Raw genomic sequence first — 197427 nt, 5'->3', positions numbered from 1 at the left:
TACTCTTATTTAGTTTTTAGGGTATAAATTAAAAAAAACCTTGCATTTTTTGAAGAAAATGCATATAATATATCCTGTCCTTGTTTTTAGGATGGTCTGGTAGTAATAGCGGAGAGGTCACACCTGTTCTCATGCCGAACACAGAAGTTAAGTTCTCCAGCGCCGATGGTAGTTGGGGCTTTGCCCCTGCAAGAGTAGGACGCCGCCAGGCAAATTTAAAAAAGGTTATGCATACAAAATGCATAACCTTTTTTGTTTGGTATATACAAAGATGTCAGCAGCCTGTTAAGCAGGCCTGCTGACATCTCTTTATTGTTTCGTAACTATTTCCCCATTAATTAACACTGTTTCAACTTTACTACGCAAATCAAACAAGTCACCGTTCCAGATGACGAGATCTGCATCTTTACCGGTTTCAATGGAACCAACTTGGTCTTCAACACCAAGATGCTTCGCAGCATTGCTTGTGAGCATTTGCAATGCTTGCTGTTCAGTTAAACCATGTTTTATTGCATGAATTGCACTTGTTACTAAGTATTCAATTCCTACTACAGGATGATCAGTTGTGAGAGAGCACGAAATCCCAGCATCCATGAGTACTTTCGCAGTGGACCAACCTTTATCCTTCAATTCTACTTTTGAACGAGTTGACATCGTGGGACCAACCGAAACACATACGTCATGCTTTGCGATATATTCGGCAATCTTATGACCTTCCGTACAATGTTCGATGGTAATGTCTATATTAAACTCCTTTTTAATACGTAAAACTGTTACAATATCATCTGCGCGATGGGCGTGCACCCGTAACGGTATTTCCTTTTTTAATACCTTCGTAAGATTTTCGAGACTTAGGTCTCTCTCTATTTTCTCTTTCTCCATGTAATTCTGTGTTTCGATTAGTTTCTCCCGAAGCCTTGCTGCAACACCCATACGGGTGGTCGGCATCTTTCCTTTACCACCATGAAACATTTTAGGATTTTCCCCTGTAGCTGCTTTCATTCCTGAAGGAGCTCGCAGGATCATTTCATCCACGATATTTCCGTTTGTCTTTAAGACAGCCATTTCACCACCGATAACATTAGCGCTTCCTGGCATTATTTGAACGGTAGTGATTCCTGCCTTTCTGGCATCGGCAAAACCAGTTTCCATTGGGTTAATTCCGTCAATTGCTCGAACCTGCGGTGAAACTGGATCGCTAGTCTCGTTAAAATCACTACCTTCACGACCTACCCCTTCCTCTGATACACCTAAATGGGTATGTACATCTATTAAACCAGGTGTGACTATCTTTCCTTCTGCATCAATCACTTCATAACCATGTGGAATAGCTACGCCCGATTCAATCGATTCAAATTTTCTATCTTTTACGAGAATAGTGTGGTCTTTTAGTACATTTCCATTTCCGTCATAAATAATAGCATTTGTAATTGCATACATATTGAAACCTCCAAATATTAGTGAAAAATAAATTTAGAATATAATTACGAATTTAATCTATTATTGATAATAAATTATTTTGGCAATATTGTACAGGATTTGAAAAATGGTACTATACTTTAAAGATAGTCATGATTTATCCCGCCTCAACTGGCAGTAAAACCCCCACCAAATGAAGTGTCACTTTATTATTTTAATCTATAGTGTGGTCAGAAAGTAGTTCGTCTTGAAGGATAGTAGCAATAATTCTCCCTGCTGTTTTAGGAGCCGTTTTCCCTGGTAAACCTAATGCGTGCAATGCATGTATCCCTTGTTGTTTTGCAAAGTTAAAATTCGTTCCTCCGGGGTTTGATGCAAGATCAATAATTAATCCGCTTTGTTTCATTTTTAGTATTATACTGTTTGTAAGAACAGGTGCGGGGATTGTATTAATAAAAATGTCTGTCTTGCTAGCATGTTGCTCAAGGTCTGACATATCTATTGCTTCTATTCCTAACTCATATAAGCGTGCAAAGGCCGCTTTTTTTCTGACGGCTACGGTTACGTTTGCTCCAACAGCTGAAAATAACCGGGCTACAGTTACACCAACCCTTCCAAAACCAAGGACGGTAATAGTTGCACCATGCACCGTTTCTATTGTATTCTCTATTGCTAGTTTTAAGGCTCCTTCAGCTGTTGGGATGGAGTTATATATGGCAAGATCATCTCTGGAAAATAGAGTAGTTAGTTTTCGATTTGCCGATTTAGCCATCTCTTTTAGTTGGTGCCTTGCAGTTCCACTATAAATCCTACAGTGATCGGGCGTCTTTTTAAGTAACACATCGTTTATTTTCACTGGTTTATCAGAGTATGGAGATTCTACTTTTCCTTCATCATCTATTCCAGCAACTGGTAATACGATTGCATCCATTTTTTCTATATGCTGGTGTAGATCGTTAACCTTCGTTACGCCTTGTTTATTTATATTCAGTTGTGAAAAGCCTGCGAGGTAAAGCTGGGCATTATGTTCCGTCAACATATCAATGACTTCTATATATCTTGCGTCACCACCAGCAATAAGTATTTTCATTCCATTAAGCAATTGCTCACCCTCTTTCGTTTTATCCCGGAGCAACCTTCCGTAAGACTCCCACTTCAAAACATGAGGTGAAACCGTTAGTTTTTAGTGGGAGAAAACGGACGCTAACACCCCGATTCGTTCAACTATCAATCAGTGGGGAGAACGAAAACCCCACTTTTTGCAGTTTCACTTTATCCCTATATTTTACAGGAACGATACGTTTAATATGACAGCAATGCAATATCGTTTCAAACCTTTGTTTTATTTAGAATACTGTTTATCGGTTTTAGACAAGATGACTCCATCCTCAAGCCTAGCTAGGGTGGAGATGAATTGTCTAGTTTTCCTGTATTAAATATAAAGGGGAACAGCTGTGCGCCCGATTGTTTTTCTGATATAATAGATATAATATTTCTGTATGAAAGTTGTGAACAATATGTCTATTCACAAAGCCTATAAGTTCCGGATCTACCCAAATACATCACAAGAAGTCTTCATTGCGAAGACGATTGGTTGCTCCCGTTTTGTGTTCAATCATTTTCTGAATCAATGGAAGGAAGCTTACACGAAGACGGGAAAAGGCTTGACACATAAGGCTTGTTCCGCCCAGCTTACACAACTCAAAAAGCAACTGGCATGGCTCTAAGAAGTGGATAGCATAGCCGTGCAGTCAGCGCTTAAACACTTGGCTGATTCTTACAAACGCTTTTTTAAAAAACAAAATAAAGCTCCGCGCTTTAAGTCAAAGAAAAACCCGGTTCAATCTTATACGACGAAGTATACTAATCATAATATTGCGGTGGTTGGGAACAAACTAAAATTGCCCAAATTAGGTCTTGTCAGATTCGCCAAGAGCCGAGAAATTGACGGACGTATCCTGAGCGCTACGATAAGGCGTAGCCCGAGTGGAAAATATTTTGTTTCGGTTTTAGCTGAAACAGAAGTAAAACCGTTAGCCAAAACAGGTTCTGCTGTTGGAATTGACGTCGGACTCAAGGATTTTGCCGTTCTTTCGGATGGAACAGTATATAAGAATCCGAAACATGTTCGTACATTAGTGTCCCGGTTGGCAAAAGAACAGCGTATTCTATCACGGCGTAAAGAACTGGCGATAAAGCAAAAACGATCCTTACAGGACGCCATGAACTATCAAAAGCAAAAGCGTAAAGTGGCACGCCTTCATGAGCGTATCAGCAATGCACGGCAGGATTATTTGCATAAAATTTCTACTGCCATTGTCAAAAACCACATTATTGGTATCGAAGACTTGCAGGTGTCCAACATGCTGAAAAATCACAAATTAGCAAAAGCTATCAGCGAAGCGAGCTGGTCCCAATTTCGACAGATGCTAGAATATAAAGCGGCTTGGTATGAAAAGCACGTGATAAGTGTTGCCAGAAATTTTCCGTCTAGTCAGCTTTGTTCCACACCAAATTGTGGCTATCAAAATAAAGCCGTTAAAAATCTCGGGTTGCGCCAATGGGTTTGTCCCCATTGCGGCACACATCATGACCGGGATAAGAACGCAAGCTTGAATCTTAGAAACGAAGCGTTACGACTTCTAACTGCGGGAGCGCAGGGATAGCCTAATAACATAACTTTCGGTTGCGAAGGTGTTCTTAGGAATCGCCCACTTCAAACGTCCGTTAAGTGGGGGTCATTCAAAGTATTACTTTTGATATAATGACTTAAAAGGAGGTGGTTAGATGCTTCACGTACCTAATTATATCCGGGCTGTATGGGAGAAGTTTGATGATTTTCCGATGGAAACCTTAACGAAGTTTTGGATTCATTTGCAAGAAGAAGGTGGGAGGCAACGTGTTGTCTCCGAAATGAAAGAGCATAGAGAGCAATTTGGGATTACAGGAAATTGTTTTGACCTTTCACTTTGGTTATTGGATGAATTTAAACGTGCAGGAATTTCGGCATATCCTATTGGGCATCATCTGGAGAGTGACCATGCACATATAGCTGTTATTGCTTTGGATAGTGAAGGTAAACGTTATTTATGTGATCTGGGAGATCAATGGTTGAGCCCTTTACCAATTGATGCAGGGCAGGAAAATTACGGTGGCGGAAGACAGAAGGGGTATTTCCCTGCAGCCGAGATCCAATTTGAAAAACATGGGGAGCAATTAGAAGTCCAATATTACCGACCAAATGGAAAAGCTTCTAGGCAAATTTTTGAGCTAACCCCTATAGTAATGCGTGATTGTCTAAAGGCAGCTGAGCATTCTCAAAAGATACTAAAGCCACAGCCATTACTTGAATGCAGGATACCATACAAATCTGGTTTGGCTCATTGGGAATTTTATAATTGGGAAAGCTTTCTTTCTACGGAGGAAGGCTTAATCAAAGAGCCTGCACTTAAAAATGTGGATCAATGGGTGGAAAAACTTCATTTTCACACACGATATAACAAACAGTTTCTAGAGATCGTATTAAAAGAGTATGAGAAACTTGCTTAAAAGAGATAAAGAGAGAAGGTTTAGACATGATATATGAGGCCGATCAAGAAATAAAGCAAAAAGTTGCTAAATATTTTACCGGGATGGAGGATACCACTATACTCTCCTGCTTGCAAGGGCATATGGGAAAAGCATGGGTGAATAACACGGAGAAGCCAGAGGCTGCACAAATAACGGTAGGTGATTTTACATTTTTCGCTGGTAATCCCGCTGCCGAAGGGGTAGAAGACCTTCTGAAAAATGTGCCGGAACACATTCTAGCTATTGCTCATTCTGGTGAATGGATGGAGAGGATTGTAGAAGTACATAAAGGAAATGCTGAAAGAATCCAGCGTCATGCGTTTCGGAAAGAACATAAGGATTTGGATTCCACATATCTCCGAAAGCTTACTGCAAATTTACCTGGAGGATATGAATTACGTAAGATAGACAAAAGCATTGTAAGCATGCCTTCTTTATTTGAAGTGTCTCCAGATTTTATTAAGCAATTTGATTCGATTGCAGATTTCCTGGAAAGAGGGATCGGCTTTGCTATTTTGTTTGATGAAAAAGTAGTAAGTGCTGCCGCATCATACAGCATTTATGATGAGGGAATAGAAATAGAGATTGTGACGGATGATAACCACCGTAATAAGGGGCTCGCCACTTGTGTTGCTGCTGCTTTAATAGTGGATTGTCTGGAGAGAGGACAATATCCAAGCTGGGATGCCGCTAATTTAAAATCAGCTAAATTGGCTACCAAACTTGGCTATGTGTCTATTGGTTCTTATGATACATATTACATTCATACACCTTCTTCTAATGCAGTACATAAATAGGTTATTTTCTGGGAAACTATAAATAATCTTATTAACTAAAGGAGATGTATATAATGGAAGAAAGTACACATCAGAAGCTTCAGCAGGCACATAAACAAATAATAAGCGCACAACAGGCAGTCATAGATGCACAAGGTGCGAATAACAAATTGATTGAACAAGCTGAGCAGCAATTAATACAGGCGGAACAAGCATTGCAAGCATTACAAACGAATGAGAGAATGGATCTAACAGAAAATCCGCAATTCCAGCAAGCATATGAGGAACTGCATGATATTCGACAACAGGTACAAGAAGCGCAGCAAAATAACAATGACGTATTATAAACAATGAAAGGCTTCAGATGAAGTCTTTTTTCATTTGGAGAATATAACCTTTTAATCGTGAAGCAGTTACGGAGAAGTTAAAACTTAAAATCCTAGTATAAGAAAAATGAACAAAGGCTAGTTTTTCTAAAATTTTCTAATCCGTATTCTAAATTATGTGATAATATACTAAGGAATATTTAATTTTGTAGGGAGCTGATGGACATGATGATTATTATTCAAAAATGAGGGAAGTACTAACGGCCCTCTCTAAAATAAAAACTTAAATAATGGAGGGGGATTTAAATGAATGTTAATGAAGTAAAACGGAAAATACAATTACTACAAAAGAAAATGCATTTTTCAGGAGTATATCATGCGAAGAAGAATGAGATCGATTATAGTGGAAGCTTTGGTTTTGCAAACCGTTCCGAACGAATAGAAAATAACTATAAGACGCGATTTGGTATTGCTTCAGGCTGTAAAATATTTACGTCTATCGCAGTTTGTCAGCTTGTTGAACAGGGGCTATTAAGCTTTCAAACAAAGCTCCATGAATGCCTGCCTATTGATTTTCCTACCTACAGCAAAGAAGTAAACATTCATCAATTGCTCACACACACTTCCGGGGTCCCGGATTATTTTGATGAAGAAGAGATGGATGTTTACGAAGAACTCTGGATAGACAATCCAGTTTACACAATTCGTAGCCTACACGATTTTCTTCCATTGTTCCGAAAAAGAGAAATGACGTCTTTACCAAGTAGTGACTTTCACTATAATAATGCAGGGTATATCCTGTTAGGCCTAATTGTTGAACAGATTAGCGAAATGAACTTTACTGATTATGTGGATCGGTTTATTTTTGAGAAGGCAGGAATGATGTATTCAGGCTACTTCGAAATGGATAAACTGCCAAAAAACACTGCACTCGGTTATATTGAAGAGACTGATGGCAGTTACAAAACGAATATATTTTCCGTACCAGCAAAAGGTGGAGCAGATGGTGGTGCGTTTGTAACAGCTGAAGATATGGTCACCTTTTGGGATGCTCTTTTCAACCACCGATTAGTGTCCGAAAAAATGACGGAAAAACTTTTCCAGCCACAAATAGAAGTAGATGAAGATCTTTATTACAGCTATGGTGGCTATGTGGATATGGATCAGGGGAAAGTGAAAAAGCATATTCTAATGGGGTATGACCCAGGTTGTAACTTCCGTTCTGTATACTATCCAGAGAACTCTACAAGTATTGTAGTTTGCTCAAATGAATCGGACGGTGCGTTCGAAGTATTGAAGGAACTGGAGAAGTTAATGATCTGATAAAATCACTCCAGCATAGAGACCAGAGAATGTTTTGGTCTCTTTTCCTTTTAAAAAATAAATTTTTGTATATGTCTAGTGAAGGAGCTTGTGATGCATTGCGAAAGTGTACTAAACCAAATTAAAGTAGCTGTTAATACAGCGCTTAAAATTATTGATCAATTAGAAGACGAAGATTTGAAAAAAAGACCGACACCTAACAAACATTCAGTTGGAGAATTATTAGAGCATTTAGCAGTTATTTTTGAAGCTGATTGGCGTATTTCCAATGAAGCATCTGAAGAAGAAATGAGGAATTTCTATTCAGGAGTATTATATAAAAACTTGAATTCTATAAGGAAAGGTTTGCGAAAAAATTTTAGAGCGTTAGAGAGTAACTATATGAAATTGTCAGAAGAGGAACTCCTATCTAAAACCACTTCGTATTGGGGTGTAACCTACACAAGGTATGAATGGCTATTAGAGATTTTAGCACACTTTTATCATCACAGGGGGCAATTACATGCTATGCTTGTTCACTGTTATGATAAGGATCCTAGGATTTTAATGTTTGAGTAATTTCCATAGGAAATTTAAATATAACTTATAAGTAGATGAGAGAGGAAGGTCGTTTAAATGTTTGAAAGAATAGACACGATCTGTTTAACAGTTAGTAATCTCCCAGAATCAAGTACTTGGTATCAACAATTAGGGTTTACAATAAGCTATAAGGGTGATAATTACCAAGTATTAACCGTTGGAAACAGTGAAGTGCCACTTACGCTTGAGGAAGGGGGTAATTTAGCAAAAGAAAATCAAGTATACCCTATTTTTTTCACTAAAGATATTCAGCATACATATAGGGAATTACAAGAAAAAGGTGTTTTAGTAACAGAAATTCAAGATGACGGTGATAATAGATTTTTTGACTTTTATGATCTGGATAATAATAAGTTGCAGGTTTGTTTCTGGGAGTAAGAATTTAAGGTCAACTAACATAAGTATCATATGTGATTAATACAAGTGCATACATTTTAAAAAATACCATATTTCATTGCACTATATCTTTGAAAACGTTATAATTTACAATATACAATATTTTGTAAACTTGTGAGGTTAAATATGAGTAGAATTTTGGAAGGTTTATATTCAAAGAACGGGCTGGCGGCAAAAGAAATTGCTAGCAAAATGTTGCATATAAGGGAAGGAAGTCGCATTCCTCGGGTAAGTGATTTTGCGGTGGAATTTTCCATCGGCAATGGTACTGTGCAAGGTGCTCTTAAAGTATTAGAAAATATTCATGCAATAAAACTCGAAGCAAGAGGTCATATGGGAACTTTTTTGCTTAAAAAGGATGTTCATTTATTAAAGGAAATTGCTGGAGACGGATCATTTATAGGAGCCATGCCACTACCATATTCCTCAAAATATGAGGGGCTAGCGACAGGATTGATTGAGGCATCAGAGGCTATGTTTAATCACATTAATTTGGCATATATGAGAGGATCTAAACAAAGACTGGATGCATTAAAAACTCGTCGCTATGATTTTATCATTATGTCTCAGCTTGCAGCAGAAGAAGAAATAGCGAAAGACAGTAATTTAGAAATAGCAGTCAATTTTGGGCCCCATACGTACGTGTCTACTCACCAGGTTTTCTTTGCTAACAAACAGAATGACAGAGTCATAGATGGTATGCGGGTTGGAATAGATTATACTTCGATAGATCAATCAAAAATAACGTTGCTTGAATGTGAAGGGCTCGAAATCGAGTTGGTTCCGGTAAACTATATGCAACTTTTTGATATGCTTCTTAGTGGAGATATCGATGCCGCAGTGTGGAATGCTGATGAAAACCGTACCAATGGTGACATGGGTGTCGGCACATTTCGTTCCCCTAAAGCTAGGGAAATTTCTGAAAAAGCGACTAGTTCAGTGGTATTGATTGAGGAAGACCGTTCAGATGTAAAAAAATATCTTGAGCAGTTAGATATAATGGATATTGTGGAAACACAAAGGAAGGTTGTTAGAAAAGAGAAGTTGCCGCATTATTAGAAAGTATAGAAATAGCGGTTTTTCTTTTTCGATCAATATACAAAAAACTGTATATTAAAGGAGGGGTAAGGATGAATCTAGAACAATTAAAAGACAGGTTGCAGATCTTAGCGTTAGGAAATGTTATTTCCAAGCCAGCATGCGAGGTAACGGTAAGAGCGTTTGATTATTTAGTAACAGAATTAAAGACGGAAGATGTAGAACAATCGGAAATGCTGTTTACCCATTTGCCTTCCGCAATTACACGGATTGGGGAAGGCGAGCTAGTTGAAGGCCCATCTTCCGAAATTATGAAAGAAGTAAGAAATTCACATTATTATCCCACTGCGGAAAATCATATAAAAAATATTGAGCAGATATGGGGACACAAACTGCCGGAAGAAGAGAAAGCGTTTTTATCAATGCACTATACTACCATAATAGAAGCAAATCAAGGGGGAGATAAAAAATGAAAATTGTTATCGGTGGCCAAGTAGAAAAGAAGGCAATTGAAGGGTTAATTAAAGAATTAGATGCAAGTATTGAAACATCCGTGAAGTCTGACTTGGACGCAGCCATGGCAATCAAAACCAGTCAGGCGGATTATTATGTTGGCGCCTGTCACACTGGCGGTGGGGGAGCTTTAGCTATGGCTATTGCTATGATTGGCCGGGATCAATGTGAAACCGTTTCCATGCCAGGAAAGCAACCACAAGAGGAAAAAGTAATAGAAGCCGTAAATGCTGGTAAAAAGGCATTCGGGTTTACTGGAGATCATATGGAAAAGGCAATTCCTATGATTGTAAATGCATTAAAAAATAAAGCGTAGATAACCAAAAGGGGGAAACGTAAGTGGATATGATTTTTGTTATTTTAATAGGTGCAGTGGCAGCGGTGCTAGCAAATATGAATATCGCAGTATTTAATGATGGATTAAGGCCAATTGTTGGAGAACATATTGAAGGCAGGTTAAAAAGGAGAGAATTGGGACTTACAGCATTTGCAATGAGTTTTGGACTCGTTGTAGGTTTTGGCATTCCGTTTACGGTAACAGCTAGTATTATTCTAATCCACAGTATTTTACTTGGTACCGACATTATTGGACTTATTACACCGAAAAACAAATGGGGAACACCTTTGGCAGCAGCTATTGGGGCAGTATATGGCTGGGGCTTATTAATCGGACTCGAAGGTTTCGTGAAATTATTCGAACATTTGCCAGTGAATTTTCTTGAGCCAATGGGTGAAGTTGGAACACCTGTTGTTGTCACCTTTATGGCTTTTCCGGCATTAGCGGTTGCTATGCAGTTTACGATTAAAAAAGGGATTCTTACCTTTTTAGTAGCGGCGCTTGTTAGGCAGCTTGCTGTATTTATGAACGAAGGCGGATTCCTTTCGATTGGTGGAAACGCTATTACACTTAATCAGGAAGGGATGGCACTGATTGCTGGTATGATCTTCTTATTTGGCTTTGCGATGAGGGAAAAACAAGAAGAAGGCAGTTCGGTGGACCTTGCTTCTATTTTTAGTGAAAAGGTAAAAGCAATTAAGAAAAATGTTGTGTTCTTTATGATTATTGGAGCACTTATTGCGGGGGCAACGAATCTACTGCTTATGGCAGGTGATCCCATTTCATTAAGCCTCCTTGCGGAAGGAAAACAGGCAGATGCAGGTATTGCAGCAGCTGCAAGAGCGATTGGTTTTATCCCGCTTGTTGCCAGTACAGCCATTGCGACAGGGGTTTATAGTCCTGTTGGCTTTACACTGATTTTCGTTGTGGGACTATTTGTACCTAATGTGTGGATTGCTGTCATTGTTGGTGCGATTGTCATCTTCCTCGAAGTAATGCTACTAAGTGTTATTGCTAGATTCCTAGATAAATATCCGGGTGTGAGAAACTCTGGGGAGAATATCCGAAGTGCAATGACGAAATTGCTTGAAGTGGCTTTACTTATCGGGGGAGCTAACGCGGCAAATATGATTGCACCGGGCTTCGGCTTCTTCTTTATAGCTGGTTTTTACCTATTAAATGAAATTGCCGGTCGACCAATTGTACGAATGGCCGTAGGACCTGTCGGTGCCATAGCAGTCGGAATTATCGCCAACATCTTGGTGCTAATGGGGATTATGACATTACCGCAATAATAACCTAGGAGGCTACTTGATGATACAGACTGTATTAGGAAAAATTGAAAAAGAAGCATTTGGCATATGTGCCGCACATGAACATCTATCAATTGACTTGTCCAGGATTAAAGGGGACCCTGACACCATTTTAGATGATGAGGGAGGAATGTTGTCAGAGCTATCGTTCTTTTATGAAGCGAAAGGTAAATCTATGGTAGAGCTTACCAATGACGGAATGGGGCGAGATGTTAATCGTCTTAAGCGATTAAGTGAACAGTCAGGTGTGCATATCGTAACATGTACGGGCTTTTATAAGGATCCGTTCATTCCGGAATTTGCAACTGACTGGGGACGAGACGAATTTGCAGCACATTTTTTAAAAGAGATTAAGGAAGGGATAGAGGGAACAGACATCTATCCTGGCGTTATAGGTGAAGTTGGCACAAGTATAAATGAGATCAAACCAGTTGAAAAGGAACTGATCTTAGGCGCAGGGCATGCTGCAAGGGAATCTGGGCTTCCAGTATCTACTCACACCTCACTTGGCACACTTGGAAGTAAACAGGTGGAGATGTTATTCGGACTTGGAGTAGATAAAGAACAAATCATTATTGGACACCAGGATTTAAATCCGAATAAAGAAGAAGTACTTGATGTTCTACAAACCGGTGTATACATTGGCTTTGATACGATTGGCAAAAATAATTATCGGCCAGACGAAGAGCGTCTTGCTTTTCTGCTCGATTTTATTGAGCTAGGGTATCACAAACAAGTGCTATTATCTGCAGATCTTACACGTAAATCCCATTGGCATAAACATGATGGGCCTGGGTATGACCTTGTATTACGGGATTTTATTCCAGAACTCTGTAAACGTGGTGTTAGTGAAGAAGTGATCATGGATCTGCTTATCTATAATCCTGCAAACGCTTTTGCAATAAAGGAGATGCGATAAATGGTCTATGATACAACTAAATTAAAGTACGCAGATTCCGTTCTACCAACACTATCTATTATCGAAGCACAAGCATTGCAATTTAAACTAGTAGATAAAATGAGTGCTCATTTCACCGGAGATCAATTTTTATCAATGGGTGACCTTGGGGTTGCCCCCCGTTTTAAAAAACCAGAGCAAACTGAACGGGTAGAACGTGTATTAGCAGATTTCTTTGATACAGAAAAAGCTGCATTGGTCCGGGGGGCTGGAACTGGTGCTATACGTATCATCCTAAGTACATTAATGGATCCTGGTGACAGGATGTTTATTCATACTGCACCAGTTTACACGACGACAAAAGATACACTACGTATTCTTGGTTTGAAAACGAAAGCTGTTGACTATAACGATTTGGAAGCTATTGCGGAAGCAGTGAAAAGCGACCAAGAGTGCCGCGTTTTCTATGTGCAGCATGCGCGTCAGCAGCCAACTGACATATACAATTTAAAAGAGGTAATTTCCACAGTGAAGCAGACTAGACCAGATCTTCCCGTGGTTGTAGATGATAACTACTGTGCAATGAAGGCTTATGGTATTGGTGTGGAATATGGAGCAGATTATTCCACATTTAGTGGCTTTAAATTGTTAGGACCAGAGGGTGTAGGAATCGTCGTTGGAAAAGCAGATGCGGTTAACGAATTACAACAACGAAACTATTCTGGTGGTGGCCAAGTTCAAGGCTATGAAGCAATGGAACTACTACGGATGATGACTTTTGCACCCGTTTCACTGGCTACTCAAAATGAGCAGGTTGAAGCAGTGTGCAGGAGACTTAATGAAGGAGCGATAGAAGGAATAGAAGCAGCCTATATGACGAATGCGCAATCCAAAAATGTCATTGTAGAGTTGAAAGAACCGATTGCACAGGAAGTAATTAAAAAAAGCAATGAATTAGGAGCCGCAACGCATCCTGTAGGCGCAGAATCAAAATATGAGATTATACCAATGATTTATCGTGTTTCTGGAAGTTTTATAGAGGCGCAACCAAGACTTAAAGAATACGGTTTGCGTATAAACCCAATGAAATCTGGGGCAAATACAGTATTACAAATTATAGAAAAGGCAATCCAGGCCTGTAACTAGCATCAAGGATACTTCAATGTTTCTCTTTGTACATTAGGAAAGTTTATAATTTCAGCAAGGAAGCAAAGTTGACGCAGTCGAAATATTGAGGTACCAAGTATAAGAAAAACGTACACATTTGCTAAAGGACGAGCGAATGCGAGTTTTTCTAAAAATACTACTAATTGAACAGACATAAAGATAGGGGTGCTTCCATGTTTTTAGATGTAACAAAAAGACGAAATCCTGCGTTAATACAAGCCGGAATGTCCCTTCATCAAAATGGAGAAATTCCTCCCAACACTTATATAATTGATGTGGATATATTAAAAAAAAACACACGTCTGCTGCAAGAAACAGCTTCCGCTTATGGAATGGAACTCTATTTTATGAGTAAGCAGCTGGGAAGATTACCGAAAATTGCAGAGGTGATTAAACAAAGTGGCATTAAAAAAGCGGTGGCAGTAGATTTTGATGAAGGGAAGGTACTTGCCGACAGTGGTATTCCCATAGGCAATATCGGACATCTTGTACAGCCAGGTAAACATCAATGGGAGGAAGTTCTTAGCTGGAAGCCGGAAGTTGTAACTATTTTTTCTTATGAGCGTGCAATGCAGCTAGCAACAGCTGCAGCCTTCGTTGGTGTCGAACAAGACATTATCTTAAAGGTAATAGACGAAGAGGATAGTATATACCCCGCTCAGGAAGGTGGTATTCCTCTTGGGGATTTGGAAGAGACGGTAGATCGAATTCAGGATCTCTCCAACGTAACGATTGTTGGAATAACAAGTTTTCCAAACCTGCAATTGGCTCCGGATAAATCGAAGATGATACCAACTAATAATCTAACGACATTATTACGAGCAAAAAAGATTTTAGAACAAAAAGATATTACGATAAAGCAGATTAATGGTCCAAGTGGCACTAGCAGCGAGACTATTCCATTTTTGGCTGCTCAAGGTGTTACGCATGGAGAACCGGGACATGGACTAACTGGAACGACACCGCTTCATGCTTTTAAAGATTTGCCAGAAGAACCTGCCATCATTTATGTATCGGAAGTCTCTCATATGTACAAGGGGAATTTTCAGGTGATAGCGGGTGGCTATTACGGTCGGTCCAACATGGAGGGATGTCTTGTTGGGCATGATCCAGCTACCATTCTCAAGCAACAGACAACAGTCCAAGAGCACAGCCCTGAGTCGATTGATTATTATGGGACGATAGATGCTCCAAGTAGTTTTACAATCGATATTGGAGATACAGCTATTTTTTCTTTCAGGACGCAAATTTTCGTTACCCGCGCCCATGTGGCTCTAGTGGAAGGAATACAATCTGGAGAACCAAAGCTCATCCACCTGGAAAGGAAGTGGTAGTACATGGCGAAGATGACACTTATCGTAATTGATAGCTTTGGGATTGGCGCCATGGATGATTATGAGCAGTATGTTCCGTCTGACTCTCACGCGAATACCTATAAACATATTAGGGATATAAAACGGGAAGACCTAAAGATTCCGTTTATGTATGAATCTGGTTTAGGGGCACTGGTAGATAACGAGCCGGCACCTAAAAATGCTTACGGCTATGCGAGGCTTGCACATCATGGTGCGGACACTTATCTTGGGCATCAAGAGATCGCGGGAAGCTGTCCGAAGAAATCCAATAGACGGTTAATGTCAGCTATTCATGGAGAAATAAAAAAAGCATTAGAGGCAAGTGGATACTCTGTAAGCTACCCCATTGCAGGTTGTCCGGTACTCTTGGTAAATAATGCTGCAGTAGTAGCAGATAACCTTGAATCAGTTGTTGGAAATATTGTCAATGTTACCGCTGATTTTAAAAAAATGCCGTTTGATGAAGTGAAAAAGCTTGGTCAAACTGTTCGTGAAAATGTTGACACGACAAGGGTCATCGCATTCGGAGGGCCCTTCACATCAATTGAGCACATTCTTTCGTGTGTGAAACAAAAGAATAGTGAGCAATGGGGAGTAGATACCCCAAAAGCAAATGTATATGGTGAGGGATACAATGTTTTTCATATGGGATATGGGGTGGAAATAGACAAGCAGTTTCCGATGATTGCGGCTGCGCATAAGCTGAAAGTTTATCGATTAGGCAAAACCGCAGATGTGCTTCATGGTGTAGGTCCTGCAAACCCACTCGTCAATACGACGGAGCTACTGCAGACAGTTTCTGAGACATATCGAGCAGAGCATGGAGAGGCTGCATTCCTAGTGAATATTCAGGAAACAGATCTAGCTGGGCATGCTGAAGACACAGACTGGTATGCTGCACTTTTAAGTGAAACAGACCAATGGCTACGGGAGTCGTTTATACCACTAATGGAGCAAGAGGATATTTTGATCGTAATGGCGGATCATGGAAATGATCCTACAATTGGCCATTCTAACCATACGAGAGAGTTTGTACCTATCATGATATTCGGTGATATGGTAAAACAGGTATCGATTGGTGAACGCTCGACCATGGCAGATGTTGGTGCTACATTCTGTGATTTCTTCAAACTTCCTCCCACCGCTGAGGGGAAGAGCTTTCTAAGAGAAATTCTAGATCGATAAAATCAAATTGTAAAAAAGAACAGAGACGCCAGCAACTTTTGCGCGTCTCTGTTCTTTTTCTAATGTGTAAAAGCCATTATTGCTTTTCTGGTTCTGGGTAATCGTAGCCTTTTGTGTCTACTTCTACTTTTTTCATAACAGGCGTATCTCCTGAATTACCTGCTGCAACAATCTCATCTACTGTATCCATTCCCTCTGTAACTTCACCAAATGCTGCATAGTCTCCGTCCAGATGAGGGGAGCTTTCTAGCATGATAAAAAATTGGGAGCCGGCCGAATCGGGCGATTGAGACCTTGCCATGGATAGAACACCTCGATCATGTATTAAATCATTTTTAACACCATTTGATTCGAATTCGCCAGCGATTGAATAACCGGGTCCACCGGTACCATTTCCTTCAGGATCTCCTCCCTGAATGACGAAGCCTGGTTCAATTCTGTGGAAAGTCAGACCATCGTAAAAACCGTCTTCAATAAGTGATATGAAATTCGCCACCGTATTAGGAGCAACCTTTGGATATAGTTCTGCGATAATTTGGTCATCGTTTTCCATCGTAATCGTCACGATTGGATTCTCATCCACTTCAGGATAATCTGTGACATCTTTCGTGGATTCTTCCCCGTTATTTTGTTCTGTATCATTTTCTTCTGTTTCACTATTGCTGCCACAACCGTTTAGGAGGGCAATAAGTAACATGATAGCTAGAAAAGCGATCATCAGCTTGTAGCGATTTCGTAATGATTTCATCTATGTAAGTCACCTCTTTAATATTTTTCTTATACAAGTATAGCATGTTCTCAAAAAAATTCCCTAGTTAGACCATATGAATTAATCTTATTATTGCTAAATACGTAAAATTCGCTCTATTCGTTACCATTTCCCAGATAATCATAGCATCGTTATACTCATTTTACTCTCATCTCACTATATCCTGATTAAACACGCTATACCATGCTTAATCCATTTTGACGTTCGAATCGATTCCTATTAGTCTTATAAAGTACGTGTTTTTACATAAAAAACAGGAGGTGAGAGCATTTATAATCAGAAGGTAAATTCGGCAGCGAGTCCTGCTGAGATAGAAACAAATGTAACATTTCGTAATCCTGTAAAGAAAGATGGCGCAGCTGTTTGGGAACTCATTAAACATACTGGGGTATTGGATTTAAATTCCTCTTATAGCTATTTAATGTGGTGCGATATTTTCTCCGATACATCGGTTGTGGCGATAAATGGTGGAAAAATATGTGGCTTCATTTCTGGATATCTACATCCAAAAAAAGCTGATACGTTATTCATTTGGCAGGTGGCGGTTCATGACTCAGGTAGAGGAAAAGGCTTGGCTACCAGCATGTTGAGGAGTTTATTGAAGCGTACTGTATGTGATGAGGTACGATACATTGAGGCAACAGTCTCTCCATCGAATATAGCATCTACTAATCTATTTAAGGGTCTTGCTCGGGATTTGGATACGAACTGTATTATTACAGACTATTTTTCCTCTAAGGATTTCCCACAGGATGGCCATGAAGATGAGTTATTGTTTAAAATCGGTCCAACCAAAAAATGATAAAGGATGATTTCATGACTACTGCAGTGATACAAGATACGAAAATGAAAACGTTTGAAGAAATGGAATCGGCAGTTCGAAGCTATAGCAGGGGCTGGCCAACTATTTTTGACAAAGCGAAAGGATATAAGCTTTGGGATACAGACGGTAAAGAGTATATTGACTTTTTTGCTGGTGCTGGAACATTAAATTACGGTCATAATGATCAAGCAATGCAGGATAAAATCATTGAATATATACAGAATGACGGGATCATTCATAGCCTCGATATGGGGACGACTCCTAGAAAAAACTTCCTTGAACGCTTCAATGAAGTGATTTTAAAACCTCGTAATCTCGATTATAAAATCATGTTTCCTGGACCCACAGGGACAAATACCGTGGAAAGTGCATTGAAAATTGCTCGTAAGGTAACAGGAAGAGATTCGGTTATCAGCTTTACAAACGCGTTTCACGGGATGACGATTGGCTCCCTTTCGGTTACTGCGAACTCCTTTAAGCGACATGGTGCAGGTGTACCATTACATCATACGGTATCTATGCCTTTTGATGATTATGTCGAGGATCAAGACTCTATTGCATATTTGGAAAGATTTTTAGAGGATAGTGGAAGTGGTGTAGCCCTACCAGCTGCCATTATATTAGAAACCGTACAGGGCGAAGGTGGTATAAATGCTGCTAGAATGAACTGGCTAAAAAAAGTGGAAGCACTTTGTAAGCGGTGGGATATCTTGTTGATTATTGATGACGTACAGGCTGGAAACGGAAGAACGGGCACCTATTTCAGCTTTGAGCCCGCAGGCATTAAGCCGGATGTGGTTTGTCTATCTAAGTCAATCGGTGGTATTGGTTTGCCAATGGCTATAACTCTGATTAAACCAGAGTATGACCAATGGGGGCCTGGTGAGCATAATGGTACCTTCCGTGGAAACAACCTGGCATTTATCGCAGCTACGGAAGCATTGAAAAATTGGGAAAGCGTAGAATTCAGTGAAGCAGTGCAGGAAAAAGCAAATTTCTTGCGAGAAACAGTACAGAAGCTAATTGAAAAATATCCCCAGCTAAAAGGGGAAGCAAGAGGCAGAGGCCTTATGCAGGGAATCGCCATTGAAGAGGAAGGGCTTGCTGGCAAAATCTGTGCGGAAGCCTTCCAGCGTGGGCTAATCGTGGAAACTTCCGGACCAAATGATGAAGTTGTAAAGTTTCTCCCACCGTTAGTTATTGATAAGGAAGGTCTTGAGAAAGGCTTGTCTATATTAGAAGAAAGCATAATCCAAGTAACCGCATAACAGAGAGACGATAGAAAGGGGAATAATAATGATTGTAAAATCACTTGAAGATATTATCGGTACAGAGGACGAAACATCTGGTGATAACTGGACGAGTCGCAGATTTTTGATGAAGAAGGATAATTGTGGATTCAGTATGAATGATACAATAATTAAGGCTGGTACAGATAACTACTTCTGGTATAAGAACCATATTGAAGCAGTTTACTGTATTGAAGGAGAAGGCGAGATTGAAGAGGTGGAGAACGGAAAGGTACATCCACTAAAGCCGGGGACGATGTATATTCTAGATGAAAATGATAAACATCATTTACGAGCAAAAACGCAAATGCGCATGGTCTGTGTGTTCAATCCACCTCTAGTGGGAACGGAAACACATAATGAAGAAGGGTATTATCCATTGCTGACAGAATAGGCTTTGTTTACAGGGAAAGCACCTGGCCAATTTGGCTAGGTGCTTTTAATCATCTTAAATAACTGGAACTCATACTCATAGTAAGGATCCATACGAGCCCCATCCCATAATTCGGAGTATAGTTTAATATAACATATCTCTCGCTATCATACTATTCACGCATAAAAAACCAAGCTAAACCAACGGTCTAATCACCACTTCATTTACATCAACATCAGTTGGCTGCTCAAGTGCATAAGCGATCGATCGAGCGATTGCTGCTGCCGGTAAAGCAATACGCCGGTATTCTTTCATAAAATCTATTGTCTCTTTGTGTGTAATGCTATCAGCAAGCTCTGATTCCGTTACACCAGGCGATATAAGCGTCGTCCGAATATTTTGTCCCGCAGTCTCTTGTCGTAACCCGTCCGTAATAGCACGTACTGCGTATTTTGTTGCGGAGTAAACTGTGGCTGTAGGAGATACTTCATAGGCACCGATGGAGGCAACGTTAACGAACTGTCCAAAACCTTGCTCCTTCATAACCGGAAGTCCTGCAGCAATACCATGAAGAACGCCCCGGATATTAACGTCAATCATTCTATTCCATTCTTCGATCTTTAAAGCTTCTAATGGAGAGAGAGGCATTACCCCGGCATTGTTTACAATTGCATCTACCTGTCCGTAACGGCTCTGGGCCAATTTAATGATTTCCTGCATTTCTTCGAGTACTGTAACGTCAAGTCTTTGTACTGTTACAGAACCTCCATCTTGTTGAATTTTGGATGCCAGGGCTTCCAGCCTTTCTACGCGTCTGGCCCCAATTACAATATTGGCAGATCTGCTAGCAAGTAGACGTGCTGTTTCTTCCCCGATTCCACTGCTGGCACCTGTAATAATAACTGTTCTTCCTTTTAGTGAAGACATTAAAATTCTCCCTCTCCTATTATTTTTCCAGATATAGAACCATTCCTGCGTGGTACAGGACACCATTGATAAAGTCACCGTCTGCTGTAAAGCCTGTGTCATCGATATATTCGATATGATTTCCTTCGATAGTATAACTTCCCTGGTAAGCGTCCTTGCGATCACCTCGGGACTCCTTATACCTTCCGTTTGTCAGTAGTTCATGCCGGATATGGCCATCTTTGGTGACCCACATGCCGACATACGGAGGTGATACTTGCTCGGTGTTCATTTTCCCTTTCCCCTTTCATTTTCGAGTAGTGGTATGCATCTGGATCTTAATTAGCTTGCATTAATAAATGCCAATAAAGAACTAGTAACTGAATCGAAATTAATGTTCACCTCCAATTGGCATTTATGATCACAGCTTTATTATGAATTAATTTCTAATCAGGGCGGTAGCTGGAAATTACACGATTCTTGCCTAATCCTCTAACTATAGTATAGTAAGGGTAAAAGGAGGAGGACTTGTGAAACGAAATGAAGAATTAATTGAGACAATTGATAAAAGTATACAAGTCGATGGTACTCGGGAGACAGCTATTCCTGGTTTGCGCTTTATTCGCATCTCTCAGATTTCTGAACCGGTATATTCTGTTTACGAGCCTTCTCTATGTATAGTGGCACAAGGATCAAAAGTAGTCATGCTTGGAAACAAGAGTTTTCAATACGATCCAACTAGCTATTTGACGGCTTCTGTCCACTTGCCAATCACTGGTCAAGTCGTAGAGGCTTCTCCGGAAGCTCCCTATTTAAGTTTGCAGTTACAACTTGATATGATTCAGATTCTTGATATCCTTAAATCGTCGCAACAAACGGGGAGCCTCAGGTGTGATTCAAGACGCGGTCTGGTAATTAGCCGGATGAATGAATCGCTTCTCGACGCCGTTTTTCGGCTCGTCCGACTTTTGGACAACCCAGAAGATATTCCAGTGCTTTATGCCGGTCTCTATCGTGAGATCCTTTACCGAATTTTGCAGGGTGAACAGAACAATACCTTGAAGCATTTTGCGCTTATTGGCAGTCAAGCTCAGCGGATTGCAAAGGTGGTTGAGAGGCTAAATCGCAATTTCCATCAGCCTATTCGAGTTGAAGAGCTGGCGCAAGAAGTACGAATGAGCTCATCTTCCTTTTATAGTTATTTTAAAGAAGTCACAGGCATGAGCCCGATTCAGTACCAGAAACAGCTTCGTCTTCAGGAAGCTCGCAGGATATTACTTGCGGAAGAACTAAATGTGGCAGAGGTTTCGTTCCAAGTCGGATACGAAAGTCCCTCACATTTTAGTCGAGAATATACCCGCAAATTCGGTTTACCACCGGGGAAAGACATTCGCCGTCTACGTGAAACTTTATAAGAAATTATTTCATTCTATATTTCCTTTGTAACGAGCACCTTAGAATTATATGGGTAGTGATAATTGAGGGCTATCTAAAGTCTGGGACACGCTATAATTGTTTTTTAAGTCCTCTTATTCAAAACGAGATGGCTTTTAATGATTACTGCCTATGCTCTATGTCCACCAATTTTCTTACTCCGACCAATGGTGATACCTGCGTTTGTATAGCTGCTGGCACGGAGGATGGCAGTCGTGCCAAATTTGTCGCGAATGGCATCCATGGCATAGCCAATATCATTTTTCTTAGAACGATCTTCAAACAGATTCAGCTGGGTTTCCCCTTTGGCAAATAAATTCCCTAATGTGACGTAGACGTGGCGAATATTGCTTTTTCCATCATAAAATTTGCGGAAAAGTTGGAGACAGACGCTATAAACATCCATCGTTACATTTGTCGGAATACTGACAGATTGTGACCTGGAAAAGCCGCCGCCTGTTTCTTTTGAATAAGAGATCCCAAGATGAATAGTTCTCCCAGCTTGGTCAGCTGTGCGGGCACGGCGGCATACCTCTTCACATAAATCCAGGATGCAAATAGGGGCCTCTTCTGCCGAATAATCCCTTAAGAGGGAAATACCATGGCCAAAGCCTTTTTGTTCCGTTTTCGTAAAGTTGCCAAACACCGGGCTAAGATCTATACCCCATGCATGCCAGTATAACTGCTCTCCCATCACACCAAATCGTTTCTTCAGCTGGTCAAGACTGAAACGGGCAATTTGGCCAAGCGTGACAATTCCCATACGATTTAAATTACGCTTCATTCTGCCGCCAATTCCCCAGATTTTTTCCACAGGGAATGGCCAAAGCTTCTCTTCTACATCTTCATAGCGACACTCGGCAATGCCAACTTTTTTTGCATGCAAATCCATCACCACTTTTGCGAGGAATTTATTATCCCCAATCCCAATAGAGCAAGTGATGCCAAAGTTTTCTAAGATATCTTCTTTTATTTTTTCGGCGATTTCCCAACGTGTGCCAAATAATTTTTCCATTCCATTAACCGTTACCCAAACTTCGTCAACAGAATACTGATGGATGGCTTCTTTTGGTACGTACTGATATAGTAGCTTCGTAATCTCTGATGATACGTATAAATAGTCTGCCATATGAGCCTGTACGATGTACAACTCGGGGTCATGTTTCGGTAGCTCGAAGAAACGGCTAACATTGCTGATCCCATATTTTTGCTTTAGTGCCGGCGATGCGGCCAGGACAATACTTCCCGGTCGATCGGGATCCCCGACAACGGCCAGCAGTGCAGACATAGGATCTAGGTTCATTTTTACTGCCTCCACGCTTGCATAGAAGGAGCGCATATCAATACAGAGCACATCATTGCGAGCATATTTGGAGTAGTCCATTTCTTTCACCTCTCACAGAACATTTGTTCTGATAGTATATGCCAATCGACCTAGTTTTAGCAATGGTAATTTATGAAAGCTTCGATTTGTACACCTAACATTTGATAGGGAGTAGGAAAACTTACTTATTCGCCAGCTTTGAAAACAGGAAAAAAGATAACGCAATTTATGTTATATTTGAAATAAACATATTTCTAAGGGGAGGTATTATGAAGCCCAAACCAATCTATGTGGAATTACCAATACATACAGACATGGAATCCTTATGGGAGGCAACCCAGCGCCCTGACCTGCATGAAAAATGGGATCTGCGATTTTCCTCCATTACATATTTACCAAAAAAGGAAGGCGAGCCCCAGCAGTTTTCGTATCAAACAAAAATTGGATTTGGAGTACGTATTAAAGGCTGGGGCGAAAGTGTGGGCAGCTATCAAGCAAAGGACGATGCAAGAACGTCTTCACTGCATTTTGGCACGGATCAGAAAATCTCTCTTATTCGAGAAGGAAGAGGGTATTGGAAGTACAAGCCAGAAAGTGATAACACCGTCACCTTCCTTACCCAATATAATTATGAAACACGCTTTGGCAAGCTTGGAAGTCTCTTTGATATGCTATTATTTCGCCCGTTAATCGGCTGGGCCACTGCGCTTAGTTTTGATGTTGTAAAGCGATGGCTAGAAAAAGGGGAACAACCATGGGCACAGTATACACGGTTTTTTACCCAATGGATCACTGCTATTTTCTTCGCTTTTGTCTGGATTTATCATGGTTTAGTGCCAAAGGTCATAAACCAGCATCCGGCAGAACTGTCCATGCTACAACAGGTTTTTCCTGTAGATGACCAAACAGCGATCATGCTAGTGATAATAATTGGGACACTGGAAGTACTATTCGGGCTAGGCTGGCTATTCTATCGGAAGAAACGTCAGCTGTACAGACTGCAGTTTATCGCTTTTCCACTCCTGACAGTAGGAGCAATTTTTGCTGCACCAGAGCAGCTCACCGCGCCATTCAATGCCCTCACCTTTAACGTGGCATTGCTTGTTTTAACCTGGGTCGGCTGTATGGCAAGTCGAGGGGTGCCAACTGCAAAAAACTGTAAAAGAAAGCAAGGAGATTAACATGACCACCTCGATTTACGAACAAATATTAGGCCAAGCGTTTTACCAATTACACCCAAAACTACAACAACGCTATACATTTTTACAAGACCGTCCATTTGAAGCAAGGGGTGTCATGAAACGAATAAAAGGTGTGCCAAAAGGCTTACTGCCGCTTGGCTGGATTGGTGTAAAAAGAAAATTACTTTTTCCAGAGAGAGGAGAAGGGGTTCCTTTTACGTTAAAAAACACACCAGGCATCGGAAGAGGTGGGGAGGCACAAGTACACTGGGAGCGTATTTTTTACTTTGGTAAAAAACAACGCTATTTCAATGCCTTCATGCGTTTTAATGCAAAAGAGGCTATTATCGAGGATTATCTGGGAGAACCGCCCATTGTTTATTCGGATCTGGAACTGACTGTCGATCATGGAGCACTCACCATCACTTCCAAGCGACAGCGCTTGTTGCTTGGTCCAGTGGAGGTTCCATTGCCAAGCATCTTTCAAGGGAAAGCAACTGTTAAAGAAGCATACATAGAAGAAAAGGAGGCGTACACGATTAGCGTGCATGTGAAAAACCCGCTGATCGGAACCATTTTCGCCTATGAGGGAGCGTTCCACCATTATGACATTTAATAAAGTAGCAATAGGCATGATTGGGTTATTTTTAATCCTTACTTTATTCGGTAACGGGCCATGGTATTATTTATTGCTAAGTATTGCCCAATTAGTATTTGTACCACTAACTCTCCACTTGTTAGGAAAAGCAGAGCAAGGATTTTTTCGTATCCTACCGTATGCAGCTTTTCTCGGACTAACTGCTGTTTTCTTGCTTGAAATGACAAAGCGCACACCTTGGGATATCGTCCTTGCGCTTTTTTATCTAGCTTTTACGATACTTGTGGCTTGCTTTGGGGCAAAGCGACTATTACAGCGTGGGTTTGCCCGGTTTGAAGAATTTATGATTGATATAGGTTGCGTGTACCTTGCAATTGGAGGGGCTTGGTATTTCGCTAGTGTCGTACAGCTAGACACTGGTTTTTCTCCTATTTTAACATGGTTAACAGGCATCCATTTTCATTATGCTTCCTTCTTGTTACCGGTTTTTGCAGGGTTTTTAGGAAGGCTAAAGCAAAACCGTTTTTATAAAATGGCTGGTATAGCTATCTTATTAGCGCCCATTCTTGTAGCAGTTGGTATTTCGTATGCGGTTTTACTTGAGTTACTTGGTGTAATGCTTTATATGATAGGGATCTACAGCTTGATCATCTTAGCATGGGAAACTAGCTTTTCCCGCCCGATACAAGCATGGCTCATTCGGCTGTCCTTTTCTGCTTTGGGAATATCCATTTTGTTCTCCCTATGCTACGCCTTTGGTAACATGACAGGTGTGTTTTATGTAAGCATTGACTTTATGCTCAGGTTCCATGGTGTGATAAATGGGGTATTGTTTGCGATGGCCGGACTAATTGGTTGGATGATCAGTTGTCCTCAAGCGCATGCAGGTCATCGATCTTTTCCAGTCAGTTGGATAAGGGGAGAGCGGGTTATTGGAGAAAAAATGTTAGCTACTATACAAGCAGAGCATACATACAATGGGCTAGTTGATTCCATGCACATCTACGAGCCACAAATTGAAAGAGAGAGTCTATCAAATTCGGTGATTGATTTCTATGAAAACACCAATTATTACAGGCTTTTTTCGCAAGTGAAATGGCACGGATGGTTTAAGCCCTTTGCTTGGATCTATCAACATATTAGTAAGCGGATTGGACAGCTTAATCTTCCTTTCTCTGCTAAAGAAGTAGAGATGACGGGGAAGGTTATCGGGATTAGCGAAACAGTTGATGGACGAACAAAACCACGGGTCTGGCTGCGAAAGGTGAACGAGGAAACAGTATTTGTTGCGATTTATTCTTTTCATGAAGGGGAGGACAGAACCTACATGGATATTGCACTACCCCTTCCAGGCTCTACTATGATTGGCACCCTTGCATTGCAGAATAAGAACGGAAACCTGCAACTAACAAGTAAACAACAAGAAAACGCGCAACAAGCAGGGATCTATTTGGCTGTTGGCAGGCAGGTACTAACACTTCCTCTAGAGGAAACGTTTGTGGTAGGTGAAGAACAGGATGGGAGTTTGAGAGCGACACATAAGATGCGCATTTTCTCGATACCTTTTTTAACCATCAAATACCGGATTGTTCATAAGGATAAAGGATAAACATTTTATTTGTACGTTAGGAAATTATAAAATTTTAGCTAGAAAGCAATCACGACGTAGTTAAAATTTTGAAGTACCAAGTATAAGAAAAACGTACGCATTCGTTAATAGACGAGCGAATGCGAGTTTTTCTAATAACAAGGATTTCCTTCTTATTTTGTGGAAATACTAAATAGGGCCTGATCAATAAAATGTAAGAGGTGCTTACATGACGTTAAAAAGAAATGTCAGCCGTGTATGGATGCTCTTGCTCATCTTTTGCTTAGCTGCTTCAGTGCCCGAAGAAAAGAGAGTACATGCGATAGAGGAGCGGGGGACAATGAAACAGCGTTTGGATAACGAAATAGAAACAGAACTAATGTTGAATGGTGCTTTAGTTGGAATGAGTGTGCGGGATGCAAAATCTGGCGAGCTTCTATATGAAACCCATGGAGATACAAGGCTTCGTCCAGCATCCAATATGAAACTTTTAACTGCAGCTGCAGCCATAGAGGTTCTTGGAGAAGACTACACCTTTTCTACCGAAATAAAAACAGATGGAGCTAAAAAAGGAGCCAAGCTAGAAGGAAACCTATATCTTGTCGGAAAAGGGGATCCGACCTTGACACCAGAAGATTTTACCCGTTTTGCAGAGCAGCTTCAAGAACTGGGAGTGACGCATATTAAGGGAGATCTTATTGGAGATGATACTTGGTATGATAACGTACGCCTTTCCCCTGACTTAATTTGGAGTGACGAATCATTTCATTACGGAGCGCAAATCTCGGCGCTGACTGCCTCACCTGACGAGGACTATGATGCGGGAAGTGTTACGCTTCAGATAACACCAGGTGCAGAGCCAGGGGAGAAGCCTATCATAACTGTGTCACCTAACACAAACTATGTAACAATACATAATCGAGCTGATACAAGTCCAAGTCATGTGGAAGAGGAGCTAACGGTGGAGCGAGAACATGGGTCAAACGAAATCATGCTTACGGGCACCGTTCCAGCTGGGGCAGAAACGGTGAAAGAATATATGGCCGTATGGGATCCGACAAGCTATGCAATGGCCCTTTTTCAGGATGCACTTCAAGCAAAAGGGATCACATGGTCGGGAGAAGTGATGGTTGGCAAAGCGCCTAAAGAAAGTTCCTTGCTTTTTCAACACAGTTCTATACCATTAAAAGAATTGCTTGTACCGTTTATGAAGCTGAGCAACAATGTGCACGGGGAAGTGCTCATAAAGGAAATGGGAAAGTATGTACAAAAGGAAGGAAGCTGGGAAAAAGGCCTTGAGGTTATGCAGGAGGAGCTAGAAAAGCTTGGGTTAAATCGAAGTACGTTATTGATTAGAGATGGTTCGGGTATTTCCCATGTCAATCTCATTCCAGCTAATGAACTTAGTAAACTACTTTTTATCGTACAGGATAAGCCATGGTTTCCTGCCTTCAAGAAGGCACTCCCAGTAGCAGGAGAGACAGGCAAGATGGTTGGTGGAACACTAAGGAATCGCTTGGGAGACGTCCAGGTTGAAGCTAAAACAGGAACAATCTTTGGAGTAACTACACTATCTGGTTATTTACAGACCCTGTCAGGAGAGAATTATATTTTTTCTATTATGATTAATAATGTGCTTGATGAAGAAGCTGCCAAAGACGTGGAAGATAGGCTTGTTCGTATTTTAGCGGAAAGACCTTAGCCTCGCTTTTACTAGGATAATTTAATTTATTGACAGTTCTAACATTTTGTTCTAATCTAGAAAGTATCAACTAAATAAGGATGTTTCTTATCCAGAGAGGTGGAGGGATATGGCCCTTTGAAGCCTCGGCAACAGGTCTGTTTAGTCAGATACTGTGCCAATTCCACCAAGCAATTGCTTGGAAGATAAGAGGAGGAAGTTCTATTTGAATTCAAACTCTTTTCTTCGGGAAAGAGTTTTTTTGTTTTCAATTTGGAGAATAGGAGTGGGGAAGATGAGATATGGATTTTGGTTACCGATTTTTGGAGGTTGGCTACGTAATGTAGAAGATGAGAAAATGCCACCTACTTTTGATTATGCAAAGCAAGCTATTCAGTCAGCAGAAAAATGGGGCTATGACACGACGTTAATTGCTGAACTCTATTTAAACGATATTAAAGGGACAAAAGAAGATTCAATTGAAGCATGGTCAACTGCTGCAGCGCTAGCTGCTGTAACCGAAAAAATAGAGATTATGACGGCCGTTCGTCCTGTCTTTCACAATCCCGCTGTTACAGCCAAAATGGCGGCCAACATTGATCATATTAGCAATGGACGTTTCACATTAAATGTCGTATCCGGCTGGTGGGCAGAGGAAGCGAAGCAATATGGAGCAGAATTTACTGAGCATGATGCCCGTTATGAGCGAACAGAAGAGTTTCTTGAGGTATTAAAAGGTTTGTGGACGGAAGAGTCATTCTCCTACAACGGAAAATTTTATCAAATTGAAAATACAAAGCTTTCACCAAAACCTGTACAACGACCAAACCCGGTGTTGTATGCTGGCGGTGAAAGTGACAAAGGAAAAGAGGTTATTTCCACCTATTGTGATGCCTATGTTATGCATGGCCATACAGTAGAGGAAGCGAGACAAAAAATAAACGATATGAAAGAACGGAGAAGGCATGCAGGGAAGGAGCCGTTACAGTCGTTTGGTATGGCTGCCTATGTTATTTGCCGTGAAACAGAGGAAGAGGCACTACAAGAGCTAGAAAGAATTACAACCGTAAAAGAATCCGATGGGTACGCTGGTTTTCAGGACTTTACGACAATGTCACAACTAGAACAGCAGGTGAAACTGCAGGATTATTCCGTATCGAACAGGGGCCTACGTCCAAATCTTGTGGGAACACCGAAACAAATAGCCGAGCAAATTATAGCATATGAAGAGGCTGGAGTGGATCTATTATTGCTTCAATGCTCTCCGCAATTGGAGGAGCTAGAAAACTTCGCCAAAAATGTTATGCCAAAGGTCGATGAATTGAAAAAAGCATTACTAAATAATGGATAGGAGATGTCAGCATGACGAAATTATATATCATTCATGAAAATGAAGAATGGACGACACATTTATTTAAGCGATTGGATGAATTAGCGATTCCTTATGAGGATTGGCTTCTAACGAGCGGGAAGGTTGATTTGACTGCCGTCCCGCCAGAGGGGGTTTTTTATAATCGAATGAGTGCATCATCCCACACAAGGGGGAACCGTTTTTCTCCAGAGCTGACAAGTGCCGTGTTATCCTGGCTTGAACATCACGGCAGAACGGTCGTGAATGGGAGCAGGGCGCTTGATCTAGAGCTCAGCAAGGTGAAGCAATATTTGGAACTGGAAAAATACGGAGTCCGTACACCAAAGACAACGGCTGCTGTTGGGAAAGAAGAATTGATTGAAGTAGCCGAAAGCTTTGCAGGGAAACCTTTTATTACAAAACATAATCGAGCAGGGAAGGGACTTGGTGTCCAATTGTTTCATTCAGTTAAAGCCTTGCAGGAATATGTAGAAGGTGGGGATTTCGAAGAGCCTGTCGATGGTGTCACCTTAATACAGGAATATATTCAGTCACCAGAATCCTATATTACGAGGTGTGAGTTTGTCGGCGGGGAATTTGTTTATGCAGTAAGAGTAGATACATCAGAAGGATTTGAACTTTGCCCGGCAGATGCATGTACTATTGAGGATTTATTCTGTCCTGCTGAAGAACAAGAAGCCCCTGCGAAATTCCAAGTTAGGAAAGGCTTTGACCACCCAATATTAGAAAAATATAAACAAGTGCTTAAAGGGAATGATATCCAAATTGCTGGGATTGAATTTATTGAAGATGAGGGCGGTAACATTTATACGTATGACATTAATACAAATACAAATTATAATTCTGAAGCCGAAACCGAATATGGCACCTATGGCATGCTGGAGGTAGCGAAGTATTTAGGGGAAAAACTTAACTCCCACTATCCTACCATCCTATCTTAATTCAAGTTAGACACTCCCACTTTTACCCAAAAAGGTGGGAGTATTTTAATTTTTAGCTTTATTCTTTGAACAGGGAGTGGCCACGACCAATAAATCCGCAATCATGGCAGATAGAGCCAAGCTCGAGTGCGATAAGACAGCAATCATGGTAGATAGAGCCAAACTTAAGGCCGATAAGATAGCAATCATAGCAGATAAATCGCCCTCTTTCCCTTATGAATTGACTACAAACATATTAACGAACACTCCTACTCCTGCGTAAATTTTGTGGAACAATGGCCTAGCTATCTGCATACCATCTAAAAGGGGCGGATATTCGCCTATTGTCAAACTAAAAAGGATGTGAGTGGATTGTTTTATCACGTAAAGGATTTACAGTATCATGCCAAGCCTGATCGTCCAGATCCTGTTTTTGCTAAGAAGTTACAAGAAGTTCTAGGCGGCCAATACGGTGAAATATCGGTTATGATGCAATACTTATTCCAAGGGTGGAACGTAAGAGGAAATGGGAAATACAAGGATCTATTAATGGATATCGGAACAGAGGAAATTGCCCATGTGGAAATGCTAGCCACGTTAATTGCGCGTCTACTGGATAACGCTCCAGATCTAGAATTAGATGATGCTGTGGATGATCCAGTTGTAGCTGCTATATTGGGCGGTTCTAATCCACAGCATGCCATTGTTTCAGGTTTAGGGGCAATGCCTGTAGATAGTGTGGGTAATCGCTGGACAGCTAGTTATATTGGAGCAAGTGGTAACTTAATTGCAGATTTCCGAGCTAATTTAATGGCAGAGTCAATGGGAAGACTTCAGGTTGCTCGCTTATATGAGATGACGAATGATAGTGGCGTTAGAAATACATTATCTTGGCTTATAGCACGAGATACGGCACACCAAAATCAGTGGTATGCTGCAATTAAAGAGCTTGAAGAAAAAGAAAACATAGTCGTCCCGAGTACTTTCCCTCGAGAACTAGAGGTACAGCAGGTTGCCTATACATTATTTAATTTTTCCCAAGGAGATGCAAGTGCTGAAGGTAGATGGGCACATGGCCCAAGTATGGATGGCTGTGGTACATTTAATTATGTTGATAGACCTGTTGCATTTGCTCCAGCGCCACACCTCCCACCCGCTCCTCCTTATATTTTTAATACACCAGCATGGGCAATGCGCAAGTCAGATGACCTGCCAGACCCTAATACAAAATAGAACTGTATTAAAAACTCTCTGTATATGGCAGAGAGTTTTTTTATGTTTTGTGCTGTGTTTGAGATAATTTTAAGGCGGGAAGAAACCATTAACTAAGCAAAATAAAGGGGTAGTATTCATGACACCAGGCCAAATTGGTTTTACATTATTATATCTTGCATTCTTTCTGCTCGTTGGTAAATGGATCCGGATGCGTGTGAAATGGCTGCAAAATTTATTTTTACCTTCATCTATTATAGGCGGTTTTCTAGCATTATTACTTGGTCCCGAAGTGTTAGGAAGAATTCTGGGAAACTTCACAGGAGAAAACTCTTTTTGGGTGAACGGCATCATGACGGAAGAAGTAATGGAAGTTTGGAGTGCCTTACCAGGATTAATGATAAATATCGTGTTTGCAACATTGTTTCTTGGTGCAACCATTCCCACTCTCTCAAAGGTCTGGAGTTACGGGGGACCACAGCTTGCTTTCGGTTGGACGATCGGTTGGGGGCAATATGTAATTGGTATTTTACTTACTATGTTGGTTTTAACTCCCTTCTTTGATATTCCTCCAATGGCGGGAGCGTTAATTGAAGTGGCGTTTGAAGGTGGACACGGAACTGCAGCTGGGATGGCTGGAACTTTTGGAGATCTCGGCTTTTCAGAGGCCTATGACCTTGCAATAGGTCTGGCGACAGTTGGGGTACTTTCTGGTGTGATTATTGGGATTATACTTATTAATTGGGCTGTACGAAAAAAGAAGACGAGGATCGTAAAAAATGTAGAGGATTTCTCGGAATTACGTAAAAAGGGAGTAATGGAATTTCAAAATAGAGAACCTGCTGCAAATATGACAGTCAGGCCAGAGTCTATCGAACCACTTTCTTTACATTTTGCTATGGTTGGGTTAGCTATACTAGTTGGTTGGCTAATTTTACAAGGTCTAATAGGATTAGAAAGTGTGACATGGGGCGCCGCTACAGATTCAGAATTCATGACATATATCCCGTTGTTCCCATTAGCGATGATTGGTGGAATCATCATTCAAGTTATCTTCAACAAATTTGACCAGACTGAGATCTTAGATCGTAGAATGGTTAATCGAATTCAGGGATTCTCTCTTGATATATTAATTCTAGCTGCAATTGGGACAGTGTCTCTTGATGTTATAGGGGAGTACCTAGTTCCATTTTTATTAATGGCAGGAGCTGGTATTGCTTGGAACGTACTCGGATTTATAATTTTAGCACCGAGAATTATACCTTCCTACTGGTTTGAGCGTGGGATTGGTGATTTTGGGCAGTCCATGGGAATTACAGCAACCGGCCTGCTTTTAATGCGTGTGGCAGATCCTGACGGGAAGTCACCTGCCTTTGAAGGGTTTGGCTATAAGCAACTTGTTTATGAACCATTCCTTGGTGGGGGTCTTGTGACTGCTTTGTCTGTACCCCTTATCTTTCAATTTGGGCCCATTCCATTTTTTATCGTATCATTAGTTATGTGCCTGCTTGGAGCGGTAGTAGGTTTATTCTATTTTGGTAAGAAATAAAAAGGAGAAATACAATTATGAACACACATCAACTCTTAATCTTATTAATAATTGGCTATATCGTTTACTCCATAGACAAAAAACAAAATTTTTTTCCAGTCCCGATCGTTCTCGTTTTATTAGGGATTGGCCTTTCCTTTATTCCTTTTTTCAGTAGTGTCACCATATCCAAGGAACTAATTTTTATGGTGTTCTTACCAGCACTACTATTTACGTCCGCTTACCGGTTCCCTATAAAAAACTTACGCAAAAATAAATGGGTTATTGGGAGCCTAGGAACAGTAGGTTTACTTTTAACGGTCGCCGTACTTGGTGTAACTATCTTTTTAATTGGTAATGTATTTATCTCGCTCTCGCTGACAGCCTCCTTACTTGTAGCGTCCATTTTAGCACCAACTGATCCCGTATCAGTGGTTTCGATTCTTAAAAATTCATCCAGTGATGAGCGGATTGCCGACATAGTGGAGGGAGAGTCCCTCATGAATGATGGGACAAGTATTGTCTTATTTACAGTGTTTTTGGAGATGTATCTTCATCATACTAGTTTTGCTATCGGATCATTTGTCTCTGAATTTCTTTTTGTAGCATTGGGTGGCGTCGCATTAGGTGCGATTTTTGGTTGGTTAATGAGCAAACTAGTGCATTTCACACATCATAGGGAATATCAAGTAATGCTAAGTATTATTGTGGCATATGGGAGCTTTTACATTGGAGAAGGAATTGGGGTTTCTGGAGTATTATCTACCGTTACAGCAGGGTTAATGCTATCTTATGAGTTTGGTAAAAATATTAAGGAAGCACATTTCAGAAGTTCTTTAAATGGATTTTGGGATATTGTTGAGCCAAGCGTTCTTGCTATTTTATTTCTAATGATCGGCGTACAATCGGCTGGCTATCTTCAATTTAGTGAATGGGGGCTTGCCTTACTCATTTTCATCGCTTCAGTGCTTGCTCGCTATGTAGTGCTACTTGCCACATTAAAAGGAATCCCGAAATGGAGAGAAAGTTTTTCTGTTAAGGATGCTACGTTAATAGCATGGACAGGAATCAAGGGAACCATGTCAGTAGCACTATTAATGGGATTAGAAGCAGAAAATAACGGAAGTAGCATGCTAATTTCCCTAACCTTTGCAGCAATTATGCTCTCTCTCGTTATCCAAAGCGTAGGGGTTTACCCACTTACAAAGAAATTAAGCAAGTAAAATCAGAAGTTCTAAAAAGCAGCTTTCTCGTAAAGTTGCTTTTTTTCTTTGTTTTTCTTAATAACAGATATATAGTATAATAGGCTAATCCCCATTCACACTCTCCTGATTACCATCCCAATAAATGAAAAAAGGTGATTTATTTTGAAGTTAATACTTACTGAAAAACCATCTGTTGCAAAAAATATAGCAGATGCACTTAAAGTGAAAACAAAGAAAGATGGCTACTTTGAAGGTGCCGACTACATCATTACCTGGGCGTTCGGCCATTTAGTAGAGCTCTACGATGCGAAAGATTATGATAGCAAAATGGCTCGTTGGAAAATGGACAACTTCCCCTTTATTCCTCCTCAATTAAAGTACAAAGTGAAAAGCAACCCTCGTAACAGAAGCCAAACTGACGGAGGTGCTGCTAAACAGCTCAAAACTATTCATAAACTGATGAAACGAAACGATGTTGAAGCCATAATTTCGGCTTGTGATTATGATCGGGAAGGTCAATTGATCGGTGATAGTATTATTTATAGAGGTAGTAAACCCAATAAAACCGTTTACCGTCTGCTTTTAAACGAGTGGACACCTGCAGAAGTTATTAAGGGATTAAAAGAAGTAAAGCAAAATGATTTGATGAAACCATTAAGAGATGCTGGGATTAGTAGACAATGGGCAGACTGGATGATCGGAATTAATCTCACCTCTGTGGCAACATTAAAGTATCAAAAAGGGAAAGGGAAGGCCCTTAATATAGGACGAGTTCTTTTGCCTACTTTAAAAATTATTTACGACCGTGATAAAGAAATAGAATCCTTTGTTGCTGAAGATTACTTTAGGCTGCATGCGACATTCTATACAAAAGACGGAAAAGAATACACAGGAACATATAAAAAAGGGAAACAGGAGAAGTTTAAGGAACGAAGTGCACTCGATGAATTCCAACGTGTTTTAGAAGGAAAAGAAGGAAGTGTAACAGATAAGCAAGTGGAAAAGAAAAAGGAATTCCCTCCTTTTTTATTTAATCTATCAAGCTTGCAAGGCTACATCACCAATAAGTTTAATGGATGGACATCGGATAAGGTGCTAAAGGTAGCGCAATCGTTGTATGAGAAAAAGTATATTACGTATCCACGAACCTCCAGTATTGCCTTAGAAGAAAGCCTTACAGGAAAAATGAAAAAAGTATTGGATAATCATATACAAGATCTTCCTTATAAGGATGAGGTAAAGTTCCAAAAGACAAAGCGTGTATTTAATAATGCAAAGGTGGAAAGTCATAGTGCTATCACACCTACATACCTGCTTCCTAAACGGCTGACCGCAGATGAGCGGGTTGTCTATATGGCAATAAAAAACCGCTTTATCATGCAGTTCATGCCAATTGCTGTGTATGAAGAGACGAAGCTTGTAACGACTGTTGCAGACGTAGAAGGCATGTTTCATACAAAAGGAAAAGTACAGCTGATTGAAGGCTGGAAAAAGGTGGAAAAGATAGTGTCCAAGGACACTTTATTGCCTACGGTCGAGCAGGGGGCTTCCGTTTCAGTGATAAAATCGGAAGTTACCAAGCATGTAACAAAGCCACCAAAACAGCATACAGAGCGGACATTGCTACGAGTGATGGAGACATGTGGCAAGCACTTAAAGGAAGAATCTGACGGTGAAGCAGATGTGGAGGCAGTTTTAGATGGTTTTAGTATTGGTACAGCAGCTACACGGGCTGAAACAATTAAAAAACTGAAAGATGTAGGGTATATAACAGCACAACAAAAAAATCTTACTTGTACAAAGCTAGGTAAGACCCTTGTAGAAACGTTCCCAGTAAAGCAACTGTTTGACCTAGAGTTTACAGGGCGCCTGGAAAAGTCACTGGCAGACATTCAAAAAGGGGACGGGAGTAAGCAAGAATTTCTTGAAGTAATTTCACAATTTACTACAAGCTCTGTTGATCAAATAAAGGCGGATGAAAGTGAGATTATAAATGAAATCACTCCTGCTAAGATTTCCAATGAACCACTAGGGAAATGCCCAGAATGTGGAGAAACTGTCACGGAAGTTTATATGGGTTTTGCCTGTAGTAAGTGGAAAAAAGACTGCAATTTTATCATTTGGAAAAATGACAAGTATTTAGCTGCAATGCGAAAAAAACCTACGAAAACATTAGTGAAAAATCTGTTGACTAAGAAGCAGGCTTTTGTAAAAGGACTCACTAGTAAAAAAGGAAAGAAATTCAACGCCTACCTAACCTATGAGAAAAATGCTGAAAAAGGCTATTACAGTTGGAAAATGGACTTTAAATAAGCCACTTATACATCAGATCCAAGAAACTAAAAAACAAGCAGGCGGTATGATACCACCTGCTTGTTTTATTCTACTTTAATTATTATTCTTCATTTGATAGTTTAAAAGTATCTAGCAATTTGAAGAATATCCCTAAAACTATTGCGACGATAGTTGCCAATCCCATCCCTTTTAAAGCAACTTCCCCAATTTGGATGGTAACACCACTAATTCCAATGACAAGCACAACACATGTAAGGATTAAATTGGTGGAACGGTTGTAATCTACCTTTGCTTCGACAAGCATCCGAATTCCGCTTGCTGCTATAATACCAAATAGTAGGAGTGATATTCCTCCCATTACAGCAGCAGGGATAGAAGATATTAGAGCTGCCAGCTTCCCGACAAAGGAAAGAACCACTGCAATAACGGCTGCAATACCAATGATCCATGTAGAATACACACGTGTTATCGCTAGTACTCCAATATTTTCTCCATACGTCGTATTTGGAGTAGAACCAAAAAAGCTGGAGATAATTGTAGAAATACCGTTCCCGGCTAATGAGCGGTCAAGGCCAGGGTCTTTTGCAAGATCCTTTTTCACTATGTTACCAGTTACAAATAAGTGCCCAATATGCTCTGGAATAAGAACAAGTGCTGCTGGAAGGATCACGACGATTGCAGACCAGTCAAATTTCATTTGATAAAAATCAGGTAGAGAAATCCAAGCTGCTTCCTTCACAGGTGTGAAATCAACTAAGCCAAAGAAGTAAGCAATAATGTAACCAGCGATAATTCCAATTAAAATAGGTATAATTTTTAAAAATCCCCTCAAGGTAACCCAGCAAACAATCGTAATAGCAAGGGTTAATAACGCAACGATTGCTACATCCGTATCCATCGCCCAGTTAGCTCCTGCATCGGCTGGGGCAATCCAACCTGCCATCTCGGCAGCTGTAGGTACAAGCTCAAGTCCAATAACTGCTACGATAGCACCCATTGCTGCTGGTGGAAAAATAACATCAATCCAACTGGTACCGACCATTTTTACTATAAAGGCTACAAGCGTTAACACAATCCCTACTGCCAGAAAACCACCGAGAACGTAACTATATCCCTCTCCTCCAGCATAATTACCTAATACCACTGCTACAGGTGAAAGGAAAGCAAAGCTTGATCCCAGATAGGCCGGAATCTTTCCTTGTGTTATAAATAAGTAAATTAATGTACCAATGCCGTTCATTAACAAAATGGTTGCAGGATTAATTCCAAACAGAACAGGAACGAGTACGGTGGATCCAAACATTGCAAATAAGTGCTGAAAACTAAGCGGTAAGCTCTTTAGTATTGGTAGGCGTTCATCCACCTTAATTTCACGATATGTTGCCATCTTTATTTCCCCCTTGAATTAACGGGTTACCTTGGAACCAAGAAAAAAACACCTTGCCTTAAGATGGGCAAGGTGTTGGCATCGAAAGAATAGAGCCACTGGGTAACCGTTCCCAGGGTTTCATCCCTTTAACAGACCTAATCTGTTCCACCTTGCCAGCCTCACAGGACTGGATTAAAGGTAACCGTAAAATTTATTCAATTTATTATCACGCATAAATAGTTAGCTGTCAATCCCTTTTTCCATTAACTAAACTATTAAATAGTACTCAACGCTATTAAAAGTGGTTTATTTCCCATTAAAATAGAAGATTTGTATCGAAGCAGAAAATTCTTCCACCTTATTAGTAAAAGCCATTGTAAATAATAGGCAAATATGCTTACAATAATAAGAGATACTAGCGTTCGTGTTAATTTGACATCTTTATACATATAGTGAGGGAGCGGTGTTGTGAAAAATAAAAAATTACTTGTCATTAATTTGCTCACCTTAACAGCATTTGTAGCTGTTGTGATAACTGGAATTAACCAGTCTGAGCTAAAGCAGGGTAAATATGGTAAAGAAGAAAAGGTCGAAGAAGTAGACAAAGAAGAGGAGAAGGGCGCGGAAGAAGCCCTTATCATTACCCCGATAGAAAATGATGAATTAGATGAACTGGCAGTAGAGAAAACCACGGCTGCAGGGGAGCTAATGCGTCAAAAAAGTACCCTATTTGTCGAGGTAATGAAAGAAGCAAGCTTGTTGGCAGAAAAGACAGAGGATGAACAGGTTGAAGATGAATCGGAAGAACTTTCTATAGAAGAAGATGACGCAGAAGCTAGCACAACAGTTTCTACATACCCAAATACATCTACATATAACCAGCAATCTTCCTCAACACATCAAGGGAACAAGAGTAACAAAAAAGAAAACACTACTACTTCTACTGATAAAAAGACTGAAACAAAACCATCAGGTGATAGTGGTAATACGAAGAGTGGCAATGAGCAAGAAACAGAGCAAGGCGATAAAGGGGGAGAAGGTGAATCTCCTAGTGAATCTGTAGAGGAAGACGACAAAGAAGAAAAACCTGTTGAAGATACGAAACCGACAGATTCTGATAACAAGGATGATCCAGTGAAAAACCCTCCTGCAACAGATGACGAAAAAGAGGAAGGTTCTGATAAGGAAGATGATGAACCTAAAGAGGAAAAACCAGGTAAAAAGGCAAATTCTCAACAAGACAATAAAGCTCAAGAAAATCAGTAATATAAGAGCTAATAGAGTTGATATAAACCCTTATTAAAACGTTTTGTAATCTAATATATACAACTGATTATTAGCCTATTTAATAAATCTTTGCTATTATAAAGGTATTATATAAAAAGGTTTAAGCGAGCTTGAATAGGATTCAAGTATATTATCTATTATTCTGAACGCTTTAACTTTTGTATTATAGAGTATATTCAAGAAAGGTGGAAGTTTTAATGAGTACAAGCATTCCAAAAATAGTTGTACTAGGAGCTGGTTACGCAGGTCTTACTACAGCAAAACGACTAACAAAACAACTAACAGCAGAACAGGCAGAGATCGTACTGGTAAACAAACATAACTACCACTATGAAACAACTTGGCTGCATGAAGTAGCTGCGGGAACAATTAACCCAAATCAGGCTCGTGTGATGATCAGCGATGTGGTGAGCCCAAATCGCGTTAGACTCGTATACGATTCTGTAGTTAAAATTAACAAAGATGAAAAGCGCGTTGTTCTAGAAAACAGCGAAATTGAATACGATTATCTAGTCGTAGCTCTAGGATTTGAATCCAATGACTTTGGAATTAAAGGGATGGCTGAGCATGCTTTCGCTATTGAAGACATCGATTCAAGCCGTCTAATTAGTGAGCACATTGAATATCAATTCGCAAAATATAATAATGAAGAGAATGTAAGTGAAGAAAGCTTAAACATTCTTGTCGGTGGAGCAGGTTTCACTGGAATTGAGTTTGTTGGTGAACTAGCTCAAAAAGTACCAGAGCTATGCAAAAAATACGACATTGACCGTAGTAAGGTCCGTATTATTAACGTAGAGGCAGCACCTTCCATTCTTCCAATGTTCGATAAAGAACTAGTAGATTATGCTAAAAAATCTTTAGAAGATCGTGGAGTTGAGCTTAAAATCGGTGCCGCAATTTCTGAAGCTACACCTGAAGGATTCGTTGTTGGTGATGACAAAGAATTAATCAAAGCTGGAACAATCGTTTGGACTGGTGGCGTAAAAGCTAGCTCTGTTCTTGGTGAATCTGGTTTTGAACTAGTAAAAGGAAAAGTTAACGTAAATAGTGATCTTCGTCCAGAAGGCGTAGAGGACATGTTTGTTATTGGGGACTGCTCATGGGTATGGAACAAAGAAGCAGATCGTCCTTATCCATCAACTGCCCAATTGGCAATGCAGGAAGCAGACGTTGTTGCAGCGAATCTAAAAGCACTAATCACAAATCAGCCAGTAGAGGAGTTTGTATTTAGTGATAAAGGTACTGTAGCTTCTCTAGGACACTCTGACGGTATCGGTAATGTTATGTCTGGATATAAGCTTTCTGGTAAATCAGCTGCAGCTATGAAGAAAGTTGTAGATAACCGTTCCCTATTCTTACTTGGTGGAGCGAAGCTGGTTCTTAAAAAAGGTAAGTTCCGTCCATTCTAATATAAAAAAATAGTCATAATTGAACGAGATAATTACGAGGAGGTAGTAATGAATGAAGAATAAAACATTATGTGGGTTTTTACTTGTACTTGCTTCGTTGGTAGGGTTTAGATTACTCAGTGACTACATGGAAGATTCAAGGGATTTTAGATAAATACAAGGCCATCCAGTTTAGCTGGGTGGCTTTTTACTATGGAGGGAAGTCGAGTGCATAACGGCTTAATTATCTTTTTAATTTTTCTGTTTATACTTGCAATATTAGGAACGTTTTTTGCGCTAAAGCAAGAGGATCGCAAAATGAAAAAGTATGAAGAAGAAGGGGACACAATTGAAGACCAATTGTCCCGTTCTTTAGAATATGAATCTACCTCTTTGAATTCAAATGTACGTACCCAAATCTGGATCTACTCGATAACGATTACGCTTGCACTGCTCGCTTTTTTTATTTACCTTTTTTAAATAAAGGAATGTATTACAACTTCTTTCCTCATACTAAGTGAAGGAGGTTGGCGATATGCGTATTTTTTTACTTCTTGTATTTTTATTATGTTGTATGACTTCAAATGTGTTTGCTACAGGTAACGTGAAACTTGATAAGGTAGAGATCAGCCAATACGGGCTCTATCCCTTTCAAGAAACACCATTTATTGATGAAGTCAAATTGCAGGCATTGATAAGTGAATTAGAAAAAAAGGTTGCCATTGAACCGAAAAACGCCTATTGGTCAGAGAGTAATGAACTCATTACAGAGGTACCTGGCAGGATGTTGGATAAAGAAGCCTTTCAAGTATTATTTCGAAGTGCTTATTATGACCAATATATGAAGCATATTACGGTCCCGACTATGCCGGTTTACCCAAAAGTTGATCAATCATTGCTCAAAGAAATACAGACAAAAGAGCTGGGAAGCTATACCACCTTCTACAAAAAGGGAAATAAAGAGAGGACGGATAACATTGCATTAGCCGCGGCGGCAATTGATAGTCACGTCGTTTTTCCAGGTGAATCTTTTTCTTTTAATGATGTAGTAGGGGAGAGAACAGCACAAAGAGGTTATAAACGTGCTCCTGTCATTGTTAAAGGAGAGCTTGCTGAAGATATTGGCGGAGGCATTTGCCAGGTTTCCTCGACCCTTTTTAATGCTGTAGATTTAAAGGGTATTCAAATCTTGGAGCGATATGCCCATAGTAGAAGTGTTCCCTACGTACCTGAGGGAAGAGATGCGACCGTTAGCTGGTGGGGTCCAGACTTTGTGTTTAAAAACAGATATAACCAACCATTATTAATCAGAGCACATGCTAATGAGGGGAGAATGGTTGTTAGAATCCTATCTTCAGAATCTGTAGATCATTTCACGGGAGAGTCTTCCTAAATAACCACTATCGTATAATAAAACAGCAGGCTTCCTTATAGGAGCCTGCTGTATCTTAAGTTAAATTAGTCTGCTTTATGTGCTTCAATTTCAAAATTGATTGTAACATCTTCCCCGATAAGAACGCCACCTGTTTCAACAGCTGCATTCCATGTAAGTCCAAACTCTTTACGGTTTACTTTTGTTTTCCCACTAAACCCAGCAACAATATTTCCGCTCATTGGGTCTTTACTTTGTCCTTCAAATTCTACATCAACCGTAACAGGTTTCGTAGTTCCACGAATTGTTAGATCTCCGGTAACATCATATTCACTGTCGGACTTTTTCTTAATATCTGTTGCAACAAATGTGATTTTAGGATGATTTTCTACATCGAAGAAATCACCTGAGCGCAAATGATCGTCACGATCTTTATTACGTGTTTCGATGCTATTAACATCAATCGTTACTTCTACTTTAGAATCTGTCAGGTCCTCAACATCTGCTTCGATAACAGCATCAAATTCTTTGAAAACCCCTTTTGCTTTTGAAATCATCATGTGCTTTACGGAGAAGCCAATTTCACTGTGTACTGCGTCTACATTCCATACTGTTCTTGTCATCTTAAAAATCCCTCCAAAGGTAAGTTCTTAATACGTTAGTTACTTTATGTTACTTAGTATAGAATGATAAACTTGTATTGTCAAGTAATAAAAATACTCCCAATTTTTCTTTTACCCAATAGTTTGCCGTTCCAATTGCTAAGCGAAATCGTAGTATGGAGTAAAAGATAGGAGGGGAAATAAGTGGACAGAGGTACTCTTATTCGATCATTTGTTTTATTCGTTGCCCTAATTAATCAAACGCTCGTCATATTTGGGAAATCCCCTTTACCACTTGATAGTGAATTAGTAGAGCAGTTTGTTGCAGTAACGTTTACAGTGGTATCTTCACTCATTGCTTGGTTTAAAAATAATTACATTACAGAAAAGGGTAAGGAACAAAGGAAAACGCTTGAGAATAATGGGTTAACGAAGCAAACAAAGAAAACAAAATAATCATTACTCCCTGAGCACCTGCTTGGGGAGCCTTTGTTATCTTTCAAGATGATGATCACTATTTTTAAGTTTCCGGAATCAAAGTTTACTAAATTTCTTGAAAAAAGAAAATTCTCCGAGGTGAAAATTATTTCATTTTTCGTTATAATAAAAAGATAGGGTAAAATGAAATAAATATAAATCATGGAATGAGGAGAGATTTTATGCAACAAACGTATAACCCAACATGGGATTTAGATGCTATTTTTCCAGGGGGAAGCGATTCAGAAGCATTTCGTACATATCTTAAAGACATTGAAAACGATAAAGAAACATTCTCTGCTGAGGTAGAGGCATTCAATCCAGAAGATGGTAATGTAGAAGCAGAACAGTTAACTGGTGTAGTAAACGAGCTTGAGAGTGTAATGAAAAAGTTAAGAGAAGCTTCCGCGTTTATCAGCTGTCTAAGCGCACAGGATGTAACGGACGAGAAAGCAAGTCTTTTAGTTGGTAAACGTAGCGAATTACGGGCAGAATTGGATGCGATCATGTCGAAGTTCGTACAAAAGCTAGTTGCTATAGAAGATACTGCATGGGTTACATTACTTCAGCATGATGGTTTAACGGAGCTTTCCTTTGTCCTTAACGAATACAGAGAACAGGCAAAGGAGCTTCTATCTGTTGAACAGGAAGTGTTAATCAATGACCTTGGAGTCGATGGCTATCACGGCTGGAGTCAGATGTACGATACAATCGTTGGAAAAATGACAGTGGAAGTAGAAGAAGATAATGAAGTGAAGTCTTTATCTGTCGGGCAGGCATCTAATAAATTGGGTCATCCAGATCGTAAAGTAAGAAAAGCGGTTTTTGATAAGCTGGGGAAGGCTTGGAAGGATCAATCCGCTCTTTTTGGTCAGACATTAAACCATTTAGCTGGGTTCCGACTGCAAACTTATAAGCATCGTAATTGGAAGAGTGTTCTTAAGGAGCCACTTACAATTAACCGAATGAAGCAGGAAACACTTGACGCAATGTGGACAGCTATTTCAAATAATAAAAAGCACTTTATTAAATATTTAGAGAAAAAAACAGATCTTCTTGGGCTAGAAAAAATGAGCATGTATGATATTGGAGCACCGTTAACCAATACTGTGAAAAAGTCGAGTTATACTGAGGCCAGTAACTTTATTGTAGACCATTTCGGTAAATTCAGTCCCAAAATGGCCGACTTTGCTCAGATGGCCTTTGACAAACGGTGGATTGAGGCAGAGGACCGTGCTGGAAAGCGACCAGGTGGGTTTTGTACAAGCTTCCCTGATAGTGAACAAACAAGAATCTTTATGACCTTTTCTGGAACGTCTTCAAATATTGCTACTTTGGCCCATGAACTTGGCCATGCTTATCACCAGCATGTTATGAATGATGTGAATGGGTTAAATCAACGTTATGCTATGAATGTTGCGGAGACAGCTTCCACATTCGCTGAAATGATTGTAGCAGATGCTTCGGTTAAAAATGCGCAAAATAAAGAGGAGAAAATCGGACTGCTTGAAGATAAAATTCAACGCAGTGTAGCATTCTTCATGAATATACATGCGCGTTTTATTTTTGAAAACCGTTTTTATGAAGAAAGAAAAGAAGGGCTTGTGTCGGTTAACCGCCTGAATGAGATCATGGTAGAGGCCCAGAAGGAGGCTTATCAAGATGCACTGGATGAATATGATCCTAATTTCTGGTCTTCTAAACTACATTTCCATATTACTGGTGTTCCATTCTATAACTTCCCGTACACCTTTGGATATTTATTCAGCCTTGGAATCTATGCGGCCGCCAAAGAACAAGGGGGAAAATTTGAGGATGCATACATTTCGTTGCTACGTGACACTGGTAGAATGAATGTAGAGGATCTTGCCATGAAGCATATGAATGTCGACTTAACGAAACCTGAGTTCTGGGAAGCAGCTATTCAATTATGTGTGAAGGATGTTGAGGAATTTATCGAGCTTACACAATAGTTGTAAGCCTACAGAATGTGGGTTACAATGAAATTAATAAAAAAAGCATAGTTTGAAAAGCCTACAGGGGGAGCCAATGGCTGAGAGTGAACAGTGATGTTCTTACCCTTTGAACCTGTTAGTTAGTACTAACGTAGGGATGGTGGCTTTTTTGATGGAATAAAAGCAATGTGAGCGGATTCCCATCAGGAAGTCTTCCCCTTGGCATTGCTTTTTTTGTTTGTTTAAAATTCGCTTTAAAAAGGGGAGAGAGAAATGAATAGAAAACGCACATTATTTTTAGTTGAGGTAGCCATATTTGCTGCCTTTGCACTTTTGTTGGATATTATTCCATTTTTATCATTTAAGATATGGGCCCAGGGAGGATCAATATCCTTTGCTATGATTCCTATTTTTATTGTGGCTTTTCGTTGGGGAGTTAAGGGAGGCTTATTGGCAGGTTTTCTTTGGGGCATGTTACAAATTGCCGTAGGAACTGCTTATGTATTATACCCACTTCAAGGATTTTTTGATTATGCTGTAGCATTTACTGTATTAGGTTTTGCAGGTGTGTTTTCTAAAAAAATTCAACAGGCTCTTCAAAAAGGTCAAACCAAGAAGTATTTGGGATATATAGTGGCAGGAGTGTTTTTAGGATCAATCCTACGCTTTGGTGCACATTATATTGCAGGAGTTACATTTTTTGAGTCAGCAATAGAAGGGCAACCAGTATGGTTGTATTCCCTATTATATAATGGCTCTTACATGCTGCCTGCTTTCCTGCTTAGTGCTGTACTTGTCTTTTTCTTATTTCACAAACAGCCAAGGACATTAATGAATACAAATTAAAAAAGTTTTTCCGCTCACATGTGGGTGTCTCTCTTTTAAAGGGAGACCACCTTCTTTACTACATACAAAACGAGCATGCCAACAATAATCCGGTTGGCATGCTCGTTTATTTTAGGCTTAAGACGCAACTTTGTAATATGACTACATTAAGTAGCTAGCTGCATTTTCATTATTTGTTACAATTAGTAATACTTTTCCTTCGTCCATATCCTCTTCATAATTTTCAGCTTCTGCTTGAGAGAAACCTACTTCCTGAAGTTTCGAGCGCAACTCGTCACCTTTACTATTAAATAAGTTTCCGACTGCGTTCCCAAAATCCATTTCCTTTATGCCGATTGTGTTGGCATCTACACTTCCAGCAATTCGTTTCGTGCGATCATCATCGTGGGACAATACATAAACATCATCTTTGTTAATCCCTTTGTCTTTTAAAATACTCACATCTGTTTTTAATACTTCGTCATTTGTATATTCTTTGATAAATGGTTTCATCTTTTTCTACCTCCTAATAATGTTCTATGGTTTTTATATTCCCGGTAACCAAAGAACTAAACATTCCCTTAATGCATAGGCTATACAACCATTATTGAGAGGAAGATGTATGATGGAACTTACCATTTCTCATTGGATATATGGACTGTTTACTTTGTTGATTATAGGAACAATGATTTTCCGAAAAGGGGTTGTGTTACCAACATTACTCGGAACGTTCATTGTAGCGTGGGTGTACAATGGGAACCTTGTAGCAGGCTTTAAAGCCATTTTTAATGCGAACCTAATTGCTGCACAGGAACTGTTTAGTATTTTCCTAATCATCACATTCATGCTTGCGCTTTTACATTCATTACGTGATTTAGGTGCAGATAAGCGAATGATCCAACCCATCCAAAAAATGATGATTAATGGGCATATTTCCTTCTTTGTCCTAGCGGTCATTACGTATATCATTTCATTATTTTTCTGGCCAACTCCTGCGGTTCCATTAATTTGTGCGTTGCTAGTTCCAGCGGCTATTAGAGCAGGTTTGCCGGTTATGATGGCAGCAGTTGCCATTGCGCTTGCTGGTCAAGGAATGGCATTATCGTCGGATTATATTGTACAGGTAGCACCAAGCTTATCAGCTACAGCGGCCGGGATTGAGACAGCTATAGTGGCTGATCGTGCCCTTGTATTGTCTGTGATTGCTGGTATCATCGCCTTAGCGTTAGCTTACTTGCTATACCGGAAAACAATACGCCATGAAAATGATCCATTAATTGAATTAGAATTGGAGCAAATGCAATCCGTAAAAGAGACGACGAATAAGTCGCATACAAAAAATTTAACCGAGTGGAGTAAAATATTTGCAGTGGTTGTACCACTAACACTGTTAGGTGTTGTTATTTATATGGTATATGAAAAGCTGCTATCTGGAAGAATGAGTGGGCTTGAAGGGGGAGATGGAGCTGCCTTTGTCGGTGGAGTAGCAGTCATTCTTTTACTACTCTCAACTGTAGCCTTTGGTAAACAGCATTCCCTTGATTATATAACAACACATATAACGGACGGTTTTGTGTTTGCCTTTAAGGCAATGGGCCCAGTTATACCAATTGCTGGTTTCTTTTTTCTAGGAAGTTCGGACTTCTCAGGAAGCATTTTAGGAATGGAGGAAAGTCAACCAGCGTTTTTGTTTGACCTTGTCCAAACTAGCCAGACTTTTCTACCCGAAAATGCCCTTCTTGCTGCGCTAAGTATCTTAATCATTGGGATTATTACAGGTTTGGATGGTTCGGGATTCTCTGGTCTCCCTCTTACAGGTGCCTTAGCTGCATCGTTGGAAAACGGTTCAATTGATGCTGCTACCTTAGCAGCTATTGGGCAAATGGGGTCTATTTGGACGGGGGGAGGAACAATTGTAGCCTGGTCTTCGATTATTGCAATAGCAGGTTTTTGTGGTATTTCCGTAATGGAACTCGTTCGCAAAAATTTTATTCCAGTTATAATTGGTCTTCTAGCAGCAACACTTTTCGCTATTTTTCTTTGGTGATAAACCGTTTTCATGGTTCTTTGTGGCATGATTTGTTAGAATCGTAAAAAAGTGGGCTTATATCAGTCGCAAATTACTTAAGTAAAGGGGCGCAACCAAAAGGCAGCACGGTCATCGGTTTCTGGCATGCCCCCTGCAGGTGGCTGATCTATACCTCATTTGGCAAATCTTAGTCAGGAGGAACTAAAATGGTAAGCAATACTTCTACTATCATCGAACAATCTCTAGATGCATTACTTGATGATCAATCATTTTTACCAGAAATTTCTGGAAAAACAAGAAAAAAAGCTTTTACTTCTCTCACCTCTATCTTGTCCACCCCTAATCATATTCATAAATCATTCCTTAGAATCGCGTTAGAGGATGGCAAAGTGACTCGGATACCGGCATTTCGTGTCCAACATAATAATATTATAGGACCATATAAAGGAGGTATTCGTTTTCATGAATCTGTTGAGGAAGAAGAAGTAAGTAACCTTGCTGCCTTAATGACGCTAAAAAACGCCTTGCATGAAGTTCCCTTTGGAGGAGGGAAAGGCGGAGTGGTAATTGATCCAAGAAAATTTAAGGTGAAAGAACTAAATCAAATCTGTAGAAAATATGTACAATATTTCAGTCAGATCATTGGTCCGGAAAAGGATATACCTGCGCCTGACGTCGGATCAGGAGAACGGGAAATGGACTGGATGATGGGAGAATACAAGAGCATCCATCCTGGTATGAAGTATAGAGGTAGTTTTACTGGTAAAAGTGTTGTAAACGGTGGCTCTTTGGGGAGAAGACAGGCGACGGGAAAGGGAGTCTATTTCTCCCTTCGCTATATGCTACATGATTTTACAAAAGATAAGTATAAATGGTTAAACGAACGGGACAATATTTTTGCTAAAACTGTTCTTGATCATAAAGACAAGTCCCTTAAAATTGCTATACAAGGTTTCGGGAATGTTGGATCTGTCGTAGCAGCTGAAGCAAATAAGTGTAACTTTTTGAACAATAAAGTAGTAGCTGTGAGTGATAGAAACGTGACATTGCATAATTCTGATGGGCTAGACATCCCAGAATTGATAAAATATACAAAATCGAATAATGGTGATCTTCCAATATATGAAGAAAGCTTGGAAGAGGCCAATGTGAAAGCCACTATCTGCGATAGGGACGACTTGCTTACAATGGATATAGACATATTAGTATTGGCTGCACTTGGTGGGCAAATCCACCAGGAAAATATGAAGCAAATTAAAGCGAAGATTATTGTTGAGGGAGCGAACGCACCAATTACAGGGGAAGCAGACAGCTATCTCAGTGAAAAAGGGATAGTTGTTCTTCCGGATATTTTGGCGAATGCTGGCGGTGTTATTGTTTCGTATTTTGAGTGGCTTCAAGGGAGAGAAACGCAATTTTATAGTGAAGAGCAAGTTTATGAGAAATTATATAATAAAATGCAACACACCTTTGAAACAGTGTATCCACAATATTTCGGGGACGCGTTTCCACTAAGGCAAAATTGTTATATCCACTCTGTAATGAAACTCTCCACAATTTTATTTAAACAAGGAAAGCTTTACTAAAGTGATTACGCTGTGCCATATTTTTCAATAGTCAAAGAACGCTATAATAAAAGAAGTACTTCCTTCCGCTGAAAAGTGTATCAGATACCTAAAAGAATTTAATCGCAGGACAGACTCGAATTTTATCGTATAATTCAAGCTACTGTCCGGCTTTTTTTGTTGAAATTCTTCTTTCCTCATTTTTGGAATTTCATAGAAGTAAATAGATTTGTATTCTGCATTAACAACAGATAAGTCTTCCCCGTATTGCAACCTACCATTTGAGTACTAAAATATTCTAAAAAAACATATAAAACCATACTAAATTAAAGCGCTTTCACATATGGTTTAAAGAAACACGTCCATATATTTTTGTCGAAGGTGTGTTCACTACTTAGTATAGGAGGAATAAGGTATGTCAGGTATTTTAGTTGCACTTATTGGTATGGTCATTTTTGCTCTTGGCTACAAATATTATTCCAAGTTTGTAGCAGAAAAAATCTTCAGGCTTGATCCGAATTATGTAACACCTGCTCACCGTTATAAGGACGGGGTGGATTTTGTTCCTACAAATAAGTTCGTCTTATGGGGGCATCATTTTACCTCGGTTGCGGGAGCTGCCCCCATACTAGGACCAGCCATCGCCGTATATTGGGGCTGGCTTCCAGCATTTTTATGGGTAATACTAGGGACCGTTTTTGCTGCGGGGATCCATGACTTCGGTACATTAGTTCTCTCTGTTAGAAATAAGGGCCAGTCTGTTGGAACATTAGCACACAGACTAGTTGGACAGCGTGCCAAGATATTATTTTTGTTTATCATATTAATTCTAGTATTAATGGTGAACGCAGTTTTTGCCTGGGTGATTTCAAATCTATTTATCTCCTATCCGGCTAGTGTTCTACCAGTGTTTATTCAAATTCCATTGGCTATTTGGATTGGATATGCAGTATACAAACGGAATAAACGAATGCTCATTCCATCTCTTTTTGCGCTTGGTGTTATGTATGCCACGGCTATATTAGCTAGTAAAGTAGGTTTCTTACAAATTGACTTAGTTAAATACTTTGGCGGAGAGGGGGCAAGTGGACTGTTTGGACTTGGTGCCACATCTTCAGCTTTTCTCATTTGGATCGTCATCTTAATGGTCTATGTATACATTGCCTCAACACTTCCTGTTTGGAAACTCTTGCAACCAAGAGACTTTATTAATTCGCACCAGCTTGTTGTAGGTCTTGGAATCTTGTACCTTGGATTGATATTTTTGAATCCAGAAATGACGGCTCCTGTCACAAACGCAAATCCTGACAAATCATTGCTACCATTATTATTTATTACAATAGCCTGTGGTGCTATCTCTGGTTTCCATGGATTGGTTTCCTCTGGCACTTCTTCTAAGCAGTTAAATAAAGAAACGGATGCACGCTTTGTTGGCTATTTTGGTGCAGTTGGAGAAGGAATCCTAGCACTTATTTCGATTATTGCGGTGGCTACATTTTTTGCGAATAAAGATGACTTCTTTGCTACTTATGCCAGTTTTACAGATGCAAATGGTGCAGGACTGGGAGTGTTTATTGAAGGCGCCGCAAACCTGGCCTCAGGAGTCGGATTACCGGCAGATATTGCTACAACCATTGTATCGATCATTGTTGTAAGTTTTGCTGCAACCACGCTCGATACTTCTGTACGGTTAATGCGCTACATTATTTCGGAGCTTGGTGTAGAATACAAAGTTCCAGCGTTAACCAAAAAACATGTTGCTACAACGGTAGCTGTTGTGTCTAGTGCTGCCCTGGTACTTTTGCCAGAAGGGCCGAAAGGGTTCGGGTCTGGTGGTTATCAGCTTTGGCCTTTATTCGGTACGGCTAACCAGTTACTAGCAGGCATCAGCTTAATGTTAATTGCCGTATGGCTCAGGAGGCAAGGGAGAAACTATGCAGTGGTGTTAATCCCTATGATTTTCCTTATGTTTATGACGCTATACGCAATGTTCCAACAGGTGGTGTTTGAATGGTCATGGGCAGGGAATGACGCAAACACACTATTGTTCGTACTCGGCGCTATTATTTTTGTATTTGCTGTCTGGATTATTCTAACGGCCTTTAATGTGTTAACAAAACCGATTATCAATTCGACAGAAGATGAATAATTAGCAACCGAGTGAGGTGACAAAAAGGAGCAAACTAGCTCCTTTTTGTATTTCACCATAGCAATTAAGCTTAGAACTTAAAATTAAAGGGAGGGGATAGAATGCTAGAGAAGCTAAAGAAGGCAATTGAATTTTATGAGGAAGTGCTTAGTACACCGCATCGGCAGGAAATTGCCAGAGAACTAAGAAAGGAAGAAGATCTTTTTCTGCTACTACTATACTCTGAAATGATTGGCATCCCTAACCCAGTGTTTTACTATACGCTAGAACTTTATCCACACATAATAGAGAATTTTCATGATTGGCACTTGCGCATGGGCATGGAAAACTCTCCCTTATCAGGGATCCGTTGTTGTTAAAATAGTTTAGGAGGTGCTATATGAATACGAAAAAGGAGATCATCTTTATCGGAGGAAAAGGAGGAGTGGGTAAGTCCACAACAGCTGCTGCCTTGGCTTGGAGTTTTGCTGAAAAAGGTATTCGAACACTACTCGTATCAACAGACCCAGCCCATAATACAGGGGATATATTTGATCAGAAAATAGGCGGATCCATGAAACGCCTTTCTGATTTTTTAACTGCAATTGAAATTGACCCTGATCATGAGGCAAATTCTTACATTCAACGTGTGAAATCAACTATTAAGGGTATCGTACATGTAGGAATGGTAGAAGAAGTGAATCGTCAGCTTGATACCGCTAAAGCTTCACCAGGAGCGGAGGAAGCAGCCTTATTTGAAAAATTAATTTCAATTATTTTGGAAGAGAGGGCGAATTTTGATAAAATAGTTTTTGATACTGCCCCAACAGGACATACTATCCGCCTGCTTTCCCTTCCAGAGTTGATGGGTGTATGGATTGATGGTCTGCTACAAAAAAGACAAAAAACGAACGAAAATTATTCCAGATTATTACATGACGGTGAACCGGTAGATGACCCTATATATGAGGTACTTAAAGCAAGGCAGGAGCGGTTCTATCAGGCAAGAGAAATATTGCTTAACCCAAAAAAGACGGAGTTCATTTTTGTATTAAATGCAGAAAAGCTTCCTATACTTGAAACAAAAAAGGCGATAGAGTTACTAGAAAAGTATCAACTCTCTGTGAACACCTTAGTGGTAAATAAACTGTTACCTAACGAAGGGGAAGGGACATTTTATGAAAAACGCAGAAAACATGAAAAACAGTACATTTTAAAAATAAAGCAGGAATTTCAGAGCCAGCACCTTATGTTTGTCCCATTGTTTACAGAGGATATTATAACTAAGGCACAATTAACGAAATTTAGTACATACGTGGAAAGGGGAAAGGTCAATTGAAAGCATTTGTACATGAATATGGCGAGTTAAAAGTAAAGGAAATGGAAACACCAATTGCAGGGGAAGGCCAGGTTGTGGTGGCCCTAAAAGTGGCTGGTTTAAACAGACGTGATCTTTACATTCCAAACCGTCGCAGAGGGGACAAAGAAGCATTGATTCTTGGTTCAGATGGAGCGGGTATAATCGAATCAATTGGCAAAGGAGTTCAAAATGTAAAAGAAGGTGATGAAGTTATCATCAACCCTGGTTTGCGTTGGTATGACAATAGTGATGCTCCACCAGCTGAATTTGATATCTTAGGTATGCCTGACCATGGAACCTTCGGCGAAAAAATTGTTATATCTAGTGAACAAGTAGAACAAAAACCATCTCATTTATCTTGGGAGGAAGCAGGAGTTCTCGCTTTATCAGCCCTAACAGGATATAGAGCATTGTTTACAAAAGGTCAAATTAAAGAAGGGGAAACTGTATTTATTCCAGGTGCTGGTAGCGGTGTGTCTACATATCTCATTTCATTCGCTAAAAACGTTGGAGCACGGGTAATTGTTACGTCAAGAAGTGAAGAGAAGCTTGAAAAAGCAAAATCATTAGGAGCAGATGTTGTGCTGCTTGATAGCGAAGATTGGGTTAAACAATTAGAGAACGAAACAGTTGACCTTGTGATTGACAGTGTGGGACGAGCTACCTTTAAACGTGCTTTGGATGTATTAAAAAAAGGTGGACGTATGGTTGTTTTTGGCGCCACGACAGAGGATACTATCGACTTTGATCTTCGTTCCTTCTTCTATGGGCAATACCAGCTGTTTGGCTCTACGATGGGAAGTAGACAGGAATTGAGGGCGCTCTTGGATCATATGAAAAACTTTAAAATGCACCCTATTGTCGACAAGACTTTTACTTTAGACGAGATGCAAGAGGCATTTGATTATCTTGAGGTTAATAAACAATTCGGCAAGATCGCCATAAAACTATAGAAGTAAGTATTATATAAAAAAGGAAAGAGAATCATGAGTAGCTAACTAATGCTACGATATGATTCTCTTTCCTTTTGGTTATAAGAAAAGGTCTTATTTATCCCGGTGCAACCGTCCGTAAGACTCCCACTTCAAAACACGAAGTGAAACAGTGATGTTTAAGTGGGAGTACACGGTCGCTAACACCCCGATTCGTTCAACTAACAATCAGTGGGGGAAGAACGAAACCCCCCACTGATTGCAGTTTCACTTTATACCTCAGCTTGTTTTATCCAATCTTTACCTTCTATCTGTCTTGTAACAAGCATACTGGAGACAGTATCACCAGTAACATTTACCATCGTTGCTGGTGGGTCGACTACTACACCAATTGCCGAAATAATTGGCAATGCTTCCATCGGCAGTCCGTACAGGCTTATGATCATCATTTCACCCATAAATCCGCCTCCTGGAATTCCACTCATCACGATCCCGGACAGGAGACAAATGCCGATTGCCGTTAAAAATGTATCCCAACCACTAAAGTCCATGTTAAAGACACCAAATACAAAAGCAATCTTTAACATAGCAGAGAGGCAGGAACCATCCATGTGAATGGTAGCGCCTAAAGGTAAAATCGTTTCTCTAACATCCTTGGGTACACCAATTCGTTTCGCTGCCTGTAGGTTAACGGGAAGGGAAGCGATACTGCTGCCAGTTCCAAGTGACGTAGCTGCAGGGGAGAGGATGTTTTTCCAAAACCGGATTACTCCAAGCTTCCCACCGGCTATAAATGCATATAGAGTAAAGCCAATTGCAAAGTACAGCACTGCAACTGGATAATAAACGATCACTGCTTTCGCATAATCTCCAATTAAATCAGCACCAAACTCTCCAATTAATGAGGCGAAATATGCACCCAATCCAATTGGGGCATAATACATGACAAGTTGAACAAGCTTCATAAATACTTCAGATCCACTTGTTAAGAATTTGCTAAACCCTTTTGATTTCTCACCAGTTAATGCGGTTGATATACCTACTAAAACAGAGAATATAATAAGTGCAAGCATGTTTTGACGAGAGAACAAATCTACAAAGTCAGATACCGTAAATGTATTTACTAGTTGTTCAGAGAGCGTCAAATCCTCTGTGTTTTCAGGAGTTTCTAAAGGAATATCAACACCTTGACCTGGCTCAAAAATCACGGTAGCTATAAGCATGAAGACAGCAGCAATAATTCCCGTGACGATAAACACGCCCATCATGGAGCTCATGATTTTACCTAATCGCTTCATACTATCCATGCTCGCAATGGCAGAAGATATAGTAAAGAATACGAGAGGGATTACGATCATAAATAGTAAATTTATAAACAAGTCTCCTAATGGTTTAATAACGGTAGCATCTTCCCCAAAGACCAATCCAATAATGGAGCCAATAATAATTGAACTAAGGAGAATAAGAGGGAAACGATATACTTTTAATTTTTCTTTCATTTTTGTTCAGTCCTTTTCGTGTAATTGCAAGAATGCCGGTCTTCATTGTACACGAAAAAGACGAGTTGGTAAAAGGCTATTTGAGGTGAAATTGGACAAGATCAATTGCGGCTTGAAGTTTTTTGCTGTTCTTTTCATACATTTGTTTTGCCTCTTCATTTTTCGTTGCAAGGGAAAAAAGCTCCAAGTCGGCCTGGCACTTTTTCATGGTAGCCAATAATAGTGGCTTCTCAGTAGGCTCAGCGACTGCAATCTTGTCGTCATAAAGATCTACTGTCAATTGGCCATCATTATCTGCTTGTGCGAGAAAGACGTTTTCAATACTTACATTCATTTTATCTAGCTCTGTCTCAAGCCAATTCGTGTTTAAGGATAGATTTGCCAATGGTTCTAATAACACCTTACCATCCATAACAACAGCCTGCGGTTCTTTCTGTGGAGCTAGCTTCAAACCAAGGTCTTTCGCAGTCAGAGGCTGATTCTCCTTTTTAGGAAGGACGCTCAACGTACCAGAGGGCTCTAAAACAGCAAATTCAACATCTGAAGCAAGAAATACATTGTTATCACGTAATTTTTCTAGCAGGTCATCCGTAGAATAGCCTTCCTTCTTGAGATTATCTTCCATTATCTTACCATCCTGAATAAAAACCGTACTCTTACCCTCAGTAAAATTACGGAATGATTTACTTTTTAAGGAGATATACTCTACTGCATAGGGGACTATAAACCATACTGCCATAGCGACTAAACCATTTAAAATATTACTATCTGGATCAATTGTATGGATGGCAACAATGCCGCCCAACACAATTCCAGAAATATACTCAAAAATATTAAGCTGTGATAGTTGCTTTTTTCCGAGCCATTTGGTTAGAAAAAATAAAATAGTAATGAGAAGAAGTGACTTTCCGATAACTATGACCCAATCTGGCATCTCGTTTTCTTCCTTCCTCAGTAACTTAGTTGTATTGTGGTTCTTCCTTGCTTAACATAATAACCTGTTTCTGTAGATCGTTTTTTACTTCGGTAATAATGGCTTCTGCATCCTTAAACGCTTGATAGGAATTTTGTTCATATGTTTTCTCGGCAAGCGTTTGTAAGGATGCTTCAACACTCTTTATAGAAGAAAAGCATGTTTTAACCTGGGATCCTACTGTCATGACTACACCTCCTACCCCTTTGGTTTAAAGATAATGGCTCCAATTACTCCAAATACAATTGCAGCAGAAATACCCGCACTAGTTACTTCGAACATTCCTGTGACGACGCCAACTAACCCATGTTTTTCTGCTTCTTGCATAGCACCATGTACAAGAGAATTACCGAAGCTTGTAATTGGAACAGTTGCTCCAGCGCCAGCAAAGTCAATTAGTGGCTCGTATAGACCAATTCCGTCCAAAACTGCTCCAGCTATAACGAGGATGGTTAACGTTTGCCCAGGGTTCATTTTAAAAACATCAAATAAAATTTGACCGATTACACATATGGCGCCACCGATAACAAATGCCCAGAAGAAAATCATGTTGCATCACTTCCTGACTCAATGGAAACAGCATGTGCAATACATGGAATAGGGTCTTTCTGTTGGATGCTTAGCGGGGAATGTAGGGACCCTGTAGCTACAAGCAACATTCGATTAATCTCTCCTCTTTTAAGCTTGTTCAAAAAATGCCCATACGTTACAACAGCCGAACACGCTGGTCCGCTAGCTCCAGCCATAACTGGTTGTCCTTCTCTGTAGATGGTTAACCCACAATCCACATACTGTCCGTCTCTAATCGATAAACCTCTTTGTTTAAGTAGGTCTAGCGAAACCTCTCTTCCAATATGGCCTAGGTCCCCTGTAACAATTAGGTCATAGTAAGAAGGATCAATATTTCTATCCTTAAAATGGGTTTCAATCGTATTTACAGCGGCAGCAGCCATAGCTCCTCCCATGTTAAAGGGATCTGTAATTCCCATATCAACAACTTTTCCCATTGTTGCAGAGGTAACAACAGGACCGGAACCTTCTTTAGCAACAAGCGCACACCCAGCTCCCGTCACAGTCCATTGTGAAGTAGGGGGCTTTTGTCCTCCATATTCGGTAGGGTAGCGGAATTGCTTTTCAGCAGTAGCATTGTGACTAGAAGTACCACTAAGTATATAATCAGCACCACCACTATTAATAAGATAGGCTGAAAGGGCAAGGCTTTCTGCAGATGTTGCACAGGCACTGAATATACCAAGGTAGGGGATGCCAATGGTTTTTGCCGTAAAGCTTGTAGGTGTTATTTGATTAATTAAATCTCCACTAATAAAAAAATGTACCTGTTCTTTTTCAATACTGCTTTTTTTCAACGCTATTTGACATGATTCTTCCATAAGCATTTGTTGTGCCTTTTCAAAAGAATCCTGCTTTAGCCACATATCTTCATGAAGGATATCAAAGTCCTCTGGGATATTTCCCTTGGCTTCAAATGGCCCTCCCACAACACCAGTAGAAATGATGGTTGGTTTATTTTCAAAAATCCAAGTTTGATGACCCTGTAACATTAGATTACCCCCCATTTTATTAAAAGGGTCTTAATCAATGCGATAACGAAAGCAGAAAATACGCCATAAACAATGACAGGACCAGCAAGCTTAAGCATGTTACTACCCACACCTAAAATAAATCCTTCTGTTTTGTATTCAATCGCGGACGAGATCACCGCATTACCAAAACCTGTAACAGGTACAGCTGAGCCTGCGCCGGCGAATTGGCCAATTCTATCGTAAATACCAAACCCTGTAAGTAGCATGGTTATAAAAATTAACGTAGCAGTTGTTGGGTTGCCGGCGGTTTGCTCGGTGAAATTAAAATAATATATATAAAAGGTTGAAATTAATTGGCCGATAAAGCATATGAAACCTCCAACAAGGAACGCCTTAAGACAATTTAATAATACGGGACGCTTTACTTCGCGATCTTGTTGAAATGCCTGGTAGTTCTGGGCTTCAGGTGGTAAATTTTTTTTCTTTTTATCTGCCATTTCGCTTCACTCATTTCATTAAGTCTGTTCTTTGGAGAGCTCTACAATTTCCTTTACACGTTTCTCCATACTTTTCTTTGACATCGAACCTGATTTTAGTTTTTCTTCCAGTTTCTCTAACTCAATCACAATCTTTTTATCTGTAGTTAGCTCCACCTTTAAATTAGGAAACATTTCTTTCATTTCTTTACTAAGTTGTTTTCGTATTTCAGCAAGTTTAAAACGCTGGTTTTGTTCCACTTGTACGGCTATAATTAATTGCTTTGATGTATTTACAGCTTTAATAGCCGTGATTTCCTTATAATTACTTAAGGCTGCTTTTGCCTTGTTTGCCTGTTTCTGACTCGTATCTTGATCATTTGTCGAGATATGAGTTAAATCAAGTGACTCATTTTTATTTTTAGATGGTTCAAGTGCTGATTCGTTTCCACAACTGCTTAGTGTAAAAATTAGGCCGATAAGAAGCAGCCATCTCTTCATGGACATTTTCTCACCCGTTTTCTCAAAGAATAATCAAAGGACTGGCTAACCAATCCTTTGACTTATCTATATTTAGAAACCCTTATACTGGGGCTCTTCTTTCTCCATTTGTTGAACTCTTGGTTCTACTGATTGCAGAATAGACATTGTTTGTTGTGCTGCATCTTCGTATAATTTTTTTGCCTGTTTGTTTTCTGTTTGCAGGGCAAACTGCTCGAAGCTTGCCTGTGCACTCTTTAATCCAGCAATGGTCTGTTTTACTTGGCTACCAACTGTCATGTGTACCCTCCTTCATAAGATTGTTCTCACTACTTATAATGACAAAGAAAAGGAATATATATACTGCCATTAATTTTCCTTTTATACCCATTTTTTATAAAAATTTTGAAAAAGATGAAACATTTCCACTACTAAATCCGTCTTATAATATAAGCGAACAAAACGGCGGATCTTATTTTTACCCCGGTGCAACCGTCCGTAAGACTCCCACTTCAAAACATGGAGTGAAACCGTAAGTTTTTAGTGGGAGAAAACGGACGCTAACACCCCGATTCGCTCAACTAACAATCAGTGGGGGAAGAACGAAAACCCCCACTGATTGAAGTTTCACTTTATAAAAGTAGGAGAGAGAACAATGAAAAGAAGGTATATATTTGTAGGGGTACTATTTATTCTTTGCCTATTCGTATTAATTTATCAGCAATTTGTTGGAGGACATACTATCCTTGCAGAAAACAAATCTTTTTCAAAACAGCAAGGAGATTTCATTTTACATATGAGTGTAATTCAGGTAGAAGAAGGAATAGAGGTTCGTCAGTCCATTCAGTATGTGGGAGAGGACCCTGTTGAAATTAAACATCAGTCACCATTGGTTTCCGTTTCCTTGAAAGATAAGAAACCCACTTTTACAGGGAGTATGGTGACAAAGAAACTGAGTAAAGGGAATATTTACTACCCACAAGACCCAGTAGTAATAACAGAGATTGACAACATAGAGGGTAGCTTCTTATATGTAAACGCCAGGTTATTTACTGATACCGAGGAAAGAATTACGATTGAGCATGTTGAAGAGTTGAAGTTTAATTAAAAAGGAGCCAAGCTTTTATAGCGAGGCTCCTTTTAATTTCACGTTAGAAAAGTAAATATTTTAAGATAGGATGCAGTGACCCAAGGAAAAGAAAAGCAAATGCCAGTTTATCTACTCTTAAAATGTAGTTTAAATGAGAATAGTCTTATCTTTTTCCATTATGTTTTCTTTTCTAAGTTCGACTTTTATTGACTTATTAAGTAATTGAGTAATGGTATTGTACACTTCTTTTGCATCCTGTCCATCAATAATTAGAACCAGTGATTGATTTTTTCTGCAAAGAAGGAAGAAGGATAGTAGTTTTGGCAGGTTTTTTGTATCAGCAATAAGGTGATCGCGATAAAGGTACATACTTACATCGTTCTTAACAGCATAATGATGAATCTTTAAAATGTCTTGGGTGTGAATATTTTGGTTTAATTCTATTTTATATGATGACAGTTCTGACATGTTAATCTCTCCTCAAAGCTATTATTTATTAAATAGTTACCCGACCTCTAAGCTGACCAAACATATAAAGAAGTTTATATAAATATATTCAACCGAATGTATTTCTGATACACTTTTAGTGATAATAGAAAAACCTTTTAATTCATCGACGAATGGAGGAAGGCAATGAAGACTTTTAAATTAAAGAGTTTACAAATACTGGAACTAAACGACGATGGTATAAAACGTCATTCCTTAGACCTTATGGACGGGTTGATTATAAACAGAGAAGATGATCAATTAAGATGGACTGTAGAAGCGTATGTTAGCCGTTCATACTCCTCTTTTTTACATAGACTTTATGAAGAAAAGAGTGAGATTATTATTCGTGCTAAGATCACAACGGAGAGCAATGAACCTGCTATTTTTATTACTACCATTACAGGAGTAAATGATATTGGCGATAATATGAACGTATTATTCATCGGGAAACTTGTCGATCAAAAAACGAGTAAAGTGGAATTATTACTCTCTACCCTAATAGATGAAGGGTACCGGGGAAAGGCGCTTTTACCAGTGTTTAAACAACGAATTTTATGAAGCCGACGTAGGTGGATGACTAAATTTGTCGAAATTGCAAGCAATTCTTACCACTGCCTGTTATAATGTTAGTGAGATTACAGCTTTTTAAGGCATAGTAAGCATTATGTATTATTGTTAAGTGTTAGGAGTTAGGAAGTATGAATTATTGGAGTCCATTTTTTAAATGGATAAATAAATTAACGCCTGTACAGGTGTTACTCGTGTTTTATTTCTTTGCGGTAATTGTGTCAACTATTCTCATGTCACTGCCTTTTGTATACCAGGAGGATGTACGTGTTGAATTTATCGATATTCTATTTACTGCAGTTAGTGCCTTAAGTGTTACAGGGCTCAGTACAATTACCCTAGCAGACACGCTGAGCACACCAGGTATTCTTGTGTTGGCCTTTATTCTACAGCTCGGTGCAGTTGGGGTAATGGCTATTGGTACGTTTATCTGGCTCTTATTAGGAAAAAAAATTGGCTTAAAAGAGCGACGACTTATTATGGCAGATCAGAATCAAACTACTTTTGAAGGAATGGTCCGTTTAATTAAGCAGATTGTTTTCGTGCTCCTTACCATTGAACTAATTGGATTTGTTGTGTTGGGTACATATTTCTTACGTTATTTTCCAAATCCCGGTGAAGCCTATCTACAAGGCTTTTTTGGGACAATCAGTGCTATTACCAATGGAGGATTTGATATAACAGGACAGTCCTTAATCCCTTATCGTAATGACTATTTTGTTCAGTTCATTAATATTCTTTTGATTATTTTCGGAGCAATTGGTTTTCCTGTCCTCATCGAGGTAAAAGAATATTTGTTCGAAAAAGAAGAAAACAGAAAAAGGATGCGGTTTAGTTTGTATACAAAGCTGACAACATTTACATTCTCAATACTCGTAGTTGTTGGTGCTTTGTTCATCTATATTCTTGATTTTAATCACTTTTTTGCAGACAAATCTTGGCACGAGTCTTTCTTTTACGCATTATTTCAGTCGGTTACAACGCGAAGTGGGGGATTGGCCACAATGGATGTCACCCAATTAACGGAATCCAATCACCTATTTATGTCCTTGTTGATGTTTATCGGTGCTTCACCTAGTAGTGCTGGAGGCGGGATCAGGACAACAACCTTTGCCCTTGTGGTCATTTTTATCATTACATATGCCCGTGGTGGAAGTAGTATTCGCATTTTCAAAAGAGAAGTATATGATGAAGACTTAATTAAAGCAGTTGCAGTAGCGCTTATGGCTATCGTCATTGTGTTTGTTTCCATGATGATCATGTCAATCATTGAACCTTTCTCCCTGTCACAAATCTTATACGAAGTGACTTCCGCATTTGGTACGGTTGGACTATCTTTAGGTATCACCAGTGATTTGCAGCCAATTAGCAAAGTGATCCTGATGTTGTTAATGTTCATAGGGCGTGTAGGGATTATCACATTATTATTTACTTTTAAAAATAGAAAAAGAAGCGGTAAGTATCGTTATCCTAAAGAGAAAATTATCATTGGCTAAGATGGAGGGAGCATTACTATGGAAGACACTTTTTTTCCATTTAATCAAAACTTGCTATCCAGTTTAAACGAGCCCATACTGTTGGTTGATCATAGCGGCACACTTTTGGCAGGGACCAACGCAGCGTATAACATAATAGGCTGTAATAAAGACAACGTTTTAGCTAATCTAAATGACTACTTTGATTTCGAAAAATTGAAGGTTGCAGTAAATCGTACCTGCATTTTGCCACTAAAACGAGATCATGCAACTTTTCTTGAAGCCAAGTGTGTTTTCTTAAAAGAGGCCACTTATGGAATCGTTTTGAAGCCTCTTGTGCTACCAGAAGGCGGGACATTCCAAATTAAAGATACAGCAAAAAAAAGCGAAGGATTACTTATCCTCGCTGGTGACCAAATTATAGATTGTAATGAATCGCTTGCAACGATTTTTCAGTATTCCCGTACCCAACTTAAATCGATTCGACTTGGCGAGCTTCTACAGCTTAATAAAGGAACAATGGACTCGGAGTGGTGGAAGGGAACCGAGAGTGGAATTCTGGCAGGGAAAAAGAGAAATGGCTCTCCGGTTTATATTCAAGTATTAGATTATTCTAGCTATCATGGTAAAGAGGACGCCCGGATTTTTCTCATTAGAAACGTTACAGATCAGGTGAAAAATGAAAAGCGAATCGAATACATGGCATATTATGATGAGCTGACAGATCTACCAAACCGAAACTTTTTTATGAAAATACTTGGTGAAGCGATTAACAATTCTAAGTTAAGAGAAGAACAGCTTGCTGTATATTTTCTTGATATTGATTATTTCAAGGAAATAAATGAAACGCTTGGTTATTCATTTGGTGATAAGTTATTAAAAGCAATAAGTGATAAATTAAAATCTTTTCTAGGGCCAGATACATTCATTGCGAGAATTGGCGGGGATGAATTCCTTTTGCTTCAAAATGGGATAAAAGCGAAGGAGCATGCCGTAAAACTTGCTGAAGATCTGATTGTGGAATTTGAGAGTCCTGTCAAAATAGGAGAACACGACATTTATACGTCTATTAGTATTGGAATTAGCGTCTATCCGAATAATGGAAAATCCCCAGAGGCTCTGTTGACTCACGCTCAATCTGCGATGCATGTAATTAAGGAAAAGCACCGTAACAATTATAAAATGTTTGAAACATCTATTTCTGAGAACTTTAAATCAATGCTCACAATGGAAAGTGACTTACGGAAAGCTCTACAAAAAGAACAGTTTGAATTACATTATCAGCCTCAGAAAAACTTGCTTACAGGGGGAATAGTCGGGATGGAAGCATTACTCCGCTGGAATCATCCAGAAAAAGGGTATATTCCACCACTAGATTTTATTTCTCTTGCAGAACGAACAGGCCTGATAATAGAAATTGGCGACTGGGTTATGTACGAAGCCTGTAGACAAAATAAACTTTTGCAAGGAGAAGGATATAACCCTGTTATTGTGAGTGTTAATTTGTCAGCGAAACAGTTTCACCAAAAAAACCTCGTTACCAAAATAAAGAATACCCTAAAGGAAACGGGGCTAGATCCAAAGTATTTAGAACTAGAAATCACAGAAAGTATGGCAATGACAAACGAGCATTACATTCTAAATACTTTACAGCAATTAAGGGAGCTTGGAGTGCTTGTCTCCATTGATGATTTTGGCACAGGTTACTCATCGTTACGATATTTAAGTGTGTTTCCAGTTACGAAGTTAAAGATTGATAAAACCTTTATGGATGCTTCGCAAAAGCAAAATAAAGCCATCGTAAAGTCAATTATACATATGTCACATTCCTTAAATATGAAAGTAATCGCTGAGGGAGTGGAAACACATGAACAGATTGAATTTCTTAGGGAAGAAAATTGCGATGAAATGCAAGGGTATTATTTTAGTAAACCTTTACCGCCAGCAAAGCTAATTCAAGTGCTAACAGCAGGGTAACAAAAACAAGCTTGCGCTATTATTAAAATAGCCCAAGCTTGTTATTTAATTAGCAATAAAAAGCTGCACCTACAATGATTAAAAGAATAAAAAGCACTACAATTAGTGCAAAGTTATTTCCATAACCACTACCGCCGCCACAACCAGCGCCGCCGAATCCGCCATAGCCGTAACCCATTCTTTTCACCTCCCCTTGTTCTTACAGTTTACTATATGTATATCGTTTAGAATTGTATAGACGAATGCCCAGTTCAAAAAATAAACCTGTTACCACAGGAAGGTAACAGGTAAGAGGGAGGGATTAGTGATCTGTATTATCCATAATCTCAACAATTTTTAGTTGGTCATTTTCATAATCCGTAATAAATTCAAAAGTATGTTTCTTCTTTTCCGTCTTCTCTTTATTTTCTAGTTTGCTCTCAATTTCAACTTCTACTGTTGTTTTAACCGTATTCTCCTCTGTTACATTGCTAGTTAGATCGCTATATTCTAATTTTACAATATGAATATATTCTTCACGAAAGTCTTGATAGGAGGTCTGGGATTGCATATTACTCCCTAGTAGTGTATATGCATTAACATAATCTCTTATATCAATACTTTCTAGAAAATAGTCAATCAGGTACTCTGCATCCTCCATAAATTGTTCAGGGGTGTTTGTGTCAATAATATCTGTTGTGCTTGTAAACTCTAAATTCTCATTCTGGGCCTCATTTGACCACTTTTCGATGTCACCGATTACTTCATTTGTCGGGATGCTAAATCCAATGGTACCATCCTCTGTACCCACAGAATTAATTCCAACAACTTTTCCTGTATTTCTATGAATTAAAGGACCGCCACTATTGCCGTGGGTGATTTGAGCAGAGATTTGATAAACATTAGAGTAATCAAAGCCATCAACCGAGAAATTGCGCTCTGCACCGGAAATGATTCCAAGTGTCACGGTATTTTGAAAACCATGAGGACTACCCAGGGCAATAATTTCATCACCAATCTCTGCATTAAGATCTTTTTCGACTTCTAAATAATTTTTGCCGGCGAGTTGTGGTACACGGATAACCGCAACGTCAAGACTTTCACCAATTCCAACAACAGCAGCAGGATATATTTGTGCGTTAGCCGTTCTAACATATATGGTATCCGCATCACGAATTACGTGAGCATTGGTAATGATATCTCCTTTTTCATTAAATAAGAATCCAGACCCTGTAAGCGTATTCTCATCATTTTGCGCTTCTATTTGAATAACGTTTTTTTCGGCCTCATGAATAATGGATTTAAGATCTAATGTTTCTTCATTAACGTTTACTTTGTTAATAGTAGGATTATTAACAGAGAGTTCTTCATCACTCCAGCTATTGTACATGAAAACACAAAGTACAATTCCAACTGTGAGTAACAACACGGAAAGGATGATAGGAAGATACTTCTTTTTATGCAATAAAAACACCTCTTTTGGGGTAAGTCAGTCTGTGTACCAGGTGATTTTCTGAACCTCTATATTCAGATCATTACCTTTTTCATCTATGTCGAAATGAGTATATTCGAATCTCCCTGTTTCACCGGGGTATAATTTATCCGGAAATACAAACACTTCGTTTGTTTGTATTTCGTTTCCTTCCTTTGTCGTAAGAGAATAACTGATTAAAACTGAATTTACGGGAATGGTGGCGACGCTTTTCACTTCACCTTGTACAACAAGTTTACCTTGTTCGTCTTTTGATAGGTCAACTTCTACAAGTTCAATCGCATCTGTTTCATTCAACTGCCTTTCCTCTTCAGCAGTTGTCATAGCCTGTTCAATTCTTTGTTGTTGGGCCGTTTCGAAGGCGACCTGTTCCTTATCTATAGTTGTCTTAAGACTTCGAAGTTTCTCTGAGTCGGGAGCATATTTCAGTCCATCTTCCACTATCATCTGGGCATCATTGAATTGTTTGCTGTTTAATTGTTCATTCGCTTTAGTATAAGTATAATCTACTATTTGCTCTCGAATGCTTGTGGTTATAGCATTAGCTTCAGTACTATCTATTGCCTCAGCATCCCACAGTAATATTTTTAACTCATCAATGTTTGAATCTTTGTTTAGTACATTCTTTATTTGTTCAAGCTTTATATTATTTCTTGTAGCACCTATGTCGGAAATTAGTTTATTTACTCCTGGCCCATTAAAGGTATTTAGATCACTCTCTGAATCATTAATAAGAGAGAGGGCCTCTTGGTAATTATCTTCTTCCAAAAGCTTTTCGGCCTTTTCTAGGGCGGATTCTGCCTGAATCGCTTTACTTATGAAACTCAGTGAAATCTCTGCTTGCGTGAAATGTGGCTTGTAGTCTAGAGCGGTTTCTAAGGTGTCATTAGCTTTTGCGTAATCCCCTTTTAACACAAGCTCCTCACTCTCGGCATATAATGCCTGCGCTTCATTTGTCTTATTTTCCAGGATTAGATAGAATAATCCCGAAAAAAGAAGTATCGCGAAAAAAACAGAAAGAGGAAGCAACCAAAATTTGTTGAATTTTTTAGAAGTAATAAATCGCTCATTTATATCTAGAGGTAGTTTTTCCCCACAAGTAATACAATAATGTTCGTCGCTTTTTATAGATGATCCGCAATAAGGGCAGTGTAGCATTATGTGCCTCCCAAAATCTCTCGAAGTTTGTCATATAAAATATACTACTTTATTTTATCACATTTTTGCTTTATTTAGGGAGAAGATATTGATATGATGAAAGTGTAACAAATAGGTGATATGATCGAAAGAAGAATTGGGGCAGGGGGTGCATAAGCATGCTTGAAGCAGTATTTGGGATTGTTTGTTTTGGTATCCTATTAATGAATATTGGATTTTGTTTATATGACAATGAGAGATAAAAAAAGACAGACTGCTTGTCTGTCTTTTTAGAGGGAATTAACGTAGCTGAACTCACAGCGCTTTACCTAGTTAGCGACCATTCATCGAATGGGAAGATAATTAATTCTGATCTGCCGATAATATTATCTTCTTCAATAAAGCCAAGGCCATTTCTGCTATCTTTACTGATCGCACGATTATCCCCCATTACAAAGTAATTGTCCTCAGGGACCTCGATTGGTCCATAGCTTCCGGTTTGCATTTCTGCTTCTTCACTAATAAATGTTTGCTCGTATTTTTCACCATTTATATATAGGCTACTACCATTTATTTCAATTGTATCTCCAGGCAATCCAATAACTCGTTTTACATAGTTTTTCAGGGGCCTTTCGATGATGACAATATCTCCACGTTCTGGGTCACCAACGAGATAAACAAACTTATTAAAGATTACTCTTTCCCCATCCTTCAAAGTAGGATCCATACTTTCCCCATCGACTATAGATGTCGCAAATAAGAAGGTACGTAAAAAAAGAGCTATTAAAACAGCAATAATGATGGCTTTGGCCCATTCGAACCATTCATTTTTCTTTTTTCGTTCGGTCACCGAAGACATCCTTTCCAAAATACATTTCTCTATAATAGTAGCATAGTAAGCAATTGTTATCGAGTTTCAAAACCGCTGTAGTTTATGACAAGGAAAATTATTTCACCCTATAAACAATGTGGTATAAAATAACTTGTCACAATCTGTAAATTTATGCTAAAGTAAAGTAAATTAAGTAGAAGGGGGCAGACAAACTACGATAATGTGTGCATCAGACAAACTCTTAAAACGTATTGAATTTCTGCGTAAAAAAATGACCGAAGTCGCTCTGGAAAAAGGTTTCACAAATTTAGAGTCAGTAGCAATCAGTCAAGAACTTGATCGCCTACTGAATCTCTATGACAATATGAAAAAGCAAAATTCTCGTAAAGCCGACTAGATGCCCCTTTCCTTACATTTGCAAAAATCCTTCTAATCGATCTAATGCTTTTTTAATTGTTTCTAAATCATATGCGTAAGATAAACGCATATATCCTTCTCCAACCACTGAAAAGCTACTACCTGGCACTAAAGCAACCTTTCCTTTACGAACAAGCTCCAACCCGAGCTGGAAAGAGTCCATTTCTTTCATGGGAAATTTAGGGAAGAAGTAAAACGCTCCCTCAGGTTTATTAACAGACAGCCCCATAGAAACTAACCTTTTATATACATATTCTCGTCTTTCATTATAGGCTTCCTGCATAATTAACGTATCATTTTTACCATTCGTTAATGCTTCAAGAGCGGCATATTGACTTATGGATGATGCACAAGAAACATTGTACTGATGTACTTTTAATAATTCTTTGGCTAGCCATGATGGTGCAAGTAAATAACCAATTCTAAAGCCTGTCATCGAATGGGACTTGGATAAGCCGTTTACAACAATTGTTTTGTCTCTAATTGATTCAAACGCAGCGATAGAGTAATGTGGTCTTTCATATACTAATTCACTGTAAATTTCATCTGCCAAGATGAAAATATCTTTATCCTTTAATACGGACACCAATTCGTTTAGCTCCTCTTTGGTAAAAGAAGCACCAGTTGGGTTGGAGGGGTAGGGAAGAACAACACATTTCGTTCTATCTGTAATATGATCAACCAAATTCTCTTTTGTAAGTTTAAATGCATCTTTTGTGGTATCCGCATAAACTGCTTTTGCCCCGGCTAGGGTGATGAGTGGCTCGTACCCTGGATAGATAGGTCCTGGTAAAATTACTTCATCTCCACTATTTAAAATCCCCCTAAAAGTAATATCGATGGCTTGAGAAGCACCAGTAGTAACGATGATTTCCTTATCAGGATCATAGCTAATATGATATTTCTCTTCATTATATGCAGCGATAGCCTTTCGTAATTCAAGGATTCCAGCATTGTGTGTATAACCTGTTTTGTTTAAGGACAAGGCGTTTACTGCTGCCTGTTTTATATGTTCAGGTGTATGAAAGTCAGGTTGTCCAATTGTTAGAGAGATAACATCCTCTTCATCCGCCACCATATTAAAAAATTTTCTAATGCCAGATATTTCGATTTGTTTAAGTTTTTGGTTCAACATATGTTCCATTGTAGCCTCCTGCAAATTCATTTTTTCAAATGTTATAAAATGTTCAAAAAATTTAGATCTACTTTTGTTAGAATAGGGTATACTTTTATAGAATACTAAAAGGAGTGTATCATATGCGACCAAAAACGTTAAATTTTGAACAACTTTTTCAACAAAATAAGCAAGAGCTTATGGAAGATAAAAGGGAGTTATCGCAAATCGAAGTCCGGTTGGAAAAAAGACAGTCTGACAATGTCATGTTGAAGAAGGAACGAGCCCTGAACAAGACTTTACAATCTGAATAAAGATGGGGGTTTTTCACCTTTAAAGTTAAAGAAAGTAAAGTATAAAGTTAGGTAAATTAGTGGACAATGCTAAAAAGAGTAGGGAAGGAAGTATAGCATTGTTCTTAAATATAATTGCAAATGTGCAGGAAAGTAAACTAGAAGAATCGAGTTATCTATATATTTTAGTAACAATTGGATTAGCTATCGGGTATCTATTGGTAAGACCAGCTGTGATATGGTTTATTACGAACCGTGTGTTCGATCTTCTAAGTTATATTTTGGTTAGTTTAATTCTCTTTATCGTGCTATCTGCCAGTTATTTTATGCTGGGACTCTCACCAGAAATGTTCCATCTCTTTTTGAAAGTAATACTCCAGGTGTTGGCGTACTTTGGGGCTGGATTAGTTATATGGAATCTAATTAGGGTACTATTTATAAAACATAGTTAATAAAGAACACGAAAAAAAGCAAACGTATAAAGGAAGATACTAAACTTGCGAGATGATGCGAAAGCTTCCGGCACATTTAACAAGGGAAAATGCTTCTCCTTTTCCTTGTCAACTAACTTCATTTAGAAAGTATACCACTTAAAAAATTTCACCAAAATAATTAAATAACATTCGAAACCATGTATGATTTCGAATGTTGTTTAGTCATCGCTCGGCTTTATTGGTTTTTTTATAGGCTATAATGAGTTGGTTCTCCAGAATATTGGGAGTTTATTTGTTGTATTGCTGATTCCCTCGATAATGATTACTCTTCATTTTCAACTTCAAATTCATTGTGCATTGATTCCAACCATGAAAAGACCGGATGAAAGAATTCCTCAGGCGAGCGAACAGATGCGGGTGCTGTTTTCATAACCTTCTGTTTTTCTGCTTCAGGTAATTTTTCATAGGCATCTTTCAAAGTATGGGTTTGATCAGCGTAACGGTGCAGTTCATACATGAAATTTTTCAGTTCAGTCATACGGAAGGCCTCCTTTTACTAAAGGTATACCTTATCTATATAAGTTTGAAACATCACAGCCTATTTAACGGTGTGATTTTCTTCTTGGTGGCCATTCCATTTTTCCCAGCGAAGAGGGAGTATAGTAGGATGATTTTTTGGGTGTGGTAGTCGACGGAGCTTGTGGTTTCCAGTCAATATATTCATAGATTACTTTTTTAGCTTGAGAAAGTGACATTTTGCATTGTGGATTTCGATAATTCTCATCGAGTCCTCCCAAATGTTTTAACTGTTGAAAGTCCTTTTTTGATGGCGGAATATGAAAGTAGTAATCATCTACTTTGACAAGGAGTGTAGAATGCTGATTACTAAACTTTGGATGATCAGAAAAATGTAATCCAACTTTGTTCGCTTTCTTTTCATTTAGAAGGCGATTTATAGTTTCTTTCTTTATATAGTATAGATGTTGTGGTTCAGGTGCAGTTTTTGCATGTCTATTTACAGTGTACAACGCTTTGGCAATATCTCTTAGTTGTTGGTTATGCATGCTCTCTCTCCTTTCTAATACTTTGAACTTTAAAATTAAAATGAATCTGTTGCAAAATTGTTAAACGATCTAATATATAGCTTGTCTACATCCTACCTCAAAGTCTCTCACACCGCAACCAGCATAGGGAGGTTTCTAGTTTATTCTTAAAGAGGGGGATTTTTATAAAGTTCAACTAACAATCAGTGGGGGTTTTCATTCTTCCCCCACTGATTGTTAGTTGAACGAATCGGGGTGTTAACGTCCGTCTACTCCCACTTAAACATCACTGTTTCACCTCATGTTTTGAAGTGGAGTCTTACGGACGGTTGCACCGGGATAAAAAGAGATAGTTGTAGTAAACATAACGCAAAAACTGAACGGTTTATCGAAAATACTCCGAAACCCGCTCAGTCTTTTTATGAAGATTGCTTTTACAAATTGCCCGTTATGCAAAGAAGAAGTTTATCTGTTATAGGTCTTACCTGCTTACGTTCAACGCCTCTACTAATACACTTCTTTTAGATATTGTACGATATTTTCCATTTCTGCTGGTTGTGTCCCATTAAACTTTTTGATCGCATTTCCTTCTGGAGTTACAACGAAAAAGTTGATTCCATGAATCATTTGGTCTGAATCTGGGGCTTCCTCTAACATTGTTTTAAAAGATTTAATAGAAAGTTCTTTGATTTCTTGAAATTCATACCCTGTCAGTAGGTTCCAATTGTCAAAGGAAGCTCCTCTCGAGGCAGCGTATTCTTTTAGTTTTTCCGGGGTATCATGTTTAGGATCAACACTAAATGATACGAACTCTACATCTTCTAACCCTTCGTCTTTAAGCATTTTCTGCAAATCAACCATATTAGATGTCATGTTGGGACAGACAGTCTCACAGTTAGTAAAAATAAAATCAGCAATCCAGAATTTACCTTCCAATTCGTCACTGTCGAATTGTTCATTATCCTGGTTTGTGTATGAGAAATCACTTACTTCGTATGAAAAGTCTCCGTTATAATCTTTTTCACCACAAGCTGCCAATAGTAATATTAATCCGAGGAATAACAAAAGTAATTTAGACCTTGTAGACATATGTATGGCCCCCATTCTTTTAAGATCCCATTAATTTTAGCATGAAGGAGGATAAAAAACCATGTCAAAAATGTAAACGAAAACAGCAGCCGACTAAATAGATCGACTGCATGCTCGTTAGTATGGATTGTAATACGGTTGATAATACGGTGGGCCAGGATTGTAGCCATATCCATACGGATAGTAAGGTACGGGAGGGTACGGAGGATATCCTCCACCTTGGAACGCACCATATAGTAGTGGCCCGAAAGCAAGGCCCGTCAAAAATGGTAGAACAGGGAAAAAACGTGTATCTTCTTGGTCCTGGTGCTGGCGATAAGGCATATAATGGGGATTATACAATATGATCTCCCTTTCATTCTTATATTCCGTATAGTCTATGCAAGCATTACAGGATGGGTTAATATCATTCCTTGTGTAAGGTGTACACGTGAAGTTCTGGTTTACATAAAAAACGATATGGCAAACGGGTAGTACCAATACCACGATTAACAAAAAGTTGTAGGTTTCCGTCATTTAGTAAGTATTTTCCCTCTACGTATTTTTCTGCATACTTTGGTGTATAAAGATGCCCGATAAATGGTAAACGAACCTGTCCTCCATGGCTATGACCTGACAATTGTACATTAACAGAGTAGTCTACTGCTACATCAACAAAATCTGGCTCATGCGCAAGTAATAGCGTGAAAAGGTCGGGATTCACATTTTCTAATGCTTGTCTTAAATTAGGACTGCCAAGCATAACATCATCAATACCCGAAAGAATGATTCGCTCATTGTTTTGTTCGATTACGGAATGCTCGTTCTGTAAGAGGGTAAAGCCTGAAGCCTCCATAACGTCTCTTACTTTTTCTGTTCCGTAACCTCCATGATCATGGTTGCCATAAATCCAAAACTTCCCACGGGGAGCTTCAAGCGATTGAAGAACATTTATTAGATCATTGTTCCATGTATATAGATGGGGTTCATCCACCAAATCGCCAGTAAACACAATAAGATCTGGGTTTATTTCATTTATTCTATTAACAAGCTTTTGTAGTTGTTCTACACTATAGTGAAATCCAATATGTGTATCAGAAAATTGCACAACTTTAAAATCATTAAATGATGCAGGGATTGAAGCATCCATTATTTTCACATTCTGAACTTGTAGCATCCTTGGTTCAATATCCCTGGCGTAATAGTAAGTACCTCCACCTATTCCTATCAGAGCCAGTAAGCTGCCAATTGATCTTTTTAAAAAGGAACGTCGATTCATATGGTCATACCTTTCTATTTCATACGTTAAAAGTAAATTATAACATGTTAAGGCAACAGTTTTTTAAAAAATTTCCCCTAATTAATTGTTCTTTGACTTTGGCTTGGATTCCGAATAGTATGAATAGTAGGAAGGGGAGAAGGGTATGACAATGCAAGGTCAAACAGTTCTCATAACCGGGAGCACAAGTGGTATGGGAAAGCATATGGCTGCGAAATTTGCAGCCGAGGGGTTAAATGTAGTGATAACAGGAAGAGACAATGACAAATTGAAAGCGGTTAAACAGGAATTGCTTGAACAAGTTGGGGGCTCGATTCATGCTATCCAATTAGATGTTAGAGATCCAGATTCTGTTAAAAGAGTCGTGGAGGAATCAGTAGAACATTTTGGAGCTATCAATCATCTCATTAATAATGCAGCTGGTAACTTTATTGTCCCAGCAGAAGAGTTATCGGTTAATGGGTGGAATTCTGTTATTAATATTGTATTAAATGGTACGTTTTATTGTAGCAAAGAAGTGGGGCAGTACTGGATAGAACAGAATATAAAGGGCTCGATTATTAACATGGTAGCAACTTATGCTTGGAATGCGGGAGCAGGTGTAGTTCACTCTTCAGCTGCGAAAGCAGGAGTGTTAAATATGACACGCACATTGGCTGTCGAGTGGGGGACTAAATATGGAATAAGGGTAAATGCGATTGCTCCAGGCCCAATCGAGCGTACAGGAGGGGCAGATAAATTATTCGAATCAGAGGAGGCGGCAAGGCGTACTATCCAATCTGTTCCGTTGAGGAGATTAGGCAAGCCAGAAGAAATTGCAGACCTTGCACATTTTATGCTGTCCGAGAAAGCAGCGTATATGAATGGAGAGGTAATTACTTTAGACGGGGGCCAATGGCTGAATAAGTTTCCTTTCTAAAATCTATCCTATGCTGTGAGTGAAACAAAAGAACCTCCACAGAAAAGTAACGTGGAGGTTCTGGAATAAAAACCTGTAAAACTAATCACAATTATCACAGTTAGAATGAATGGAAGTATTTTCTCCTTCAACTTGGATCGTACAGTGAGAAATATGAAAGGTATTCTTCGCCAAGTTATTTATATTAATAAGCAATTGGTCCCTATCAACGTTGTTCTTAACAACAACATGGCAACTTAATGCTGGAAACTCTGATGTAATGGACCAAACATGTAAATCATGCACATCAGCGATTCCCTCAAGTTTTCCAATAGAATCGTGAAGAGCTGCTACATCGATGTTTGCTGGTTTTCCTTCCATTAATATATGAAGAGAATCCTTTACAATTCTAACCCCGGAAAAAAGGATTAAAGCGGACACGATCACGCTAGCAATTGGATCAGCGATGTTCCAATTGAAAAGCATAATTAATATCCCGGCAATGATGGCTCCTACTGAACCTAATAGGTCTCCGAAAACATGTAAAAGTGCACTTTTAATATTTAAGTTATCATGAGAATCCCCACGCATTAGCATCCAAGCTACTAAAATATTTACAAGTAAACCGATAATAGCTATAACCATCATACCTGCACTCACCTCAGGTGGTTCAAGAAAACGATTATAGGCTTCAAAAAAGATATAGAGCGAAATGACAATGAGAGTTAAACCGTTTATGAATGCTGCGACAATCTCAAATCTCTTGTACCCATATGTTTTATCAGAGGTGGCTTGCTTTTCACCTATTTTAAAGGCAAGTAAGCTTAGCCCCAGTGCTCCAGCATCACTTAGCATATGTCCCGCATCTGATAACAAGGCAAGACTATTTGTTAGGAACCCTCCTATTGCCTCCACAATCATAAACGTAAAAATGGTTACAAAGCTCCAAAATAATACCCTCTTATTCGAGGTGTGATGATGGTGATGTCCCTGGCTATGGTTATGTTCATGGCTATGACCCATTTTATCTCCCCCTTTAACGTATATGTTTTGCATGTTCAATCGATTGTTCCAACAAGTTCATAACATGGTAATCATCTGGAGAATAATAATACTTTGTTTTATCTCGTCTGCTCTTTACTAGACGTAGTTGTTTTAAGTATTTTAGTTGATGTGAAATGGCTGACTGATTCATATCTAATGTTTCTGCAATCTGACTAACAGAACATTCCTCCTGAAATAATAAATGGAGTATTTTTATTCGCGTCGGATCAGCTAGAGCTTTGAAAGTTAAGGAAACATTATCTATTAATGCTTCATCAATTGGAGTATAGTTCAAGTCAATTCCCCCTTACAATATGATCATATGCTCATATTGTAATATAAGTGCGTTTTAATAATCAAGGCACATGGTAAGATATTTTTTCTATTTGTTCAGTTATGGTAAACTGAACATGTAAATGGAAATTTTTACGCTTGTCGTGTAAACGGAAAATTGTTGTTAACTGTGAAGATAGATGTAAAAGGAGCGCATGCTATGAGTATGATTCAAGCTAATCAATTAACTGCTGGTACAGTAGGTGATTTAATGATTTCTTCAGAGAAGGTAGCCCATGTTCAAGTAAACAATCCGTTGGAACATGCTTTACTCGTCTTAGTAAAATCTGGCTACTCAGCTGTCCCGGTTTTGGATCCTTCCTATCGACTAAAAGGTACGATCGGTAAGACGAAAATATTGAATGAAATTCTTGGTCTGGAACGATTTGAGATGGAGAAGCTTGCTCACATGGAAGTTAAAGATATTATGAATGAAGGTCTTCCTTGCTTAAAAAAGGAAGATAATATAATGGATGGATTAAATGCAGTTATTGATCACCCTTTCGTTTGCGTAGTAGACGAAGAAGGATACTTTGATGGAATCTTAACAAGAAGAGCAATCCTCAAAAAGCTTAAGAAAGATATCTATACATCATTATATGAATAATAATATAGTAGGCGGTGACTCTCTATAATGCATACAGATGAGTCACCGTTTTTTTACAGGTTAAGAAGCATAAAATGTTAGCTAGGAAGCATGGTTGGAATTTTGAAATGCCCGTATAAGAAATACATACACATTCATAAAAGACGAGCGAATGCGAGTTTCTCTAATACAGAATAGTTTATAATTGCTTGAGGAAAAGGCGTCTGCTAAAGTAAAGATAGTATAGTATTAGGAGGAAAAGATATTGAACATGATGGATGCAAATGAAATTATTAGTTTTATCTCGAATAGTAAAAAGAGTACACCAGTGAAAGTCTACATAAAAGGTGAGAATCTGGATGCATTAGAATTTGGTGAGAGTATCCAGGCCTTCGTTGAAAATAAAAGTGGTGTTTTATTTGGTGAGTGGGATGCTATTAAGGCAGTCTTGGAACAAAATAAGGCCGTTGTATTAGACTATGTTGTAGAAAATGACAGAAGAAACTCTGCAATCCCGTTATTAGATCTAAAGGGAATTAACGCTAGAATCGAACCAGGAGCAGTTATTAGAGACCAAGTAGAAATTGGTGATGGCTGTGTCATTATGATGGGGGCTATGATTAACATCGGATCAGCGATAGGCGCAGGCACGATGATTGATATGAATGCTGTACTTGGTGGAAGAGCGACAGTAGGTAAAAATTGCCACATAGGGGCTGGAACAGTACTTGCAGGAGTTATTGAACCACCTTCAGCAAAACCTGTTGTTATCGAAGATGATGTAGTGATAGGTGCAAATGTAGTTGTTCTGGAAGGAGTAACTGTTGGCAAAGGGGCGATTGTCGCTGCTGGAGCTATCGTTACAAAGGATGTTGCGCCAAATACACTTGTTGCAGGTACACCGGCAAAAGTACTTAAAGAAATTGATGAGAGCACCAAATCTAAGACAGAAATCAAGCAAGAACTTCGTAAGCTTGATAATTAAGCGGGTGAAACAATGAGTGATGAAACACTACGTTCGATACGGCGAGAATTACACCAAATACCCGAACTAGGATTTCAGGAAACAAAAACCCAGCAGTATTTATTGGATAAGTTGACAGAATGGCAGACAGAACGGGTCCAAGTAAAAAAATGGAAGACTGGTTTGCTAGTCCGAATAGCAGGTACCAATCCGAAAAAAACAATAGGATTTCGGTCTGATATAGATGCGCTTCCTATCACAGAAGATACTGGACTTGCCTTTTCTTCCACTCACGCAGGAAGAATGCATGCATGTGGGCATGACTTCCATATGACAATTGCACTTGGGTCTATCCATTATTTTGTTGAGAACCCGCCAGTAGATAATCTGTTATTTGTTTTTCAACCAGCAGAGGAAGGTCCAGGGGGCGCTTTACCCATGCTCCAATCTGATGTGTTCCAAGCGTGGTTACCAGATATCATTTTTGCGCTACACATTGCACCAGAGCTACCAGTAGGAACCGTATCGAGCAAGGAAGGATTACTTTTCGCTAATACGAGTGAATTGTTCATTGATTTTAAAGGGAAAGGCGGCCATGCTGCGTATCCCCACTTAGCCAAGGATATGACGGTTGCGGCCAGTCAATTTGTTGTGCAACTCCAACAGATTATTTCCAGAGGAATTGACCCATTGGAGAGCGCCCTTATTACGATAGGCAAGATGGAAAGTGGCTATGTACAAAATGCCATTGCAGAAACGGCCAGACTAGAAGGTACAATTCGAACCCTTAGTCCGGAAACCATGCCAATTATTAAGGACAAGCTACAAAGACTAATGGATGGTTTTTCCCTCGCTTATGAGTGTGAGATAGATGTCGATTATGGAGCAAACTATTACCAAGTATATAATGATGCTTCCTATGTACATCTCTTTTCCAAAGTAATGAAAGAAAACGATATTAAATTTGATACAGCGCCTGCAGCGATGACGGGAGAGGACTTTGGCTACATGCTAAAAGAGATTCCTGGGTTTATGTTTTGGCTTGGGGTTTCCTCACCTTGCGGGCTCCATCATGCGCAACTTAATCCAAATGAGGACGCCTTATCTGTTGGTGTAAAGGCAGTGGTGCAAACCATTGCAGAATTAACAGTGTATGATGTATAACATTAATCTGAATGCAGAAACTATATAGGAGATTTTCTATATAGGAGGCTGTACAATGGCTCGAATTGGTGTTGAAGGTACGTTGTCTGATGTTAAAGCGGCCCTCATGGAAATGGGGCATGAAGTTGTTGACCTAAAATCAGCAGAGGATGCAGCATATTGTGATTGCTGTGTGATTTCTGGCCAGGATAAGGATCTAATGGGAATGGCAGATACGACTATTTCTGGGCCTGTCATAAATGCACAGGGTACAAATGCAGCTGCAGTGTGTGATCAGGTAAACCAAAAGTTTAGCTGATAATAAAGGTTTTTGAAGGCACAGAGCTCTCCTTATAGGAGGGCTTTTCTTTTTTTGGAGAGTAGGTATTATCGTTTTATTTCAAACATTATTAGAATTACTCTCTATAGGCACCAAAGTGGAGTTGTACGACATATAGATAGAAGGAATAAGGAATAAAATAAGGAGGTTCGTTATGCAATTACGAGAATCTATTCCGGATCTTTCAGGTGCAACAAATTGGCTTTATCAGGAAATTAGAAAAGAAGAATTAGAACATGGTATTCCCGTTCTTATACATTTTTGGTCTGTGAGCTGTGATTCCTGTAAACGGAATATTCCAGTTTTAAACTCTGTTATGGAAGCCCATAAGGGGAAAATTCAAGTCATCGCGGTTCATATGCCACGTTCCGAGAAGGATAAAGATCTTGAGCAAGTTGTCCAACAAGCCCAAAAATATAATATCGCACAACCAATTGCAATCGATGACCAATATTCTTTATCCCATTCTTTTGCTGTTCGGACAGTGCCTGCTTATTTTTTGTTCGATGGGGAAGGGCAACTGAGATATAAACAGACTAGTGGCTCTGCAAGGTTACTAAAAAAGCGCATTGAGCGATTTGTTGATTAAGTTTCATGATTAGGCTTTATCGCAGTTGTGAAGTCACTTCAACAGAGTAGCCAATACGATTAGCTTTTATAAAGGCATCAAGGAAGCACTTATCTATAGGGTAAGTGCTTCCTTGATGCCTTTTTATATTCTTTTGTCGACGATGAATTTCTGTTTAGCACTACATAAGAAGTAAAAATAACCTAACTTGAAAAATAATTTAAAAAATTAAGCAAAAGCAGTAGATATTTATTTCGGAACCCGTTATATTAGTAATTACGGAAATAAACATCCTGAGGGAGGGAACAACTTGAATACGTTTAAAAAGCTAAAGCAGTTTTATTGGCCGTATAAGAAATATTTTATTCTATCGCTAGTATTTCTTATTTTTGTAACGGCTATCACAGTAGTTTATCCAATTATACTGCAACAAACCATTGACAATGTTGTCTATGAGGATCAATACTCTCTGATTCCTTACATTGCAGGAATCTTTATCCTTTTAATGATTGTCAAAGGTTTTGCAACCTATTTTCATCAGTATTTGGGAGATTTATTTGGAATAGTTTCTGTTTATAAACTCCGAAATGCACTGTATGGAAAGTTACAGACATTATCATTTAAATACTATGATAATGCTAAAACAGGTGACATCATGTCTAGAATGACAGCTGATGTGGAAGGTTTTCGTTTCTTTCTGTCAGCGGGCTTTGCAGAATTAATCCGGATTGTATTATTAATCGGACTTAGTTTAGCAGTTATGTTTTACTATTCCATTCCACTAGCACTGGTAACAATGGCAGCGATGCCTTTTCTAATTATCGTCGTATTTAAGTTCGATAAACGGGTTCACCCTGCATTTAGAAAGATTAGAAAGTCCTTTGGTAAACTTAACACTAGAGTTCAGGAAAATATTAGTGGCATGAATACAGTGAAATCATTATCAAGAGAGGACTTCGAGATTGGGCGATTCTCCAAAAATAACGATAACTACCGACAGAATTATCTAAAGACGTCGTACATTTGGGCGAAGTATTTTCCATTAATGGAATTCATAGGGGACGTATGTGCTGTAGCCTTACTGACCTTTGGAGGATATCTTGTTATTTCAGGAAGCCTAGCGCCTGGTGAACTTGTCGCATTCTTCAGTTTGGTTTGGTATATTATGGGGCCATTGATGAACCTAGGGTTTGTCGTAAATCAGTTTTCTCAAGCCAAAGCCTCTGGAGAAAGACTACTTGAAATCCTTGAGGCTAAAGAAGATATTGTAGAAAAAGAAAATGCTCTTCAAACGGATATTAAAGGCCATGTTACGTTTAAAGATGTAACACTTACCTATATAGAGGATGATGATGCAGCACTAAAAAACATCTCATTTGATGCACCTCCTGGTAAAGTTATTGGATTGATCGGCGCTACGGGATCAGGTAAAACAAGTATTACGCAATTGATTACCCGTTTTTACGAAGCAGAAAAAGGTGACGTACTAATTGATGGCCGTCCAGTAGTTGATTATGAACTCAAAAAACTGAGAAGCAGCATTGGTTTCGTCTTACAGGAACCTTTCTTATTCTCAACGTCAATCAGGGAAAATATTGCATATGGAAATCCCAATGTGACAGATGAGCAAGTGATTGATGCTGCAAAACGTGCGCAAGCTCATGAATTTATTATGGAAATGCCGAAAGGATACGATACGATGCTAGGAGAGAGGGGGATGGGACTCTCAGGTGGCCAGAAACAACGTATTGCCATTGCTCGTGCAATCTGTGTGGATCCAAGCATCCTCGTACTAGATGACGCTACCTCAGCAGTGGATATGGAGACAGAATTTAAAATACAAAAGGCCCTTAAGGAAGTAATGAAGGGGAGGACTTCTTTCATTATTGCTCACAGGATATCTTCTCTAAAGCATGCGGATGAAATATTAGTACTTGAAGATGGAAAAATCGTGGAACGAGGCGTACACGATGAGTTAGTTTCAAATAACGGAACATATCAACGTATATATGATATTCAATACCAGGACCGGGAAGCAATTCTGGGAACCGTACAAATATAAAGGGGGGATTCGATGGCGAATACTAGTAACGCTAAAGATAAAAACAGACATCTAACGCGATTTCACTATACGGTTGATCAGGCAATTGAAAAACAATTTAACTGGACACAGATGATGCGTTTGCTCGTCTATCTGAAACCATATTCGAAAAATTATTTACCTGCGGCGATCATTGCCATGATGATATCTACGGCAGTTAGACTAACTGTACCAATTTTAATTGGTAAGGTCGCGATTGATGTTGCCATAAAAAACCAGGATACCACAATGTTAACCTATCTCGTGGTTGGCATCGGCCTTCTTTATTTAGTAAGCTTTGTAGGAAACACCTTCCGAATTAAGTGGGTAAATATTCTCGGTCAAAATGTTATTTATGACCTTAGACAACATTTGTTTTCTCATGTGCAACGTTTATCACATCGCTTTTTTGATTCGCGATCAGCGGGATCAATTCTTGTAAGAATTATGAATGATATCAATTCATTACAGGAATTATTTACAAATGGAATCATTAACCTGCTAATGGATGTTGTGACATTAATCGGCATTATCGTTATCTTATTTGTATTAAGTCCAAAGCTCGCACTTGCTATCATGGTTATATTGCCGATCATGTTCTATATTTCTACTAAGTTGCGAAGAAATATCCGTCGCTCATGGCAAGAAGTGCGCATTCAGCAATCCAGGATGAACTCGCATTTAAATGAGGGTCTCCAAGGAATGCGAATTACACAATCTTTTTCACAAGAAAAGGAGAATGGGGAATATTTTAATGGTGTGAACCATGGTTTCTTTGAAAGTTTTCGTGGTGCTTCAAAGAAGAGTGCGATGTTTAGACCACTCGTTGAGATGTGTAATGCAGTTGGTACAGTTATATTAATTGCTTATGGAGCACATCTTATATTACTCGGTGAAGCGAATGGCGGCATCGAACTCGGAACGTTTGTAACATTTGCCTTTTTCCTCGGCATGTTCTGGGAACCAATTTCACGTCTTGGGCAAATGTACAATCAACTTTTAATGGCAATGGCAGCCTCGGAAAGGATTTTTGAGTTTCTTGATGAAAAGCCAAACGTTGACGAAAAGGAAAATTCTTATAACATTGAACAAATGAAGGGACATATTGAGTTCGATAAAGTGGAGTTCTCTTATGAAGAAGGAAGAATTGCTCTCCATGAAATATCCCTTGATATCAAGCAAGGCCAAACAATCGCCCTTGTGGGACATACGGGGAGTGGGAAATCGACTATTGCTAACTTAATTAGTAGGTTCTATGACCCTACTAAAGGGGTTGTAAAGATTGATGGGCATGATTTACGAGATGTTAAAATCAATAGCCTTCGTCAAAAAATCAGTGTTGTTTTACAGGATACCTTTATTTTTTCTGGAACCATAATGGAAAATATCCGTTTCGGTAAACCTAACGCAACGGATGAGGAAGTCATGGAAGCAGCTAAAGTAGTTGGAGCAGATGACTTCATTCAGCGGTTGGGAGAAGGATATGCTACTGAAGTTGAAGAAAGAGGAAGTATCTTATCAGCAGGGGAGAGACAATTACTTTCCTTTGCTAGAGCACTTTTAGCGGACCCAACTATCCTCATTTTGGACGAAGCGACAGCAAGTATTGACACTGAAACAGAAGTGAAAATACAAAAGGCGTTGAATAGGTTGCTTAAGGGTAGAACAGCAATTATTATTGCGCACCGATTATCTACAATCAGAGAATCGGATAATATTTTTGTGCTAGAAAATGGAAAAGTGCTCGAAAACGGAAACCATGAGGAATTGATGGCTAAGCGCGGAGAGTACTTTGGATTAGTGAAATCACAGTTCCAAATGCTTGATGCAATGTAAAATTGGAAGGAGCAACTCGAAAAGAGGTTGCTCCTTTTTCGTTTCATCATGTATGATAGCTATATCGACAAAGTTGAGTGATGGAGGAAAAATAATGAAACGTGATTATGCAGTAATCGGATTAGGAAGATTTGGGGGAAGTATTTGCCGTGAATTAAGCATGGAAGGAATGGAAGTACTGGTAATTGATAATGATGAAGATAAAATCAATGAATATAAAAATATAGCCTCTCATGCGGTAATCGCAGATGCTACGGATGAAGCTTCATTAAAAGAGTTAGGTATTAAAAATATTGACCATGTTATTGTAGCTATTGGAGATAATATCCAGGCAAGTATTTTGACTACTGTTATCCTTACTGATCTAGGCATTAAGAAAATTACAGTGAAAGCACAAAATGATTATCACGAAAAAATCCTCAACAAAATTGGGGCAGACAATGTTGTTCACCCAGAACGAGACATGGGGAAACGAATCGCCCATAATATAATCTCCAATAATATACTCGATTATTTGGAGCTTTCAGATGATCATAGCATTGTAGAGGTAAAAGCTGGTCAGAAAATGGTTGGCAAGACGTTGATTGATCTAGATATTCGTGCGAACTATGGCTGTAACGTTGTAGCGATTAAGCAAGGGAAGGACATTAATGTGTCTCCTGCAGCAGAGGATGTCCTTGTAGAAGAGGACGTGCTAATTGTAATAGGTTCAGACAAGGATATTTCTCGTTTTGAGAAAAATCTTGTTATCGAAGATTAAGTTAGATTTATTTCGCTGACTTAATATATGAAAAAGCCCGGGAACGATTCCCGGGCTTTTTGCATATAAAGATTAAACTTCCATAATAATCGGTAGAACCATTGGTCTACGTTTTGTCTTTTCATAAAGGAATGGTGCAATGGTATCTGTAATTTCATTTTTAATTTCAGACCACTGTGTTGTTCTACGTTCCATTACTTTATTCAAATGATTGGAGACAAGCTTCTGCGCTTCATTGATAAGGTCTTCTGATTCTCTCATATAGACGAATCCACGTGAAATAATATCAGGACCTGCAGAGATCTTAAACTCCTTCATATTAATACTAACAACAACGATTACTAAACCTTCCTCAGAAAGGATACGACGGTCACGTAATACAATGTTTCCAATGTCGCCAATTCCGCTTCCATCTACGTAAACAGATCCTGAAGGTATTTTACCTGCAATAATAGCATTATCCTTACCTAATGCAAGAACATCTCCATTATCCATTACGAAGGAATTATCTTGATCTACAGCACATACTTCTGCCAGCTTGGTGTGTTCCTTTAACATACGGTATTCACCGTGGATTGGCATAAAGTATTTTGGCTGAATTAATCGTAACATTAGTTTTTGTTCTTCTTGACTACCATGACCTGAGGTATGGATGTTGCTTAGTTTCCCATGAATTACATCTGCTCCGGCACGGTAAAGTTTATTAATCGTTCTACCAACACTTACTGTATTTCCAGGGATTGGTGAAGAAGAGAATACAACAGTGTCACCAGGAATGATTTGTATTTGCCTGTGTGTACCATTCGCGATACGTGAGAGGGCAGCCATTGGCTCACCTTGTGACCCGGTACATAAAATCGTAACTTCATTTGCAGGAAGACGGTTTATTTGATTAGCTTCAATAAACGTATCTTTGGGCGCTTGAATATAGCCTAACTCCTGCCCGAGATTAATTGCCGATTCCATGCTACGGCCAAAAACAGCAACTTTGCGGTTGTGCTTAACTGCCGCTTCTACAACTTGTTGGAGACGGTAGATATTAGAAGCAAATGTAGCAAATATTAATCTGCCATCCACTCTGCTGAAAATATCATGAATGTTAGACCCGACTACCTTTTCTGACATTGTAAAACCAGGTACTTCACTATTTGTACTATCAGAAAGTAAGCAAAGTACGCCTTCTTTGCCTATTTCTGCCATTCTGGAAAGGTTTGCAGGTTCCCCGACAGGTGTGAAATCAAATTTAAAATCACCAGTGTGTACAATATTTCCAGGAGGTGTCTTAACGACTACTCCATAAGAATCAGGGATACTGTGTGTTGTACGGAAAAAGCTTACAGATGTTTTACGGAATTTTATAACATCATCTTCTTGAATTGGGTTTAATTTTGCATTTCTTAATAGTCCATGTTCATCCAGTTTATTTCTGATTAATCCTAGTGCAAGTTTCCCTGCATAAATCGGCACGTTAATTTCACGGAGAAGATATGGTATTCCACCAATATGGTCTTCATGTCCGTGTGTAATGATTAATCCTTTAATTTTATCTTGGTTTTGCACAAGGTACGTGTAATCAGGAATAACATAGTCAATACCTAATAGTTCGTCTTCTGGGAATTTAATTCCAGCATCAATTAAAATAATCTCATCCTGGAACTGCACCCCATAGGTATTCTTTCCTATTTCACCTAATCCGCCAAGTGCAAAAACTGCTGCTTGGTCATTCTTAACAAATTTCATGTGTTAAGCGTTCTCCACTTTAAAGGTTTCAGATTGTTTTTCATATTCTAAATGTGCCTCGTCTAGAACATGGATGTATTCAATGTTGAATTTTTTTTCATTTAAACTGGAACGGACTTCTCGGACAGAGTCGGCTTCTACATATGCACACTTTGTGCGTTCTCGAACTGGAATCTCATCCTTTAGTTCTTGATATAATACTTTATAAATCAATCTCATCTCTCCTTACATGATCTTTCTTCATGATTTTTATTTTGTTTGTATTTCTGATTGCCTGATAGCTGATAAAAGCTATCATTCCGTAAATATGACAATTCAGAGGCATCTGTTATTTCCGTAGCATTCATATTAGATATTGTACCTTTTTACACTGTGATTGGGAAACCTCAATGGTAGTCTTTTTTACAAGTTGTAGGTACGCGTCCTTGGCCTAAAAAGTCTTTCCAGCGTTTCTTGAGCTTTTCTTTCAGGCGTTTTAACATACGAATGCAGCTCCTTTCGAATATTAAGAAAAGCAACAAAAACGTTCTACCGATCCAATCCCTCTTAGTTATAGTATAGTACGAGTTGAGGAATATTGAAATAAAAATACGTTATTTGTTGGAAAAATATTTATTATTTCATTTGAGATTGCTTGCTAGCATGATATATTCTATTTTTCACCTATCGCATTTTCTTATACATATACCGCAGTATTTTTCATCATTAAATGTGACTTAATCCATATCATATATGTAATATGTAAAAAGCCGAACTATAGATAAAGTTCAGCTTTTTCGTTCGTATGATTTAAGTTTTGGGACATTCAGTCAATGGCTTTTGCGTTGTCTGGTGCCGAAAATGGGTTTTTGCTGTTTATTCGGTCATAGAACATAATTCCATTTAGATGATCAATCTCATGCTGGAACACAATTGCTGCATATCCTTTAAGTCTAAGCTTCAATGGATTGTTATCCATATCAGTTGCTTTTACTGTAATTCTTGCATGACGTATGACATATCCTTCAACGGTTCTATCCACGGAGAGACAGCCTTCACCTGAAGACAGATATGCATCCTCAACAGAATGGCTAACAATTTTCGGGTTTACAAGACCATAACTATATAGTTTGCCATTAAAGTCTTCAAAGTGAATAGCAACAAGACGCTTGTTAATCCCCAGTTGCGGTGCGGCTAACCCAACCCCAGCTCGTAGATCATACTTTCTTGCTATTTCATCATCTTGGCTATTTTTTAAGAAGGTCAGCATTTCTTCAAGCAACTCCCGCTCTTCTTGCTGTAGGGGAGTTTTTACTTCTTCTGCTGATGTTTCCAAAGAAGGATGTCCTTCACGGACGATATCTTTCATTGTAATCATATTTGGTCACTCCTGCCCGCAAATTTAATTTGAAAATAGGTTCAAGTTTTGTTTTTTGCCAGTATGCCTATAGAAACTATCGTAATATGGTAGTTCATAATTAACGAGATAATTCATGCTTCACTTAACATACCATCTAACCTATATATCTTTCGTGCTTTATTTTATCATAACTTGTAACATTTGATCATAATGTTTGACTGGATCACTCTTTTTCAAAGTTTTTTTACCAGAGATTTAACATGTTTTATGTTATACTTGGGGGCATACATCAAGATTGAGAGGGGAATAAGCCGATGCCATTTAAAAAAGCATCTATATTATTACTATTAGGCTTGCTTGCCATCATATCTGCCTGTAGCAGCGAATCGACTGAAGAGCAAATTCATGGACATTTAGAAGAGGCTGTAGCTCAGGAAAGCGGATTTGAGGAGCAACAGAGCAACATTACGGAACTTGAGCGTCAGGAACAAGACCTATACAGCCAGATTATTGAACTTGGAACAGATGAGATGGATAAGATTAAAGAGCTTTCGCAAAAGGCAACAGAGGTCGTGACAGAAAGAGAGGAAGCACTTGAAGCCGAGAAAGATAGCATCAATTCTGCAAAAGAGGAGTTCCAAAAAACAGAGGACTTGATTGTAGAAATCGAGGACGAGCAGTTAAAGGAAACGGCTGAAAATATGTATTCTACCATGATGGACCGTTTTACGGCATATAAAAAACTTTACCAAGTATATGCTACTGCCATTCAACAAGAGAAAGATCTGTATGGAATGTTGCAAGATGAAAGTACGGAACAGGAAGAACTTACAGATCACATCAACACAATAAATGAGAGTTATGAACAAGTCTTAAATGCAAACGAATCATTTAATGAAAGCACAGCTTCTTATAATGATTTAAAGAAAGAGTTTTATTCTCAGGCAGAAATAGAAGTAGAGTATGAAGACGCCGAGTCCAAGAATGAAGACCAAAGTCAAGAAGAGCAAGATAAAAGTGAGTCTGAATAATATCATATCATCATAAAGAAGGACTGATTTTATCAGTTCTTTTTTTATGTGTTAGAAAATGAAAAATATGTTTGCAGGCAGGTTATGGAAATCTCAAGTTCAGGTACATTTAGAAAGTGGAAGTCATGTGAGTTTCCTTTATTAAAAATATTTTAACCTAGCCACTACGTTTTTAAACAGACTCTATGTCTTTACTACGCACCTGTTCAACTAGATATTAATACAGATTTCGTTCTGAAATATAACAGTTTCTATTTTACGAATTTGGATGGCTTAAAGGTGGAATTCGCTTATATGGGAAGGGTTGAGGAGGTTTCTTGAAAAGCTATCTTTTTTCAGTATTGCCTTGGAGAATACTCAGCTTGCTACGTAAAACAAAGTGTTTGACCAAATAGAGATTTTAGGCTAGTATTTAAGTATAATAATTATTGTACTAATAAATGTCATGGCCCAACTGTAACAGTTTGAAGGATAAATTAAACATAAGATTATAAGAAAATGAAAAAGGGTACAAGATTATTAGTTAATTTGTGCAGTTTTTTTATGTTTTGGGTAGGCTAGTAAGGACAATATTATTTAAAAAGGATATAAGAAAGGAAGAGGTGAACTATTTTGAAACACGTACTTGAAAGTGTTGAAAGTCAGTTCGAAATGTTCCAGATTCTTAATGAAGATGGAAAGATTGTCAACAAAGATGATATGCCTGATCTATCAGATGAGGAATTAAAAGAATTAATGCGCAGAATGGTTTACACCCGCATACTTGACCAACGTTCCATTGCACTAAATCGTCAAGGACGCCTTGGTTTCTATGCTCCAACTGCAGGACAAGAAGCTTCTCAGCTTGGAAGTCAATTTGCACTTGAAAAAGATGATTTCATTCTTCCAGGGTACCGTGATGTACCTCAATTAATCTGGCAAGGTCTTCCGCTATACCAGGCATTTTTATTTTCCAGAGGTCATTTCCATGGTAATCAAATGCCAGAAGGTGTTAATGCACTAAGCCCACAAATTATAATTGGAGCACAGTATGTTCAAACCGCCGGAGTAGCACTTGGTATTAAGAAACGCGGTAGAAAAGCTGTTGCTGTAACATACACTGGTGACGGTGGTACTTCTCAAGGTGATTTCTACGAAGGAATTAACTTTGCAGGAGCTTATAAAGCACCAGCGCTTTTCTTTGTCCAAAATAACTACTTTGCAATTTCAGTACCAGTTGAAAAACAAACGAGTGCTAAAACACTAGCTCAAAAAGCTGTTGCTGCAGGGATCGAAGGAATGCAGGTTGACGGGATGGACGTGCTAGCTGTTTATGCTGTAACGAAACATGCTCGTGAGCGTGCAATCAATGGTGAGGGGCCAATGTTAATTGAAACATTAACTTACCGTTATGGACCACATACAATGGCTGGTGATGATCCAACTCGTTACCGTACTGAAGATCTAGATAATGAGTGGGAGAAAAAAGATCCACTTGTACGCTTCCGTACATTCCTTGAAGAGAAGGGTATCTGGTCTGAAGAGGAAGAAAACAAAGTAATTGAAGAAGCAAAAAATGAAATTAAACAAGCAATCAAAAAAGCAGATGAATATCCAAAACAAAAAGTAACGGACTTCATTGAAAATATGTTTGAAGAACTTCCTAACAATTTGCAGGAGCAAATGGAAGAATACAAAGAAAAGGAGTCGAAGTAAATCATGGCACAAATGACAATGATTCAAGCAATCACTGATGCAATGCGTACAGAACTTAAAAACGACGAGAATGTGCTTGTATTTGGTGAAGATGTTGGTCAAAATGGTGGTGTATTCCGTGCTACTGAAGGGTTGCAGGATGAGTTCGGAGAAGAACGTGTATTTGACACACCACTAGCTGAGTCAGGTATCGGTGGATTAGCTGTAGGTCTTGCCCTTGAAGGCTTCCGTCCAGTACCAGAGATCCAGTTCTTCGGCTTCGTATATGAAGTAATGGATTCAATTAGCGGACAGCTTGCTCGTATGCGTTACCGTTCAGGTGGACACCATACTGCACCTGTAACAATTCGTTCACCATTTGGTGGCGGTGTACACACACCAGAATTGCATGCCGATTCTTTAGAGGGTCTAATCGCCCAACAACCAGGGATTAAAGTGGTTATTCCATCTAATCCTTACGATGCGAAAGGTCTACTAATTGCTGCAATTCGTGATAACGACCCTGTATTGTTCCTAGAGCATATGAAACTATATCGTTCTTTCCGTGAAGAAGTTCCGGAAGAGGAATATACAGTAGAAATTGGTAAAGCAGAAGTGAAACGTGAAGGAACGGATGTTACGCTAATTTCTTACGGAGCGATGGTACATGCTTCTCTTAAAGCAGCTGAAGAACTTGAAAAAGATGGCGTTTCTGCAGAAGTAATTGATTTGAGAACTGTTTCTCCAATCGATATCGATACAATTATCGAATCCGTTAAGAAAACAAACCGTGTAGTAGTAGTACAGGAAGCACAACGCCAAGCTGGTGTAAGTGCCAATGTAGTAGCTGAAATACAGGAAAGAGCAATCCTTCATCTTGAAGCTCCTGTATTGCGTGTTACAGCACCAGATACAGTATACTCCTTCTCAGCAGCAGAAGAAGTTTGGTTACCTAACCATAATGACATCGTAGAAAAAGTAAACACTGTATTAAATTTCTAAATAAGTGAACAGGAGGTAGTTATAATGGCATATGATTTCAAATTGCCGGATATCGGTGAAGGTATTCACGAAGGTGAAATAGTTAAATGGTTTGTTAGTGTAGATGACGAAGTAAAAGAAGATGATGTGCTTTGTGAAGTACAGAACGATAAAGCAGTTGTAGAAATACCTTCTCCTGTAGAAGGTAAAGTAACAAAGCTTCATGTTGAAGAAGGAACTGTAGCTGTAGTTGGCGATAAACTAATTACATTTGATGCAGAAGGCTATGAATCTTCTGATGATGAGGATTCAGCTGAAGAAGAAGCAACAGAAGAAGCACCAAAAGAAGAGAAAAAAGAAACTGCTAAATCAGATGATAAAGACGAAAGCAGTGACAAACGTGTTATTGCCATGCCTTCAGTAAGAAAGCATGCACGTGATAATGACGTTAACATTACTGAAGTAACAGGTTCTGGGAAAAACGGACGCGTTTTAAAAGAGGATATTGACCAATATCTAAATGGTGATCAGCCGTCTACTCAAACTGAGACTCCAGCTGCATCTGAAAAAGCAGAAAAACCTGCACCGCAGGCAACACCAGAGGGTGAATACCCAGAAACTCGTGAAGCTATGAGCGGTATTCGTAAGTCAATTGCAAAAGCAATGGTTAATTCCAAAACAAAAGCACCTCATGTTACACTAATGGATGAGGTAGACGTTACAGAGCTTGTCGCACATCGTAAGAAATTCAAAGCTGTTGCAGCAGAGCAAGAAATTAAATTAACTTATTTACCATATGTTGCAAAAGCACTTGTTTCAGCATCTAAGAAGTTCCCTATCTTGAATTCTTATATAGATGAGAACACAAACGAGATTGTGCAGAAGCATTACTACAACATCGGTATTGCGGCAGACACAGAAAAAGGTTTGTTAGTACCAGTTGTGAAAAATGCTGACCGTAAGTCAATCTTTGCAATTTCACAAGAAATTAATGAACTTGGTGCAAAAGCACGTAATGGTAAACTTGCTCCAGATGAAATGAAAGGTGCTTCTAATACAATTTCTAATATTGGTTCTGCTGGTGGACAATGGTTCACTCCAGTTCTAAACTATCCAGAAGCGATTATTCTTGGAATTGGTCGTATTGCTGAAAAACCAGTAGTAAAAGATGGTGAAATTGTTGTTGCACCTGTACTTGCATTGTCATTAAGCTTTGATCATCGTATTGTTGATGGAGCAACAGCACAGCTGGCTCTAAATCAAATCAAACGATTGTTAAGCGATCCACAATTAATTATGATGGAGGCGTAAATTATGGTAGTAGGAGATTTCCCGATTGAACTAGACACACTAGTAGTTGGAGCAGGACCTGGTGGCTATGTAGCTGCCATCCGTGCTGCTCAGCTAGGCCAAAAAGTTACGATTGTAGATAAAGGAGCTCTTGGTGGAGTTTGTTTAAATGTTGGATGTATTCCTTCGAAGGCTTTAATCCAAGCCGGACATCTTACAGAGCATGCTCATGGTAACGAAGAACTTGGTATTAAAACAGAGAACGTTACGGTTGATTTTTCAAAAGTTCAAGAATGGAAGGGCAGTGTAGTAAATAAGCTAACTTCTGGGGTTGAAGGACTTTTAAAAGGAAACAAAGTAGACATTCTTAATGGTGAAGTGTATTTCGTTGATAAAAATACAGCTAAAGTAATGGATGAGAAAAACTCTCAAACATATACGTTCAACAACTGTATTATTGCAACTGGTTCAACACCAATTGAAATTCCTAGCTTCAAATTCTCTGATCGTGTACTGGATTCTACTGGTGCACTAAATCTTAAAGAGATTCCTAAAAAGATGGTAGTAATCGGTGGAGGTTACATTGGTACTGAACTAGGTACTGCTTATGCTAACTTTGGCACTGAAGTTACAGTCTTAGAAGGAACAAAAGATATTCTTGGTGGATTTGAAAAACAAATGACGCAAGTAGTTAAAAAACGCTTGAAAAAGAAAAATGTTTCAATCATCACTGAGGCTATGGCTAAAGGTGTAGAAGAAACAAAAGATGGCGTAACTATTTCTTATGAAGTGAATGGTAAAGAAGAGAAAATCGATGCAGATTACGTACTTGTAACTGTAGGACGTCGCCCTAATACGCAGGAGCTTGGTCTTGAGCAAGTGGGTATTGAAATGGACGACCGTGGCCTTGTGCAAATTGATAAGCAATGTCGTACTAATGTTGAAAACATTTATGCGATTGGTGATATTGTTCCAGGTATGCCGCTTGCCCATAAAGCGTCTTACGAAGGAAAAATTGCTGCAGAAGCTATCAGTGGAGAAAAAGCTGAAATCGATTATATCGGAATGCCAGCTGTTGTATTCTCTGATCCAGAATTAGCTTCAGTTGGTTTAACTGAACAAGAAGCAAAAGATGCAGGCTATAAAGTTAATGCTGCTAAATTCCCATTTGCAGCAAATGGCCGTGCGCTTTCACTAAATGATAGTGATGGCTTCATGAAGCTTATTACAAGAGAAGAAGATGGACTTGTAATCGGAGCACAAATTGCTGGTCCTAATGCAAGTGACATGATTGCTGAAGTCGGCCTGGCAATTGAAGCAGGTATGACTGCCGAAGATATTGCACTAACTATTCATGCACATCCAAGCTTAGGTGAAATCACTATGGAAGCTGCAGAGCTTGCAATGGGTACACCAATTCATATGATGAAATAATAAAGATCTTGCGTAGACACTACGCAGATTAAAAGAAGGCTGCCTCAGAAGTCGATATACGACTTCTGAGGCAGTCTTTTTATTATTATGCCTCCTACGTATATACATACTCTTTTTAGTCCTCAATTTGTCGATAATGGCTGCCTATTACGATGGTAACTTGTTCGTTAGAGTAGCAAGCCTTAGAAGACACTTGGTGAAACTATCATCTCTCTGAAGTTAAACTATCATTTTAACTCCTCACGCTTGTTAAACCCCAAATAAAAGCCGAATGGCGATTCGAAGCTTAGGTGGGGATTCCCAACAGGTTTCGATACCATTCGGCATATTACTTAATAAAGTTGATATTAACAGCTAGTTACTAGTATAAAGGAAGAGGGAAGAAGTTTCTTTATCTCTTCTTACTAAAGTCAATATCCTTTGCTTCCGCTCTAAATGACTTGATTAAGGAGGCTACAATCAAGATCATGATTATTGCGAAAGGGAAGGCTGCTATAATGGAAGCAGTTTGTAAGGCTTCTAGTCCACCTTGCCATAAAAGTACTGCCGCCGCACTAGACTGCAATAGACCCCATATGAACTTCACAATATTTGGTGGGTATAGGCTGCCATTTGTTGTCTGCATTCCTAATACAAATGTTGCTGAATCTGCTGATGTTATAAAGAATGTTGTTATTAGCAAAATAGCAATGATGGTCATAACCATGGCAAAAGGATAATGTTGTAATACAGAGAATAATGCAGCCTCAGTACCAATTGCATTTACATCTGCTTGGATATTTGCATTTTGGAAAAACTCTAAGTTTATGGCTGATCCTCCAAAAACAGTGAACCATAGTGCGCCAAAGATAGTTGGGACTAACAGCACACCGAGAACAAACTCTCTAATCGTTCTCCCGCGAGATACACGAGCAATAAACGTACCTACAAAAGGCGCCCAAGAAATCCACCATGCCCAATAGAAAATGGTCCAACCATTGATCCAAGTTGTATTATCTTCGTTGAATGGTGTCATTCGAAAGCTCATGCTTGGCAGGTTTTGAATATAGTTACCTAATGTGTTAGTAAATAGATTTAATATATACGTTGTCGGTCCTGCGAATAACAAGAATACCATCAATAAGAAAGCTAAAATTAGGTTAGCATTACTTAAATACTTAATCCCTTTATTTAATCCAGTCATGGCCGATGTCATATAAAGTACTGTAACGATCCCAATTATAATTAATTGAAGTGATATAGATTGCTCCATACCAGTTAAAAAGCTTAAACCGCCGCTAATTTGGATTGCGCCAAACCCTAGCGATGTTGCTACACCGAATACTGTAGCAAAGACTACAATAAAGTCGACAAGCGTTCCCCACTTTCCACGGATGCGTTCACCAAATAACGGTTCTAATATGGCACTTACTACCCCTGGAGACTGCTTACGGAATTTGAAATAAGCAAGGGCTAAAGCGATGGTTGCATAAATTGCCCATGGGTGGAATCCCCAATGGAAGAAGCTATATTGTAACGCTGTTTTTGCAGCATCACTTGTTTCCGCATCCCCAAATGGTGGTTCATGGAAATGTGATAGTGGTTCTGCTGCACCCCAGAATACAAGTCCAATCCCCATACCTGCACTAAATAACATAGCAAACCAAGTGAGGTACCCGTATTCTGGTTTATCTCCAGGCCTTCCTAGTTTAATATTTCCATATTTTGAAAAGATTAAATAGATAGCAAAGATAAGGAAGCCTGTGGCGCTGAGTAGATAGAACCAACCAAATGTGTCAACAAGGTAACTTTGGATAATACTCGTTATATTGTCGAGATTTGCAGTGGGTAGCACACTATGTGGTATAATTCCCCATATTATAAATAATACTGTGACAATTGCGGATATCCAGAAAACATTCGATACTTTTTTCATATTTTCCCCTCTCTTATATTTTTTTGAAATAATAATTATGTAGGCACACAATTAAGTATTAAAACACATTCCTTAATATCCTTCAAACCTAAACATAATATTCCCTAAAAGAAAAATTATAGTCGACTTTACGTTATACCCTTTAACTAGGTGATGAAACACGAAATAATCGGAAAGGGAAAAGAATTGTAATGGCCTGATTTTATACTTTATAATAGAGTAATCAAATTAGTTCAGCAGGAGGGTACATAATGCGACATATTATAATAGGCATTCTATTTGTTTCTTTTCTATTTTTAGCGGCTTGTAACGATAGTCAACAATCCAGTAATGAATCTGAAAATGAGAACCAAGAGGAGAATAGTAAGCAAGAAGAGCAAGGTAACAATCAAGAAGACAATAGTAAAGAGAAAGAGGATACAGAGGATGAGTCTACCGCGAAAACAGAAGAGCAGGAAGAAACAGTAAAGGAACCGATTTATCAAGTAGATTCAGAGACCTCTTCTATCGTTCCGCTTGACGATAGCGGAGATACAAATGAGAAAATAGTATTATTAACGATTGATGATGTACCGGATAAAAATGCAATTAAAATGGCAGAAACCTTAAAGGAGCATAATGCTAGTGCCATCTTTTTTGTGAATGGCCACTTTATTAACACAGAGGAAGGCGCAGAAAAATTGAAAAAAATTCACGAGATGGGTTTTCCTATTGGAAACCATACTTATAGCCATCCTGACCTTTCCACTTTGTCAGAAGAGGAACAGACAGAGGAAATTGTTAATGTAAGTGATCGAATTGAGGAAATCATTGGAGAACGCCCTACCTTTTTCCGAGCCCCTCATGGGATAAACACAGACCACTCACGTGAGGTTGCCAATGAAGAAGGAATGACGATTATGAACTGGACTTATGGCTATGACTACTTTGAACCATACATGGATGTAGAGAAAATAAAGCAGGCAATGATTTCTGGAGAGGGACCGGAAGCTGGTGTCGATTATTCTCTGTTAAAACCAGGTGCGAATCTGCTCATGCATGATAGAGATTGGACCTCAGATGCTTTAGGGGATATTATCGAGGGACTTCGTGACAAAGGCTACGAAATGGTAGATCCAAACTTGATCCAAACAGAAAAGAATACAAATTAAACATTTAACAGGTTACCAGAAAGGTTGGTAACCTGTATTTTTATTTTTAGAGAAGTTGTCCTATTTTAGGAAAGTATTTATGTTTTCCTTTCAGGAAAGAAATCCTTCTTCAGCATGCAAATCAAAAACCAACTTCTCAAATTAATTATTTGATTATTACATACTAATTAGGCTTGATAATTTAATTATGACATATTATAATTAAATTGTTACACAACATTTAATTGGAGAGGGAGCTGATCCTATGGGTACAATTATTTGTCAGGACTGTCAGGAGATTATTGAACACTTTGAAGGAGAAAAAGTAACAACACTGTATGGCACATGCCAGGGATGTAACGCCGAATAAAGAAGAAAGCGCATACTTATTTAAGGATTGATTATTAAACAATACAGACCCGCATACTAATGTATGCGGGTTTTTTTAATTAAATGCTTTATATTCCTTTATCACTCGGATAGTCTCAAGTGTTTCATCTTGTAGTCCTTGAACCGGTAAACCAGCTTCAATATTTTTCCATATATAGACGATATTCTCATCCGTAATAATTTCTCCGGGGATAAAAATAGGTATGCCTGGTGGGTACACCATAATAGATTCCGCACTTATTCTGCCAGCTGCCTCTGAAAAAGGAATAAGTTCGGTTTCAGAATAAAAGGCATCACGGGGTGCTAAGGCTAATAATGGAATGTCTGGAATCGTGACCTGGACTTCGTTTTTTGAAGATAATGGTAGCATCGATTTTTCCAATTCTTGAAGCGCTGAAATTAACTTTCCTATCGTCTGTTCGGAATCCCCAGGTGTAATAATACATAGAACATTATATAGATCTGATAGTTCTACCTCAATATTATGAGTCTTCCTTAGCCATACCTCCGCATCATACCCTGTAATCCCAAGATCCTTTACAGAGATAATTAATTTGGTTGGGTCGTAGCTGTACGCTGCTTCCGTACCTAGAATTTCTTTCCCTGTACAATATATATATTGCAGTTCATTAATGGAATTTCTAGCCGAATTTGCCATACTGATGGCTCGATCGATCTGCGAATGACCAATTGTTGCTAATTGCTTTCTTGCTGTATCAAGAGATGCCAATAATAGGTAAGAAGTGGAAGTTGTTGTTAACATAGAAAGTATTGTTTGAACACGTTCATGGGAAATACGATTTCCTTGTAAATTAAGTACAGAACTTTGCGTTAAGGAGCCACCTAATTTATGCACACTTGTAGCCGCAATATCAGCCCCAGCCTGCATCGCTGAAAGCGGAAGACTCTGATGGAAGTGGATGTGGACTCCATGTGCTTCATCCACTAGCACTGGTATCTCGTAATAATGAGCAATTTCAACAATGGACTCTAGGTCTGCTGAAACCCCGAAGTACGTAGGATTAATTACGAGTACAGCTTTTGCATCTGGATGTGCTTCCAGCGCATGTTTTACTGCTCGTGGTGTAATGCCATGAGAAATACCGAGTATAGGGTCTAGTTCAGGGTGAATGAAAACAGGAACAGCGCCAGAGAAAATAATAGCTGATGTCACAGATTTATGAACATTTCTAGGAACAATTATTTTATCTCCAGGGCTACACACGCTCATAACCATAGCCATAATGGCCCCACTAGTCCCTTGCACAGAGAAGAAGGTATAGTCAGCTCCAAATGCATCTGCTGCCAACTCTTGCGCTTCTTTAATTATACTGTTTGGATGATGAAGGTCATCAAGTGGTTCTATATTAATTAAATCCATCTTAAAAGCATTATCACCAAGGTAGGAGCGAAAAGCTGGCTCCGCTGCGTTGCCTTGTTTGTGACCAGGAATATGGAATTGTGTCGGATGTTTCTCAATATGTTCTAATAACCCGGTAAATAGCGGGGTTCTTGTCTGATCTTTCACAGGGGTGCACCTCATTTTTAAATAAAATAGCTAACGTATTATAGCAAATTTACCTGTTAAATACTAGCTTCATTTTCTTTCCCAGTGCCATATAAGTAATGGTAGTATAAAAAGTATATAAGGAAAGGGGATGGGGGAAGTGAAATGGCAAACAAGGGTAACCTCATTATTGGGGATAAAGTATCCAATTATTCAAGGAGGACTGGCCTATCTTGCCTATGCGGATCTTGCTGCAGCTGTATCTAATGCCGGTGGCCTTGGGCAAATAACTGCAATGAGTTTACCCGATGAAAAGCGCCTACGTGAAGAAATCCAAAAAGTTAGGAGTCTAACTGATAAGCCTTTTGGTGTTAACCTTGCCATAGGTCAACATGGTCGAGCTTATGAACACATGTTAAAGGTGATTTTAGAAGAAAAAGTACCTGTACTTAGTGTTACGGGTGGTAACCCTAAAGACATACTTAACAAAGCAAAAGGGAAGAATATTAAGACACTCGTCCTAGTTGCAGCTAAAAGACAAGCAGTGAAGGCAGAAGAGCTTGGCGCAGACATAGTTATGGTCGTTGGACAGGAAGGCGGAGGGCATCTTGGGCGCGGAGACATAGGCACCATGGTTCTAACTCCATATGTAAGAGAACATGTTTCCATACCGGTTGTAGCATCTGGTGGAATAGTGGATGGCAAGGGAATGATGGCGGCTATGGCGCTCGGAGCTGAAGGTATTGAAATGGGAACAAGGTTTATTGCCACAACAGAATGTGTGGATGCACATATGGCTTATAAACAAGCGATACTTCATGCAGATGAGCAGTCGACAGTGGTGATCAAACGTTCTCTTGGTGCGCCTGCCAGAGCATTACGAAATCCTTGGACAGAACAAATATTAGAAGTAGAAGAACGAGGGGAGGGCTATGAGGCATTAAAGGAGCTAATTAGTGGGCAGGCAAATCAAAGGTATGCTATTGATGGAGATGAGAAAAGTGGGTTTGGCTGGGCAGGTCAAGGGGCAGCAAGAATTGATAAAGTGCTCTCAGCAGAAGAGGTTATACAATCCACTATAAGAGAAGCGGAAGAAATAAGATGTAAATGGCGATAAGGAGAGGATCGAATGAACTACCAATATCCACTAGACGAGACGTGGAGTAAACAGGAAATAATTGATGTAGTAAATTTTTTCTCATTAATGGAAAAAGCGTATGAAAGTGAAGTTAATAAGCAAAACGTCCTTGCTGTATACAATAGGTTAAAAGAAATTATCCCATCAAAAAGTGAGGAAAAGAAAGTATTTGCCGCATTTGAAAAGGAGTCAGGCTATTCGAGTTACAAAGTTGTGAAGAAGGCTAGAGAAACGAGTGAAGAACTCTTTTCGATGGAATAAACTTTTTCATTGTCTCTTGTCCATCAAAAAAACCTTGCGGAGCACAATTGTAATCTGCAAGGTTTTTGCTAAGCTTCATTGGCTAACTAGCGTTGTTTAAGTGCGAGCTGATAAAAAGGTAGCAAAGACTTAAAGGTTTCCTTTGCTGTGTCGATAAAAGCATCCCCATTTGTCACGCGAGAGTCTGTTGGGGAAAGGTGTCTGCCAATAAGAAATTCTGCCTTTTTGACGTCACGAAAACGGTGAACATCTTTAATTTCTAAAGCTTGTAATGGAATTGATTGTTTTTTCATATGATCTAAGGATACAACGAAATCATCCGGTAAAGCTTTTAACTCCTCATAGTGATCTGTAAATGCCTGGGCAATTTGCTGCTTATGATCTAATTCATATATTAAAGCAAGCCAGATGAAGAGATGGTCATCAAACAAACCAATTTGGAAATGAGGATGTTTTTTATATCCCCGTTTATTATCGGCGATAGCCAACCATGTATCATGCGGTGGGTTTACTGTTCTTCTTGCATGCTTAGCAATATGTAAAAACATCTCGTTTTGTACTTCTGCTGCTAGGCAATCCGTTAACAAACTGCCGACCTCTTGAAACTTTGGTTGAATTCTGTCTTGAATCGCAGCCATTCTTTCCTCTAAACCTTCTATATCAAAGGTGTTAAAATCCTCACTCGTAAACCCTTGGAACGACATAAAAATCCTCCTTATTTCTTTCATCTATGATGGATAACAAAAGTATAAATTATTATTAAGTAAATGTCTAAACAAGTCAAGTTTTCTAAACTAACCTGTTTAATACCATTACATATGTTTAAAACAAGCATATTATGGGGAAAGTTATCAAGTAAATAGCTGATTTTCAGAAAATTATTGAACCAAACACAAGGCTGACTCATAAATATATTAAAAGTGATCTGAAAGGTTGTGGAAGAAGTGAAATATGTAATGGAGGCCTTACGTCGTAAAGAAGCACAGGAAAAGCTACCTGTAATCCGCATGGAAATTGACTACGAATTAGTATCACTTTATGATGCACTACAAGCAGAGGACACAGTGGAAGTAATTAAAGCTAAGGAAAAACTTGAGCAATTAAGAAAGCAATTAATTCAAATAGAAAATGATGAAGACGTTAGTTAATCCCAGGGGACACACTGGTATATTTCCGTTTCTGATGACGCACTCTTCTTATTTTGATACTATTAGTATATAGTTTAAAATTGAGTGGAGGTAGCCCAATGAACGCAGATGTACGAGAAACGTTATTTCGACAAGCAAAAGAATGGGTATTGGAAGCAGGAAGCACCATTCGATCTAAAATAAACGACCCATTGACAGTTGACACAAAATCAAATCCAAATGATTTGGTAACCACGATGGATAAAGACACGGAAGCGTTTTTTGCAGGTAAAATAAGAGGAACCTTTCCCGAGCATTTTATTTTAAGCGAAGAAGGGTTTGGCGATGAACTCTCCACAATGGATGGGACAATATGGATTATTGACCCGATTGATGGCACAATGAATTTCGTCCATCAGAAGAGAAACTTCGCAATTTCCATCGGCATTTATCACGATGGAGTTGGAGAAATTGGCTTAATTTACGATGTCATGGATGATGTATTATACAGTGCGCAACGTACTAAGGGAGCGTACAAGAACGGCCAAGAAATCCCTGCGTTAAGTACAGATGTCCCTTTAAAGGAGGCAATTCTTAGCCTCAACCATTTCTGGTTATGTGAGAATCGCCTTGTTAACGAAAAAGAAATGCAAAGGTTAGTCAAAACAGTCCGCGGGACACGTACATATGGATCTGCGGCACTGGAATTTGCGTATACTGCAGAAGGAATAGTTGATGGCTATTTAACAATGAGTCTTGCGCCGTGGGATATTGCTGCAGGTATGGTGATTTTGGAAGAAGTCGGTGGGATAACCACTACCGCGGATGGAAAGCCTGTTAATATGCTAACGAAAAATTCCGTCTTCACAAGCAACCCATGTGTACAAAAAGAGATCCTCAACGACTTCTTAATAAAAGGAAAAAAGTGATGTCCAACTAGGGATATCACTTTTTTCTCCGTTTTAGAGATATTCCAAATCCCATAAGTGCAAAACCTAATAAGATAAATAACACAATAAGCCAAACATTTTGTAAAGCAATCGCCACACCGCACCCTACAAACATGAGGATAACGAGACAGGCAAGTAATAACATAGGAAAATTAATCGTTTTCATAACTCCACCTCTATTCTATCCTCCAATAGTATAAACGATAAAAGTATTTGTTTCAAAACCTATTTGGATAACTTTTCGCCATATTGGCATGTATGGATAGGATCTTGTATGATAGAATAGATTTGATAAATGCTATTTTACGGGATTAACGGGGGACATAGAAATGGACACAAGCTTCAGTATATTATTTGATACGTACATAGAATATTTTGGTACAGATAATCTTTACTTTTCTTTTTACTTGTTAAACTTAATTTTTAGTGCGATTGCATTCAAACTCGGGTTTGCGAGGAAATTACCATTGCTACAAACGATTTTTGTCTACCTTATGCTTGCTGTTGGGGTATACGTTTTAACCATTTTTAGCATTCTAAAATTGCCCATTACAGAAAGTCTTATCGTTGTATCACTCGTACTGGGTATTTACCGATATCGATTACACCGCGAGCGGAATGCATAAAAAAGAACTGCTTATAAAGGGAATAAAAAGCCAAACGGCGTCGAATTGTAATGACAAGGCTCGTCCGTTTGGCTTTTATTATGTTTCCTATTCAATGTTGTTTATCAACGCTGTTCTAGTAAGGAAAGTATTAGCATTTAACTACTCTAACAATGGTTAATTAGATGAAATCGTCTGATCGCTGTTTTTCTTCGTTTAATCTAAATTGCCCAGTTGCAAGTCGTTTCTTTGTGTTGTTGCCAATCCTTTCGTGACAGGGGGCGCATAGATACATATGGATACGGCGGTTTCTTAGCCTTTTGGCTTGAAGCGAATTATCTTCTATATCTTCTACCTGATCACATATAGCGCATTTTACCTGCATGTATATCACCTCTAACTTAAAGTCATGATGCATTTCCTTATAGTATAACATATTCCGACAATCACGAAGAAGAATAGGGAGGATGTTTTGTATAATACTAAGTAGGGAAAACGAGATGTAGAAATAAAAAACGTAGAGGTGATTTGATGAAAAAGCGTACCATGTTATCGACTGCAGGAGCTGTTGGAGCAATTAGTTTAACTGCGAGTTATTTTCTTAAGGATAAGTCTAACAGGGAAAAGTTAAAACAAGGTGTACGTCAAGTGCCTGGAAAACTAGGAATCAGAAGTAATGATGAAACATTTGAAGATGCAGGCGCTCCAGACCAATCTAGTGATAAAGATATAGCACAATTTGAGAATGCTAAAATGGTTTCTGAAGGTTCACAATTTGGAGTCCAATACTACAATGAGCATAAAAACAACAACGAGATTGAAAATCAGCAAAAATAAGAAAATAATGGTGAAGCAAAAGAAATTTTGTAAAGCAAACGCCGGACGATTATTCGAATCATCTAGGATGGAGTTCGATTTCGTCCGGCGATTTTCATATCAACCAGGCTTATGCCGATATTAAAGCGTAGCAGTTTATCGCGGTGCAACCTTCCGTAAGACTCCCACTTCAAAACATAAAGTAAAACGGAGATGTTTAAGTGGGAGTAAACGGACGCTAACACCCCGATTCGTTCAACTAACAATCAGTGGGGGAAGAATGAAAACCCCCACTGATTGAAGTTTCACTTTATAGGGAGATGTGTCTTGTCGCACTATTCATTTTGGTGATTTGATTGTTCTCCTTCTATTTCATCAAGCTTTTGTTTATCCTCTTTAGGGATAATTTCTTTATTCTGATCTGGTTCTTGAGGCTGGTGGTCGTTAATAGGGAAGTCTGGCATATATCTACCCACTATAGCGGCTAGTTCATCTACTACTCCATGTACGGGGTGACCTTGTTGTATCTTGTTTCCCATCCCTCGAATTCGTTCAGTTATGTCAGCGTCTGCTACGACGATGGCTGATTTACCGTATGGATCATGATAAAGGGCCTCTAACACGGAATATTTTATTGTGCCGACACGTGAACGGTCTAAATCTTTATCCACATCAATCCCCACAACGGCATAGGGTCCTGCAACAACAGAGGCAGCATCGTTTACATTTGGTACATCACTTGCAATCTTAGCCAGATGGGTTGCAATTTGGCTATTATTTAAATTCTTTTGCTCTGCGGGATCAGAATCTTTTACTTGAATGTAACGATTGCTGTCGTCCTCTGAGACAAGCGGCTCTTCTTCCGTCTGCTGCTGACATCCGAAGGTGAATAATAAACATCCCAATACGATAAGAACAAACGGTAGCTTCAACTTAACTCCTCCTCATAGTTCTCATACCGTTATTTTGCTTGCAATTTAAAAAAATATACAACGGAAATTTCCGTTGTATATAAATTAATTGATTATCTTATTTAGGTAAGAGACACTTCCGCATGGAAAGGGAGGAATAAAGCAGTATTATTCAATCACAATTTTTGAGATATGTTTTATTGGATCTTCGCGATTTGAACCATCTTTAAAATATAAATGGACGGGTCCGTCTTCTATTAATGGTTTTCCGTCAACGGCAAATAAGAAATAACTATCTTTAAGTGCATCAAGAGAGATTTTAACCTCTTTATCTCCGGCCATCAAAATAGCGCTTTCTGCTGATTGTTTCGCTTCTGCGTTTGCAATAAAGTCTTCAAGTGGCATGACATAAGAGTTTGCTAATATTTTTTCGCGTTCAAACTTTTTTATGCTTGCATTCACAGGGGGCTTAATATTTTGTTGATAGACTTCCCTGTCCCAACGCTTAGAGGCTCTTTCAAGCTCGTTATCATCTTCCTGTATTTCCTGCTTTTTATTAAATGCTTCCTCAAGTAATACTTTACGATCATCAAATATCCAAACTGTAGGATCTAATGTAATTGAATAGGTAACGTTTCCACTGATTGGTACAATCATTATTTTCACCTCTTTATATGTATCTTGTATAAGGATAGCAGAGATAAAAAAGAATTTCACTTTATTAGTTTAAAATTATATAATTTTATTTGCATTTTTTCGGGTGTAACGATAATATAATATAGAAGAAAGTCTTTTAGTGGAGGGGATATATTTGATGCCTGAGGTGACTGTTAATCATCGTGAAAAAGCCTATGCCCTTCTTAAGGCTGATGCTGATAAAATTTTGCGACTAATAGAAGTTCAAATAGAAAATCTAACAATGCCACAATGCCCTTTATATGAGGAAGTCCTTGATACCCAAATGTTCGGACTTTCCAGGGAGATCGATTTTGCTGTGCGTTTGAACTTAATCAGCGAGGATGAAGGTAAAGCACTTCTCGAAAATCTAGAGAGGCAGCTTAATATACTGCATGAAGCTGCGCAAAACTCTGTGTAATACTAGGGTTTTGTCGTTAGAGCACTTATAAAACTTTGCCTGCGTGTTTACCGGCAAGGTTTTTTTGTACTTTGATGGCATTCGTTTTTGTGTTGGCTAAGCGTTCCATTTTAATTACAAAAGTAAATAACGAGGCTTTCTATTATTGAATTGGTAGCATAAAAATTGAACTAAATGGGAATATATTAGAATCTATTGTAGTTATACTAGATTGCCCAATTCACTGGAAATGGTTCTTTACTTTTAAGTTATGTTATAATGATAGAATATTCAATGGCGTTCATTACCTTATATTGGGGAGAAGCAAGATGTTACATAGACTTAGAGATTACGATTTTATTTTAATAATTACACCACTACTATTAGCTGCTTTTGGCGTGGTAATGATTTATAGTGCAAGCATGGTCACCGCAGTAGTAGAGGGTCATGAAAGTACATATTACTTATTCCGTCAGTTACAGTGGTTCAGTTTGGGGCTTGTCGGTTTTATTTTCTGCAGTATTTTTCCATATAAATATTACCATAAGCTTATGAAGCCTATTGTACTAGTGATTATCGGTTTATTATTAGCAGTGCTCCTATTTGGGGATGTTCGCAATAATGCTAGATCGTGGCTCTCTCTTGGCTTCATTAACCTGCAACCTGCAGAGTTTGCTAAATTGGGGTTAATTATGTATCTTGCTTCTGTCTATTCGAAGAAACAGGAATATATTAATGATTTTAGTAAGGGTGTCCTTCCCCCATTGATTTTAACCTGTATCATCTTAGGTTTAATAGTGATGCAACCAGATATAGGGACAGCCTCGATTATTTTTATAATCGTAAGTACAATTATTTTTAGTTCCGGTATTCGCTATAAACATTTAATGCTATTAACAGCTGTGGGTGTAGGAATCATTCTTCTTGCGTTGCCCTATATGGTGACAGATGAACGAATAACGCGATTTACTGGAGCCTATCAACCTTTTGAAACTCCCGATACCGACGGTTACCATCTGATTCAATCCTATTTAGCCATAGGGGTTGGTGGTTTAACAGGGGAAGGCCTTGGACAAAGTGTCCAGAAACTTGGATACTTAATGGAGGCACACACAGACTTTATTATGGCTATCGTTGCTGAAGAACTTGGGTTTATTGGTGTTCTAATTGTTGTTGGAATGCTTGCCTTAATTGTACTCCGTGGCATTTTTATCTCTCGTAAATGTCGAGATAGCTTTGGAGCACTTCTCGCTTTGGGGGTTTCTTCCATGGTAGGTATTCAAGCCTTTATTAATTTAGGCTCTATTAGTGGAATTCTTCCGATTACTGGTGTGACATTACCATTTATTAGTTATGGTGGTTCATCTCTGTTGGTTCTAATGATCTCGATGGGGATTTTAAATAATATTGCTAAAAAAGTAAAACAACAAGAACAGCAAGATGTTAATCACAAACAAGCACATGATCACTCTACTGGCAAAAGAAATTCATCTCATTTTACTGGAGGAGGAAGAAAATGGCAGAATCAAACCAGATAAACAAAGTATTAGTCGCAAACAGAGGGGAAATCGCAATACGTGTCTTCCGAGCCTGTACGGAGTTAAATATTCGAACGGTTGCTATATATTCGAAAGAAGACACAAGTGCCTATCACCGTTTTAAAGCGGATGAAGCATATCTTATTGGTGAAGGGAAAAAACCAATTGATGCTTATTTAGATATTGAAGGTATTATTGACCTGGCAAAAGAGGTAGGGGTAGATGCCATACATCCGGGTTATGGATTTTTATCAGAAAATATTAAGTTTGCAAAGCGCTGTGAAGAAGAAGGTATTATATTTATTGGTCCTAGCAGCAAACATTTAGAAATGTTTGGAGATAAAGTGAGGGCCCGTACCCAGGCTATACGAGCCGGATTACCAGTAATTCCAGGTAGTGATGGTCCAGTAAATTCACTTGATGATGTGGAAGCTTTTGTAAAAGAACATGGTTATCCTATTATCATTAAAGCCTCGCTAGGTGGTGGCGGGCGTGGTATGCGGATTGTTCGTAATAATCAAGAATTACATGAAGCGTATGACAGGGCTAAGTCAGAAGCGAAGGCAGCATTTGGAAATGATGAAATCTATGTTGAGAAATTGATAGAAAACCCAAAACATATTGAAGTTCAAATAATTGGTGACCAACACGGTAATATTGTTCATCTTTATGAAAGAGATTGTTCTGTACAGCGGAGACATCAGAAAGTAGTAGAGGTGGCGCCAAGTACATCCCTTACTGAAGAAATTAGACTGGAAATATGCGAAGCTGCTGTTAAGCTATCTAAAAACGTGGACTATGTTAATGCAGGAACAGTAGAATTTCTTGTCACTAACGAAGCATTCTACTTTATAGAGGTTAATCCACGAGTGCAAGTAGAGCACACCATTACTGAATTAATAACTGGCTTCGATATTGTCCAAACACAAATCAAAGTAGCTGAAGGAAAAAACTTACATGAGTCAGATATCGGAATCCCGGCTCAGGAAGAAATTAAGACAAACGGCTATGCAATTCAGTCGCGTGTAACAACAGAGGACCCACTGAATAATTTCATGCCAGATACTGGGAAAATTATGGCGTACAGAACTGGTGGAGGATTTGGCGTAAGACTCGACGCAGGGAATGGTTTCCAAGGGGCGGTTATATCGCCACATTATGATTCGTTATTAGTTAAAGTCTCGACTTGGGCTCTAACTTTTGACCAAGCTGCACTCAAAATGGTCAGAAATTTGAAAGAATTTAGGATACGCGGAATAAAAACAAATATCCCATTTCTTGAAAATGTTATACAACATCCCAACTTTCTTTCTGGGGAGTACAATACAACCTTTATTGATGAAACGCCTGGTCTGTTTGTGTTCCCTAAACGTAAAGACCGTGGAACAAAGATGCTTAGCTATATTGGCCATACGACGGTCAACGGTATTGAAGGAATGCAGAAAAAGGAGAAACCAAACTTCTCTGAATTAGTAATACCTAAAGGGTACAGTAAAGCACCTACTGTAAAAGGGACAAAACAAATTTTGGATGAACAAGGACCAGAAGGCCTTGCAAAATGGATGAAAGAGCAAAAAGAAGTATTGTTGACAGATACGACTTTCCGGGATGCGCATCAGTCCTTGCTCGCTACAAGGGTGAGAACGAAGGATCTGCTACAGATTGCTGAACCAACTGCGGCATTACTTCCGAATCTGTTTTCTGTGGAAATGTGGGGGGGAGCGACATTTGATGTTTCTTACCGGTTCCTTAAAGAAGACCCTTGGGATAGACTTTTAAAACTGCGTGAGAAAATGCCTAATCTTCTGTTTCAAATGCTCCTTCGAGCAAGTAATGCAGTGGGCTACAAAAATTACCCTGACAATCTTATAAATGAATTCGTGGCTAAAAGTGCTAACGCTGGTATTGATGTTTTTCGTGTCTTCGACAGCCTGAACTGGGTGGAAGGGATGAAGCCGGCTATTGAAGCAGTACGAGAGACAGATAAAATTGCCGAGGCGGCTATGTGTTATACAGGGAATATTCTTGATAAAGGTCGTTCGAAATATGATCTAACCTATTATAAAAATCTGGCAAAAGAGCTAGAGAGTGCGGGCGCACACATACTTGGAATTAAAGATATGGCAGGTCTCCTAAAACCAGAGGCTGCTTATCAACTTATTTCAACGTTGAAGGAAAGCGTCGACCTTCCTATCCACCTTCATACACATGATACGAGTGGAAATGGAACATTTATGTATGCTAGGGCAATTGAAGCTGGGGTAGATGCAGTAGATGTGGCAGCAGGTTCAATGGCTGGATTGACATCGCAGCCAAGTGCTCAGTCTCTCTATCATGCATTAGAGGGAACGAGCAGGCAGCCGAATTTGGATATTGAAGCATATGAAGCATTGTCCCAGTATTGGGAAGGTATTAGAGAGTTCTACCAGGATTTCGAAAGTGGAATGAAATCCCCTCATACAGAAATTTATGAGCACGAAATGCCTGGAGGACAATATAGTAACTTAAAGCAGCAGGCAAAAGCAGTTGGCTTGGAAGATCGTTGGAATGAAGTGAAAACTATGTTTAGACAGGTAAATGATATGTTCGGAGACGTAGTGAAAGTGACGCCGTCCTCAAAGGTAATTGGCGACATGGCATTATTTATGGTACAGAACAATTTAACCGAAGAAGAAATATATGAACGTGGTGAATCTATTGATTTTCCTGAATCTGTAATAGAGTTTGCCAAAGGTGATATTGGACAACCATACCAAGGCTTTCCTAAAAAATTGCAAGACATTATTTTAAAGGGTAGAAAAGCAATTGAAGTTCGCCCAGGCGAATTGCTTGAACCAGTAGACTTCTCAAAACTCAAAGAAGAGTTGTTTAATAAACTTGGAAGACAGGTTACTAGCTTTGATATGATTTCCTATGCATTGTACCCGAAAGTATTTATGGATTATTATACTTTCTATGAAAAATACGGTAATATGTCTGTCCTCAGTACTCCAACTTTCTTCTATGGTATGAATCTTGGAGAAGAAATCGAAGTAGAGATAGAGCAGGGGAAAACGTTAATTGTCAAGCTAGTATCAATTTCAGAAGCGCAAGAAGATGGTACACGCGTTGTCTATTTTGAGTTAAACGGACAAGCAAGGGAAATTGTCATCAAGGATGAAAACATTAAATCAAAATTAGCAGTAAAACCAAAGACGGATAAAGGTAACGACAAACAATTAGGCGCCACAATGCCAGGAACGGTGATTGAGGCTATGGTAAGTAATGGTGATAAAGTAGAAAAAGGGGACCATCTCCTACTTACAGAGGCGATGAAGATGGAAACAACTGTTCAGGCTCCATATGATGGGGTAGTCAAGAAAGTTTATGTTAAAAGTGGCGATCCGATAGCGGTAGATGATCTGTTAATAGAGTTTGAATAAGTGTTGTATATAAGAGTGCGGCAAAGATCCGATTGGATTTTGCCGCACTTTTTACATGGTTTTTTTTGTGGAAGTATTGGCTTGTTCTTTTTCATACTTTGCACTTCTCGTTGCTTGTAGTACGAAATAACTTATCATTCCGAAGAAACACGATATGATGAGTGCATGGAGCAGGGCAATTCCTAAATTTAATACAGTGAAAATTATCATCGCACCAGTGAACACCTGTAAGGAAATAAGTGAAAAAGCGGCGATCCATCCCCAGAACATCACCTTTTTATCCCTGTAGTGACGAATCATGCGAATAGTTAATGTTAAAGTCCAAAGGAATAATAAACCGGCAACAAGCCGATGTCCCATTTGAATCCATTGCTCTGTACTGTATAAATTAAAGGCAAATGGTGAAGCATTTGTACAGAAGGGCCAACCACCACAGACCAGATTTGCTTCCGTATGGCGAACGAGTGCACCTGTATAAACAACACAGATAGTGTACACAGTGAGTAGGTAAATTTCTATACGGTGCTTCTTTTTAATGAATAATGACCTAGCATCAAATTTCTTATCAATTTCGAAGATGAGAAGCGTCAAAAGGAATACAGAAGCGAATGAGACAAGTGAAATTCCGAAATGGGCAGCTAACGCAAAGTCAGATTGTCCCCACATGACGGCAGCAGCACCGATCAACGCTTGTAAAATAAGGAAAAAAACAGACATGGCAGACAAAAATTTTACTTCTCTGATGTTCCCTAAATGTCTCCATGAAAGTACCGCTAACAACACGACAGCGATTCCAACAATTCCGGATACCATTCTATGGCTTAATTCAATAACGAGTTCAAAGGAAATGTTGGTTGGAATAAATTGACCCTCACATAAAGGCCAGCTCTTTCCGCATCCATCACCAGAGTCGGTTTTCGTTACGAGTGCACCACCTAGAAGGATAAGCAGCATTCCAATCGTAGCTATAAGGGATAAGCTTTTTAATGTTTTAATCATCTTTCAACCCCACTTCATTATGGAAAATAGTTATAGTTTTGCTATATATGTAGAAAATTGTTCCTGAATTCAATCCGACATAATGACTATAGGAGTAAAAAGGTGCCGGACACAATAGCTATCGTACCATGAATAGATTGTTTTTTCACTTAGGATTAATAAAAAACCTTGCATTGTTGTTCGTTGTTTGCTAGAAATAAACTAGATGATTTTCTTACATATACATAGTTTAACGTGATAAACAGCTAATAGTTAGCCAACTTCACAATGATTTGAAAAGGTAATCTTTTGAAAGCCTTCTCACAAGTTTCATAAAATTGTCACATAAATTATACCCTGTTAACTGTAAAATAATGTTGAAGTTATTAGATTGTTATACCATTCCATGATACAATAAAAATAATGGTCTATTACAATTTAAGAACTCTGATAGAAAGAGTAAATGGCTATAAAGTGCCATCTAACTGGAATATGAAGGGGGGAGACAAAATGGATAAAATAGAGACAACATCTTCACCAGAAGTAGCCACATTAAGTGTATCTAATAAAAAAAGCCATGTTACTTTTGCTGATGTAAAAGCACTGGTTAAAGTAGGCATTGTTAATTCAAACTTAATCACTGTATTCACTGGGTTCTGGTTAGCCCTTTATTTTACAAACACCCCTTTTATGGCAAAATGGGATGTTTTCCTACTAACGATAATTGGAAGTACACTTGTAATTGCCGGTGGTTGCATACTAAATAACTGGTATGATGTAGATATTGACCCCAAAATGGCTCGTACAAAAACGAGACCTACCGTAACCGGAAACATATCTTTAAATATAGCATTAGCACTAGGAATAATTTTCTCAGTTGTAGGGTTTAGTTTGTTAATGTTCACCACACTAGAGGCAGTCTTATTTGCCTTCATGGGTTGGTTTACGTATGTAGTGTTATATACAATATGGTCAAAAAGAAGGTACACACTAAACACTGCTATTGGCAGCTTCTCAGGAGCCGCACCACCGTTAATTGGTTGGGCAGCAGTAGATCCAAATTTCCATGTCGTGCCATTTGGCTTATTCATTATCATGTTTATTTGGCAAACACCACACTTTCTTGCATTAGCTATGAAAAAATGCAAAGAATACCAAGAAGCCGGTATTCCGATGTTACCGGTCGTAAGAGGTTTTGAGATCACTAAACGGCAAATTGCAATATATATTGCCTGCTTATTACCACTACCTTTTTACTTGGCTGAATTAGGAACTGTATTTATTGTAGTAGCCACCATTCTAAACATTGGTTGGCTCGTACTCGCAATAAGAGGTTTCTTTATGAAGAATGATCTTAAATGGGCAAATATGATATTTATTTATTCGTTAAATTATTTGACAATTCTATGCCTTGTTATGGTATTGGTAACCATTGATTCACCGTTTAGTTAGTTATTGTCCTTAATAATAAACATATATAAGGAAACAACATGAGGAAAGAGAGGTATAAATAAATGATAGGTTGGATGGGAAAAAGAAAACCTTTATTTCTTTTCGGTATGCTGGCATTGCTTCTTGCTGGCTGCGGGAAAGAGAATCTAACGGCTTTCGAACCAAAAGGGTATGGCGCTGAGTCATCCATGAATCTAATTATTCTTTCGATAATTATCATGGCGTTTGTTTTAGCTATTGTATTACTCGTTTATGTCATTACATTGGTTCGCTTTCGTAAAAAGAAGGGGCAGGAGAATTTCATTCCAAAACAGGTTGAAGGAAATAAAACACTGGAAACCGTTTGGACAGTAATTCCAATTATTCTAGTGCTAATCTTAGCCGTGCCCACAGTAGTGGCAACTTTTGACCTTGCTGATAAATCAGAGGCACAAGATGGCATTAATGTAGAAGTAACCGGGAACCAATACTGGTGGCACTTTAATTATCAAGGTGATGAAGTGCAAACAAGCCAGGATTTATACATTCCTACTGGCGAAAGAGTTTATTTAAACATGAAGTCTTCAGATGTTATTCATTCATTCTGGGTTCCAAGTATATCTGGGAAAATGGATGTTAACCCTGAGAACGTAAACACAATGTATCTTGAAGCACATGAAGAAGGCGTTTATTGGGGGAAATGTGCAGAACTATGCGGCCCTTCCCACTCACTTATGGACTTCAAAGTAATAGCAGTTAGTCCAGAGGAATACGATCAGTGGATTTCTGACATGCAAAGTGTTGATCCTGAGGCTAATCCAGAAGATGCAGTAGCTCAAGATGGAAAAGCATTATTTGAAGAGAAAAGCTGTGTGGCTTGCCATGCTATTGGATCTTCTCCAAATGCAACTGGACCAAACCTTACAAACTTCGGTGACCGTACCAAAATTGCAGGGTACCTTGAGCCAACAGAAGAAAATCTAGTTAAATGGATAACGGATCCTGAGTCAGTTAAACCAGGGAATAAGATGACTGGTAACTATCCTGACGTTTCAAAGGAAGAAGCAGAGCAAATTGCTGCATATTTACTGCAGTTAAGTCCTTCTGATATTACCACTGAAAGCGCAGGGAACTAGAAGAATACAGAACAAATACGGGATGGAAGATGTAAAAGGGAGGTTTATAATTTGAGTATTGCAGCTGCTCAGAATAAAGGATTTCTTGCTGCCGTGTGGGATTACCTAACAACAGTTGACCATAAGAAAATAGCAAAGTTATATCTATTTGCTGGTGGTTTCTTTTTCCTGCTAGGCGGACTTGAAGCTTTGTTTATACGTATACAATTAATAAGCCCGGAAAATGATTTCCTTACTGCTGGCTTGTATAATGAAATGATTACAATGCATGGAACAACAATGATATTTCTTGCTGCCATGCCATTGTTACTAGGTTTAATGAATGCCATCATGCCTTTGCAAATTGGAGCACGTGATGTAGCATTTCCGTTTTTAAACTCATTGGGATTTTGGTTATTCTTATTTGGTGGAGTCTTGCTAAACTGCAGTTGGTTTTTAGGCGGAGCGCCTGATGCAGGTTGGACTTCTTATGCACCATTATCGATTCAATCACCTGGACATGGTGTTGATTTTTACATAATGGGACTACAGATTTCCGGTGCTGGAACCTTAATAGGTGGTATTAATTTTCTTGTTACGATTGTAACGATGAGAGCACCAGGAATGACATATATGCGTATGCCGTTATTTTCTTGGACTACGTTTGTGACAAGTGTATTAATCTTGTTTGCTTTCCCAGCGTTAACTGTTGGGTTATTCCTACTAATGTTTGACCGAATGTTTGGTGCGGCTTTCTTCGATGTTACGCTAGGAGGGAACGCAGTCATTTGGCAGCATCTATTTTGGATTTTTGGACACCCTGAAGTATATATCCTGATTTTGCCTGCATTTGGTATCTTCAGTGATATAATCTCAACTTTTTCTAAAAAGCGGTTGTTCGGTTATACGGCAATGGTATTTGCTACAATCCTAATCGCATTTTTAGGATTTATGGTATGGGCCCACCACATGTTTACAGTGGGACTCGGTCCTGTCGCAAACGCTATTTTCGCAATTGCTACAATGGCGATTGCAGTACCAACAGGTATAAAAATCTTTAACTGGCTAGGCACAATGTGGGGAGGAAGCATTACCATTAATTCGGCAATGCTTTGGACACTTGCATTCATTCCATCCTTTACTATTGGTGGTATGACTGGTGTAATGCTTGCATCTGCAGTAGCTGACTACCAGTACCATGATACTTATTTCGTGGTAGCACACTTTCACTATGTAATTGTTGGTGGAGTAGTGTTTGGTATCCTTGCTGGGCTGCACTACTGGTGGCCAAAAATATTTGGTAAGATATTAAATGAAACATTAGGTAAATTATCTTTTTGGCTGTTCTTTATCGGTTTTCATTTAACGTTCTTTATTCAGCATTTTCTAGGACTAATGGGTATGCCTCGTCGTTATTGGGTATTCCTAAAAGACCAAGGACTGGATACAGGAAACCTTGTAAGTACCATTGGTGCTTTTCTAATGGGTATCGGTGGATTGATCTTTGTCATTAACATTATCTACACTAGTGTGAAGGGCGAAAAAGCACCTGCCGATCCTTGGGATGGTCGTTCGTTGGAGTGGGCAATTCCATCTCCACCACCATTTTATAATTTCAAACAAACCCCGTTAATTCGTGGACTTGATCCTTTATGGATTGAGAAAACAGAAGGTAAGGGTAAAATAACACCTGCAGAACCTCTTGGTGATATTCATATGCCGGATGCTTCAATCTTACCGTTTATTATGTCACTTGGGTTTTTCGTAGCAGGATTCGGGTTTATCTATCAGGTCGATCACAGTGGATGGTTAGCAGCAATATTTATTGGAATTGGAACAGCGTTAATCTGTATGCTTATTAGATCACTGAAAGATTACCATGGCTTCCATATACACAAAGAAGAACTTGAAAGGGAGGCTGACTGATATGAGTCAAGATCATTCCTTAAATCCAGAAACGATGCCCCAAGAACCTGAAAAGGCAACCCTGGAAGGTAAAAATAAATTCATGGGCTTATGGTTTTTCCTTGGAGGAGAGACCGTCTTATTTGCCAGCCTATTTGGTACCTATCTTGCCCTGAGGAATTCTACAGCTGGTGGGCCTGCAACAACGGATCTATTTGGGCTTGAACTTGTTTTCATCATGACAATGCTGTTACTGACAAGTTCTTTAACAAGTGTTTATGCAATGTATCAAATGAAGAATAACAATTTTAAAAAAATGCAGCTTTGGTTGGGGATTACTGCCTTTCTTGGTATGGCGTTCCTAGCTTGCGAACTATATGAATTTTATCATTACATTCACGAGTTTGAGTTTACTTTTCGCTCTTCAGCATTTGGATCCGCCTTTTATACGTTAGTTGGATTTCACGGAGGCCACGTTGCTTTCGGTCTTAGCTGGTTAATTGTATTAATGGTTCGAAATGCGAAAAGAGGACTGAATTTATACAACGCACCGAAGTTTTATACCTTTAGCTTGTACTGGCACTTTATTGATGTCGTATGGGTATTTATCTTTACTGTTGTATACTTAATGGGAAAGGTGGGTTAACCAATGGCTGACAACATCAATACCAATAAGGTTAATTCTTTTCGCAAACAAAAAAGTAAGGATGAAATGAAAAAACAGCTCATCTCCTTTGCGCTGATGATTGGTTTTACAATCATTGCATTTGGGATCGTTGCTACGGATGCAATCGACAAAATGTTTGTTGTTCCTTTGCTACTTATCCTAGCTTTTGTACAGGTTGCATTCCAGTTCTATTACTTTATGCATATGAAGGACAAAGGACATGAATTACCTTCTATGATGATTTACGGTGGTATATTTGCTGCTTTATTAACCATTGCAGCACTTAGTGTTATCGTATGGTGGTAGGCTATATTTTTACAGCGTATTGAATATTTAAAGGCTGGGAGAAATCCCAGCCTTTTCTTTTAGCTTGAACGTACAACAAGATCCACGTCACTAGAATACGGAGGTTAATTATTAAGACCTCTGTTTTGTATAACGTGGTGGATTTATAAAACTTTCGTTTTAAAATCGTCACATTATAAGCGTGTATCTTACTAGAGAATACGTTATAATGATAGGGATAAACTTAACTTTATGGAGTGGGTAAAGATGTGGCTTGAACTTCAGATATTTGGCTTCCGAGCATTATGGAGTCCTTACTTTTTCCTGTTTGTGTTAGGACTAGCTATTGCATACTTTGTCATAACGGGGCCGTACCGAAAGAGATTTGGTGGGCAAGACAAGCCAACCAGAAAACAACAGGTATTTGTTTATACTGCCTTGGCTCTTTTATATATTGTAAAAGGATCACCGATCGACTTATTAACACATATTATGCTTTCTGCACATATGGCACAAATGGCTATTTATTACTTAGTGTTTCCCATACTCTTAATTAAAGGGATTCCTGCGTGGATTTGGAGAAAAGTTGTTTATTTACCGGTGGTGCGTCCTGTACTCAATTTGCTGACGAAACCGATTATTTCACTGTTATTATTTAACACGTTGTTTTCTGTTTATCACATGCCAATAGTGTTTGATTTTGCTAAAACTTCGCAAATTGCACATACCACGATATCGCTTATTATTTTGGTAGCTGCATTTATCGTCTGGTGGCCAATTTTGTCACCATTAAAAGAAGCAAATTCGATACGCCCCTTACTTAAAATCGGCTATATCTTTGCTAATAGTGTACTGATTACACCAGCTTGTGTCTTAATTATATTTGCTGATCACACGTTATTTGATACATATACGCAGGGTGGTGCTTGGATACAGGCGATGCAACTTTGTGTACCTGGGGATATTATTCAGGGGTTAAGTGGACAGCTGTCAGGACCGCAGATGTTTTCCGATATGAGCCCTTTAGAGGATCAGCAATTGGGTGGTATTATCATGAAAATTATGCAAGAAATTACGTATGGGGTTATTCTTGCACGAATCTTCTATGGTTGGTTTAATGCTGAAAGTTTGAAGGTAGATCCTATTCCAGCGGAAACACAAAATTATTAATACTAACTATTTGAGTTAATTATGGAAAGGAATTTTGAATTATGCCTTTTTTACCTACAATAAGTACATTTTTCATCGTATTAAGTGCTATTTTAGTGGCATTTGGTTGGAGATTTATAGTGAAGGGAAAAGCTGCAACACATAAGAAAACCATGATTGCTGCTGCTATTAGTGCCTTAATATTCTTTATCATTTATGCATCTCGGACTGTTTTTGTTGGAAATTCAAGCTTTGGTGGTCCAGAGGAGTTAGAAATTTATTATACGCTGTTTCTAATTTTTCATATTTTCCTGGCGACTTCTGGAGCGATATTTGGGATCGTAACACTAACGCTTGCATTTAAACGGAAAATAAAGAAGCATAGAAAAATTGGACCGGTTACAAGTATTATTTGGTTTTTCACAGCTATAACAGGAGTAATGGTCTACTTATTGCTTTATATATTTTATGATAGTGGTGAAACTACCAGTATGATAAAAGCGATATTAGGATCATAATTTTATTATTTTGAAAATGATTATAAAAACAGACTATAAAAAAGTGAGTACCAGCTTAACTGGACTCACTTTTTTCTTTTTATACTATACTTTGATATTCCACTTAATAATCCCTGCTTCTTTGGCAGAATTAAAAGCAATTACAAGTAATGGTCCGAGTATAAAGCCGAGAATACCCAATAGCTTTAATCCAATAAACATAGCAATTAAAGTGGCTAATGGTGAGAGACCGATGTGTCGCCCCATTACTTTCGGTTCGACGATTCTCCGGATCGCTAGCAGTATAATGGCTAATATAGATAACTGGATACCAGTTGAGACATCTCCTGCAAGTAGCATGATCAATGCCCATGGTCCCAATACGATAATCGAACCGATGATTGGAATAATATCGACAATCCAAATGATAAGGGACATCACGATTGCTACTTCCGGTACGATTAGGAATAAACCGATTAGAGATCCTGCCAGAATAAGCAAACTAACAAGAAACTGAGCTTTAAAGAAACCAAGAATAACGCTCGCAAGTCGTTTATTCATAAATGATACTTTTTCTGCAGTCTCTTTTGTCATCAAATTATACGTTTTTGCTTTTAAGATTGGGAGCTCAAGCATAAATAGGAACAATGCAATCAAGTATACGAGAAGACTGATTAAGTACTGTGGTACTTGTGCTACAATCTGAGCAATTCTGTCTAAGGTAATCTTTTCTTTTGCCGTAGTACTCAAGTTTACAAGGTTCTGCTCAATACCGTCTGAAACCTGGTTAACAAATTCAGAAGGAAGGTCATCTGTGTATTGCTCTAGATCCGTTTCCCAGTCTTTATAAATTTCGTTTAGTTTATTAAAGTGGGATGGAACGTCCTCAGCAAAATTCACGACCTGTGTTACTGCTTTTGTTACAATAAATGTTCCAGCTACTCCTGCTATTAGAAGAAAGAGCAAGAAGATAATTGTTACAGAGGCTTTTCTGCTAAGTCTAATTCTCTTTTGAAATAAGCGAACCAATGGGTTTAAAATGAGTGCTGTAATAAAAGCAACTACTAATGGAATAGATATTGGCAAAATAAAAATAATAGCAATTACCAAAATAACTCCAAGAATAATTAATGTCCAATGGTGTTTTTTAATATTTCGCAGCAACGGTATACGATAGCTCCTTTCAATACAGCTTAATATGTATGGTTATTTAAAATATAGCACTAATTCGTTATTTTGAACAGATTAATAAATCAGTGGGGGTTTTCGTTCTGCCCCCACTGATTGTTAGTTGAACGAATCGGGGTGTTAGCGTCCGTTTACTCCCACTAAAAACTCACGGTTTCACTTCATGTTTTGAAGTGGGAGTCTTACGGACGGTTGTACCGGGATAAAAATTAATTATGGACAGTTTATTCTTTTCTAACTTTCCAATTTATTTACCATAGATCGGTAAAAACCAACTACCATTATTCAGTAGTTGGTTTTTACATTAGTTTTTATATTGATCTAATTCTTCTTTGACTTTCAACACAATACTTTTAGCGCGTTCCACTAGGTTTTCTGGGAAATTCTCATTCTCACCATATTCAACACCATGTGGATAATAGTGCTTCCCAAGCAGTGGGGTCATCAATTTGATTACGGCATTACCTCGATCTACATCGCCTTCCGTTGCATACCCTTGTAAGCGGATATAGTATGTAACATTTTTTTCTTTGGAATCTACTCTGTAATCATAAGTGACACGGTCATAATCCCATTGGCCTGCACGTACAAAAGCATGTTTTGCAGTTAAGTGATCCAGTGGTTTTAAATCAATTAGTACTTCTTCAAATCCAGTATTTTCGATTCTCAATTTCGTTCACCTCACATATTTGTCCTCATTAAACTATAATAGTATGAAATGGTATAAGTTGCAAGGGATGTTGATCACAATGGTTTCGTTTTCAATATGTAGCTTTTTTGAATATATTATTTCATATAAAACGTACTAAATAATAGAGGAAACAAGAATGGTTTCTATTTCTTTCTCATATAGATAGTTATATACAAGATAGGGGGATTCGCTATGCGCTTCGTTCGTATAATTTCAGCACTATTAATAGTCGCTATGATTGGATTCTATTTTATCGAACAATCTGATAGATCAGTGGAGACGAGTACAAAAGACGTAGAAGATAATTTTGCAAAAGGTAGAGAAAGTTTACTTAAGTCTAAGGTGGTACCTGAAATGCCTATTCTTACCAATGGTGGGGCACTGTTTCAATGGATAGGTAAGAATACAGAAAACTTAACCGAACAGCTTGGTGAGCCATTAAGAAAAGATAAAAGTGCGTACAATTACACGTGGTGGATTTATTCGGGCGAAAAGGATCAATATATACAATTTGGTGTGGAGGAAGGCGCAATCCAGACCGTCTTTGCAACAGGAAATGGTATTGATATAGGGCCCCTAAAAGTTGGACAATCTCGCAAAGGTGTCAAGGAGGCGTTAAAAACGCTTGGAAAGGATTTAGATTATGAAACAGAGGTTGCGTATGAAAATGGTATTTCTTCTTATCGCTTTCAATTGATGGAGGAAGATTTAAGCAAACGGCCTCTCATTAAATTATCAGATAATCTGTTTTTGCAAGCTTATTTTGACACGTTTACTGATCAATTATCTTCAGTACGAATACTAACAGGTGAGGTATTGCTACGTCATCGACCATATGGTCTCGAGTATCGAGGAGATTTACCTGATGAACCTTCTTTTTCGGATGAGGAATGGGAAGAGATTGAAACAGGAATGGAGAAGCAAATTTATGATATTACAAATGTAATTAGGTCAAATCATGATCGGTCCGTTTTGAAAGAAGAAAATTCGGTCTCTTCAGTGGCTTTTACTCACAGCAAGGATATGGCGGAAAACAATTATTTTTCTCATTATAGTCAGGACGGTTCCGGTTTAAAAGAGAGACTAGCCGTTGAAGAAGTTTATTATACATCAGCTGGTGAAAACATTGCTGCCCAATATCCTGATGCACCATCTGCAATGTTAGGATGGTTGAATAGTGAGGGGCATAGGGAAGCTTTATTAAATGATTCCTATACACATCTTGGGGTAGGAGTCTATCGTTTATACTACACACAAAACTTTCTCCAGCGCCCTGAATAGAAGTGTCGTAATCCAATTAAACGCAATACAAAATGCTGGACGATAACTTCATGCCATTAGCTGAAGAAAAAAATCGTTTGGCATTTTTGCAGTAGTTTAAGATACATAATCATTGAAGCCCTGAAGTAACCGACTTGAACTGCTATAAATAGATATCATTTGAATTTCGCTTTCACAGTATCTTAAAAAGGACATAAAATATAGTACAGATGACTATATAGCTGGAGGTGAATAGATTGAGCAATAAGCTGCATCCCTCTGTAGTTGAATTTAAAACGTTTATCAACAAACATCCAGCGCTGATCAAGAAAATCAGAAAAAGTGGAAGATCATGGCAGGAATACTATGAGCAATGGGCGTTACTGGGAGAAGATGATCCACTATGGGATGAATATAAAGAGGAAGAAACTGAGTGGAAGAAGGAAGAACAAGATGAGAATGAAGGGTCATTTGAAAAAAACAAGGAGCTTTTCTCCAATTTAATAAAAATGACGGAGAATATGGATTTAAATAAAGTGCAAAAACAAATTGACTCATTCAACAATACTATTTCCGTTGTTCAAGAGTTACTAGGTCAGTTTAAACAGCCTGATACAAAATCTGAACCTGTAGGAAAGAATGGTTTTGGCTGGTTTAAAGATTAAGGAGAGGAAATAATGGATAAGACATGTCTTTTATACCTTGAAGAAAATCCCCAGATAGCACGTTTTGTTCGCTATAACCCTGTTTGGTATAGATATCTTTCTAGGGAACCTTCCCGTATAAGTGAATTACCGAAGGAAGCAAAAGCATTCTATGGTAAAACAATTCCACAAAGGGTAGAGCGATTTAGCAATCAGATGCAGATGGTGGGTATGATGCTTCAATTTGCAGGTGCAATGAAGGATTAATATATTTTCAGAAATGAAATATAATGATAGAATGGGGGTGGAGGTGCTTAGGCATGATTGCTACTTTAGAATATGTTGATATTCTTGATCGATCAGAGCTGTTGGGGAAAATGGTACTCGATTCCGATGTTATGGAATTATACAATAACTCCCTGCAGGAATTAAATGAAGACAAGGAAGCGCAAAGGCTTATAAAAGCTTTTAAAGATATAAAAGTACATTATGAGGATGTACAACGATTCGGAAGATACCATCCTGACTATAACGATATTATGAAAAAGGTGCGTTCCGTTAAGCGTGAGATGGACATGAATGAAAAGGTCGCTACGTTTAAAATAGCTGAACGAAATCTTCAGAAATTGCTAGACGAAATTAGTGGGCATGTGGCACTAAGTGTTAGCGAGCAAATTAAGGCTCCTAAAGATGGTGGAGCATTGACAGACAGTGGCTGTGGTTGCGGAAGTGGCGGCGGTTGTGGCTGTGCATCTTAATCAGATGATCCTTTTTTCGAAAATACAATGATGGTGAGGAATTAGCTATGCGAACGATGCGCCAGGGTATTATTGTCTGGTTCCAACATATGAAAAACCTGAAGCATATTAAACGTTACGGTCATTTTCTATATGCATCCAAGCGACTTAAATATGCTGTGCTTTATGTGAACCAAGAAGAGCTAGAAAAAGTAGAACATAAGCTTAACAAATTGTCGTATGTTTCAAAAGTGGAAAGATCTTATAAGCCATTTGTGGAAACAAATTATGAGAATGCCAAGCCAGACAAGGCAAAACAGTATGATTATAAGATGGGTATATAATCATCATCTCAAGAAGCCAATACATTTTGCTGAATAACTTGTAACAGGGTTATTCAGTTTTTTATGTCCTATTTTAAAAATCAATAAAAAAAACCTGCAGATAAATATCTGCAGGTCCCTTCGTTGCTTTCTACATAGAAAACAAAAAGGCAAAGGGAGAGGAGAAACCGGAGGAAGAACTTATGGGGAAGTGTAAGTCTTCTCCGTGTTTTGAAACAACCAAACTAACCATTAGCTGTCTCAATATGCTATTATGGTCAAGTAAACAGAATATATACATGCACATAGCTGATTTTATTTTTAATCTTTAACGTTCTATTTTCCTAACGCTTTATATGTGGTAGGATTAATTTTTAGAACTGCTGGACTGAGGTGGTAAAATGCGCGTAATAGCAGGAGTACATAAAGGAAGACAATTAAAAGCTGTATCTGGAAAATCAACCAGGCCGACTACAGATAAAGTAAAGGAAGCAATCTTTCAAAGGATGGGGCCTTTTTTTGACGGAGGTTCCGTTTTGGATTTGTTTGCAGGAAGTGGTTCATTGGGGATTGAAGCACTTAGCAGAGGAATGGAGTTTGGGATATTTGTTGATAAACATCCAAAGGCGATACATACTATTAGCGAGAATTTACGTTTACTAAAATTAGATAAACGTACGGAGGTCTACAGGGCAGAGGCGTCTCGGGCTCTACAAGCAACTGCGAAAAGAGAGTTGAAATTTGACCTGTTATTACTTGACCCTCCTTACGGTAAGGTCGATTATGAAAAAATACTTCGTGATAGTTTAAAGCTAGACATTTTAAATAAGTCTGCTATTATTTATTGCGAGCATGACCCTGCCGAAAGGATTACTTTCGACCAACAACAGTTCACTTTAGTAAAACAAGACGATTACGGTGGCACAATTGGAATTACTATCTTACAGAAGAATTAGAAGGGAGTACTGACTTTGACCAGATTGGCAGTTTGTCCAGGTAGCTTTGATCCTTTAACCCTAGGGCATTTAGATATTATCCAACGCGCTGCAAAAGTGTTTGATCACATCATTGTGGCAGTATTTAATAACCAATCAAAAGCTCCATTATTTAGTGTGGAGGAAAGGATTGAGTTAATAGAAAAATCTACAAAACACATTCCGAATGTTACGGTAGACCACTCCCATGGTTTGTTAATGGATTACGCACGGGAAAAGAACGCCCAAGCAGTTATTCGCGGACTTCGGGCAGTGAGTGATTTTGAGTATGAAATGCAAATAACTTCTATGAATCGGAAGCTTGTGGAGGATATTGAGACCTTTTTCATCATGACAAATAATCAATATTCTTTTCTGAGCTCCAGTATTGTTAAGGAAGTTGCTAAATATAAAGCAAATGTGTCTGATCTTGTACCGAAGCCCGTTGAGGAAGCTCTCAACAAGAAATATCGGTAGTTTAAACGACTTCAACTTTAAAAGATGATCCTTCTAGCGGGGGATCATCTTTTTTCATGGAGTAAGAAGAATAGATCGTAATTTATGGGTATATCTCTCCCCTATAAGTGCGAGGAAAATAGCGATAAGCTACGCTCTTGATCTACGGTATAGTAGAACGGCAGTCAAGGCTAGGAATAACAGCGTAATAACTGGTCCAATGTTTTGCATTGTCGTGATAAATACAGTCCAGCTGTTTTCTACATTCTGATTGAAAACAGGCATATCATCTAGTTCAAAGGTCTGTTTATTCAAATAAAGAGGAATGTACAGTACCACTGTAAGAATACTAGCTAGTGTACCATGCAAAAATCGAGCCAAAAAATAGGGTTTAAACCGTATATCGGTTCCAGAAAGAATACTTGCAACCTGTGCCTGTACGGAAAGACCATTAAAACCCATAATAAAGCTAACAAGTACTGCTTGGGAAAGAACGGTTGCTGTTTTCTGGGAGATCATTTGCGCTCCAATTGTGATTTCGAATAGTCCTGAAAACAAAGGAAGTGCCATATCGATTGGTATAGAAAAGATCGATAGGATAAATTGAAATAGAATAGCAATAAGTGGTGATAACCCAATTAAGAAAAATAACTTGGTCAAGACTGAAAAAAGAATAATAAATCCTCCAACCATAACAAGGGTTTTAATCGAGTTTATTACAGCATCTCCCAATATCTGCCCCAAGGCTCTATCATCACTAATTCTCATTTCGTGCATCTCGCGAAAAGCTCTTTTAATAGAAAACTTCTTCTCTTCCTTTTTATGACGTGAAGCGGTTCTTTTTTCTTCTGCTCTTCCATAAAAACGCATGCATAGCCCCACAAGTGCATTACTACCATAATGACAGACTGCAAGCAAAACACCTAGTTTAGCATCATGAAAAAATCCAATGGAGACAGCTCCGATGATAAACAGTGGGCTAGAAGCGTTTGTAAAGGAGACAAGCCGTTCTGCTTCCACTCTTGTTATTTGTTCTTCTTCACGAAGTCGTGCAGCAATTTTTGCCCCTGTTGGATAGCCACTTGCCATTCCCATTACCCACCCAAAACTCCCAACACCTGGTACATTAAACAATGGGCGCATAATGGGTTCGAATAGGACACCGATAAAACGAACGACTCCAAAGCCAATAAGTAATTCAGAGGTAATAAAAAAGGGAAGTAAGGAGGGGAAAACTACTTCCCACCATATATTAAGCCCTCGAATACTTGCTTCAAAGGAGTCATTTGGAAAAGCTATAAGTGAAAATGCCACAAAGGTAGTTATACTGGCTAAAATTATTGTTTTAAATACTTGTTTCAAAATATGAAGCCCCCTAAGTGTGATAAGCCTTGCTCTGTACTTCTTTTTCCGATAGTAGTAGAATAATGCTAGCCACTTTATTTAAGTTTGTTGATGGTTGTCTTGTACAAGCTTATATCAATATACGCACATACATAGGCGATTTATGCCATACACTTTTTAAAGTATAAAGACATTAAGAGCCCGACAACGTACAAGCAGGATTAGAAGGTAAGGTGATTTGGCGAAGCCATGATAGAACAACTCATATAAAAGAGATTCAACCGAACTATTTTATTGCAAATAGTTCGGATTATTTTACAGGTGTGTACTTTTGTCCGAGACCGTTCATCATGTTGTCTCTTGCTTGAAATTCAACTTCTGCAAAAAAAAATTAGATGTCATAATTTCAGTTTGTTTTAGAATTTTAATTAATCACTTATAGGCTGATTTGATAATAGTTTTTCCGGAAAATAAAGAGGGAACTGGAAGGAGTCTTATAATGAAATTTACAAAAAAGCAAATTATTACCCTAATTATAGTCGTGATTATTGCGTACTTTATAGCTGCATTTAAGCTTCCATTTTATATTTATAAACCAGGCGGAGCAGATGCTCTAAATCCAATCGTTTCAGTTGAAGAGGGTTATCAGAGTGAAGGAGATATGCACCTAGTTACAGTGAGTGGAGGACAAGCTACTCCGATTCAATATGTTTGGGCAAAGCTTCTTCCACACCATCAAATTCTCCCGATCGAAGAGGTAAGACCAGAAGGTATTTCTGATGATGAGTACATGCATGCACAGCTACAGATGATGGAAAATTCTCAGGAAGCTTCAACCGTGGTGGCATATGAGGCAGCGGACAAGGAGATCACAATAGACTATAATGGTGTCTACGTTGTTTCAGTTGTGGAAGGCATGCCTGCAGAGGGGAATTTGGAAATGGGAGACAGGATAATTGGAATTGACGGGGTAGACGTTAAAGAAGCGGATGATCTCATTAGCTATGTAGAAAGTAAAAATGCGGATGATACTATAGAAGTAGAATTTATGCGTGATGAGGAGACTCAGTTTGAGGAAATACAATTACAAACCTTCGCGGACACTGAAAAAAAAATTGGCATTGGTATTCAACTCGTAACAGATAGAAGTGTCTCCGTTGATCCTACAATAGAGTTCTCGAGTGGTAGTATCGGTGGACCAAGTGCTGGTCTTATGTTCTCTTTGGAAATATATGATCAGCTGACAGAGGAAGATATAACAAGAGGATACGAAATTGCCGGAACCGGAGAGATCGATTATGATGGCACTGTTTACCGAATCGGTGGTATTGATAAAAAAGTAGTGGCTGCGGATAAGGAAGGAGTGGACATCTTCTTTGCACCGAATGAGGAAGGCAGAGAAGACTCCAATTATCAGGTCGCTTCAGAAACAGCAGAAGAGATTGGTACTGATATGAAAGTTGTTCCAATTGACACGTTTGAAGATGCTATAGACTATTTAGAGAAGCTTGAGCCAAGATAAATAATAGAAGATAGAATAAAAGACCTTCCAATAGGAGAAGGTCTTTTATTTGTTAATTAAAATTGGGGGCATTAACTCTTGTTTTTTCAATTTATGCCGAATAGCTGGAGTGAGTATGCTGTAGTAGGCATTACTGGCCCTTTCTTCTAATTGTAGTAATGGATTATCCTGACGTGATAGTTTAGAAACCAATGGTACATTCATTTGTTTTTTAGCTTTGTTAAGATAAGCTTGTCCGTTTTTTGTTAAACCTAATAAACGAACATAAGGAACGCTATGGTTACTAACTAAAGGCGCAATTTCTTCTTTTTTTACGTTCGCTAGAATAAAAACAAAAATACGTTGGAGTCTAGTCCAAGTATAGCGTTTTGTTTTTACAGCTTCTACCCATTCATGAAAGGAGCGAGCATGAATTGCCGTCTTTTTAATTCGATGCTCCAGTCCTTCTTCAACACCATGGATGTTAGCAAGTTCGTCTGGAGTCATGGTCATAACACGATATTGGAGGAGATCAAAGTAGTGCTCCCATGTGTGCCATTGTCCTGATTCACTTCTGTATTCAGTTAATTGGTCAATTGTATTAATTGGTATTGCGTGTGCCACTTGATTCGTAATGGTATTGTCCTCGTGAAGGGCTTTGCGAATACTTGTTGCACTAGCTATCGACCCTGTGATAGCTTCGTCGTGATAGCCGCTTTTTGTTCGCTTAATTGTAAGGGGCTCTATCTTGTATTCATTTTTAAGGATTGTCTTGACATAACTGTAACCAAGGATATTATTTGGTTTTGTAAGGTCCATACTGTCTTCAGACAGGCCGATTTCCTGGTAGGCATGTCGACTGGCTTCAGGAAAGGAAAATCCATTGGCTAATCCTGCTTTTAGTTCCGTAGTGTAAAGTGTCTCACTTCTTTTAAAGTATTCATAGCTGTTTGTGAAATCAGATGCGTTGCCTGATTCACTACCGAAGCAAATACTTGATACACCAATTTCATGTAATGTATGAATGGCCCCTTTTGCAAATAGATCACTACTTTGCACTGCAAAAGCGAAGGGGAGTTCTATTACAATATCGACGCCTGATAAAAGTGCTGCTTTTGCCCGGGAAAACTTGTCCATTATTGCAGGTTCTCCTCGTTGGAGAAAGTCGCCACTCATTACAGCAATGATACAGTCAGCATCAGACGCTTTACGAGCCTCCTGAATATGATAGGCATGTCCATTATGAAAAGGATTATATTCTACAACTAAGCCACATGCTTGCATGATAACACCCCTGTATGTAAGATGGTAATTATTGTATCAAAAAAAGCCACATTCTGCACGATTATCCCAATTAGGAAAGGGAATAATGGGAATATAGTCTGCTGTATTCCCTTATACGAAATTGTAACTTCGTTTTTAATCAACTAAAGATATATTATCAAGTAAATGTGTAAAGAAAATATGTTGACAAAAGTCTATTTTTCTTTTAAAATAACTCTTGTTGCCTAGAGGTGATTACAATGAAATTAACATTGGCGCAAATTAGAAAAAGTGCTTATAGTGAACCTTTCGCTTTTGATGAAATGGTGAACGTTTCAGAACTTGAAGCAATGAACAATGATATTAGGGAAATAAACCCGGTTCGTGTTCAGGGACAGTGCTTCTTGCAGGGTGAACAAATTATTGTTTCATTTAAAATAAGCGGAAAGATGATTTTGCCATGTGCACGTACATTAGTGGATGTCGGTTATCCCTTTGAGATCAAAGTGGATGAGGTATTCACCACATCTTCTTACTATGATGAAGAGGAAGAAATTCATCCAATTGACGGGGAGGTACTTGACTTAACTCCCTATATAAAGGAGAATATTCTCTTAGAGGTTCCTTTTCGGGTTTTTGCTGAAGATACAGGTGGCCAGGATGCTGCTCCTTCTAAGGGTGCGGGATGGGAATTTGTTTCTGAGAAACCGGTAGAAGAGACGATCGACCCACGTTTTAAAAAACTAGAGTCATTATTTGAAGATAAAAAGGAAGACAAGTAAGGATTACTGTTCTGTGTTGTTTTCTTTTTATGAAGGAGGTGTAAGTCATGGCAGTACCTAAAAGAAGAACGTCAAAAAAAGTTAAAAACCAACGTCGTACTCATAAGAAATTACACGTACCTGGCATGGTAGAATGTTCAAATTGTGGAGAGTTAACTAAGCCTCACCACGTTTGTAAAGCATGCGGGCAATATGATGGTAAAGAAGTAGTAAGCAGCTAATAAATAGTATGCGCAAAAGCAGGACACATATAGTGTCCTGCTTTTTTATATTGTCAGAAAATCGCTTTACACTTATCTAAAAGGTTCTGATACTAGAGAGCAAGCTAGAGTGTATAAGGGAATGCCAATAAGAATTCTTTATGAATTGAAATGAGCTAGTGATTCAGCTGTCTACTAATGGAATGATAAAGTGGTTGCTTGCTTACAGCCTTTAAAAAAAGTAGCTAAAAGGCAATATCATATTCTATCACTCCTATTTTTTGCATACATTGATAGCAAACGTATAAGGAGGGATGGTATGAATGCGACACGGCAGGATGCATGGACGCAGGACGAAGATATTATTTTAGCTGAAACAGTTCTTCGACATATAAGGGAAGGGAAGACGCAACTGGAGGCTTTCAAAGAAGTTGCAAAACAGCTCTCTAGGACCTCGGCTGCATGTGGATTCAGATGGAATGCAACTATCCGGAAGCATTACCAGGACGCTATTCAATATGCTAAGGAGGAAAGAAAACAAGGCGACAAGAAGCAATCCTGGGAACGAGTTGAGGGGAGTAATCCGGAGCGGGATACAATTGAAACAGCGATTTCCTTACTCGAAAAGATGAGAACCGGGTTTTTGGATGATTTACCTGGTAACAAGCTTGAGCAGGAAAAACGTATTGAGCGTCTTCAGCAAGAAAATGAACAGCTTCGCCAACAATTGCTAAGGTATGATAATGCTTGGAAGGAAATGGGGAAGCTTTGGGATTGGGTGAAGACAGGCGTTTCTAAATAAAATGTTTTTTATAAGTAGAGCGCCTTTCATGATGGTTTACTTCAGACAAAGCAATTATAATAATACCCATAAAAAAGACATGAATGGAATCCTCATTCATGTCTTTTTAAATTTTATAGAGTGTAACTTCTTATGTTGTTTCCTTTTCTTTCACACCTACTGGCATCCAGATAAGTGGATTCTCACCTAGGTCACGTTCCATATCATAGTGTGCTTTTTGGAACCCCATTTTTTCCCAAAATGTATGGGAGTTGATTCGCGGGTTTGTTTTAATAGGCAGGTTGTAGCTCTTTGCGAACTCTACCAAAGCATTTCCGTAACCTTTACCCTGATAATCTGGCAAAACTTCAAGCTTCCAAAGGGTCAAATAGTCCTGTTGGGGTTCGAAGTATGCGTCATATTTCTTCTGCACTTTATAAAGGCTCATTCTCGCAACAAGATTGTCACCAATATAGATCCCGTAGAACGGAGAATCGTTATAATTTTCAACCATCTTGTTTTCTAAGTCCTCAAGCATGGAGAGCTCCTGATTCCCATATTCCTTAAAATATTTAAACTTTTCGAGTGTTTTATAATTGATTAATAGATTCTCTACCTTTTGTTCCATAAAAAGCATCCCCTTTATAAGTCGTATTATCTCTTGATATTCTGACCATTCCATGTCAATCCGTAATGTAATCGTTTACTATATTCGAGATTCTTTTTAAGCTCCTGTTAAAAGAAGTTTTAAGTAAAGCCTGACATGGTTTAAGGTTACAGTATAATTATATTATAGAAAAATTCTGATGGAATTGAAAGGATTAAATAATGGTCCTTTTCAGTTTCTTTGTAAAAATGGCAATTGAGTTCCCAGTTACCTTACTGTTGCTGGCTTGTTAGTGGAAGAAAATACAACCTCCTAACTTGTTGCTAGTGGATCATTTTGATATGCACTTTGTTACAATATAGGTTAGAATTACAGAGATAAGAGCAGAAGGGACTAATGGAATAATGGTGCATTTTATAACTTATATCAGTAGTATGTTTATTGTTGCTCCCTTTTTGGCAACTTGGTTGGTTTATTTCGGTGCGGTTAAGCTACACAAACAGAAGAAGCGTGCTTTTTTCACGGCAGTAAACGTTAGTACGCCGCTTTATGTAATTGCTATGTTGGTGTTGTTATCACACTTATTTAACGTCAATGCAACCGGAATTTTAGTCATAGTACTACTTTTAATGTTGATGATCATTCTTTATTTGCAGTGGAAATATAACACAGAGGTACTACTTGGGAAGGCATTCAAGCTCCTCTGGCGTATTTGTTTTTTACTGTTTTCCTTTCTTTACCTTTTACTGATCTTGTATGGACTAATTGACCGGATCTTTTTCTATTAAGAAAGCGCCAAACAGAATACATGAATTTTCATGTGGATTTATGTACAATACATATTGGACATTACGAAATAAAAGGAGCACGGGGTCTATGCAGGTCGAGACACTACAGATACATAATGAAAGTAAATTACTAAAGGATTACCGTAATAACGACCCGAATATTATGAGATTTTTTGATTACCACCCATATAACGACTTCAAAAAACGATTATCAGAACTCGAAAACCGTTCGTTTGATCGGGAGAAGCTTACTGATTTATTAAAAGTGATGAACAGCAAATGGGGCGTACCACAATCCTCGTTAGATAATATAGCAAGGCTAAAGCAGAGAGAAAGTGTCGTGGTTATTGGCGGGCAGCAAGCCGGGATTTTAACTGGTCCGATGTATACGATCAATAAGATTGTCTCTATTATTCAGCTTGCAAGGCAGCAAGAAGAGGAGCTAGAGATTCCTGTTATCCCTGTTTTTTGGATAGCTGGAGAAGATCATGATTTTGCTGAAATCAACCATATTTTTGTTCCAGAAATTCCCAAAATGAAAAAGTTTAAGTTATTTCAACAGGCGTTAGGCAAGCAATCAGTTTCAGACATTGAGTTGGATAAAGAAGGTACAGAGAACTGGATTTATCAATTATTTGAACAGCTGGAAGAGACAAAGAATACAAAGGATCTATTCAAGACCATTTTATCCTGTCTTGATGTGGCGAATTCGTACACAGACTTTTTTGCGCGCCTCGTTTACAGCTTGTTTCCTAATGAAGGGCTTGTTCTTATTAATTCAGCTGACAAAGAGCTTAGAAAACTAGAATACAAACATTTCATCTCTCTTATCCAGGCGCAACCCGAAATAAGTACGGGAGTTTACGGTGCAAGTGAAGACTTAAATCAATTAGGTTATTCTATCTCCTTGGAGTTAGAAAAGGAGGATGCTCATCTTTTCTATCATGAGAATGGGGAAAGAATTTTACTTGTAAAAGACGAGGAAAATATGTGGGTTGGTAAACAAAACGAAGTTCGTTTTACCACAGAAGAACTACAAGAGATTGCGGTTAAGCAGCCATATAATTTGAGTAATAATGTAGTGACTCGTCCGATTATGCAAGAGTTGTTATTTCCAACACTAGCATTTATTGGTGGTCCCGGCGAGGTAGGGTACTGGTCGGTATTGAAGCCTGCATTTGCAGCAATGGAAATGAAAATGCCTCCTGTGCTGCCAAGATTATCTTTTACATTTATAGACCGGAATGTAGAGAAGGCTTTGTCTAAATATAGTATTCATGTTGAACATGCCGTGAATTATGGCGTAGAAGATAGTAAACAAGACTGGCTGAATAAAAAGCAGGACCCGCCAATTCATGAGCTAAGTGTAGAAATAAAGCAAAAGATGAAAGATATACACAAGCCATTGCGTGAAGCGGCGAAAGGGGTCCGTGCTGATCTTGGAGATTTAGCTGAGAAAAATCTCCATTATTTACAGGATACCATTCAGTTTTTAGAGAGCAGAATTCAGAAGGCCATAGAGGAAAAGTATGCTAGGGAGATTGAAGAATTTGATTTGATCTCATTGTCTTTAAGGCCTGAGGGAGGATTACAAGAAAGAATTTGGAATCCTATTTTTTGGATAAACCATCACGGAATTGAGTTTGTACAAAGCATTCTAAATCAAGATCTTTCGATGAAAGAGTCCCATTTTGTAGTGTGGTTATAAGCCCCACCATTACCCACTAATAATATTAATACGTGTTAAGAGCTGTCCAGCCCTGCTGTGACAGTTTTTTTATGTTGTTAAAATAGCTAAGTAATTGTGATTTTTATAGAAAGTTAATAATTAGTGGGAAACTAGTGGTGAATAGTGGGGGAATGTGGTAATATGTATTTATGAAAGTGGGGCGAACTATATGTTCATGGGCGAATTCCAGCATAACATTGATGCAAAAGGAAGAATCATCGTTCCTTCCAAGTTCCGTGACGAACTTGGTGAGACATTTATTGTAACGCGTGGACTAGACAAGTGTCTGTTTGCCTACCCCATGAATGAATGGAAATTATTAGAAGATAAGTTAAAAAAACTCCCACTTACTAAAAAGGATGCCAGAGCTTTTACTAGGTTCTTCTTTTCAGGAGCTGTTGAATGTGAAGTGGACAAGCAGGGAAGAATAAATCTTCCACAGCCGCTTAGAGGTTATGCAGCATTAGAAAAGGAATGTGTGGTAATTGGTGTCTCAAACCGTATAGAGTTCTGGGCAAGTGAAAATTGGGAAGACTATTTTAATGACTCTGAAGAATCCTTTGCAGAAATAGCCGAAAATCTAATGGATTTTGATATTTAATTTTATCATTAGTTGCTAAGGCAAAAGGAATTGACAAAAGTAGGTGGATCGTATGTTTGAGCATTATAGTGTATTAAAGCAAGAAACAATAGAAGGTTTGGCAATAAAAGCTACTGGTACATATGTTGATTGTACAGTCGGTGGTGGTGGCCATTCGGAAAGTATTGCATCACAGCTTCAAGAGGGTGGACGATTAATTGCCTTTGATCAGGACGAGGATGCATTGCAGGCAGCTAAAGAAAGACTTTCAGCTTTTGAAGATCGCATTTTGTTCATCCATTCTAATTTTAGTGGTCTAGAACAAGCATTAATTGATCACGGAATAAACGAAGTGGATGGCATCTTATTTGATTTAGGTGTGTCTTCACCACAGTTAGACCGAGGTGAAAGAGGGTTCAGTTACCAACATGACGCGGTATTGGACATGAGAATGGATCAGAGTAACGAGTTAAATGCTTATGAAATTATTAATAACTGGCCTTATCAAGACCTTGTCTCCATCTTTTTTAAATATGGTGAGGAGAAATTTTCTAAGCAGATTGCCCGTAAGATCGAACGACAACGTGAAGAGAAACCAATTGAAACAACGCATGAGCTAGTAGAGATCATTAAAGAAGGAATTCCAGCGGCAACCCGCCGTAAAGGTGGGCATCCTGCTAAACGTGTATTTCAAGCGCTTCGGATAGCAGTAAACGATGAATTGCAAGTCTTTAATGATGCGCTACACCAGGCAGCAAGAATGACAAGCTTACACGGAAGAATTGTGGTTATTACCTTCCATTCACTTGAAGACAGACTATGTAAGCAAGCATTTAAGAAATGGAGCACCGCAAAACCTACACCGCGGAATCTGCCAATTGTTCCAGAATCTCATGAGGCACCATTTAAGGTTATAACAAGAAAACCTGTGATTGCAGGTGACCAAGAGCTTGAAGCAAATCGAAGGTCACGCTCTGCAAAACTAAGAATTATCGAAAAAGTAAAAGCTTGGGATGAATCATTTAACTATGAGGAAGGGTGGAAAAAATAATGAGCGCAAATCATGCACGTCAATGGCAGCAGCCAAGGACCCAGCATAGACCGGAGAAACAAGAAAAAGTTGCGGTAAAAGTTCAACGGCAAGGTTGGATTACAAAGGGAGAAAAAGTAATCTATTCGGCAGTAGGAGCAATGCTAATTGCAGCTGGCATATTTGTCGTTTCTTTCTCATCCAGTACTGATGCATTAAACCGTGATATGCAAAAGCTAGAAAAAACAGTACAAACACAGCAAACGACCAATGAAGGGTTGCTTTTTGAAATGAAGGAATTAAGCAGACCGGAACGTATCACCAAAATTGCAGAAGAAAATGGGCTAAAAATACAAAATACACAAGTGAAACAAACAACTGCCTATAATGAAACTGAGTAATCAGGAGAGAAAGTTATGAGAAAAAACCGTACAACACATTTCATGGCTGGTATTCTCATCATTATTTTTGTTGGTGCTTTCTTGCTTTTGACGGGTAGATTTCTCTATATCCAGGCTACAGGTGAAATAAATGATGTTTCATTAGAAGAATGGGCTGAACAGAAACGGACCTCTTCTTATACAATGGCAGCAGAACGAGGGAGGATTTTCGACAATAATGGCATGATGTTGGCATATGACAGACCGACCTTTCGCATGTACGCAATTCTTGATGAAGCTTATACTGGGGAATCGGAAGAGCCCAAGCATGTGGTAGATCCGGAGAAAACAGCAGAGGAGCTAGCACCATTATTGGATGTTGAGGAAGAAGAACTGCTGGAAACCTTAAAGAGCGGGATAGAAAAGGACCGTTTTCAGGTCGAGTTCGGGAATGCCGGGAAAGAGTTATCACAACAAAAAAAGGATGAAATTGCCGCCAAAAACCTTCCAGGAATTAAATTTGAAGAAGAGGCGCTACGTTATTATCCAAATGGCATGTTCGCATCACAGGTGATTGGATTTGCCAGAGATACGGAAGTAGAAGGTGAAGAAGGCAATATTGTGCACGAAATCAAGGGGATTGCCGGTATGGAAAAAGTGATGGATGATATACTTAAAGGTACTGATGGTCAAATCTCTTACCAGCGGGATAAATACAATAAAAAGCTACTAGACCCAAGTGAAGTGGTAACAAAGCCACAAGACGGGGATGACATCTATCTAACTATTGACCAAAAAATTCAAACGCTACTTGAGGATGCGATGACACAGGTGGATTCGAAGTACAGTCCGGAGAGAATGAGTGCTGTCGTCATGAATCCAAAAACCGGTGAAATCGTGGCAATGAGCAACCGCCCAAGTTATAATCCTAATGATCCAAGCAATGTAGAAAACTGGTATAACGATGTGGTCTCCACACCATTTGAACCAGGTTCTACCGTTAAAATGTTTACATGGGCAGCTGCAATAGAAGAAGGCGTTTATAATGGAGAGGAAGGTTATGAATCTGGTAGCTACCAACCAAATAAACAAATAAAAGCGATTAATGACCACAACGGTGGAGCAGGCTGGGGAACGATTTCATTTGATGAGGGATTCCAGCGGTCTTCTAACGTAGCTGCAGCCAAATTAGCTTGGGAGAAGGTTGGACCAGATAAATTCCTAGAATATCTAAAAGCCTTTCAGTTTGATAAAGAGACGGGGATAGATTTACCTGGTGAAGTAAAGGGAGAGATCCTTTACAATTGGCCATTAGAGAAAATCACTTCTTCTTTCGGTCAAGGAAGTACAATGACACCAATCCAGCAAATGAAAGCAGCTACGGCAATTGCTAATAATGGGGAAATGCTTCAACCATATGTGATTAAAAAAATTGTGGACCCAGATACTGGAGAGACAGTTGAAGAAAAATCAAAAAATGTAGTGGGCAACCCGATATCTGAGGAAACAGCAGATCATGTTTTACAATTACTTGAAACCGTTGTGAATGGTGAGCATGGGACAGGAAAAATGTACAAGCTCGACGATTATACTGTTGGTGGTAAAACGGGAACAGCGCAAATACCGAACGATCAACCAGGTGGCGGAGCTTATATGAGCGGTAATGAAAACCATGTGTTTTCTTTCCTGGGAATGGCGCCGATTGATGACCCACAATTAATGATGTATGTCACAGTTAAGCAACCTGAATTAGAACCAACCGAGTCAGGTTCAGACCCAGTTTCTTTCATTTTTAAAAATGTTATGGAAAATGGCTTACATTATTTGAATATAAGCCCAGATAACGAAAAAACTGAAGAAACGCAGCAAATGAAGGTTCCTAAATTAGTAGGTGAAAACGTAAGCGACGTACAAAAGACCCTCGAGAAAAATGGTATACGTACTACTGCAGTAGGGAAAGGCAAAGTAGTTGCTGCTAGTGTGAAAGAAGGGGAAAGTATTCTGGCACATGACCATGTAATTCTAGTTACGGAAAATCCAGAAATGCCAAAAGTCATAGGCTGGTCTTTACGTGAGGTGCTACAGCTTACTGACCTACTAGAATTGAAAACAGAAACGTCGGGCAGTGGATTTGTCGTTACACAATCTATTAAGGCAGGCACTGCGCTTAAAAAAGAAGATTCCTTAAGTGTCGAACTGCTTCCGCCAAATGAGCAGAAAGAAAAGGAAGATGCAGGAGAAACGGAGCAAGAAGAGGAATAAGCAAATCACATGAAACAGTGTTCTATTCTAATTTTACAATCATATAGTGGATACAAGCCTACCTATGAAAAGGGGATGGAAAATGAAACGCGTATCCACTGTGACTGTAAAAAAACGAATCGTTACTGTTTTTCTTTTTGGTTTACTTATTTTTAGTATTATTGATATTAGACTAGGTTATGTTCAATTTATTATAGGTGACAAACTAGTTGGACAAGCCAATGATCTATGGACGAGAGACATTGTGTTCGAACCTGAGAGGGGCCAAATCCTAGATACGGACGGAGAGGTATTAGCGGATAATGTTACAGCTCCCTCTATCGTAGCAGTACCTAGACAGATTAGTGATCCAGAAGAGACGGCAGAGAAGTTGGCGGGCGTTTTAGATGTTTCAAAAGATAAAGTGCTTGCAGATATAACAAAAAATGCATCGAGTGTAAATCTTCGTCCAGAGGGAATTAAAATTAGTGAGAAACAGGAGCTTGCTATACGAACTTTAAATATGGATGGGATATATTTAGCAAAGGATTCTAAAAGACATTATCCAAATGGAGAAGACCTTTCCCATGTTCTAGGCTTTGCTGGTATTGACAACCAAGGCCTAATGGGCTTGGAACTCTACTATGATGATAAGCTTAAAGGAGAGGAAGGAAGTCTGTCGTTTTATTCAGATGCTAAGGGGAGGCGGCTGGATAGTTTAGCAGATGTATATACACCGCCAGAAGACGGACTTAACCTAAAAACCACAATTAACTCAAAAGTACAGACAATTATAGAACGGGAACTAGATCTCGCTGTTTCAAAATATAGTCCAGATGGGGCGCTTGCTATAGCGGTAAACCCCAAAACCGGTGGTATTCTTGGAATGAGTTCCCGTCCCAATTTCCATCCGGAAAATTACCAGGAGGTAGACTCAAACATCTTTGATCGGAACCTACCCATTTGGAGTACCTATGAGCCCGGATCGACTTTTAAAATCATAACATTGGCAGCTGCTTTAGAAGAGGCAGTAGTAGACCTAGAAGAGGATGAATTCAACGATGATGGTTCGATTAGTGTTGATGGAAGTGAACTTCATTGCTGGAAAAGTGGCGGCCATGGTAATCAAACGTATCTTGAAGTGGTGCAAAACTCTTGTAACCCTGGGTTTGTGACATTAGGTCAGAAGCTCGGAAAAGAAAAGCTTTTTTCATATATCGATAAATTCGGTTTTGGAGAAAAGACTGGGATTGATTTGCAGGGTGAGGGGAATGGGATTTTGTTTGCAGAAGATCGAGTTGGACCTGTGGAGCTTGCCACTACTGCATTTGGGCAAGGTGTATCTGTGACCCCAATTCAGCAGGTTATGGCAGTAGCTGCCTCTGTGAATGGGGGATATTTATATGAACCTTATCTTGCTGAATCATGGATTGACCCAAAAACAAATAAAATTGTAGAAACACATGAACCGAATGTTAAAAGAAAAGTCATTTCGGAGGAAACATCCGAGGAGGTTCGTAACGCGCTTGAAAGTGTTGTTGCGCAAGGTACAGGCCGTCCTGCATATGTAGATGGATATCGTGTTGGTGGGAAAACCGGTACTGCACAAAAAGTAGGACCTGACGGAAGATATATGGAAAACAACTACGTGGTTTCTTTTATAGGATTTGCCCCAGCAGATGATCCAGAAATGGTTGTGTATGTGGCAGTTGATAATCCTAAAAACACCGTGCAGTTTGGTGGTGTGGTAGCGGCGCCAATTGTAGGGCAAATTATTGGAGATAGTCTTCAGGCAATGGAAGTTGAGCCACGTACAGGTGGAATGGACAAAGAATATCTATGGCCTGAAGAACCGAAAGTAGAAGTGCCAGATTTAATTGGTTTAACAAAAGAAGAATTAGCAGAATATATGACAAACTTATCCATTGAAACAAGTGGAGAAGGTGAGTATATTATTGATCAGGCACCGAGTCCTGGTACAAAGGTAGAGCAAGGGTCTAAAATGAGGATCTATTTATCCGAAAAAGATCGTTAAACAAAAAAAAATTTGCTATAATGGTTACGCATGAAAAAATCTAGCATAATGCTTTATGGGGTAAAGCTAGGTGCCCCCTTTATTTCGTTAAATTAATTGCAATTAAATAAGAGGGTGGGGACACCCTCTTAAATTTGAATGTTACTGAGAATACATATGTAGGACATTATGAATGATAGGATGTTAGTTATGAGATTAGAGGAATTATTAGAGGAAATACCTTTTTACCATGCAAGTGCTTCTTTGGAAGGCCTGCAGATTGATTCCATAGAAATGGATTCAAGGATTAACAGTCCAAATAGTTTGTTTGTGTGTATATCAGGCTATACACAGGATGGTCATGACTTTGTAGACCAGGCGATTTCAAATGGAGCCATTGCTATAATTGCTGAAAAACCAGTCAAGACAAATGTGCCAGTCATAATGGTTAGAGACACTGCCAGGGTAATGTCTATGGTTGCTGTTCGTTTTTATCAAAATCCAACGAGGAAGCTACCACTGATTGGTGTAACCGGCACGAACGGGAAAACGACAGTTACGTACTTGCTTGAAACCATTTTTAATAAGAATAAGAAGAAAACTGGAGTTATTGGCACGATTCAAATGAAAATTGGTGACGAAACATATCCTGTTAATAATACAACCCCAGATTCGTTAAGTTTACAGAGATTTTTTAGTAAGATGCTCCAGAACGAAGTGGATCAGGCAATCATGGAAGTTTCCTCCCATGCTTTGGATATGGGACGTGTACATGGTTGTGAATTTGATGTTGCCATTTTTACTAACCTTTCACAAGATCATTTGGATTATCATAAAGATATAGATGATTATTTACGTGCCAAAAGTCTTTTGTTTGCTCAGTTAGGGAATACTTATGCAAAACACCAGCCAAAATTTGCAGTATTAAATGAAGATGATCCAGCCAGTAGCGTCTTAAAGCGCAGCACTGCCCAAAATATTTTAACCTATTCTTGTAAAAAAGAGGCAGATGTAACAGCAGAAGACATTCGCTTAGATGCAGGCGGTACTTCGTTTACTTTAAGAACACCGGTTGGTGACATTGAAATTAATTCCAAGCTAATTGGAATGTTCAATGTTTATAATATGCTTGCTGCTAGCACAGCAGCTATTGCAAAAAATGTTTCACTGGCTGTTATTAAAGACGCGCTTGAAAGCATAACAGGGGTAAACGGCAGATTTGAGCCTGTGGATGAAAAGCAAGACTATGCAGTAATTGTTGACTATGCACATACACCTGATTCTTTAGAGAACGTAATGCAAACAATCAAGGAATTTGCTGAGGGAAAAGTTTATGTAGTGGTAGGATGCGGTGGAGATCGTGATAGAACAAAACGTCCTCTAATGGCAGGAATAGCCCTTCATTATGCGGATCGGGCCATTTTTACCTCAGACAATCCACGTACGGAAGACCCTGCGCAAATTCTAAAGGATATGACAGCAGACTTGTCGAGGAACAAAGAAGATTATGATGTAATATCTGATAGAAAAGAAGCGATTGAGCATGCAATAAAACTTGCGCAAAAAGACGATATCATTCTAATTGCAGGAAAAGGTCACGAGACGTATCAACAAATTGGCCTTGTGAAATATGACTTTGATGACCGCGAAGTGGCAAGACATGCCATTAAGACAAAGGGGAATTAACCATGTTGTTTACAACGGATTGGCTTGAGGAATTTCTCACTCCAATGACAAGAAGAAATAATCATTATGAGATACATGAAGTGATGACAGATAGCCGAAAGAAAGCGAATAATGCATTGTTTATCCCACTTATCGGCGAAAATTTTGATGCACATACTTACTTGGAACAAGCAGTGGAGAACGGAGCAGTCGCAACGATCTGGGATAAGCGTAAGCCATTACCAGAGAAGCTTAATCCTTCCATTTCCGTCTATATGGTAGAGGATACACTAATGACCTTGCAACAAATCGCTTCAAAGTACAGAGACCAAGTAAATCCTAAAGTTATTGGGATTACAGGTTCAAATGGAAAAACGACAACCAAGGATATGGTGGCGTCTATCATGAGGACTACTTTTAAGACTCATCATACCCAAGGAAATTTCAATAATCACATAGGGTTGCCACTCACTATTCTTTCTATGAAACGAGAGACAGAAGTTCTTGTGTTAGAAATGGGGATGAGCCAGGCTGGAGAAATTGATACCTTAACTCGTATTGCCCGCCCAGATTATGCCCTAATCACCAATATTGGTGAATCTCATATAGAGTATCTTGGCTCTAGAGAAGGAATAGCGAAGGCAAAATTAGAAATAGTAAATGGATTGAAAACAGATGGCATACTATTGTTGGATGGTGACGAGCCATTACTTTCTTTCAAACATCAGCATGTAAATGTTGTGACATGTGGTTTTGAGCCTGGTAATGAACATGTTATTAACTCGGTCCACATAAATCATAATAAGACGGACTTTGAGGTGGATGGTCAATCTTATACAATACCTCTGCCAGGAAAGCACCATGCAAAAAATGCTACTTTAGCGATGTCTGTATGTGGAAAACTGGGTGTTACAAAAGAATGCATCCAGAAAGGGTTGCTGGACCTAGAAATGACTTCTATGCGTTTTCAACTTATGGAAGGTAAACAGGATGTGGCAATTATTAATGATGCTTATAATGCTTCTGCAACTTCCATGAAGGCAGCAATTGAAGTAGTAAAGCAAATGGAAGGTTTTAAAAAGAAGGTACTTGTTCTTGGTGACATATTAGAACTTGGTGATTATGCAGAGGAACTACATCGATCTGTAGCGGATGCAATCGAACATCCGGTTGACACAGTGTATACCTATGGAGAGAGTGCCAATTGGATATCATCTGAGCTTCAAAATAAAGGAACAGACATTGAGATAGAGCATTTCACAACAAAGTCAGCCCTGATCGAAGCACTTCAACCATACTTAAATAAAGAAACACTTATTTTATTCAAAGCATCAAGAGGATTAAAGTTTGAAACAATGGTAGAGGCAATTAGCTAGCCACTACCGATGGACGGTTAATCTACAAGGAGGAAAAGTAGTGAAAATCTCAATATTATTAATTACAATTGCAATAGCATTTTTAATTACCGTCCTTTTATCTCCGATATTTATTCCATTTTTAAGAAGATTAAAGTTTGGACAAAGCATTAGAGAAGAAGGGCCAAAATCTCATCTCAAGAAAACAGGTACACCGACAATGGGTGGTCTTATGATTGTCTTTAGTGTTGTGATCACATCCATCATTATGGCATTAAAAGCAGGTGCTGAAGGGATCGGCTATGAACTATGGCTGTTAATATTTGTTCTGCTTGGCTATGGCCTACTCGGATTTTTGGATGACTTTATTAAAGTAGCAATGAAGCGTAACCTTGGCTTAACCTCGAAGCAAAAAATGGCTGGTCAAATAATTATCGCACTTGTTTTTTATTTTATTTTACAGAGTCAGGGCTTTGATACATATATTCAAATCCCAGGCACCTCATTACAGTTTGAACTAGGATGGGGCTATGCCATTCTTATAATTGTCATGTTAGTGGGCGCTTCGAACGCTGTAAACTTAACAGACGGTTTAGATGGTCTGTTGGCTGGAACTGCTGCCATTGCGTTTGGGGCATTTGGTATTTTAGCATGGTACGGGTTCCCGCAAAATGAGGTTGCAATATTCTCATTAGCAGTGGTTGGGGCGTTACTCGGTTTTCTAGTGTTTAATGCTCATCCAGCTAAAGTGTTTATGGGAGACACTGGATCCTTAGCTCTAGGTGGCGCAATTGCTGCTATCGCTATTTTAACTAAACTGGAAATAATCCTTGTTATTATTGGCGGGGTTTTTGTCATTGAAACACTCTCAGTCATTATTCAAGTAATTTCCTTTAAAACAACTGGTAAAAGAGTGTTCAAAATGAGTCCCCTGCATCACCACTATGAATTACTCGGATGGTCTGAGTGGCGAGTAGTTACGACTTTCTGGCTTGTCGGACTTGTTTTTGCCGCGCTTGGTATATATATAGAGGTGGGATTAAATTGAAGCAGCTAATCGATTTTCCATATTCTAATGTATTGGTGCTTGGTTTAGCCAGAAGTGGAACGGCAGCTGCCAATGTACTACTTGAAAATAGTAAAAACGTCCGGATTAATGATATGCATGCAAAAGAAGACGATGAAACGGTTGAAGAGCTTAAGTCTAAAGGTGCTGAGGTGATATTAGGAACACACCCCCTTCATGTCCTAGATGGGATAGATATCATTGTAAAAAACCCGGGGATCCCTTATGATAACATCATCTTGGCAGAAGCGATGAAGGGAGACATACCTATCATTACCGAAATTGAGCTTGCTGGACAATTAGCAGATGGGGAAATCATTGCGATAACTGGTTCAAATGGGAAAACCACTACCACAACATTAACAACTGAAATGCTTTCAGAAAGTAATTTAGCTGTTAAAGTAGCAGGTAATATCGGGCTGGTAGCTACGGAAATCGCTCAGACCGTCGAAAGTGACGAGTCACTTGTCTTAGAGCTCTCTTCTTTTCAATTACTCGGGATTCAACGATTTAAACCGAGTGTTGCCGTGGTTCTTAATATTTTTGAGGCACACCTTGATTATCATAAAACGATGGAAAACTACATGGAGGCAAAATTTAATATCTTTCGGAATCAAACGGAATCCGATTATCTTGTTTATAATGCCGATGATACTAAAATCGTAACTGCAATTGAAAAATCTCCTTCTCTAAAGGTGCCTTTCTCTGCCACACAACGCCTTCCTAACGGTGCGTGGATGGACCAAGATTATTTGTATTTCCGTGAAGAGAAAGTAATGCCAGTGTCCGATATTGTACTGGTCGGGGAGCATAACCTGGAGAATATTTTAGCGGCTATTGCAGCTGCAAAGTTACGTGGTGCTACAAATGAAGGAATTTACAAGGTACTCACCACTTTTTCAGGTGTTAAACATCGTCTGCAATTCGTAGGTAACATCAAACAAAGGCTGTTTTATAATGACTCTAAAGCAACGAACATGTTGGCAACACAAAAAGCACTCTCATCCTTCAAACAACCTGTTATTCTGTTAGCAGGGGGGCTTGACAGAGGAAATGATTTTCAAGCACTTTTGCCATATTTAAAACATGTAAAAGGGTTGGTCGTCTTCGGACAAACTGCTGAAAAATTGAAACATTTGGGCGAACAGGCAGACATTTCGAATATTATATTTGCTGAGGATGTAGAGGATGCAGTTGAAAAAGCATACCAGGTTTCAGCAGAAGAAGATGTTATTTTATTATCACCAGCTTGTGCAAGCTGGGATCAATATAGAACCTTTGAAGAAAGAGGTGACATGTTTATACAAGCCGTGCATAGACTAAAATAGGGGGCTTGTCTTAAACAGTCAAATATAATCACTAAATTGGTAGATAACACCCCCGTCTCATTTAAGAAGAAGGGGTGTTTTTTTGTTGAGAAAAATGATAAAGGATTCAAACGCACCTGATTATATACTGATTGCCGTAGTACTTGGTTTGTTAACAGCTGGAATTGTTATGGTGTATAGTTCTTCGTACGTGTGGGCAGATTATAAGTTTGATGACTCCATGTATTACTTAAAAAGACAATTATTATTTGCTGGTGCTGGTATTGTTGCGATGATCGTCACCACACTCGTACCTTATGGAACCTGGAAAAAGTATGCCAAAATCTTACTTATCACATGTTTTGTTCTTTTGTTACTCGTTCTAATTCCAGGGGTAGGAATGGTAAGAGGAGGTGCGCAAAGTTGGATAGGTGTTGGAGCATTTAGCATCCAGCCATCTGAGTTTATGAAATTAGGATTAATTATATTTCTGGCAGCCTATCTCGCATCAAACCAAAAATACATTACCTCATTTAAAAAAGGCTTTTTTCCCTCTATCATACTTATTTTTACGGCATTTGGGCTTATCATGCTACAGCCTGATCTTGGTACAGGAATGGTGCTAGTGCTCACCTGTATGGTAATGGTGTTTGTGGCAGGGGCAAGGCTATGGCACTTTTTTGGACTAGCCGGGCTTGGTGTGTTAGGGTTTGTCGCGTTGATTGCATCTGCTCCGTATCGAATTAGTAGAATAACCGCGTTCTTGAATCCTTGGGAAGATCCTTTAGGTGATGGTTTTCAGATTATACAGTCTTTATATGCAATTGGCCCAGGAGGTTTAATGGGGTTAGGTTTGGGGGAAAGTCTACAAAAGTACTTTTATCTACCAGAACCGCAAACCGATTTTATTTTTGCAATACTAGGAGAAGAATTAGGTTTTATTGGCGGGAGTGCTGTCATTGGTTTGTTTCTCCTATTACTTTGGAGAGGTATTAAAATAGCACTTGATGCACCAGATGCATTTGCCCGTTTCTTAGCACTTGGTATTATTTCTATGCTTGCCATTCAGGCAATGATTAATATTAGTGTGGTAATTGGTTTAATTCCTGTTACAGGAATCACGCTACCTTTCCTTAGTTATGGTGGTTCTTCCTTAACTTTAACCTTATGCTCGGTTGGAGTACTATTGAATATTAGTAGATATTCAAAAATCTAAGTTAGTATACAGGGGGATTTAAAACTGGTAAAAATTAATAGGTGATTAATCTTAAAAACTTGATAAACTATGATTGTATACTACATTTCCATAAGGAACTTGTGATATAATTCATGTAACAGGAAACATTGGCTATTTCTAGTCGAAACTCTTTGTTAATTTTTTATAAAGGAAGAAATGGAGATGAGCCAAAAGAAGATTGTTTCAATCGAGGATCGTATCCCAAAACTGAAACAGGCAAGAAAAAAGAAAGCGAATCGTCGTTTAGTATTCTACCTTTCTATTTTTTTCTTATTAATTTCAATTATTGCTTATTTACAATCACCTTTGAGTGATGTAAAAACAATAACGATTAAAGGTAATACATTTTTATCCGATAATGAAATAGAGGAATTAAGTGGTCTCACAACAAATACGAATATCTGGAGCCTTAACAAAAAAGAAATTCGCGCAGAAATAGCTGCAAATCCTATTGTTGATTCAGTAGAGGTCTCCAGACAGCTCCCGCGAACTGTGGAAATAGAGATAAAAGAATTAAGTCGGGTAGGGTATGTCACCCAAGATAGCAACTACTATCCTGTGTTAGGAAATGGGACAGTGCTAAAAGATGCCGGTCAGCAACTTTCCAACGGGGACGCGCCATTATTGCTCGATTTCAAGGAAGAAGAATATTTACATAGGATGACAGCAGAGCTTGAGAAGTTACCAACTAGTATTCTGAAATTAATTTCGGAAATTTATTGGGTGCCAACTGACGAGAATAAGAATAAACTTATGCTCTATATGAATGATGGCTTTATGGTAGATGGTACGATTAGGGATTTCGCGGAAAAAATGAGTGTGTATCCGTCCATTGTTTCCCAGCTTGAAGAGGGAAATAAGGGGATTATTCATATTGGAGTTGGAGCTTACTTTGAGGCGTTTACCGATTCTGAGAGTCAAGAGACATCCGAAGAGGATAGAGAGGATGCTACAGATTAACTTTACTCAATTTATATTTGCAGTCATATAACGAGTCGGTTAAACGAAATATATAGAGTAAGTGTCTGTATTTGTTAAAATACAATAAAAAGTAGCAGAAAAATAAAGGAATCAGCTATTTCTTGTGGAATTACCTATAATATATTTCTTTTTCTAGGATATTACTTTAAAATGATATGTTATCAGATAGAATTATAGAATACTTAAACAAAACACAAAGATGAAGTTTGCTGAATTTAGGGGGTGCCTTACTTTTGAACAACAGTGATATATTAGTTAGCCTTGATATAGGTACTACAAAAATCAAAGTAATAATTGGAGAAGTATTAAATGACTCATTAAACATTATCGGAGTAGGGTCTGCAAAGTCTAATGGTATGAAAAAAGGCGCAATAGTAGACATTGATCAAACAGTTCAATCAATACGCAATGCTGTTGAGCAGGCCGAACGGATGGTTGGAATGCAGATTGACCGTGTAGTCGTAGGGATTAATGGCAATCACATTCAGTTACAGCCATGTCACGGTGTAGTTGCAGTACAAAGTGAAGACAGAGAAATTGGAGATGAGGATATTAACCGTGTAATTGATGGTGCACAGGTTGTGTCCATTCCACCAGAAAGAGAAATTATTGATGTCATTCCCAAACAGTTTATTGTTGACGGTCTTGATGAAATAACAGACCCCAGGGGAATGATTGGTGTGCGACTGGAAATGGAAGGTACTATTATTACCTGTTCTAAAACCGTACTCCACAATATTTTAAAATGTGTAGAACGGGCTAATCTGCAAGTAGCGGACATTTGCCTCCAGCCATTAGCTGCTGGAACGGTAGCCTTATCAAAAGATGAAATGAATATGGGCGTTGCGCTTATTAACATTGGCGGCGGATGTTCTACCGTATCTGTATTCGAAAATGACCATCTTGCAGCAACGTGTGTCATTCCTTTGGGAGGGGATAATATTACGAAGGATCTCTCCATTGGGATGCGGACAACTTCCGAGGAAGCAGAGGACGTAAAGCGTAATTATGGACATGCTTTTTATAATAATGCCCAGGAAGACGAAACGTTTGAGGTATCTGTAATTGGAAGTAATTCGAAACAAACGTACAACCAGTTGCAAATCTCTGATATGATCGAAGCAAGGCTGGAAGAAATCTATGCCTTTGCGGAACGTGAAATTAGAAAAATGGGATATGGCGAATTGCCTGGTGGATTTGTCTTAACTGGTGGGACAATGGCCATGCCTGGCGTATTAGAGTTGGCACAGGATATGTTCCATACAAGTGTCCGAATAGCTATACCTGATTACATAGGTGTTCGGGAACCGCAATTCACTGCAGGAGTAGGAATCTTGCAATTTGCATATCGAAATGCGAAAATACAGGGAAAAGAGTTATTTCCTTCTGTTATTGTGCCTGAACAAGATCAAAGGCCAAAAAGAACTAAAAAACAAACTCAATATAATGAACCAAAAGAAAAAAAGAAAAAGGATTCCAGCATAGCAAACTTGTTTAAGAATTTCTTTGATTAATGTGCTAGGTTTGTAGAGCATTAATGCTAAATTCGATGATTGCTTCATAGAGACTAGATGGAACGACCCCTTACATATAGGGAAAGTGAGCTTCTGGGACGCTTGTAATTTGCATATAGGAGGAACGGAATATGTTAGAGTTTGATACAAATATGGAAGAGTTAGCAACAATAAAAGTAATTGGCGTCGGCGGTGGCGGAAACAATGCTGTAAACCGTATGATTGAGCATGGGGTTGAAGGTGTAGAATTTATCGCTGTAAACACCGACGCACAAGCTTTAAATCTATCAAAAGCAGAAGTGAAAATACAGATTGGCGGCAAACTGACACGTGGGCTTGGTGCAGGCGCTAACCCGGAAGTAGGAAAAAAAGCTGCTGAAGAAAGCAAAGAACAGTTAGAGGAAGTGCTTCAGGGCGCTGACATGATCTTCGTTACTGCCGGAATGGGCGGCGGTACTGGGACAGGAGCAGCACCTGTCATAGCACAAATTGCGAAAGACCTTGGCGCGTTAACTGTTGGTGTTGTAACACGTCCATTCTCTTTTGAAGGAAGAAGACGTTCGACACAGGCAATATCTGGTATCGAAGCACTAAAATCAAGTGTCGATACGCTAATCGTGATTCCAAATGATCGTTTGCTAGAAATAGTTGATAAAAACACACCAATGCTTGAAGCCTTCCGAGAGGCGGATAATGTATTACGCCAAGGTGTTCAAGGTATTTCCGATCTGATTGCAAAACCTGGATTGATCAACGTAGACTTCGCCGATGTCAAGACTATTATGTTTGATAAAGGTTCTGCTCTAATGGGTATTGGTGTAGCTACAGGAGAAACACGTGCTACTGAAGCCGCTAAAAAGGCAATCTCTTCGCCATTGCTTGAAACTTCAATTGATGGTGCACATGGTATATTAATGAACATTACTGGTGGAACGAACTTGAGCTTGTATGAGGTTCAAGAAGCTGCTGATTTAGTTACCTCTGCAGCAGATAATGAGGTTAACGTGATTTTTGGTTCAGTAATTAATGAAGACCTTAAAGATGAAATTGTTGTTACAGTTATTGCAACCGGTTTTGATGAGGCTGTGCAAAAAGCAGAAAAGCAACCTAAACAACAAACACAACGTCCAGTAATCAATCACAACCAGCATGCAGCTACGCGTGCGAACGAGGAAGCACCAACGAGAGAAACCTCACAACCACGAGCTAATAAACAAGAGGATGAAACATTGGATATTCCTACTTTCTTAAGAAATAGAAACCGTAATCGCTAAATTCAGTTAACCTAAAAAAGATGAACCCTGTACCAATCAGGGTTCATCTTTTTTTATGATTCTAAACTAGATAGAATAAAAGGATTTAGATTAGTGGCACGTTCGCCTCTGCGAGTAGAGAATTGCGAGACTTTCCTCACTTCCTTCTTAATCTTCCTCCTACTAACGTATGTTTGCCTGACATATTCCTCGATAACTAGTTGAAATTAGCCCCTTTACGCATACAAGAAGTGACAGACTTTGCTCTGCTGCTTCGGTATACTTTCATTACTATCTAAATACTCCTACCAACCATGCTTTTATTTACTCTCCAGATGACAGGATATCCGAAAGGAAGAGCTGCTTTGATCATTTATTTGGACGCTGTCTGGATGCTAAACTTTTTACTCGATGCGATGCTACTTCTATTAACTCAAGCTCTAGGCAGAGAAGTAACAAAGAAATGGAGAATCATATGTGGTGCATTTATTGCCTCTCTTTTGGTGCCGATCACCTTTTATTTTCCTGAATCTTTTTTTGTGGGAGTGGTTGGAAAGGTACTGTATTCCATTTTTATTATATGGAGTGCCTTCGGGTTTAAGTCCATTTATCGTACGCTGAAATTATTACTGATTTTCTATTTTTCTACCTTTTCTATAGGGGGTGGGTTACTAGCTGTTCACTTTCTCATTCAAAACCCTGTATCACTATCTGGAAGCAGTGTCCTTACCTTTAATGGAGGATTTGGAGACCCTGTCAGCTGGGTGTTCGTCGTTGTTGGGTTCCCAATAATATGGTGGTTTACTAAGAATCGAATGGACAAGCACGCAACGGAAAAAATCCGCTATGATCAACTCTGTATGGTAACCGTTCAATTGAACAATGAAACTTATTCTACACAGGGATACATTGATAGTGGTAATCAATTGACAGATCCTATCACAAAAAAGCCTGTAATGATCTGTGATGAAAGCTTTCTCAAAAATTGGTTTACAGAAAAAGACTGGAAGTTATTAAAAGCTTCATATGAAGGTCTAAATTTTGAACAACTCCCCAGTGAATGGGAGCGGTTTATCCAGATCGTGCCATATCAAGGGGTGCAAGGTAAAAGTGAATTTCTTTTTACAGTAAGACCGGAAAAGTTAATGGTTTATTATGGTGAACAAAAATTAGTTACGTCAAACGTGTTAATCGGTATCCAGTTTGCTGAGTTGGTAAAGGACGGAAGCTACCATTGTCTGTTGCAACCACAAATTATAAAACTAGCAGCTATTAGTTCTGCATAAAAAGGAGAGATTTAGATTGAAATCTGTTAAACTTCGTCTTCGTCTATGGTGGTATAAGCTACTCATTAAATTAGGGATTAAATCGGATGAAATCTATTATATTGGTGGAAGTGAAGCATTGCCACCACCCCTTTCCAAGCAAGAGGAACAAGAGCTTCTTATTCTACTTCCTAAAGGAGATAAGTCAGCGAGAGCAGTCTTAATAGAACGTAATCTTCGTCTTGTTGTGTATATCGCTCGCAAATTTGAAAACACGGGAATTAATATAGAGGACTTAATTAGCATTGGAACAATTGGTCTAATAAAGGCTGTTAATACATTTAACCCTGAAAAACAAATCAAATTAGCTACGTATGCTTCTAGGTGTATAGAAAATGAAATTCTTATGTATCTTAGAAGAAATAATAAACTTAAATCGGAAATATCCTTCGATGAGCCTCTCAACATAGATTGGGATGGCAACGAGCTTCTTTTATCAGACGTTTTGGGAACAGATGATGATATTATTACCAAAAATCTTGAATCCAATGTAGACAAGAGCCTTTTAAAAAGTGCCCTTTCACAATTAAATGATCGCGAAAAGCAAATTATGGAACTGCGTTTCGGCCTAATTGGTCAGGAAGAAAAAACGCAAAAGGATGTTGCTGATATGTTAGGAATTTCACAGTCTTATATTTCAAGACTGGAGAAAAAAATAATTCGTCGATTAAAAAAAGAATTTAATAAAATGGTCTAGCCTTATCACTCTAAGATTTAAGAGCATTTTGCACCATGTATGTCACTGACCGAACTGCATAAAAAGCTTTCCAGGTGGAGAAACTGTCCTTGAACAGCATCGCCATCTGGGAGGGTTGAACTAAAGTGACTAGACATAAAGTTGAAATATGTGGTGTTGATACATCGAAATTGCCCGTACTAAAAAACGATGAAATGCGGAAATTATTTGTTAGAATGCAACAAGAAGATGACATTTCTGCGAGAGAACAATTGGTAAATGGGAATTTACGCCTTGTTTTAAGTGTTATTCAGCGATTTAACAATCGCGGTGAATTTGTCGATGATTTGTTTCAGGTCGGCTGCATTGGTTTAATGAAATCCATTGATAACTTTGATTTATCACATAATGTAAGATTTTCGACGTATGCTGTGCCAATGATCATTGGAGAAATTAGGAGGTATCTCAGGGATAATAATCCAATTAGGGTATCTAGATCTTTACGAGATATTGCATACAAAGCTCTACAAGTTAGAGAAAAATTAATAAATAAAACATCAAAAGAACCAACACCTATGGAAATAGCTGAAGAGATGGGTGTTCCTCATTCTGATATTGTTTTCGCCATGGATGCTATTCAGGACCCTGTATCTCTATTTGAGCCTATTTATAATGACGGTGGGGATCCAATATTTGTTATGGATCAAATTAGTGATGAAAAGGACAAAGATTCAACGTGGCTTGATAAACTGTCATTAAAAGAAGGTATGCACCAGCTTAATGCACGAGAAAAAATGATATTGAATAAGCGATTTTTCCAAGGAAAAACACAAATGGAAGTTGCAGATGAAATTGGCATTTCGCAGGCGCAAGTATCTCGTCTCGAGAAAGCAGCCATTAAACAAATGAATAAACAGATGTTTGAATAAAGAAATATGGTTGAATTATTAGCTTAACTGAAGATCCGAACTATGCTAAAGCCAAAAAATTTAGCATAAGTTCGGATTTTCTTATGGTTAAATTTTTTCTTAAAGATTCTATGTAATCTCACATCGTTCCTACATTCATTGTCTTCTAGCTTTTATTCTCATACTTCTTTTTTATTATTGCAATTTACATGAAAATGTTTAGATGTACTGCATATATTTAAAGTAATTGGGGGGATTGAAAATGATGAAGTTATCAGAGTTGCAGGTAAAAGAAGTTATTATTGTTGACGACGGTAAAAGACTTGGACATATAACAGATCTTGAAATTGATACGGATAGAGGTAAGATCGTAGCGATTGTGCTGACGATTAAAGATAAAAAGAGTGGTTTTTTTGGAAAAGCAGATGAGTTGGTTATCCATTGGGAACAAATTGTAAGGATCGGTTCTGACGTAATTTTGGTGAAGAATATTGGAGAACCTAAACTCTATTCGGGGCATTTTATTACAGGCCATAACGGTTGAGATCGATTTAAATGTGGTAAAATGGTTCAAGAACATGGGGGAGGTTAAGACATGAGTGAACCATTTATCACAAAGCATACGTCCTATTTACGTATCGAAGAATGGGAAAAGCTGTCACCGTTATTGACAGTTGGATTTTCAACAAAAATAGGAGGGGTTAGTAAACCGCCTTATCAACATTTAAATATGGGTTTACACGTTAAGGATGACCAAAAAGATGTTATAGAAAATAGAGAAAAGCTAGCAGAGGAGCTTTCTTTTCCCCTTTCGAATTGGATTGTGGGAGAACAAGTCCATGATATAAACATTAAGACAGTCACAAAACAGGATGCTGGAAGAGGTGCAATTGAGTATGAAACCTCTATCTCCGACATAGATGGGATGGTGACTAGAGAGAAGGGAGTATTCTGTACTGCCTTTTTTGCAGATTGTGTCCCATTGTTTTTCTTTGATCCTAAACAGAATATTATTGGGATTGCTCATGCCGGGTGGAGAGGAACCGTACATGGGATCGGTAAACAAATGGTCGAAAGATTTCGTAGTCTAGGATCGAACCCTTCCGATTTGCAAGCTGTAATCGGTCCATGTATCTCCAAAAAGCATTATGAAGTGGACGAGCAGGTGATAACCCATATACCGAAGCCATTTCATTCGAATAGTGTAACTGTGAAACAAAATGGCCGCTTTAACCTTGATTTAAAACAACTAAATAAGGATATTCTTTTACAATCTGGGGTATTACGTAATAATATAGGTGTAACAAATTACTGCACTTATGAGGACAGCGAGCTTTTTTTCTCTCATCGGAGGGATAATGGGAAAACGGGGAGAATGCTTGGTTTTATTGGTTTTTCTGATTAGCTCAACGAAGGAGGAGAAGGGTAAGCATGCAAGTCGCAACAAATCTTAAAGAAATTAATCGTAGAATAGAAGATGCTTGTAAAAATAGTAATCGCTCAGTTAAGGATATCACCCTAATTGGGGTGACGAAATATGTTACAATAGAACGAACCGAGGAAGCAATTAAAGCTGGTGTATGCGATCTAGGAGAAAACCGTCTTGAGGGATTTAGGGAAAAATACGATTACTTTCAGGGGACAGATGTTAAATGGCATTTTATCGGAACCCTACAGTCAAGAAAAGTTAAAGATGTTATCCATCAGGTTGATGTGATTCACTCATTAGACAGGATTTCTCTTGCTAAAGAGATTAATAAACGTACCGAGAAAAAGATAGATTGTTTTATTCAAGTGAATGTAAGCAAAGAACAATCCAAGCATGGGATATCGCCAGAAGAGGTTCTTCCGTTTATTGAAAAGTTGCGTGAGTATGAAAATATTCGAGTAATTGGCTTAATGACGATGGCGCCACATACGAAAGACGAGACAGTGCTTCGTCAAGTATTCAAAAGACTTGCATACCTAAAAGAAGAAGTGCAAGAGAAGCGCTATGAGTCGGCACCTTGTGCGTATTTGTCGATGGGAATGAGCAACGACTATGAGGTGGCAATTGAAGAAGGAGCTACCCATATCCGAATCGGAACCAAATTAGTGGGGTGAAAAAGATGAGTATAAAAAACAAGTTAAAAAATTATTTTACGATGGATGAAGAATATGAGTATGAATATGTGGAAGTTCCAACTGATGAACAAGCAGAACCTGAACAAAAAGAAACACAACAGGGAAAGAAGCAAAATGTTGTTAGCCTAACCAGTATGCAGCAAGCTTCCTCAAAGGTTGTGCTGTGTGAGCCTAGAACCTATAATGAAGCACAAGAGATTGCTGACAATATTATTAACCGGCGCGCCGTCGTTATTAATCTGCAGCGAGTGGACCATCAACAGGCAAAACGAATTGTTGATTTTTTAAGCGGTACTGTATATGCTCTAAATGGAGATATACAAAAGCTTGGGGCAGAGACTTTTCTCTGTACACCGGATAATGTAAATGTTTCTGGAACAATTTCAGAAGCACTTTCAGAAAATGATTTTGAAAAGGGATGGTAGATAGATGTTTCAATTATTTCAGTTGTTAGATACAGCGCTTTATGTTTATAGTTTAGCGCTAATTGTTTATATTTTTATGTCTTGGTTTCCTGGTGCAAGAGAATCCAGTATTGGAAGTTTTTTGACTAAAATTTGTGAGCCATATTTAGAACAGTTTCGGAAATTCATCCCACCTATCGGCATGATTGATTTATCTCCAATCGTAGGGATATTTGTCATCCATTTAGCGAGAATGGGATTATGGGAATTTTACAAGATATTATTCTAGGATGGTACATATGGACATATATCAGCATTTTAGAAAAGATGAACAACCTTTTATTGATAAGGTGCTTTCTTGGAAGGAGCAGGTTGAGAGAAACTTTCAACCAAGGCTTACCGATTTTCTTGACCCTAGAGAACAACAGATTGTGAAAATGCTGGTTGGAGGAGAATCATCGGATATAAAGCTTTCCTTTGAAGGCGGAACTGCTGACGCTGAAAGGAAGCGTGCTATTCTGGCTCCCTATTATGATGAAATAAGCATAGAAGATTTTCAGCTGACCTTATGCCAAGCAACATATCAAAGTAAATTTGTTACTATAGAACATCGAGACGTAATGGGAGCATTTTTGTCGCTAGGAATTAAGAGACAGAAATTCGGTGATATTACTGTAAAGAATGGCATTTTGCAAATTGTTTTGGGGGATGAAATAGCCCCATTTGTAAGAGCGAATTTGAATATGATTAAAAAAGCCAAAGTAACACTTGAAGAAAAACCTTTATCTGAAGGATTGGCATCAGAACAGCAGTGGGATTTTTCCGATAAAACTGTTTCTTCTTTACGGTTAGATACGGTACTAAAAGAGATTTACCATCTATCCAGAAAGGATGCGGCGGCTAACATAACAAAACAGCAAGTGAAAGTGAATTATAAAGTAGTTGAAGACGGAAAGTACGGTCTTCAAGAAGGTGACTTATTGTCCTTAAGAGGGAAGGGAAGAAGTAAACTTGCTGCTGTTAATGGAACTACGAAAAAAGATAAGTTGAAAATAACCATTGCTGTGCTAAAATAAAATCATACCTTTGCAGGAATACAACGATTTTTGTCGAATTAAAGATGGACAGGTGATAATGAGAAATTGTTTTTATTTATTATTTTTACAGATGGAATGCTATTACTTTAAAGGAGGTGGCCAATGTGCCATTAACGCCACTAGATATTCATAATAAGGAATTTACAAGAAAGTTTAAAGGATATGATGAAGACGAGGTCAATGAATTTCTTGATCAGGTCATAAAAGATTATGAGATTGTGATCAGAGATAAGAAGGACCTTGCTGAAAAAGTAGAGCAACTGACTGAAAGACTCGGGCATTTTACGAATATAGAAGAAACACTTAATAAGTCTATTCTAATTGCGCAAGAAACTGCAGAAGAACTTAAAGGGAATGCGACGAAAGAATCGAAGCTAATCATAAAAGAAGCAGAAAAAAATGCAGATCGTATTATTAACGAAGCATTAAGTAAATCGAGACGTATCTCAATGGACGTAGAAGAGCTTAAAAAACAGGCTAAAGTTTTCCGTACACGCTTGAAAATGCTTGTTGAAGCCCAATTAGATATGATCGGAACAGATGATTGGGAACAGCTTTTTGACGCTGAAATTGGAGAAGAACTTGAATTAGCGGAAAATGAATCTTAAATCTTGACGGCGACACATTTTTTACATATAATTCATAGACATAAACAAAGTGAATTGTAGGACAATGATATAGCTAGACGTTGACGGAGATAGTATAGAAGGATCCTCTGATTATAGCGAACTGGGATACGGTGTGAGCCCGGTACAGAAACTTCTAGAACATCACTCCCGAGTATTCATTGCGAACAAAAAGTAGTAATGAACGGTTTATCCTCGTTACGGATATCGAGTGAATTTAAAATCGTTACGGTTTTAAGTTTATAAGGGTGGTACCGCGAGTCTTCTCGTCCCTTTTGGGATTTGAGGGCTTTTTTTATTTCATTGAAACAGGAGGAGCATTTATGGATTACAAGGATACGTTATTAATGCCAAAGACAGAATTTCCGATGCGCGGAAATTTACCAAATAAAGAACCAAAACGCCAAGAGGAATGGGAAGAGAAGGATATCTATCAAAAAAGCCTTCAACGCTCTAAAGGAAAACCTTTGTTTGTGTTGCATGATGGACCGCCGTATGCAAATGGTGATATCCACATTGGGCATGCGCTTAATAAAATTTTAAAGGATTTTATCACACGTTATAAATCCATGACAGGTTACTACGCCCCATATGTACCAGGTTGGGATACACACGGCCTGCCAATTGAAACAGCTCTAACAAAGAAAAAGAAGGTAAAACGTAAAGAACTTAGCATTGCGGAATTCAGACAGCTATGTGCTGACTATGCTTTAGGTCAAGTTGATAGCCAACGTACACAGTTCAAACAGCTAGGTGTTAGAGGAGATTGGGAGAACCCTTATATTACCTTAACAAAGGATTATGAAGCAGCCCAAATAAAAGTTTTTGGTGAGATGGCTAAAAAAGGATATATTTATAAAGGTCTTAAGCCTGTTTATTGGTCTCCATCCTCTGAGTCAGCACTTGCTGAAGCGGAAATTGAGTATCATGACAAGCGGTCTGCATCTATTTACGTAGGATTTGAAGTAAAGGATGGTAAAGACCTGCTTGATGGTGGAGAGAAAATTATTATTTGGACCACTACACCATGGACAATGCCGGCAAACTTAGGGATTAGTGTACATCCTGAATTAGAGTATGTTGTCGTTGCGGCAAATAATGAAAAATTTGTTCTTGCTCAAGCACTAGTGGAGACGGTAGCAGAGACACTAGAGTGGGAAAACTACGAAGTCATAAAAACATTTAAAGGACAAGAAGCTGATCGTATTGTTGCCAAACATCCTTTCTATGATAGAGATTCGCTTGTAATGCTGGGCGATCATGTTACAACGGACGCAGGTACAGGTTGTGTCCATACCGCTCCAGGGCACGGGGAAGACGACTTTTATGTTTCCCGTAGCTATGGCATTGATGCTTTATGTCCAGTTGATGAGAAGGGCGTATTTACCAATGAAGCACCAGGATTTGAAGGTCTTTTCTATGATGAAGCGAATAAAATTATCACAGAAAAGTTAGAGGAAGTAGGAGCATTATTAAAACTTACCTTTATAACACACTCTTATCCGCATGATTGGAGAACAAAAAAACCGACTATTTTCCGTGCTACATCCCAATGGTTTGCTTCCATTAAAGATTTCCGCCAGAACATTTTGGATGAGATTAAAGAAGTGAACTGGTATCCAAACTGGGGAGAAACACGCCTTTACAACATGGTCCGTGATCGTGAAGATTGGTGTATTTCCCGTCAACGTACTTGGGGAGTGCCTATTCCAGTATTTTACGCAGAAGATAACACTCCAATTATTACAGATGAAACAATTCAGCATGTTTCGGATCTCTTTAAAGAACATGGATCAAATATTTGGTTTGAATGGGATGCGAAAGATTTATTGCCGGATGGGTTTACGTCTGAAAATAGTCCGAGTGGTGTATTCACTAAAGAGACTGATATCATGGATGTTTGGTTTGATTCAGGTTCATCCCATGAAGGAGTTTTAGAAGAACGTGATGACCTTCAGCGTCCAGCAGATGTCTATCTAGAAGGTAGTGACCAATATCGTGGTTGGTTTAACTCTTCCCTATCTACTGCTGTAGCTGTGACTGGCAAATCTCCATATAAAACGGTCATCAGTCATGGATTTGTATTGGATGGTAATGGAAGGAAAATGAGTAAATCACTTGGTAATGTTATGGTACCATCTAAGGTCCAGAAACAACTCGGATCAGATATTTTACGACTATGGGTGTCTTCAGTAGATTATCAAGCAGATGTTCGTATCTCAAATGATATTTTGAAGCAAATCTCTGAAGCATACCGTAAGATCCGTAATACATTCCGCTTTATGCTAGCAAATCTTTCTGACTTTAATCCAGAAACAGATCGTGTTGCCCATAGTGATTTGGAAGAAGTGGATCAATATATGCTTCAGCGCTTGCAACGTTTGTTGAAAGATGTAAGAGGAAATTATGAGAACTATGAGTTTTCTCCAATTTTCCATCAAATTCATAATTTCTGTGCAGTTGATCTAAGCTCTTTCTATCTGGATTTTGCAAAAGATATCTTATATATTGAGTCTAGAGAAAATCACCGTCGTAGAAGCATCCAGACAGGATACTATGAGATTTTGACAACACTGGTTAAGCTGCTTACCCCAATTATTCCACATACCGCAGACGAGGTTTGGGAGTATATACCAGGAACAAATGAGGAAAGTGTTCAGCTGACAGATATTCCAGAGGTAACAGATAATCAATTAGCTGAGCTATCTGAGAAATGGGATCACTTTATGAAGGTTAGAGATGATGTGTTAAAAGCATTAGAGGAAGCTCGGAATGATAAAGTAATTGGAAAATCGCTTGAGGCGAAGATCACCATTGTTCCAAAAGATCAGGAAACAAAAGATGTGTTAGAAGCACTGGCTCCACTACATCAGTACTTGATTGTTTCTGAAGCAGTCGTGCAAGAAAACGCAGAGAATACGAAAACATATAAATACGTGGATGTTGCCGTTGAAGCACATCCTGGTGAAAAATGTGAACGTTGCTGGGTAGCGTCCGAAACAGTGGGCGAAGACAAGGAGCATCCGACACTTTGCACACGTTGTGCAGATGTGGTTAAGGAACATTATACTGCATAAGTTTTTCATACTCCTCTTAGTACTAAGGGGAGTATTTTTTTGAGATAAGAATGTATAATATGTTAAGCCTAAAATTGTGGCCCCGGAAAAGCCGGGTCATGCTATAGTTAAACCAGTTTGAGCCATTTTAGTCGGCATTCCTTTGATCGAGAGTTTGTGCTTTGGTCCATGAGTACTGAATTGAAAATTTCTTCATTTACGTTTAATATAAAAAGGACACATATTGGAGAATCGGAGGAACAAGAATGTACATATACTATATTATTTCGCTTATCGTGATCGGTATAGACCAATTGACCAAATGGCTGGTTGTTAAAAATATGGATTACGGCGAAGAAATAACGATTATCGATCAGTTTTTTTCGCTAACCTCCCATCGTAATACAGGTGCCGCGTGGGGTATATTAGAAGGTCAAATGATTTTCTTTTATATTATTACGCTTGTTGTTGTAATTGGCATTATCGTATACATGCAACGTTACGCAAAGGGAAATATTGGGTTGGCAATCGCGTTAAGTCTTCTTTTAGGTGGGGCAATTGGGAATTTTATTGATCGATTGTTTCGTAAGGAAGTTGTCGATTTTTTTGATTTTGTTATCTTTGGCTATGATTTCCCGATATTTAATATAGCTGACTCGGCTCTTGTAGTTGGTGTGTTTTGCATTATTATTGCTACAATAATGGATGAGTTAAAGAAAGGAAAAGGTAAAAAATGAGTTTATTTCAGCATGAGGTAATAGCTTCTGAAGCAAGTACACGATTGGACAAGCTGCTTTCAGAAATTAATCCGGATAGCTCCAGGTCCCAAGTCCAGTCATGGATTAGTAAGGGACTTGTTAAGGTCAATGGCCAAGAGTCAAAGGCGAACTACAAGTGTCAAGAAGGAGATATGCTAGATTGGTCTATACCAGAGCCTGAGGCATTAAAGATCCTTCCAGAAAACATACCATTGGATATTGTGTATGAAGATCAAGATTTATTAGTAATAAATAAGGAGAAGGGCATGGTTGTTCACCCTTCAGCAGGGCACCAAACGGGAACAATGGTGAATGCACTTCTTTACCATTGTCAGGACCTTTCCGGTATAAATGGTGTAGAAAGACCAGGGATCGTTCATCGAATTGACAAGGATACTAGTGGTCTACTTGTAGTTGCTAAAAATGATCTTGCCCATAGAAATTTATCAGAACAAATGTCAGAAAAGACAATTGAACGTAAATATGAAGCGCTCGTCCATGGGGAAATTCCTCATGAAACGGGTATGGTTGACGCTCCAATTGGAAGAGACCCTAAGGATAGGCAAAAAATGGCTGTGGTGGACAATGGAAAACCCGCGATTACGCATTTTCAAGTATTAAAAAGCTATCCAGATTATACTAGGATAGAATGCCAGCTGGAGACAGGAAGAACGCATCAAATTCGTGTACACATGAGATATATTGGCTACCCTCTTGTAGGGGATCCAAAATATGGTCCAAGAAAAACATTGGATGCAAACGGCCAAGTGTTGCATGCTAAATCGCTTGCGATTACACATCCTAAAACAGGTGAGTGGCTAAAATTCGAAGCTCCTTTACCGACCTACTTTGCAGATGTAATAGACTATATTGAGAAAATGTATTGACATGAACGGCGAACTTTGTAATAATGAACCAAATGAATAGTTGACCCTTTAAAATAGTCCAGTGAGGCTTAAAAGGATTCGGTTGTAACAAAGACATTCAGAACTGTGTCCCTTTTTCCTCATGGAGAAAGGGATTTTTCTATGGTTGGAGTGTTTAAACTTGAAGAAAAAAACTGAAATCCTAGATCAGGCGGCAATTAACCGAGCCATCACTAGAATTGCACATGAGATTTTAGAGAAAAACAAAGGCGGAGAAGAGCTCGTGCTCATTGGGGTAAAAACCCGTGGCGTTCCTCTTACCAAACGATTGCAGGAGAAAATTCTCCAAATAGAAAACATTACCGTACCTACTGGCGAACTGGATATTACACTTTATCGTGATGATCTTGATAAAGTAAGCGAAGATGAAGAGCCACAGCTTAAGGGGACGAATATTTCTGTAGATCTTTCAGGAAAAAGAGTTATTCTCCTTGACGATGTGCTATACACAGGGAGAACAGTTCGTGCAGCAATGGACGCTGTGATGGACACAGGAAGACCCTCACAAATTCAGTTAGCCGTCCTTGTTGATAGAGGGCACCGTGAGCTGCCGATCCGGGCAGACTATGTAGGCAAGAACATCCCTACTTCGGAAAAGGAAGTAATCACAGTAGAGTTACAAGAAACGGATGGTCAAGACCTTGTAACCATTTACGAAAAATAGCAGGAGGACCCTGCTTTTATAAAACCTTTAAACAGATACAGAGAGATCTGCAAGGTTGCCTTAGGAGACGTGTATACCCATAACAATACACGTATACCTCTTTGCAACTTTTGCAAAGAGGTTTTTTTATGTCTCAAAATCCTTTTCACCCTATGCTCATTATTTCGTGAAGGAGTTGTGAAAATGCAACATTTTACATCAGTAAGCCAGTTAACTAAAGAGGAAATTTACTCATTATTAGAAATGGCAGAGGCACTGAAGGAAAACCCTCTTCCTCTCTCAAAACAAATATTTGTGGCTAATCTGTTCTATGAACCAAGTACGCGAACAAAAATGAGTTTTACAGTAGCTGAGCGAAAGCTTGGAATGGAAGTACTCGATTTTCACCAAGAAAGTTCAAGTGCAACAAAGGGAGAGTCACTCTACGATACTGCAAAAACCTTTGAAGCAATTGGGGCGGATATGCTTGTGATTCGACACGCTTCGGATCAATGGATAGAAGAGCTACAGCATGGTTTATCAATTCCCATCCTTAATGCGGGGGCAGGAAAGGCAGAACATCCAACCCAGTGCATGCTTGATCTATTAACAATTTATCAGGAGTTTGGCAGTTTTCAAGGTTTGCAGATTACCATTGCAGGAGACATCAAACATAGCAGGGTCGCTAAATCAAATGCTGAGGCGCTCACAAGGCTTGGTGCGAATGTCGCATTTAGTGCTGCGCCAGAGTTTATCGATGAATCTCTTCCAATTCCCTATATCAGTATGGATGAAGCAGTACACAAAAGCGATGTGATGATGCTTTTACGTATTCAACATGAAAGACACGGTAATGAAGGGGACTATGCAGAATACCTAGAGCGCTATGGGTTAACGAAAGAACGAGAGCAACAAATGCTTTCACATGCCATTATTATGCATCCAGCACCAGTAAACAGAGGGATTGAAATAGATAGTTCCCTGGTAGAGTGCGAGAGGTCCCGCATATTTAAGCAGATGAACAATGGAGTGTATATCCGGATGGCCATTATGAAAAAAATACTTGGAGAGTGGGGAAAATTAAATGAAATTACTACTGAAAAACGCCAAAAGGCTATCGTCAGCATCTAAGGAAGAAACGTATGAGGTATTAATTATAGATAACAAAATTGCTGAAGTTGGAGAATGTTTACAAGTTACGGCGGACCAAACTATCGATTGTGAGGGAAACCTACTTCTTCCAGGTTTTATAGATGTGCATATTCACTTACGGGAGCCCGGGGGAGAGCATAAAGAAACGATTAAGACTGGTACAAAAGCAGCTGCTAGAGGAGGATTCACTACGGTCTGTGCCATGCCGAATACAAATCCTGTACCTGATGATGTACAGTCTGTGCATTCACTCTTGGAAAAGATCCAGTTAGAAGCAGAAGTGCGAGTACTTCCTTATGCTGCGATAACGAAAGGTTTGCAAGGAACAGAAATTACGGACATTTCCAAGCTGTCCCAAGAAGGAGTTTTTGCCTTCACAGACGATGGGGTAGGCATTCAGACAGCTGATTTTATGCTCCAAGCCATGAAGCAGGCAGCTGCTACTGGAAAGGCAATTGTTGCCCATTGCGAAGACAATTCCATTGTTTATGGTGGGGTAATGCATGATGGTGAAGTCAGTAAGGAATTAGGTTTACCAGGGATTCCGTCGCTAAGTGAATCCGTACAAATTGCTAGAGATGTATTACTAGCAGAAGCTGCTGGATGTCACTATCATGTTTGTCATGTGAGTACTAAAGAGTCGGTTCGTGTTATCAGAGATGCTAAAAGGGCAGGCATTCATGTAACAGCAGAAGTCACCCCACACCATCTTCTGCTAGATGAAACGGCTGTAATAGAAGATAACGCGAATTATAAAATGAATCCCCCTTTAAGAACGGTAGCTGATAAAGAGGCGTTGCTTGCGGGACTATTGGATGGAACAATAGATTTTATTGCGACAGACCATGCACCCCATGCAGAGGATGAGAAAGCAAAGGGGTTCCAAGGTGCTCCATTTGGCATTGTAGGACTCGAGACAGCATTTTCACTATTATATACCCATCTGGTCCAAACTGAAAAATGTAGCTTGCAACAATTGGTAGATTGGTTGACTGTTCGTCCAGCGGAAGTATTTAACCTACCTTATGGAAAGATATCGGAGGGGAAGACCGCAGATTTAACATTGGTTGACTTAAAAAAGCAGAAGAAAATTAATAAAATCAGCTTTTTTTCAAAAGGAAAAAATACTCCATTTCATGAATGGAAAGTACAAGGTATCCCAGTCTTAACCATCTCGGAAGGAAAGATTGCGTACAAGGAGGATGAACATGAATAAAAAGCAGCTCGTATTAGAAGATGGCACAGTATTTAACGGAGAAGGATTTGGAAGTGACCGCATGATGGTAGGCGAAATAGTCTTTAATACAGGGATGACAGGCTATCAGGAGATTATTACTGATCCATCTTATTGTGGACAGATTGTAACCATGACCTATCCGCTTGCAGGCAATTATGGAATAAATCGAGATGACTTTGAAACCGTCCATCCATTCATTCATGGATTTATCGTAAAAGAATCCAGTGAGATCCCATCCAATTTTCGTAGTGAAGAAAGCCTTGATAGCTACCTGAAGGCCCATGATATTCCTGGTGTATATGGAATTGATACGAGAAAGTTGACGAAAATAATTCGTAAACACGGGACGATGAAAGCAATTATCGCAGATCAAAGCGAAGATGTAGAAACACTGCTTGAAAAATTACATAGAAAGAAGCTACCAACAGATCAAGTGCCTAAGACTTCGACAATCAAGCCTTATGTTGTGCCAGGTAGAGGAAGAAGGATTGTTCTAGTCGATTTCGGTATGAAGCATGGCATTTTGCGTGAGCTTACAAAACGAAATTGCCATATAACAGTAGTGCCATACAACTATAGTGCTGAAAACATCCTTCGATTAAAACCAGATGGGATCATGCTGACAAATGGCCCGGGAGACCCTAAGGATGTCCCAGAAGCAATTAACATGATAGCAGAGCTTATTGGAAAGGTGCCGATCTTTGGGATTTGTCTAGGTCATCAATTACTGGCACTTGCCTGTGGAGCCGACACAGAAAAAATGAAGTTTGGACACAGGGGATCCAATCACCCAGTCAAGGACTTGGACAAAGAAAAAACCTATATAACATCACAGAATCATAGCTATGCAGTTAAAGAGGCATCACTTACAAATACGGATTTACAACTTACCCAAATTGCTTTAAATGATGGCACAGTAGAAGGGGTAAAGCATAAGCATTATCCTGCATTTTCTGTCCAATACCACCCTGAGAGCTCTCCAGGTCCAGATGATACGAATCACTTATTTGATCAGTTTATGGAGTTGATTGACGAAGCCCAGAGAAAAAACAAGGAGGAAGCATATGCCTAAAAATACAGACATCCAAAAAATACTTGTGATTGGGTCAGGTCCCATCGTAATTGGTCAAGCAGCGGAATTTGATTATTCCGGAACACAAGCTTGCCAGTCGTTGAAAGAAGAAGGATACACCGTCGTTTTAGCTAATTCCAATCCGGCCACAATTATGACAGACCATACTGTGGCGGATAAAGTATACATGGAGCCATTAACAGTAGATTTTCTAACGAAGATCATTCGGAAAGAACAGCCTGATGCCTTGCTCCCAACTTTAGGCGGTCAAACAGCATTAAATCTGGCAGTAGCGCTTGAGGAAACTGGAATACTAAAAGCCTATGGCGTTACATTATTGGGAACATCCTTAAATGCTATTCAACAGGCAGAAGACAGAGAGAAATTCCGTTCCCTTATGAAAGAGCTTGGTGAACCAGTACCAGATAGTATGATTGTAAACACGGTAGAACAAGCCTGTGGATTTGCCATAGAGATTGGCTTTCCGCTAATTGTAAGGCCAGCATATACTATGGGTGGAGCTGGTGGAGGCATGTGTTATGACATGGAAGAGTTAAAGGAAACTGCTCGAAACGGCCTCACATTATCACCAGTAAACCAATGTCTTATCGAAAAAAATATTGCTGGATATAAGGAAATTGAATACGAAGTAATGCGTGATAAAAACGACCAGGCTATCGTTGTATGTAATATGGAAAATGTTGATCCTGTGGGCATACATACTGGTGACTCTATTGTTGTAGCACCATCTCAAACACTTAGTGATCGAGAGTATCAAATGTTGCGGAATGCCTCTCTAAAAATAATACGTGCTCTGGAAATAGAGGGCGGGTGTAACGTGCAATTGGCTCTTGATCCGAACAGCTTTCATTATTTTATTATTGAAGTAAATCCGCGTGTAAGCAGATCCTCTGCACTTGCATCAAAAGCTACAGGTTATCCGATAGCGAAAGTAGCAGCAAAAATAGCAATTGGTTTAACATTAGATGAGATTGTCAACCCGGTAACAGGAAAGACGTATGCATGTTTTGAGCCAGCATTGGATTATGTCGTCACAAAAATTCCTCGGTTTCCATTTGATAAATTTGTAACAGGTGATCGAAAGCTTGGCACGCAGATGAAAGCAACTGGGGAAATCATGTCTATTGGTCGAAACTTTGAAGAATCATTACTTAAAGGGATTCGTTCGCTTGATATAGGAACAGAAGAGCTATGGCTTAGCAGTTTAACAAAAGAGAATAATGAATTTCTTATCTCAAGCCTAAAAAAAGCAAATGATGAGCGGATTTTCGTACTAGCAGAAGTACTTCGCAGGGGTATGACGATTGATGAAGTATTTGAGCATACCAAGATAGATCGTTTCTTTCTTGTGAAATTAGCTGGCTTAATTAAATTGGAACAAGAGATAGAGAATAACCAGGAGTCTATAGAGTTATTAGAAAGAGCGAAGAAGGTAGGCTTCTCTGATTCACATATTGCTCGGTTATGGAATCTGTCAGTAGATGATATTTATCAACTAAGATCTGATATTGGACTTCGCCCAGTTTATAAAATGGTGGACACCTGCGCGGCAGAATTTGAGTCTGAGACTCCGTATTTCTATAGCACCTATGAAGAAGAAAATGAATCTATCGTATCATCGCGAAAGAAAATTTTAGTACTTGGTTCAGGTCCAATTCGCATCGGACAAGGGATTGAATTTGATTACGCTACTGTCCACTCTGTATTAGCCATTAAAGAAATGGGTTATGAAGCAATTATTATGAACAATAATCCAGAAACTGTTTCAACAGATTTTAGTATTAGTGACAAGCTATACTTCGAGCCGCTTACACTTGAGGATGTCATGCATGTTATGGACTTAGAACAGCCAGAAGGAGTTATCGTACAGTTTGGGGGTCAAACGGCGATTAATTTAGCTGCAGGGCTTGAAAGAAGAGGGGTGAAAATCCTCGGAACAAACTTGGAAGCAATTGATCGAGCGGAGGACAGAGATAAATTTGAAATTTTATTAGATGAACTGGATTTGCTGCGACCAAAAGGGAAAGCTGTTAAGAAAATGGACCAGGCTCTAAATGTAGCAAGTGAAATTGGCTATCCTGTATTGGTTAGACCATCCTATGTAATTGGTGGAAGTCGGATGGAGATTGTCTATAACGAAGATGAACTAAAGGCATACCTTGCAAAAACGACAAATATGAACACAGAGCATCCTATTCTTGTAGATAAATACATTACCGGAATTGAAATTGAGGTGGATGCAATCAGCGATGGTGAAACGACCATTGTTCCTGGGATTATGGAGCATATTGAGCGTGCAGGGGTCCACTCTGGAGACTCAATCGCCGTCTATCCTCCGCAGCGGATCAGTGAAACTGTGAAGAAAAAATGTATGAAAGCTGCACAGCTTATTTCGGAGGCATTGCATGTGAAGGGTCTGATAAACATTCAGTTTATCGTGAGAAATGACGAGGTGTATGTGCTTGAAGTAAATCCACGAGCAAGCCGAACCATTCCATTCTTAAGTAAAATTACAGGAGTGACAATGGCTAATCTTGCCACAAAATGTATTCTCGGGACTAGATTGAAAGATTTAGGCTATCAATCAGGAATTATGCAAGAAAATGACTACGTTGCAGTAAAGGTACCAGTTTTCTCCTTTGAAAAGCTGCGTAGTGTAGATACGATACTAGGGCCTGAGATGAAATCAACTGGAGAAGCAATTGGGTATGACAAGACTTTGGAAAAAGCTTTATATAAAGGGTTAATTGCTTCTGGTCTAACCATTCCGCAAGAAGGGGCCGTGCTCCTAACAGTAGCAGATAAGGACAAAGAAGAAATGCTTGAAATAGCAGACCGTTTCCACGAACTTGGCTTCCAGTTGTACGCAACCAAAGGAACCGCGTCTTATGTACAGAAAGCGGGATTGCCAGTTTCTGAGGTAGCTAAAATTGGCGCTGACGAGCCTAATGTGCTTTCAATTATTGAAAATGGCGATGTACAGTTTGTTATTAATACGTTGACTTCAGGTAAGCAGCCAAGGTCTGATGGCTTTATTATTCGCCGGGAATCAGTGGAACATGGCATCGCTTGTCTCACAAACATGGATACAGCAAATGCTATTTTAAATGTTATAGATTCTACTACATTTAGCGCGACGGAAATAAAACAAAAAGAGGTTGTTTTATAATGAAAAAAGAAGAATTGATCGTAAAGAGTTCAACCAAGATCGCGTTGGAAACTTATGAAATGGTGCTAGAAAACAGCTTCATCAGCATGACAGCAAAGCCTGGTCAATTTCTTCACCTGCAAATTGATGGACATACCTTAAGGCGCCCGATTTCTATTGCGAGTGTAAATAGAGATAAAAACACTGTGACAATCTTGTTTAAGATCAATGGATCGGGCACAAAGCATTTAGCTGACTATCAAATCGGTTCTGTTATAAACGTATTAGGACCTGCAGGAAATGGATTTACGCTGGAACCTGAATCATCTACGATTCTATTAATTGGGGGAGGAATCGGCGTACCACCACTCTATAATTTAGGAAAAAAACTAGTGGATAAACATAAAAAAGTGATATCCATACTCGGATTTCAGACAAAAGACTATGTATTCTATGAACAAGAATTTAAACAGCTCGGAGAAACACATATTGTAACAAATGACGGCTCATATGGGACACAAGGATTTGTAACGGACGTAATTGGGAGCATTTCAGACTTTGATACCTATTACTCCTGTGGCCCCTTACCAATGTTGAGAGCAGTCTCAAAAGAACTATCCCATAAAAATGGTTATATCTCGCTTGAAGAAAGAATGGGCTGTGGTGTTGGGGCTTGCTTTGCTTGTGTCATACCAACAGATCACAATGGAGGCTATCGTAAAATTTGTAAAGACGGACCTGTCTTTCATCATCAGGAGGTAAATCTATGAATTCCTTACAAGTAGAATTACCTGGTCTAAGTTTAAAAAATCCAGTTATGCCCGCTTCTGGCTGCTTTGGATTCGGACGGGAGTACAGTGAATTTTATGACCTAAATAAGCTTGGGGCCATCATTATGAAGGCGGCAACCGGTGCGGCAAGGTTCGGAAATCATACGCCAAGAGTTGCAGAAACGGCTTCTGGAATGCTAAACGCCATTGGATTGCAGAACCCAGGAGTAGAGAGCATTATTGAGCACGAGGTGTCCTTTTTGCGAGATTACCAGACTCCTGTTATAGCCAACATCGCTGGTAGTTCGTTAGAGGAGTATGAGCACGTTGCGCACTCTTTTAATGAGACAGATCATGTTGCCGCACTTGAATTGAATATATCCTGCCCCAATGTAAAAGAAGGCGGAATTCAATTTGGCACAGATCCTGTTATGGCCGCGCGTGTAACAGAGCGGGTGAAACAAGCAAGTAATCTTCCGGTATACGTCAAACTTTCACCTAATGTATCGGATATTACAGCGATGGCAAAAGCAGTCGAGTCTGCAGGTGCTGATGGCTTGTCTATGATTAATACGCTAACAGGCATGCAGATTCATCTTCCTTCTCGGAAGCCTCTCCTTGCTAACAAAACAGGTGGATTATCTGGACCGGCTATTAAGCCAGTTGCGATCCGCATGATTTATGAAGTACGGCAGCACGTATCCATCCCTATAATTGGGATGGGTGGCATCACTACTGCTGAAGATGTGCTGGAATTTTTACTGGCTGGTGCCAATGCGGTTGCCATTGGGACAGCGAATTTTCAAAACCCATTCGTTTGCCCAGAAATTATTGAGGCATTACCGGAAACATTAAAACGGTACGGATTTTCATTTGTTCAAGAAGTTGTTGGAAAGGGGATACTTACATGAACCAATCTGTTTATCTAGCACTAGACTTTCCTAATTGGGAAGAAACGAAGCATTTTCTTCACACAAATCAATTAGCCGGTATCCCTGTTAAAGTCGGGATGGAACTTTTTTACAGGGAAGGTCCGAGAATCATTGAATATCTAAAACAAGATAATCATCCAATTTTCCTTGACTTAAAGTTGCATGATATTCCGACAACAGTTATGAAAGCAATGCGTAATATTGCCAAGCTTGATGTAGAAATGGTAAATGTGCATGCATTGGGAGGAGCGGAGATGATCAAGCGGGCAAAAGAAGGCTTGACTGTTGGAAACGGGGGTAAGACGAAGTTAATCGCTGTCACTATGCTAACATCGATGGACAAACAAGCAATGAATACGGAATTACATATCCTAGGAGAAGTGGATGAGAAGGTAAGTCATTTTGCGAGATTTGCTAGCAGCAATGGAGCTGACGGCGTGGTTTGTTCCGTACATGAGACAGAGAGAATAAAATCAGAATGTGGAACGTCCTTCTTAACCGTGACACCAGGCATTCGACTGGATGGAACGGAAGAGAATGACCAGAAACGAATTGCCTCACCAGAATATGCTAAGAAGCAAGGCACGGACTATATTGTCGTAGGTAGAAGTGTGACAAAAGCAGTAAATCCAAAAATGGCCTATGAGCATGTAATAAAGGAGTGGGGTAATGGTATTATCGTATGAACTGGCAAGAGATTTACTAGATATTAAAGCAGTACAAGTAAACCCATCAGATTATTTCACATGGACCTCAGGTATAAAATCACCAATTTATTGCGATAATCGACTTACGATGTCCCATCCGCAAATAAGAAGAAAAATTACCAAGGCTTTTATGGAAATGATTGATAGGATGCCAGTGAGGCCCGATGTTATTGCAGGCTGTGCAACTGCTGGTATTCCGCATGCTGCATGGCTTGCCGATAAAATGGATTTGCCAATGGTATATGTACGGTCAAAGCCTAAGGGGCATGGTAAAGGTAATCAGATCGAAGGTGCATGTACAAGCGGGGCAAAAGTTCTCGTAATTGAAGATCTAATTTCGACTGGTGGATCTTCTCTGGAAACAGCGAGGGTATTACAAGAGCAAGGAGCGGAAGTGCTTGGTGTCCATGCCATCTTTTCCTATGGATTGGACAAATCTGCACAGCTATTTGAACAAGAAAACATAAGTCTAGAAACGATAACAGGTTATGACGAGCTGTTAGATGTGATGGAAGCCGATAATCGTCTTACAAAGTCAGAGCATGAGCAGTTAATAGACTGGAGAAATAACCTTTAAGTATAACCAACCTTTAAGTATAACCAACCTGAGAATCACTATAAGCTGATTCTCAGGTTGGTTATTTTTACGAGTTAAATACAGATTCTGCACCTTTTGGATAATATTTCACTTTAGAGCAATGATGTAAATCATTTACTATGATTTTTAAAAGGGTGGCTTTCGTATTCTCGTATTTTGGTATAAGTGGGCATTCTATAATTTAGTGCATAATACCATCCATTCATCAAGGGCGAAGCTTTGGATGCGTTTTTCTTTGATTTCCATCTGGTAATGGTTCAAAACATCAGTTGCTGCTGTTAAAACAAAGCTAGATACCTTTTTTCTTGAATTTTCATCCTGTATAGTGCGATGCAGCCAATCATCAAAGGGAAGCGTCTTTTTACGTGTTTGTTCTTTCGTAATCTTTAGCTGATTCCGATGAAATATTTGCTTCCATTCAGATATCTTTAGTGAACGATGATGACTACGATCACGCAATTTTTCTAACGTATTTATAAAAATATCGAAGGAATCTGTCTCTGGTGCAATATTATCAATAATCAAAAAAGAACCACCCGGTTTAAGCACCCTTTCCACTTCTTTAACAAAGCAATTAGGGGAAGGAAAGTGATGTGCGGCTATTCGGCATACGACATGGTCAAAGCTATTATTTAAGAATGGTAAGTTTTCTGCATCTGCAATAATATAATGAATGTTATCAAAGCGTTGAAGATGTCTTGCTGCTTCTGCAAGCATCTCCTTTGTAAGATCTGTTGCATATATTTGTTCAACATATGGTGAGAGTGTTCTAGCTACATGGCCACCGCCAGTTGCAATGTCCAACACCCTGTCTTTTGTTGAAAGGGAGAGCCAATCTGGCATTGCCATTAGATCAGCCCCCTTTGCATGTGTAATGCTTTTAACATAAGCTTGTTTATTCTCAGAAAACACTTCTTGCACAAGTTTCTTCCCTTCTTTGTCCATTTCCACCACACCTTTCGTTCTTTTAATATACCTCAAAAAATGCAATAATTAAAATATTATTTTATAATTAAAAGGGATAAATAAAACTTATCGTATAGGGGATGAAACGATTGAAAATAGATGATTATGCTCTCTTACTTAAATTAAATGAAATTGGAACCATTCGGGGTACGGCAAAAGCGATCTTAATTTCACAACCAGCTGTGACACAACGGCTGAAATATATTGAAGAATACTTTGGTGGAGCTATTTTTATTCGGACACCGAAACGATTGCTTCTAACCCCTAGTGGTGAAATGATACTAGAGCATGCATTTCAGGTTGTCCATGGTGAACAGGACATAAAAAATAAGCTCGCAAGCTCTAGCAAAGAAGTTCAAGGGACTCTGTCCATTGCCTGTTCTTCTCTTATTAGTCAGCGCTTTTTGCCTTCTATTTTAGGTGAATTTACTGCCCGCTTTCCAAAAGTGGCAATAGATCTAGTGACAGGGATTAGTGAAGATATAAAAAGTCATCACAAACAATATCATGTCTGTATCATCCGTGGAGAAAAATTAAAGGAAAGTAATTGTGAGCGCCTATTCGCGGATCCGTTATATCTATTTGACTCAGAGCCCTTTCCTTCCGATGAAATTAAGGAAAGGACGCTGATTTCTTTTAAAAGTGATGATAGTATGCATGAATTAGTAGATAACTGGCTCTACCAACAAAACTCGATAAAAGCGATGAAGACCATTACAGTTGATCAGATCGAAACATGCAAACAATTAATGAAACAAGGGTTAGGGATGGCTGTTTTGCCAGAAAGCGTATCCGATTCCATGAAGGAACAGTATCCGCATCTTCCGTTAGTTTCTGAAGGAGAAGCGGTAACACGGGACACTTGGATTTGCTACCAAGAAGGGGTACGACAGCTGCCACAAGTAGATCACTTTATTAGGGCAATGTCTGGTCAAAAGTTTTTATAAATGTTTAAGAGGCGTTAATAAGAGGAACAGTAACAGTAGAACAAGAAAAAGGAGTGTTTTTAGTTATGAGCGATGTATTATTTACTTCTCGTGCAACTGCCAAAAACGGACGCGACGGACATGTTAAATCAGATGATGGTTTAATTGATGTTAATCTGGTCAACCCAGCTAAGAATAAATCGGATAAAGGCTCAAATCCAGAGCAACTTTTCGCAGCAGGATATGCGGCCTGCTATGATGGCGCACTTAACCATGTTGCCAGAGAGAAGAAAAAGAAAATCGATTCTGAAACAACTGCAGAAGTTAGCTTCTTAAAGGACCCTGAAGATGGTGGTTTCAAAATAGCAGTGAAATTAAATATCTCGATTGAAGGAGTAGGACCTGAAGAAGCGGAAGAACTAGCAGAAGCGGCACATGACTTTTGCCCATATTCAAAAGCAACAAGAGGCAATATCGATGTAGAATTAAACCCAACCGTAAAATAGAAGGTAAATGAAAAGGCTGTCGACATAATCGACAGCCTTTTCTATTCTTATTGCTACAGTAAACCCAATCAGGAACTGCTTTTAGGGTTTCTTAACTTTTCAATAATGCTTGCATTTGGTGTGACATACAGTGTCTTCTGGTTATCGTATGTTACATAACCAGGCTTTGCACCGTTCGGCTTTCTCACATGCCGTATAAGCGTATAATCCACCGGTACAGAAGAGGATTGTTGGGATTTACTAAAATACGCTGCAATTTGTGCAGCCTCTAATAGCGTATCCTCACTTGGCGCACTATCCCGAATAATGACATGGGATCCAGGTATGTCTTTTGTGTGTAGCCAAATATCATCTCGACGGGCTAGTTTCATCGTGACATACTCATTTTGCTTATTGTTTTTCCCGACCAAAATAGCAGTCCCATTACTGGATGTATAGGATTCAGGTACAGGCTTGGTTTGCTTTGTTTTTTGCTTCTTTTTCTTCGGTTGTTTCCGCAAGTACCCTTCTTCTCTTAGCTCTTCGCGAATTTCTTCTATATCTCCTGTGGATGCAACGTCTAGCTGCTGTAATAGCTGGTCAAAGTAAGCAATTTCCTCATTTGTCTTGAGAATTTCCTGTTCAATAACCTGCTTAGATTTTTTCAGCTTTTGATAGGTTTTATAATAGCTCTGGGCATTATCACTTGCAGTTTTGTTTGGATTCAAGTCAATAGTTAGGGTACCGCCGTTCGGATCATAATAGTCCGTCACTTCAACTGTATCGGCACCTGGCTTCACAATATGAATATGTGCTGTCAATAATTCGCCTAACCTTTGAAACTTCTCTGCGCCTTCCGCTTTCTTAATCGTTTGAGCATGCTTCTTTAATTTCCGGGTGTTTTTGTCCTTCTCATTTTTAATAAACCGGTAAAGATCTTTTGCCTGTTGTTTTACACGGTCTCTTTCAGCTTTACCTGAATAAAAGGTATCCAGCATTTTATTAGTCGTTGTAAATGCTTCCGTGTCCCCAGTGAAAGCAGACAATGGAATGACATGGAATTCTTCTTTTTTACCACGATAGATAATTGGTTCGTACCTATTTTCTATAAGTTGCTGTTGTAGTTCGGTGAATTTCTCAACGTATGTTTTAGCAGAACCAAGGTTTGCTCTTTTTACTAACTCTTTTGCAATAAAAGGAGAAAAACCTGTAAGTGTATTGACAATCTGCTGATCTACCTTACCTGCATTATAGTCAATTCTCTTAACAAACTGTTCACCATCTATTTGCAATGGGTCCCATTTATCTTGCAGTGGAGGGAGCTGATACTCACTTCCTGGCAAAATGGTTCTATGCCGGTTTTGGGACATGGAAACATGCTTCAAGCTATCAATAATATGCCCTTTCTCTCTATCGATAAGCATGACATTACTATGTTTACCCATTAACTCCATAACAAGCGATTTGTGGGTGATATCCCCGATTTCATTACGCGTTTTAATAGAAAATTCTACAATACGTTCCATCCCTTGTTGTGAGATATCCTCAATGATAGCTCCTGAGAGATGTTTTCGCAAAACCATGCAGAACATGGGAGCTTCCGCAGGGTTCTGGTAGCTGTCGTCGGTTAGATGAAACCTAGCATATGTGGGATGTATTGAAAAAAGCAAGGTATGGTTACTGCCTTGACTTCTTATTGTAAAAACGATTTCTGTATGAGTAGGTTGATATATTTTTGTTATTTTACCTGGTAATAATTTATGTTTCAATTCTTCTGTTACTGCTCTTGTAACAATACCATCAAACGGCATAAGATCACCTCCTGAGTAATTATAGCATTTTTAAGGACAAGTCTGCATAGATATTAATTACATAGGGGAGTCATCTGCATGGTTAAGGTGATATAAATACAACTAATTACTGGCTTATTTGGAGGAATGCCGATGAAATGGTATCAATTAGATGTTGAACGAGTAGAACAAAAGCTTCAAGTAACATCAAGAAAGGGATTAACGACGAAACAAGTAGAAAAAAGACGCAAACAATATGGCTATAATGTATTAGAAACTCAGAAAAATACATCCAAATGGCTAATCTTCCTTAAGCAATTTCAGGACTTTATGGTTCTAGTATTATTGGCGGCTACGTTAATTGCCGGGCTTTTGGGAGAATATATTGATGCCATAGCTATCATGGTTATCGTCCTTGTAAATGGGTGTTTCGGTTATTTTCAAGAACAAAAAGCTGAGAAATCACTGGAGAAATTAAAAGAACTTTCTGCCCCACTTGCAACGGTGTTGCGTAATGAAAAGTGGGAAAAGATATATTCAAAGGAAGTAGTTGTAGGCGATATTGTAAAAGTTTCAAGTGGGGACCGTATTCCTGCTGACATAAGAATCGTAAAGTCAAGTGGAATGGAAACAGAAGAATCTACGCTTACTGGAGAATCACTTCCTGTAATGAAATACGCAACAGCGATTACTCGAGATCAACTAGAAGCACAGGATCAAGTGAATATGGGCTTCATGGGCACGCTTGTGACAAGAGGGTCAGGAATTGGGATCGTCGTTGGGACAGGCATGAACACGGTAATGGGCCAGATTGCTTCCTTAATGGCAAATACAAAAAAGGTTATGACACCATTGGAAAGAAAACTAGCGGAGCTTGGAAAAATTCTCATCGTAGTTGCCCTATTCCTTACTGCACTTGTTGTAATGCTTGGTGTCATGCAAGGTCATCCCATTTATAATATGTTTCTTGCAGGTGTATCTTTAGCAGTTGCAGCTATACCGGAAGGACTTCCGGCAATTGTTACAGTGGCACTTTCCCTTGGTGTTCAACGAATGATACGCAAAAAAGCAATTGTACGGAAACTTTCAGCAGTGGAGACACTAGGTTGTGCTTCTGTAATCTGTAGTGATAAAACAGGGACCATGACAGAAAACAAGATGACAGTTAAAGAGCTCTATTTAGGAGGAAACCAGCTTTATGTAACAGGAGATGGCTACAATCTTCAAGGAGATTTTTTTCTGAACAAAGAGAAAGTGGATGAAGATTATCCGAATTTAAAAGCAATGCTGCTCTATGGAACCCTTTGTAATAATGCATCTTTACAAGTGAAAAAAGGAAAACAGTATATTGATGGAGATCCAACAGATGGAGCGCTTCTCATTGCAGCGCGAAAGATTGGTCTAACAGTGAACGCTACGGAGAAATATCGCATTATAAAAGAAATTCCTTTTGATTCAGACCGCAAACGGATGAGTGTTGTGATTGAAGATGAAAATCAGATGCGCTATTTAATCACCAAAGGCGCACCAGATGTATTATTACCTAGATCGACATATCAAGGGAACGCACAGGGGCGTTCTGTTTTAAAAGCAGCCGATATAGAGAAAATCGATAGGGCAGTAAATGATATGGCTGAGAAAGCACTACGTACGTTGGCTGTTGCTATAAAGCCTTTAAGCAAGAATGAGAATCTAGATAATGCTTTTCTAGAGAAGGATCTTACCTTTATTGGTTTATATGGCATGATGGATCCTCCTCGTAAAGAAGTTAAAGCCGCGATCGAAGAGTGTAACCAGGCAGGTATCAAGACAGTCATGATTACAGGCGATCATGTCAAAACAGCTCGTGCCATTGCCCAAAACTTGAACCTTTTACCGGAGAATGGGTTAGTTCTTGAAGGACATCAGCTATCGGAAATGTCGGTTGAGGATTTAGAAGATGTGATTGATGATACGTATGTGTTCGCAAGAGTGACCCCAGAACATAAACTAAAAATTGTACAAGCCTTTCAGAGAAAAGGGCACATTGTTGCTATGACGGGAGACGGAGTAAATGATGCTCCAGCAATTAAAGCAAGTGATATTGGGATCAGTATGGGAATTAGTGGGACCGATGTAACGAAGGAAGCCTCATCGCTCATTTTAATGGATGATAACTTTGCAACAATAAAATCGGCAATCCACGAAGGCCGAAACATCTATGAAAACATTAGAAAATTTATTCGCTATTTACTTGCATCAAATGTGGGAGAAATTTTAGTTATGTTATTTGCAATGCTCCTAGCTATGCCGCTACCTTTAATTCCGGTTCAGATACTCTGGGTCAACCTGGTTACTGACGGATTACCGGCCATGGCTCTTGGTCTAGATAAATCAGAAGGAGATGTTATGAAACATTCTCCACGTAATCCGCGTGAGGGAGTATTTGCAAGGGGGCTTGGCTACAAGATAATAACAAGAGGAATTCTCATTGGAATCGTAACATTAATTGGCTTCATGGTAACATACCAAAACAATCCAGATAATCTGATCTATGGTCAAACCATTGCCTTTACAACACTTGTTATGGCGCAATTAATTCACGTATTTGATTGTCGTAGCGAAAAATCTGTCTTTGCAAGAAATCCTTTTGAAAATATCTACCTAGTATTTGCGGTACTTTCATCTCTGCTGTTGTTGCTAATTGTTATATACTGGGAACCTCTTCAACCAATTTTCCATACAACATATCTAGGAATCAGGGATTGGATGCTAATTATTGTATTAAGCGCCCTGCCGACTGTACTATTTGGTTTTACAAAAAAATAATACAACCCACCACGTGTCTCTGTTACGAGAACACGTGGTTTTTAATTAATGCACGGATCGTCTACTCGTAGCGTAAAGAACCTGGAACATACTGAAGTTAATTCGGAAGAGGCTTTTTCATCAGGCGCTCTTCGCTTTTGTATTATCTGTTTTCATTTTTAGTGAATCAAGGTATAATGGACAATAACGGATGTGATAGTATGTTAATAAGTATGACTGGATATGGAAGTAATGTTTCGGAATATATGGACGGTACCATTCATGTGGAAATTCGTAGTGTAAACCATCGTTTTCTTGATTTTACTGCAATGCTACCTCGCTCAATATCAATGATGGAAGATGAAATAAAGAAAGTCATACAATCTTTTTTTCAGAGAGGTAAAATAGAGGTTTCAATTCAAATAGCTGGCGGGCAAACGAACGCTAGGGAAGTACATACAGACTGGGCAGTGTTGGATCAGTATATGTCCCAGATGAAAATGGCCCAGGAACGATATGGCCTGTCTGGGAATGTATCAGTAGAGGCACTGCCCTTGTTGCCTGAAATTTTTACTGTTACGGAACAAGAGCCTGCTGGAAAAAGTCTACAAGTCCCTATTTTAGAAGCAATACGTATAGCTGCACGGCAGGTAAAGGAAATGAGATCGTCGGAAGGGCAGTTTTTGGAGAAAGATTTAAGAACTAGGCTTGAATTAGTTAAAAAAACAATTCAAAACATCGAAGAACAGAGACCTGTTGTCATAAATGCTTACAAAGAGAGAATTTGGAATAGAATAGAGCAACACTTGTCTGAAATAGATGGGATGGATTATGACAGGCTACACCAGGAAGTTGTTTTATTGGGAGAAAAAGGAGATGTCACGGAAGAATTGACGCGGCTATCCAGTCATGTGTTCCATTTTCTTGAGACAATGGAAGAGCGAAGTTCCGTTGGCAGGAAACTTGACTTTATTATTCAGGAGATGCAACGAGAAGGGAATACGATTGGTGCTAAATCGAATGATCCTGTAATAAGTGAGCATGTCGTTAATTTAAAAGGTGAACTAGAAAAAATAAAAGAACAAGTGCAGAATATTGAGTAATGCTTGAGTTTGATCTATCTTTTTTCATATAATAATTATATTATATGGAATTGAACTTATAGCCTACTAATATAATAGAAGTTTATGCAATGTTAAGGGGGAAGCAAGTTGAGTCTACGATTGATAAATATAGGGTTTGGGAATGTGGTTTCTGCTAATCGAGTTATATCGATTGTTTCACCAGAATCAGCGCCGATTAAACGTATTATTACGGTTGCCAGAGACAATAATAAATTAGTTGATGCTACCTATGGTAGAAGAACAAGAGCTGTTATTATAACAGACAGTGACCATGTAGTACTTTCAGCTGTCCAACCAGAGACAGTCGGCCAGCGCGTGCTGAGCCATGAAGAAATATCAGATGAGAATTAATGGATTTGTATAGGAGGAACAATTTTGATTGAAGAGAAGGGAATTTTATTTATACTTTCCGGGCCTTCTGGCGTAGGAAAGGGCACCGTTAGAAAAGAATTATTTGACCAGGCAACTGAGCTGAAGTATTCTATTTCGATGACTACGAGAAACAGTCGACCGGGAGAAACGGATGGTGTGGACTACTTTTTTAAGTCTAAAGAAGAATTTGAAGAGCTGATTAACCAAAACGAGCTGTTAGAATATGCTAAATATGTTAATAATTATTATGGTACACCAAGGACGTACGTGGAACAGACCTTAGCGGCTGGTTATGATGTCTTTTTGGAAATAGAAGTTCAGGGTGCCTTGCAAGTGAAAGAGAATTTCCCGGAAGGTGTATTTATTTTTCTTTTCCCGCCAAGCCTGGAAGAATTGAAAAATCGAATTGTTAGCCGTGGAACCGAATCATCTGATTTAGTTTTAAACCGTCTTAAGGAAGCAAGGAAAGAGATCGAAATGATGGATGCTTATGATTATGTCGTGGTTAATGACAAGGTAGAACACGCTGTAAGCAAAGTTCAATCTATTATTCAAAGTGAACATTTAAAGCGTGAACGTGTTGCAAAACAATATAAGAAATTACTGGAGGATGAGTTGTAATGTTAGAACCGTCAATTGATGCACTACAGGAGAAGATAAATTCCAAATATACCCTTGTAACACTTTCTGCAAGACGCGCAAGGCAAATGAGTGAAACGAACAAGGTATTGATTGATAATCCTAAATCACATAAATTTGTTGGAATGGCACTGGAAGAAGTTCAGGCCGACAAGCTTTTCATCACGGAAGAATAAACATTTAAGAAGTCTCCTCACATGGTCTATTGAGGAGACTTTATTCATTGTGCGGCAATTCATATTAAAAGCGAAATAGGATTCGTATATGTTATAACTAATGTAGCGACTGTCGGGAAGGGGCGTATCACAAATGATGAAGGATAAAAAGATTTTACTTGGAGTTAGTGGAGGAATTGCTGCATACAAAGCCTGTGCACTAACTAGTAAGCTGACACAACAGGGAGCAATTGTGAAGGTGGTTATGACAAAAAGTGCGGTTGAATTTGTCTCCCCGTTAACGTTTCAGGCTCTCTCAAGGAATCCTGTCTATACGGATACGTTTGATGAAAAGGATCCGAGCAAAATAGCCCATATTGACTTAGCTGACTGGGCTGACTTTATTCTATTGGCACCAGCGACTGCTAATGTTATCGGGAAATTGGCAAATGGTATTGCAGATGACATGCTTTCCACTATACTACTCGCAAGTGAGGCACCAGTCTATATTGCACCTGCGATGAATGTACATATGTATGCACATCCGGCCGTTAGAAAAAACATGCAACAATTAGAAACATGGGGTTACCATTTTATTGAGCCTGGAGCCGGTTACTTGGCATGTGGGTATGTAGGGAAAGGTCGGTTAGAGGAGCCTGAAACGATCATTGAAACCATCATTCAACATCAACATGAAGAAATGATTGGGGATCTATCAGGAAAAAAAGTACTCATTTCAGCTGGACCTACACGAGAAAAGGTAGACCCAGTTCGCTATTTCACAAACAGATCATCAGGGAAGATGGGATTTGCTCTGGCAGAGGCAGCAGCAGCGCAAGGAGCAGAGGTTACGCTTATTGCGGGACCTTCTGAGCAGGAACTTAAAGAGCAGAACATTCATCGGGTTAATATTGTGACAGCAGCGGAGATGTATGAAGAAATGCACCGACATTATGCTGAAAGTGATATTGTGATCAAGGCAGCAGCAGTGGCAGATTACAAACCAAAGCACGTTTACACGGAAAAGATGAAAAAACAAGGCGGGAATTTACAACTTGAAATGGAGCGGACCCAAGATATCCTTATGTCTTTAGGAAATAAAAAAGACAAGCAGTTTCTAGTTGGTTTTGCTGCAGAGACAAATGAGCCACTAAAATATGGATTGCAAAAATTACGTGCTAAAAATTTAGACGCCATTGTCATTAACAATGTTGCAGCACAGGGTGCTGGCTTTGAAGGCGACACCAATATGGTGACATATGTAAATAAACAAGAGGATAAGAATGAAATTGGTTTAGCTACCAAAACAGAGGTTGCGAAGACGATTATTCAACTTATCTTAAAAGATATGAAGGATGAGGACATGTGAAAATAGCGAACGTAATCGTTGACGTCCCTGCCAGTTCGATAAACCAGACATTTGATTATCTGATCCCGGATAAATACTTGGATATCCTCCAGGTTGGAATGCGGGTCACTGTTCCTTTTGGTCCTCGTAAAATTATGGGTTTTGTTGTTGGAAAAGCAACGCAATCTGAATTTAAAAAACTTCGTGAGATTGATCAGGTTCTTGATTTAACACCAGTATTGACTACAGAATTACTTGATTTGGGTAAATGGGTAGCCAAGAATACCGTGAGCTTTTACATTACAGCATTACAAGCAATGCTGCCACAGGTACTGAAAGCGCAGTATAAAAAGGAATTAGTCCGGGATACAGAGGAGCAACTCTCAGAAGAGATGGAGCACCTTTTTGCTGGAAGGGATGTAATAGGCTATGAGGAGTTTGAAGGATCTACCATTAGTTATTATCAATTACAAAAGGCAGTTCAGGATGGAGATATTGTAATAAAATACTTGGTTCATTCAAAAATAACAAAAAAGTATGTCACAATGGTACAACCTGCAAAGGAACCTCATTTAATGGAAGAAGCTTTTCAGGATCTTTCAAAGCATGCTGTCAAACAGCGCGAGCTACTCGCCTATTTTATTGAAAAACCTGAACCGGTGGAAAAGAAACTGTTGTTAAAAAAATATCAAACAACTTCCAGTACGATTAAAACTCTTGTAGATAAAGCATTACTTGAGACCAATCAGGTTGAGGTTTACCGAGATCCACATCAACAACAGCAATTTAGTAAAACGACGGCATTGGAGTTAACAGAGGAACAAGAACAGGCAATTGCACCGATGAAGGAGAAAATTGCAAATAACGAACATGAGGTTTTTCTACTGCACGGTGTAACAGGGAGTGGAAAAACGGAGGTATATCTCCAAGCAATTCAGGATGTTATTCACAAGGGGCAAGAGGCTATTGTCCTTGTTCCAGAAATAGCTTTAACACCACAAATGGTTAATCGATTTAAGGGGCGTTTTGGCTCAAAGGTTGCCGTCATGCATAGCGCACTATCAGCGGGTGAAAAATATGATGAGTGGCGACGCATTCACCAAAAAGAAGTGCAAGTTGTGGTTGGTGCAAGGTCTGCCATTTTTGCTCCTTTTGAAAATATTGGAATTATTATTATTGATGAAGAACATGAAGGAACATACAAACAAGAGGATCAACCTAGGTATCATGCGAGAGATGTTGCTATTGAGCGCGGGAAGACCCATCAATGTCCAGTTGTTTTAGGGAGTGCTACCCCAACATTGGAAACCTTTGCCAGAGCAGAAAAAGGCGTGTACCAGCTTGCCACCTTATCTAAAAGAACGAATGAAAAGGACATGCCAAAAGTTGATATTGTTGATATGCGAGCAGAACTGCATGCTGGCAACCGAACGATGTTTTCCCGTGTATTAATGGAAAAAATAGAGCGATGCCTCGAAAAAGGAGAGCAAATCGTTTTACTTCTTAACAGGCGGGGCTATTCCACCTTTGTAATGTGCCGGGACTGTGGTCATGTTAAAGAGTGTCCGCACTGTGATATTGCATTAACCTACCACAAAAATACGAATCATTTAAAATGCCATTATTGTTCGTATGAAGAACCAATGCCTACTATATGCCCGGAATGTGAGAGTGATTTAATTCGTTATTTTGGAACCGGAACACAACGAGTAGAGGAAGCGTTAACGAAGCTGCTTCCTGAGGCAGGGATAATCCGAATGGATGTCGATACCACGAGGAGAAAAGGATCGCATGAAAAACTTCTGCGGAAATTTGCCAATAAAGAAGCTAGCATTTTACTTGGGACCCAAATGATAGCTAAGGGACTTGATTTTGAAAATGTGACACTTGTAGGAGTTCTTACAGCAGATTCTATGTTGCATTTACCAGATTTTAGGTCGTCAGAGAAAACCTTTCAGTTATTGACACAGGTAAGTGGTAGAGCAGGCAGGCACGAACTTACAGGTGAAGTCATTGTTCAGACATATACACCAGATCACTATAGTATTGAGCTTGCAAGTCAATATGACTTCGATGGATTCTATAAGAAGGAGATGGCTACAAGAAGGACGTTTCAATATCCACCATATTTCTTTTTGGCTCTCATAACAGTCTCACATCCAAATAAAGTCTCGGCAGCACAAACGACAAACCACATTGTAAAGCAATTACTTCACAATGTTAGAAACAATACGGTAGTGCTAGGTCCTTCTCCATCTCCAATCCCACGGATAAAAGATAGATATAGGTACCAATGCATGATAAAATACAAAAATGAACCACATCTGCGGGAAATCACTTCAAGTATTATGGATCATTTTAGAGAGGAAACCCAAAAAGGGGAACTACTTATTACAGTGGACATGCAACCACACCACCTAATGTAAAACGTATCTAATATAAGCAGAAATGAAATGTTTAACATATTACGTATAGAAAGAAGGCAACTAAATGAAACGAATCGTATTTATGGGAACACCGGATTTTTCCGTTCCCATCTTACATAACCTTGTGAAATCAGAGTATGAGGTAGTTCTTGCCGTAACTCAACCAGACAGACCGAAGGGGAGGAAGCGAGTTATAACCCCCCCACCAGTCAAAGTCGAAGCAGAAAAACATGGTATTCCCGTTTACCAGCCAGAGAAACTAAGAAATAGCTATGAAGAAATTTTAGCTTATCAGCCTGATCTAATTGTTACAGCAGCATATGGCCAACTATTGCCAAACGCTCTGCTAGAGGGTCCGGAGTTTGGTTGCATAAATGTCCACGCATCTTTGCTACCTGAGTTAAGAGGAGGCGCTCCAATACATTATGCAATAATGCAAGGTAAGAAAGAGACAGGTATCACGATCATGTATATGGTGGAAAAGCTCGATGCTGGGGATATATTAACCCAACAATCTGTACCTATAGATGATAAGGATCATGTCGGTACTTTGCACGATAAGCTCTCTGAAGTGGGAACTACGTTATTGATGGACACCTTACCACGTCTTTTTAATGGTGATATCAATCCTGTGAAGCAAGATGATGCAAAAGCAACTTTTGCTGGGAATATCAAGCGTGAACAGGAAAAAATTGATTGGCATAAGAGCAGCTTGGAGATTTACAATCATATCCGGGGGCTTAATCCTTGGCCTGTAGCATTTACAACCTATCAAGGTTCAAATATGAAAGTCTGGTGGGGAGAAATACAGGACGAACGATATGATGGCAGTCCAGGAGAAATTGTAGAGAAAACAGAAGATGGGTTCCTTGTTGTATGTGGAGACGGAAAAGCGATTAAGATAACAGACATGCAACCAGCAGGAAAAAAAAGGATGTCGGTTAAAGAATATTTACAAGGATCCGCCGATCGAATAAAAACAGGCACAGTATTGGGTGGTTAAATGAATAATTATCTACTAAGAGATACAGTTCTCGATATATTAATCCGTATTGAAAAGGACAATGGCTTTAGTCATTTGTTAATTGACAATGAATTAAGGAAGCAAAAAATCCAAGCTAAAGATGAAGGACTCCTAACTGAAATTGTGTATGGTACGATGCAATATAAATTAACGCTTGATTATTATCTAGAGAATTTTATTGACCAACAAAAAAAGTTAGATCTATGGGTACGTATGCTTCTGCGGATGTCTGTTTATCAGATGGTTTACTTAGACAAGATCCCTGACCATGCTATCATTCATGAAGCAGTTGAACTGGCTAAACGGCGTGGGCATAAAGGGATTGCTTCATTGGTTAATGGTGTTTTAAGAACAATACAGCGTAAGGGAGTCCCTTCTACTTTTTTAATAAAAGACGATGTAAAACGTCTTTCTATAGAAACAAGTCACCCAGAATGGTTGGTTAGTCGTTGGGTATCTACCTATGGTTATGAAACGGTGGAAGAGATGTGTAAGACAAATGTAACTAGAAAGCATACTGCCATAAGAATTCAGCCCTTGAAGATTACAAGAAGTGAAGCAATGGATAGGCTAAGACAGGAAGGCTACGAGGTTAGCCCTTCTACATTATCTTCACAAGGAATAATCGTGGAAAAAGGAAATATTTTAAGGTCCACTTTATTTAAAGACGGAGAGATTACCATCCAGGATCAAAGTTCCATGCTTGTTGGAGAATTATTACAAGCACAACCCGGAATGCAGGTCTTAGATGCTTGCAGTGCTCCAGGAGGAAAAGCGACCCATATTGCGGAAAAAATGCTGAACAAGGGGCGCATAGATGCTTATGATCTGCACAAAAAGAAAGCGAAAAGGATAGAGTACAAAGCATCAGACCTAGGTTTATCGATTATCCATGCATCTGCTCAAGATGCCAGAAGCTTGCAAGAAACACATGAACTTGAAAGCTTTGATCGCATTCTTGTTGATGCACCATGCTCAGGCCTAGGAGTAATGCGAGGAAAGCCAGAAATAAAATATCATAAGCAAGAAGAAGATATAAAACGATTAGCTGATATTCAGCTTGATATATTAGAAAGCACTGCGCCCCTTCTTAAAAAAGATGGTTTGTTAATTTATAGTACATGTACTGTAGATGCAGCAGAGAATGAAGGGGTGGTGAAGTCATTTCTCGCTAATAACACTTCTTATACAGTAGATAAAACCTTCTTTGAGGAACTTCCTGAAAGTTTAAGTGGAGCAAGAGGGATTACACCCTATGGACTACAATTATTCCCGCAGGATGAAGATACGGATGGCTTCTTTTTGACACGGATCAAGCGAATTTAATCAATGAGTATTTTATAAAATTATAGAAATAATGGTTTGTAGAGAATCTAAGATAATCGCTCCAACGATAACAGAAATATATAATACGTGACTTGATTATAAAAATTGTTCTTTTTTACACTTATTTGTGTAATACTTGTTATAAATACTGATCCGTGAATGATGGAGGGGTGAAATAATGAAAGGTCAATTTATGACAGATCAGGGACTGGTCAGAAGCCATAATGAGGATGCAGGCGGCGTGTTTTATAATAAGCATGATCAGTTGCTTGCAGTCATAGCTGATGGGATGGGCGGTCACCAGGCAGGCGATGTTGCCAGTCGGATGGCCACATCTTTAATGGAGACCGAGTGGCTGGAATCTGAACAACTGGACAACCCTGAAGCAGCCGAAAGTTGGCTTCGGTCAGCTGTTGAGAAGATTAATAAAAAGGTATATGAACACTCTCTTACCAAGGAAGAGTGTCAAGGCATGGGTACTACTTTTGTGGTAGCCATATGCACGGCGGATTTCATCACCGTTTCAAATATTGGGGATAGTCGATGCTACATGCTTAGTGAGGGTGGGTTCAAGCAAATAACGGTGGATCATTCTCTTGTTAATGAACTTGTGCGTTCTGGACAAATTTCTAAGGATGATGCCGAACAGCATCCGAGAAAAAATGTTCTACTAAAAGCTTTAGGTACGGAGCAGTCTGTCATCCCAGAGATTATTTCACTAGGATGGGAAGTGGGGAATAGACTCCTTTTGTGTTCAGATGGATTATCTAATAAGGTCACAGACGAAGAGCTACATCGATATATTCTCGCTGAGGATGATATCGAACAAATAGAGAATGAAATGATCCGTTTAGCGAACGCCAGAGGTGGAGAAGACAATATCTCCGTCATTGTTGTAATGTACGATTCACCTGAGAAAGATGGTGATCGTTAATGTTAAGAAGAGGACATTTATTAAATGAACGTTATGAAATAATCGACACTATCGGTGGTGGCGGTATGGCAAACGTTTATTTAGCAAGAGATAAAATTCTTGAACGTGACGTGGCCATTAAAGTGCTCCGAATGGAATACGTAAACGACCAGGAATTTATTGCACGTTTTGATCGAGAAGCACAGTCAGCAACAAGTCTATCCCATCCGAATATCGTCAATATTTTTGACGTTGGGGAAGAGGACGATATTCTTTATATGGTGATGGAATATGTAGACGGAATGACTTTAAAGGAGTATGTGCAGCGATATGGGCCACTTGCTGTTCAGGAAGCATTAGATATTTTGAAGCAAATTACTGCAGCAATCGCCCATGCTCATGCCAATGATATTGTGCATCGAGATATAAAGCCTCAAAATATACTTATTGATACATATGGACAAGTAAAAGTAACTGATTTTGGAATTGCCATTGCTTTAAGTGCTACATCACTCACACAAACAAATTCTATTCTCGGTTCTGTACATTATCTTTCACCAGAGCAGGCAAGAGGAGGAATGGCAACAAAGAAATCAGATATTTACTCTATTGGTATTGTTTTATTTGAGTTGCTTACAGGTAGGCTTCCTTTCTCAGGCCAATCTCCTGTTTCTATTGCCTTAAAACACTTACAAAGCGATACGCCATCTGTTCGAAGGTTTAACCAAGACGTACCGCAAAGCGTGGAAAATATCGTATTGAAGGCAACCGCAAAGGATCCTTTTCATCGTTATGACACAGTCTATGAAATGGAAGAAGCACTTGAAACAGCGTTACATCCAAGTAAATTAAATGAAGCGATATATAAGCCACCTGTAGAAGCAGGGGAAGAGACGAAGGCTATCCCGATTATAACGGATAATCAGCTACATGACTCAAGTCAAGATACTATTGTCCACCAAACAAATAATATGACAAAAAATTATGCTGCAGAAGATAAAGCTGAGACTACTAATAAACCTGATAAAAAGAAAAAAGGAAAAAAGAATAAAAAAGACAAACCGAAGAAAAAGAAAAAATGGTTTATCATTTTACTTGTCCTATTTTTCTTAATGGTAGCTGGAGTGGCTGCACTCTTTCTTATTCCTGGATGGCTACAGCCTGCAGATGTAAAAGTTCCGGATGTTGCAGGTTTGGAGTATGAAGAGGCTGTAGATGAACTTGAAAAGGCAAATTTGACTACGAAGCGAGAATACACAACTTCCGAAGATGTGGATGAAGGCTTTGTTATTGAAACAGAGCCAAAAGCGAATAGAACGGTAAAGGAAGAGTCTACGGTTACGATTCTAGTAAGTGAAGGGAAAGAGAAAGAAGTTTTTGAGGACTATGTAGGTAGAGACTACAGTCAGGTGAAACGAATGCTAGAAGATGATTACAGTGAGGTTATCTCTTATGAGAAACATTCCGACCGTCCTGTTGGAGAGATCATTACGCAAATACAACCAGCTCCAGATAGTGAGGTAGTACCTGGAGAAACAAAGGTTATCTTTGAGGTTAGTGATGGACCAGAATTGGTAGAGATTAGCAATTTATCTGGTATGACAGAAGGAGAAGCGAGTGCTTATTTAGAGGAAAATAATCTAAAAATGAATAAAGTTGAAGAGAACTCCGAAGACATACCTGAAGGGGAAGTTATTCGACAGGATCCTTCGGCAAACTCTGAAGTAGAGCCGGGTTCTACGGTAAATGTATATATTTCCACTGGACCTGTAGAGAAGCCCCCAGTTACCCATCGTATAACGTTTACAGTTCCGTATAGCGTGGAAGCAGAGCAGGAAGAAGGGGAAGAACCAGTAGAGCAAACGGTACAAATTTATATTGATGACATGGAAAACGACTTGTCAGAAGTGTACAAAGAAGAAACTATTACAGCTGATCAGGAATTTACGTTTACACTGGTCATTGCTCCTGATGATGAAGCAGAATACTTAATAAAACGGGACGATGAAGTGGTTACAAATAAAACGGTTTCGTATGAAGAAGGTGACTAAATGTCAGAAGGAAGAATTATTAAAGCCTTAAGTGGTTTCTATTATGTGAAAGTAGAAAATGGCGAAGTAATACAGTGTCGCGGCAGGGGGGTTTTTCGAAAAAGGAAAATCACCCCTCTGGTTGGGGACTTTGTAGAATTTGAAGCCGATTCACCTGATGAAGGTTATATCATTGAGATCAAACCAAGAGAAAACGAATTAGTCAGACCACCTATAGCGAATATTGATCAGGCTATTATTGTAAATTCTGCCATTCAACCTGATTTTAGCACTACCCTTTTGGACCGATTTCTTGTGTTAATAGAGGCAAAGCATATAGAGCCAATTATCTTTATTTCAAAAATGGATTTGATTTCACCTGAAAAACAGAAGACAATCGAAGGTTATCGGAATGACTATGAAAGAATTGGTTATAAGGTAGAACTAGTTTCCTCCAAGGCGAGCGGCGGAGTGTTACCGCTTAAAGACTATTTTTCTGAAGGTGTCACAGTGTTTGCTGGACAATCAGGTGTAGGAAAGTCATCTATTCTCAATGCACTAAAACCCTCGTTGCTATTAAAAACCGCTGCGATATCCGAGAGCCTTGGTAGGGGCAAGCATACGACAAGGCATGTAGAACTGGTTCAGGTGAACAATGGACTGGTAGCTGACACGCCAGGATTTAGTGCACTTGATTTTCAGGAAATTGAGGCAGAGGACCTTAGTGACTGTTTTCCCGAAATGCGCTCAAGGAAAGGTTCATGTAAGTTCCGTGGTTGCATGCATCATAAGGAGCCAAGATGCGCGGTAAAAGACGGTGTGGAAAACGGGGAAGTTAGCTCGTATCGGTACGAGCATTATCTTACTTTTTTAGAAGAAATTCAATCGAGAAAGCCGAGGTATTAGTATGGTAAAGATTGCACCATCAATCCTCTCAGCTGATTTTGCCAAACTGGGAGAAGAGATAAAAGAAGTAGAAAATGGAGGAGCGGATTATATTCATGTGGATGTGATGGATGGCCATTATGTTCCAAATATTACTATTGGCCCACTAATTGTAGAGGCTATAAGACCCGTGACATCCCTCCCGCTTGATGTCCATCTTATGATAGAGAATCCAGACAGCTATATACCAGCATTTGCTAATGCTGGCGCGGATATCATTACAATCCACCAAGAGGCAAGTCAACACTTACACCGTTCTATCCAACTCATTAAAGACAATGGTGTAAAAGCAGGTGTAGTGATAAATCCTGCTACGCCTGTCGAAATGCTTTATCCGATTTTGCCAGAAGTAGACCTGGTTTTACTTATGTCAGTTAACCCTGGGTTTGGTGGCCAGTCCTTTATTTCGTCTACCGTTGAGCGAATTAAACAGGTAGCCGATTTTAGAAAAACACATAACCTATCGTTTGAAATAGAGGTGGATGGTGGGATTAATGCCATCACAGCAAAACAATGTACAGATGTCGGAGCTGATGTGTTGGTTGCTGGCAGTGCAGTTTTTAATCCTACTAATCGACATGAAGCCATCTTAGAAATTAAAGATGCCGTGAAGGGATAAGAGAATGACAGCAATTGGAATTATTGGGAATGGACCTCAGAATTATCCGGATTTCGCGCCATTCAAGGAAGAAATTGATTTTTGGATTGCCGCTGATAGAGGCGCTTTGGCTTTACTGGAACATAATATTCCGATAGATCTAGCGGTCGGAGATTTTGATTCTATTACAGTAGCCGAAAAAGAGCATGTCCGACTACATGCGAAGCAATTTGAGGAATATCCGGCGGAGAAGGATGAAACAGACCTAGAAATTGCACTTCTCAAGGCGTTGGAAAAGCTTCCTGAACATCTCTATCTTTTCGGAGTGACAGGAGGCCGTCTGGATCATGAGATGATTAACATCCAGTTACTGCATACCATTACTGAAAGTGGCGTGCATGGCATGATTGTCGATCAATCCAATTTGGTGGAATTATATAAACCTGGCAAATATACCGTAGAAGACAGTGCGTTATACGCTAATATTTCGTTTATCCCTTTCTCTCCAACAATTAAAGGGTTGACGTTAAATGGCTTCTATTATCCCTTATCAGATAAAACGGTAGCATGGGGGTCCACCCTATGTATTTCAAACAGACTTATTAGAAATATTGGTACTTTTTCTTTTACAGAAGGCATACTATTACTAATAAAGAGTCGTGATACGATTCAAAGGTAAGCTGTGCATGTAGAAGAGGAGGGCGAACTCATGAAATTTTATACTATTAAGCTCCCAAGATTTATCGGTGGTTTTGTCAAAGTGGTTATTGGTGTGTTCAAAAAGGATAAGTAAAACATTTTAGCTTTTGTCAGTAGATTGACAGAAGCTGATTTTTTTGCACGCTAGTAAACCATGAAAATAGTCTGTTTACTACTGTAAAAAAGGTACTGGATGTTTTAGACAAATGGCTCAAAGCACTAAGTGTACCCTTTATGCTTTGATTCTTGTTGGATGTATTTGCAAGGACATGCTGTCATCTACAGAAAACTAGTATTATAGCAATAAAAAAACACCCTGTTAATAGGGTGTTTTTTCTATCGTACAATTCCAGTTCTGTATGACACGTAAGTTATACGCGCTCTACTTTACCTGATTTAAGTGCGCGTGCAGATACGTAAACTTTTTTAGGTTTTCCGTCTACCATGATACGTACTTTTTGTACATTAGCTTTCCAATTTCGCTTGTTGGAATTCATAGCGTGAGAACGTTGGTTTCCACTGCGTGTCTGGCGTCCAGTTACAACACATTTTCTAGCCATGCAAATCCCTCCTTACTGTTTACATGTGTCATTTCATACTTATACAATTTACCATAAGTCACGAGAGAATGCAATTATTGTTTTACATTTATATAAAGAATAATCACTTGACAGATTAGCGTAATTCGTCCATTGTTATAGAGGACATTTTTACATATTATGAACTCTGCTTTTAAAATGATTCGGCATGTAGTAGAATATGCTTATATAATTGTGCAGGTATTAAAGGAGGATTATGTTATGTCCATAGAGCTTAATACAAATGATGGTCATGTAACCATAACAAATGAAGTTATTTCTACAATCGCCGGTGGCGCTGCAATAGAGTGTTACGGAATTGTTGGGATGGCCTCTAAAAGTCAAATTAGAGATGGTATCGCAGAAATACTTCGAAAAGAGAACTTTTCTAAAGGTGTAGTAGTTCGCCAGGAAAATGAAAGACTGGATATAGATATGTATATTATTGTCAGCTATGGAACAAAAATCTCAGTCGTAGCGCATAATGTACAATCACAGGTGAAGTATACACTTAGTCAATCACTTGGTTTAGCGATTGATTCTGTTAACATCTTCGTACAAGGTGTACGGGTTGCACAAGATTAAAAAAACAAATTAAAAAATTCGAAAAGCTAGCATCGAACAATTGCGTATGATTTGTGTTTCGCCAGCGCTTCAAGCAGATTTTAGCACTTACTGACCTTCCATGTTGCAATAGAAGTGTCAGAACGCTCGTTAGCGCTCACGCTTTTGTTTCAAGAGGAGGAAGTATAGTGGCAATAAAAAATTTGGATGGCATTACTTTTGCTCAAATGGTATTGGCCGGAGCGCACCATTTATCAAATAATGCACAAAAGATAGATGCATTAAATGTATTTCCAGTACCAGATGGGGATACTGGTACCAACATGAACTTATCAATGAGCTCTGGGGCAGCTGAGGTAAAGAAGCAAAACAGTGAAAACATTTCTGAGGTTGCTAATTCTTTTGCAAAAGGCTTGTTAATGGGGGCAAGAGGTAATTCAGGTGTTATTCTATCCCAAATATTCCGTGGTTTTTCCAAAGGAATGGAGAAAAAGGAAACCGTTACAACAAAGGACCTTGCAAAGGCTTTTGATACTGGGGTTTCTACAGCTTATAAAGCAGTAATGAAGCCAGTAGAGGGTACTATTCTTACTGTCGCAAAAGATGCAGCAAAACAAGCTGTTAAGGTGGCAGAAAAGGAAGAGGATATTATCCAATTAATGGAGAGTGTTATAACAGAAGCGAAGGCCTCTTTGAAACGCACACCAGATCTGTTGCCTGTTTTAAAAGAAGTTGGGGTTGTTGATTCAGGTGGACAGGGCTTGGTTACGGTTTATGAAGGTTTCCTTTCTGTACTAAAGGGTGAGGAGCTGCCTGAGCATATTACTGAAATTGAAATGGACGATATGGTTAATGCAGAGCACCATAAGATCACGCAGGACTTTATGGATACATCTGATATTGAATTTGGTTACTGTACAGAATTTATGGTTAAATTTGAAGATGAAAAACAACCATTTAATGAAGAGGATTTCCGTAATGAGCTAAGTAAGCATGGAGATTCACTCCTTGTTGTTTCCGATGATGAAATCGTAAAAGTGCATATCCATGCGGAATATCCAGGTACATGTATGACGCTTGGTCAGCGGTATGGTAGCTTAATTAATATGAAAATCGAAAACATGAGAGAGCAACACACAGCAATTGTTGGAAACAAGACCTCCGAGCCTAGAGAGAAGAAACTAACAGAGTATGGAATTGTAACAGTTGCAATGGGCGAAGGAATAAAGACGCTACTTGAAAGTTTAGGCGCAACCGTTGTAATTGAAGGCGGACAAACTATGAATCCAAGCACACAGGACATAGCAAACGCTATTAAGGAAACAAACGCTAAAAATGTGCTTGTCCTTCCAAATAATAAAAACATCTTAATGGCAGCAGATCAGGCTGCTGAACTAGCTGACGTGGATGTTCGTGTTGTCCCAACCAAAACAATTCCGCAGGGGATCAGTGCAATGCTTGCATTTCATCCTGAATCGGATATTGATGGGAATAAAGAGGCAATGGATGAAGCTAGAAGCCATGTAAAAACAGGACAGGTTACCTATGCAGTTCGCGATACGCAAATAGATGGTATCACGATCGAGAATGGCAACTTCATGGGTATTCTTGATGGTAAAATTAAAGCTACACATAAAGATAAAACGGAAGCAGTGAAATTACTTTTAGAGGAAATGATCTCAGAAGACGACGAAATTCTCACCATTCTACAAGGTGAAGATGTGGCAGGTCAGGACGTAGAAGAACTGACAAGTTATGTGGAAGAAAAATATGAAGACATTGAGATTGAAGTACACAAAGGTAACCAACCAATATACTCTTACATTTTCTCAGTCGAATAAATAATATAAAAAAATCGCTCCTCTTCCAAACGGAATTTGAGCGATTTTTTTAGTTGAAATGTTTTATGAACAAAAATAAAACACATCACAATTTTAATTATAAATGCCACAGCTATGAAAAATATCTTGTTTATCCCGGTGTAATCGTCCGTAAGACTCCCACTTCAAAACATTAAGTGAAAACGTGATGTTTAAGTGGGAGTAAACGGACGCTAACACCCCGATTCGTTCAACTAACAATCAGTGGGGGGAGAACGAAAACCCCCCACTGATTGAAGTTTCACTTTATATCCCCATAATTTTCATGACGAAGTCAAACAGGAATAGAGCTGCTATAATAATTAAAGGAATCGAAAGTTCTTTTGGTTTGCCAGTCGCTATTTTTACAATAGGATATGCGATAAAACCAAAAGCCATACCATCTGCTATGCTGTAGGAGAACGGAATCATCGCTACAATAAGTAGTGCTGGGAGGCTTTCGGACAAATCACTTACACGTATGTGTCGAATGTTTTGTACCATTAGAAAACCGACAATAATTAAAATCGGGCTTAAAGCAGAATTTGGTATCATTGTGATAAAAGGAATTAAGAACAATGTTGCCAAAAACAACAGACCTGCTGTTATTGCTGCTATTCCTGCTCTTCCCTTCGAAGCAATGACAGCTGCATTTTCAGCAGCCGAAACTGTTGGTGAAGTCCCTAGAAAAGCAGAAGCTACCGTAGAGAAGGCTGTTGCCTTGTATGCTTTGTCGTATGCCTTTTCCTTATCAAGCATTTGTAGCTGCCCGTTTAGTAATCCCATATTTTCAAATATGAGAATGATTGCTAAAGGAAAAACTGCCAGCCAGAAACTCATATCCCCGATTGCTGAAAAGGATGGTAAGAAAATAACTTCTTTCGGATCCACATGAAGCGCATTGCTTCCATTTTCCAAGACTCCAAAAAGTGAAGCGAGGATAGTGCCAGCAATCATAGTTACAAGAAAGTTTGCAGGTACATTTCGGACGAAAAGAAAAATAGCCAGAAATAACGTAAGCAAACTAACAAGAACTGTTGGTGAGGTGAAATCGCCAAACGCTAGAATAGTGTTTTGACCATTGACCACAAGTCCACTTTTCTCTAAGCCAATTAGAATTAAGAAAAAACCAAGCCCAACAGTGATGCCATGCTTTAAGGAATCTGGTATTGCTTCTTTGAGAAGTATTCCCATTCGGCTGAAAGCTGTAAGCAGAAATAACAAGCCAGCAACAAGCACAACAGCTAATCCTTCTTCAAATGTAAGGTTGGTTCCTTCGACAATAGAGTAGGCAAATAAAGCATTA

Annotated in this window: 197 protein-coding genes, 1 rRNA gene, 2 pseudogenes, 2 riboswitches and 1 other annotated feature (1 of these 203 running past the window's edge); of the genes and pseudogenes, 151 read left to right on the top strand and 49 right to left on the bottom strand. The window is 39.0% G+C overall.

The features are described from left to right. The first annotated feature begins 95 nt into the window (after positions 1 to 95). Positions 96 to 211, top strand: a 5S ribosomal RNA gene (gene rrf / locus AC6CHS_RS04975). Between the two features lie 98 nt (positions 212 to 309). On the opposite strand, the gene AC6CHS_RS04970 is transcribed toward rrf, so the two are convergent. Continuing rightward, positions 310 to 1440: an amidohydrolase gene (locus AC6CHS_RS04970; RefSeq protein WP_498234520.1), complete on the bottom strand. Its 1131-nt coding sequence runs from the start codon at positions 1438 to 1440 to the stop codon at positions 310 to 312. A gap of 193 nt (positions 1441 to 1633) precedes the next feature. Next, on the bottom strand, positions 1634 to 2578 hold the full coding sequence (dpsA, locus tag AC6CHS_RS04965) for a dipicolinate synthase subunit DpsA (protein WP_498234518.1): 945 nt from the start codon (positions 2576 to 2578) through the stop codon (positions 1634 to 1636). A gap of 358 nt (positions 2579 to 2936) precedes the next feature. Between dpsA and tnpB the strand changes: the two are divergent. From tnpB to AC6CHS_RS04890, 15 genes and pseudogenes are all read left to right on the top strand, one after another. Beyond that, positions 2937 to 4085 (top strand): annotated as a pseudogene (gene tnpB, locus AC6CHS_RS04960) (IS200/IS605 family element RNA-guided endonuclease TnpB). Between the two features lie 121 nt (positions 4086 to 4206). After that, positions 4207 to 4968 carry a hypothetical protein gene (locus AC6CHS_RS04955; protein ID WP_498234517.1) on the top strand — a complete coding sequence of 254 codons (762 nt, stop codon included), beginning with the start codon at positions 4207 to 4209 and terminating at the stop codon, positions 4966 to 4968. A gap of 26 nt (positions 4969 to 4994) precedes the next feature. Next, positions 4995 to 5786 (top strand): GNAT family N-acetyltransferase, encoded by a 792-nt coding sequence (locus AC6CHS_RS04950; protein WP_498234515.1) that lies wholly within the window; start codon positions 4995 to 4997, stop codon positions 5784 to 5786. A 53-nt stretch (positions 5787 to 5839) separates the two neighbouring features. Continuing rightward, positions 5840 to 6112 carry a hypothetical protein gene (locus AC6CHS_RS04945; RefSeq protein WP_498234513.1) on the top strand — a complete coding sequence of 91 codons (273 nt, stop codon included), beginning with the start codon at positions 5840 to 5842 and terminating at the stop codon, positions 6110 to 6112. Between the two features lie 285 nt (positions 6113 to 6397). Beyond that, positions 6398 to 7414, top strand: a complete 1017-nt coding sequence (locus AC6CHS_RS04940) for a serine hydrolase domain-containing protein (protein ID WP_498234512.1) — start codon at positions 6398 to 6400, stop codon at positions 7412 to 7414. A 93-nt stretch (positions 7415 to 7507) separates the two neighbouring features. Beyond that, entirely contained in the window at positions 7508 to 7972 is a 465-nt protein-coding gene (locus tag AC6CHS_RS04935) for a DinB family protein (protein ID WP_498234510.1), read from the top strand. A 57-nt stretch (positions 7973 to 8029) separates the two neighbouring features. Further along, on the top strand, positions 8030 to 8371 hold the full coding sequence (locus AC6CHS_RS04930; RefSeq protein WP_498234509.1) for a VOC family protein: 342 nt from the start codon (positions 8030 to 8032) through the stop codon (positions 8369 to 8371). Between the two features lie 144 nt (positions 8372 to 8515). Next, on the top strand, positions 8516 to 9448 hold the full coding sequence (yhfZ, locus tag AC6CHS_RS04925; RefSeq protein ID WP_498234507.1) for a GntR family transcriptional regulator YhfZ: 933 nt from the start codon (positions 8516 to 8518) through the stop codon (positions 9446 to 9448). 71 nt (positions 9449 to 9519) lie between these two features. Further along, complete coding sequence (locus tag AC6CHS_RS04920) at positions 9520 to 9900, top strand: PRD domain-containing protein (protein WP_498234505.1); 381 nt, start codon at positions 9520 to 9522, stop codon at positions 9898 to 9900. Next, entirely contained in the window at positions 9897 to 10256 is a 360-nt protein-coding gene (locus AC6CHS_RS04915; protein ID WP_498234503.1) for a DUF2620 domain-containing protein, read from the top strand. The genes AC6CHS_RS04920 and AC6CHS_RS04915 overlap by 4 nt, the downstream gene beginning before the upstream one ends. A gap of 29 nt (positions 10257 to 10285) precedes the next feature. Then, the gene (locus tag AC6CHS_RS04910) at positions 10286 to 11572 is read left to right on the top strand and encodes a YhfT family protein (RefSeq protein WP_234368493.1); all 1287 of its coding nucleotides are present in this window, start codon (positions 10286 to 10288) and stop codon (positions 11570 to 11572) included. Positions 11573 to 11591: 19 nt separating this feature from the next. Beyond that, positions 11592 to 12509 carry a phosphotriesterase family protein gene (locus tag AC6CHS_RS04905; RefSeq protein ID WP_498234501.1) on the top strand — a complete coding sequence of 306 codons (918 nt, stop codon included), beginning with the start codon at positions 11592 to 11594 and terminating at the stop codon, positions 12507 to 12509. Further along, the gene (locus AC6CHS_RS04900; RefSeq protein ID WP_498234499.1) at positions 12510 to 13634 is read left to right on the top strand and encodes an aminotransferase class V-fold PLP-dependent enzyme; all 1125 of its coding nucleotides are present in this window, start codon (positions 12510 to 12512) and stop codon (positions 13632 to 13634) included. A 194-nt stretch (positions 13635 to 13828) separates the two neighbouring features. Then, the gene (locus AC6CHS_RS04895) at positions 13829 to 14989 is read left to right on the top strand and encodes a YhfX family PLP-dependent enzyme (protein ID WP_498234497.1); all 1161 of its coding nucleotides are present in this window, start codon (positions 13829 to 13831) and stop codon (positions 14987 to 14989) included. 3 nt (positions 14990 to 14992) lie between these two features. Beyond that, a complete protein-coding gene (locus tag AC6CHS_RS04890) occupies positions 14993 to 16195 on the top strand; it encodes a phosphopentomutase (protein WP_498234495.1) in 1203 nt (400 codons plus the stop codon). Between the two features lie 76 nt (positions 16196 to 16271). Here the strand turns inward: AC6CHS_RS04890 and AC6CHS_RS04885 are convergent, their stop codons facing one another. Further along, complete coding sequence (locus tag AC6CHS_RS04885; RefSeq protein WP_498234493.1) at positions 16272 to 16943, bottom strand: peptidylprolyl isomerase; 672 nt, start codon at positions 16941 to 16943, stop codon at positions 16272 to 16274. Between the two features lie 394 nt (positions 16944 to 17337). On the opposite strand from AC6CHS_RS04885, the gene ectA reads away from it, so the two are divergent. From ectA to AC6CHS_RS04870, 3 genes are read left to right on the top strand one after another with little or no spacing between them, the layout of a single operon-like run. Then, on the top strand, positions 17338 to 17766 hold the full coding sequence (gene ectA, locus AC6CHS_RS04880) for a diaminobutyrate acetyltransferase (RefSeq protein ID WP_498234568.1): 429 nt from the start codon (positions 17338 to 17340) through the stop codon (positions 17764 to 17766). Between the two features lie 14 nt (positions 17767 to 17780). Further along, positions 17781 to 19055: a diaminobutyrate--2-oxoglutarate transaminase gene (gene ectB / locus AC6CHS_RS04875; RefSeq protein WP_498234491.1), complete on the top strand. Its 1275-nt coding sequence runs from the start codon at positions 17781 to 17783 to the stop codon at positions 19053 to 19055. A gap of 28 nt (positions 19056 to 19083) precedes the next feature. Beyond that, on the top strand, positions 19084 to 19470 hold the full coding sequence (locus AC6CHS_RS04870) for an ectoine synthase (protein ID WP_498234489.1): 387 nt from the start codon (positions 19084 to 19086) through the stop codon (positions 19468 to 19470). 174 nt (positions 19471 to 19644) lie between these two features. On the opposite strand, the gene AC6CHS_RS04865 is transcribed toward AC6CHS_RS04870, so the two are convergent. Together AC6CHS_RS04865 and AC6CHS_RS04860 are read right to left on the bottom strand one after the other, a co-directional pair. Further along, positions 19645 to 20376 (bottom strand): SDR family oxidoreductase, encoded by a 732-nt coding sequence (locus AC6CHS_RS04865; protein WP_498234487.1) that lies wholly within the window; start codon positions 20374 to 20376, stop codon positions 19645 to 19647. Positions 20377 to 20395: 19 nt separating this feature from the next. Further along, the gene (locus tag AC6CHS_RS04860; protein ID WP_238020787.1) at positions 20396 to 20647 is read right to left on the bottom strand and encodes an Atu4866 domain-containing protein; all 252 of its coding nucleotides are present in this window, start codon (positions 20645 to 20647) and stop codon (positions 20396 to 20398) included. 238 nt (positions 20648 to 20885) lie between these two features. On the opposite strand from AC6CHS_RS04860, the gene AC6CHS_RS04855 reads away from it, so the two are divergent. After that, positions 20886 to 21770 carry an AraC family transcriptional regulator gene (locus AC6CHS_RS04855; protein ID WP_498234485.1) on the top strand — a complete coding sequence of 295 codons (885 nt, stop codon included), beginning with the start codon at positions 20886 to 20888 and terminating at the stop codon, positions 21768 to 21770. A 149-nt stretch (positions 21771 to 21919) separates the two neighbouring features. Here the strand turns inward: AC6CHS_RS04855 and AC6CHS_RS04850 are convergent, their stop codons facing one another. Beyond that, positions 21920 to 23173, bottom strand: a complete 1254-nt coding sequence (locus AC6CHS_RS04850) for a DNA polymerase IV (protein ID WP_498234483.1) — start codon at positions 23171 to 23173, stop codon at positions 21920 to 21922. Positions 23174 to 23382: 209 nt separating this feature from the next. Here AC6CHS_RS04850 and AC6CHS_RS04845 point away from each other — a divergent pair, with 209 nt between their 5' ends. The 11 genes from AC6CHS_RS04845 (at position 23383) to AC6CHS_RS04795 (ending at position 36711) form a co-directional block, all read left to right on the top strand. After that, entirely contained in the window at positions 23383 to 24294 is a 912-nt protein-coding gene (locus AC6CHS_RS04845; protein ID WP_498234482.1) for a DoxX-like family protein, read from the top strand. Position 24295: 1 nt separating this feature from the next. After that, a complete protein-coding gene (locus tag AC6CHS_RS04840) occupies positions 24296 to 24910 on the top strand; it encodes a DUF4166 domain-containing protein (protein WP_498234480.1) in 615 nt (204 codons plus the stop codon). Continuing rightward, complete coding sequence (locus AC6CHS_RS04835) at positions 24900 to 26501, top strand: YndJ family protein (protein WP_498234478.1); 1602 nt, start codon at positions 24900 to 24902, stop codon at positions 26499 to 26501. The genes AC6CHS_RS04840 and AC6CHS_RS04835 overlap by 11 nt, the downstream gene beginning before the upstream one ends. 208 nt (positions 26502 to 26709) lie before the next feature. After that, entirely contained in the window at positions 26710 to 28182 is a 1473-nt protein-coding gene (gene dacB, locus AC6CHS_RS04830) for a D-alanyl-D-alanine carboxypeptidase/D-alanyl-D-alanine endopeptidase (protein ID WP_498234476.1), read from the top strand. Between the two features lie 84 nt (positions 28183 to 28266). Next, positions 28267 to 28374: riboswitch (SAM riboswitch) on the top strand. A gap of 82 nt (positions 28375 to 28456) precedes the next feature. Next, the gene (locus AC6CHS_RS04825) at positions 28457 to 29512 is read left to right on the top strand and encodes an LLM class flavin-dependent oxidoreductase (protein ID WP_498234475.1); all 1056 of its coding nucleotides are present in this window, start codon (positions 28457 to 28459) and stop codon (positions 29510 to 29512) included. An 11-nt stretch (positions 29513 to 29523) separates the two neighbouring features. Continuing rightward, complete coding sequence (locus AC6CHS_RS04820) at positions 29524 to 30474, top strand: ATP-grasp domain-containing protein (protein ID WP_498234473.1); 951 nt, start codon at positions 29524 to 29526, stop codon at positions 30472 to 30474. 103 nt (positions 30475 to 30577) lie between these two features. After that, complete coding sequence (locus AC6CHS_RS04815; RefSeq protein WP_498234471.1) at positions 30578 to 30736, top strand: hypothetical protein; 159 nt, start codon at positions 30578 to 30580, stop codon at positions 30734 to 30736. A gap of 89 nt (positions 30737 to 30825) precedes the next feature. Continuing rightward, entirely contained in the window at positions 30826 to 31686 is an 861-nt protein-coding gene (locus tag AC6CHS_RS04810) for a manganese catalase (protein ID WP_498234566.1), read from the top strand. Positions 31687 to 31804: 118 nt separating this feature from the next. Then, positions 31805 to 33214: a sodium/glutamate symporter gene (locus AC6CHS_RS04805; protein ID WP_498234470.1), complete on the top strand. Its 1410-nt coding sequence runs from the start codon at positions 31805 to 31807 to the stop codon at positions 33212 to 33214. Between the two features lie 17 nt (positions 33215 to 33231). Continuing rightward, entirely contained in the window at positions 33232 to 34416 is a 1185-nt protein-coding gene (locus tag AC6CHS_RS04800; protein WP_498234469.1) for a cation:proton antiporter, read from the top strand. A 144-nt stretch (positions 34417 to 34560) separates the two neighbouring features. Further along, positions 34561 to 36711, top strand: a complete 2151-nt coding sequence (locus AC6CHS_RS04795; RefSeq protein ID WP_498234468.1) for a type IA DNA topoisomerase — start codon at positions 34561 to 34563, stop codon at positions 36709 to 36711. A gap of 82 nt (positions 36712 to 36793) precedes the next feature. Here AC6CHS_RS04795 and uraA read toward each other — a convergent pair whose 3' ends face one another. Continuing rightward, on the bottom strand, positions 36794 to 38080 hold the full coding sequence (gene uraA, locus AC6CHS_RS04790) for a uracil permease (RefSeq protein WP_498234467.1): 1287 nt from the start codon (positions 38078 to 38080) through the stop codon (positions 36794 to 36796). A gap of 450 nt (positions 38081 to 38530) precedes the next feature. Between uraA and AC6CHS_RS04785 the strand changes: the two genes are divergently transcribed. From AC6CHS_RS04785 to AC6CHS_RS04770, 4 genes are all read left to right on the top strand, one after another. Further along, positions 38531 to 39328 (top strand): prolipoprotein diacylglyceryl transferase, encoded by a 798-nt coding sequence (locus tag AC6CHS_RS04785; RefSeq protein WP_498234465.1) that lies wholly within the window; start codon positions 38531 to 38533, stop codon positions 39326 to 39328. A gap of 218 nt (positions 39329 to 39546) precedes the next feature. Next, positions 39547 to 40761: an NAD(P)/FAD-dependent oxidoreductase gene (locus AC6CHS_RS04780; protein WP_036573478.1), complete on the top strand. Its 1215-nt coding sequence runs from the start codon at positions 39547 to 39549 to the stop codon at positions 40759 to 40761. A gap of 207 nt (positions 40762 to 40968) precedes the next feature. Next, positions 40969 to 41220 carry a hypothetical protein gene (locus tag AC6CHS_RS04775; RefSeq protein WP_498234464.1) on the top strand — a complete coding sequence of 84 codons (252 nt, stop codon included), beginning with the start codon at positions 40969 to 40971 and terminating at the stop codon, positions 41218 to 41220. Positions 41221 to 41275: 55 nt separating this feature from the next. Continuing rightward, positions 41276 to 42133, top strand: coding sequence for a VanW family protein (locus AC6CHS_RS04770; RefSeq protein WP_498234463.1), 858 nt, complete (start codon positions 41276 to 41278; stop codon positions 42131 to 42133). Positions 42134 to 42198: 65 nt separating this feature from the next. Here AC6CHS_RS04770 and AC6CHS_RS04765 read toward each other — a convergent pair whose 3' ends face one another. Beyond that, positions 42199 to 42735, bottom strand: coding sequence for a YceI family protein (locus tag AC6CHS_RS04765; protein WP_498234462.1), 537 nt, complete (start codon positions 42733 to 42735; stop codon positions 42199 to 42201). Positions 42736 to 42918: 183 nt separating this feature from the next. Between AC6CHS_RS04765 and AC6CHS_RS04760 the strand changes: the two genes are divergently transcribed. The 3 genes from AC6CHS_RS04760 to thiT all read left to right on the top strand — a co-directional run bounded on the left by AC6CHS_RS04760 (position 42919) and on the right by thiT (position 45992). Further along, on the top strand, positions 42919 to 43170 hold the full coding sequence (locus AC6CHS_RS04760; protein ID WP_498234461.1) for a phage holin: 252 nt from the start codon (positions 42919 to 42921) through the stop codon (positions 43168 to 43170). A gap of 203 nt (positions 43171 to 43373) precedes the next feature. After that, positions 43374 to 45164: a M3 family oligoendopeptidase gene (locus tag AC6CHS_RS04755; protein WP_498234459.1), complete on the top strand. Its 1791-nt coding sequence runs from the start codon at positions 43374 to 43376 to the stop codon at positions 45162 to 45164. 56 nt (positions 45165 to 45220) lie between these two features. After that, positions 45221 to 45321, top strand: a riboswitch (TPP riboswitch). Positions 45322 to 45419: 98 nt separating this feature from the next. Continuing rightward, positions 45420 to 45992: an energy-coupled thiamine transporter ThiT gene (gene thiT / locus AC6CHS_RS04750; RefSeq protein WP_498234458.1), complete on the top strand. Its 573-nt coding sequence runs from the start codon at positions 45420 to 45422 to the stop codon at positions 45990 to 45992. 141 nt (positions 45993 to 46133) lie between these two features. Here the strand turns inward: thiT and AC6CHS_RS04745 are convergent, their stop codons facing one another. Beyond that, on the bottom strand, positions 46134 to 46484 hold the full coding sequence (locus tag AC6CHS_RS04745; protein ID WP_036573464.1) for a YflT domain-containing protein: 351 nt from the start codon (positions 46482 to 46484) through the stop codon (positions 46134 to 46136). Between the two features lie 112 nt (positions 46485 to 46596). On the opposite strand from AC6CHS_RS04745, the gene AC6CHS_RS04740 reads away from it, so the two are divergent. The 6 genes from AC6CHS_RS04740 (at position 46597) to AC6CHS_RS04715 (ending at position 54006) form a co-directional block, all read left to right on the top strand. Beyond that, complete coding sequence (locus tag AC6CHS_RS04740) at positions 46597 to 48018, top strand: hypothetical protein (RefSeq protein ID WP_498234456.1); 1422 nt, start codon at positions 46597 to 46599, stop codon at positions 48016 to 48018. Between the two features lie 188 nt (positions 48019 to 48206). Next, entirely contained in the window at positions 48207 to 49586 is a 1380-nt protein-coding gene (locus AC6CHS_RS04735) for a Glu/Leu/Phe/Val family dehydrogenase (protein WP_498234455.1), read from the top strand. 394 nt (positions 49587 to 49980) lie between these two features. Further along, positions 49981 to 51714, top strand: a complete 1734-nt coding sequence (locus AC6CHS_RS04730) for a carbon starvation CstA family protein (protein ID WP_498234454.1) — start codon at positions 49981 to 49983, stop codon at positions 51712 to 51714. Positions 51715 to 51815: 101 nt separating this feature from the next. After that, positions 51816 to 52073 (top strand): cory-CC-star protein, encoded by a 258-nt coding sequence (locus tag AC6CHS_RS04725; protein WP_498234452.1) that lies wholly within the window; start codon positions 51816 to 51818, stop codon positions 52071 to 52073. Positions 52074 to 52093: 20 nt separating this feature from the next. Next, positions 52094 to 53032 carry an ArsA family ATPase gene (locus tag AC6CHS_RS04720; protein WP_498234450.1) on the top strand — a complete coding sequence of 313 codons (939 nt, stop codon included), beginning with the start codon at positions 52094 to 52096 and terminating at the stop codon, positions 53030 to 53032. Next, the gene (locus AC6CHS_RS04715; protein WP_498234448.1) at positions 53029 to 54006 is read left to right on the top strand and encodes a zinc-binding dehydrogenase; all 978 of its coding nucleotides are present in this window, start codon (positions 53029 to 53031) and stop codon (positions 54004 to 54006) included. Before AC6CHS_RS04720 ends, AC6CHS_RS04715 begins: the two co-directional genes overlap by 4 nt. A gap of 251 nt (positions 54007 to 54257) precedes the next feature. Here AC6CHS_RS04715 and AC6CHS_RS04710 read toward each other — a convergent pair whose 3' ends face one another. The 8 genes from AC6CHS_RS04710 to AC6CHS_RS04675 all read right to left on the bottom strand — a co-directional run bounded on the left by AC6CHS_RS04710 (position 54258) and on the right by AC6CHS_RS04675 (position 59257). Beyond that, complete coding sequence (locus AC6CHS_RS04710; RefSeq protein ID WP_498234447.1) at positions 54258 to 55484, bottom strand: dicarboxylate/amino acid:cation symporter; 1227 nt, start codon at positions 55482 to 55484, stop codon at positions 54258 to 54260. A gap of 76 nt (positions 55485 to 55560) precedes the next feature. Continuing rightward, complete coding sequence (locus AC6CHS_RS04705; RefSeq protein ID WP_498234445.1) at positions 55561 to 56418, bottom strand: DUF421 domain-containing protein; 858 nt, start codon at positions 56416 to 56418, stop codon at positions 55561 to 55563. Positions 56419 to 56443: 25 nt separating this feature from the next. Next, positions 56444 to 56644 carry a DUF1657 domain-containing protein gene (locus AC6CHS_RS04700; protein WP_498234443.1) on the bottom strand — a complete coding sequence of 67 codons (201 nt, stop codon included), beginning with the start codon at positions 56642 to 56644 and terminating at the stop codon, positions 56444 to 56446. 11 nt (positions 56645 to 56655) lie between these two features. After that, the gene (spoVAE, locus tag AC6CHS_RS04695; protein WP_036573440.1) at positions 56656 to 57006 is read right to left on the bottom strand and encodes a stage V sporulation protein AE; all 351 of its coding nucleotides are present in this window, start codon (positions 57004 to 57006) and stop codon (positions 56656 to 56658) included. After that, entirely contained in the window at positions 57003 to 58019 is a 1017-nt protein-coding gene (spoVAD, locus tag AC6CHS_RS04690; protein ID WP_498234441.1) for a stage V sporulation protein AD, read from the bottom strand. Before spoVAD ends, spoVAE begins: the two co-directional genes overlap by 4 nt. Continuing rightward, complete coding sequence (gene spoVAC, locus AC6CHS_RS04685; RefSeq protein WP_379550613.1) at positions 58019 to 58498, bottom strand: stage V sporulation protein AC; 480 nt, start codon at positions 58496 to 58498, stop codon at positions 58019 to 58021. The genes spoVAD and spoVAC overlap by 1 nt, the downstream gene beginning before the upstream one ends. An 18-nt stretch (positions 58499 to 58516) precedes the next feature. Then, on the bottom strand, positions 58517 to 58978 hold the full coding sequence (locus AC6CHS_RS04680) for a YhcN/YlaJ family sporulation lipoprotein (protein WP_498234439.1): 462 nt from the start codon (positions 58976 to 58978) through the stop codon (positions 58517 to 58519). Between the two features lie 72 nt (positions 58979 to 59050). Then, complete coding sequence (locus AC6CHS_RS04675) at positions 59051 to 59257, bottom strand: DUF1657 domain-containing protein (RefSeq protein WP_106896509.1); 207 nt, start codon at positions 59255 to 59257, stop codon at positions 59051 to 59053. 355 nt (positions 59258 to 59612) lie between these two features. Between AC6CHS_RS04675 and AC6CHS_RS04670 the strand changes: the two genes are divergently transcribed. Further along, positions 59613 to 60065 (top strand): hypothetical protein, encoded by a 453-nt coding sequence (locus tag AC6CHS_RS04670; RefSeq protein ID WP_498234438.1) that lies wholly within the window; start codon positions 59613 to 59615, stop codon positions 60063 to 60065. A 129-nt stretch (positions 60066 to 60194) separates the two neighbouring features. On the opposite strand, the gene AC6CHS_RS04665 is transcribed toward AC6CHS_RS04670, so the two are convergent. Beyond that, a complete protein-coding gene (locus AC6CHS_RS04665; RefSeq protein ID WP_498234437.1) occupies positions 60195 to 60515 on the bottom strand; it encodes a hypothetical protein in 321 nt (106 codons plus the stop codon). A gap of 165 nt (positions 60516 to 60680) precedes the next feature. Between AC6CHS_RS04665 and AC6CHS_RS04660 the strand changes: the two genes are divergently transcribed. The 3 genes from AC6CHS_RS04660 (at position 60681) to AC6CHS_RS04650 (ending at position 64555) form a co-directional block, all read left to right on the top strand. Next, the gene (locus AC6CHS_RS04660; RefSeq protein ID WP_498234435.1) at positions 60681 to 61094 is read left to right on the top strand and encodes a YwpF family protein; all 414 of its coding nucleotides are present in this window, start codon (positions 60681 to 60683) and stop codon (positions 61092 to 61094) included. 140 nt (positions 61095 to 61234) lie between these two features. Then, positions 61235 to 62599, top strand: coding sequence for a TrkH family potassium uptake protein (locus AC6CHS_RS04655; protein ID WP_498234433.1), 1365 nt, complete (start codon positions 61235 to 61237; stop codon positions 62597 to 62599). 18 nt (positions 62600 to 62617) lie between these two features. After that, the gene (locus AC6CHS_RS04650; protein WP_498234431.1) at positions 62618 to 64555 is read left to right on the top strand and encodes a putative bifunctional diguanylate cyclase/phosphodiesterase; all 1938 of its coding nucleotides are present in this window, start codon (positions 62618 to 62620) and stop codon (positions 64553 to 64555) included. Positions 64556 to 64604: 49 nt separating this feature from the next. Here AC6CHS_RS04650 and AC6CHS_RS04645 read toward each other — a convergent pair. From AC6CHS_RS04645 to lepB, 4 genes and pseudogenes are all read right to left on the bottom strand, one after another. Continuing rightward, positions 64605 to 64682: pseudogene (locus tag AC6CHS_RS04645) on the bottom strand (YjcZ family sporulation protein); the annotation flags it as partial. Positions 64683 to 64856: 174 nt separating this feature from the next. Continuing rightward, positions 64857 to 66008 carry a S1C family serine protease gene (locus tag AC6CHS_RS04640; protein ID WP_498234429.1) on the bottom strand — a complete coding sequence of 384 codons (1152 nt, stop codon included), beginning with the start codon at positions 66006 to 66008 and terminating at the stop codon, positions 64857 to 64859. 15 nt (positions 66009 to 66023) lie between these two features. Further along, the gene (locus tag AC6CHS_RS04635; RefSeq protein WP_498234427.1) at positions 66024 to 67184 is read right to left on the bottom strand and encodes a zinc ribbon domain-containing protein; all 1161 of its coding nucleotides are present in this window, start codon (positions 67182 to 67184) and stop codon (positions 66024 to 66026) included. 304 nt (positions 67185 to 67488) lie between these two features. Further along, a complete protein-coding gene (lepB, locus tag AC6CHS_RS04630; protein WP_498234426.1) occupies positions 67489 to 68013 on the bottom strand; it encodes a signal peptidase I in 525 nt (174 codons plus the stop codon). 202 nt (positions 68014 to 68215) lie between these two features. Here lepB and AC6CHS_RS04625 point away from each other — a divergent pair, with 202 nt between their 5' ends. Next, positions 68216 to 68392, top strand: a complete 177-nt coding sequence (locus AC6CHS_RS04625) for a Spo0E family sporulation regulatory protein-aspartic acid phosphatase (protein ID WP_498234424.1) — start codon at positions 68216 to 68218, stop codon at positions 68390 to 68392. Between the two features lie 12 nt (positions 68393 to 68404). On the opposite strand, the gene AC6CHS_RS04620 is transcribed toward AC6CHS_RS04625, so the two are convergent. Continuing rightward, positions 68405 to 69556, bottom strand: a complete 1152-nt coding sequence (locus AC6CHS_RS04620) for an aminotransferase A (protein WP_498234422.1) — start codon at positions 69554 to 69556, stop codon at positions 68405 to 68407. 113 nt (positions 69557 to 69669) lie between these two features. Between AC6CHS_RS04620 and AC6CHS_RS04615 the strand changes: the two genes are divergently transcribed. Further along, positions 69670 to 69840, top strand: coding sequence for an FbpB family small basic protein (locus AC6CHS_RS04615; RefSeq protein ID WP_498234420.1), 171 nt, complete (start codon positions 69670 to 69672; stop codon positions 69838 to 69840). A 98-nt stretch (positions 69841 to 69938) separates the two neighbouring features. Beyond that, positions 69939 to 70271 carry a hypothetical protein gene (locus AC6CHS_RS04610; protein WP_498234418.1) on the top strand — a complete coding sequence of 111 codons (333 nt, stop codon included), beginning with the start codon at positions 69939 to 69941 and terminating at the stop codon, positions 70269 to 70271. A 304-nt stretch (positions 70272 to 70575) separates the two neighbouring features. On the opposite strand, the gene AC6CHS_RS04605 is transcribed toward AC6CHS_RS04610, so the two are convergent. The 3 genes from AC6CHS_RS04605 to AC6CHS_RS04595 form a co-directional block, all read right to left on the bottom strand. Beyond that, positions 70576 to 70791 (bottom strand): hypothetical protein, encoded by a 216-nt coding sequence (locus tag AC6CHS_RS04605; RefSeq protein ID WP_498234416.1) that lies wholly within the window; start codon positions 70789 to 70791, stop codon positions 70576 to 70578. A gap of 64 nt (positions 70792 to 70855) precedes the next feature. Next, on the bottom strand, positions 70856 to 71317 hold the full coding sequence (locus tag AC6CHS_RS04600) for a YkyB family protein (RefSeq protein ID WP_498234415.1): 462 nt from the start codon (positions 71315 to 71317) through the stop codon (positions 70856 to 70858). Between the two features lie 486 nt (positions 71318 to 71803). Continuing rightward, the gene (locus AC6CHS_RS04595) at positions 71804 to 72385 is read right to left on the bottom strand and encodes an SCO family protein (protein WP_498234413.1); all 582 of its coding nucleotides are present in this window, start codon (positions 72383 to 72385) and stop codon (positions 71804 to 71806) included. 122 nt (positions 72386 to 72507) lie between these two features. Between AC6CHS_RS04595 and AC6CHS_RS04590 the strand changes: the two genes are divergently transcribed. After that, positions 72508 to 72732, top strand: coding sequence for a hypothetical protein (locus tag AC6CHS_RS04590; protein ID WP_498234411.1), 225 nt, complete (start codon positions 72508 to 72510; stop codon positions 72730 to 72732). 59 nt (positions 72733 to 72791) lie between these two features. Here AC6CHS_RS04590 and AC6CHS_RS04585 read toward each other — a convergent pair whose 3' ends face one another. Continuing rightward, positions 72792 to 73643: a metallophosphoesterase gene (locus AC6CHS_RS04585; RefSeq protein ID WP_498234409.1), complete on the bottom strand. Its 852-nt coding sequence runs from the start codon at positions 73641 to 73643 to the stop codon at positions 72792 to 72794. A gap of 151 nt (positions 73644 to 73794) precedes the next feature. Here AC6CHS_RS04585 and fadH point away from each other — a divergent pair, with 151 nt between their 5' ends. Next, positions 73795 to 74562 carry a 2,4-dienoyl-CoA reductase gene (gene fadH, locus AC6CHS_RS04580; protein ID WP_036576329.1) on the top strand — a complete coding sequence of 256 codons (768 nt, stop codon included), beginning with the start codon at positions 73795 to 73797 and terminating at the stop codon, positions 74560 to 74562. A gap of 81 nt (positions 74563 to 74643) precedes the next feature. On the opposite strand, the gene AC6CHS_RS04575 is transcribed toward fadH, so the two are convergent. Together AC6CHS_RS04575 and AC6CHS_RS04570 are read right to left on the bottom strand one after the other, a co-directional pair. Next, complete coding sequence (locus tag AC6CHS_RS04575; protein WP_498234407.1) at positions 74644 to 75564, bottom strand: cation diffusion facilitator family transporter; 921 nt, start codon at positions 75562 to 75564, stop codon at positions 74644 to 74646. 13 nt (positions 75565 to 75577) lie between these two features. Then, entirely contained in the window at positions 75578 to 75886 is a 309-nt protein-coding gene (locus tag AC6CHS_RS04570) for an ArsR/SmtB family transcription factor (RefSeq protein WP_498234564.1), read from the bottom strand. 192 nt (positions 75887 to 76078) lie between these two features. Between AC6CHS_RS04570 and cbpB the strand changes: the two genes are divergently transcribed. The 8 genes from cbpB (at position 76079) to AC6CHS_RS04530 (ending at position 84195) form a co-directional block, all read left to right on the top strand. After that, positions 76079 to 76525 carry a cyclic-di-AMP-binding protein CbpB gene (cbpB, locus tag AC6CHS_RS04565; RefSeq protein WP_379550579.1) on the top strand — a complete coding sequence of 149 codons (447 nt, stop codon included), beginning with the start codon at positions 76079 to 76081 and terminating at the stop codon, positions 76523 to 76525. A gap of 244 nt (positions 76526 to 76769) precedes the next feature. Beyond that, a complete protein-coding gene (dapD, locus tag AC6CHS_RS04560) occupies positions 76770 to 77489 on the top strand; it encodes a 2,3,4,5-tetrahydropyridine-2,6-dicarboxylate N-acetyltransferase (protein ID WP_498234405.1) in 720 nt (239 codons plus the stop codon). 12 nt (positions 77490 to 77501) lie between these two features. After that, complete coding sequence (locus tag AC6CHS_RS04555) at positions 77502 to 78632, top strand: N-acetyldiaminopimelate deacetylase (RefSeq protein WP_498234403.1); 1131 nt, start codon at positions 77502 to 77504, stop codon at positions 78630 to 78632. 55 nt (positions 78633 to 78687) lie between these two features. Beyond that, positions 78688 to 78930: a YkuS family protein gene (locus AC6CHS_RS04550; protein ID WP_379550572.1), complete on the top strand. Its 243-nt coding sequence runs from the start codon at positions 78688 to 78690 to the stop codon at positions 78928 to 78930. A 175-nt stretch (positions 78931 to 79105) separates the two neighbouring features. Further along, positions 79106 to 79540 carry a TlpA family protein disulfide reductase gene (locus AC6CHS_RS04545; protein ID WP_498234401.1) on the top strand — a complete coding sequence of 145 codons (435 nt, stop codon included), beginning with the start codon at positions 79106 to 79108 and terminating at the stop codon, positions 79538 to 79540. 289 nt (positions 79541 to 79829) lie between these two features. Then, positions 79830 to 81581 (top strand): ABC transporter ATP-binding protein, encoded by a 1752-nt coding sequence (locus AC6CHS_RS04540; protein WP_498234399.1) that lies wholly within the window; start codon positions 79830 to 79832, stop codon positions 81579 to 81581. A 12-nt stretch (positions 81582 to 81593) separates the two neighbouring features. Then, on the top strand, positions 81594 to 83435 hold the full coding sequence (locus AC6CHS_RS04535; protein WP_498234397.1) for an ABC transporter ATP-binding protein: 1842 nt from the start codon (positions 81594 to 81596) through the stop codon (positions 83433 to 83435). Between the two features lie 94 nt (positions 83436 to 83529). Continuing rightward, positions 83530 to 84195 (top strand): potassium channel family protein, encoded by a 666-nt coding sequence (locus AC6CHS_RS04530; RefSeq protein ID WP_498234395.1) that lies wholly within the window; start codon positions 83530 to 83532, stop codon positions 84193 to 84195. Between the two features lie 72 nt (positions 84196 to 84267). Here the strand turns inward: AC6CHS_RS04530 and rnjA are convergent, their stop codons facing one another. The 3 genes from rnjA to def form a co-directional block, all read right to left on the bottom strand. After that, positions 84268 to 85935: a ribonuclease J1 gene (rnjA, locus tag AC6CHS_RS04525; RefSeq protein WP_498234393.1), complete on the bottom strand. Its 1668-nt coding sequence runs from the start codon at positions 85933 to 85935 to the stop codon at positions 84268 to 84270. A 3-nt stretch (positions 85936 to 85938) separates the two neighbouring features. Continuing rightward, the gene (locus tag AC6CHS_RS04520) at positions 85939 to 86148 is read right to left on the bottom strand and encodes a DNA-dependent RNA polymerase subunit epsilon (protein WP_036573377.1); all 210 of its coding nucleotides are present in this window, start codon (positions 86146 to 86148) and stop codon (positions 85939 to 85941) included. Between the two features lie 592 nt (positions 86149 to 86740). Further along, positions 86741 to 87292: a peptide deformylase gene (def, locus tag AC6CHS_RS04515; protein ID WP_498234391.1), complete on the bottom strand. Its 552-nt coding sequence runs from the start codon at positions 87290 to 87292 to the stop codon at positions 86741 to 86743. A 296-nt stretch (positions 87293 to 87588) separates the two neighbouring features. On the opposite strand from def, the gene AC6CHS_RS04510 reads away from it, so the two are divergent. The 5 genes from AC6CHS_RS04510 to lpdA all read left to right on the top strand — a co-directional run bounded on the left by AC6CHS_RS04510 (position 87589) and on the right by lpdA (position 93684). Further along, the gene (locus tag AC6CHS_RS04510) at positions 87589 to 88305 is read left to right on the top strand and encodes a YkyA family protein (RefSeq protein WP_498234389.1); all 717 of its coding nucleotides are present in this window, start codon (positions 87589 to 87591) and stop codon (positions 88303 to 88305) included. Positions 88306 to 88917: 612 nt separating this feature from the next. Beyond that, positions 88918 to 90000 (top strand): pyruvate dehydrogenase (acetyl-transferring) E1 component subunit alpha, encoded by a 1083-nt coding sequence (pdhA, locus tag AC6CHS_RS04505; protein ID WP_498234388.1) that lies wholly within the window; start codon positions 88918 to 88920, stop codon positions 89998 to 90000. 3 nt (positions 90001 to 90003) lie between these two features. Next, positions 90004 to 90981: an alpha-ketoacid dehydrogenase subunit beta gene (locus tag AC6CHS_RS04500; protein WP_498234386.1), complete on the top strand. Its 978-nt coding sequence runs from the start codon at positions 90004 to 90006 to the stop codon at positions 90979 to 90981. A gap of 24 nt (positions 90982 to 91005) precedes the next feature. Next, positions 91006 to 92271, top strand: a complete 1266-nt coding sequence (locus tag AC6CHS_RS04495) for a dihydrolipoamide acetyltransferase family protein (protein WP_498234384.1) — start codon at positions 91006 to 91008, stop codon at positions 92269 to 92271. 3 nt (positions 92272 to 92274) lie between these two features. After that, on the top strand, positions 92275 to 93684 hold the full coding sequence (lpdA, locus tag AC6CHS_RS04490; RefSeq protein ID WP_498234382.1) for a dihydrolipoyl dehydrogenase: 1410 nt from the start codon (positions 92275 to 92277) through the stop codon (positions 93682 to 93684). A gap of 391 nt (positions 93685 to 94075) precedes the next feature. Here lpdA and AC6CHS_RS04485 read toward each other — a convergent pair whose 3' ends face one another. Next, a complete protein-coding gene (locus AC6CHS_RS04485; RefSeq protein WP_498234380.1) occupies positions 94076 to 95599 on the bottom strand; it encodes a glycine betaine uptake BCCT transporter in 1524 nt (507 codons plus the stop codon). 251 nt (positions 95600 to 95850) lie between these two features. Here AC6CHS_RS04485 and AC6CHS_RS04480 point away from each other — a divergent pair, with 251 nt between their 5' ends. Then, positions 95851 to 96750, top strand: coding sequence for a polysaccharide deacetylase family protein (locus AC6CHS_RS04480; RefSeq protein ID WP_498234379.1), 900 nt, complete (start codon positions 95851 to 95853; stop codon positions 96748 to 96750). 244 nt (positions 96751 to 96994) lie between these two features. Continuing rightward, positions 96995 to 97099: a GapA-binding peptide SR1P gene (locus AC6CHS_RS04475; protein WP_081779346.1), complete on the top strand. Its 105-nt coding sequence runs from the start codon at positions 96995 to 96997 to the stop codon at positions 97097 to 97099. Between the two features lie 75 nt (positions 97100 to 97174). Here AC6CHS_RS04475 and AC6CHS_RS04470 read toward each other — a convergent pair whose 3' ends face one another. Further along, positions 97175 to 98647 (bottom strand): aminotransferase class I/II-fold pyridoxal phosphate-dependent enzyme, encoded by a 1473-nt coding sequence (locus AC6CHS_RS04470; protein ID WP_498234377.1) that lies wholly within the window; start codon positions 98645 to 98647, stop codon positions 97175 to 97177. Between the two features lie 139 nt (positions 98648 to 98786). Here AC6CHS_RS04470 and AC6CHS_RS04465 point away from each other — a divergent pair, with 139 nt between their 5' ends. Together AC6CHS_RS04465 and AC6CHS_RS04460 are read left to right on the top strand one after the other, a co-directional pair. Then, on the top strand, positions 98787 to 99743 hold the full coding sequence (locus tag AC6CHS_RS04465; protein WP_498234375.1) for an NAD(P)H-dependent flavin oxidoreductase: 957 nt from the start codon (positions 98787 to 98789) through the stop codon (positions 99741 to 99743). A 12-nt stretch (positions 99744 to 99755) separates the two neighbouring features. Continuing rightward, positions 99756 to 100025 (top strand): UPF0223 family protein, encoded by a 270-nt coding sequence (locus AC6CHS_RS04460; RefSeq protein ID WP_498234373.1) that lies wholly within the window; start codon positions 99756 to 99758, stop codon positions 100023 to 100025. 86 nt (positions 100026 to 100111) lie between these two features. Here AC6CHS_RS04460 and AC6CHS_RS04455 read toward each other — a convergent pair whose 3' ends face one another. Continuing rightward, positions 100112 to 100729, bottom strand: coding sequence for a YktB family protein (locus tag AC6CHS_RS04455; protein WP_498234371.1), 618 nt, complete (start codon positions 100727 to 100729; stop codon positions 100112 to 100114). 240 nt (positions 100730 to 100969) lie between these two features. Between AC6CHS_RS04455 and AC6CHS_RS04450 the strand changes: the two genes are divergently transcribed. Both AC6CHS_RS04450 and AC6CHS_RS04445 read left to right on the top strand, forming a co-directional pair. Further along, on the top strand, positions 100970 to 101173 hold the full coding sequence (locus tag AC6CHS_RS04450) for a YkzI domain-containing protein (protein WP_106896543.1): 204 nt from the start codon (positions 100970 to 100972) through the stop codon (positions 101171 to 101173). 98 nt (positions 101174 to 101271) lie between these two features. Further along, positions 101272 to 102081, top strand: a complete 810-nt coding sequence (locus AC6CHS_RS04445; protein WP_498234370.1) for an inositol monophosphatase family protein — start codon at positions 101272 to 101274, stop codon at positions 102079 to 102081. 16 nt (positions 102082 to 102097) lie between these two features. Here AC6CHS_RS04445 and AC6CHS_RS04440 read toward each other — a convergent pair whose 3' ends face one another. Continuing rightward, positions 102098 to 102268, bottom strand: a complete 171-nt coding sequence (locus AC6CHS_RS04440) for a DUF5325 family protein (RefSeq protein ID WP_498234369.1) — start codon at positions 102266 to 102268, stop codon at positions 102098 to 102100. Between the two features lie 163 nt (positions 102269 to 102431). Between AC6CHS_RS04440 and AC6CHS_RS04435 the strand changes: the two genes are divergently transcribed. Beyond that, a complete protein-coding gene (locus AC6CHS_RS04435) occupies positions 102432 to 102728 on the top strand; it encodes a YlaH-like family protein (protein ID WP_498234368.1) in 297 nt (98 codons plus the stop codon). 160 nt (positions 102729 to 102888) lie between these two features. Here the strand turns inward: AC6CHS_RS04435 and AC6CHS_RS04430 are convergent, their stop codons facing one another. After that, complete coding sequence (locus AC6CHS_RS04430) at positions 102889 to 103092, bottom strand: YlaI family protein (RefSeq protein ID WP_036573340.1); 204 nt, start codon at positions 103090 to 103092, stop codon at positions 102889 to 102891. A 146-nt stretch (positions 103093 to 103238) separates the two neighbouring features. Here AC6CHS_RS04430 and AC6CHS_RS04425 point away from each other — a divergent pair, with 146 nt between their 5' ends. After that, entirely contained in the window at positions 103239 to 103544 is a 306-nt protein-coding gene (locus tag AC6CHS_RS04425; RefSeq protein ID WP_498234366.1) for a YbyB family protein, read from the top strand. A gap of 314 nt (positions 103545 to 103858) precedes the next feature. Here AC6CHS_RS04425 and AC6CHS_RS04420 read toward each other — a convergent pair whose 3' ends face one another. Further along, entirely contained in the window at positions 103859 to 104455 is a 597-nt protein-coding gene (locus tag AC6CHS_RS04420; protein WP_498234364.1) for a YhcN/YlaJ family sporulation lipoprotein, read from the bottom strand. A gap of 147 nt (positions 104456 to 104602) precedes the next feature. Then, positions 104603 to 105091 carry a hypothetical protein gene (locus AC6CHS_RS04415; RefSeq protein WP_498234362.1) on the bottom strand — a complete coding sequence of 163 codons (489 nt, stop codon included), beginning with the start codon at positions 105089 to 105091 and terminating at the stop codon, positions 104603 to 104605. A 157-nt stretch (positions 105092 to 105248) separates the two neighbouring features. On the opposite strand from AC6CHS_RS04415, the gene AC6CHS_RS04410 reads away from it, so the two are divergent. The 3 genes from AC6CHS_RS04410 to pyc all read left to right on the top strand — a co-directional run bounded on the left by AC6CHS_RS04410 (position 105249) and on the right by pyc (position 110469). Further along, positions 105249 to 105530 (top strand): Fpa/YlaN family protein, encoded by a 282-nt coding sequence (locus AC6CHS_RS04410; protein WP_036573332.1) that lies wholly within the window; start codon positions 105249 to 105251, stop codon positions 105528 to 105530. A gap of 308 nt (positions 105531 to 105838) precedes the next feature. Then, positions 105839 to 107047, top strand: a complete 1209-nt coding sequence (gene ftsW, locus AC6CHS_RS04405; protein WP_498234360.1) for a putative lipid II flippase FtsW — start codon at positions 105839 to 105841, stop codon at positions 107045 to 107047. Then, positions 107026 to 110469, top strand: a complete 3444-nt coding sequence (gene pyc, locus AC6CHS_RS04400; RefSeq protein WP_498234358.1) for a pyruvate carboxylase — start codon at positions 107026 to 107028, stop codon at positions 110467 to 110469. Before ftsW ends, pyc begins: the two co-directional genes overlap by 22 nt. 51 nt (positions 110470 to 110520) lie before the next feature. Here the strand turns inward: pyc and AC6CHS_RS04395 are convergent, their stop codons facing one another. Then, a complete protein-coding gene (locus AC6CHS_RS04395) occupies positions 110521 to 111468 on the bottom strand; it encodes a COX15/CtaA family protein (protein WP_379550524.1) in 948 nt (315 codons plus the stop codon). Positions 111469 to 111957: 489 nt separating this feature from the next. On the opposite strand from AC6CHS_RS04395, the gene cyoE reads away from it, so the two are divergent. The 7 genes from cyoE (at position 111958) to AC6CHS_RS04360 (ending at position 118517) form a co-directional block, all read left to right on the top strand. After that, positions 111958 to 112899 (top strand): heme o synthase, encoded by a 942-nt coding sequence (gene cyoE, locus AC6CHS_RS04390; RefSeq protein ID WP_498234356.1) that lies wholly within the window; start codon positions 111958 to 111960, stop codon positions 112897 to 112899. A gap of 62 nt (positions 112900 to 112961) precedes the next feature. Next, positions 112962 to 114014 (top strand): cytochrome c oxidase subunit II, encoded by a 1053-nt coding sequence (gene coxB, locus AC6CHS_RS04385; RefSeq protein WP_498234354.1) that lies wholly within the window; start codon positions 112962 to 112964, stop codon positions 114012 to 114014. A 51-nt stretch (positions 114015 to 114065) separates the two neighbouring features. Next, positions 114066 to 115919 (top strand): cytochrome c oxidase subunit I, encoded by a 1854-nt coding sequence (ctaD, locus tag AC6CHS_RS04380; RefSeq protein WP_498234352.1) that lies wholly within the window; start codon positions 114066 to 114068, stop codon positions 115917 to 115919. Position 115920: 1 nt separating this feature from the next. Then, positions 115921 to 116544 carry a cytochrome (ubi)quinol oxidase subunit III gene (locus AC6CHS_RS04375; RefSeq protein ID WP_498234350.1) on the top strand — a complete coding sequence of 208 codons (624 nt, stop codon included), beginning with the start codon at positions 115921 to 115923 and terminating at the stop codon, positions 116542 to 116544. A 3-nt stretch (positions 116545 to 116547) separates the two neighbouring features. Further along, positions 116548 to 116871, top strand: coding sequence for a cytochrome c oxidase subunit IVB (gene ctaF / locus AC6CHS_RS04370; RefSeq protein ID WP_036573314.1), 324 nt, complete (start codon positions 116548 to 116550; stop codon positions 116869 to 116871). Positions 116872 to 117117: 246 nt separating this feature from the next. Further along, on the top strand, positions 117118 to 118020 hold the full coding sequence (gene ctaG, locus AC6CHS_RS04365; protein WP_498234348.1) for a cytochrome c oxidase assembly factor CtaG: 903 nt from the start codon (positions 117118 to 117120) through the stop codon (positions 118018 to 118020). Positions 118021 to 118061: 41 nt separating this feature from the next. Next, positions 118062 to 118517, top strand: coding sequence for a DUF420 domain-containing protein (locus AC6CHS_RS04360; RefSeq protein WP_106896558.1), 456 nt, complete (start codon positions 118062 to 118064; stop codon positions 118515 to 118517). Between the two features lie 84 nt (positions 118518 to 118601). On the opposite strand, the gene ytvI is transcribed toward AC6CHS_RS04360, so the two are convergent. Both ytvI and AC6CHS_RS04350 read right to left on the bottom strand, forming a co-directional pair. Continuing rightward, positions 118602 to 119660 (bottom strand): sporulation integral membrane protein YtvI, encoded by a 1059-nt coding sequence (gene ytvI / locus AC6CHS_RS04355; protein ID WP_498234347.1) that lies wholly within the window; start codon positions 119658 to 119660, stop codon positions 118602 to 118604. A 328-nt stretch (positions 119661 to 119988) separates the two neighbouring features. After that, the gene (locus AC6CHS_RS04350; RefSeq protein ID WP_498234345.1) at positions 119989 to 120354 is read right to left on the bottom strand and encodes a YugN family protein; all 366 of its coding nucleotides are present in this window, start codon (positions 120352 to 120354) and stop codon (positions 119989 to 119991) included. A gap of 213 nt (positions 120355 to 120567) precedes the next feature. Between AC6CHS_RS04350 and AC6CHS_RS04345 the strand changes: the two genes are divergently transcribed. From AC6CHS_RS04345 to coaD, 7 genes are all read left to right on the top strand, one after another. Continuing rightward, entirely contained in the window at positions 120568 to 121656 is a 1089-nt protein-coding gene (locus AC6CHS_RS04345; protein ID WP_498234343.1) for a CAP domain-containing protein, read from the top strand. A 236-nt stretch (positions 121657 to 121892) separates the two neighbouring features. Beyond that, positions 121893 to 122300, top strand: a complete 408-nt coding sequence (gene ylbD, locus AC6CHS_RS04340; RefSeq protein WP_498234341.1) for a spore coat protein YlbD — start codon at positions 121893 to 121895, stop codon at positions 122298 to 122300. Positions 122301 to 122312: 12 nt separating this feature from the next. Then, positions 122313 to 122546 carry a YlbE-like family protein gene (locus tag AC6CHS_RS04335; RefSeq protein ID WP_036573297.1) on the top strand — a complete coding sequence of 78 codons (234 nt, stop codon included), beginning with the start codon at positions 122313 to 122315 and terminating at the stop codon, positions 122544 to 122546. 53 nt (positions 122547 to 122599) lie between these two features. Beyond that, positions 122600 to 123037, top strand: a complete 438-nt coding sequence (locus AC6CHS_RS04330; RefSeq protein ID WP_498234339.1) for a YlbF/YmcA family competence regulator — start codon at positions 122600 to 122602, stop codon at positions 123035 to 123037. 47 nt (positions 123038 to 123084) lie between these two features. Beyond that, complete coding sequence (locus AC6CHS_RS04325; RefSeq protein ID WP_042223881.1) at positions 123085 to 123360, top strand: YlbG family protein; 276 nt, start codon at positions 123085 to 123087, stop codon at positions 123358 to 123360. Positions 123361 to 123740: 380 nt separating this feature from the next. Then, positions 123741 to 124295 (top strand): 16S rRNA (guanine(966)-N(2))-methyltransferase RsmD, encoded by a 555-nt coding sequence (gene rsmD, locus AC6CHS_RS04320; protein WP_498234337.1) that lies wholly within the window; start codon positions 123741 to 123743, stop codon positions 124293 to 124295. Between the two features lie 15 nt (positions 124296 to 124310). Continuing rightward, the gene (gene coaD, locus AC6CHS_RS04315; RefSeq protein WP_036573289.1) at positions 124311 to 124790 is read left to right on the top strand and encodes a pantetheine-phosphate adenylyltransferase; all 480 of its coding nucleotides are present in this window, start codon (positions 124311 to 124313) and stop codon (positions 124788 to 124790) included. Between the two features lie 129 nt (positions 124791 to 124919). Here the strand turns inward: coaD and spoVV are convergent, their stop codons facing one another. After that, positions 124920 to 126131 carry a dipicolinic acid transporter SpoVV gene (gene spoVV, locus AC6CHS_RS04310; RefSeq protein ID WP_498234335.1) on the bottom strand — a complete coding sequence of 404 codons (1212 nt, stop codon included), beginning with the start codon at positions 126129 to 126131 and terminating at the stop codon, positions 124920 to 124922. Positions 126132 to 126612: 481 nt separating this feature from the next. Between spoVV and AC6CHS_RS04305 the strand changes: the two genes are divergently transcribed. Continuing rightward, positions 126613 to 127635, top strand: a complete 1023-nt coding sequence (locus AC6CHS_RS04305; RefSeq protein WP_498234333.1) for a SepM family pheromone-processing serine protease — start codon at positions 126613 to 126615, stop codon at positions 127633 to 127635. Positions 127636 to 127680: 45 nt separating this feature from the next. Here AC6CHS_RS04305 and AC6CHS_RS04300 read toward each other — a convergent pair whose 3' ends face one another. Further along, the gene (locus AC6CHS_RS04300) at positions 127681 to 128898 is read right to left on the bottom strand and encodes a nucleotidyltransferase (protein WP_498234331.1); all 1218 of its coding nucleotides are present in this window, start codon (positions 128896 to 128898) and stop codon (positions 127681 to 127683) included. 239 nt (positions 128899 to 129137) lie between these two features. Between AC6CHS_RS04300 and AC6CHS_RS04295 the strand changes: the two genes are divergently transcribed. From AC6CHS_RS04295 to AC6CHS_RS04285, 3 genes are all read left to right on the top strand, one after another. Then, on the top strand, positions 129138 to 129659 hold the full coding sequence (locus AC6CHS_RS04295; RefSeq protein ID WP_498234329.1) for a YceD family protein: 522 nt from the start codon (positions 129138 to 129140) through the stop codon (positions 129657 to 129659). Positions 129660 to 129706: 47 nt separating this feature from the next. Then, the gene (gene rpmF, locus AC6CHS_RS04290; RefSeq protein ID WP_036573267.1) at positions 129707 to 129880 is read left to right on the top strand and encodes a 50S ribosomal protein L32; all 174 of its coding nucleotides are present in this window, start codon (positions 129707 to 129709) and stop codon (positions 129878 to 129880) included. A gap of 298 nt (positions 129881 to 130178) precedes the next feature. Continuing rightward, a complete protein-coding gene (locus AC6CHS_RS04285) occupies positions 130179 to 130661 on the top strand; it encodes an RsfA family transcriptional regulator (RefSeq protein WP_498234327.1) in 483 nt (160 codons plus the stop codon). 130 nt (positions 130662 to 130791) lie between these two features. Here AC6CHS_RS04285 and AC6CHS_RS04280 read toward each other — a convergent pair whose 3' ends face one another. Further along, positions 130792 to 131268 carry an N-acetyltransferase gene (locus tag AC6CHS_RS04280; RefSeq protein ID WP_498234325.1) on the bottom strand — a complete coding sequence of 159 codons (477 nt, stop codon included), beginning with the start codon at positions 131266 to 131268 and terminating at the stop codon, positions 130792 to 130794. A 383-nt stretch (positions 131269 to 131651) separates the two neighbouring features. Between AC6CHS_RS04280 and AC6CHS_RS04275 the strand changes: the two genes are divergently transcribed. The 37 genes from AC6CHS_RS04275 (at position 131652) to pyrE (ending at position 172546) form a co-directional block, all read left to right on the top strand. Next, positions 131652 to 132035 carry a DUF3397 family protein gene (locus AC6CHS_RS04275; protein WP_498234323.1) on the top strand — a complete coding sequence of 128 codons (384 nt, stop codon included), beginning with the start codon at positions 131652 to 131654 and terminating at the stop codon, positions 132033 to 132035. 88 nt (positions 132036 to 132123) lie between these two features. Continuing rightward, entirely contained in the window at positions 132124 to 133743 is a 1620-nt protein-coding gene (gene bshC / locus AC6CHS_RS04270; RefSeq protein ID WP_498234321.1) for a bacillithiol biosynthesis cysteine-adding enzyme BshC, read from the top strand. A gap of 190 nt (positions 133744 to 133933) precedes the next feature. Beyond that, positions 133934 to 134365: a division/cell wall cluster transcriptional repressor MraZ gene (gene mraZ / locus AC6CHS_RS04265; protein WP_498234562.1), complete on the top strand. Its 432-nt coding sequence runs from the start codon at positions 133934 to 133936 to the stop codon at positions 134363 to 134365. A gap of 52 nt (positions 134366 to 134417) precedes the next feature. Then, the gene (gene rsmH / locus AC6CHS_RS04260; protein WP_498234319.1) at positions 134418 to 135395 is read left to right on the top strand and encodes a 16S rRNA (cytosine(1402)-N(4))-methyltransferase RsmH; all 978 of its coding nucleotides are present in this window, start codon (positions 134418 to 134420) and stop codon (positions 135393 to 135395) included. Next, positions 135395 to 135775, top strand: coding sequence for a cell division protein FtsL (gene ftsL / locus AC6CHS_RS04255; protein WP_498234317.1), 381 nt, complete (start codon positions 135395 to 135397; stop codon positions 135773 to 135775). Before rsmH ends, ftsL begins: the two co-directional genes overlap by 1 nt. Before the next feature lie 15 nt (positions 135776 to 135790). Beyond that, positions 135791 to 138016: a penicillin-binding transpeptidase domain-containing protein gene (locus AC6CHS_RS04250; protein WP_498234316.1), complete on the top strand. Its 2226-nt coding sequence runs from the start codon at positions 135791 to 135793 to the stop codon at positions 138014 to 138016. An 82-nt stretch (positions 138017 to 138098) separates the two neighbouring features. Beyond that, entirely contained in the window at positions 138099 to 140030 is a 1932-nt protein-coding gene (locus AC6CHS_RS04245; protein WP_498234315.1) for a stage V sporulation protein D, read from the top strand. A 189-nt stretch (positions 140031 to 140219) separates the two neighbouring features. Continuing rightward, the gene (locus AC6CHS_RS04240; protein ID WP_498234313.1) at positions 140220 to 141695 is read left to right on the top strand and encodes a UDP-N-acetylmuramoyl-L-alanyl-D-glutamate--2,6-diaminopimelate ligase; all 1476 of its coding nucleotides are present in this window, start codon (positions 140220 to 140222) and stop codon (positions 141693 to 141695) included. 2 nt (positions 141696 to 141697) lie between these two features. After that, positions 141698 to 143050, top strand: coding sequence for a UDP-N-acetylmuramoyl-tripeptide--D-alanyl-D-alanine ligase (locus AC6CHS_RS04235; RefSeq protein ID WP_498234311.1), 1353 nt, complete (start codon positions 141698 to 141700; stop codon positions 143048 to 143050). Between the two features lie 40 nt (positions 143051 to 143090). Beyond that, a complete protein-coding gene (gene mraY, locus AC6CHS_RS04230) occupies positions 143091 to 144077 on the top strand; it encodes a phospho-N-acetylmuramoyl-pentapeptide-transferase (RefSeq protein ID WP_106896580.1) in 987 nt (328 codons plus the stop codon). Next, the gene (gene murD, locus AC6CHS_RS04225; protein ID WP_498234310.1) at positions 144074 to 145423 is read left to right on the top strand and encodes a UDP-N-acetylmuramoyl-L-alanine--D-glutamate ligase; all 1350 of its coding nucleotides are present in this window, start codon (positions 144074 to 144076) and stop codon (positions 145421 to 145423) included. Before mraY ends, murD begins: the two co-directional genes overlap by 4 nt. Before the next feature lie 94 nt (positions 145424 to 145517). Beyond that, the gene (gene spoVE / locus AC6CHS_RS04220; protein WP_498234561.1) at positions 145518 to 146618 is read left to right on the top strand and encodes a stage V sporulation protein E; all 1101 of its coding nucleotides are present in this window, start codon (positions 145518 to 145520) and stop codon (positions 146616 to 146618) included. Between the two features lie 183 nt (positions 146619 to 146801). Beyond that, positions 146802 to 147599 (top strand): cell division protein FtsQ/DivIB, encoded by a 798-nt coding sequence (locus tag AC6CHS_RS04215; protein ID WP_498234309.1) that lies wholly within the window; start codon positions 146802 to 146804, stop codon positions 147597 to 147599. Between the two features lie 254 nt (positions 147600 to 147853). Then, complete coding sequence (gene ftsA, locus AC6CHS_RS04210) at positions 147854 to 149134, top strand: cell division protein FtsA (protein WP_498234307.1); 1281 nt, start codon at positions 147854 to 147856, stop codon at positions 149132 to 149134. 131 nt (positions 149135 to 149265) lie between these two features. Next, a complete protein-coding gene (gene ftsZ / locus AC6CHS_RS04205) occupies positions 149266 to 150408 on the top strand; it encodes a cell division protein FtsZ (protein ID WP_036573236.1) in 1143 nt (380 codons plus the stop codon). A gap of 314 nt (positions 150409 to 150722) precedes the next feature. Further along, positions 150723 to 151673 carry a sigma-E processing peptidase SpoIIGA gene (spoIIGA, locus tag AC6CHS_RS04200; protein ID WP_498234305.1) on the top strand — a complete coding sequence of 317 codons (951 nt, stop codon included), beginning with the start codon at positions 150723 to 150725 and terminating at the stop codon, positions 151671 to 151673. A gap of 16 nt (positions 151674 to 151689) precedes the next feature. Continuing rightward, on the top strand, positions 151690 to 152409 hold the full coding sequence (gene sigE, locus AC6CHS_RS04195; RefSeq protein ID WP_106896585.1) for an RNA polymerase sporulation sigma factor SigE: 720 nt from the start codon (positions 151690 to 151692) through the stop codon (positions 152407 to 152409). Positions 152410 to 152534: 125 nt separating this feature from the next. Further along, positions 152535 to 153317, top strand: a complete 783-nt coding sequence (gene sigG, locus AC6CHS_RS04190; RefSeq protein ID WP_036573231.1) for an RNA polymerase sporulation sigma factor SigG — start codon at positions 152535 to 152537, stop codon at positions 153315 to 153317. 241 nt (positions 153318 to 153558) lie between these two features. Then, positions 153559 to 153840, top strand: coding sequence for a YlmC/YmxH family sporulation protein (locus tag AC6CHS_RS04185; protein ID WP_498234302.1), 282 nt, complete (start codon positions 153559 to 153561; stop codon positions 153838 to 153840). Positions 153841 to 153891: 51 nt separating this feature from the next. Further along, entirely contained in the window at positions 153892 to 154701 is an 810-nt protein-coding gene (pgeF, locus tag AC6CHS_RS04180; RefSeq protein ID WP_498234301.1) for a peptidoglycan editing factor PgeF, read from the top strand. A 26-nt stretch (positions 154702 to 154727) separates the two neighbouring features. Beyond that, the gene (locus AC6CHS_RS04175; protein WP_498234299.1) at positions 154728 to 155399 is read left to right on the top strand and encodes a YggS family pyridoxal phosphate-dependent enzyme; all 672 of its coding nucleotides are present in this window, start codon (positions 154728 to 154730) and stop codon (positions 155397 to 155399) included. A gap of 5 nt (positions 155400 to 155404) precedes the next feature. Next, the gene (locus AC6CHS_RS04170) at positions 155405 to 155845 is read left to right on the top strand and encodes a cell division protein SepF (protein WP_498234297.1); all 441 of its coding nucleotides are present in this window, start codon (positions 155405 to 155407) and stop codon (positions 155843 to 155845) included. Between the two features lie 4 nt (positions 155846 to 155849). Next, positions 155850 to 156113, top strand: coding sequence for a YggT family protein (locus tag AC6CHS_RS04165; protein WP_036573217.1), 264 nt, complete (start codon positions 155850 to 155852; stop codon positions 156111 to 156113). Positions 156114 to 156123: 10 nt separating this feature from the next. Further along, complete coding sequence (locus AC6CHS_RS04160) at positions 156124 to 156900, top strand: YlmH family RNA-binding protein (protein WP_498234296.1); 777 nt, start codon at positions 156124 to 156126, stop codon at positions 156898 to 156900. Positions 156901 to 157025: 125 nt separating this feature from the next. Next, positions 157026 to 157529, top strand: a complete 504-nt coding sequence (locus tag AC6CHS_RS04155; RefSeq protein ID WP_036573211.1) for a DivIVA domain-containing protein — start codon at positions 157026 to 157028, stop codon at positions 157527 to 157529. Positions 157530 to 157600: 71 nt separating this feature from the next. After that, positions 157601 to 157824: a binding site (T-box leader), on the top strand. Between the two features lie 46 nt (positions 157825 to 157870). Continuing rightward, the gene (ileS, locus tag AC6CHS_RS04150; RefSeq protein WP_498234294.1) at positions 157871 to 160624 is read left to right on the top strand and encodes an isoleucine--tRNA ligase; all 2754 of its coding nucleotides are present in this window, start codon (positions 157871 to 157873) and stop codon (positions 160622 to 160624) included. Between the two features lie 245 nt (positions 160625 to 160869). Continuing rightward, on the top strand, positions 160870 to 161340 hold the full coding sequence (lspA, locus tag AC6CHS_RS04145; RefSeq protein WP_498234292.1) for a signal peptidase II: 471 nt from the start codon (positions 160870 to 160872) through the stop codon (positions 161338 to 161340). Beyond that, complete coding sequence (locus AC6CHS_RS04140) at positions 161337 to 162248, top strand: RluA family pseudouridine synthase (RefSeq protein WP_498234290.1); 912 nt, start codon at positions 161337 to 161339, stop codon at positions 162246 to 162248. The genes lspA and AC6CHS_RS04140 overlap by 4 nt, the downstream gene beginning before the upstream one ends. Positions 162249 to 162408: 160 nt before the next feature. Next, on the top strand, positions 162409 to 162951 hold the full coding sequence (gene pyrR, locus AC6CHS_RS04135) for a bifunctional pyr operon transcriptional regulator/uracil phosphoribosyltransferase PyrR (protein WP_498234288.1): 543 nt from the start codon (positions 162409 to 162411) through the stop codon (positions 162949 to 162951). A gap of 183 nt (positions 162952 to 163134) precedes the next feature. Continuing rightward, complete coding sequence (locus AC6CHS_RS04130; protein WP_498234286.1) at positions 163135 to 164061, top strand: aspartate carbamoyltransferase catalytic subunit; 927 nt, start codon at positions 163135 to 163137, stop codon at positions 164059 to 164061. Beyond that, on the top strand, positions 164015 to 165298 hold the full coding sequence (gene pyrC, locus AC6CHS_RS04125) for a dihydroorotase (protein WP_498234284.1): 1284 nt from the start codon (positions 164015 to 164017) through the stop codon (positions 165296 to 165298). The genes AC6CHS_RS04130 and pyrC overlap by 47 nt, the downstream gene beginning before the upstream one ends. Next, a complete protein-coding gene (locus tag AC6CHS_RS04120; RefSeq protein ID WP_498234282.1) occupies positions 165291 to 166391 on the top strand; it encodes a carbamoyl phosphate synthase small subunit in 1101 nt (366 codons plus the stop codon). Before pyrC ends, AC6CHS_RS04120 begins: the two co-directional genes overlap by 8 nt. After that, entirely contained in the window at positions 166384 to 169581 is a 3198-nt protein-coding gene (gene carB, locus AC6CHS_RS04115) for a carbamoyl-phosphate synthase large subunit (RefSeq protein ID WP_498234281.1), read from the top strand. Before AC6CHS_RS04120 ends, carB begins: the two co-directional genes overlap by 8 nt. Further along, positions 169578 to 170330: a dihydroorotate dehydrogenase electron transfer subunit gene (locus AC6CHS_RS04110; protein ID WP_498234560.1), complete on the top strand. Its 753-nt coding sequence runs from the start codon at positions 169578 to 169580 to the stop codon at positions 170328 to 170330. Before carB ends, AC6CHS_RS04110 begins: the two co-directional genes overlap by 4 nt. Further along, the gene (locus tag AC6CHS_RS04105; protein WP_498234279.1) at positions 170327 to 171241 is read left to right on the top strand and encodes a dihydroorotate dehydrogenase; all 915 of its coding nucleotides are present in this window, start codon (positions 170327 to 170329) and stop codon (positions 171239 to 171241) included. The genes AC6CHS_RS04110 and AC6CHS_RS04105 overlap by 4 nt, the downstream gene beginning before the upstream one ends. After that, complete coding sequence (gene pyrF / locus AC6CHS_RS04100) at positions 171238 to 171948, top strand: orotidine-5'-phosphate decarboxylase (RefSeq protein WP_498234278.1); 711 nt, start codon at positions 171238 to 171240, stop codon at positions 171946 to 171948. The genes AC6CHS_RS04105 and pyrF overlap by 4 nt, the downstream gene beginning before the upstream one ends. Further along, positions 171932 to 172546, top strand: coding sequence for an orotate phosphoribosyltransferase (gene pyrE / locus AC6CHS_RS04095; protein ID WP_498234277.1), 615 nt, complete (start codon positions 171932 to 171934; stop codon positions 172544 to 172546). The genes pyrF and pyrE overlap by 17 nt, the downstream gene beginning before the upstream one ends. A gap of 195 nt (positions 172547 to 172741) precedes the next feature. On the opposite strand, the gene AC6CHS_RS04090 is transcribed toward pyrE, so the two are convergent. Continuing rightward, positions 172742 to 173512, bottom strand: coding sequence for a class I SAM-dependent methyltransferase (locus AC6CHS_RS04090; protein ID WP_498234276.1), 771 nt, complete (start codon positions 173510 to 173512; stop codon positions 172742 to 172744). Positions 173513 to 173622: 110 nt separating this feature from the next. On the opposite strand from AC6CHS_RS04090, the gene AC6CHS_RS04085 reads away from it, so the two are divergent. Both AC6CHS_RS04085 and AC6CHS_RS04080 read left to right on the top strand, forming a co-directional pair. Next, the gene (locus tag AC6CHS_RS04085) at positions 173623 to 174480 is read left to right on the top strand and encodes a LysR family transcriptional regulator (protein ID WP_498234274.1); all 858 of its coding nucleotides are present in this window, start codon (positions 173623 to 173625) and stop codon (positions 174478 to 174480) included. 65 nt (positions 174481 to 174545) lie between these two features. Then, entirely contained in the window at positions 174546 to 174965 is a 420-nt protein-coding gene (locus AC6CHS_RS04080; RefSeq protein ID WP_036573171.1) for an organic hydroperoxide resistance protein, read from the top strand. Positions 174966 to 175033: 68 nt separating this feature from the next. On the opposite strand, the gene AC6CHS_RS04075 is transcribed toward AC6CHS_RS04080, so the two are convergent. Continuing rightward, a complete protein-coding gene (locus AC6CHS_RS04075) occupies positions 175034 to 176755 on the bottom strand; it encodes an Rqc2 family fibronectin-binding protein (RefSeq protein ID WP_498234272.1) in 1722 nt (573 codons plus the stop codon). Between the two features lie 132 nt (positions 176756 to 176887). Here AC6CHS_RS04075 and AC6CHS_RS04070 point away from each other — a divergent pair, with 132 nt between their 5' ends. The 15 genes from AC6CHS_RS04070 to spoVM all read left to right on the top strand — a co-directional run bounded on the left by AC6CHS_RS04070 (position 176888) and on the right by spoVM (position 193214). Next, on the top strand, positions 176888 to 179542 hold the full coding sequence (locus AC6CHS_RS04070) for a cation-translocating P-type ATPase (RefSeq protein WP_498234271.1): 2655 nt from the start codon (positions 176888 to 176890) through the stop codon (positions 179540 to 179542). A gap of 200 nt (positions 179543 to 179742) precedes the next feature. Next, positions 179743 to 180624, top strand: coding sequence for a YicC/YloC family endoribonuclease (locus tag AC6CHS_RS04065; protein WP_498234270.1), 882 nt, complete (start codon positions 179743 to 179745; stop codon positions 180622 to 180624). Between the two features lie 108 nt (positions 180625 to 180732). Next, positions 180733 to 180996, top strand: a complete 264-nt coding sequence (remA, locus tag AC6CHS_RS04060) for an extracellular matrix/biofilm regulator RemA (protein WP_036573161.1) — start codon at positions 180733 to 180735, stop codon at positions 180994 to 180996. A 24-nt stretch (positions 180997 to 181020) separates the two neighbouring features. Continuing rightward, entirely contained in the window at positions 181021 to 181638 is a 618-nt protein-coding gene (gene gmk, locus AC6CHS_RS04055; RefSeq protein ID WP_036573160.1) for a guanylate kinase, read from the top strand. Continuing rightward, a complete protein-coding gene (gene rpoZ, locus AC6CHS_RS04050; protein WP_106896608.1) occupies positions 181638 to 181832 on the top strand; it encodes a DNA-directed RNA polymerase subunit omega in 195 nt (64 codons plus the stop codon). The genes gmk and rpoZ overlap by 1 nt, the downstream gene beginning before the upstream one ends. A gap of 133 nt (positions 181833 to 181965) precedes the next feature. After that, positions 181966 to 183180, top strand: a complete 1215-nt coding sequence (coaBC, locus tag AC6CHS_RS04045; protein WP_498234268.1) for a bifunctional phosphopantothenoylcysteine decarboxylase/phosphopantothenate--cysteine ligase CoaBC — start codon at positions 181966 to 181968, stop codon at positions 183178 to 183180. Continuing rightward, a complete protein-coding gene (gene priA / locus AC6CHS_RS04040) occupies positions 183177 to 185585 on the top strand; it encodes a primosomal protein N' (RefSeq protein WP_498234266.1) in 2409 nt (802 codons plus the stop codon). Before coaBC ends, priA begins: the two co-directional genes overlap by 4 nt. A gap of 64 nt (positions 185586 to 185649) precedes the next feature. After that, positions 185650 to 186588 (top strand): methionyl-tRNA formyltransferase, encoded by a 939-nt coding sequence (gene fmt, locus AC6CHS_RS04035; protein WP_498234265.1) that lies wholly within the window; start codon positions 185650 to 185652, stop codon positions 186586 to 186588. Continuing rightward, positions 186589 to 187935 carry a 16S rRNA (cytosine(967)-C(5))-methyltransferase RsmB gene (rsmB, locus tag AC6CHS_RS04030; protein ID WP_498234264.1) on the top strand — a complete coding sequence of 449 codons (1347 nt, stop codon included), beginning with the start codon at positions 186589 to 186591 and terminating at the stop codon, positions 187933 to 187935. It begins immediately after the preceding gene. 178 nt (positions 187936 to 188113) lie between these two features. Next, positions 188114 to 188869, top strand: coding sequence for a Stp1/IreP family PP2C-type Ser/Thr phosphatase (locus AC6CHS_RS04025; RefSeq protein ID WP_498234263.1), 756 nt, complete (start codon positions 188114 to 188116; stop codon positions 188867 to 188869). Continuing rightward, entirely contained in the window at positions 188869 to 190899 is a 2031-nt protein-coding gene (gene pknB, locus AC6CHS_RS04020; RefSeq protein WP_498234262.1) for a Stk1 family PASTA domain-containing Ser/Thr kinase, read from the top strand. Before AC6CHS_RS04025 ends, pknB begins: the two co-directional genes overlap by 1 nt. Continuing rightward, positions 190900 to 191784 carry a ribosome small subunit-dependent GTPase A gene (gene rsgA, locus AC6CHS_RS04015; RefSeq protein ID WP_498234260.1) on the top strand — a complete coding sequence of 295 codons (885 nt, stop codon included), beginning with the start codon at positions 190900 to 190902 and terminating at the stop codon, positions 191782 to 191784. 1 nt (position 191785) lies between these two features. Continuing rightward, positions 191786 to 192442, top strand: coding sequence for a ribulose-phosphate 3-epimerase (rpe, locus tag AC6CHS_RS04010; RefSeq protein WP_498234259.1), 657 nt, complete (start codon positions 191786 to 191788; stop codon positions 192440 to 192442). A gap of 4 nt (positions 192443 to 192446) precedes the next feature. Beyond that, positions 192447 to 193100 carry a thiamine diphosphokinase gene (locus tag AC6CHS_RS04005; RefSeq protein WP_498234257.1) on the top strand — a complete coding sequence of 218 codons (654 nt, stop codon included), beginning with the start codon at positions 192447 to 192449 and terminating at the stop codon, positions 193098 to 193100. Between the two features lie 30 nt (positions 193101 to 193130). Continuing rightward, entirely contained in the window at positions 193131 to 193214 is an 84-nt protein-coding gene (spoVM, locus tag AC6CHS_RS04000; protein ID WP_036573131.1) for a stage V sporulation protein SpoVM, read from the top strand. A gap of 277 nt (positions 193215 to 193491) precedes the next feature. Here spoVM and rpmB read toward each other — a convergent pair whose 3' ends face one another. Continuing rightward, positions 193492 to 193680, bottom strand: a complete 189-nt coding sequence (rpmB, locus tag AC6CHS_RS03995) for a 50S ribosomal protein L28 (protein ID WP_010649390.1) — start codon at positions 193678 to 193680, stop codon at positions 193492 to 193494. Positions 193681 to 193920: 240 nt separating this feature from the next. Here rpmB and AC6CHS_RS03990 point away from each other — a divergent pair, with 240 nt between their 5' ends. Both AC6CHS_RS03990 and AC6CHS_RS03985 read left to right on the top strand, forming a co-directional pair. Beyond that, complete coding sequence (locus tag AC6CHS_RS03990; RefSeq protein WP_036573128.1) at positions 193921 to 194283, top strand: Asp23/Gls24 family envelope stress response protein; 363 nt, start codon at positions 193921 to 193923, stop codon at positions 194281 to 194283. Positions 194284 to 194450: 167 nt separating this feature from the next. Then, positions 194451 to 196103 carry a DAK2 domain-containing protein gene (locus tag AC6CHS_RS03985; RefSeq protein ID WP_498234255.1) on the top strand — a complete coding sequence of 551 codons (1653 nt, stop codon included), beginning with the start codon at positions 194451 to 194453 and terminating at the stop codon, positions 196101 to 196103. Positions 196104 to 196388: 285 nt separating this feature from the next. Here AC6CHS_RS03985 and AC6CHS_RS03980 read toward each other — a convergent pair whose 3' ends face one another. Beyond that, a protein-coding gene (locus AC6CHS_RS03980) for an NCS2 family permease (protein ID WP_498234253.1) crosses the window boundary here: on the bottom strand, positions 196389 to 197427 show its 3' portion. The gene runs 245 nt beyond the window's last position; 1039 of the gene's 1284 nt are visible here — the last part of the coding sequence; its start codon lies beyond the right edge, outside the window; its stop codon occupies positions 196389 to 196391.

The sequence above is a fragment of the Oceanobacillus sp. GQ8 genome (assembly GCF_059758495.1).
Note: the sequence above shows the minus strand (reverse complement) of the source record. Positions and strands in the feature narration are given on the sequence as shown.

Excerpts from the sequence above, each read along its gene's own strand:
- AC6CHS_RS04970 (WP_498234520.1), bottom strand. The coding sequence starts at position 1,440 with ATGTATGCAATTACAAATGCTATTATTTATGACGGAAATGGAAATGTA.
- AC6CHS_RS04955 (WP_498234517.1), top strand. The coding sequence starts at position 4,207 with ATGCTTCACGTACCTAATTATATCCGGGCTGTATGGGAGAAGTTTGAT.
- AC6CHS_RS04950 (WP_498234515.1), top strand. The coding sequence starts at position 4,995 with ATGATATATGAGGCCGATCAAGAAATAAAGCAAAAAGTTGCTAAATAT.
- AC6CHS_RS04945 (WP_498234513.1), top strand. The coding sequence starts at position 5,840 with ATGGAAGAAAGTACACATCAGAAGCTTCAGCAGGCACATAAACAAATA.
- AC6CHS_RS04940 (WP_498234512.1), top strand. The coding sequence starts at position 6,398 with ATGAATGTTAATGAAGTAAAACGGAAAATACAATTACTACAAAAGAAA.
- AC6CHS_RS04935 (WP_498234510.1), top strand. The coding sequence starts at position 7,508 with ATGCATTGCGAAAGTGTACTAAACCAAATTAAAGTAGCTGTTAATACA.
- AC6CHS_RS04930 (WP_498234509.1), top strand. The coding sequence starts at position 8,030 with ATGTTTGAAAGAATAGACACGATCTGTTTAACAGTTAGTAATCTCCCA.
- yhfZ (WP_498234507.1), top strand. The coding sequence starts at position 8,516 with ATGAGTAGAATTTTGGAAGGTTTATATTCAAAGAACGGGCTGGCGGCA.
- AC6CHS_RS04920 (WP_498234505.1), top strand. The coding sequence starts at position 9,520 with ATGAATCTAGAACAATTAAAAGACAGGTTGCAGATCTTAGCGTTAGGA.
- AC6CHS_RS04915 (WP_498234503.1), top strand. The coding sequence starts at position 9,897 with ATGAAAATTGTTATCGGTGGCCAAGTAGAAAAGAAGGCAATTGAAGGG.
- AC6CHS_RS04910 (WP_234368493.1), top strand. The coding sequence starts at position 10,286 with ATGATTTTTGTTATTTTAATAGGTGCAGTGGCAGCGGTGCTAGCAAAT.
- AC6CHS_RS04905 (WP_498234501.1), top strand. The coding sequence starts at position 11,592 with ATGATACAGACTGTATTAGGAAAAATTGAAAAAGAAGCATTTGGCATA.
- AC6CHS_RS04900 (WP_498234499.1), top strand. The coding sequence starts at position 12,510 with ATGGTCTATGATACAACTAAATTAAAGTACGCAGATTCCGTTCTACCA.
- AC6CHS_RS04895 (WP_498234497.1), top strand. The coding sequence starts at position 13,829 with ATGTTTTTAGATGTAACAAAAAGACGAAATCCTGCGTTAATACAAGCC.
- AC6CHS_RS04890 (WP_498234495.1), top strand. The coding sequence starts at position 14,993 with ATGGCGAAGATGACACTTATCGTAATTGATAGCTTTGGGATTGGCGCC.
- AC6CHS_RS04885 (WP_498234493.1), bottom strand. The coding sequence starts at position 16,943 with ATGAAATCATTACGAAATCGCTACAAGCTGATGATCGCTTTTCTAGCT.
- ectB (WP_498234491.1), top strand. The coding sequence starts at position 17,781 with ATGACTACTGCAGTGATACAAGATACGAAAATGAAAACGTTTGAAGAA.
- AC6CHS_RS04870 (WP_498234489.1), top strand. The coding sequence starts at position 19,084 with ATGATTGTAAAATCACTTGAAGATATTATCGGTACAGAGGACGAAACA.
- AC6CHS_RS04865 (WP_498234487.1), bottom strand. The coding sequence starts at position 20,376 with ATGTCTTCACTAAAAGGAAGAACAGTTATTATTACAGGTGCCAGCAGT.
- AC6CHS_RS04860 (WP_238020787.1), bottom strand. The coding sequence starts at position 20,647 with ATGAACACCGAGCAAGTATCACCTCCGTATGTCGGCATGTGGGTCACC.
- AC6CHS_RS04850 (WP_498234483.1), bottom strand. The coding sequence starts at position 23,173 with ATGGACTACTCCAAATATGCTCGCAATGATGTGCTCTGTATTGATATG.
- AC6CHS_RS04845 (WP_498234482.1), top strand. The coding sequence starts at position 23,383 with ATGAAGCCCAAACCAATCTATGTGGAATTACCAATACATACAGACATG.
- AC6CHS_RS04840 (WP_498234480.1), top strand. The coding sequence starts at position 24,296 with ATGACCACCTCGATTTACGAACAAATATTAGGCCAAGCGTTTTACCAA.
- AC6CHS_RS04835 (WP_498234478.1), top strand. The coding sequence starts at position 24,900 with ATGACATTTAATAAAGTAGCAATAGGCATGATTGGGTTATTTTTAATC.
- dacB (WP_498234476.1), top strand. The coding sequence starts at position 26,710 with ATGACGTTAAAAAGAAATGTCAGCCGTGTATGGATGCTCTTGCTCATC.
- AC6CHS_RS04825 (WP_498234475.1), top strand. The coding sequence starts at position 28,457 with ATGAGATATGGATTTTGGTTACCGATTTTTGGAGGTTGGCTACGTAAT.
- AC6CHS_RS04820 (WP_498234473.1), top strand. The coding sequence starts at position 29,524 with ATGACGAAATTATATATCATTCATGAAAATGAAGAATGGACGACACAT.
- AC6CHS_RS04815 (WP_498234471.1), top strand. The coding sequence starts at position 30,578 with ATGGCAGATAGAGCCAAGCTCGAGTGCGATAAGACAGCAATCATGGTA.
- AC6CHS_RS04805 (WP_498234470.1), top strand. The coding sequence starts at position 31,805 with ATGACACCAGGCCAAATTGGTTTTACATTATTATATCTTGCATTCTTT.
- AC6CHS_RS04800 (WP_498234469.1), top strand. The coding sequence starts at position 33,232 with ATGAACACACATCAACTCTTAATCTTATTAATAATTGGCTATATCGTT.
- uraA (WP_498234467.1), bottom strand. The coding sequence starts at position 38,080 with ATGGCAACATATCGTGAAATTAAGGTGGATGAACGCCTACCAATACTA.
- AC6CHS_RS04780 (WP_036573478.1), top strand. The coding sequence starts at position 39,547 with ATGAGTACAAGCATTCCAAAAATAGTTGTACTAGGAGCTGGTTACGCA.
- AC6CHS_RS04770 (WP_498234463.1), top strand. The coding sequence starts at position 41,276 with ATGCGTATTTTTTTACTTCTTGTATTTTTATTATGTTGTATGACTTCA.
- AC6CHS_RS04765 (WP_498234462.1), bottom strand. The coding sequence starts at position 42,735 with ATGACAAGAACAGTATGGAATGTAGACGCAGTACACAGTGAAATTGGC.
- AC6CHS_RS04755 (WP_498234459.1), top strand. The coding sequence starts at position 43,374 with ATGCAACAAACGTATAACCCAACATGGGATTTAGATGCTATTTTTCCA.
- thiT (WP_498234458.1), top strand. The coding sequence starts at position 45,420 with ATGAATAGAAAACGCACATTATTTTTAGTTGAGGTAGCCATATTTGCT.
- AC6CHS_RS04745 (WP_036573464.1), bottom strand. The coding sequence starts at position 46,484 with ATGAAACCATTTATCAAAGAATATACAAATGACGAAGTATTAAAAACA.
- AC6CHS_RS04740 (WP_498234456.1), top strand. The coding sequence starts at position 46,597 with ATGGAACTTACCATTTCTCATTGGATATATGGACTGTTTACTTTGTTG.
- AC6CHS_RS04735 (WP_498234455.1), top strand. The coding sequence starts at position 48,207 with ATGGTAAGCAATACTTCTACTATCATCGAACAATCTCTAGATGCATTA.
- AC6CHS_RS04730 (WP_498234454.1), top strand. The coding sequence starts at position 49,981 with ATGTCAGGTATTTTAGTTGCACTTATTGGTATGGTCATTTTTGCTCTT.
- AC6CHS_RS04725 (WP_498234452.1), top strand. The coding sequence starts at position 51,816 with ATGCTAGAGAAGCTAAAGAAGGCAATTGAATTTTATGAGGAAGTGCTT.
- AC6CHS_RS04720 (WP_498234450.1), top strand. The coding sequence starts at position 52,094 with ATGAATACGAAAAAGGAGATCATCTTTATCGGAGGAAAAGGAGGAGTG.
- AC6CHS_RS04710 (WP_498234447.1), bottom strand. The coding sequence starts at position 55,484 with ATGAAAGAAAAATTAAAAGTATATCGTTTCCCTCTTATTCTCCTTAGT.
- AC6CHS_RS04705 (WP_498234445.1), bottom strand. The coding sequence starts at position 56,418 with ATGCCAGATTGGGTCATAGTTATCGGAAAGTCACTTCTTCTCATTACT.
- AC6CHS_RS04700 (WP_498234443.1), bottom strand. The coding sequence starts at position 56,644 with ATGACAGTAGGATCCCAGGTTAAAACATGCTTTTCTTCTATAAAGAGT.
- spoVAE (WP_036573440.1), bottom strand. The coding sequence starts at position 57,006 with ATGATTTTCTTCTGGGCATTTGTTATCGGTGGCGCCATATGTGTAATC.
- spoVAD (WP_498234441.1), bottom strand. The coding sequence starts at position 58,019 with ATGTTACAGGGTCATCAAACTTGGATTTTTGAAAATAAACCAACCATC.
- spoVAC (WP_379550613.1), bottom strand. The coding sequence starts at position 58,498 with ATGGCAGATAAAAAGAAAAAAAATTTACCACCTGAAGCCCAGAACTAC.
- AC6CHS_RS04680 (WP_498234439.1), bottom strand. The coding sequence starts at position 58,978 with ATGAAGAGATGGCTGCTTCTTATCGGCCTAATTTTTACACTAAGCAGT.
- AC6CHS_RS04675 (WP_106896509.1), bottom strand. The coding sequence starts at position 59,257 with ATGACAGTTGGTAGCCAAGTAAAACAGACCATTGCTGGATTAAAGAGT.
- AC6CHS_RS04670 (WP_498234438.1), top strand. The coding sequence starts at position 59,613 with ATGAAAAGAAGGTATATATTTGTAGGGGTACTATTTATTCTTTGCCTA.
- AC6CHS_RS04665 (WP_498234437.1), bottom strand. The coding sequence starts at position 60,515 with ATGTCAGAACTGTCATCATATAAAATAGAATTAAACCAAAATATTCAC.
- AC6CHS_RS04660 (WP_498234435.1), top strand. The coding sequence starts at position 60,681 with ATGAAGACTTTTAAATTAAAGAGTTTACAAATACTGGAACTAAACGAC.
- AC6CHS_RS04655 (WP_498234433.1), top strand. The coding sequence starts at position 61,235 with ATGAATTATTGGAGTCCATTTTTTAAATGGATAAATAAATTAACGCCT.
- AC6CHS_RS04650 (WP_498234431.1), top strand. The coding sequence starts at position 62,618 with ATGGAAGACACTTTTTTTCCATTTAATCAAAACTTGCTATCCAGTTTA.
- AC6CHS_RS04635 (WP_498234427.1), bottom strand. The coding sequence starts at position 67,184 with ATGCTACACTGCCCTTATTGCGGATCATCTATAAAAAGCGACGAACAT.
- AC6CHS_RS04625 (WP_498234424.1), top strand. The coding sequence starts at position 68,216 with ATGTGTGCATCAGACAAACTCTTAAAACGTATTGAATTTCTGCGTAAA.
- AC6CHS_RS04620 (WP_498234422.1), bottom strand. The coding sequence starts at position 69,556 with ATGGAACATATGTTGAACCAAAAACTTAAACAAATCGAAATATCTGGC.
- AC6CHS_RS04615 (WP_498234420.1), top strand. The coding sequence starts at position 69,670 with ATGCGACCAAAAACGTTAAATTTTGAACAACTTTTTCAACAAAATAAG.
- AC6CHS_RS04605 (WP_498234416.1), bottom strand. The coding sequence starts at position 70,791 with ATGACTGAACTGAAAAATTTCATGTATGAACTGCACCGTTACGCTGAT.
- AC6CHS_RS04600 (WP_498234415.1), bottom strand. The coding sequence starts at position 71,317 with ATGCATAACCAACAACTAAGAGATATTGCCAAAGCGTTGTACACTGTA.
- AC6CHS_RS04595 (WP_498234413.1), bottom strand. The coding sequence starts at position 72,385 with ATGTCTACAAGGTCTAAATTACTTTTGTTATTCCTCGGATTAATATTA.
- AC6CHS_RS04590 (WP_498234411.1), top strand. The coding sequence starts at position 72,508 with ATGGATTGTAATACGGTTGATAATACGGTGGGCCAGGATTGTAGCCAT.
- AC6CHS_RS04585 (WP_498234409.1), bottom strand. The coding sequence starts at position 73,643 with ATGAATCGACGTTCCTTTTTAAAAAGATCAATTGGCAGCTTACTGGCT.
- fadH (WP_036576329.1), top strand. The coding sequence starts at position 73,795 with ATGCAAGGTCAAACAGTTCTCATAACCGGGAGCACAAGTGGTATGGGA.
- AC6CHS_RS04575 (WP_498234407.1), bottom strand. The coding sequence starts at position 75,564 with ATGGGTCATAGCCATGAACATAACCATAGCCAGGGACATCACCATCAT.
- cbpB (WP_379550579.1), top strand. The coding sequence starts at position 76,079 with ATGAGTATGATTCAAGCTAATCAATTAACTGCTGGTACAGTAGGTGAT.
- AC6CHS_RS04555 (WP_498234403.1), top strand. The coding sequence starts at position 77,502 with ATGAGTGATGAAACACTACGTTCGATACGGCGAGAATTACACCAAATA.
- AC6CHS_RS04550 (WP_379550572.1), top strand. The coding sequence starts at position 78,688 with ATGGCTCGAATTGGTGTTGAAGGTACGTTGTCTGATGTTAAAGCGGCC.
- AC6CHS_RS04545 (WP_498234401.1), top strand. The coding sequence starts at position 79,106 with ATGCAATTACGAGAATCTATTCCGGATCTTTCAGGTGCAACAAATTGG.
- AC6CHS_RS04535 (WP_498234397.1), top strand. The coding sequence starts at position 81,594 with ATGGCGAATACTAGTAACGCTAAAGATAAAAACAGACATCTAACGCGA.
- AC6CHS_RS04530 (WP_498234395.1), top strand. The coding sequence starts at position 83,530 with ATGAAACGTGATTATGCAGTAATCGGATTAGGAAGATTTGGGGGAAGT.
- rnjA (WP_498234393.1), bottom strand. The coding sequence starts at position 85,935 with ATGAAATTTGTTAAGAATGACCAAGCAGCAGTTTTTGCACTTGGCGGA.
- def (WP_498234391.1), bottom strand. The coding sequence starts at position 87,292 with ATGATTACAATGAAAGATATCGTCCGTGAAGGACATCCTTCTTTGGAA.
- AC6CHS_RS04510 (WP_498234389.1), top strand. The coding sequence starts at position 87,589 with ATGCCATTTAAAAAAGCATCTATATTATTACTATTAGGCTTGCTTGCC.
- AC6CHS_RS04500 (WP_498234386.1), top strand. The coding sequence starts at position 90,004 with ATGGCACAAATGACAATGATTCAAGCAATCACTGATGCAATGCGTACA.
- AC6CHS_RS04495 (WP_498234384.1), top strand. The coding sequence starts at position 91,006 with ATGGCATATGATTTCAAATTGCCGGATATCGGTGAAGGTATTCACGAA.
- lpdA (WP_498234382.1), top strand. The coding sequence starts at position 92,275 with ATGGTAGTAGGAGATTTCCCGATTGAACTAGACACACTAGTAGTTGGA.
- AC6CHS_RS04485 (WP_498234380.1), bottom strand. The coding sequence starts at position 95,599 with ATGAAAAAAGTATCGAATGTTTTCTGGATATCCGCAATTGTCACAGTA.
- AC6CHS_RS04480 (WP_498234379.1), top strand. The coding sequence starts at position 95,851 with ATGCGACATATTATAATAGGCATTCTATTTGTTTCTTTTCTATTTTTA.
- AC6CHS_RS04475 (WP_081779346.1), top strand. The coding sequence starts at position 96,995 with ATGGGTACAATTATTTGTCAGGACTGTCAGGAGATTATTGAACACTTT.
- AC6CHS_RS04460 (WP_498234373.1), top strand. The coding sequence starts at position 99,756 with ATGAACTACCAATATCCACTAGACGAGACGTGGAGTAAACAGGAAATA.
- AC6CHS_RS04455 (WP_498234371.1), bottom strand. The coding sequence starts at position 100,729 with ATGTCGTTCCAAGGGTTTACGAGTGAGGATTTTAACACCTTTGATATA.
- AC6CHS_RS04445 (WP_498234370.1), top strand. The coding sequence starts at position 101,272 with ATGAACGCAGATGTACGAGAAACGTTATTTCGACAAGCAAAAGAATGG.
- AC6CHS_RS04440 (WP_498234369.1), bottom strand. The coding sequence starts at position 102,268 with ATGAAAACGATTAATTTTCCTATGTTATTACTTGCCTGTCTCGTTATC.
- AC6CHS_RS04435 (WP_498234368.1), top strand. The coding sequence starts at position 102,432 with ATGGACACAAGCTTCAGTATATTATTTGATACGTACATAGAATATTTT.
- AC6CHS_RS04430 (WP_036573340.1), bottom strand. The coding sequence starts at position 103,092 with ATGCAGGTAAAATGCGCTATATGTGATCAGGTAGAAGATATAGAAGAT.
- AC6CHS_RS04425 (WP_498234366.1), top strand. The coding sequence starts at position 103,239 with ATGAAAAAGCGTACCATGTTATCGACTGCAGGAGCTGTTGGAGCAATT.
- AC6CHS_RS04415 (WP_498234362.1), bottom strand. The coding sequence starts at position 105,091 with ATGATTGTACCAATCAGTGGAAACGTTACCTATTCAATTACATTAGAT.
- AC6CHS_RS04410 (WP_036573332.1), top strand. The coding sequence starts at position 105,249 with ATGCCTGAGGTGACTGTTAATCATCGTGAAAAAGCCTATGCCCTTCTT.
- ftsW (WP_498234360.1), top strand. The coding sequence starts at position 105,839 with ATGTTACATAGACTTAGAGATTACGATTTTATTTTAATAATTACACCA.
- pyc (WP_498234358.1), top strand. The coding sequence starts at position 107,026 with ATGGCAGAATCAAACCAGATAAACAAAGTATTAGTCGCAAACAGAGGG.
- AC6CHS_RS04395 (WP_379550524.1), bottom strand. The coding sequence starts at position 111,468 with ATGATTAAAACATTAAAAAGCTTATCCCTTATAGCTACGATTGGAATG.
- cyoE (WP_498234356.1), top strand. The coding sequence starts at position 111,958 with ATGGATAAAATAGAGACAACATCTTCACCAGAAGTAGCCACATTAAGT.
- coxB (WP_498234354.1), top strand. The coding sequence starts at position 112,962 with ATGATAGGTTGGATGGGAAAAAGAAAACCTTTATTTCTTTTCGGTATG.
- AC6CHS_RS04375 (WP_498234350.1), top strand. The coding sequence starts at position 115,921 with ATGAGTCAAGATCATTCCTTAAATCCAGAAACGATGCCCCAAGAACCT.
- ctaF (WP_036573314.1), top strand. The coding sequence starts at position 116,548 with ATGGCTGACAACATCAATACCAATAAGGTTAATTCTTTTCGCAAACAA.
- ctaG (WP_498234348.1), top strand. The coding sequence starts at position 117,118 with ATGTGGCTTGAACTTCAGATATTTGGCTTCCGAGCATTATGGAGTCCT.
- AC6CHS_RS04360 (WP_106896558.1), top strand. The coding sequence starts at position 118,062 with ATGCCTTTTTTACCTACAATAAGTACATTTTTCATCGTATTAAGTGCT.
- AC6CHS_RS04345 (WP_498234343.1), top strand. The coding sequence starts at position 120,568 with ATGCGCTTCGTTCGTATAATTTCAGCACTATTAATAGTCGCTATGATT.
- AC6CHS_RS04335 (WP_036573297.1), top strand. The coding sequence starts at position 122,313 with ATGGATAAGACATGTCTTTTATACCTTGAAGAAAATCCCCAGATAGCA.
- AC6CHS_RS04330 (WP_498234339.1), top strand. The coding sequence starts at position 122,600 with ATGATTGCTACTTTAGAATATGTTGATATTCTTGATCGATCAGAGCTG.
- AC6CHS_RS04325 (WP_042223881.1), top strand. The coding sequence starts at position 123,085 with ATGCGAACGATGCGCCAGGGTATTATTGTCTGGTTCCAACATATGAAA.
- rsmD (WP_498234337.1), top strand. The coding sequence starts at position 123,741 with ATGCGCGTAATAGCAGGAGTACATAAAGGAAGACAATTAAAAGCTGTA.
- AC6CHS_RS04305 (WP_498234333.1), top strand. The coding sequence starts at position 126,613 with ATGAAATTTACAAAAAAGCAAATTATTACCCTAATTATAGTCGTGATT.
- AC6CHS_RS04300 (WP_498234331.1), bottom strand. The coding sequence starts at position 128,898 with ATGCAAGCATGTGGCTTAGTTGTAGAATATAATCCTTTTCATAATGGA.
- AC6CHS_RS04295 (WP_498234329.1), top strand. The coding sequence starts at position 129,138 with ATGAAATTAACATTGGCGCAAATTAGAAAAAGTGCTTATAGTGAACCT.
- rpmF (WP_036573267.1), top strand. The coding sequence starts at position 129,707 with ATGGCAGTACCTAAAAGAAGAACGTCAAAAAAAGTTAAAAACCAACGT.
- AC6CHS_RS04285 (WP_498234327.1), top strand. The coding sequence starts at position 130,179 with ATGAATGCGACACGGCAGGATGCATGGACGCAGGACGAAGATATTATT.
- AC6CHS_RS04280 (WP_498234325.1), bottom strand. The coding sequence starts at position 131,268 with ATGGAACAAAAGGTAGAGAATCTATTAATCAATTATAAAACACTCGAA.
- AC6CHS_RS04275 (WP_498234323.1), top strand. The coding sequence starts at position 131,652 with ATGGTGCATTTTATAACTTATATCAGTAGTATGTTTATTGTTGCTCCC.
- bshC (WP_498234321.1), top strand. The coding sequence starts at position 132,124 with ATGCAGGTCGAGACACTACAGATACATAATGAAAGTAAATTACTAAAG.
- mraZ (WP_498234562.1), top strand. The coding sequence starts at position 133,934 with ATGTTCATGGGCGAATTCCAGCATAACATTGATGCAAAAGGAAGAATC.
- rsmH (WP_498234319.1), top strand. The coding sequence starts at position 134,418 with ATGTTTGAGCATTATAGTGTATTAAAGCAAGAAACAATAGAAGGTTTG.
- ftsL (WP_498234317.1), top strand. The coding sequence starts at position 135,395 with ATGAGCGCAAATCATGCACGTCAATGGCAGCAGCCAAGGACCCAGCAT.
- AC6CHS_RS04250 (WP_498234316.1), top strand. The coding sequence starts at position 135,791 with ATGAGAAAAAACCGTACAACACATTTCATGGCTGGTATTCTCATCATT.
- AC6CHS_RS04245 (WP_498234315.1), top strand. The coding sequence starts at position 138,099 with ATGAAACGCGTATCCACTGTGACTGTAAAAAAACGAATCGTTACTGTT.
- AC6CHS_RS04240 (WP_498234313.1), top strand. The coding sequence starts at position 140,220 with ATGAGATTAGAGGAATTATTAGAGGAAATACCTTTTTACCATGCAAGT.
- AC6CHS_RS04235 (WP_498234311.1), top strand. The coding sequence starts at position 141,698 with ATGTTGTTTACAACGGATTGGCTTGAGGAATTTCTCACTCCAATGACA.
- spoVE (WP_498234561.1), top strand. The coding sequence starts at position 145,518 with ATGATAAAGGATTCAAACGCACCTGATTATATACTGATTGCCGTAGTA.
- AC6CHS_RS04215 (WP_498234309.1), top strand. The coding sequence starts at position 146,802 with ATGAGCCAAAAGAAGATTGTTTCAATCGAGGATCGTATCCCAAAACTG.
- ftsZ (WP_036573236.1), top strand. The coding sequence starts at position 149,266 with ATGTTAGAGTTTGATACAAATATGGAAGAGTTAGCAACAATAAAAGTA.
- spoIIGA (WP_498234305.1), top strand. The coding sequence starts at position 150,723 with ATGACAGGATATCCGAAAGGAAGAGCTGCTTTGATCATTTATTTGGAC.
- AC6CHS_RS04185 (WP_498234302.1), top strand. The coding sequence starts at position 153,559 with ATGATGAAGTTATCAGAGTTGCAGGTAAAAGAAGTTATTATTGTTGAC.
- pgeF (WP_498234301.1), top strand. The coding sequence starts at position 153,892 with ATGAGTGAACCATTTATCACAAAGCATACGTCCTATTTACGTATCGAA.
- AC6CHS_RS04175 (WP_498234299.1), top strand. The coding sequence starts at position 154,728 with ATGCAAGTCGCAACAAATCTTAAAGAAATTAATCGTAGAATAGAAGAT.
- AC6CHS_RS04170 (WP_498234297.1), top strand. The coding sequence starts at position 155,405 with ATGAGTATAAAAAACAAGTTAAAAAATTATTTTACGATGGATGAAGAA.
- AC6CHS_RS04165 (WP_036573217.1), top strand. The coding sequence starts at position 155,850 with ATGTTTCAATTATTTCAGTTGTTAGATACAGCGCTTTATGTTTATAGT.
- AC6CHS_RS04160 (WP_498234296.1), top strand. The coding sequence starts at position 156,124 with ATGGACATATATCAGCATTTTAGAAAAGATGAACAACCTTTTATTGAT.
- ileS (WP_498234294.1), top strand. The coding sequence starts at position 157,871 with ATGGATTACAAGGATACGTTATTAATGCCAAAGACAGAATTTCCGATG.
- lspA (WP_498234292.1), top strand. The coding sequence starts at position 160,870 with ATGTACATATACTATATTATTTCGCTTATCGTGATCGGTATAGACCAA.
- AC6CHS_RS04140 (WP_498234290.1), top strand. The coding sequence starts at position 161,337 with ATGAGTTTATTTCAGCATGAGGTAATAGCTTCTGAAGCAAGTACACGA.
- AC6CHS_RS04130 (WP_498234286.1), top strand. The coding sequence starts at position 163,135 with ATGCAACATTTTACATCAGTAAGCCAGTTAACTAAAGAGGAAATTTAC.
- pyrC (WP_498234284.1), top strand. The coding sequence starts at position 164,015 with ATGAAATTACTACTGAAAAACGCCAAAAGGCTATCGTCAGCATCTAAG.
- AC6CHS_RS04120 (WP_498234282.1), top strand. The coding sequence starts at position 165,291 with ATGAATAAAAAGCAGCTCGTATTAGAAGATGGCACAGTATTTAACGGA.
- carB (WP_498234281.1), top strand. The coding sequence starts at position 166,384 with ATGCCTAAAAATACAGACATCCAAAAAATACTTGTGATTGGGTCAGGT.
- AC6CHS_RS04105 (WP_498234279.1), top strand. The coding sequence starts at position 170,327 with ATGAATTCCTTACAAGTAGAATTACCTGGTCTAAGTTTAAAAAATCCA.
- pyrF (WP_498234278.1), top strand. The coding sequence starts at position 171,238 with ATGAACCAATCTGTTTATCTAGCACTAGACTTTCCTAATTGGGAAGAA.
- pyrE (WP_498234277.1), top strand. The coding sequence starts at position 171,932 with ATGGTATTATCGTATGAACTGGCAAGAGATTTACTAGATATTAAAGCA.
- AC6CHS_RS04090 (WP_498234276.1), bottom strand. The coding sequence starts at position 173,512 with ATGGACAAAGAAGGGAAGAAACTTGTGCAAGAAGTGTTTTCTGAGAAT.
- AC6CHS_RS04080 (WP_036573171.1), top strand. The coding sequence starts at position 174,546 with ATGAGCGATGTATTATTTACTTCTCGTGCAACTGCCAAAAACGGACGC.
- AC6CHS_RS04075 (WP_498234272.1), bottom strand. The coding sequence starts at position 176,755 with ATGCCGTTTGATGGTATTGTTACAAGAGCAGTAACAGAAGAATTGAAA.
- AC6CHS_RS04070 (WP_498234271.1), top strand. The coding sequence starts at position 176,888 with ATGAAATGGTATCAATTAGATGTTGAACGAGTAGAACAAAAGCTTCAA.
- AC6CHS_RS04065 (WP_498234270.1), top strand. The coding sequence starts at position 179,743 with ATGTTAATAAGTATGACTGGATATGGAAGTAATGTTTCGGAATATATG.
- rpoZ (WP_106896608.1), top strand. The coding sequence starts at position 181,638 with ATGTTAGAACCGTCAATTGATGCACTACAGGAGAAGATAAATTCCAAA.
- coaBC (WP_498234268.1), top strand. The coding sequence starts at position 181,966 with ATGATGAAGGATAAAAAGATTTTACTTGGAGTTAGTGGAGGAATTGCT.
- fmt (WP_498234265.1), top strand. The coding sequence starts at position 185,650 with ATGAAACGAATCGTATTTATGGGAACACCGGATTTTTCCGTTCCCATC.
- rsmB (WP_498234264.1), top strand. The coding sequence starts at position 186,589 with ATGAATAATTATCTACTAAGAGATACAGTTCTCGATATATTAATCCGT.
- AC6CHS_RS04025 (WP_498234263.1), top strand. The coding sequence starts at position 188,114 with ATGAAAGGTCAATTTATGACAGATCAGGGACTGGTCAGAAGCCATAAT.
- pknB (WP_498234262.1), top strand. The coding sequence starts at position 188,869 with ATGTTAAGAAGAGGACATTTATTAAATGAACGTTATGAAATAATCGAC.
- rsgA (WP_498234260.1), top strand. The coding sequence starts at position 190,900 with ATGTCAGAAGGAAGAATTATTAAAGCCTTAAGTGGTTTCTATTATGTG.
- rpe (WP_498234259.1), top strand. The coding sequence starts at position 191,786 with ATGGTAAAGATTGCACCATCAATCCTCTCAGCTGATTTTGCCAAACTG.
- AC6CHS_RS04005 (WP_498234257.1), top strand. The coding sequence starts at position 192,447 with ATGACAGCAATTGGAATTATTGGGAATGGACCTCAGAATTATCCGGAT.
- spoVM (WP_036573131.1), top strand. The coding sequence starts at position 193,131 with ATGAAATTTTATACTATTAAGCTCCCAAGATTTATCGGTGGTTTTGTC.
- rpmB (WP_010649390.1), bottom strand. The coding sequence starts at position 193,680 with ATGGCTAGAAAATGTGTTGTAACTGGACGCCAGACACGCAGTGGAAAC.
- AC6CHS_RS03990 (WP_036573128.1), top strand. The coding sequence starts at position 193,921 with ATGTCCATAGAGCTTAATACAAATGATGGTCATGTAACCATAACAAAT.